The 230,686-nt window shown below is 72.5% G+C and carries 167 protein-coding genes, 3 pseudogenes and 4 CRISPR repeat arrays (2 of these 174 only partly in view); of the genes and pseudogenes, 123 read left to right on the top strand and 47 right to left on the bottom strand.

The genetic code is table 11. The features are described 5' to 3' along the window. A protein-coding gene (locus ACWDR0_RS01060; protein WP_456349457.1) for a MarR family winged helix-turn-helix transcriptional regulator crosses the window boundary here: on the top strand, positions 1-283 show its 3' portion. It extends 194 nt beyond the left edge of the window; 283 of the gene's 477 nt are visible here — the last part of the coding sequence; the start codon falls outside the window, past its left edge; the stop codon is at positions 281-283. A gap of 307 nt (positions 284-590) precedes the next feature. On the opposite strand, the gene ACWDR0_RS01055 is transcribed toward ACWDR0_RS01060, so the two are convergent. Further along, entirely contained in the window at positions 591-962 is a 372-nt protein-coding gene (locus ACWDR0_RS01055; protein WP_456349456.1) for a DoxX family protein, read from the bottom strand. A 245-nt stretch (positions 963-1,207) separates the two neighbouring features. On the opposite strand from ACWDR0_RS01055, the gene ACWDR0_RS01050 reads away from it, so the two are divergent. From ACWDR0_RS01050 to ACWDR0_RS00960, 19 genes are all read left to right on the top strand, one after another. Next, positions 1,208-2,326, top strand: coding sequence for an LLM class flavin-dependent oxidoreductase (locus tag ACWDR0_RS01050; RefSeq protein ID WP_456349455.1), 1,119 nt, complete (start codon positions 1,208-1,210; stop codon positions 2,324-2,326). A gap of 459 nt (positions 2,327-2,785) precedes the next feature. Continuing rightward, the gene (locus ACWDR0_RS01045) at positions 2,786-3,898 is read left to right on the top strand and encodes an NAD(P)-dependent alcohol dehydrogenase (protein ID WP_456349454.1); all 1,113 of its coding nucleotides are present in this window, start codon (positions 2,786-2,788) and stop codon (positions 3,896-3,898) included. A 72-nt stretch (positions 3,899-3,970) separates the two neighbouring features. Next, positions 3,971-4,771, top strand: a complete 801-nt coding sequence (locus ACWDR0_RS01040) for an alpha/beta fold hydrolase (RefSeq protein ID WP_456349453.1) — start codon at positions 3,971-3,973, stop codon at positions 4,769-4,771. Positions 4,772-4,816: 45 nt separating this feature from the next. After that, on the top strand, positions 4,817-6,016 hold the full coding sequence (locus ACWDR0_RS01035) for a homogentisate 1,2-dioxygenase (protein WP_456349452.1): 1,200 nt from the start codon (positions 4,817-4,819) through the stop codon (positions 6,014-6,016). 61 nt (positions 6,017-6,077) lie between these two features. Next, positions 6,078-7,274, top strand: coding sequence for a fumarylacetoacetase (gene fahA, locus ACWDR0_RS01030; protein ID WP_456349451.1), 1,197 nt, complete (start codon positions 6,078-6,080; stop codon positions 7,272-7,274). A gap of 2 nt (positions 7,275-7,276) precedes the next feature. Then, on the top strand, positions 7,277-8,032 hold the full coding sequence (locus tag ACWDR0_RS01025; RefSeq protein ID WP_456349450.1) for a CoA transferase subunit A: 756 nt from the start codon (positions 7,277-7,279) through the stop codon (positions 8,030-8,032). Further along, the gene (locus tag ACWDR0_RS01020; protein WP_456349449.1) at positions 8,032-8,724 is read left to right on the top strand and encodes a 3-oxoacid CoA-transferase subunit B; all 693 of its coding nucleotides are present in this window, start codon (positions 8,032-8,034) and stop codon (positions 8,722-8,724) included. The genes ACWDR0_RS01025 and ACWDR0_RS01020 overlap by 1 nt, the downstream gene beginning before the upstream one ends. Before the next feature lie 208 nt (positions 8,725-8,932). Continuing rightward, positions 8,933-9,289, top strand: coding sequence for a nuclear transport factor 2 family protein (locus ACWDR0_RS01015; protein ID WP_456349448.1), 357 nt, complete (start codon positions 8,933-8,935; stop codon positions 9,287-9,289). A gap of 68 nt (positions 9,290-9,357) precedes the next feature. After that, positions 9,358-11,058: an AMP-binding protein gene (locus tag ACWDR0_RS01010; RefSeq protein WP_456349447.1), complete on the top strand. Its 1,701-nt coding sequence runs from the start codon at positions 9,358-9,360 to the stop codon at positions 11,056-11,058. After that, positions 11,055-12,590: an FAD-dependent monooxygenase gene (locus tag ACWDR0_RS01005; protein WP_456349446.1), complete on the top strand. Its 1,536-nt coding sequence runs from the start codon at positions 11,055-11,057 to the stop codon at positions 12,588-12,590. Before ACWDR0_RS01010 ends, ACWDR0_RS01005 begins: the two co-directional genes overlap by 4 nt. A 41-nt stretch (positions 12,591-12,631) precedes the next feature. Beyond that, entirely contained in the window at positions 12,632-13,324 is a 693-nt protein-coding gene (locus ACWDR0_RS01000) for a TetR/AcrR family transcriptional regulator (protein ID WP_456349445.1), read from the top strand. A gap of 266 nt (positions 13,325-13,590) precedes the next feature. Further along, entirely contained in the window at positions 13,591-14,367 is a 777-nt protein-coding gene (locus ACWDR0_RS00995) for a maleate cis-trans isomerase family protein (RefSeq protein ID WP_456349444.1), read from the top strand. A gap of 29 nt (positions 14,368-14,396) precedes the next feature. Then, positions 14,397-15,077 (top strand): VOC family protein, encoded by a 681-nt coding sequence (locus tag ACWDR0_RS00990; protein WP_456349443.1) that lies wholly within the window; start codon positions 14,397-14,399, stop codon positions 15,075-15,077. Then, positions 15,074-15,325 carry a hypothetical protein gene (locus tag ACWDR0_RS00985; RefSeq protein WP_456349442.1) on the top strand — a complete coding sequence of 84 codons (252 nt, stop codon included), beginning with the start codon at positions 15,074-15,076 and terminating at the stop codon, positions 15,323-15,325. Before ACWDR0_RS00990 ends, ACWDR0_RS00985 begins: the two co-directional genes overlap by 4 nt. Further along, positions 15,322-16,572, top strand: coding sequence for a hypothetical protein (locus tag ACWDR0_RS00980; protein WP_456349441.1), 1,251 nt, complete (start codon positions 15,322-15,324; stop codon positions 16,570-16,572). The genes ACWDR0_RS00985 and ACWDR0_RS00980 overlap by 4 nt, the downstream gene beginning before the upstream one ends. Positions 16,573-16,606: 34 nt before the next feature. Further along, the gene (locus ACWDR0_RS00975) at positions 16,607-17,458 is read left to right on the top strand and encodes an alpha/beta hydrolase (protein WP_456349440.1); all 852 of its coding nucleotides are present in this window, start codon (positions 16,607-16,609) and stop codon (positions 17,456-17,458) included. Positions 17,459-17,591: 133 nt separating this feature from the next. Then, positions 17,592-17,900 (top strand): GNAT family N-acetyltransferase, encoded by a 309-nt coding sequence (locus tag ACWDR0_RS00970; protein ID WP_456349439.1) that lies wholly within the window; start codon positions 17,592-17,594, stop codon positions 17,898-17,900. A 30-nt stretch (positions 17,901-17,930) separates the two neighbouring features. Next, positions 17,931-18,341: a (4Fe-4S)-binding protein gene (locus ACWDR0_RS00965; RefSeq protein WP_456349438.1), complete on the top strand. Its 411-nt coding sequence runs from the start codon at positions 17,931-17,933 to the stop codon at positions 18,339-18,341. A gap of 216 nt (positions 18,342-18,557) precedes the next feature. Further along, complete coding sequence (locus ACWDR0_RS00960) at positions 18,558-19,028, top strand: Lrp/AsnC family transcriptional regulator (protein ID WP_040913174.1); 471 nt, start codon at positions 18,558-18,560, stop codon at positions 19,026-19,028. 137 nt (positions 19,029-19,165) lie between these two features. On the opposite strand, the gene ACWDR0_RS00955 is transcribed toward ACWDR0_RS00960, so the two are convergent. Further along, positions 19,166-19,699, bottom strand: coding sequence for an Lrp/AsnC family transcriptional regulator (locus ACWDR0_RS00955; protein WP_456349437.1), 534 nt, complete (start codon positions 19,697-19,699; stop codon positions 19,166-19,168). Between the two features lie 429 nt (positions 19,700-20,128). Between ACWDR0_RS00955 and ACWDR0_RS00950 the strand changes: the two genes are divergently transcribed. The 8 genes from ACWDR0_RS00950 to ACWDR0_RS00915 all read left to right on the top strand — a co-directional run bounded on the left by ACWDR0_RS00950 (position 20,129) and on the right by ACWDR0_RS00915 (position 27,299). Then, positions 20,129-20,962, top strand: a complete 834-nt coding sequence (locus ACWDR0_RS00950; protein ID WP_456349436.1) for an ABC transporter permease — start codon at positions 20,129-20,131, stop codon at positions 20,960-20,962. Beyond that, positions 20,959-21,756 carry an ABC transporter permease gene (locus ACWDR0_RS00945; RefSeq protein WP_456349435.1) on the top strand — a complete coding sequence of 266 codons (798 nt, stop codon included), beginning with the start codon at positions 20,959-20,961 and terminating at the stop codon, positions 21,754-21,756. The genes ACWDR0_RS00950 and ACWDR0_RS00945 overlap by 4 nt, the downstream gene beginning before the upstream one ends. 83 nt (positions 21,757-21,839) lie before the next feature. Continuing rightward, positions 21,840-22,913, top strand: a complete 1,074-nt coding sequence (locus ACWDR0_RS00940) for an ABC transporter substrate-binding protein (protein ID WP_456349434.1) — start codon at positions 21,840-21,842, stop codon at positions 22,911-22,913. A gap of 2 nt (positions 22,914-22,915) precedes the next feature. Continuing rightward, on the top strand, positions 22,916-24,034 hold the full coding sequence (locus ACWDR0_RS00935) for an ABC transporter ATP-binding protein (RefSeq protein ID WP_456349433.1): 1,119 nt from the start codon (positions 22,916-22,918) through the stop codon (positions 24,032-24,034). A 76-nt stretch (positions 24,035-24,110) separates the two neighbouring features. Then, a complete protein-coding gene (locus ACWDR0_RS00930) occupies positions 24,111-24,911 on the top strand; it encodes a carbon-nitrogen hydrolase family protein (protein ID WP_456349432.1) in 801 nt (266 codons plus the stop codon). Between the two features lie 9 nt (positions 24,912-24,920). After that, positions 24,921-25,595, top strand: coding sequence for an RraA family protein (locus tag ACWDR0_RS00925; RefSeq protein ID WP_456349431.1), 675 nt, complete (start codon positions 24,921-24,923; stop codon positions 25,593-25,595). 42 nt (positions 25,596-25,637) lie between these two features. After that, the gene (locus ACWDR0_RS00920) at positions 25,638-26,360 is read left to right on the top strand and encodes a 3-keto-5-aminohexanoate cleavage protein (protein WP_456349430.1); all 723 of its coding nucleotides are present in this window, start codon (positions 25,638-25,640) and stop codon (positions 26,358-26,360) included. A gap of 318 nt (positions 26,361-26,678) precedes the next feature. Then, positions 26,679-27,299, top strand: coding sequence for an L-threonylcarbamoyladenylate synthase (locus tag ACWDR0_RS00915; RefSeq protein WP_456349429.1), 621 nt, complete (start codon positions 26,679-26,681; stop codon positions 27,297-27,299). A 35-nt stretch (positions 27,300-27,334) separates the two neighbouring features. Here the strand turns inward: ACWDR0_RS00915 and fabD are convergent, their stop codons facing one another. From fabD to ACWDR0_RS00890, 5 genes are read right to left on the bottom strand one after another with little or no spacing between them, the layout of a single operon-like run. Beyond that, positions 27,335-28,582, bottom strand: a complete 1,248-nt coding sequence (gene fabD / locus ACWDR0_RS00910; protein ID WP_456349428.1) for an ACP S-malonyltransferase — start codon at positions 28,580-28,582, stop codon at positions 27,335-27,337. After that, entirely contained in the window at positions 28,582-29,646 is a 1,065-nt protein-coding gene (locus tag ACWDR0_RS00905) for a ketoacyl-ACP synthase III family protein (protein WP_456349427.1), read from the bottom strand. Before ACWDR0_RS00905 ends, fabD begins: the two co-directional genes overlap by 1 nt. Beyond that, positions 29,643-38,072 carry a type I polyketide synthase gene (locus ACWDR0_RS00900; protein WP_456349426.1) on the bottom strand — a complete coding sequence of 2,810 codons (8,430 nt, stop codon included), beginning with the start codon at positions 38,070-38,072 and terminating at the stop codon, positions 29,643-29,645. The genes ACWDR0_RS00905 and ACWDR0_RS00900 overlap by 4 nt, the downstream gene beginning before the upstream one ends. Beyond that, positions 38,065-42,558, bottom strand: a complete 4,494-nt coding sequence (locus ACWDR0_RS00895; RefSeq protein ID WP_456349425.1) for a beta-ketoacyl synthase N-terminal-like domain-containing protein — start codon at positions 42,556-42,558, stop codon at positions 38,065-38,067. The genes ACWDR0_RS00900 and ACWDR0_RS00895 overlap by 8 nt, the downstream gene beginning before the upstream one ends. A gap of 24 nt (positions 42,559-42,582) precedes the next feature. Beyond that, positions 42,583-53,397 (bottom strand): amino acid adenylation domain-containing protein, encoded by a 10,815-nt coding sequence (locus ACWDR0_RS00890; RefSeq protein WP_456349424.1) that lies wholly within the window; start codon positions 53,395-53,397, stop codon positions 42,583-42,585. Between the two features lie 834 nt (positions 53,398-54,231). Here ACWDR0_RS00890 and ACWDR0_RS00885 point away from each other — a divergent pair. After that, the gene (locus ACWDR0_RS00885; RefSeq protein ID WP_456349479.1) at positions 54,232-57,057 is read left to right on the top strand and encodes a hypothetical protein; all 2,826 of its coding nucleotides are present in this window, start codon (positions 54,232-54,234) and stop codon (positions 57,055-57,057) included. Positions 57,058-57,193: 136 nt separating this feature from the next. Here the strand turns inward: ACWDR0_RS00885 and ACWDR0_RS00880 are convergent, their stop codons facing one another. Both ACWDR0_RS00880 and ACWDR0_RS00875 read right to left on the bottom strand, forming a co-directional pair. Beyond that, positions 57,194-58,144, bottom strand: a complete 951-nt coding sequence (locus ACWDR0_RS00880) for a D-alanine--D-alanine ligase family protein (protein ID WP_456349423.1) — start codon at positions 58,142-58,144, stop codon at positions 57,194-57,196. A gap of 26 nt (positions 58,145-58,170) precedes the next feature. Beyond that, positions 58,171-59,490 carry an aminotransferase-like domain-containing protein gene (locus tag ACWDR0_RS00875; protein WP_456349422.1) on the bottom strand — a complete coding sequence of 440 codons (1,320 nt, stop codon included), beginning with the start codon at positions 59,488-59,490 and terminating at the stop codon, positions 58,171-58,173. Between the two features lie 194 nt (positions 59,491-59,684). On the opposite strand from ACWDR0_RS00875, the gene ACWDR0_RS00870 reads away from it, so the two are divergent. Next, complete coding sequence (locus tag ACWDR0_RS00870) at positions 59,685-60,176, top strand: macro domain-containing protein (protein ID WP_456349421.1); 492 nt, start codon at positions 59,685-59,687, stop codon at positions 60,174-60,176. Between the two features lie 62 nt (positions 60,177-60,238). On the opposite strand, the gene aztA is transcribed toward ACWDR0_RS00870, so the two are convergent. Next, positions 60,239-60,988, bottom strand: coding sequence for a zinc ABC transporter ATP-binding protein AztA (gene aztA, locus ACWDR0_RS00865; RefSeq protein WP_456349420.1), 750 nt, complete (start codon positions 60,986-60,988; stop codon positions 60,239-60,241). A 14-nt stretch (positions 60,989-61,002) separates the two neighbouring features. Here aztA and aztB point away from each other — a divergent pair, with 14 nt between their 5' ends. The 6 genes from aztB (at position 61,003) to ACWDR0_RS00835 (ending at position 70,338) form a co-directional block, all read left to right on the top strand. Continuing rightward, on the top strand, positions 61,003-61,911 hold the full coding sequence (aztB, locus tag ACWDR0_RS00860; protein ID WP_456349419.1) for a zinc ABC transporter permease AztB: 909 nt from the start codon (positions 61,003-61,005) through the stop codon (positions 61,909-61,911). Continuing rightward, the gene (locus tag ACWDR0_RS00855) at positions 61,908-63,155 is read left to right on the top strand and encodes a hypothetical protein (protein ID WP_456349418.1); all 1,248 of its coding nucleotides are present in this window, start codon (positions 61,908-61,910) and stop codon (positions 63,153-63,155) included. Before aztB ends, ACWDR0_RS00855 begins: the two co-directional genes overlap by 4 nt. After that, a complete protein-coding gene (aztC, locus tag ACWDR0_RS00850; protein ID WP_456349417.1) occupies positions 63,152-64,111 on the top strand; it encodes a zinc ABC transporter substrate-binding protein AztC in 960 nt (319 codons plus the stop codon). The genes ACWDR0_RS00855 and aztC overlap by 4 nt, the downstream gene beginning before the upstream one ends. Positions 64,112-64,190: 79 nt before the next feature. Then, positions 64,191-65,390: a zinc metallochaperone AztD gene (aztD, locus tag ACWDR0_RS00845; protein ID WP_456349416.1), complete on the top strand. Its 1,200-nt coding sequence runs from the start codon at positions 64,191-64,193 to the stop codon at positions 65,388-65,390. 209 nt (positions 65,391-65,599) lie between these two features. Then, a complete protein-coding gene (locus tag ACWDR0_RS00840; protein ID WP_456349415.1) occupies positions 65,600-67,777 on the top strand; it encodes an MMPL family transporter in 2,178 nt (725 codons plus the stop codon). 599 nt (positions 67,778-68,376) lie between these two features. Further along, the gene (locus ACWDR0_RS00835; RefSeq protein WP_456349414.1) at positions 68,377-70,338 is read left to right on the top strand and encodes a LuxR C-terminal-related transcriptional regulator; all 1,962 of its coding nucleotides are present in this window, start codon (positions 68,377-68,379) and stop codon (positions 70,336-70,338) included. 182 nt (positions 70,339-70,520) lie between these two features. On the opposite strand, the gene ACWDR0_RS00830 is transcribed toward ACWDR0_RS00835, so the two are convergent. Beyond that, positions 70,521-71,567 (bottom strand): 3-oxoacyl-ACP synthase III family protein, encoded by a 1,047-nt coding sequence (locus ACWDR0_RS00830; RefSeq protein ID WP_456349413.1) that lies wholly within the window; start codon positions 71,565-71,567, stop codon positions 70,521-70,523. A 91-nt stretch (positions 71,568-71,658) separates the two neighbouring features. Next, positions 71,659-74,469, bottom strand: coding sequence for an AAA family ATPase (locus tag ACWDR0_RS00825; RefSeq protein WP_456349412.1), 2,811 nt, complete (start codon positions 74,467-74,469; stop codon positions 71,659-71,661). Between the two features lie 419 nt (positions 74,470-74,888). Here ACWDR0_RS00825 and ACWDR0_RS00820 point away from each other — a divergent pair, with 419 nt between their 5' ends. From ACWDR0_RS00820 to ACWDR0_RS00785, 8 genes are all read left to right on the top strand, one after another. Beyond that, complete coding sequence (locus tag ACWDR0_RS00820) at positions 74,889-75,977, top strand: polyprenyl synthetase family protein (RefSeq protein ID WP_456349411.1); 1,089 nt, start codon at positions 74,889-74,891, stop codon at positions 75,975-75,977. Then, positions 75,977-77,056: a mevalonate kinase gene (mvk, locus tag ACWDR0_RS00815; protein WP_456349410.1), complete on the top strand. Its 1,080-nt coding sequence runs from the start codon at positions 75,977-75,979 to the stop codon at positions 77,054-77,056. The genes ACWDR0_RS00820 and mvk overlap by 1 nt, the downstream gene beginning before the upstream one ends. Beyond that, positions 77,046-78,095: a diphosphomevalonate decarboxylase gene (gene mvaD / locus ACWDR0_RS00810; RefSeq protein WP_456349409.1), complete on the top strand. Its 1,050-nt coding sequence runs from the start codon at positions 77,046-77,048 to the stop codon at positions 78,093-78,095. The genes mvk and mvaD overlap by 11 nt, the downstream gene beginning before the upstream one ends. After that, complete coding sequence (locus ACWDR0_RS00805) at positions 78,092-79,219, top strand: phosphomevalonate kinase (RefSeq protein ID WP_456349408.1); 1,128 nt, start codon at positions 78,092-78,094, stop codon at positions 79,217-79,219. Before mvaD ends, ACWDR0_RS00805 begins: the two co-directional genes overlap by 4 nt. Further along, positions 79,209-80,342 (top strand): type 2 isopentenyl-diphosphate Delta-isomerase, encoded by a 1,134-nt coding sequence (gene fni, locus ACWDR0_RS00800; protein WP_456349407.1) that lies wholly within the window; start codon positions 79,209-79,211, stop codon positions 80,340-80,342. Before ACWDR0_RS00805 ends, fni begins: the two co-directional genes overlap by 11 nt. Beyond that, positions 80,339-81,400: a hydroxymethylglutaryl-CoA reductase gene (locus ACWDR0_RS00795; RefSeq protein WP_456349406.1), complete on the top strand. Its 1,062-nt coding sequence runs from the start codon at positions 80,339-80,341 to the stop codon at positions 81,398-81,400. The genes fni and ACWDR0_RS00795 overlap by 4 nt, the downstream gene beginning before the upstream one ends. Before the next feature lie 2 nt (positions 81,401-81,402). Then, positions 81,403-82,578, top strand: a complete 1,176-nt coding sequence (locus tag ACWDR0_RS00790) for a hydroxymethylglutaryl-CoA synthase (protein ID WP_456349405.1) — start codon at positions 81,403-81,405, stop codon at positions 82,576-82,578. A gap of 89 nt (positions 82,579-82,667) precedes the next feature. After that, complete coding sequence (locus tag ACWDR0_RS00785) at positions 82,668-83,558, top strand: aromatic prenyltransferase (RefSeq protein WP_456349404.1); 891 nt, start codon at positions 82,668-82,670, stop codon at positions 83,556-83,558. Positions 83,559-83,621: 63 nt separating this feature from the next. On the opposite strand, the gene ACWDR0_RS00780 is transcribed toward ACWDR0_RS00785, so the two are convergent. From ACWDR0_RS00780 to ACWDR0_RS00770, 3 genes are all read right to left on the bottom strand, one after another. After that, positions 83,622-84,284, bottom strand: coding sequence for a response regulator (locus ACWDR0_RS00780; protein WP_456349403.1), 663 nt, complete (start codon positions 84,282-84,284; stop codon positions 83,622-83,624). Then, positions 84,281-85,411 (bottom strand): sensor histidine kinase, encoded by a 1,131-nt coding sequence (locus ACWDR0_RS00775; RefSeq protein WP_456349402.1) that lies wholly within the window; start codon positions 85,409-85,411, stop codon positions 84,281-84,283. The genes ACWDR0_RS00780 and ACWDR0_RS00775 overlap by 4 nt, the downstream gene beginning before the upstream one ends. Positions 85,412-85,573: 162 nt before the next feature. Beyond that, positions 85,574-87,448: an anthranilate synthase family protein gene (locus ACWDR0_RS00770; protein ID WP_456349401.1), complete on the bottom strand. Its 1,875-nt coding sequence runs from the start codon at positions 87,446-87,448 to the stop codon at positions 85,574-85,576. 343 nt (positions 87,449-87,791) lie between these two features. Between ACWDR0_RS00770 and ACWDR0_RS00765 the strand changes: the two genes are divergently transcribed. Genes ACWDR0_RS00765 through ACWDR0_RS00725 form a run of 9 tightly spaced genes read left to right on the top strand, consistent with a single transcriptional unit; the run spans position 87,792 to position 96,605 of the window. Continuing rightward, positions 87,792-89,057: an aspartate kinase gene (locus ACWDR0_RS00765; RefSeq protein WP_456349400.1), complete on the top strand. Its 1,266-nt coding sequence runs from the start codon at positions 87,792-87,794 to the stop codon at positions 89,055-89,057. Between the two features lie 13 nt (positions 89,058-89,070). Further along, positions 89,071-89,895, top strand: a complete 825-nt coding sequence (locus ACWDR0_RS00760) for a 2-amino-3,7-dideoxy-D-threo-hept-6-ulosonate synthase (protein WP_456349399.1) — start codon at positions 89,071-89,073, stop codon at positions 89,893-89,895. 44 nt (positions 89,896-89,939) lie between these two features. Next, the gene (locus ACWDR0_RS00755) at positions 89,940-91,043 is read left to right on the top strand and encodes a 3-dehydroquinate synthase II family protein (RefSeq protein WP_456349398.1); all 1,104 of its coding nucleotides are present in this window, start codon (positions 89,940-89,942) and stop codon (positions 91,041-91,043) included. Continuing rightward, positions 91,040-91,837: an amidohydrolase family protein gene (locus ACWDR0_RS00750; protein WP_456349397.1), complete on the top strand. Its 798-nt coding sequence runs from the start codon at positions 91,040-91,042 to the stop codon at positions 91,835-91,837. Before ACWDR0_RS00755 ends, ACWDR0_RS00750 begins: the two co-directional genes overlap by 4 nt. After that, positions 91,834-93,150 (top strand): phenylacetate--CoA ligase family protein, encoded by a 1,317-nt coding sequence (locus tag ACWDR0_RS00745; RefSeq protein WP_456349396.1) that lies wholly within the window; start codon positions 91,834-91,836, stop codon positions 93,148-93,150. Before ACWDR0_RS00750 ends, ACWDR0_RS00745 begins: the two co-directional genes overlap by 4 nt. A gap of 10 nt (positions 93,151-93,160) precedes the next feature. Further along, positions 93,161-94,348, top strand: coding sequence for an FAD-dependent monooxygenase (locus ACWDR0_RS00740; protein ID WP_456349395.1), 1,188 nt, complete (start codon positions 93,161-93,163; stop codon positions 94,346-94,348). Between the two features lie 2 nt (positions 94,349-94,350). After that, the gene (locus tag ACWDR0_RS00735) at positions 94,351-95,136 is read left to right on the top strand and encodes a 2,3-dihydro-2,3-dihydroxybenzoate dehydrogenase (protein ID WP_456349478.1); all 786 of its coding nucleotides are present in this window, start codon (positions 94,351-94,353) and stop codon (positions 95,134-95,136) included. A 33-nt stretch (positions 95,137-95,169) separates the two neighbouring features. Then, positions 95,170-95,853, top strand: a complete 684-nt coding sequence (locus ACWDR0_RS00730; protein ID WP_456349394.1) for an isochorismatase family protein — start codon at positions 95,170-95,172, stop codon at positions 95,851-95,853. Between the two features lie 50 nt (positions 95,854-95,903). Beyond that, the gene (locus ACWDR0_RS00725) at positions 95,904-96,605 is read left to right on the top strand and encodes an SDR family NAD(P)-dependent oxidoreductase (protein ID WP_456349393.1); all 702 of its coding nucleotides are present in this window, start codon (positions 95,904-95,906) and stop codon (positions 96,603-96,605) included. Here the strand turns inward: ACWDR0_RS00725 and ACWDR0_RS00720 are convergent. Continuing rightward, complete coding sequence (locus ACWDR0_RS00720; protein WP_456349392.1) at positions 96,598-97,338, bottom strand: DUF6081 family protein; 741 nt, start codon at positions 97,336-97,338, stop codon at positions 96,598-96,600. The genes ACWDR0_RS00725 and ACWDR0_RS00720 overlap by 8 nt on opposite strands. Before the next feature lie 200 nt (positions 97,339-97,538). Here ACWDR0_RS00720 and ACWDR0_RS00715 point away from each other — a divergent pair, with 200 nt between their 5' ends. The 6 genes from ACWDR0_RS00715 to ACWDR0_RS00690 all read left to right on the top strand — a co-directional run bounded on the left by ACWDR0_RS00715 (position 97,539) and on the right by ACWDR0_RS00690 (position 104,902). Beyond that, a complete protein-coding gene (locus ACWDR0_RS00715; RefSeq protein WP_456349391.1) occupies positions 97,539-97,874 on the top strand; it encodes a DUF485 domain-containing protein in 336 nt (111 codons plus the stop codon). Beyond that, a complete protein-coding gene (locus ACWDR0_RS00710; protein WP_456349390.1) occupies positions 97,871-99,550 on the top strand; it encodes a solute symporter family protein in 1,680 nt (559 codons plus the stop codon). The genes ACWDR0_RS00715 and ACWDR0_RS00710 overlap by 4 nt, the downstream gene beginning before the upstream one ends. A 59-nt stretch (positions 99,551-99,609) precedes the next feature. Continuing rightward, positions 99,610-101,268, top strand: a complete 1,659-nt coding sequence (locus ACWDR0_RS00705) for an FAD-dependent monooxygenase (protein WP_456349389.1) — start codon at positions 99,610-99,612, stop codon at positions 101,266-101,268. Between the two features lie 65 nt (positions 101,269-101,333). Further along, complete coding sequence (locus ACWDR0_RS00700) at positions 101,334-102,554, top strand: 3-deoxy-7-phosphoheptulonate synthase (protein ID WP_456349388.1); 1,221 nt, start codon at positions 101,334-101,336, stop codon at positions 102,552-102,554. Between the two features lie 27 nt (positions 102,555-102,581). Next, positions 102,582-104,072: a DUF6851 domain-containing protein gene (locus ACWDR0_RS00695; RefSeq protein WP_456349387.1), complete on the top strand. Its 1,491-nt coding sequence runs from the start codon at positions 102,582-102,584 to the stop codon at positions 104,070-104,072. A 221-nt stretch (positions 104,073-104,293) separates the two neighbouring features. Further along, positions 104,294-104,902: a response regulator transcription factor gene (locus tag ACWDR0_RS00690; protein WP_456349386.1), complete on the top strand. Its 609-nt coding sequence runs from the start codon at positions 104,294-104,296 to the stop codon at positions 104,900-104,902. 154 nt (positions 104,903-105,056) lie between these two features. Here ACWDR0_RS00690 and ACWDR0_RS00685 read toward each other — a convergent pair whose 3' ends face one another. Beyond that, positions 105,057-105,407, bottom strand: a complete 351-nt coding sequence (locus ACWDR0_RS00685) for a DoxX family protein (protein WP_456349385.1) — start codon at positions 105,405-105,407, stop codon at positions 105,057-105,059. 435 nt (positions 105,408-105,842) lie between these two features. Between ACWDR0_RS00685 and ACWDR0_RS00680 the strand changes: the two genes are divergently transcribed. After that, on the top strand, positions 105,843-106,256 hold the full coding sequence (locus tag ACWDR0_RS00680; RefSeq protein ID WP_456349384.1) for a DUF6223 family protein: 414 nt from the start codon (positions 105,843-105,845) through the stop codon (positions 106,254-106,256). Between the two features lie 463 nt (positions 106,257-106,719). Then, positions 106,720-107,976 carry a cytochrome P450 gene (locus ACWDR0_RS00675; protein ID WP_456349383.1) on the top strand — a complete coding sequence of 419 codons (1,257 nt, stop codon included), beginning with the start codon at positions 106,720-106,722 and terminating at the stop codon, positions 107,974-107,976. Between the two features lie 184 nt (positions 107,977-108,160). On the opposite strand, the gene ACWDR0_RS00670 is transcribed toward ACWDR0_RS00675, so the two are convergent. Beyond that, positions 108,161-109,189 (bottom strand): LacI family DNA-binding transcriptional regulator, encoded by a 1,029-nt coding sequence (locus ACWDR0_RS00670; protein ID WP_456349382.1) that lies wholly within the window; start codon positions 109,187-109,189, stop codon positions 108,161-108,163. A gap of 115 nt (positions 109,190-109,304) precedes the next feature. On the opposite strand from ACWDR0_RS00670, the gene ACWDR0_RS00665 reads away from it, so the two are divergent. The 21 genes and pseudogenes from ACWDR0_RS00665 (at position 109,305) to ACWDR0_RS00565 (ending at position 137,544) form a co-directional block, all read left to right on the top strand. Further along, positions 109,305-110,264, top strand: a complete 960-nt coding sequence (locus ACWDR0_RS00665) for a carbon-nitrogen hydrolase (RefSeq protein ID WP_456349381.1) — start codon at positions 109,305-109,307, stop codon at positions 110,262-110,264. An 837-nt stretch (positions 110,265-111,101) separates the two neighbouring features. Beyond that, entirely contained in the window at positions 111,102-112,580 is a 1,479-nt protein-coding gene (locus ACWDR0_RS00660; RefSeq protein ID WP_456349380.1) for a sugar transferase, read from the top strand. An 88-nt stretch (positions 112,581-112,668) separates the two neighbouring features. Next, entirely contained in the window at positions 112,669-113,985 is a 1,317-nt protein-coding gene (locus ACWDR0_RS00655) for a nucleotide sugar dehydrogenase (protein WP_456349379.1), read from the top strand. Then, positions 113,975-115,252, top strand: coding sequence for a glycosyltransferase family 4 protein (locus ACWDR0_RS00650; protein ID WP_456349378.1), 1,278 nt, complete (start codon positions 113,975-113,977; stop codon positions 115,250-115,252). Before ACWDR0_RS00655 ends, ACWDR0_RS00650 begins: the two co-directional genes overlap by 11 nt. Next, positions 115,249-116,649, top strand: a complete 1,401-nt coding sequence (locus ACWDR0_RS00645) for a Wzz/FepE/Etk N-terminal domain-containing protein (RefSeq protein WP_456349377.1) — start codon at positions 115,249-115,251, stop codon at positions 116,647-116,649. Before ACWDR0_RS00650 ends, ACWDR0_RS00645 begins: the two co-directional genes overlap by 4 nt. Then, positions 116,646-118,211, top strand: a complete 1,566-nt coding sequence (locus ACWDR0_RS00640; RefSeq protein WP_456349376.1) for a Wzz/FepE/Etk N-terminal domain-containing protein — start codon at positions 116,646-116,648, stop codon at positions 118,209-118,211. The genes ACWDR0_RS00645 and ACWDR0_RS00640 overlap by 4 nt, the downstream gene beginning before the upstream one ends. Positions 118,212-118,214: 3 nt before the next feature. Continuing rightward, on the top strand, positions 118,215-120,143 hold the full coding sequence (asnB, locus tag ACWDR0_RS00635; RefSeq protein ID WP_456349375.1) for an asparagine synthase (glutamine-hydrolyzing): 1,929 nt from the start codon (positions 118,215-118,217) through the stop codon (positions 120,141-120,143). Between the two features lie 27 nt (positions 120,144-120,170). Continuing rightward, positions 120,171-122,411, top strand: a complete 2,241-nt coding sequence (locus ACWDR0_RS00630) for a bi-domain-containing oxidoreductase (RefSeq protein WP_456349374.1) — start codon at positions 120,171-120,173, stop codon at positions 122,409-122,411. Continuing rightward, positions 122,408-124,387 carry an alginate lyase family protein gene (locus ACWDR0_RS00625; protein ID WP_456349373.1) on the top strand — a complete coding sequence of 660 codons (1,980 nt, stop codon included), beginning with the start codon at positions 122,408-122,410 and terminating at the stop codon, positions 124,385-124,387. The genes ACWDR0_RS00630 and ACWDR0_RS00625 overlap by 4 nt, the downstream gene beginning before the upstream one ends. A 129-nt stretch (positions 124,388-124,516) precedes the next feature. Beyond that, entirely contained in the window at positions 124,517-125,785 is a 1,269-nt protein-coding gene (locus ACWDR0_RS00620) for an O-antigen ligase domain-containing protein (RefSeq protein WP_456349477.1), read from the top strand. Positions 125,786-125,792: 7 nt separating this feature from the next. Beyond that, the gene (locus ACWDR0_RS00615; RefSeq protein ID WP_456349372.1) at positions 125,793-127,070 is read left to right on the top strand and encodes a glycosyltransferase family 4 protein; all 1,278 of its coding nucleotides are present in this window, start codon (positions 125,793-125,795) and stop codon (positions 127,068-127,070) included. Next, on the top strand, positions 127,067-128,305 hold the full coding sequence (locus ACWDR0_RS00610) for a methyltransferase domain-containing protein (RefSeq protein ID WP_456349371.1): 1,239 nt from the start codon (positions 127,067-127,069) through the stop codon (positions 128,303-128,305). Before ACWDR0_RS00615 ends, ACWDR0_RS00610 begins: the two co-directional genes overlap by 4 nt. Next, positions 128,302-129,111, top strand: a complete 810-nt coding sequence (locus ACWDR0_RS00605; RefSeq protein WP_456349370.1) for a glucose-1-phosphate cytidylyltransferase — start codon at positions 128,302-128,304, stop codon at positions 129,109-129,111. The genes ACWDR0_RS00610 and ACWDR0_RS00605 overlap by 4 nt, the downstream gene beginning before the upstream one ends. Continuing rightward, complete coding sequence (locus tag ACWDR0_RS00600) at positions 129,108-129,755, top strand: PIG-L deacetylase family protein (RefSeq protein ID WP_456349369.1); 648 nt, start codon at positions 129,108-129,110, stop codon at positions 129,753-129,755. Before ACWDR0_RS00605 ends, ACWDR0_RS00600 begins: the two co-directional genes overlap by 4 nt. 3 nt (positions 129,756-129,758) lie before the next feature. Next, entirely contained in the window at positions 129,759-130,784 is a 1,026-nt protein-coding gene (locus tag ACWDR0_RS00595; protein ID WP_456349368.1) for an NAD-dependent epimerase/dehydratase family protein, read from the top strand. After that, complete coding sequence (locus ACWDR0_RS00590; protein ID WP_456349367.1) at positions 130,772-132,055, top strand: DUF4910 domain-containing protein; 1,284 nt, start codon at positions 130,772-130,774, stop codon at positions 132,053-132,055. The genes ACWDR0_RS00595 and ACWDR0_RS00590 overlap by 13 nt, the downstream gene beginning before the upstream one ends. Further along, a pseudogene (locus ACWDR0_RS00585) lies at positions 132,052-133,367 on the top strand (hypothetical protein). The gene ACWDR0_RS00590 and the pseudogene ACWDR0_RS00585 overlap by 4 nt, the downstream one beginning before the upstream one ends. Next, positions 133,364-134,311, top strand: coding sequence for a glycosyltransferase family 2 protein (locus ACWDR0_RS00580; RefSeq protein WP_456349366.1), 948 nt, complete (start codon positions 133,364-133,366; stop codon positions 134,309-134,311). The pseudogene ACWDR0_RS00585 and the gene ACWDR0_RS00580 overlap by 4 nt, the downstream one beginning before the upstream one ends. Next, the gene (locus tag ACWDR0_RS00575) at positions 134,308-135,546 is read left to right on the top strand and encodes a polysaccharide pyruvyl transferase family protein (RefSeq protein WP_456349365.1); all 1,239 of its coding nucleotides are present in this window, start codon (positions 134,308-134,310) and stop codon (positions 135,544-135,546) included. Before ACWDR0_RS00580 ends, ACWDR0_RS00575 begins: the two co-directional genes overlap by 4 nt. Then, positions 135,543-136,088: pseudogene (locus tag ACWDR0_RS00570) on the top strand (dTDP-4-dehydrorhamnose 3,5-epimerase family protein); the annotation flags it as partial. The gene ACWDR0_RS00575 and the pseudogene ACWDR0_RS00570, both read left to right, overlap by 4 nt. A gap of 130 nt (positions 136,089-136,218) precedes the next feature. Further along, positions 136,219-137,544, top strand: coding sequence for a glutamate-1-semialdehyde 2,1-aminomutase (locus ACWDR0_RS00565; RefSeq protein WP_456349364.1), 1,326 nt, complete (start codon positions 136,219-136,221; stop codon positions 137,542-137,544). A gap of 228 nt (positions 137,545-137,772) precedes the next feature. Here the strand turns inward: ACWDR0_RS00565 and ACWDR0_RS00560 are convergent, their stop codons facing one another. Further along, positions 137,773-138,375, bottom strand: coding sequence for a phosphatase PAP2 family protein (locus ACWDR0_RS00560; RefSeq protein ID WP_456349363.1), 603 nt, complete (start codon positions 138,373-138,375; stop codon positions 137,773-137,775). A gap of 244 nt (positions 138,376-138,619) precedes the next feature. After that, the gene (locus ACWDR0_RS00555) at positions 138,620-139,201 is read right to left on the bottom strand and encodes a hypothetical protein (RefSeq protein ID WP_456349362.1); all 582 of its coding nucleotides are present in this window, start codon (positions 139,199-139,201) and stop codon (positions 138,620-138,622) included. 380 nt (positions 139,202-139,581) lie between these two features. On the opposite strand from ACWDR0_RS00555, the gene ACWDR0_RS00550 reads away from it, so the two are divergent. The 3 genes from ACWDR0_RS00550 to ACWDR0_RS00540 are packed head-to-tail and all read left to right on the top strand — an operon-like array spanning position 139,582 to position 147,817. Beyond that, positions 139,582-145,122: a glutamate synthase-related protein gene (locus ACWDR0_RS00550; protein ID WP_456349361.1), complete on the top strand. Its 5,541-nt coding sequence runs from the start codon at positions 139,582-139,584 to the stop codon at positions 145,120-145,122. Beyond that, the gene (locus ACWDR0_RS00545) at positions 145,119-146,879 is read left to right on the top strand and encodes a sulfite reductase subunit alpha (protein ID WP_456349360.1); all 1,761 of its coding nucleotides are present in this window, start codon (positions 145,119-145,121) and stop codon (positions 146,877-146,879) included. Before ACWDR0_RS00550 ends, ACWDR0_RS00545 begins: the two co-directional genes overlap by 4 nt. Positions 146,880-146,881: 2 nt before the next feature. Beyond that, complete coding sequence (locus ACWDR0_RS00540; RefSeq protein ID WP_456349359.1) at positions 146,882-147,817, top strand: hypothetical protein; 936 nt, start codon at positions 146,882-146,884, stop codon at positions 147,815-147,817. A 271-nt stretch (positions 147,818-148,088) separates the two neighbouring features. Here ACWDR0_RS00540 and ACWDR0_RS00535 read toward each other — a convergent pair whose 3' ends face one another. Then, positions 148,089-148,856, bottom strand: coding sequence for an SDR family NAD(P)-dependent oxidoreductase (locus ACWDR0_RS00535; protein WP_456349358.1), 768 nt, complete (start codon positions 148,854-148,856; stop codon positions 148,089-148,091). 133 nt (positions 148,857-148,989) lie between these two features. Here ACWDR0_RS00535 and ACWDR0_RS00530 point away from each other — a divergent pair, with 133 nt between their 5' ends. From ACWDR0_RS00530 to ACWDR0_RS00520, 3 genes are all read left to right on the top strand, one after another. Next, the gene (locus tag ACWDR0_RS00530; RefSeq protein WP_456349357.1) at positions 148,990-149,664 is read left to right on the top strand and encodes a TetR family transcriptional regulator; all 675 of its coding nucleotides are present in this window, start codon (positions 148,990-148,992) and stop codon (positions 149,662-149,664) included. A 28-nt stretch (positions 149,665-149,692) separates the two neighbouring features. Continuing rightward, entirely contained in the window at positions 149,693-150,361 is a 669-nt protein-coding gene (locus ACWDR0_RS00525) for an NAD(P)H-binding protein (RefSeq protein ID WP_456349356.1), read from the top strand. A 156-nt stretch (positions 150,362-150,517) separates the two neighbouring features. Further along, complete coding sequence (locus ACWDR0_RS00520; protein WP_456349355.1) at positions 150,518-151,147, top strand: class I SAM-dependent methyltransferase; 630 nt, start codon at positions 150,518-150,520, stop codon at positions 151,145-151,147. A gap of 184 nt (positions 151,148-151,331) precedes the next feature. On the opposite strand, the gene ACWDR0_RS00515 is transcribed toward ACWDR0_RS00520, so the two are convergent. The 4 genes from ACWDR0_RS00515 to ACWDR0_RS00500 form a co-directional block, all read right to left on the bottom strand. Continuing rightward, the gene (locus tag ACWDR0_RS00515) at positions 151,332-151,805 is read right to left on the bottom strand and encodes a hypothetical protein (protein WP_456349354.1); all 474 of its coding nucleotides are present in this window, start codon (positions 151,803-151,805) and stop codon (positions 151,332-151,334) included. Positions 151,806-151,819: 14 nt separating this feature from the next. After that, a complete protein-coding gene (locus ACWDR0_RS00510; protein WP_456349353.1) occupies positions 151,820-152,509 on the bottom strand; it encodes an HAD family hydrolase in 690 nt (229 codons plus the stop codon). Beyond that, positions 152,506-152,934 carry an SHOCT-like domain-containing protein gene (locus tag ACWDR0_RS00505; RefSeq protein WP_456349352.1) on the bottom strand — a complete coding sequence of 143 codons (429 nt, stop codon included), beginning with the start codon at positions 152,932-152,934 and terminating at the stop codon, positions 152,506-152,508. The genes ACWDR0_RS00510 and ACWDR0_RS00505 overlap by 4 nt, the downstream gene beginning before the upstream one ends. A 77-nt stretch (positions 152,935-153,011) precedes the next feature. Then, positions 153,012-153,374 carry a DUF2089 domain-containing protein gene (locus tag ACWDR0_RS00500; protein WP_456349351.1) on the bottom strand — a complete coding sequence of 121 codons (363 nt, stop codon included), beginning with the start codon at positions 153,372-153,374 and terminating at the stop codon, positions 153,012-153,014. A 339-nt stretch (positions 153,375-153,713) separates the two neighbouring features. Here ACWDR0_RS00500 and ACWDR0_RS00495 point away from each other — a divergent pair, with 339 nt between their 5' ends. From ACWDR0_RS00495 to ACWDR0_RS00480, 4 genes are all read left to right on the top strand, one after another. Further along, positions 153,714-154,952 carry a 4-hydroxybenzoate 3-monooxygenase gene (locus ACWDR0_RS00495; protein WP_456349350.1) on the top strand — a complete coding sequence of 413 codons (1,239 nt, stop codon included), beginning with the start codon at positions 153,714-153,716 and terminating at the stop codon, positions 154,950-154,952. Between the two features lie 100 nt (positions 154,953-155,052). Then, a complete protein-coding gene (locus ACWDR0_RS00490) occupies positions 155,053-156,999 on the top strand; it encodes a methyltransferase (protein ID WP_456349349.1) in 1,947 nt (648 codons plus the stop codon). 418 nt (positions 157,000-157,417) lie between these two features. Beyond that, positions 157,418-160,045: an MXAN_6230/SCO0854 family RING domain-containing protein gene (locus ACWDR0_RS00485; RefSeq protein WP_456349348.1), complete on the top strand. Its 2,628-nt coding sequence runs from the start codon at positions 157,418-157,420 to the stop codon at positions 160,043-160,045. A 315-nt stretch (positions 160,046-160,360) separates the two neighbouring features. After that, a complete protein-coding gene (locus ACWDR0_RS00480) occupies positions 160,361-161,647 on the top strand; it encodes a DUF5933 domain-containing protein (RefSeq protein WP_456349347.1) in 1,287 nt (428 codons plus the stop codon). A 71-nt stretch (positions 161,648-161,718) separates the two neighbouring features. Here ACWDR0_RS00480 and ACWDR0_RS00475 read toward each other — a convergent pair whose 3' ends face one another. Both ACWDR0_RS00475 and ACWDR0_RS00470 read right to left on the bottom strand, forming a co-directional pair. Further along, the gene (locus ACWDR0_RS00475; protein WP_456349346.1) at positions 161,719-163,152 is read right to left on the bottom strand and encodes an SGNH/GDSL hydrolase family protein; all 1,434 of its coding nucleotides are present in this window, start codon (positions 163,150-163,152) and stop codon (positions 161,719-161,721) included. Between the two features lie 183 nt (positions 163,153-163,335). Further along, positions 163,336-164,253 (bottom strand): helix-turn-helix domain-containing protein, encoded by a 918-nt coding sequence (locus ACWDR0_RS00470; protein WP_456349345.1) that lies wholly within the window; start codon positions 164,251-164,253, stop codon positions 163,336-163,338. A gap of 813 nt (positions 164,254-165,066) precedes the next feature. Here ACWDR0_RS00470 and ACWDR0_RS00465 point away from each other — a divergent pair. Beyond that, the gene (locus ACWDR0_RS00465; protein ID WP_456349344.1) at positions 165,067-166,458 is read left to right on the top strand and encodes a phosphoribosyltransferase family protein; all 1,392 of its coding nucleotides are present in this window, start codon (positions 165,067-165,069) and stop codon (positions 166,456-166,458) included. 47 nt (positions 166,459-166,505) lie between these two features. Here ACWDR0_RS00465 and ACWDR0_RS00460 read toward each other — a convergent pair whose 3' ends face one another. The 3 genes from ACWDR0_RS00460 to ACWDR0_RS00450 form a co-directional block, all read right to left on the bottom strand. Further along, entirely contained in the window at positions 166,506-167,240 is a 735-nt protein-coding gene (locus ACWDR0_RS00460; protein ID WP_456349343.1) for an alpha/beta hydrolase, read from the bottom strand. Between the two features lie 147 nt (positions 167,241-167,387). Continuing rightward, positions 167,388-168,584: an amidohydrolase family protein gene (locus tag ACWDR0_RS00455; RefSeq protein WP_456349342.1), complete on the bottom strand. Its 1,197-nt coding sequence runs from the start codon at positions 168,582-168,584 to the stop codon at positions 167,388-167,390. Positions 168,585-168,870: 286 nt separating this feature from the next. After that, positions 168,871-169,578, bottom strand: coding sequence for a GntR family transcriptional regulator (locus tag ACWDR0_RS00450; protein WP_456349341.1), 708 nt, complete (start codon positions 169,576-169,578; stop codon positions 168,871-168,873). A gap of 309 nt (positions 169,579-169,887) precedes the next feature. On the opposite strand from ACWDR0_RS00450, the gene ACWDR0_RS00445 reads away from it, so the two are divergent. After that, positions 169,888-171,393: an APC family permease gene (locus ACWDR0_RS00445; RefSeq protein ID WP_456349340.1), complete on the top strand. Its 1,506-nt coding sequence runs from the start codon at positions 169,888-169,890 to the stop codon at positions 171,391-171,393. A gap of 115 nt (positions 171,394-171,508) precedes the next feature. On the opposite strand, the gene ACWDR0_RS00440 is transcribed toward ACWDR0_RS00445, so the two are convergent. Further along, entirely contained in the window at positions 171,509-174,742 is a 3,234-nt protein-coding gene (locus tag ACWDR0_RS00440; RefSeq protein ID WP_456349339.1) for a cytochrome P450, read from the bottom strand. Between the two features lie 113 nt (positions 174,743-174,855). Here ACWDR0_RS00440 and ACWDR0_RS00435 point away from each other — a divergent pair, with 113 nt between their 5' ends. Then, positions 174,856-175,470: a TetR/AcrR family transcriptional regulator gene (locus ACWDR0_RS00435; RefSeq protein WP_456349338.1), complete on the top strand. Its 615-nt coding sequence runs from the start codon at positions 174,856-174,858 to the stop codon at positions 175,468-175,470. Between the two features lie 212 nt (positions 175,471-175,682). Here the strand turns inward: ACWDR0_RS00435 and ACWDR0_RS00430 are convergent, their stop codons facing one another. Continuing rightward, the gene (locus tag ACWDR0_RS00430) at positions 175,683-176,609 is read right to left on the bottom strand and encodes an N-acetyltransferase (RefSeq protein ID WP_456349337.1); all 927 of its coding nucleotides are present in this window, start codon (positions 176,607-176,609) and stop codon (positions 175,683-175,685) included. Positions 176,610-176,756: 147 nt separating this feature from the next. Then, entirely contained in the window at positions 176,757-177,986 is a 1,230-nt protein-coding gene (locus ACWDR0_RS00425; RefSeq protein WP_456349336.1) for a hypothetical protein, read from the bottom strand. Between the two features lie 338 nt (positions 177,987-178,324). Between ACWDR0_RS00425 and ACWDR0_RS00420 the strand changes: the two genes are divergently transcribed. From ACWDR0_RS00420 to ACWDR0_RS00405, 4 genes are all read left to right on the top strand, one after another. After that, positions 178,325-179,098: a DeoR/GlpR family DNA-binding transcription regulator gene (locus ACWDR0_RS00420; protein WP_456349335.1), complete on the top strand. Its 774-nt coding sequence runs from the start codon at positions 178,325-178,327 to the stop codon at positions 179,096-179,098. A 490-nt stretch (positions 179,099-179,588) separates the two neighbouring features. Continuing rightward, complete coding sequence (locus tag ACWDR0_RS00415) at positions 179,589-181,022, top strand: FGGY family carbohydrate kinase (RefSeq protein WP_456349334.1); 1,434 nt, start codon at positions 179,589-179,591, stop codon at positions 181,020-181,022. After that, entirely contained in the window at positions 181,019-182,524 is a 1,506-nt protein-coding gene (locus ACWDR0_RS00410; protein WP_456349333.1) for an FAD-dependent oxidoreductase, read from the top strand. The genes ACWDR0_RS00415 and ACWDR0_RS00410 overlap by 4 nt, the downstream gene beginning before the upstream one ends. A 10-nt stretch (positions 182,525-182,534) precedes the next feature. Then, a complete protein-coding gene (locus ACWDR0_RS00405) occupies positions 182,535-183,866 on the top strand; it encodes an NAD(P)/FAD-dependent oxidoreductase (protein WP_456349332.1) in 1,332 nt (443 codons plus the stop codon). A gap of 38 nt (positions 183,867-183,904) precedes the next feature. Here ACWDR0_RS00405 and ACWDR0_RS00400 read toward each other — a convergent pair whose 3' ends face one another. Then, positions 183,905-184,573: a pentapeptide repeat-containing protein gene (locus ACWDR0_RS00400; protein ID WP_456349331.1), complete on the bottom strand. Its 669-nt coding sequence runs from the start codon at positions 184,571-184,573 to the stop codon at positions 183,905-183,907. A gap of 593 nt (positions 184,574-185,166) precedes the next feature. On the opposite strand from ACWDR0_RS00400, the gene ACWDR0_RS00395 reads away from it, so the two are divergent. After that, the gene (locus ACWDR0_RS00395) at positions 185,167-186,072 is read left to right on the top strand and encodes a universal stress protein (RefSeq protein WP_456349330.1); all 906 of its coding nucleotides are present in this window, start codon (positions 185,167-185,169) and stop codon (positions 186,070-186,072) included. 406 nt (positions 186,073-186,478) lie between these two features. After that, the gene (locus ACWDR0_RS00390; RefSeq protein ID WP_456349329.1) at positions 186,479-187,138 is read left to right on the top strand and encodes a class E sortase; all 660 of its coding nucleotides are present in this window, start codon (positions 186,479-186,481) and stop codon (positions 187,136-187,138) included. A 55-nt stretch (positions 187,139-187,193) separates the two neighbouring features. Here the strand turns inward: ACWDR0_RS00390 and ACWDR0_RS00385 are convergent, their stop codons facing one another. From ACWDR0_RS00385 to ACWDR0_RS00375, 3 genes are all read right to left on the bottom strand, one after another. Next, positions 187,194-188,015, bottom strand: a complete 822-nt coding sequence (locus tag ACWDR0_RS00385) for a MerR family transcriptional regulator (RefSeq protein ID WP_456349328.1) — start codon at positions 188,013-188,015, stop codon at positions 187,194-187,196. A gap of 53 nt (positions 188,016-188,068) precedes the next feature. Beyond that, positions 188,069-188,956 carry a DUF2268 domain-containing protein gene (locus ACWDR0_RS00380; RefSeq protein ID WP_456349327.1) on the bottom strand — a complete coding sequence of 296 codons (888 nt, stop codon included), beginning with the start codon at positions 188,954-188,956 and terminating at the stop codon, positions 188,069-188,071. A gap of 90 nt (positions 188,957-189,046) precedes the next feature. Beyond that, entirely contained in the window at positions 189,047-190,096 is a 1,050-nt protein-coding gene (locus ACWDR0_RS00375; protein WP_456349326.1) for a PHP domain-containing protein, read from the bottom strand. Between the two features lie 351 nt (positions 190,097-190,447). On the opposite strand from ACWDR0_RS00375, the gene ACWDR0_RS00370 reads away from it, so the two are divergent. Next, entirely contained in the window at positions 190,448-191,680 is a 1,233-nt protein-coding gene (locus tag ACWDR0_RS00370; RefSeq protein WP_456349325.1) for an FUSC family protein, read from the top strand. A gap of 127 nt (positions 191,681-191,807) precedes the next feature. Here ACWDR0_RS00370 and ACWDR0_RS00365 read toward each other — a convergent pair whose 3' ends face one another. Continuing rightward, entirely contained in the window at positions 191,808-192,608 is an 801-nt protein-coding gene (locus ACWDR0_RS00365) for a VOC family protein (protein ID WP_456349324.1), read from the bottom strand. Between the two features lie 478 nt (positions 192,609-193,086). Between ACWDR0_RS00365 and ACWDR0_RS00360 the strand changes: the two genes are divergently transcribed. Next, positions 193,087-193,338: a DUF6158 family protein gene (locus ACWDR0_RS00360; RefSeq protein ID WP_456349323.1), complete on the top strand. Its 252-nt coding sequence runs from the start codon at positions 193,087-193,089 to the stop codon at positions 193,336-193,338. 16 nt (positions 193,339-193,354) lie between these two features. Here ACWDR0_RS00360 and ACWDR0_RS00355 read toward each other — a convergent pair whose 3' ends face one another. Continuing rightward, positions 193,355-194,398 (bottom strand): alpha/beta hydrolase, encoded by a 1,044-nt coding sequence (locus tag ACWDR0_RS00355; RefSeq protein WP_456349322.1) that lies wholly within the window; start codon positions 194,396-194,398, stop codon positions 193,355-193,357. Positions 194,399-195,188: 790 nt separating this feature from the next. On the opposite strand from ACWDR0_RS00355, the gene ACWDR0_RS00350 reads away from it, so the two are divergent. From ACWDR0_RS00350 to pspAB (ACWDR0_RS00335), 4 genes are all read left to right on the top strand, one after another. Further along, positions 195,189-198,749, top strand: coding sequence for a phosphodiester glycosidase family protein (locus ACWDR0_RS00350; RefSeq protein ID WP_456349476.1), 3,561 nt, complete (start codon positions 195,189-195,191; stop codon positions 198,747-198,749). Positions 198,750-199,181: 432 nt separating this feature from the next. Next, entirely contained in the window at positions 199,182-201,266 is a 2,085-nt protein-coding gene (locus ACWDR0_RS00345; protein WP_456349475.1) for a SpoIIE family protein phosphatase, read from the top strand. 69 nt (positions 201,267-201,335) lie between these two features. After that, complete coding sequence (gene htpX / locus ACWDR0_RS00340) at positions 201,336-202,250, top strand: zinc metalloprotease HtpX (protein WP_456349321.1); 915 nt, start codon at positions 201,336-201,338, stop codon at positions 202,248-202,250. An 8-nt stretch (positions 202,251-202,258) separates the two neighbouring features. Then, a complete protein-coding gene (gene pspAB, locus ACWDR0_RS00335; protein WP_456349320.1) occupies positions 202,259-202,861 on the top strand; it encodes a PspA-associated protein PspAB in 603 nt (200 codons plus the stop codon). 55 nt (positions 202,862-202,916) lie between these two features. Here pspAB (ACWDR0_RS00335) and ACWDR0_RS00330 read toward each other — a convergent pair whose 3' ends face one another. Continuing rightward, positions 202,917-203,339 (bottom strand): hypothetical protein, encoded by a 423-nt coding sequence (locus ACWDR0_RS00330; RefSeq protein ID WP_456349319.1) that lies wholly within the window; start codon positions 203,337-203,339, stop codon positions 202,917-202,919. Positions 203,340-203,618: 279 nt separating this feature from the next. Next, a CRISPR array of direct repeats spans positions 203,619-204,136; the repeat unit is 29 nt; unit sequence GTGCTCCCCGCAGGCGCGGGGATGGTCCC. A 173-nt stretch (positions 204,137-204,309) separates the two neighbouring features. Here ACWDR0_RS00330 and ACWDR0_RS00325 point away from each other — a divergent pair. The 10 genes and pseudogenes from ACWDR0_RS00325 to ACWDR0_RS00280 all read left to right on the top strand — a co-directional run bounded on the left by ACWDR0_RS00325 (position 204,310) and on the right by ACWDR0_RS00280 (position 215,465). Then, complete coding sequence (locus ACWDR0_RS00325; protein WP_456349318.1) at positions 204,310-204,795, top strand: WapI family immunity protein; 486 nt, start codon at positions 204,310-204,312, stop codon at positions 204,793-204,795. A gap of 199 nt (positions 204,796-204,994) precedes the next feature. Next, positions 204,995-205,534 carry a GNAT family N-acetyltransferase gene (locus ACWDR0_RS00320; RefSeq protein WP_456349317.1) on the top strand — a complete coding sequence of 180 codons (540 nt, stop codon included), beginning with the start codon at positions 204,995-204,997 and terminating at the stop codon, positions 205,532-205,534. 273 nt (positions 205,535-205,807) lie between these two features. Further along, a CRISPR array of direct repeats spans positions 205,808-206,323; the repeat unit is 28 nt; unit sequence GTGCTCCCCGCACGCGCGGGGATGGTCC. Between the two features lie 148 nt (positions 206,324-206,471). Then, a complete protein-coding gene (locus ACWDR0_RS00315) occupies positions 206,472-207,689 on the top strand; it encodes a helix-turn-helix domain-containing protein (RefSeq protein ID WP_456349316.1) in 1,218 nt (405 codons plus the stop codon). A 208-nt stretch (positions 207,690-207,897) separates the two neighbouring features. Then, positions 207,898-208,291: direct repeats of the CRISPR family, unit length 28 nt; unit sequence GTGCTCCCCGCACGCGCGGGGATGGTCC. Between the two features lie 257 nt (positions 208,292-208,548). Further along, positions 208,549-209,754 (top strand): helix-turn-helix domain-containing protein, encoded by a 1,206-nt coding sequence (locus ACWDR0_RS00310; RefSeq protein ID WP_456349315.1) that lies wholly within the window; start codon positions 208,549-208,551, stop codon positions 209,752-209,754. A gap of 94 nt (positions 209,755-209,848) precedes the next feature. Beyond that, a pseudogene (gene pspAB / locus ACWDR0_RS00305) lies at positions 209,849-209,955 on the top strand (PspA-associated protein PspAB); the annotation flags it as partial. A gap of 221 nt (positions 209,956-210,176) precedes the next feature. After that, a CRISPR array of direct repeats spans positions 210,177-210,571; the repeat unit is 29 nt; unit sequence GTACTCCCCGCAGGCGCGGGGATGGTCCC. A 210-nt stretch (positions 210,572-210,781) separates the two neighbouring features. Then, entirely contained in the window at positions 210,782-212,026 is a 1,245-nt protein-coding gene (locus ACWDR0_RS00300; RefSeq protein WP_456349314.1) for a helix-turn-helix domain-containing protein, read from the top strand. A 956-nt stretch (positions 212,027-212,982) separates the two neighbouring features. Further along, complete coding sequence (locus ACWDR0_RS00295; RefSeq protein WP_456349313.1) at positions 212,983-213,201, top strand: hypothetical protein; 219 nt, start codon at positions 212,983-212,985, stop codon at positions 213,199-213,201. After that, the gene (locus ACWDR0_RS00290) at positions 213,188-213,868 is read left to right on the top strand and encodes a hypothetical protein (protein WP_456349312.1); all 681 of its coding nucleotides are present in this window, start codon (positions 213,188-213,190) and stop codon (positions 213,866-213,868) included. Before ACWDR0_RS00295 ends, ACWDR0_RS00290 begins: the two co-directional genes overlap by 14 nt. A 32-nt stretch (positions 213,869-213,900) precedes the next feature. Then, positions 213,901-214,665 carry an SAM-dependent methyltransferase gene (locus ACWDR0_RS00285; RefSeq protein WP_456349311.1) on the top strand — a complete coding sequence of 255 codons (765 nt, stop codon included), beginning with the start codon at positions 213,901-213,903 and terminating at the stop codon, positions 214,663-214,665. Between the two features lie 191 nt (positions 214,666-214,856). Next, positions 214,857-215,465 carry a hypothetical protein gene (locus tag ACWDR0_RS00280; protein WP_456349310.1) on the top strand — a complete coding sequence of 203 codons (609 nt, stop codon included), beginning with the start codon at positions 214,857-214,859 and terminating at the stop codon, positions 215,463-215,465. On the opposite strand, the gene ACWDR0_RS00275 is transcribed toward ACWDR0_RS00280, so the two are convergent. The 4 genes from ACWDR0_RS00275 to ACWDR0_RS00260 all read right to left on the bottom strand — a co-directional run bounded on the left by ACWDR0_RS00275 (position 215,387) and on the right by ACWDR0_RS00260 (position 218,409). Beyond that, complete coding sequence (locus ACWDR0_RS00275) at positions 215,387-216,178, bottom strand: hypothetical protein (protein WP_456349309.1); 792 nt, start codon at positions 216,176-216,178, stop codon at positions 215,387-215,389. The two genes, ACWDR0_RS00280 and ACWDR0_RS00275, sit on opposite strands and share 79 nt — an antisense overlap. A gap of 139 nt (positions 216,179-216,317) precedes the next feature. Next, complete coding sequence (locus ACWDR0_RS00270) at positions 216,318-216,752, bottom strand: Imm1 family immunity protein (protein ID WP_456349308.1); 435 nt, start codon at positions 216,750-216,752, stop codon at positions 216,318-216,320. A 66-nt stretch (positions 216,753-216,818) separates the two neighbouring features. Continuing rightward, entirely contained in the window at positions 216,819-218,063 is a 1,245-nt protein-coding gene (locus tag ACWDR0_RS00265; protein ID WP_456349307.1) for a hypothetical protein, read from the bottom strand. Next, positions 218,056-218,409, bottom strand: coding sequence for a DUF1330 domain-containing protein (locus ACWDR0_RS00260; protein WP_456349306.1), 354 nt, complete (start codon positions 218,407-218,409; stop codon positions 218,056-218,058). Before ACWDR0_RS00260 ends, ACWDR0_RS00265 begins: the two co-directional genes overlap by 8 nt. Positions 218,410-218,568: 159 nt before the next feature. Here ACWDR0_RS00260 and ACWDR0_RS00255 point away from each other — a divergent pair, with 159 nt between their 5' ends. Both ACWDR0_RS00255 and ACWDR0_RS00250 read left to right on the top strand, forming a co-directional pair. After that, positions 218,569-220,455 (top strand): WD40 repeat domain-containing protein, encoded by a 1,887-nt coding sequence (locus ACWDR0_RS00255; RefSeq protein ID WP_456349305.1) that lies wholly within the window; start codon positions 218,569-218,571, stop codon positions 220,453-220,455. 85 nt (positions 220,456-220,540) lie between these two features. Further along, positions 220,541-222,715, top strand: a complete 2,175-nt coding sequence (locus ACWDR0_RS00250) for a WD40 repeat domain-containing protein (RefSeq protein ID WP_456349304.1) — start codon at positions 220,541-220,543, stop codon at positions 222,713-222,715. Between the two features lie 179 nt (positions 222,716-222,894). On the opposite strand, the gene ACWDR0_RS00245 is transcribed toward ACWDR0_RS00250, so the two are convergent. Next, positions 222,895-223,968 (bottom strand): alpha/beta hydrolase family protein, encoded by a 1,074-nt coding sequence (locus ACWDR0_RS00245; protein WP_456349303.1) that lies wholly within the window; start codon positions 223,966-223,968, stop codon positions 222,895-222,897. An 85-nt stretch (positions 223,969-224,053) separates the two neighbouring features. On the opposite strand from ACWDR0_RS00245, the gene ACWDR0_RS00240 reads away from it, so the two are divergent. Further along, positions 224,054-225,010, top strand: coding sequence for an ArsR/SmtB family transcription factor (locus ACWDR0_RS00240; protein WP_456349302.1), 957 nt, complete (start codon positions 224,054-224,056; stop codon positions 225,008-225,010). 81 nt (positions 225,011-225,091) lie between these two features. Here ACWDR0_RS00240 and ACWDR0_RS00235 read toward each other — a convergent pair whose 3' ends face one another. Further along, a complete protein-coding gene (locus ACWDR0_RS00235) occupies positions 225,092-225,985 on the bottom strand; it encodes a hypothetical protein (RefSeq protein ID WP_456349474.1) in 894 nt (297 codons plus the stop codon). Between the two features lie 285 nt (positions 225,986-226,270). Here ACWDR0_RS00235 and ACWDR0_RS00230 point away from each other — a divergent pair, with 285 nt between their 5' ends. The 3 genes from ACWDR0_RS00230 to ACWDR0_RS00220 all read left to right on the top strand — a co-directional run bounded on the left by ACWDR0_RS00230 (position 226,271) and on the right by ACWDR0_RS00220 (position 230,543). Further along, complete coding sequence (locus ACWDR0_RS00230) at positions 226,271-227,140, top strand: TetR/AcrR family transcriptional regulator (RefSeq protein WP_456349301.1); 870 nt, start codon at positions 226,271-226,273, stop codon at positions 227,138-227,140. Between the two features lie 116 nt (positions 227,141-227,256). Beyond that, complete coding sequence (locus tag ACWDR0_RS00225) at positions 227,257-229,896, top strand: PEP/pyruvate-binding domain-containing protein (RefSeq protein WP_456349300.1); 2,640 nt, start codon at positions 227,257-227,259, stop codon at positions 229,894-229,896. Positions 229,897-229,997: 101 nt separating this feature from the next. Further along, positions 229,998-230,543 (top strand): AAA family ATPase, encoded by a 546-nt coding sequence (locus ACWDR0_RS00220; RefSeq protein ID WP_456349299.1) that lies wholly within the window; start codon positions 229,998-230,000, stop codon positions 230,541-230,543. Between the two features lie 7 nt (positions 230,544-230,550). Here the strand turns inward: ACWDR0_RS00220 and ACWDR0_RS00215 are convergent, their stop codons facing one another. After that, positions 230,551-230,686, bottom strand: the final stretch of a protein-coding gene (locus ACWDR0_RS00215; protein WP_456349298.1) for a hypothetical protein. 278 nt of this gene lie beyond the right edge of the window; the window shows 136 of its 414 coding nt (coding positions 279-414); its start codon lies beyond the right edge, outside the window; the stop codon is at positions 230,551-230,553.

Here is a 230,686-nt window from a genome sequence, read left to right as displayed (position 1 = left end):
CAGGACGGTGGAGTGGGAGAAGAGCAGGATGTCCCATCACATCGCCCGGATGGAGAAACGGGGACTCGTCGCCCGCGAGGAGTGCGCGGGCGACAAGCGGGTCGCCTTCGTCGCGATCACTCCCGAGGGCCGTGAGGCCATCGAGGCGGCGGCGCCCCGGCATGTCGCGGCGGTGCGGCGGCTGGTCGTCGCCCCGCTCACACCGGCCGAGCTGGCCATGCTCGGCCAGATCTCCGACCGCATCCTCGAAGAGCTCGAGCGGGAGCCGTCCTCGGGCGGTTAGGGAGCCGCATGCGGATCGGGCTGGATCGGCGAGTGGGGGCACCCCCACCCCGGGCCGCCGGGGCCAGGGGGGGCGGTGCCCGGCGGACCCGGCGGTAGCCTCGGTAGGCGCGTGAGCGAGGAAACAGTCCCGGACCTTTCCGGCGCATCCCGCCCGGTGTACGACGTCCGGCACGCACGAACTCCCCCCGCGCCACCGAGCACGGGGGGAGTACCGGACGCCGCACACCCCGCCCTTCGGGCGGACGCGGACCGGTGCCGGACGGGCCCGAGGGGTACGTCCGCACCGTCGGGGTCCGTCCGGGACCTCAGGACGCGAGGGTCAGGGTGACGGCCGTGGCGATGGCGAGGGCCAGCAGGGCGAAGGGGGCCATGGCGTTGCCGCGGGTCTCCGGGTTGGCGTAGTCGCCCGCCTTGTGGTGGAACCAGGCCGCCCCGATCATCATGAGGGCGAAGCCGATGGCGGCGGCGATCCCGAGAGGCTGCCGGAAGAGCCCCGCGACGAGGCCGGCCGCGGCGGCGACCTCGGCCAGGCCGATGAAGCGGACCAGCCCGGCACTCAGCCCCATATGCGTTTGCAGACCGGTGGCGACATCCCCCTTGAGCAGCGCCTTGGGCGCGCCGGCGGCAAGCGATACCAGGGCCAGGAGCACGCTGAGGATTGCGGCGGCGATGTACATGGGGGCGGTTCCTTCCGCTTCGGCCCACCTCCCGTGGGTGGGGGTGCGCCAGTGGTCGATTCTTCCGGCGGGACTCTAGACCTCTAAGGTTGATACGTCAACTAAAGATCCCGAAGATGACCCTCGGGCCCCGTCGCGCGCCGGTCGGAGGTCTCGTGCGGGCGTCCGAAGGCTCGGGGGAATGGTGGGGGAGGTGTCCGCGTTGAGGCATATAGTTGATACATCAACCATTGGAGATGATGGCCATGCAGTTCGGGATCTTCACCGTCGGTGATGTCACCACCGACCCCACGACGGGGCGGACGCCGTCCGAGCACGAGCGGATCAAGGCGATGGTGACCATCGCGCAGAAGGCGGAGGAGGTGGGTCTGGACGTCTTCGCGACCGGCGAGCACCACAACCGGCCGTTCGTGCCCTCGTCGCCGACCACGATGCTCGGCTGGATCGCGGCGCGCACCGACCGCATCATCCTGTCCACGGCCACGACGCTGATCACCACCAACGACCCGGTGAAGATTGCCGAGGACTACGCGATGCTCCAGCACCTGGCCGACGGCCGGGTGGACCTGATGATGGGCCGCGGCAACACCGGACCGGTCTACCCCTGGTTCGGCAAGGACATCCGCCAGGGCATCCCGCTCGCCATCGAGAACTACGGGCTGCTGCGCAGGCTGTGGCGCGAGGACGTGGTGGACTGGGAAGGCAAGTTCCGCACCCCGCTCCAGGGGTTCACGTCGACCCCGCGCCCGCTGGACGGCGTGCCGCCGTTCGTCTGGCACGGCTCCATCCGCTCGCCCGAGATCGCCGAGCAGGCCGCGTACTACGGAGACGGCTTCTTCGCCAACAACATCTTCTGGCCGAAGACGCACTTCCAGCGGCTGATCAGTCTGTACCGGGAGCGGTACGCGCACTACGGGCACGGCACCCAGGAGCAGGCCGTCGTCGGCGTCGGCGGCCATGTCTTCATGCGGGCCCGGTCGCAGGACGCGGTGCGCGAGTTCCGTCCGTTCTTCGACCGCTCGCCCCAGATGGGCGGCGGGCCGTCGCTGGAGGAGTACATGGAGCAGACGCCGCTGACCGTCGGCAGCCCGCAGGAGGTCATCGAGAAGACCCTGACCTTCCGCGAGTCCTTCGGCGACTACCAGCGCCAGCTCTTCAATGTGGACGGCGTCGGTGTCCCGCTGAAGACCGTCCTCGAACAGCTCGACATCCTCGGAGAGGAGGTGATCCCGGTGCTGCGGGAGGAGTTCGCCAAGAACCGGCCCGCGGCCGTGCCGGACGCGCCCACGCATGCCTCGCTGGTCGCCGCCCGTGACGCCGCGAACGGGGGAACCGGTACCTCGCCCGAGGTGCCGGCCGCCTGAGCCGGCCGGGTCCGGTCGTCGGCGGGCGACCGGACCCCCGGCCCCGGACCTCCGGACCTTCGGCCCCGGGGGCCGGCGCCGCCCCGCGCCGCCCGCCGGGGTGAGCGGTACCGCCGGGGCGGAGTGCCCGGAATTTTATATGGACAGTTGACAATTAAATGGCTAGCATCCTTTCCACGCGGAGCGCCCTCCCATCCGGAACCCGTGGGCCCGTGCCCGCTCCCTTCCGCCGGCCGGGCCATCGGCAGCGAGCGGACGGCCTCCGGCCCGCGGCGTCGTCACGGCTCGGCCGAGCCACCCGCTCCGCCGGGAGGGCCCAGGACCCGACCGGTGAGCCGCGCCCCACCGGCACCGGCCCGCTGCCCGTACCGCGTCGGTTGCCGTCGGCGACGGACGCGGGGCGCCGGGCCCGTCTCAGCCGGCCGGGACACACGTCCATCCCGTCGAAAGGCTCACCCGATGACCACCACCGTCACCGCCGCCGTGGCCCGCGAGGGCCATGAGGGCTTCCGTGTCGAGGAGCTGGAGCTGGAGGACCCGCGCCCGGACGAGGTACTCGTCCGCTACACCGCCGCCGGTCTCTGCCATACGGATCTCGCCGCGGCCGCCGGAGCACTGCCCACCCCCAGGCCCGTCGTCCTGGGCCACGAAGGCACCGGGGTGGTGGAGGCGGTCGGCGCCTCCGTCACCGGGGTGCGCCCGGGCGACCGGGTGGTACTGAGCCTGGACTCCTGCGGGCGCTGTGCCGACTGCCACGGCGGCATGCCCGCCTACTGTCCCGAGCACGGCGCTCTCAACTTCGCGGCGGCCCGCGCCGACGGGTCGGCCGGGCTGCGGGACCATCGCGGTGAGCCGGTGCACGACCACTTCTTCGGCCAGTCCTCGTTCGCGGGGTACGGCCTCGCCCACCCCCGCGGTCTGGTGGTGGTCGGGAGCGATGTGGCGCCCGAGATCCTGGCCCCGCTCGGCTGCGGCGTCGTCACCGGAGCGGGCGCCGTGTGGAACGCGCTGAGGGTCACCCCCGGCAGCACCGTCGCGGTCCTCGGGGCAGGGGCGGTCGGCCTCAGCGCGGTCATGGCGGCCCGGGTGGCGGGCGCGGCCAGGATCATCGCGGTCGATCCGCACCCCGGACGGCGGGAACTGGCCGTGCGCCTCGGCGCGACCGAGACGGTCGACGCGGCCGCCGAGGACACCACGGAGGCCGTACGCGGCCTCACCGCCGGGCGCGGCGTGGATTTCGCCGTCGAGTCCACCGGCGTCACCTCCGTCATGAACCAGGCGTTCGGTGTCCTCGCGCCGCTGGGAGCCGTCGCGGTGCTCGGCGTGGCGGCGCTCGACGCCGACCTGCGCGCGAACGCCTTCGAACTCCTCAAGGGACGCACCATCACCGGCTCCGTCATGGGCCATCAGGCACCCCGGGTACTGATCCCGCGCGTGCTCGACCTGTACCGGCAGGGCCGCTTCCCCCTCGACGAGATCATCCGCACCTACCGGCTCGAAGAGATCAACACGGCCGTCGCCGATGTCCGCGCCGGCGGCACGGTCAAGGCCGTCCTGCTGCACCGAAGCTGACCGGTCCGTCCCGACCGGCTTTTCCCGTCCGCCGGTCCGTCCCGACCGGCTTTTCCCGTCCGGAGGAGTGACATGCCTTCTGTCCCGCCCCACGAGGTCCACGGCCACGGCCCCCATCCGGTGATCGCGCTCCACGGCTGGTTCGGCGACCGGACCTCCTACACACCGCTCATGCGCTGGGCCGACGCGTCCGCCTTCACCTATGCCCTGCTCGACCAGCGCGGCTACGGAGCCGCCCGGTCGGTCCCGGGAAGGTTCACCGTCGAGGAGATCGCCACCGACGCCCTCGTCCTCGCCGACCACCTCGGCTGGGAGACCTTCTCCGTGGTCGGCCACTCCATGGGCGGCAAGGTGGCCCAGCGGCTCGCCGCCGATGTCCCCGGCCGCCTCCGCGGACTCGTGGGGATCTCGCCCGTCCCCGCGTCCGGCGCCGGACTGGACGAAACCGCCCGGGAACTCTTCACCCGCGCGCAGGACGACCCCGCGCTCCGGCGGGCCATCATCGACCGCACCACCGGCGAGCGGCTGCCCGGCCGGTGGCTGGACGCGATGGTGGATCACTCCCTCGCCTGCTCCACCCGGGAGGCGATGGGAGCCTATCTGCCCGACTGGGCCGGCGAGGACTTCCACCAGCGGGTGACCGGGAGCCCCGTACCCGCCCTCTTCATCGCCGGGCGCCACGACCCGGAGCTGTCCGCCGAGGTCCTGCGCGCCACCGTGCTGTCCTGGTTCCCCGACAGCCGGCTCACGGTGCTGGAGGACGCGGGTCACTACGCGATGGACGAGACCCCGCTCGCCCTGGTCCACCTCGTCGAATCCTTCCTCGCCTCCGTCCCCGCCCGGCCGGTTCACGCCGGCCCGCGGCGCGCCTGAACCGCCCTCCCCCGACCGGAAATCCAGGACCGAAGGAGACCGCCGATGCCCTACTACCGGCAGCTGGGGAATGTCCCTCCCAAGCGCCACACGCAGCACCGTGCCCCCGACGGAAGCCTCTACCACGAAGAACTGATGGGCGAGGAGGGCTTCTCCGCCGACTCCTCCCTCCTCTACCACCGCTCCATCCCCTCGGCCATCACCGCCGCGACACCCTGGGAACCGCCCGGTGGCACTCTGCGGCCGAACCACCCACTCCTTCCCCGTCACTTCACCCTGCACGGCCTCTCCACCGGCCGGGAGTGGCGGACCACGGACCCGGTCACCGGCCGCCGTCTGATCCTCGGCAACGACCAGGTACGCATCTCCTACGCCGTGGCGGGGCGGACCTCACCGCTCTACCGCAACGCGATCGGCGACGAATGCGTGTACATCGAGTCCGGGGAAGGCGTCGTCGAAACGGTCTTCGGTACCCTCCCGGTCCGGGCCGGGGACTACGTCCTGCTGCCCCGCGCCACCACCCACCGGTGGGTACCCGGCGGCAACGAAGCCCTGCGCGCCTACATCATCGAGGCCGCCTCCCACATCACCCCGGCCCGGCGCTTCCTGTCCCGGTTCGGCCAGCTCCTGGAGCACGCTCCCTACTGCGAACGCGATCTGCACGGGCCCGGGGCCCCGCTGCTCGCCGACCACCCGGGCCCCGTCGACGTACTGGTCAAACACCGGGGAGCGGACGGGATCGCGGGGACCCGCTACACCTGTGCCCACCATCCGTTCGACGTGGTGGGCTGGGACGGCTGCCTCTACCCGTACACCTTCAACATCGCCGACTACGAGCCGATCACCGGGCGGATCCACCAGCCGCCCCCGGCCCACCAGGTGTTCGAGGGCGACGGCTTCGTGATCTGCAACTTCGTACCGCGCAAGGTCGACTACCACCCGCTGGCCGTCCCCGTGCCGTACTACCACTCCAACGTCGACTCCGACGAGGTGATGTTCTACTGCGGCGGGGACTACGAGGCCCGCAAGGGCTCCGGCATCGGCCAGGGGTCGGTCTCCCTGCATCCCGGCGGCCATGCGCACGGACCCCAGCCCGGCGCGCAGGAACGCAGCATCGGCCGGGACTACTTCGACGAACTCGCCGTCATGGTCGACACCTTCCGGCCCCTCCACCTCGGAGAGGACGCCGCCGCCGTCGACGACCCCGGCTACGCCTGGAGCTGGGCGGCGGAGCCCGCCCCGTGACGGCGGCCCCGGCCGGCCCCGGCCTCCGCCCCACCGCCACCGCACCGGAGAGAACCGACACATGAGCCCGCTCGACCTCCCCCACGACTCCTTGTACGGAGTCGACAACCTTCCCTACGGGGTGTTCTCACGCTCCGGTGAGACACCCCGGGTGGGCGTACGCGTCGGCGACCACGTCCTGGACCTCGCGCCCGCCCTGGACGACCCGGACTTCCGGGTACCCGCTCTCAACACCTTCATGGCCCGGGGCCGCGACCGCCGGCGCCGCGTACGCGACGACATCCGGCGCCTGCTCACCGAACCCCGGCAGCGGGACCGCGTCACGCCCCTGCTCCACCCGCTTCGCACGGTCCGGCTGCATCTGCCGTTCGACGTGGGCGACTACGTGGACTTCTACGCCAGTGAGCACCACGCGGCCAACCTCGGCCGGATGTTCCGGCCCGGCTCCGAGCCGCTCACACCGAACTGGAAGCACCTGCCGATCGGCTATCACGGCCGGTCGGGCACCGTGGTGGTCTCCGGTACGCCGGTGCCGCGCCCGCGGGGCCAGCACCGGCCCCCGGGAGCGGCGACCCCGGTGTTCGGCCCGTCCCAGCGGCTCGACATCGAGGCGGAGGTCGGTTTCGTCGTCGGGACGGGCTCGCCGCTCGGCCGGCCCGTCCCGGTCGGCGCCTTCACCGACCGGGTCTTCGGTCTCTGCCTGCTCAACGACTGGTCGGCCCGTGACCTCCAGAGCTGGGAGTACGTCCCCCTCGGGCCCTTCCTGGGCAAGTCGTTCGCCACCTCCGTCTCCCCGTGGGTCGTTCCGCTGGAGGCGCTCGCCCATGCCTGGACCGCGCCCCCGGAGCGCTCCCCGCAGCCGCTCGCCTATCTCGCCGACGCCGGGCCGCAGGGCCTCGACCTCGGACTGGAGATCCGGCTCAACGGCCATCTCGTCTCCCGGCCGCCGTATGCCGCCATGTACTGGACGCCGGCCCAGATGCTGGCCCATATGACGGTCAACGGGGCGTCCACCCGGACGGGGGACCTCTACGGGTCCGGAACCGTGAGCGGCCCGGACGAGACCGGATACGGCTCGCTCATCGAGCTGACCCGGAACGGCGAGAAGCCCCTCCGCCTCCCGGACGGCAGCACCCGTACCTTCCTGGAGGACGGCGACGAGATCACGATCTCCGCCACCGCGCCCGGGCCGGACGGCATCCGCATCGGTCTCGGCGAGGTGACCGGCCGCATCACGAGCCCAGGAGAGGGGACCTGACCATGGACAAGGTCTACCCGAGCGCGGCCGAAGCAGTCGGTGACATCGGTGACGGGGCCTCGCTAGCCGTCGGCGGGTTCGGCCTCAGCGGCATACCGGGCGTCCTGATCCGGGCGCTGCACCGGCAGGGCACGACCGCGCTGACCGTGGTGTCCAACAACTGCGGGGTGGACGGAGCGGGCCTGGGCATCCTGCTCGCCGACGGCCGTATCACCCGGGTCACCGGCAGCTATGTCGGCGAGAACAAAGAGTTCGCCCGTCAGTACCTGTCCGGTGAACTGGAGGTCGAGCTCGTCCCCCAGGGAACCCTCGCCGAAAGGCTCCGGGCGGGCGGCAGCGGAATCCCCGCCTTCTACACCCCGGCGGGCGTCGGCACCCAGGTCGCCGACGGCGGACTGCCGTGGCGGTACGCACCGGACGGTACGGCCGCCGTCGCGTCCCCGCCCAAGGAGACACGGGAGTTCAACGGCGTGCCCCATGTTCTGGAGCGGGGCATCACCACCGACTACGCCCTGGTCCGTGCGGCGAAGGGCGACCGGCACGGCAATCTCGTCTTCGCCGGGGCCGCGCGCAACTTCAACCCGCTCGCCGCCATGGCCGGCCGTATCACCGTCGCCGAGGTGGAGGAGCTGGTGGAGCCGGGTGACCTCCTCCCGGACCGGGTGCATCTGCCGGGTGTCTTCGTGCAGCGGATCGTCGCGCTCACCCCCGAAGAGGCCGCCGAGAAGCACATCGAGAAGAGGACGGTGCGCGTCTGATGCCCTGGACCCGTGACGGCATGGCCGCCCGCGCCGCCGCCGAGCTCGCCGACGGCAGTTACGTCAACCTCGGTATCGGTCTGCCCACTCTGATCCCCGGCCACCTTCCCGACGGTGTGCAGGTCGTGCTCCACTCCGAGAACGGCATCCTGGGCACCGGTCCCTATCCCCGCGAGGACGAAGTCGACCCCGACCTGATCAACGCGGGAAAGGAGACCGTCACCGTCCTGCCCGGCGCCTCCTTCTTCGACTCCGCCCTCTCCTTCGCCATGATCCGCGGCGGCCACATCGACACCGCCGTCCTGGGCGCCATGCAGGTCTCCGCCCGCGGCGACCTGGCCAACTGGACGGTCCCGGGACGGGTGGTCAAGGGCATGGGCGGCGCGATGGACCTGGTCCACGGCGCCCGCCGGGTCATCGTCCTGATGGAGCACACCGCCAAGGACGGCTCCCCGAAGATCGTCCGGGAGTGCACGCTGCCCCTCACGGGCACGGCCTGCGTGCACCGGATCATCACCGACCTCGGTGTTCTCGACATCACCCCGGACGGCCTCGCCCTCGTGGAAACCGCACCCGGCGTCACCGTCGGGGAGATCGTCGCCCGCACCGCCGCCCCGGTACGCACCGGCGGGGCCGTGCCTTCGCTCCACCCCTCGGCGATATCGGCAGGAATCCACCCGGACGGTCCATAGCGAACGGGTCGGGGAAGGGGAATCGCCATGTCATCATCACAGGCCGTGACCGAGGCGCCGGGCTCGGGACACTTGCCTGTCCTCGTTCCCGTCGCCGGCGGAGTGCCCGGCCGTCCCGGCCGGTCCGCCGAATCCCGTGCCGCCCCCGGTGGGCGGCCGCAACACCCCTGTGCGTCCAACGCAGCGAAACGAACGATGGAGGAACGTCATGGAGGACTCGGTCGAAGGTGTCGTCACCGCGCATCTGGCCGCCTGGAACTCGTCCGCGGGAGCCGAGCGCGACAGCCTGATCGCGAAGGTCTACTCGCCCGATGTGTTCATCGGTGAGCCGGGCGCCGCCCACCGGGGGCACGAGGGGATGAACGCCGCCATCTCCGGACTTCAGGAGCAGCTCCCGGGCACGGTGATCACCCGCTCGGGGCCGGTCCAGCAGGCGCAGGACCTCGTCACCTACAGCTGGACGCTGGGGGCGCCCGACGGGCCGGTCAAGGCGTCCGGACGCGACGTGCTCCTGGTGGGCGACGGCAGGATCGCGCGCCTGTACGTCGTGATCGATACCCCTTGATGACATCGGTGTCGAAATTCTGACATGAGTGTTGCGCTTTCGTCGTTCGCGTCGCTAGCCTGAATGGCATGTCATCCATGGTGAGAGAGCACCGGGCCGGAGGCCCGGACCTGGTGCCTTACGACGACGAGAGCCGTGCGCGGTACCGCGCCCACGGCTGGTGGCGGGGGAAGACCCTCCCCGCGGAGCTGGAGCACGCGGCCCGCGAGCATGCGAGCCGCCCCGCTCTGGTGACCCCCGAGGGCACCTGGACCTACGACCGGCTCTTCGGCGAGGCCCGCGCGTTCGCGGCGGGCCTCGCCGGCCGGGCCGGCGCCCGCCCCGGCGACGCGGTGATGTTCCAGATGGGGAACACGGCCGAGACCGTGATCAGCTATCTGGGGTGTCTGCTGGCAGGCACCCGGCCCGTGTGCACACTGCCGCAGCACGGGGTACGGGAGGTGGGCCTCCTGGCCGAGCACACCGGCGCCCGATTCCTGATCACCCAGGCCGACTTCCGCGACGGCCGGCTCCTCGGCCAGGCGCGAGAGCTGCTGGAGCGGGGGAGCGTCGCATCGGTAGTCGTCGCCCGGGGGGACGATTCCTCCGGCGGGCACTCCTACGAGGGGATCGTCTCGGCCGGCCGGCGGCACGGCGGTGAGCCGCTCCCGTACACCACGGTGCTCCCCGACGACATCGCCGTCTTCCAGCTCTCCGGCGGCACCACCGGTCTGCCGAAGATCGCACCCCGGCTCCACGAGGAGTACGCCTACAACTCCCGCGCGTGGGCCGAGGCGATGGGATACGGCCCGGACTCCCGGCTGCTCTACCCGCTGCCCGTCATGCACAACGCCGGTCTCTCGCTGGCCGTGCAGCCGGCCGTCCTCGCCGGTTCCTGCCTGGTCCTGGCTCCGTCCGCCGAGATCACGAGCCTGCTGGACCTCGTCGAGGAGCACCGGCCCGACATCCTGCCGCTGGTACCGCCGGCGCTGGCCATCCGGCTGCTGGAATCGCCCGAGGCCCGTCGCACCGATCTGAGCTGCGTACGCGACTTCGTGGTGGGCGGGCAGAAGCTGCCGGCCGAGATCGCCGAGCGGCTGCGGGACGAGCTGGGGATCCGGGTCCGCCAGATGTTCGGCATGGCCGAGGGCATGTTCATGCTGACGCCGCCGCAGGCCGCGGAGGAGGTGCGCCACCACACGGTGGGAGCGCCGATCGCCCCGGGCGACGAGGTCCGGATCCTCCAGCCCGGCGGCGAGGACGAGGTCGAGGACGGCGGGATCGGCGAGTTCGCGGCCCGCGGACCGTACACGATCCGCGGTTACTACCGGGCGCCGGAGCACAACCGGAACTCCTTCACCGTGGACGGCTTCTACCGCAGCGGTGATCTGGCCCGCCGTCATATCACCGCGGACGGGGTCTTCTACTCCATCGAGGGCCGGATCAAAGACGTGATCAACCGCGGGGTGGAGAAGATCCACGCCGAGGAGGTCGAGGAGCTGATCGTCCAGCACCCCTCGGTGAGCTTTGCCGCCCTGGTGGCCATGCCGGACCCCGTACTGGGTGAGAAGGGCTGTGCCTATCTCGTCCTCGAACCGGGGGCGGAGCCGCTGACCGTGACCACCCTCGGCGAGCATCTGCTGGATCTGGGAGTGGCCAGGTACAAGCTGCCCGAGCGGGTGGAGATCGTGGACACGCTGCCGCTGACCAATGTGGGCAAGGTGTCGAAGAAGACCCTGCGCGGCGATATCGAGCGGAAGCTGACCGAGGAGACGGGGGAGAGCCGATGACCCGGCGTGTGGAGATCATCGGTGGCGGCCCGGCCGGGCTGTACGCCGCGCGGCTGCTCAGGCTGAAGGACCCCCGTCTCGATGTGGTGGTCCATGAACGGATGGAGGGCTCGGCACAGACCTTCGGGTTCGGCGTCGGACTCACCGAATCCACGATGCGCAATCTGGAATCCGCCGACCCCGAGACCGCGGAGCGGCTCCGGCACGCCTCGTACGCCGGGCACAGCCTGGAGCTGCGGGGGCGCGCGGACACCGTCACCCTGCACGGCGCCCGCAATCTCGCGATCGGCCGGGCGAGGCTGCTGGACATCCTCGGCGAGGCCGCCGCCGCGGCCGGGGTCCGGATACGGACCGGCGTGCCGGCGGACGCGGCGTCGGTGGACGCCGATGTCGTCATCGCCGCCGACGGGGTCCGCAGCGCCACCCGGGAGAAGTACGCCGCCGAGTTCGGTGTCCGGGCGAAGACCGGACGCTCCCGCTTCGTCTGGTGCGGGGCCGCATTCGCGGTGGACTCCGCGTTCTTCTCCGCGGCCGCACGGGGCGACAGCCTGTTCGTCGCCCACGCCTACCCGTATGCGGCGGACCGCAGCACCTTCCTCATCGAGGTCGACGAGGTGACCTGGCGGTCCTCGGGGCTCGGCGAACTCGACGCGCAGGTCCCCCCGGGGGAGACCGACCGCGCGAGCGTGGCGCTGCTGGAGCGGGCCTTCGCTGCCGAACTGCGCGGCGGGCCGCTGCTGACCAACCGCACCCGCTGGAGCAGGTTCACCGATCTGGCCCTCGACCGGTGGTCGACCGGCAACATCGTCCTGCTCGGCGACGCGGCACACACCGCCCACTACACCCTGGGCTCCGGCACCAAGCTCGCGCTCGAGGACGCCATCGCTCTGGCCGACGCGCTGACCGGTGAGGCGTCCGTCCCGGCCGCGTTCGCCGCCTACGAACGGACCAGACGACCCCCGGTGGAGCGGTTCAAGAAGCTCGCCCACCGCAGCCAGGCATGGTGGGACAGCTACCGGGTCCGAGCACCATGGCCCGCCGAGCAACTCGCCGTCTCGTACATGACGCGCTCGGGCAACCTCACCCTCGCCGACTTCGCCGCCGAACAGCCGGCGAGCACCCGGCGCGCGCTCGCGCGGCTCGGCGGCCCGGTGCCGGAGCGGCCGGAGGAGTTCGACGCCTGGGTACTGACCCGCCCGCTCCGGGAGCCGGGGCTCACGCTGCCGGGCCGGACGGTGTCCCGTCAGGAACTCGACGCCGTCACCACCGTCCAGGAGCTGACCTGGACCGACCCCGAGGTCTGGGACACCGCCGCCGACGCGGCCCTCGCCCGGCTGAACGGTACGGGCGGTACGCCGATCCTGGTCACGGGCCCGTCGGACCGGGACGCCGTCGCCGCGCGGATCGACATGGCCGAGCGGCTCCGTCTGCGGGGCGGCCGTCCGGTCGGGGTCGCGCTGCCCGAGGGGGAGCGGCCACTGGCCGCCACCACCGTTGCCGCCGGCCGGGCCGACTTCGTGGTGCACCCATGAGCGGCGCCGTGACCGCCGCACGTCCTGGCTATACTCCCGGCATGGCGAAGGCAGCGGCGAACAGGACGAACCGCTCCGCCCTGAGCAGGCAGCTCGTCACCTCCGAGCTCCTGGACAAGGCGACCGAGCTCTTCGCGGAGAAGGGCTACGAGTCGACCTCGCTGCTCGACATCGCCACCGCGCTCGGCATCTCCCGGCCGGGGCTCTACAACTACGTACGGAGCAAGGAAGAGCTGCTCGGCATGCTCGTCGAGCAGGTGAGCCGCGGGCTGGCCGAGGTCCTCGAGCAGCTGTCCGGCCGGGCCGACCTCTCGCCGACCGAGAAGCTGACGACCGTGGTGTCGCTGCTGGTGCGCCAGCGAGCCGAGCACCCCGACCAGTTCCGCATCCTCGACCGCTCCGAGACCGTACTGCCGGAGCCCGCGGGCACCGAGCACCGCGAGGCCAAGCGCAAGGTCCTCCGGGAGATCGTGACCGTCGTCGAGGCGGGCATCGAGACCGGGGAGTTCCGCGCCACCGACGCCCGTACGACGGCCCTGTCGCTGCTCGGCATGTGCAACTGGGTGGCCTGGTGGTTCTCCCGGGGCTCCGACGTGGACGCGGTGGTCGACACCATTACCGACCTGGCCACCGCCATGGTCGCGGCGGAGCGTTCCTCGGCGGCGCACGTCGAGACCGCCCGCACCGTGGAGCAGATCCGGGTCCTCCTGGACCGCCTCGACCCGCAGCGCTGATCTCACCGGCCCGCTCCGGGCCGCGTGTGCTCCAGGGTGCTCCGTGAGCACCGCCACGGGGCGCTTCCCTCCGCTGTGACCTCCGGTTCCGCGTCGGCGGACGCGGGCGCCCTCCCCGGCTGATCCGGCCTGCCGCGCCGACCCCGCGCGGCCGCGGCCACACCATCCTCACCAGGCCGTTCGGCGATTCAGCACACCCATCTCTGACGCGAGTGTTGAAAATTCGACATTCATGTCTAAACTCGATTTGAGACGTAAGGAGAGCCATGACCTCCCTCCATCGCATCGGCCTGATCGTGCCGAGCACCAATGTGACCGTCGAGACCGAGATCCCGAGGATCCTGCGGCAGACCGGAGCGGACTTCTCGTTCCACGGCTCGCGCATGCGGATGCACTCGGTCACCCCCGCGGAGCTGCGCGCCATGAACGCGCAGCGCGAGCGCTGCGTCCTGGAGATCGGCGACGCGGGCGTGGATGTCGCGCTGTACGCCTGCCTGGTCGCGATCATGGCGATGGGCCCAGGCCATCACCGTGAGGCCGAGTTCCGCATCGCCGAACAGCTGGGCTCCGGGGGCTCGGACACCAGGGTCCTCTCCAGTGCCGGAGCCCTGATCAGCGGCCTGACCGAGCTGGGCGCCCGTCGTATCGCCCTGGTCATGCCGTATCTGAAGCCCCTGGCCCGGCAGGTCGTGGAGTATCTGGAGGCCGAGGGCTTCGAGGTCGCCGACTGGCGCGCCCTGGAGGTGGCGGACAACGCCGTGGTCGGCTGCATCCCGGGGGAGCGGATCATGGACGCCGCCCGCGATCTCGACCTCACCGGGGTCGACGCCCTGGTGCTCTCCTGCTGTGTGCAGATGCCGTCCCTGGACCTGATCCAGCCCGCCGAGGACGAACTCGGACTGCCCGTGCTCTCCGCGGCCACCGCCGGCGCCCACGCCATCCTGCGCGGCCTCGGCCTCCCGGTACGCGTACCGGGAGCGGGCTCCCTGCTCATGGCCGACGCGGCCGTCCCGGACCGCCCGGCAGCGGTGTCCCGGAGCTGAACACCCCCGTCCCCCGAGAGGAACCATCCATGTCCGACAGCAGCCGGGCCGCCGCCCCCAGGCCCGTACACCGGGTCCGCGGAGTCGACCACGCGGCCTTCCCCACCTTCGACCCGGGCGCCACGGTCCGCTTCTACCGCGATGTCCTCAAGTTCCCCGTCGTGCACTCCATCTGCGCCGCCGGCTGGGGCCCGGAGCGGCACCCGGACTTCATCCACTTCTTCTTCGACATCGGCAACGGCGACCGGCTGGCGTTCTTCTACTACTTCGGATGGCAGCCCGCCGGAGACCCGACCGCGCCCGGGGACGCCTGGGCCCGGCTGCCGCACGACACGCCGGAGTTCTTCCGCAACTCCCGTCATATCGCCCTCAATGTGGCCGACGAGGAAGACCTGCTGGAGTACCGGCGCCGCCTGGACGACTCGGACTGGCCGGTGGAGATGCAGGTCATGCACGAGACCATCGAGTCGATCTACACCCACGACCCCAACGGCTACATGCTGGAGATCACCCGCCAACTGCGGCCGGTCACCCCGCAGGAGGACCTCGACGCCGAACTCACCATCCAGGCGCTCTGCGAGATCACCGCGGGGGAGTCGCCGTCGATGGACCAGCTGCTGACCCGCAAGGCCGAGCTGATCGCCGAACGGGCCGCCGCCTGGGAGGCGGGCCGTCCGGACCGGCACCTGATCCACGGGGAGCGGGTGTGACCATGGCCCGCTTCTACGTACTCGAAGTCCCCGAGAACGACGGTGTGGTCACGGTCGCCCGGCAGGACCCGGCCAACACCGTCGACAGCGTCGGCCCCTACTTCCGGATCACCGCCGCCGGACCGATCGTGATCGACCGGCGGGCCACCGGCTGCCGCCACGCGGTCTGGTACAGCGCCGTCGCCGGTCTGGAGGACTCGGTCATCACCCAGCACGACAAGGACGCCCTGCGGGTGGAGGCGCGATGACCACCACCTCACTGGGAGCCGGCCGCCACCAGGCTCCCGCGGACCTCCCCGAGCGGACCCGTACCAGCGCGCACCAGCTCACCACCCATGACGGGGCCACCGTGCACGGCCTGCTCCGCACGGTGCCCGGCGCCGCCACCGTCGCGTTCCTCATGCACCCCCGTCAGGACTTCTCCCACCACGTCCTCGTCCCCGAGCTGCTGCGGCACGGCTTCGCGGTCTGGACCCAGGGCGCCCGGTCGACGGGCAACGACCTGACGCTCCTCCACGAGCAGGCGCTGCTCGACATGGCGGCCGGGCAGGTGTTCCTGCGCCGGCAGGGCTTCGGGAACGTGGTGGCCGTCGGCCACTCCGGCGGGGCGGCCCTCGCCGCCTTCTACCTCCAGCAGGCGGCGCTGCCCCCCGCTTCCCGGCTGGACAGCACCCCCGGCGGGAAGCTGATCCCGCTCCCCGAGACCGAACTCCCGATGGCGGACGGGCTGATCATGATGGCTCCCCATCCGGGACAGGGCGCCCTGCTGCAGCGCGTCATCGACCCGTCGGTCACCGACGAGGGGGACCCGCTCTCGGCCGATCCCGAACTGGACCCCTACCACCCCGCCAACGGATTCGCGGCACCACCCGGACCGTCCTCCTACCCGGCGGAGTTCGTCGAGCGCTACCGCCGGGCCCAGCGTGACCGGATCGCACGCATCGACGCCGTGGCCCGGGAGCGCGTCGACACCGCGAACCGGGCGCGGAGGCGCTACGCCGCCGGGAAGGAAGCACACGACCGGCGCGAGGCACTGGCCACGGGGGTGATCACCGTCCACCGCACGGACGCCGACCTCCGGGCGGTTGACCTGAGCCTCGATCCCAACGACCGGCCCTACGGCTCGCTCTTCGGACGCAGGCCGGACCTCACCAACTACGGGATCACCGGCTTCGGCCGGCTCACCACCCCCGAGGCATGGCTCTCCACCTGGTCCGCCAACACCGCCCGCGCCGACCTCGCCGCCTGCGCCCCCGGGGTCACCGTCCCGGCCCTGCTCATTGAACTCACCGGCGACCAGGCATGCTTCCCCGCCGACGCGAAGCGCTTCGCCGAACTGCTCCCGCACCCGGACGTCACCCATCTGCGGGTACCCGGCCGGCACTTCGGCGCCCCGCTGCACGACGGCATGCCCTCCGGCGCGACCCTGGCCGGCGACGAGATGGCGCGCTGGACGGCCGAACGATTCGAAGGAACTGCCCCCGTCCCACGCTGAGCAGGATCACCACACTTCCAAGGAGCGGTGCACCATGATTTCGCCCTACTTCGTCAGAGCCGGCGGCCTGGGACTCTCCGGCCGGATATCCGGACGCACCTCACGACCGCGCGGCCTGGTCGTTGCGCTGCACGGCGGTACCTACGACTCCGCCTACTACGACGTCGGCCCCGCCTCACTGCTCTCCCTCGCGCCCGCCCTCGACCTGTGTGTCGTGGCCCTGGACCGGCCCGGATACGGAACCGCCACCGGAAGCGAGCCGGCGCTCCAGTCGTTCGACGGCCAGGCCGCGGTTCTCGCAGCCGCACTGAACAAGCTGGTCGACGACGTTCAGCCGGAACTCGGCACCGTTCTCGTCGGGCATTCCATCGGCGGCATGATCGCCCTCACCCTGGCGGCGAGGGGCGTGCCGGGCCTGCGCGGCGTGGAGGTCAGCGGCCTCGGCGAGACCTGGCGACCCGGGATGCGCGAGATGTGGGGCTCGTTCGTCGGCGACGCCGCCTTTGTCGAGGTCCCCGCGGAACCCCACGCCGAGGTGATGCTCGGGCCCCGGGGGACGTACCCGCCCACCCGGCGGGCTCTCGACGCGGAACTGATCCGTCCCATGCCGATGCCGGAGCTGATCGACGCGGTGCGCTGGTCCGAACTCTTTCCGTCCGTCGCGGCGGATATCGGTGTGCCGGTCGCCCTGACCTTTCCCGAGCACGACAACATCTGGATGTCCGACGAGGACGCACGGTCCCTCGCGGCCGGCCGCTTCACCAAGACACCGTCGCTGAGCGCCGAACGGTTCGACGCCGTGGGGCACTGCGTCGAACTGCATACCCGAAGCCGCTCGTACTCCCTTCGCCAGCTCGCTTTCATCGAGGACTGCCTCGCCGTCTGAGCGGCCGGGGCCCGCGGACTGAACGGCCGGGCGCGGCGGACGCGTGCTGTAAGTTGACGGCTCAACGAGATCCCGGTGGCCTGATCAGCCGGGCTCCCGGACAATCGGATCAGGTGCCGGAAGAGGAGTTTCCATGGCGGTCGAAGTACGCGATGTGCCCGGGGCGAAGCGTTACGAGGCCCGCATCGACGGCGGGACCGAGCCGGCGGGCTTCGCGGACTACATCCGTACGCCGGAGCTGATCGCGTTCGTCCACACCGAGGTGGGCCCGGAGCACGAGGGCAAGGGGGTCGGCTCGGCGCTGGCCCGCACCGCCCTCGACGAGGCGCGTGCCGCGAACCTGCGCGTGCTGGCGACCTGCCCCTTCATCGCTACCTGGATCGCCCGCCACCCCGAGTACCAGGACCTGCTGTACCAGTCCCGCAGCAGCGTCAGCGACTGAACCACCGGGCACATCGGCCACGGAGGCGGTATGAGTACCGAGTCCGGGAAGAAGTCCTACAAGGGCCGGGGGATCACGGTCACGTTCGAGGCCGGGCGCTGCCTGCACGCCGCCGAATGTGTCCGTGGCCTGCCCGAGGTCTTCGACACCGCCGAGCGGCCGTGGATCCGGCCGGACGGCGCGGACGCCGACCGCGTCGCCGAAGTGGTGCGGCGCTGCCCCTCGGGCGCACTGCGGTACGAACGTGCGGACGGTATGCCGGAGGTCCCCGACCGGCCCACACGGATCACCCGCGGCCCGACCGGTCAGTTCACCGTACGCGGTGAACTGACAGTGGATACCCCGACAGGTCCACGCTCCGAAAGCAGGGCCGTGCTCTGCGGCTGCGGGAGCAGCGGTAACCAGCCGTACTGTGATCACTCGGGGCTCTGCGGGCGGTGAGCGCGTCGGGATACCCGACTCCGGGCCGGCGCCGGTCCGACGGTGCCGGTGCCGGTGCCGGTGCCGAAGTCGCCGTGCCGCCGCCGCGCTGGTCAGGCACCCGGTTCCACTGCATCCAGGCCGGCTGCCCGATGCCGTGCATCAGCCGGAATTCCGGATATGTGACCACCAGCACATGGGATGCTTTTAAGCCATCAAAGGTGACATGGTGGGAGTGTGTTGGACGATACGGACCGCAGGATCGTGCGCGTACTCACCCGGGACGGCCGAACGCCCTATACCGCCCTCGCCCGTGACCTGGGCGTTTCCGAGGGGACCGTACGCCAGCGGGTGGCCAGGCTCCAGGAGAGCGGCGTGCTGCGTATCGTCGCGCTCTGCGATCCGCTGCGGCTGGGGCACCAGTCGGTGCGGTTGATGATCCGCGTCCGCGATCTCACCCCGAGAGCGGTGGCCAAAACGCTCTCCGGAATGCCGATGATCAACCATGTCGCGCTCTGCGCCGGAAGCCAGGACATCTTCCTGGAAGGCACCTGCCGCGACCAGGCCCAGCTCGTCCAGTTGCTGGACGACATCCGGATGCTGCCGGGGGTCTCCCGGGTCCAGGTCCTGCTGCTGCTGGAACTCTTCAAGGACTACACCTGGAGCGGACTGGCGAGCGCCGTGGGCCAAGGCGTCTCGGAGGAGTAGCCGGAACGGGTTCCGGGCGCCGCCGTCCGTGCCGTGCGGGTTCCGGGCGCGGCCGTCCGTGCCGTACGGGCTCCGGGTGCCGCCGCCGTACGGTCCCGGCCGCGTCCCGTGCCCGTACGGGTGCGGTCGTGCTCCGCTCAGCCGGGGATGATCCGCTTTCCGGGCCGGACGGGGACCTCCCGGAACCCCTCCCACAGATACGAGTCCTTGATGACCTCCAGCACGGTGAGCGCCTCGGCGTGGGCGACCCCGTTGACCCGGCGGACCCGTTCCGTGAGCAGCTCCGCGAGATGTTCGAGATTGCGGCAGCGGACGTCCACGATCAGGTCGTAGGGGCCGACGCAGGAGGCGACGTACCGCACCTCCGGCATCCGGGACAGCTCATGGGCGACCAGGGCGACCGGGATGTGATGGACCCGTACCGCGAGATGGACCTCCATCTCGCCCATGCGCACCGCATCGGTCATCCCCACCACCTGGAGGACGCCCTTGCGCTGGAGCCGCTGGTAGCGGGCGCGTACCGATGCTTCCGAGAGGCCGACCGTCCGGCCGATCTCGGCGAAGGAGCGGCGGCCGTCGACCCTGAGCTGGTCGATGATCTGGCGGTCCAGGTCGTCGATCACCGGGGACCTCCCATCGGGTGCGGGGGCGGAATCTGTCAGCACCATCATGAACCTTCTCTCCTGACCCTCCAATGTCGCCCGTCACATCCCGGGCTGCGAGATGCGTGGAAATCGGGCGGTCTTTCCACGGGATTCGTTTCGGTTTCATCTTTCCGGCGCGGGGTCCGTTAACCGACGCTTTCCCCAACCGAAACCCCCGCCTCCGCCGGCCCGGCCAGGGCCGCCGAACGGGCTCCGGGCTCCCTTGACGCCTCCCGGCCGCCGCACCCCGCGGCGAGCCCGGGCGGCGACCGGCCCCGGACCGGAACCGCCCCCGGACAAGGAGTTCAGCGCCATGCAGACCACCCCTCCCCCCGACCGGCCGTCCCGCCGGGCCCCGCGGTGACGGTCGCGACGGCCGGCACCGGCGCGACGCCCCGGCGGCCGGGGGAGCCCCCCGCCCGGCCCGCGCGGGAGCCACGGGCCCGCCGGGCCGCGGTGACGACCCTGCTCCTCGCCCCGGCCGGGATCACCGTCGCCGGCCTGGTGCTGGTGCCGCTGCTCCTGGTGGTACGGAACAGCTTCGCCTCGGCCGACGCCTACGGCGGCATCCAGGGCGGCTGGACCCTGGCGAACTACCAGGACCTGATGGACCCCGTCTATCTCAAGGTCTTCTCCTACAGCCTGGGCATGGCCGCCCTGAACACCGCGGTCTGCCTGGTGCTCGGCTACGTGGTCTCGTACTACCTGTCGAGCCGGTCCCCGCAGCGCCAGATGCTGCTGCTCCTGCTGATCATCGTCCCGTTCTGGACCGACTTCCTGGTCCGCACCTTCGCGTGGATCAACCTGCTCAGCCCGGGCGGCCCGGTGAACAGCCTCACCGACGCGATCGGGTTCACCGACGGCGCCACCCAGTGGATCCCCAGCCAGGGCGCGTCCTTCGTCGGTCTGGTGTACGCCTTCCTGCCGACCGCGATCTTCCCGATCTACGCGGCCCTGCGCAGCGTCGACAACTCGCTCGGCGAGGCCGCCCGCGACCTCGGCTGCGGCTGGTGGCGGGTGCACACCCGAGTCCTGCTGCCGATCGCCCGGCCCGGGATGCTGGCGGCGGCTCTGCTCACCTTCATCCCGACCCTCGGCGTGTTCGTGATCCCCGTGCTGCTCGGCGGCGGACGCGACCAGCTGGTCGGCAATCTCATCGTCACGCTCTACACCGAGTTCCGTAACCAGCCGATGGGCGCCGCCGCCTCCGTGGTGCTGCTCCTTCTGATGGTGGCCTCGATGGCGGTACTCGGACTCGCCGCCCGGCGGCTGAGGAGGAAGTCGGCATGAAGCACACTCTCGACACCGTGACCGCATGGCTCGCCCGCGGCGTGATCGCCTTCCTCTACATCCCCATCGTCGTCGTGGTCGTGCTCTCCTTCAACGACTCCGAGGTCACCTACAAGTGGGCCGGTTTCAGCACCCGTTGGTACGGAGAGCTGTCGCGGAACACCGAACTGCTGGCCGCCCTGCGGATCAGCGCCGAGACGGCGCTGATCTCCGCCACCCTGGCCACCCTCTGCGGACTGCTCGCCGCGATGGGCATGGCCCGGCTGCGATCCCGGGGCAAGGTGGTCTTCTCGGGCGGGCTCTTCCTGCCGCTGATCGTCCCGGAGATCGTGCTGGGCGTCGCCCTGCTCTCGGTCTTCGGCGCGATGAGCGCCGACCTCGGGACGCAGACCCTGGTCCTGGGCCATCTGGTGGTGACCCTCCCGTACGCGGCACTGATCGTCCTCGGCGCCTACAACGCGCTCGACCCGTCGCTGGAAGAGGCCGCGACCGACCTCGGGTGTAACGCCTGGCAGGCGTTCCGTCGGGTCACCCTGCCGCTGCTCAGGCAGCCCCTGCTGGCCGCGTGGCTGCTCAGCTTCACCATCTCCTTCGGCAACATCGTGATGTCGACCTTCACCAACGGCGTCGGCAGCACCACCCTGCCGCTGCGCGTCTACTCGATGCTCAAGGGCGGCCTCACCCCCGAGATCAACGCCCTGGGCACCATCCTCGTGCTCTTCACTCTGCTGATCATCCTCGGAGTCGGACTGCGGCAGATGCGCCGGGTCCTGCTCGGCGCGGGCCACTCCTGACCCCCGTCCCCTCCCGCCCGTCCTGCTTTCGGCCCGGTCCCTCCCTCCCCGCGGTCCGTCCGCCCCGTACGAAAGGCACCACCATGCGCGCAAGAAGCGTCTCCAGAGGCGTCCTCGCGGTCGCCGTAGCCACTGTCACCGCGCTCGTCGCCACCGGCTGCGGCGGCTCGGAATCCTCGTCCGGCGGCGGCGGGAAGAAGCTCAACGTCTACGCCTGGGCCGGGGAGATCCCCGACACCGTGGTGAAGAAGTTCGAGCAGGAGACCGGGATCGACGTCACCCTCGACACCTTCGACAGCAACGAGACCATGACCGCCAAGCTCAGCTCGGGCTCGGCCGGTTACGACCTGGTGGAGCCCAGCCAGTACAGCGTGCAGCAGCTCGTCGGACAGAAACTGATCCAGCCCCTGGACCACTCCCGTATCAAGGGCCTCGACAACATCGCGGACAAGTTCCGCGACCCGTCGTACGACCCCGGGAACAAGTACTCCGTCCCGTGGATCTGGGGCACCACCGGCTTTGCGTACAACAAGAAGTGCATCCCGTCGGCGACGAGCTGGAAGACGCTCTTCGACGAGAAGTACAAGGGCAAGGTCTACATGCTGGACAACATGCTGGCGGCGTACATCGCGGGCCTCCAGGTCACCGGCTCCCGGGCCACCAGCACCGACGAGGGCGAGATCAAGGACGCCACCGAGGCGCTGACCGACCAGAAGAAGATGCTCGCGGGCTACAACTCCACCAACTACCCGCAGTTGCTGTCCTCCGGGCAGGCGTGCGCGGCCCAGGCGTGGAGCGGTACGGCGATGGCGAAGGTCGTCGCCGCCAACCCGGACGTCGAGTACGTACTCCCCGAGGAGGGCGGCTCCCTCTGGACCGACGGCCTCGCCATCCCCAAGGGCGCCAAGAACACCGACACCGCCTACCAGTTCATCAACTTCCTGCTCCGCCCCGAGATCGCGGCCATGGCCACCGACGACGGCGGCAGCGCCAGCGCCAACGCCAAGGCGCGGGAGTTCGTGAAGGACAAGAAGGCGCTGGAGAACCCGGCGGTCTACGCCCCCGACGCGGCCGTCGCCAAGGCGGACTTCCTGCTCGACCCGGGAACCGCGATGAAGCACTTCCAGCAGGGCTGGACCAAGGTGAAGGCGTCCTGATCATGACCACCGACACAACGACCGCCCCCGGGGCGGCGGCCCGGGACCACGGCATCCCGGCCGTACGGCTCACCGGCGTGGGCAAGACCTTCGGCGACACCCCGGCCGTCCGGGACGTCACCCTCGACATCCGGCGCAACGAGTTCTTCTCCATCCTCGGGCCCTCCGGCTGCGGCAAGACCACCCTGATGCGGATGATCACCGGCTTCGAGACGCCCACCGAGGGCACCGTCGAACTCGGCGGCGTCCCCGCCACGGCCGTCCCGCCCCACAAGCGCGACCTGAACATGCTCTTCCAGAGCTATGCCCTCTTCCCCCATCTCTCGGTCGCGGACAACGTCGCCTTCGAGTTGAAGGTCCGCAGGTCCCGCCCCCGGGCGGAGATCCGCGACGCGGTCCGCGAAGCCCTCGCCCTGGTCCGCCTCGAAGGCTACGGCGACCGGTCGATCGCCCAGCTCTCCGGCGGCCAGCGGCAGCGCGTCGCGATCGCCCGCGCCCTCATCGGACGGCCGTCCCTGCTGCTGCTGGACGAGCCACTGGGCGCCCTCGACCAGAAGCTCAGGGCCGAGATGCAGCTGGAGCTGAAGAAGATTCAGCGCGAGGTCGGGGTGACCTTCGTGACCGTCACCCACGACCAGGAGGAGGCCCTGACCATGTCCGACCGTATCGCGGTCATGGACGGCGGCCGGGTGCTCCAGGTCGACAGCCCGGAGGCGATCTACGAACGCCCCGCGACCCGGTTCGTCGCCGACTTCATCGGCACCTCCACCTTCCTCACCGGCACCGTGGACACCACCGCGATCGGCGTCCCCGGCCTCGGCCGGATCCCCGTATCCGAGGGCCACGGACTCCCCGACGGCACCGAAGCCCATCTCGCCCTGCGGCCCGAGAACATCCGGCTCGCCCCGGCTGGGGAACGCCCGCCCGGCTGCGACGCCGTCCTCGACGGCACCCTCCGGCAGACCGTCTACCTCGGCAACGCCACCCGCTACCACCTCACCCTCGCCGACGGGACGTCCCTGGTCGCCGAGGCGGGCGGCGCGGACCGCGGGGGCCTCGCCGCCGGTGACCCCGTCACCGCCGGCTGGGACCCCGCCCGCGCCCGGCTGCTCGCCGAATGACCGCCGCCACCCGGCCCACCCGGCCCGGCCAGGCTCAGGACCGCCCCCACCACCACCCCCACAAGGAGATCCGGCCGTGAAGGTCGCCGCAGCACAGTTCGCCCCCACCGCAGACGCGGCGGCCAACCTCGCGGTCATCGAGGAGATGACCGCCGAAGCCGCCGCCGCGGGCGCCGAGCTCGTCGTCTTCCCCGAGGAGTCGATGCTCCCGTCCGAAGTCTCCGACGAGACCGGGATCCCGCTCCGGGACCTCGCCACCGCCCACTGGGAGCCCTTCGTCGACGGGCTCTCCCGCACCGCACGGACCCACGGCGTCGCGATCGTCGCCGCGGGCTTCGAGGACAGCGGCACGGCCCTCCCGTACAACACCATGGCCGCCGTGGACGCCACCGGCGAGGTCATCGGCCTCTACCGCAAGATGCACCTCTACGACGCCTTCGACTACAAGGAGTCGCGGTACATCCAGCGCGGCGACACCGGCCCCGTCGTGGTCCGCATCGGCGACTTCAACGTCGGCCTGGTCAACTGCTACGACGTGCGCTTCCCCGAATTCACCCGGTCCCTGGTGGAGATGGGCGCCGATCTCCTCGCCGTGTCCGCGGCCTGGGTGAAGGGCCCCCTCAAGGAGGACCACTGGCAGACCCTGGTGCGCACCCGTGCCATCGAGAACACCTGCTGGGTCGTCGCCTCCTCGCTCACCACCCCCGACTGCATCGGTCTGTCGATGGCCGTCGACCCCCTGGGCGTGGTGCGCGCCGCCCTCGGCGAGGAGGAGCGGTCGCTGCTCGTCGTCGACGCCGACAAGGACCGGATCGACCGGGCCCGTACCGTCCTGCCCGTCCTCCGCAACCGCCGCATCATCATCGGACCGAGGTGACCCGCAGCCATGCCGCTCTCCATCCATGACCTGCCCGCACCACTCGACATCGCACTCGCCGACCGGCTGCGGACCGTCGACTTCCCCACCCTCGGCCACTACTTGGAGGAAGGTTTCTGCGACCCCGCCCTCCAGCGGGTCGCGGGCACCGGCAAACTCGTCGGCCGGGCCGTGACCGTCCGTACCACCGCCACCGACTCGACCCTGCTCCACCACACCGCGGGACTCGTCGGCCCCGGCGACGTCGTCGTCGTGGACACCGGCGGCGATCGCCGGCACGCCCCACTGGGCGAGGTCGTCGTCAACGCCCTCGCCGCGCGCGGCGCCGCCGGGGCGGTCGTCGACGGGCTCTGTACCGACATTGAGGCGCTGCTGGCTGTGGGACTGCCGGTGTACGCGTACGGCCGCACCCCCCTGACCACGAAGCTGCACGGCCTCGCGGACGGCTCCTTCTGCGCCCCCGTCACCTGCGGCGGGGTCCCCGTCCACGCCGGTGACATCGTGCTCGGCGACGCCAACGGGCTGATCATCGCCCCGGCGGACCGGCTCGCCGGCGTCCTCGACGAAGCACTCGCCGACGACGAGGAGGAACCCGCCCTGGTCGCCGAGTTGTGGGCGGGCGCCGCGCTCGGCGATCTCACCGGCGCCACCGAGTCCCTGCGGCGGCTCACCGCCTCCCGCTGACCCGGCCGCCTCCCGTCCCCCCTCACCCCCGAAAGGACCAACGTGTTCCTGAAAGCCGCCGTCAACGGCGGGCGCACCCCGACCGAGTGCCCCACCGTCCCGGTCACCGCCGAGCAGATCGCAGCCGACACCCGGGCGGTGCTCGCCGCCGGCGCGGACGTCGTCCACTTCCATGTCCGCACCCCGGACGGCGGCCAGAGCATCCGCCCCGACCTGCTCGCCGAGGTGCTCCGCGCGATCCGTGCCACCGCCCCCGACGCCGTGGTCGGCACCACCACGGGACTGTGGACCTGCGAGGGCCCCGAGGAGCGGTACGCACTGGTCGAGGCGTGGGATCCGATGCCCGACTTCGCGTCGGTCGCCTTCTGCGAAGAGGGCGCGGCCGAGACCGCCGAACTCGTCGTGGCGCGCGGAATGGTGCTGGAGAGCGCCGTCTGGACCATGGACGACGTCCCCGCCCTCCTCGCCTCGCCGACCCTCCACCGCAATGTCCGGATCCTGATCGAACCGGTCGAGGAGGACCCGGCGGAGGCGGTCGCCGCGGCCCGCGCGATGGCCGGACGTATCGTCGCCGCCGGAGTGACCTGCCCGATCCTCTACCACGGCGAAGGCGCCACGGTCTGGCCCCTGGTCCGCGCGGCTCAGGAGGACGGCCACCAGGCCCGTATCGGCTACGAGGACGGTACCGACCTTCCCGACGGCACCCCGGCCCCGGACAACGCGGCCCTGGTCCGCGCGGTCCGCGCCCTCACGGCCACCGGCTGAGCCCCTCGGCCGAGGGCCCTTCTCACCGCCCCCGCCCGTCATCGGACGCGCGGGGGCGTCCGGCTGTCCCGGAGCCCGGGCCCCCTCGGGTTCGGCCCGGAGGGGCAGTGATGGAGTGCCCCGCCGATCCTCCGCGGCATGCATGCGATCACGACCGCGTCGGGTGCCGGCACGTCCGGCGCGGCCCTCCGCTCCGGAGGAGACACACGGGTGACCGGGTACGGGACGAGGAACCGTCCGACGACTACTACGACGTTCGGGCCCCAGGGCATGGTGGCGCAGGACGGCCGGGGACGAAGCACTACTAGACTTCCCCGAATGGCAAAGTACTTCGATGTGCACCCCGAAAACCCCCAGCGGCGTACCATCACCGGCCTGGCCGAGGACATCCGTTCCGGCGCGCTCGTCGCGTACCCCACGGACTCCTGTTACGCACTGGGCTGTCAGCTCGGCAGCCGCGACGGGATCGGGCGCATCCGGTCGATCCGGGATCTCGACGAGCGGCACCACTTCACCCTGGTGTGCCAGAACTTCGCGCAGCTCGGCCAATTCGTCCACATCGACAACGACGTCTTCCGCGCGATCAAAGCGGCCACGCCGGGCAGCTACACCTTCATCCTGCCCGCGACGAAGGAGGTGCCGCGCCAGCTGCTGCACCCGAAGAAGAAGACGGTCGGGGTCCGCATCCCCGATCACACCGTCGCCCAGGCCCTCCTCGCCGAACTCGGCGAGCCCCTGCTCTCCAGCACCCTGCTGCTGCCCGACGAGAAGGAGCCGCTGACCCAGGGCTGGGAAATCAAGGAGCGCCTCGACCATGTCGTCGACGCCGTGATCGATTCGGGCGACTGCGGCACCGAGCCGACCACGGTCATCGACTTCTCCGGCGGTGAGCCGGAGATCGTACGCAGGGGAGCGGGCGACACCGCCCGGTTCGAGTAGCCGCTGTTCGTCAGGAACGGCGCGTTCGGCGCTCGCTACGCGAGGGCGCGGATCGCCTCGATGGTCCGCTCCACGTCGAGGGTTCCGTTTGCGCAGTCGCGCAGCAGGGCCGTCACCCGTTCGTCCTGGTATTCGAGCAGAGGCGCGGGCGGGGCGTCGGGTGCTGCGGGCCGGGGGATGTCGTCGCGGGTCAGGAGGTAGTCCGCCAGGGCGGCGCAGGAGCGGTGCTGGAAGATGACGTCCGGTTTGACAGGAATGCCGAGGACCGTTCCGGCCCGGCGGGCCAGGCGGACGTAGATGATGGAATTCAGGCCGAGCTGCCGGAACGACGCGTCCTCGGCGAAGTCCAGTGCCTCGTCGCCGATCTCCGGCCGGAGGATCTCGCGCTTGATGCGCTCGATCAGGTCCCGGCGCGGATCGGGTGCGGGCTCCTGCGCGGTGGTGATCCGGTCGATGAGGGAGGTGAGCACCTTCGATTCGCCCAGTTCCGTGAAGACCGACACGCCCGCGTCCCGCAGATACCGGATGGAGTCGGTCCAGCGGACGGGCTTGGCGATCTGCTCGGCGAGCAGTTCGCGGACTTCCCGCGCATCGGGGCCGAACGGACGGCCGGTCACATTGGAGACGACCGGTGTCCGGAGTTCGCCCACGCCGACCGAGTCCAGCAGGGAGCGGAAGCGCGCGGCGGCCGGGGCCATCGCCGGCGCGTGGAAGGGGCCGCTGACCCGGACCGGGACGAAACCCCGGACACCCTCCACCTTCTCGAAGACCGGCCTGATCCGCGCCAGCTCCTCGCGGCTGCCGGAGAGCACGAACTGCTCGGGCGCGTTGTAGTTGGCGATGACGACGCCGGTGGCATCGTGCCGCTTCAGGGTCTCCTCGATGATCTGTTCGGTGATACCGACGACCGCGGCCATCGCACCGCCGCCGACCCGGCTCATCAGCTCCGCACGGCGCTGCACCAGCGTCAGGCCGGTTTCGAAGTCGAAGGCCCCGGCCGCGAACAGTGCGCTGTACTCGCCGAGGCTGTGGCCCGCGAAGAAGTCCGCGGGCGGCAGGTCCTCCCGCGCCGCCGACCAGTGCAGCGCGTTGACGACGTAGATCGCGGGCTGGGCGTACACGGTCTCGTTCAGCCGTCGTTCCGGATTGTCCAGACAGAGCTCTTGGATCGAGTATCCGAGCACCCGGTCGGCGCGGCGGCAGAGGTCGGGGAACCTTCCGAACAGGCTTCGCCCCATCCCCTTCTTCTGAGTGCCCTGGCCCGGGAATACGTAGCAGCGCATCAGATCCGCCCGCCCCCGAGGCCGAATCCGGCCGTCGGCACCGGCCGGTCGGGAAGCCCGGTGATCCGGACCACGGCGCAGGTCCAGGTGAAGCCGGCGCCGACGCCGAGCAGCATGCAGTAGTCGCCGACGGCTACGGCGCGCTCCGCCACGAGGTGGTCGAGTCCGGCGATCTGGTCGCCCGCGCCGAGGTGGCCGACGGTGCGGCCCCAGGACCAGGTGGTGAGACCGAGGTCGATATCGAGTGCGGCCAGGACCTCGCGCTGCAGCACGATACGTCCGAAGTGCGGAACGACGAACCGGGCGACGTCGCCCAGCCGGATGCCCGCGTCGCGCAGGGCCCGTTCGACGCATGCGCTGAGGCCCGCCCGGAACCGGCGGGTGAACTCGTCGAGTTCCACGTCCCCCAGGTACTGCAGTTTGCGCAGGCGCAGGTCGACGGGGATCGTGGGGTCGGGGTGGGGTGTGAAGGGCGCGTCGCCGCGATGCAGACGCTCCAGGGTGGGATCCGACACCGTGGAGGTGCTCAGCACCTGTGCGAACCCGGACCTCTTGCTGAGCACCATCGCCGACGCGCCGTCGCCGGGGACGATGCCGATATCGCTGTTCCAGCGGTCGATCGCCGGTGGGCCGACCTTGTCGGCGGTGGTCACCAGCGCCGCGACGTCGTCGGTGGCCGCGAGGGAGCGCGCCGCGATGTCCAGCGCGGTCATGCAGCCGTTGGAAGCGTTCTTGACCTCGAAGGCGAGCGCCGAATGGTCCCCGAGTACTTCGCGGTGGATGTAGGAAGCCGTCGGGTAGAGCTCAAGGCCCTGGAAGTACACGCAGGCATGCAGCAGCAGCGCGATGTCCTCGGCCCGGTGCCCCGACCTTTCCAGGGCAAGCCCGGCAGCGGCCACCGCCATCCCGGGCGGAGTCTCGTCCGTGGCCTCGCAGACCGATTCGAGCTGTGTGTCCTCGGCGTCCTGGGCGTCGAACCGGCCGTCGGCGACGGCCTGTTCCACCTTGGTCGCCGGGGGCAGCCAGGTAGCCGTACTCGCGATGAACAGGTTCTCCGTCTTCACTTCTCGTTCCCTCTCACGGTGGTGGCGTTGTGGAGCAGAAGCCCGGCGATGGCCTCGGCGGTCGGGTAGTCGAACACCAGCGTGGCGGGCAGCGCGGTGTTCAGCCGCTTGGCGAGGCGCTTGCGCAACTGGACCATGGTGAGCGAGTCGATCCCGAGGGAACGCAGCGCTCTGCCGGCCGGCACGCTGTCGGGTCCTGGCAGGCCGAGTACGTCGGCGGCTTCGCTGCGGACGAGGTCCAGCAGCAGAGCCGGCCGCTCGGCCTCGGAGGCGTCCGCCATCCGCGTATCGAGCGACTCCGCGGTCCCGGAAGCCTCGGCCCGGCTCCCTCCGGCAGTGCGTCGCAGCATGTCGCGCAGCAGGGGAGGCGCTTCCGTATCGCCGAGCGCGTGCCGCAGCGATGCCAGTTCCAGACGTACGGGCAGCAGCTGGCTTTCGGGCCGGGCCAGTGCGGCATCCAGGGCGTTCAGGCCCTCGGCCAGGGTCAGGGCACCGATTCCCTGGCGCCGCAGGCGGCCCAGCTCGGCCTTGCCGAGGTGGGCGGTCATGCCCACGCCGGCCTGCTCCCAGAGCCCGAAAGCGAGGCTGAGCCCCGCCAGCCCCCGCTTGCGCCGGTTCGCTGCCAGCGCGTCCAGCGTCGCGTTCGCCGCGGCGTACCCGCTCTGTCCCGCGGTGCCCAGCGTTCCGGCCGCCGAGGAGAACAGGACGAACACCGCCGGGTCCAGCCGCTCGGTCAACTCGTCCAGCAGGCGCGCGCCCTGGACCTTGGGTGCCATCACCCGGTGCAGCCGCTCGGCGGTAAAGCCCTCCACCAGGCCGTCGTCGAGTACACCGGCGAGGTGGAAAACGGCTGTGAGGGGATGGCCCGCGTCGATCCCGTCCAGCACCGCGGCCACCGCGGCCCGGTCCGCGACATCGCCCGCGACCAGGTCCACCCGCTCGGCGCCCGCGGCTTCGAGTTCCCGCACGAACGAGCCGGCTTCGGGGGCGTTGCCACCGCGCCGCGACAGCAGCACGAGCCGCCGTGCTCCGTACCTGCGGACCAGGTGTCCGGCGAGCGCGCTGCCGAGTTCGCCGAGACCGCCGGTGATCAGTACGGTGCCGTCCGGGTCGAGGGCGCGCGGCAGGGTCAGCACGGTTCTGCGCGCAGCGTCCTGCCGCGCATGGCGCAGAGCGGATGGCGCGTCGCGTACGTCGAAGGCGGTGAACGACCCCTGACCCGGATCGGGGGCGGACGGATCAGCGGCCGCCTGCGCGAAGGTGAGGTGCGCGGGCATCGGCCTGAGGGTGGCGCCGTCCACGCTGATCCGATCGCCGAGTACGGCTGCCGCACTGCCCATGACCCGGTCACCCGCCCGTACGGAGGTGATGTCGCTGCCGACTTCCCTGACGACCCCCGCGAACTCCAGCTCCGGTGTGTGCCCCGGGCTCATCCCGGCGGCGCGCACCTCGACCCGGACCTCCCACGGCGCGACCGGCTCCGGCGCGCCCTCGTCCTGCGCGGCGGCGACGACGTCCAGCCGATCGTCCTCCCGCCGGTGCACCTGCCAGCCGTGTCCGTCCGGCAGGACGAGCGCGTCGATCTCCTCGACGGTCGGCCTGGCCCGTGGCACCCGGGCGGTCTCGCCGCGCAGCACGCACTCCGGCTCGCCGCCGGTTTCGATCACGCGCGCCAGGAGCCGGAAGTCCGGGGTGCCGGAATCGAGGTCGATCAGACGCAGGACACGCTCGGGCTGCTCCGTGCGGGCCGTTCGCACCATGCCCCACACCGCGGCATGGGCCCAGTTCCCCACCCGGTCGTCAGGGCCCGACGACACCGCGTCCCGGGTGATCCAGACGAGCTCCGTGCCCTGGAGCCGGGTATCGCCGAAGCACACCTGAAGCGTCCGGAGCGCTTCGGCGGCGCTCCGTTCCGCATCGGACCACTGGGCGGACGCGCGGCCGGGCAGCGCGAACAGCAGCCGCCGGGGCGTATCCGCCCGGGCATCGAGCCGTTTCACCAGGGTGTCCAGGTCGGGGACGGTGTCGGCGCCGAGGCCCGCGCCCAGCTCCGTGTCGCCGACCACCAGGGTGCCCACGGGGTCGGGGGCTCCGGCCACGGGCTGTACGGGTTCGAAGCCGACGCGGTAGAGGTGCTCGGCGAACGGGTGTCCGCGACGCCGTCCGGGCCGGAACACCAGCCTGCCGATCCGGGCCACCGGGTGGCCTGCCGGGTCGGCCAGCCGTACGGTGGCCGGCGCGAGGTCCCCGTCTCCGCCGGATGCGAACGACACGTGCACGGTCAGTTCCCGGCCTGCGGCACCGAACAGCTCGACGTCCGACCAGATGAACGGGACGAGCGGCCCGGGTGGCGCACCCGCCTCCATCAGACCGGCGACGACGACCTGCAGTGCCGCGTCGAACAGCGCCGGATGCAGACCGTGGCCGGCCGGATCCAGACCGTCCGGAAGGGCTGCCCGCGCGGAGTAGACGCCGTCGCGGCAGGAGAGTTCGCGCAGTCCCCGGAAGGCCGGGCCGTAGTCGAGCCCGTTGGCGAGGGCGCGTCCGTAGAAGGCTTCGATGTCGGTGCCGGTGCCGGTGCCGGTGCCGGTGCCGGTGTTGGTGTTGAGGGCCCGGGCATCGGGCGCCGACCCCTTGTCGATATCCGGCGGCATCGTGGCACCGGCGTCCGCGCGGGTCACGCACTCCCCGGTCATGTGCTGCTGCCAGATCAGCGGCTCGTCCGTGTCCTCGGGCTGGCTGTGGAACGCGAAGGGGCGCCGTCCGTGCGGGTCCGGATCGCCGACGGTGGCCTGGATCCGCAGTGCGCGGCCCGGAAGGAGAACGACCGGCTCCAGCAGCGTCAGATCCGCCACGGCGTCGGCCCCGGCGGTCCGGGCGGCGAACAGCGCGGCGTCGGTCAGGCCCGCGCCCGGCACATAGACCTGCCCGTTGACGACGTGATCGGCCAGCCAGGGGCTTGTGTCGAGCGACAGCCGGCCGGTGAACAGATGACCGCCGCCGCCGGCGAGAGTCGTGACCGCATCGAACCACGGGTGGCCGTCCGCGGACCGGCTCGCCGCCACCGCGGCCGGCCCGGCCGGAAGCTCGCCGAGCCAGAAACGCAGGCGCTGGAACGCGTACGTCGGGACGTCTACCTTGTCGGCGCCACGGGACCCGAGGACTCGCTCCCAGTCCAGCGGGAAACCCCGCTCGAACAGCACGGCGGCGGCCCGCCAGAGCCGGTCCACGCCGTCCGAGGCACCGTCGGCGGGCGGGCCGACCTCGACGAACACTCCGAAGCCCTCGCCGCGCAGCCGCTCCAGCGCACGGTCCGGCCCCATGGGCTCCGGCTCCGGCAGGTCGCGGAACCAGTAGTCGCCGCCGAGCTCCGGGCCCGGTACGACCTCGCCCGTCAGACGCGAACGGAAGGGGATGGACGTCCGGGCAGCGACGATCCCCGGCAGCGCACCGCCGACCGGGTCCCCCGAGCGCGCGCGAGCCCGGAGGACGATGACGCGGGCTCCGTCCGCCAAGGTCAGCGCCCCGCTCACCACGGCGGCGGCGACCTCGCCCTGCGTGTCGCCCAGCACCGCCGTCGGCTCCACACCCCAGGAACGCCACAGCGCCGCAATCCCGAGGTGTGTCGCGAACAGTGTGCACGGCAGTACGTCCGGACCGTTCACGTCCTCCTCGCCGCGCAGCACCTTCAGCACGGACCAGCCGGTCAGCGGCGAGAGGGCCGCGTCGCACTCCGCCACGGTGTCCCGGAACACCGCGCTCTGCTCCAGCAGTTGGCTTTTCATCCCCGGCGGCTCCGCGTCCCGGCCGCCGAACACGAAGGCGATCTCCCCGGGCGCCGTGCCGGAGCCGGGCTCGACCCCCCGCAGGGCTTCGGCGGCATCCACGGCGTTGCCCGCGAAGACCACGGCGCGCGCGTCGAAGTGCGTACGGCCGACGGCGGAGGTGTAGGCGATGTCCCGCATCGACGCGCCGGGCCGTGCGTCGAGCCATCCGGCCCAGCGCCGGGCCTGCGCACGGAGGGCGGCCGGGTCGGTGCCCGAGATCACCAACGGGTGGACGAGATCGTCGCCGGGCCGCTCAGCGACGACGGTCTCCGGTGCTTCTTCGATGATGACGTGCGTGTTCGTGCCACTGATACCGAATGAGCTGATGCCGGCGCGACGCACCCGCCGGGTCCGCGGCCACCGCCTCGGCTGCCGCAGGAGCTCCAGCTCGCCGCCGGTCCAGTCGATCCGGGTGTTCGGTCTCTCCGCGTGCAGCGTGCGGGGCAGCCACTCGTGCTGCAGCGCCAGCACCATCTTGATGACGCCGATGACACCGGCGGCCGCCTGGGCATGGCCGATGTTGGACTTCGCCGATCCCAGGTGCAAGGGCCGCACCCGGCCCGAGAACACCGCGGCCAGGGCACCGGCCTCGATGGGATCGCCGAGCACGGTACCCGTGGCATGCGCTTCGACGGCGTCGATATCGGCCGGCGCCAGTCCACCGTCGGCCAGGGCACTGCGCAGCACGCGCTGCTGGGCGAGGCCGTTCGGCGCGGTGAGCCCCTGGCTGCGGCCGTCCTGGTTCATGGCGGTGCCCCGCACCACGGCCAGCACCCGGTCGCCGTCGCGCCTCGCGTCCGAGAGCCGCTTGAGCACCAGGACACCGCAGCCTTCCGCCCAGCTCGTCCCGTCGGCGTCGTCGGCGAAGCTCTTGCAGCGGCCGTCGGCCGCGAGCCCGTTGAGCCGGCTGAACTCGACGAAGATCTGCGGGGTGCTCATCACGGTCACGCCGCCGGCGAGCGCCAGATCGCATTCGCCGCTGCGCAGTGCCTCGCACGCCAGCCGCAGGGCCACGAGCGACGAGCTGCACGCGGTGTCGACGGTGAGCGCCGGCCCGGACAGGCCGAGTGTGTAGGCCACCCGCCCGGAGATCAGGCTCGACCCATTGCCGGTGATCTTGTAGCCGTCGCTGCTTTCGACGTCCCAGCGCCGGGCGATGTCGTAGTCCGAACTCATCGCGCCCAGGTAGACGCCCGTGTTGCTGCCTTCGAGGGACGCGGCGCGCAGATTGGCCCGTTCGAAAGCCTCCCATACGACTTCCAGTACGAGCCGCTGCTGCGGGTCCAGGGACAGCGCCTCACGCGGGCTGAGCCCGAAGAACGCCGCGTCGAAGTCCTCGACATCGCGTACGAAGCCGCCCTTGCGCTCGAAGCGCCTGCCGGTGGCGGCGCGCTCCGCCTCGTCGATCGCGCCGAGATCCCACCCGTCCCAGCGCCCCGGGAACGGGGAGGAGGCTTCGCGGCCGTCGGCCAGCAGTTCCCAGAACGCTTCGGGCGTGTCGATTCCGTCCGGCAGCCGGCAGGCCATGGACACGATCACGACGGGGTCGTCGTCGGGCCGCACGGGAACCGCGGCGACGGCGGACGGCCGCACGGGAACCGCGGCGGCGGACGGGACTTCCCGGGCCTGGTCCTCCGCATCGGCGTGCGTCAGCAGCAGTGTCGCGATGGCCCGCGGTGTGGGGTAGTCGAAAGCGAGCACGGTGGGCAGCGGGACCCGGGTCCGTGCGCTGAGCCGGTTGCGCAGCTCGACCACCATCAGGGAGTCGAAACCCTGTTCACGCAGCGTCGTATCGGGGCGTACGTCCTCCGCGGGCCGGCCGAGCAGGGCCGCGGCCTCCTCCGTGACGAGTGCGACCACCGATCCCGGACGCTCGGCCTCGGGCAGGGCCCTCACGTCCTCGCGCCACGAAGCACTCCCGCGGACCGGGATCGCGTCGTCGTGTTCGTCCAGCCAGTAGCCTCGGTGTTCGAACGCGTACACCGGAAGGTCCGTCCTGCGGGTGTCCGAGGCCGGGAACACCCGCTGCCACGGGATCGGAACCCCCCGGACGTGCAGCTCCGCCAGCGCCCGCAGCGCCTGCCCGATCCCGCCGCGATCGCGGCGCAGGCTGCCCACCACGACGGCCGTCCCGTCGGCTTCGGTTCCCTGCGCCAGGGCTATCTGGAGCACCGGATGCGGACTCACCTCGACGAAGATCCCGAACCCGTCCGCCCGCAGGCGTTCCAGCGCGCGATCGAAGCGCACCGGCTCGCGCAGATTGCGGCACCAGTAGTCCCCGTCGAGCTCCGGCCCGGCCGCCCGCTCTCCCGTCACGCTCGAATAGAAGGCGATCCCCGGATCCGCGGGGGCAAGGTCCGTGAGCCGCTCGCGCAGCGCGGGCAGCAGCGCATCCATATGCGGGCTGTGCGACGCGTAGTCCACGTCCACGCGCTGGCAGTACGCGCCGGTGGCCTCCATCCGGGCGAGGAAACGGTCCACCGCCCCGGCGTCTCCGGCCACGACGGTCGACCGCGCGGTGTTCACCACCGCGACGGACAGTGCCTCGCCGCAGGCCGCCAGCTCCTCGGCGACCTCGCCCACCGGGCGCTCCACGAGTCCCATCGCCCCGTCCGGCGCATGATCGTGCACGGCCCGGGCGCGCAATGCCACAATGCGAGCGCCGTCCGCCAGGCTCAGCGCCCCGCTGACGACCGCCGCGGCCACCTCACCCTGACTGTGGCCGACGACCGCCGCGGGCTCGACGCCCCAGGCGCGCCACATCGCGGCGAGACCGACGTACATCGTGAACAGCGCCGGCTGCACCACATCCGTACGGGTGAAGGGCGGCGCGACACCGTCCTGCCCGCGGACGACGGCGGCGACGGAGAACCCGGTGTGCGGGGCGAAGGCCTCGTCGCAGGCCGTCACGGCCTCGCGGAACGCGTCGTTCTGCTCCCACAGCGACCGGCCCATCCCCCACCACTGGGCGCCCTGGCCGGGGAAGACGAACGCGACGCGGCCGCGCCCGGCGGCCGAGCCCGTCACCACCGCGTCATGGCTCTCGTCCGCGGCGAGCGCCCGCAGACCGGCCACTGCCTCGTCCGTGCTGCCGGCGATCACCACACCGCGCACGGGGTGCTGTGTGCGGGTCGTCGCCAGTGAGCAGGCGATATCGGACAGCCCGGTCCCGGGCGGCTGCCCGAGGTGGTCCGCCAGCCGTGCGGCGTTGCGCGCGAGCGAGTGCGGGCTCGTGCCGGACACCGCCAGACAGACCGGACCGCTCGCATCCGGTACGGTCCGCACCGGCGCGCCCGCGGGGGCCTCGCCGAGGGCGATATGCGCATTGGTGCCGCCGTATCCGAAGCTGCTGACCCCCGCGAACCGCGGGCCGGCCGGCCAGGCGGCTGCCTCGGTGACCACTTCCAGCCGTTCGGCGGGGAAGTCGATGTGCGGGTTCGGTGTGCTGAAGTGCAGGCTCGGCGGGATGACGCCGTGGTGCACCGCCAGCGCGGCCTTGACCAGCCCGAGGACACCGGCCGCCGGTTCGAGATGGCCGAAGTTCGTCTTCGCCGAGCCGATACGCAGCGGCGAGGGCCGGCCGGGCCCGAATACGGCGCCGAGCGCGCCCGCCTCCGTGACGTCGCCCAGGGGAGTGCCGGTGCCGTGCGCCTCGACGTACGACACCGCGGACGGCGCGACGCCGGCGTTCTCCCACGCCGACCGCAGCACCTCCGTCTGCGCCTCGTGGCCGGGGGCGGTCAGTCCGTCCGTCGCGCCGTCGTTGTTGACGGCGCTGCCGTGCACCAGCGCATAGACGCGGTCGCCGTCGGCGAGCGCGTCGGACAGCCGGCGCAGCACGACCACCGCGCAGCCCTCGCCCCGGGCATAGCCGTCGCCGTCGCCGTCGAAGGCCCGGCACAGGCCGGCCGGGCTCTGCGTGCCGAGTTTCGTCAGGGCCACCGAGGTGTTCGGATGCAGCATCAGGTTGACGCCGCCCGCGAGGGCGAAGTCCGACTCCCCGGAGCGCAGACTCTGCACGGCGAGGTGCACCGCGACCAGCGAGGAACTGGACGCGGTCGCCACGCCCATCGCGGGGCCGCGCAGCCCCAGCGCGTAGGCGATACGGGACGGGATCACCGAGTTGTCCCAGCCGATGGCCGAGTGGGCGTGGATCGCCTCGGCGGCGCCCTGCGTGAACAGCGGGTACTCCTGCCACATCGCGCCCATGAAGACGCCCGTACGGGTGCCCGCGAGACTCGCCGTGGAACGCCGCGCGTCCTCGACCGCGGCGCACGCCACCTCCAGGGCGATCCGCTGCTGCGGGTCCATCTGCCGGGCCTCGGCCGGGGAGATACCGAAGTACTCCGCGTCGAACCCCATGACGTCGTCGAGGAATCCACCCCGGCGGTTCGCCGCCCCGCCGGACGCCTCCGCGTCGGCCCACGCGCCGGCGTTCCACCGGTTCGCCGGCACCTGGCGCACCGCGTCGACACCGCTGAGCAGAGCCTGCCAGAGTGCGGCCGGATCCCCGATCCGGGCCGGCAGTCGGCAGCCGATGCCGACGATCGCCACCGGCTCGCGGCGGTCGTACGTCCGGGCGGCGGTCAGGTCAGCCACGGGAAGCCCCGATCTCGTCGGGCGCGTAGAGCGCCAGGCAGGTCTCTTCGATCGCGGCGAGCGGCCCCGCGTCGTTCAGGATCGTCATATGGTTCGCGGCGTCGATCTCCACCAGGCGAAGGCCCGGCAGCTCGCGCACCCAGTCCTGCCGGTAGTCGACATGGTCGAGGGAGAAGGTCTCGCCGGCGACCTGGAACCAGGGTTCGACCTCGCCCAGGAAGAGCCCGCGCCGGTTGTGGAAGTAGGTGCACACCACGGCTTCCGGCCTCGGCAGGGGTCTGATGGTGTACTCGCCGAGCCGGTAGGCGAGCTGGATCGCCATATTGCGTCTGACGAACCGAACGATCCGGGCGGGTCTCATGGCGAGGCCGCGCTCGGCCGCCAGCTCCGCGAGCCGCTGGACGAACGCGTCCTCGTCCAGCTCCTCCGCGACCTCGTCCCGGTGCACGAGCCGGGCACGCAGGACCGCCGGGTCCTGCTCTCCCGCCGGCCAGAGCAGGGAGTTGACGACCTGGAGCGCGGCGCTCCGCGCCGACTGGAACCCGTTCGCGTTCGATTTGGCCAGGCCGGTCTCGTCCGGTGAGTCCACCATCGTCAGCGACGCCACGTCCCGGCCCTGCGCCTGCAGCCGCCGGGTCACCTCGTAGGCGACGATGCCGCCGAGGCAGAATCCGCCGATGTCGTACGGCCCCTCGGGCTGCACCGAGCGGATGACTTCGGTGTAGTGCTCGGCCATGGCCGTGACGCCCTCGACCGGCGCGTCCTCGGTCAGCAGGCCACGGGCCTGGATGCCGTAGAACGGGCGGTCGGTCCGCTCGGCGATCGTGCGGTAGGACTCGACGCCGGCGAGGGCGCCGTGGATCCAGAAGACCGGCCTGCCCCCGGTCGCGCCGTTGAGGCGCACCAGCTCCGGGGCCGGCCCGCCCGTGGTGCGGGTCGCCGCCTCGGGCAGTCTCGCGACCACGTCGTCCAATGTGTCGTGCGGCTGCCACCATTCGGGCCGGAATCCGGGGAACACCGTGCTGATCCGGCCCAGCATCGCGACCAGAAGCAGGGAGTTGAGGCCGTAGTCGGCGAGTGACCTGGTGCCGTCGATCTCGTGGCGCGGCAGTCCCAGCACCGAGGCGACGAGGTCGGCGACGAAGGCTTCGCCGTCCGGAGGGCCGGTGTCTGCGGGCGGGTCCTGATCCGGCCGCGGCGCCTGCTCCGCGAAACAAGGCAGCCGTGCGAAGGGATACCCGGGCAGCGCGATCCGCCTGCGCCGAGTGCCGCGATGCATCAGGTCCCAGTCGACGGACGTACCCGCGGCCCAGTGTTCCGGTATCCGGTGGAGCTCGGCCGGCTTCCCGTCGGGTTCGGCGCCGGTGGCAGCACCGATGCCGTCGGCGTACGCCACACGGGCGAGCGTGTCCGGGTCGCCGCCGAGCCAGCCGTCCAGCATACGAGCGGCCTCGTCGGTGCTCCGCGCCGTGAACGCCAGCCGGCAGCTCATCGCCTCCCGGCCGACCTGCAGCGTGTACGCGATGTCCGCCCAGGAGCGCGGATCCGCTTCGGCAAGCCGGTGAACCAGCCGGCGCGCCCGCTCGCGCAGAGCGTCGGCGCTCCGCGCCGAGAGCACCAGGACCTGCGCACCCGGGGAGTCGTCCGGATCCGCGGAGGCGAGGTGCTGCTCCAGCACCACATGCGCGTTCACACCGCCGATGCCGAAGCTGTGCAGGCCCGCGCGGCGCGGCAGCGGCCGGCCGGTGCCGTCGGTGCGCTCGGGCCACGGCAGGTTCCGTGCGGCGATACGCAGCCGCGTCCCCTGGAGGGAGAGATCGCGGTGCAGCCGCCCGAAGCCCGGGATCGCCGGGATCACACCGTGTCGCATCGCCTGCGCGGCCTTCACCAGCGCGGCCAGGCCGGAGACCACCTCCGTATGCCCGATGCACGGCTTCACATTGCCCAGATACGTCACGGCCTCCCCGTCGTCGTCGACACCGGTGTCCTCACCGGTGTCCCCGGCGTCGTTCTCGCTGCGGAATCCGGCGCCGAGCGCCGCCAGCTCCGCGCCGTCCGCCAGCACCGAGCTCATACCGTGGGTCTCGATGTAGTCCACGGCACCCGGATCGATCCCGGCGTCGGCGCAGGCGTGGGCGACGGCCGCCTTCATGCCCCTGATGTTCGGTGCCGTAAACGACACTCCCCGGCCGCCGTGGGCCACACCGGTGCCGCGTACGACGCAGTGGACGAAGTCTCCGTCCGCCACGGCCCGGCTCAATGGTTTGACCAGTACGGCGGCGACGCCCTCGCTGCGCGCCGTACCGTCGGCGCCCTGCTGGAACGGCCGGACCTCGCCGCCCGGGCTGAGCATTCCCGCGGCCTGCATCCCGCCGAAACCCGCGGGCGACATCACCAGGTTCACCCCGCCGACCAGCGCCTGCTCGCACTCGCCGTCGCGAATGGACCGGATCGCCCGGTGCAGCGCCGTGAACGAGGACGAGCACGTCGTGTCGTACTGCTCGCTGGGGCCGTTGAGGTCGAGGAGGTACGAGATCCGGTTGGGCACCATCGCGGGTGACGGCAGGCTCATCAGGTCCATGGCGGCGGGCCGGTACTCGCTCTGCGTCGTGGCGACGAACACACCCGTGGGCCGCTTCCGTAACTCGGCCGGCCGATAGCCCGCGTCCTCGACGGCGTTCCACACCGTCATCAGCAGCAGGCGCAGCTCCGGCGTCACCTGGCGAGCCTCGGTCATCGACATGCGGAAGAACAGCGGATCGAATTCATGCACCCCGTCGAGGAATCCGCCCCGCAGCGCGGCCGCCTCGTCGCCGTAGGACGCCCAGTCCGCACGCTGTTCCGGCGGTGCGGTGATGCACCGTCCGCCTTGCTCGACGATCCGCCAGAACTCGTCGACGTCGTCGGCGCCGGGGAAGCGCGCGGACATGCCGACGATCGCCATACCGTCGAGCGCGGCCTCGTCGGGCCCGGTCTCGTCGGGCCCGGGCCGGGACCGGGGCCGTACGGGACCGGGTGACCGGTCCGGCGCCGCGGGCTCCGGCGGAAGCAGGTCCCGCAGCTCCCCGGCGTAGTCGGAGACGATGAACTCGCCCAGTTCGGCCAGGGTGTTGTGTTCGAACAGCACCGTGATGTCGAGGTCGATGCCGAGCGTCCCGCCGAGGGTCCGGGCCACATTCACCGCGAAGATCGAATCGAGCCCGTAGTCCGCGAAGGGCTCGTCCCGCCCGATCCTCGTCCGCGGGATCTCCAGCGCCTCCGCCAGCACATCGAGCGCGACCGCCTCGATACGGGCACGCAGCCGGTCTCCGGGCCCGCTCCCGGCGCCGTGACCGGCCACGGTCCGCACCGGACTCTCGCGTACCGGCATCACCTGCGGCGCCATCTGCGGCGCGGACGGGCGCGGTGCGGCCGTCGCCTGCCGTACGACGCCGTCGCTCTCGGCCACGATGATCTGCTGCCCCAGATCCCCGGCATCCTGCGCGGGCAGAGCGACGGCGCGGAATCCCTCCCGCGTCAGGACGTGCCGCCAGCGCGCCGTGGAGAGCAGCGGGCTGCCCTGGATCCGCAGGTGCGGGTCCTCGTAGCGCCACCATCCGTCGAGGAGGCCGAACGAGAACTGGCTGAGCAGGTTGTTCGCGGTCAGCTCGTTCAGGACCAGCAGCCCGCCGGGCCGGAGAAGCGCCTTGGCGTTGCGCAGGGTACGGCGGATGTCCCGCGTGGCATGCAGGACATTGGCGGCAATCACGGCGTCGTACCCGCCGAGAGTGAAGCCCTGATCCGTCACCGGCCGCTCGATGTCCAGAATTTCGCAGGTCAGCCAGGGGTTCTCGGCAGCGAACGAACGCTCCGCATGGTTCAGAAAGGCCTTGGAGATGTCGGTGTAGCAGTACTCGCGCACATCCAGCCGGGCGGTCCGCAGCGCCTCCAGGACGACGGCGCTCGTGGCACCCGTGCCAGCGCCGATCTCCAGGATCCGCGGGGCATGCGCCGTCAGGGCCTGTGCCGACCGCCGGCTCAGCCGGGCCACCAGGTCGGCGGCCAGTACCCGGTTGAAGAACGCCGGCGCCGGGTTGGTCGCATAGGCGTTCTGCACCAGCTCCAGCGATCCCCCGGGGAAAACGACCTCGGTGGCCGATCGCCGTCCGCCGAGGATGTCGGGCAGGACCCGCAGAACGGTCTCCACCAGGACGTGGGTGGCCGCGAGATCGGGATTCCCCTGCCACGCGGGCTTCTCCGCCTCCCACTCGCGCCACAGCTGGTCGACCGGCCGACATCGAATGCCGTCGCGGAGCAGGATTCCGCCGTCCCGCCGGTCGATATAGCCGGCCTGCTCGAAGACGCGCAGACACTCGTCGAACCAGGGGCCGTACCCCGGCGCGAGGCCTGCCGACTTCCGTGCGGCCTCCGGAGTCTGCCCGGATTCACGAAACGCGCCGAGGGCGGACAGCTGGGACCAGAGAAAGTCGAGCAGCAGCTTTTTCATGATCAGTCCCTTCGAAGGCCGAGATCAGATCGCGAGCGCGGTCAGCTGTGCGGTGCGGGCGCGCAGCCGTTCCAGTTCGCCGCCCGGCACCGCCGCCGGTTCTCGTACGCCGGCGGGCACGGTGCCTCCGGCGGTCCCGTCGTCCGGCGGCACGGCCGAGGGGAGGACGACTTCGTCGTCGCCCAGGACGATGCCCCGGTTGTTGAGCGCGGGACCGAACTTCATCAACGTCAGCCTGCCGACCGGTGCCGCGCACAGCCGTTCGATCGCCGCCGTCAGTTCGTCCGGCTGGATGAGCGGCGCCTGCGCTCCCACGACCGCGCCCCGCTCTCCCTCGGCGGGCGCGTTGTTGAAGCAGTAGCCCAGGTTCAGCACCTTGCCGACGGCACCGTAGCGGCGCTGCACCGTCAGAGCGAACGAATCGAGGAATGTGCAGGCGGCCGCGTAGTTCGCCTGCTTGATGGCCTTGAGATAGGAGTTGATCGAAGACAGGAACAGGGCGAAATCGAGCGATTCGCCGCCGAACACCTGCATACACCGGACGCTTGCGTCGACCTTCCCGCGCAGTACGTCCTCGAACTGCGCCTCGCCCATCCGGGCCAGGCTCGCCCCCGAGAACACGAGGCCCGAGTGGATGACGCCGTGCACCGCGCCGAAGCGTCGTACGATCTCGTCCTTCGCCGCGCGCAGGGCCGCCGGGTCGGTGGCGTCGCACCTCAGATACAGCGGCGCGGGCCCGTCCGCGCCGGCCGCCCGGGCGATGGCGGCTTCGACTCGCGCGTCCCGCGGCCTGCGGCCGAGCCACACCACGCGGGCGCGATATCTGCGGATCAGGTACTCGCCGATGACCGTGCCCAGGGCGCCCGCCCCGCCGATGACGACGTAGGTGCCGCCCTGCCGCAGCCGGGACGACGTCGGCGAGTCCGGCCGAACCGTCATCAGCCGCTGCTCGTGCCACCGGCCGTCGCGGTGGATACGCAGATTGCCGTCCGGGTCCGCGGCCAGGCCGAGCACCGCGGTGAGCGAGGGCGCGTCGCAGACCTCGACGTCCGCCACCCGCACCCGCCAGGCCGGGTACTCCTTCGCGGCCGACCCCGCCAGCCCGGCGACACCGGCGTGCGCCGGGTCGACGGCCTCGGACTCATGGACGGCGTGCGCCCGCTCGGTGATCAGAGTCAGGCCCAGGGGGCGATCGCCGTACCCCGCGGCCAGCAGCGCTTTCACCGTGCGGAAAGCATGCAGCGAGCCACTCGACTGGTCCTCGACGACGCTCGCACCGGACCGGTCGTCCACGGCGCCCGGCGCCACCCAGATCAGATGGTCGAGTTCCGGTGCCGACCGGACGGACCCCTCCAGGTCGTCGTGCGTACTCTCCGACGGGTCCGCGAGCACACGGGCGCCCGGCAGGCGCGCGACGAGAACGTCCCGCGCCCGCCCCGGGGGCGCGATGATGCCCACGGAATCGGAACTCCGCGGCCAAGTCGCGGATTCCGTCGGCTGAAGGGGATCCCACACCGGCAGCAGCGTGGTGACGCCGTCCGCCGGGTCCGGCGCCCGCTCGGTTCTACGGCCCGCGATGCCGCGCAGCCGCAGGCACACCGTGCCGTCGCCGGTCGCGAGGTCGATATCGATCCGGTCCGGGCCGCGCGCGTCCCCGGCACGGCGGATCAGGGCCCACATGGCGGCCGCGCCGGGGGCGAGGAATTCGGCCGACTTGATGGTGAACACCAGCCCGGCCCGTTCGTCGCCGTCGAGCAACCGCATGCACTGCATCGCCGAGTCCACCAGCGCCGGGTGCGGCACGAGGCCGTCCATGGTTTCCGGCGGCGCCTTGGTTTCCGGCGCCGGGCCGGGCAGCCGCAGTTCGGCGAGCACCGCGTTGTCGCCGCGGTGCACCGCCACGACCCCCTGGAACGCGGGTCCGTAGACGATGCCGCGATCGCGCCACTCGGCGTAGAACCGCGGGGGGTCGAATGCCGTGGCCCGGAAATCCCGGAGCAGCGCGGGCAGGTCGAGCGCCCGGCCTGCTGTCGGCGCCGCGGCGGACACCTCGCCCTGGCAGTGGAGAACGGGCTCGTCCGCGGCGGACTCCGTGGAGGACACCAGGAACCGGTTGACGTCGCCGTCCGTGCGAAGGGCCACTCGCAGTGCCCGGGGCGTCCCCGCTACCGAGAGGGGGCGCAGGAAGACGATGTCGTCCAGGCGGACCGGGCCGTTCGCGGTCCCTCTCGCCGCTGCCGCGGCCCACTGGAGATACATGGCCCCCGGGGCGATTCCGGTTCCCTGCACCTGATGTTCACGCAGGTAGAACTCGTCGCCCGTGAGGACTCTCCCTTCGCGCCGCGGTTGGTCGTCCGCCGCCGCACGGTCCGCTGCCGTGCGGTCCGGCAGCGCATAGCGTTCCCTCGCGAAGGGATAGCCGGGCAGCGGCACGCGGCGGTAGCGGCCGTCGCGGAACAACCCGGCGAAATCCGGCTCCTCGCCGTCGAGGAACCGCTGGGCGAGTGCCTGCAGCCCGGAGTCCGCGCTTTGCACCGGAAGGTCCTGCCCGGAGAGCCGGGCCGTGCACCGGCTCTCCAGTTCCGCGATATCCCGGACCACACTCGCCCATCGATGCCGCAGATGCCTGCGGCCGAGCAGAAGTGTGTGGCTCACGTCCCCGGCATCGAGGTCCGGATGCTCGCGGCAGTGCCGCGCGAGCCGGGCCACCTGCTCGCGCAGGGCGTGCTCCGTCGCCGCGGACAGCGCGATCAACCGGGGCCCGTCCTGCCCGCTCCGTGCCGCGGGCGGCTCCGGCGGCTGCTCGACGACGGCGTGGGCGTTGGTTCCGCTCGCGCCGAGCGACGTGACCGCGGCGCGCCGTCTGCCGCCTTCCGGCACGGCCCACCGCCTCGGCTCCGGATGTACGAAGAACGGGCTGCCGGCCAGCGGGACACCGGGGTTCGTCGCGGTGTGGTGGGACAGACCGGGGATCACCCCGTGCCTCATCGCCAGCAGTGTCTTGATGACGCCGATCACGCCGGCCGCGGCCTGCGCATGGCCGATGGAGGCCTTGGACGAGCCGAGTGAGCAGAACCCCTCGGCGTCCGTGGAGCCGCGGAACGCGCGGTCGAGCGCCCGGAATTCCACCGGATCGCCGAGTCTGGTTCCGGTGCCGTGTGCCTCGACCATCCCGATCCCCGCGGGGTCGATGCCGAAGTCCTGGTAGATCTGCCGGATCAGCCGCTCCTGCGAGGTGCCGTTCGGCGCGGCGATCCCGTTCGTCGTGCCGTTGTGGTTGATCCCGATGCCGCGGATCACCCCGTGGATGTGGTCGCCGTCCGCCTCGGCGTCCGAGAGCCGTTTGAGGATCAGCGCGCCGACTCCCTCGGCGGGCACGAATCCGTCGGCGGCCCGGTCGAACGAACGGCACCGGCCCGTCGGGGACAGCATCCCGGCCCGCGACGCCGCCAGATACAGCCGCGGCGAGTTCTGGACGTAGACCCCGCCCGCGATCGCCGTGGTGACCTCGCCCGCCCACAGCGCCTGACAGGCCAGGTAGAGGGAGACCAGCGAGCTGGAACAGGCGGTGTCGACCGCGAGCGCCGGACCGTGCAGGTCCAGGTAGTACGCGATACGGGACGGCACGAGCGAGTTCATGTTGCCCCACAGCGCCTGACCCGGATAGTCGGACGGCCCCGTCATATCCAGGTAGTCGCCCGCGGCGCAGCCCACATAGATACCGCACCGGTCGCGGTCGAGCGACGCGCCGGCGTGGCCCGCGTCCTCGAGCGCCCGCCACGCCTCCTGGAGGAACAGCCGCTGCTGCGGCTCCATGTAGACGGCCTCCGCACCGGAGATCCCGAAGAAGAGCGGGTCGAACTCGTCGACGCCGTCCAGGAGACCGCCGTCCAGGCAGGCGCTGCCCAGCGACGCGAGGTCCCAGCGGGACACCTTCGAGACGGCATCCCGGCCGGATACCAACAGGTCCCAGAGTTCGCCGGTATCCCGGGCGCCGGGGAACCGGCCGCTCATGCCGACGATCGCGACGGGCTCCCGGCCACCGCCCGACGGCCCGGACAGCGCGGGCGGCCCCGGTATCGCGGACGGCTCGGACACCGCAGGCGGCGCGGGGACCGGGGAAGGCTCGGATACCGCGGGCGGCCCCGGTATCGCGGACGGTTCGGGTACCGCGGCCACGACGGCGGCGCCCTCCTCGTCGACGAGGAAACGCGTCAGCCGTCCGATCGACGGATTCTCGAACAGCACGCTCGGATCGAGGTCGGTGCCCAGTGACTCGTTGAGCCGGTTCACCAGGGATACGCCGGTGAGCGAGTCCAGTCCGTAGTCGGCGAAGGGCTTGTCGGCCGTGAGCTCATCGGCAGCCAGCTTCAGCGTTTCGGCGAGCACCCGCTCCACGGTCGCGCGGACATGCTCCTCGGGCGAACCGGGCGACCCGAGTGGCCCGGGTGAACCGGGTGCCCCGGACGGACCGGGTGCGGCGGTGCGTGGCTCCCGGCGCGGGACGGGCGAACCGGCGGCGCGTGCCAGCAGTACCTGCTGGCCCAGTTCGCCGGCGGACTCGGCCGGCAGTTCAACCGTGTCGAACCCGCACTCCCGCAGCACGTCGCGCCACGAGTCCGGGGACAGCGCCGGTCCACCCTGAATACGCCTTCCGTCTGTGAACCGCCACCATCCTTCGAGTAGCCCGAACGTCAGATGCGACCACCAGTCGTTCCGGGCGAGCTCGTTGAGTACGAGGACTCCGCCGGGCCGCAGCAGTGCTCCGGCATGACGCACCGTCTGCACGATGTCCCTGGTGGCATGCAGAACATTGTTGGCGATGACGATGTCGTAGCCGCCGACGGCAAGTCCCTGTGCGCCGGGCTCCCGTTCCACGTCGAATACCGAGAAGGACACGTACGGCACCCGGCCGGCCAACCGCCGCTCCGCGTCGATCAGGAATGCCTTCGAAACGTCCGTATAGCGGTACTCGGCGATATCGCGGTCCGTCAGCCGGGCGAAAACGCGCTCGCTGGTGCTGCCGGTACCCGCTCCGATCTCCAGCAGCCGGACCCCGTCGCGGCGGGCGTCCACCTCCGCGCGCACCACCCCGGCCGTCACGTCGTTGAAGTAGTCGGCCGTCACGTTCCCCCGGTACGCCGGTTCGACCAGCTCGAACGAGCCGCCCGGGAACATGACCGCCGTGGCCTTCGTCCGCCCGGACAGGATTCCGGGCAGGGCCTCGATCATGCGCTCGGCCAGACCGGCCTTGGCCGCCAGCTCCGGATCTCCGGCCCGGACGTCCTGCCACGCCCGCCAGGCGCGCCACGCCTGCTCAAGGCCCGGCACACCCTTACCGGGCACCACGAACGCGCCCTCACGCACGAGTTCTCCGTGGCTCAGCAGCACGGTCACCGTCCGGTCGAGCCACCGGGCGAGGGACGGCGTGACCCTCTGCCCGATCAGGTCGTGGTGAACGGGCGTATCGAAGAGTCCCGCCGCCACGAGCTGCGCAAGCACGAGCGGGCGCGAGAGGCCGTCCAGCTCGTCCGCGGCGGACGCGCGACCGGACAGAAACGTTTCGACGCCCTGTGGCCCGGCCGCGGCCACGAGCAGCGACGCCGCGTCGAACCGTTCGGCGGTCCGGGGGACCGGCACCGCCCCGGCAGTCGGCCAGTACCGTTTCCCGGCGAACGGATACACCGGCAGGCTCACCCGCACCGGCGGATTCGCGCCGTGGCAGATGTGCCACTCGACATCGGCGCCGTTGACCCACAGCGGCGCGATCTTCTCCCACTCCCGGTTTTCGAGCCACCCGGTGACCAGGTCCCGCAGTTCCCCCGGGTGCTCGAAGAGGCGGAGCAGTTCGTCCTCCGGCCGCCGCGCCGTCCCTTCGAACACCGTTCCGTGTGCCCCGCGGGCCCCGCGTTCGACGTAGCTTCCAAGGACGGCGATCAGCCCGTCGACGTCGTGCGCGACGAAGACCACTCGTTCGGCCATGGCCCGCCGCCCGACCTGCAGCGTGTACGCGAGCGACGCCAGATCGCCGTGGGCGTCCCGGTAACCCGGCAGGAACTCCAGTAACTCCCGTACCAGGACGTCGAGCCGCTCCGCGTCGCGGGCCGAGAGGACCACCGCATGGGGACCGGGGCGCCCGGCGGGCCGCGCCCGGTCCGGCGCCTGCTCCAGTACCGCGTGCACATTGGTGCCGCCGATCCCGAAGGAGCTCAGCCCCGCCCGCGCGGGCCCGTCGCCATCCAGCGGAAGATTCCGGTCGGCCACGAAGAACGGCGACTCGTCCCAGTCGATCTCCGGGCTCGGTACGGAGCAGTGCAGCGTCCGCGGAACCTCACCGTGCTCCAGGGCCAGGGCCACCTTGATGAGGCCGGCGATTCCCGCGGCCGCGTCCAGATGCCCGATGTTGCTCTTGACCGAACCGATGCCGCAGTACTGGCTGCGTGCCGTGTAGTGGCGGTACGCAGCGGTCAGAGCCGCGACCTCGATGGGATCGCCGAGCCTTGTGCCGGTGCCGTGCGCTTCGACGTAGCTGATGGTCGACGGGTCCGTGCCCGCCTTGTCCAGCGCCTTGCGGATCACCTCGGTCTGGCCGCGCACACCGGGCGCGTAGAACCCCGCTTTGTCGCCGCCGTCGTTGTTCACCGCGATGCCACGGATCAGGCAGTAGATGTGATCCCCGGCGGCGATCGCCTCGGCGGCACGCTTGAGGACGACCACGCCGACACCTTCACCGCCGGACATCCCGTCGGCGCCGTCGGCGAACGCCCGGCTGTGCCCGTCGCTCGAGAAGTTCAGGCCCGGCTGGTGCACGTATCCCAGTTCCCCCGCGGAGAACAGGCTGGCCGCGCCGACGATCGCCTGGTCGGCATCGCCGGCCAGCAGCCCCTGGCAGGCTACGTGCACCGCGCTCAGCGCCGAGGAGCAGTTGGTGCTCACCGCCATACTGGGGCCGTGCAGGCCCAGCTTGGTGGAGATCATCGCGGGCACCGTGCCGCCTTGGGCGAACAGCCACGCGGCGTAGGTCTCGGAGCTCGCCAGGACCCGCGGACCCGACGCGTTCGCCATCAGGGCCGGGAGCAGGGCCTGGTAGAAGTTGGCGCTGGTGGACGTGGTGACACTGGTCCCGGGAACGTCCTCCGGGCGGTAACCGGCATCCTCCAGCGCCTGCCACGCGTGCTGCAGCAGCAGGCGCGCCTGCGGGTCCATGAACTCGGCGTCGCGCGGGGAGATGTCGAAGAACGCCGCGTCGAACTCCGCCCTGCCGTCCACGACCGCCCGCTGCGGTACGTATCCGGGCCGGGTGATCAGTTCCTCCGGCACTCCGAGCGTACGCAGTTCCCCGGCCGACCACGATGTGCCGCCGCTGCGTCCTGCCACGAGCGCGGACCAGAACGCGCGGTGGTCCACGGCTCCCGGCAACCGGCAGGAGATGCCGATCACCGCGATCGCGTCGTCGGGCGGGGCGGCGCCGTCGGCCGCCGGAGCGGAGCGGCGCGGATCGGGTTGCGGCCCGGGCTCGACCGGCCGCGCCGCGGGTTTCTGCCCGGCAGGCAGCAGCCCCGTCAGGTGCCGGGCCATCGCCGCGACGGACGGGTGCGCGAAAACGACGGTGGGCCGCAACGAGCAGCCGAACGCGCGGTTGATCCGCTCCACCGCCTCGATGGCCGCGAACGAGTCCCCGCCGATGTCGAAGAAGCCCGCGGCACGATCGATGTCCCGCGAGCCGAGCACGTCCTCGAAAATGCCGCGCACGGTCCGCTCGATGCCGGGCGCGGCCACCGGGCCGCGGTCGTCCGGGGTGTCGGCGTCCTGGCTGTCGGCGGGGCTGTCGGCGTCCGGAGTGTCGGCGGCAGGGCCGTCGGCGGCCGGGAGCGGCACCGTCCGGGCGGTCTCGGTCAGCTTCGCCCGGTCGATCTTGCCGTGCGCCGTGAGCGGAAAGGCGTCCAGGGCCACGAACGCGGCGGGCACCATATAGGAGGGGAGGGTTTCCGCGAGTTCCGCGCGCAGGAGCGCGGTGTCGACCGGCGCGGACCCGTTCCCGGTGTAGTAGGCCGTGAGCCGGTCCGACAGGCCGGCATGCCCGAGTACGACGACGCTTCGGCCGATCTCCGGGCGGGCGTCGAGCACCGCCTCGATCTCACCGGGCTCGATCCGATGGCCGCGCAGTTTGACCTGGTTGTCCATCCGGCCCAGGACCACGATCTCGCCGTTCGGCAGCCGGCGCGCCCGGTCGCCCGTCCGGTACAGCCGACCGGGCGCGAACGGGTCGTCCAGGAAGCGCTCGGCCGTCAGCTCGGGCCTCCGGTGGTAGCCCAGGGCCACCCCGTCGCCTGCGATGCACAGCTCGCCGGTGACGCCGACGGGCAGGGGATTCATGTTCCGGTCGAGGACGTACAGCCGGGTGTTCGCGATGGGGCTGCCGATGGTCACCGGCTCCTCACGGCGCAGCCGCTTGGCCGCCGACCAGATGGTCGTCTCCGTGGGTCCGTACAGGTTCCAGGCCTCGCCGCGCGCCACGAGCCGGTCCTTCAGACCGTCGGGTAACGCCTCGCCGCCGCACAGCATCCTGACGCCCTCGGTGTTCCGCCATCCGACGCGCACCAGCATGGCCCAGGTCGCCGGAGTGGCCTGCATGACGGTGGGCCGCCAGTCGGCGATCTTCTCGGCCAGCAGGGTGGCGTCGGCGGCGGTGGCCGCATCGCAGATGCAGACCTGCCCGCCGGTGATCAGCGGGAGGTAGAGCTCCAGAGCGGCGATGTCGAAGCTGTGCGTGGTGATGGCCAGCAGCCGGTCGTCGGACGTCACTCCCGGCGTCTGCGCCATGGACAGCAGGAAGTTGGTCAGCGCCGTGTGCGGAACGACGACACCCTTGGGTCTTCCCGTGCTGCCCGAGGTGTAGATGATGTACGCGGCCGGAGATGCCGGGGCCTGCGGGTCCGCCGCGCCGGCGGTCGTTTCCACCACCGCTGCCCCTGCCCGGGGGGCCTGATCGTCCCGGCGGTCCGTCGCGTACAGCCTGGTTCTCGCCGCCACGGCGGCCAGCGTGTCCAGCACCGCCTCATGGCAGACGACGAGCTGTGCGCCGCTGTCCTCGACCATGTAGGAGATGCGTTCGGCCGGCAGCCGGCAGTCCAGGGGCAGGTACACCGCGCCGAGCCTCATGACGGCGAGAAGGGCCACAAGAAGGTCGGCCGACCGTTCGTAGCAGACCCCCACGACGTCCCCGGGGCGGACGCCTCGACACGTCAGCGCCTGTGCCAGCGCCGAGCTGCGGTCCGCGAGTTCGCGATAGCCGAGAGTCTGTTCCCCGCAGGTCACCGCAGGGGCATCCGGGCTCGCCTCCGCCCGCTCCGCGAAGAGATCCCAGCATGTCCGGTCTGCGGGAAAACCGGTCTCGGTGCGGTTCCAGGCCTCCACGACGAGGCGCCGTTCCTCGGCGTCGAGCAGATTCAGCATGCCGGTCGGCGACTGTCCGTCCGAGTCGAGGACGCTGTTCACCAGGGTGGCGAAGTGCGCGGCCATGCCCGCGACGGCCTGGGCCGAGAAGGCGTCGGGGTGGTACTTCCAGTTCACCAGGAACCCGTCACCGGGAGCCACGTCCACCGTGAGGTCGTACTCACCCAGCTGGTACAGCCCGTCGACGAGCTCGAAGTCCGTCTCACCGGTGGCGCGGGCCCGCTCGCCCAGATATCCGGAGAGAGCGGAGTCCTGGTAGTTGTAGACGATCTGATAGAGAGGCGACCGCGGATTCACCGCCCGGGCACCGAGATCGCCCGCGATGCGGTGGAACGGGTAGGTCCCGTGCTCGAGTACGTCGAGCACCGTGGACTGCACGCGCCGGGCGAACGACGTGAACTCCTCGGAGGCGTCCGGCCTGCTCCGGACGGGCAGTGTGTTGACGAAGTAGCCGACGACCGGGTCGAAGCGTTCCGCCGGGCGCCCGGCCACCGGCATCCCGATGACGAGGTCCTCGCTTCCGGTGTACCGGTGCAGCAGCGTCAGAAAGGCCGTCAGGAAGAAGATCCCCGGGCTGATCTCGTGCAAAGCCGTGAAGGCCGCGACGGCGGCGGCCCGCTCCTCCGGCAGCCGGCTGGTGAATACCTCGCCCGTATGAGGCGCGTCCGGCGGCAGCGCCACCTGCGAGGGCAATCCGGTGAGGACGTCCGCGCCGGCGAGTTCCCGCATCCAGAACTCGCGGTCCGCCTCGGCGCGCCCGCCGACGAGTGCGTCCCGCTCCCAGGCGACGAACTCGCCGAACGAGGCGGAGCCCGTCCCGACCGGCACGTCCCGCCCCTCGACCCGCGCCCGGTACGAACGGAACAGCGTGTCGATGACCAGACGCCCCGACACCCCGTCGATGACCAGGTGATGAACGACCAGCAGGACGTACGCCTCGGACGGGGAGCGGCGCAGGACGGCCAGCCTGGTCAGGGGATCACCGGCCGGGCCGAACGGCCGCCTGGCTCTTTCCCGTAATAAGTCCGGCACTCGACCGGACGGCACATCGGAGATGTCCGTGTACTCGACGAGGAAGCTGTCCACGTCTCCGTGGGACAGCCGCGGCCCGTCGTCCGTGTCGCGCACCGAGGCCGAGAGAAGAGGATGCCGGGAAAGCGTGTCGCGGAACGCGGCCTGAAGCGCGGCGGTATCCACGTCCGCGCACGAAAAGCACACGGGGACGTTGTACGCGTACGTCTCCGGCTCCATCCTGGCAAGCGCCCACAGGCCGCGCTGCCCTTCGGACAGCGGAATGTCCACGAGCCTGCCGAGCTCGGCCAGTACCCCCGTCGTCGATATCTCGCCGTCGGCGTACATACGGGCGAGCGCGCGAAGGTTCATGACGGACTCCTTCCTGCCACACCACCCGGGCATGACACTGCGGCAGAGGATCGCGAGCCAACGCAAGGGCTCTGCCCGAGCCCGCACGGAACGGGCTGCCGGTTTTCTTCAGACTCAGGATGTTCTGACCGGTTCGGCACGCTCACCGGCGCGTCGGCCGGATCGCGGGACCGGCCGTGACGGGTACGGATGCGACTGCGGACCGAGCCCGATTCGGAGCGGCACACCGAGGTGCCGCGGTGGGGGCACGGGTCACGGCGGCCGTGGCGGACGAACCCGCGGCCCCGCTCATGGCGGGGTGGGTTTCCGTACCGGTGAATACGGCACGGTCCACCGGTCCGCCCCGGCCACGGACGGACCCCGGGAGGCCGAACGCGACATCCCTGCCGGGCGCTTGCGGCCTGCGCGCGGCAGTGAACAGCAGGCGTCCACGGAAGTGGCCGTCGGTGTCATGACAGTGAGTATGACCCGCGGATCGTTGCGTATTCACACGATCGTTTCGCTGTGGGATACATCACTTACACGTTTCGTCTGCGTGGAGTCGTTCACCGGTACGGAACCACCGCACCGGGCCCGCGGCAGCCGGTCGGGAGAGCGCCGTTGCGCCCCCGCCGTGACTTCCCGGGTCCCCGCCGTGACTCCTTGGACTCCGGCCGTGGCTCCCCGGACTCCCGCCGCCGGCGGACCTGCGGTGTCCCGCTCCCTCCGCCCGGAGGCCGTCCGTTGGAGAGGCAACCAAGGACCTGAGGGCACCGTCCTCCAGTCGAGTCGGATCCGGGCGGCGCCCGGGTGTCCCGCAGTCGAACAGCGAGGAGTACCACCTTGATGAGTCCTATGCGTAGGAGAGCCGCCGCCGTGGCGGTTCTCCTGCTGGCGGTGGGCGCGCCGGAACTGGCGTATGCCGCCCCGGGGCAGACATTCGCGGCACCCGGTTCCTTAACGGCGTCCCGGTCACCGGTGTTCCAGCCACCGGTGTCCCAGTCACCCGGGGGCCGGCTCGCCGAAGGCTGGCGAATATCCGGCACAGGGCCCGGACGGCAGCTCCTGTGGACCGCGCCCGGCAGCGTCCCGATGGGGAACGCCCGTATCGAGTTCCACGCCGGCGACCGGATGCTCGGCGTACCCCTGCCCGACGAGGGCCGGCGGACCTTCCGGCTGCCGCTCGGCGCGGCGGAGGTGGGACCGGGCGACGAGCTCAAGGTGCTTGCCGCGGGACGCAGGCTGGACCGGGCGGGGAAGGATGCGGCGGCCGCCGCGCGCCGGGGCCGCGACGGCGCCCCCGCGCCGCGGGTGACGATCCCCGTACCGGTCAACCCGGTCGACCCCGGGGTCCGGGGCCGCTACCGGACCGTCGGCGGTGACTACACGCTGCCGTCCGTGAAGCTGCCGGACTTCCCCGGCAAGGTCGAGATGACGGCCACGGTCGTCGGCCCGGAGAACGCGCCGGGCAAGCGCCCGGTCGCGCTGTTCCTGCACGGCAAGCACAACACCTGCTACAACGCACAGGGCGAGGACGGCGTCTGGCCCTGCGCCGCCGGATTCCGGCCCGTCCCCAGCCACCGGGGCTATCTGCACGACCAGAGGTTGCTCGCCTCCCAGGGCTACCTCACGGTTTCGGTCTCCGCGAACGGGATCAACGGCCAGGACGACCGGGCCGCGGACGGCGGCGCACAGGCCCGCTCGTCCCTGGTCCGGCACCATCTCGCCCGGCTCGCCGCCTGGTCCGCGGACCCGTCCGGCGCCCCCGCCGCCATCCGGCGGCTGCCACGCGCCGACCTGGACGAGGTCCTGCTCGTCGGCCACTCCAGGGGCGGCGAGGGCGTCAACCGCGCCGCTCTGGACAGCCGTTACGCGGCGCCCGCCGACCGCGACGGATACCGGGGCCCGGTCCGCTGGAAGATCCGCGGCACGGTCCTCATCGGGCCCACCGTCTTCGGCCGGAACCCGGCGCCCGATGTCCCGTCGGTGACACTGCTGCCCGGCTGCGACGGCGATGTGTACGACCTCCAGGGCCAGATCTACGCCGACGGCACCCGCGGGGTCAGCCGCGGCAGGGCCCTTCAGAGCTCGGTCTACATGATCGGAGCCAACCACAACTTCTTCAACACCGAGTGGACGCCCGGCCAGGCCGCCGCCCCGGCCCGGGACGACTGGGACTCCGACGAAACACCGGACGCGGTCTGTGCGCCCGGCACCCCCACCAGGCTGTCGGCGCAGCAGCAGCAGACCGCGGGCTCCACCTACATCGCCGCGGCGGCCCGGCTGTTCGTCGCGGGCGACGACCGGGTCCGTCCGCTGCTGGACGGCTCGAACCGCCGGGCGCCGTCGGCCGGGTCCGCCCGGATCCTGACCCATGCGGTGGGCGGCAACCGGACCCCCGCCGTGCTGCCGTCCCCGTCGACCCGGGTGACGGGCGGACGTCTCTGCGCGCAGGTCGACCCCGATCCGGCCGAGGCGTGTCTGCCGCCCGACGGCGGTATGCGCTCACCGCACTTCGCCTCCTGGGAGGCCGGCGCCCGGGAACCCGGACGCCACGCGGTCGCGATGAGCTGGAACCGGGCGGGTACCCCGTTCAAGGTGACTCCCGCGGAGAGGTTCTCCGTCAAGGGCTCCGAGTCGCTCGCCCTGAGGGTGTTCGTGCCGCCGAACAGCACCGGCACGGAACTGGACGTCCGGCTCACCGACGCCGACGGCCGCGGGGCCATCCTCGGCCGGGTCCGGATCGACGGCCTTCCGGGCACCGGCCGGACCGCGTCCGCGTGGGCCCGTGAGGTCCGGGTACCGCTGAAGGCCGCGTTCCGCGCCGGACTGGATCCGCACAGGATCGCATCCCTCGAACTGACACCGCGTACCGCTTCCGGGCAGGCCTGGCTGATGGACGCCTGGGGCTGGCGCCCCGGTACTCCCGATCCCGGCGCGGCGCGGATGCCGCGGGTCGACTTCGGGGAGCTCGCGGTGGCGGAGGGCGACTCGGGCAGCCGGATCCTCCGGGTGCCGGTCAGGGTCTCCGGTCACGGCAGCGGCGAGGTGCGGGTCTTCGTCCGGGACCCCGGGACGGGTGCCACCACCTCCCGTACGGCGACGGTCGGGCCGGGCAGCCGGGCGATCGACATCCCGGTCGAGGTCACGGGCAACACCCGCTACGCCTACGACATCTCCCACCGGGCCTTCGTGAAGGCCGTCCGGGGTGTCGTGGTCGGCTCCCACAGCGGCGGGGTGCTCGTCCGGAACGACGACCCGATGCCGAGGATCACCGTCACCCCGGAAGCGGACCAGGTCACCGAGGGGCAGGCGCTGAGCTGGCGGGTGAACCTCTCGGAGGCCGCCGACGTGGAACTGGACGGAGTCGCCTTCAGAATCCTGCCCCCGGCCGGCGGTACGGAACTCTCCACGCTGGATGTGGACCCGGCGTGGCTGGAGAACCACTTCAAGGCGTCCCCCGCTCCGGAGCGTCCGCTGTCGGCTGCACGGGACAGCGCTTCACCTCTGGGCGTGTGGCTGCCCGCCGGTACGCTGACCCGCGTCGTCACGGTCCCGACGGTCGCCGACGCGGTGGCCGAGACGGAAGAGACCCTGCTGCTCCGGGAAATCGGGTACGACTCCGACGGGAACCCGGTCGAAGGCGGGATCCACACCGGAACGGTACGCGACACTCCGTAGCCGGGAGCCCATCACCGGTCCGTCCGCTCCCGGGGCCGTCCGTCCGGCTCCGGGAGCGAGGTGTGCCCCGCACCGGAAGGGGCACCGGCCGGGCATCGTCTCCACCGGTGCATGCCCCTCCTCACCCGGGAGGGGCTCAGGGGAGACGGCGTTGTCCGGCGGCTGCCGCGAGGTCGCGGCAGAAGTCGCCGAAGCCGAGCCCGGCCGCTTCCAGGGCCATGGGGTAGGTGCTGGTGAGAGTCATCCCCGGGGCGACGTTCGTCTCCAGCAGCACGACGTCGCCGTCGGCGGTGACGATGGCGTCCGTACGGGACAGATCCCGCAGTCCGAGGGCCCGGTGCGCGGCGACGGCGACCCGGGCGGCCTCTTCGGCGGCGGCCGGGGAGATCCGGGCGGGGCGGTGGAACTCGACGGCGCCGGGCGTGTAGCGGGCGGCGTAGTCGTACAGCCCCTCGGCGACGATCTCCACCGTCGGGAGGGCGAAGGGCCCGTCGCCGAGGTCGGCGACACCGACGGCGATCTCCGTGCCGGTGACCAGACCTTCGATCAGCGCCTCGTCGTGGTACGCGAAGCACGCCATCAGCGCCTCGGGCAGCCGCTCGGCCGTGTCCACCCGGCTCACGCCGAAGGCACTCCCGCCCGCCCGCGGTTTCACGAACAGCGGCAGCCCCAGCCGCTCGGTGATCCGGGCAGTCAAAACGGCGGCCCCCAGATCGTGGAACGCCTCCTTCGGCAGCGTCACCGACGCCGGGGTGGACAGTCCGGCCCGGGTGAACGCCTCCTTCGCCACCGCCTTGTCGAACGCGGTCCGGCACGCCCCGGGACGGGCGCCGACGTACGGCACCCCGGCCAGCTCCAGCACCTCCTTGATGGTGCCGTCCTCAGCGGCCACCCCGTGCAGCACCGGGAAGACCACGGAGTCCCGGGCATCGGCGAGCGCGGGCAGCAGATCGGTGCCCACATCGCGCAGTTCGGTCTCGACCCCGGCCCTGCGCAGGGCGTCGGCGACCCGGGTGCCGGACTTCCGGGACACTTCGCGCTCGGGGGAGAGGCCCCCCGCGATGACGACCACCCGCAGATCGGTCATGGTTCCTCGTTCTTTCTCGGCGGTGGTCATGCCTGGTCGGGGCCGGGGGTCTGGGGGCCGGTGCTGTCGGCCGGGGCGGAGGTGCCGAAGAGGTCCCGCAGCCGCAGCTCGGCACCGATGACGTCCGCCAGCAGCCGCACCCCGTCCCGGATCCGCTCCGGCGGCGGATAGCAGTACGACAGCCGCATCGCCCGCCGCCCGCCGCCGTCCGCGTAGAACCCGGTGCCCGGGACATACGCCACCCTCGACTGCACCGCCCGGGGAAGCATCGCCTTGGAGTCCAGTACTTCCGGGAGGGTGACCCAGACGAAGAACCCGCCCGCGGGCCGGGTCCACGAAACCCCCGGCGGCATGTACTTCTCCAGCGCGTCGAGCATGGTGTCCCGCCGCTCCCGGTACATCGCCCGGAAGTCCCGCATCTGCTCCGGCCATGGCTGCGTCCGGAGATAGCGGTCGACGGCGAGCTGGTTGAAGACGGCGTGGGAGAGCATGGCGCTCTCGGCCGCGAGGACGAGTTTCTCCCGTACGGCCGCCGGGGCGAGCGCCCAGCCCACCCGGAGCCCGGGGGCGAGGGTCTTGGAGAAGGAGCCCAGATAGATCACGTCGTCCGGGGCGTCGGCGCGCAGCGCCCGCATCGGCTCGTCGCCGTCGAGGTGCAGGAGGCCGTACGGATTGTCCTCCAGGAGCAGCACCCCGGCCCGGCGGCAGACCTCCACCACCCGGGGGCGGCGTTCGGCGGTGAGGGTGGTTCCGGCCGGGTTCTGGAACGTCGGCACGGTGTAGAAGAGCTTCGCCGGGCGGCCCTCGCGCGCCAGACGGGCGAAGGTCTCGGCCAGCGCCTCGGGCACGACGCCCGCCTCGTCCATCGCGACGTGGACGACGTTCGCCTGGTACGCGGCGAACACCCCGAGGGCCGTGACATAGGTGGGGGCTTCGGTGACCACGGTGTCGCTGGGGTCGACAAAGACCCGGGTCACCAGGTCCAGTGCCTGCTGGGAGCCGACCGTGACCATCACGTCGTCGGGATGGGCGTCGTCGATGCCCTCGGCCGCCATCACCCGGCAGATCGTCTCCCGCAGCCCCGGATCGCCCTGCGCGGAGCCGTACTGGAGCGCCACCGGCCCCCGCTCCGCGACCAGTTCGGCCATGAGCGTGCCGATGGCTTCCATCGGCAGCGCGGACACATTCGGCATACCCCCGGCCAGCGACACGACCTCCGGCCGCGACGCCACCGCGAACAGCGCCCGGACCTCGGAGGCGACCATCCCCGACGCCCGTGCCGCGTACCGCCCCCGCCACGGATCGACCCGCGAACCCGACCGGGAAGGCTGCTCGTCAGACTGCATCGGTACGCTCCTGTCCGTCACCGTCCAAGACCACCGACCCTACCCAGCCGCCACGGCCGCCACCCGGGAATTTCCCGGCGCCGCGCCCCCGGGCGGGCTGGGGAGGGTCCGGACGAGGGGTGCGAAGTGGTGTCTGCGAAGCCCCGTCACATCGTCCCGGCCGCACTGTCAGTGGTGGTGCGTACGGTCGCCGTATGACGATCGGCGTGGAGTATGTCCGGGGCGACGCGACGGCCCCGGTCGGCGAGGGGCCCCGGGTGATCGCGCATGTCTGCAATGACATGGGCGGCTGGGGCGCGGGTTTCGTGGTCGCTCTTTCGCGGCGCTGGCGGGAGCCGGAGCGTGCGTTCCGGCGCTGGTACCGCGACCGTGCGCACAGCGGGTTCGGCCTGGGGGCCGTGCAGTTGGTGCAGGTGGAGGAGGAGCTCTGGGTCGCCAACATGGTGGGCCAGCACGGCATCCTGACCGCCCGGACGCGGGGCGTCGCGGAGGTGCCCGTCCGCTACGAGGCCATCGACACGGCACTGGAGGAGGTCGCGGTCCGGGCGGCCGGGCTCGGTGCCTCGGTCCATATGCCCCGTATCGGCTGCGGTCTGGCCGGCGGACGCTGGGAACGCGTGGAGCCACTGGTCCGGGCCCGTCTCACCGACCGGCGGATACCCGTCACCGTCTACGACTGGCCGTGAGCCGGACCCGGTTGCGGTGGGCGGTCCGGCGAGCGGGCCACGGGGCGCCGTAACAGCCGTCCCTACCCGGCCTCGTGGCGGGCGGGGACGGCCGAGGGCGCCGGGGGCAGGACGTCGGACGGGGCTCCCGCCGCTTCCAGCAGTCCGTCGCGCAGGAGCAGGCAGTGCTGCCCGGCGCGTGCCGCGGTGAGGTCGTGCGTGGCCTGCACGACGGTGGTGCCGTCCGCGGTGACGCGGGCGAGCAGGTCCTCGATTCCCTGTCGTGCCTCGGGGTCGAGTCCCGTGCAGGGCTCGTCCAGAAGGAGCAGGTCCGACCGCTGGGCCAGTCCCTGGGCGATCAGGGCGCGCTGGCGCTGACCGCCGGAGAGGTCGCCGAGCCGGCGTGCGGCGAGATGGGCGATGCCGAGGCGTTCCAGCGCTTCGTCGACGGTGCGGTGGTCGCCGCTCGTCAGTCGCCGCCAGGGGCCGCGGGCGTACCAGCGGCCCATCTCCACGGTTCGCCGGACGGTCAGCGGAAGCGCGTCCCCTGCGGTGCTGCGCTGCGGGACGAAGGCGGGCGCGCGGTCGCCGTGGTGGTGCACGGTTCCCGCTGTGGGGCGGATCACTCCGGCGAGGACACCCAGGAGTGTCGACTTGCCGCTGCCGTTCGGCCCGGTCAGTGAGGTGACGGCCAACGCCGGTATGTCCAGGGTGACTTCACGCAGAACCGGTCGGCGGGCGTACCCGGCGTCGACCGCCGTGAGGCGGACCCGGGGAGGTCGGGGGAGTGGAGGCACGGCGGGAATCCCATCTGTAGTGATAATCATTTTCATTATAGTGTGGCCGCATGGAGTGGCTGAGCGGTCCCTTTGAGGTGACCTTTGTACAAAGAGCCCTGGTAGCAGGGCTGCTGGTGTCCGCCGTCACGGCGCTCGCGGGGACCTGGGTGGTGCTCCGGGGGATGGCCTTCCTCGGCGACGCGATGTCCCACGGACTGCTCCCGGGCGTTGCGGTCGCGGCCCTGCTCGGCGGCAGCCCCCTGGTGGGAGCCGCGGCGAGCGCCGCCGTGATGGCGACCGGGGTGACCCTCATCGGGCGGACCCCGCACCTCTCCCAGGACACGAGCATCGGCCTGCTCTATGTGGGGATGCTCTCGCTGGGCGTCATCATCGTCTCCCGGTCCCAGGCCTTCGCCGTCGACCTGACCGGCTTTCTCTTCGGCGACGTCCTTGCCGTGGGCCGGGACGATCTCCTCGTCCTGGCCTGCGCCCTGGGCGCGGCGGGGACCGTCACCGCGCTGGGGCACCGGGCCTTCCTCGCCCTCGCCTTCGACGAACGCAAGGCCCACACCCTGGGGCTGCGCCCACGATCGGCCCACGCCGTACTCCTGGGACTGCTGACCCTGGCAATCGTCGCCTCGTTCCACATCGTGGGAACCCTGCTCGTCCTCGGTCTGCTCATCGCCCCACCCGCCGCCATGCTCCCCTGGGCACGCGGCGTCCCCGCGGTCATGGCCGGAGCGGTCCTGCTGGGGGCGAGTGCCACGTTCTTCGGACTGCTCCTGTCCTGGCACCTCGACACCGCCGCGGGCGCCACGGTCGCGGCGCTCGCCGTCGCCCAGTTCTTCCTCTCCCGTGCGGCCGCGGCGCTCCGCTCCCGCCGAGCGCACCGACCCGCCGGGCCCGCCGCCGGACCGGATCGCCCCGCGGTCCCCGCCCCCCGACCCGCCGCAGACATGGGAGTCCACGACTCGTGACCATCCGCACCAGGGGCCCGGCTCCCCGCCGGGCCCCGATCGCCCTCGTCCTCATCTCCGCCCTCACCACCCTCCTCACCGCCGGATGCACGGCGGGCGGCGCCTCCGGGAACAACGCGGAACCGTCCGACCCGGCACCGCACGGCCATGTCGAAGGAGCCGAGGAATCGGCCGAACAGCAGTCACGTCTCGTCGTGAGCGAGTCCACCACAGGCCGGACCCGGGTCCTCGACCTGATCACCGGGAAGAGACACACCGTCCCGCCGGTCGAGGACGCCACCGCCCTGACCACCGACGGCCGGTTCGGCTACTTCCACACCCCCGGCGGCATCTCGGTACTCGACACCGGCGCCTGGACGGTGGACCACGGCGACCACGTCCACTACTACCGCGCCGACATCCGCACCGCCGGCCGGATCCCCACCCCGGGAACCGCCCGGACCGGAAGCGACGACGCCGTGACCGCCGTGACGACGCCGGGGCGGGGGACCACCCTCCACCGCCGGAGCGACCTGGAGAAGGGGGAGACGGGCGCGACCCGGCGCCTCTCCGGACGGTACAGCGTCGTGATCCCCTTCCGGGAGCACCTCCTGGCCGTACCCGGCCCCGGTGCGAAAGGGATATCGGTGCTCGACCGCCGGGGCCGGGAGAAGGCGGCCCTGACAACCCCCTGCCGCGACCCGCGCGGTGACGCCGTGACCCGCCGGGGCGTCGTCCTCGGCTGCGCGGACGGAGCCCTGCTGATCCGGCCGGACGGCGAGAAGCTCTCGGCGGTCCGCATCCCCTACCCCCAGGACGTGCCCGCGAACGAGCAGGCCCGCGACTTCCGCTCCCGGCCGGGCAGCGACACCCTCACGGCCCTCGCCGGAGACACCGCCGTCTGGGTCCTGGACACGACCGGACGCACCTGGAAGCGGGTGGAAACGGGCCCTGTGCTCGCCGCGGGAACCGCGGGCGACGGAGCCCCCCTGCTCGCCCTGGGCACCGACGGCACCCTGCGCGGCTTCGACACCGGCACCGGCCGGCGCACCGCCGAGGCGGACCTCGGCGCCGCGCCCTCCCGTACGGGCCTCCGTGCCGGTGCCGCCGGAGCACCCGCCATCGCCGTCGACCACAGCCGCGCCTACATCAGCGACCCGGCGGGCCGGCGGATCACCGAGATCGACTACAACGACTCCCTGCGGATCGCCCGCTCCTTCACCCTGGACATCCGCCCGGACCTGATGGTGGAGACCGGCCGATGACCACCGCGAACACCCGGCACCCGTACCGCCGCACCCTGCTGCTCCTGCTCGGCCTCCTCCCCGGGCTGCTGCTCCTCCCGGCCTGCGCCGCGGGCGACGACGGGCGGCCCCGGATCGTGGTCACCACCAACATCCTCGGCGACATCACCCGCGAGATCGCCGGGGACGAGGCCGAGGTCACCGTTCTGATGAAACCGAACGCCGACCCCCACTCCTTCGGGCTCTCCGCCGCCGAGGCGGCCACCCTCGAACAGGCCGACCTCGTCGTCTTCAACGGACTCGGACTGGAGGAGAACGTCCTGCGGCACGTCGACAACGCCCGCCGGGCCGGGGTCCCCGTCTTCGAGGCCGGTGCCGCCGCCGACCCGCTCACCTACCGGCCCGCCGACGGCGGAAGCCACCGGGGGAAGGGAGAGCCCGACCCGCACTTCTGGACCGACCCCGACCGGGTACGGAAGGCCGCCCGCCTCATCGCCGACCGGATCACCGAGCACGTCGACGGCGTCGACGGGAACGCCGTACGCGCCAACGCCCGGCGCTACGAACACCGTCTCGTCGATCTCACCTCCTGGATGACCCGGTCCTTCGACCGCATCCCCCGGGACCGCCGGGCCCTGGTGACCAACCACCACGTCTTCGGCTACCTCGCCGACCGCTTCGGTTTCCGGGTCGTCGGGGCCGTCATTCCCAGCGGCACCACGCTCGCCTCGCCCAGCTCGTCCGACCTGCACTCCCTGACCCGGGCGATGCGGGACGCGGGCGTCCGGACCGTCTTCGCCGACTCCTCACGCCCCCGGCGCCTCGCCGAGGTCCTGCGCGAGGAGATGGGAGGGGACGTACGAGTCGTCGAGCTCTACTCCGAGTCGCTGACCGGCAAGGGAGGCGGCGCGGACACCTACCTCTCGATGATGCGCGCCAACACCGAGGCCCTGGCCGAGGGCCTCACCGCGGGCTGACGGCCCCGGACGGGACATACGACCGCGCCGGGCAGGCGCGGCCCCATGCCACATCGGTGGCGAAGAAAGGAATACAACAGTGAGAACAACGGTACGCCGCCGCACCACCACCGGTGCCGCGTTCGCCCTCGCGGTCACCCTGGCCCTCACCGCCTGCGGCGCGGAGAAGGGGACGACGGCCGAGGCCACGGGCGACGGAAAACCGGACCGCGCCCGTGCCGCGGTGAAGGATCCGCTGGTCGCCACCTTCGACGGCGGCCTCTACCTCCTGGACGGCCGGACCCTGAAGCGGGCCGGGACCGTCGGCCTGCCCGGCTTCAACCGGGTCAACCCCGCCGGGGACGACACCCATGTCATGGTCTCCACCGACACCGGCTTCCGGGTCCTCGACACCTCCGCGGGAGCCCTCACCGGCGTCGAGTTCAAGGGCGCCGAGCCCGGCCATGTCGTCCGGCATGCGGGCAAGACCGTGCTCTTCACCGACGGCACCGGCGACATCCACGTCTTCGACCCGGACGACCTCGCCGCGGGCACCAAGCCCGGGGGACGCACCCACACCACCGACAAGCCCCACCACGGAGTGGCCGTCGAGCTGAAGAACGGCGAACTCCTCACCACCCTCGGCGACGACGAGAAGCGCACCGGGGCCGTCGTCCTCGACCGGAACGGCAAGGAGACCGCCCGCAGCGAGAACTGCCCCGGTGTCCACGGCGAGGCCGCCGCTCAGGGCGAGGCCATCGCCCTCGGCTGTGAGGACGGCGCCCTGATCTACCGGAACGGCGCATTCACGAAGGTCAAGTCCCCCGACCGCCATGGACGCATCGGCACCCAGGCAGGCAGCGACGTCTCCCCGATCCTGCTCGGCGACTACAAGACCGACCCCGAGGCGGAACTCGAACGCCCCGAGCGCGTCTCCCTCATCGACACCCGCACCGGCACGATGCGCCTCGTCGACCTCGGCACCAGCTACTCGTTCCGCTCCCTGGCCCGCGGCCCGCACGGCGAGGCGCTGGTCCTCGGCACGGACGGCTCCCTCCATGTCATCGACCCCGGAAAGGCCGAGGTGACCAGGAGTATCCCGGCCGTCGGAGCATGGCGGGAACCCCTGGACTGGCAGCAGCCCCGGCCGGTCCTCTTCGTCCGCGGCCACACCGCCTACATCAGCGAGCCCGGCAAACGCCGGATACACGCCTTCGACATCGCATCGGGCAAGCGACAGGCGACCGTCACCCTGCCCGAGGCACCCAACGAGCTGACCGGCGTCGTCGCGGGCCACTGACCGGCGCCGCGCCGCTCCTGCCGGTCCGACGGGCAGGAGCGGGCCCGGCCGCGGACCGTCGGTTCCCTGTGCGACGGCTGTCGCGGTACTACGGCGGGAGTACAGCGCCCGCGGTAGCGGCGTCGGCATATTGTCTTCATCCGCACGTCGACGCACGGGAGTCTCCTCATGAGGATTGAGCGCACCGCTCAACAACTCGAGGAGAGACGATGCCAACCGAGACCCCCCGCACGGACGGGGCTCTGGCGGGGCTAGCCCGGTTCTGCTATCAGCGCCGCCGCCTGGTTCTCCTGACCTGGATAGTCGGGGTGATCGCGCTGGCGGTCGTCGGATTCGGATTCGGCGCCGCCACCGACAACGACTTCACCGGTGGTGACTCGGGCTCGGCCAAGGCGCAGGCTCTGATCGAGAAGCACTTCCCCGAGCAGCAAGGGGACACGCTGACCCTCGCCATCAAGGCCGAGAAGGGAATCGACGATCCCGCGGCCCGGCAGAAGATCGAGAAGGTCATCGCCGCCCTGGACGCCGAGGCCGTCACCGGACCGGTGACCTCCCCCTACCAGGACGAGCAACTGGTCACGGATGATCGCAGGATCGCCCGGACGACCATTCCGCTGACCGACAAGAACGTGAAGAAGACCGAGGTCAAGCCGCTGGTCGACACCGTCAAGGACGCCTCGGGCGACGGGGTGACGCTGGGGCTGGGCGGGGACAAGGCGGAGAAGGCGGAGACGCCCCCGCAGGGTCCGGCCGAGAGCGTCGGTGTCCTGGCGGCCGCGGTGATCCTCTTCATCGCCTTCGGGTCGCTGGTGGCCATGGGCCTTCCGATCGTGACGGCGCTCATGGCCATCCTCGGCGGAATCGCCCTGATCAAACTGATCGGGCACCTGGTTCCGTCCCCGGACTTCACTGTTCTCGTCGCGGCGCTGATCGGGCTCGGCGTCGGTATCGACTACGCGCTGTTCATCGTCACCCGCTACCGCGAAAGCCTTGACGCGGGCGACGATCCCGAGACCGCCACGGTCAAGGCGATCACTACCGCGGGCCATGCGGTGCTGTTCGCGGGCACGACCGTCGTGATCGCCCTGCTGGGCCTGATAGCCATGGGTCAGCGGCTCATGACCGGTGTGGCGGTGGGCGCTTCGGTGACCGTGCTGGTGACAATGATCGCCGCGGTGACCCTGCTGCCGGCCTTCCTCGGCTTCACGGGATACAAAATCAACTCTCTGCGACTGCCCCGCCGCACCGGCCGCGGGCGGCAGGCCGGGGATGCCTCCTCCGGGCCCCGCCGAACGCCGGCGGAGCGCTGGGCGGGCGTGGTGCAGCGGAAGCCGCTGCTCGCAACGGTACTGGCCGGCGCCGTACTGCTGATCCTGGCAGCCCCGGCGCTTTCGATGCGGCTGAGCCTGCCCGATGCCAGCGTCCAGCCCCGCGACAGAAGCAGTTACACCTCCTACGAGATCGTCTCCGAGGGCTTCGGGCCCGGCCACGGCGCACCCCTGATCTTTGCCGCCCGGACCGGCTCCGGGGGGTCCGAACTGGGGCCCGTGGTCGAGGCGGTCCGGAAGGCCGATGGAATCGCACAGGTCACGGCGCCTCGCGTGAGCAAGGACGGGCAGGCCGCCACCTTCATGGCCTTCCCCAGGACCGGATTCCAGGACGAAGCGACCGCGGACCTGGTGCACAAGCTCCGCGACGATGTACTGCCTGCGGTGAACGGTGGCGAGAAGGTCCATATCGGTGGCCCGAACGCCGGTGCGATCGACTTCTCCGAGGAGACGAGTACCCGACTGCCGTGGATGGTCGCGATCGTCATCGTGATGTCACTGCTTCTGCTGGTAGCACTGGTCCGATCGGTCACCATCGCACTGCAGGCGGCCGTGATGAACCTGCTGTCGATCGGCGCCGCCTACGGGGTGCTGGTGGCGGTCGTGCAGTGGGGATGGCTCGGCCCGGCCCTGGGATTCCCGACAGAGATGCCGGTCACCACCTGGGTCCCGATGATGATGTTCCCCGTCCTGTTCGGCCTGTCCATGGACTACGAGGTCTTCCTGATCTCCAGGGTTCGTGAGGAGTACGAGCTCACGGGCGACACCCGGGCGGCGGTCACCCGAGGCCTGGCGCGGACCGCGAAGGTCATCACGGCAGCGGCCGCCATCATGATCGCGGTCTTCACCACCTCGCTGCTCGGCTCGGACGTGTCGATCAAGCAGATCGGTCTGGGTATGGCCGTCGCCGTACTGATCGACGCCACGATCATCAGGATGATCCTCGTTCCCGCCGTCATGGAGCTGTGCGGAAAGGCCAACTGGTGGATGCCGGGGCAAAAGGCGCCGAAGGTGCCTGCCGCTACGGACGCCGGGGCGGGGGAGAAGGCCAGGGCCTGAGTCTCTTCCCGGATCCAGCTGCGGGGGACCCGTTCACGGGTTCCCCGCACTCCTTTGCGAAGAAATGGGTGAAACATTTCCCGGAGGATGCACGATTTCCGCTGCCGGCCCTCGGGGCATTACTTATGGCACAGGCGGGCCCGCGACGGAAGTAATGGATAGAGCAATGAGATATACACTCGTCCTCGGTGACGAATGATCCATTGAAGTGCCAGGGATCTCTCGCTAGAATCCATGCCTCGTTGTGTCCGGAGCGGCTCGGCGGCGCAACCGACCCATGGGGGTGTCAAATTTCCCTGCCGGTCCTTATGTTGGCCGAATGTATTCGATAAGATTACGGCAATGGTTGCAGTGTTCCATCGGCGGCAGCCGCCGGCGCCGTTGAACGCTCCGAAAGAACTGCATAAAGGGTATGTGCGGAGTTGTAGCGTACCGGACAATACACGGGGGTGGCCGGAGTTATGACATCGGGACCGACCGTAGGGAGTCAGGAGTCGAGGTGTGCGAGCGACGGTTTGGTGGGAGTGGAGTACTCGCCGCCGCCTGCACCGAGTGGGAATCCTGCTCATGAGAATGTACTCCGAGATATTCTCGGAGGTGTGCCCGGCCGGGAGCTGGTCGAGTTTGCCGCCGGTGTCGGGTCGGATGCCGGAATGCTGGTCGAGTTCGCTTTCGGCCTTTCCGAGGAGAACCTGATCGAGGCGAGCGACGGTGGCTTTCGGCTGCGCGAGCGGAGAATTCCGCGAAGCGTTCTCATGTTGGTCAAGCGTCGGCTGGGGGATCTTAGTCCGAACTGTCAGAGATTTTTGAAGGTGGCCTCGTTATGGGGTGGCTCCTTTAGGCTGGAAGAAGTCTCCAGAATGCTGGAACAGTCTTCGGCGAGTCTGCTTTCCCCGCTCGACGAGGCCATTGCGTCCGGTTTTGTGGCGGCAGACGAGAGTCAGCTCGTATTCGAGAGCGAATTTCTCCTCGAGGGAGTCGTAGAATCCATCCCGGCCCCCGCGCGGGACGCATTGCGGCGAGAGGCGGTATGCCACTCCAGGGAGCGCGCGGAGGAATACGGTCGCAAATCCCGGACTACTGGATTTTCGCTGTGGGCCTCAGTTCATTCGAATAGTCCGTCGGTTTGTGTCGAACGGAAACCGGAGGGGGCGTACTCCCATGCCCATGGCCTGATCATGGGCGGGCAGGTGGTGGAGGGAATACGTGCCGCGGAGTTCATCCTCTCCGGGATCGCCGGTTCGGAGCGCGATCGAACCGACGCGGAATCGTCTCTGCTGCTCGGATACTCCCTGCTCGGTACCGAGCGGGCGGAACGGTATGCCGAGCAGGTTCTGCGTGAACGCAGTGCGGAGCGGGGCGACATCGCCGCGCTGATGGCGTTGACAGCGCTGTCCAACTTCCGTTGGCGCGCCGGCGGACTGGACGAGGCACTCCGCCTGGGCCGGACGGCGGCACGGAACGGCGATCGGGCCGATCCGGTCTGGCGCCTTCACCTGCTGTTGGCCCTCGCCGGAAAGCTCGCGAGTCTGCGGGAGTTCGACCGGGCCGAATCGCTCGTCGACGAGGCGGAAGCCGGTCTGCGGGAACTGCCCGTGCCGGTCTGGGGCTCCCTGGTTGCTGCCGTGCGAGCCCGGTTGTTCCTTCAGGCCGGGCGGTTCGGCGACGCCCGCCGACAGGCGGAGCTGGCGGTCACCGCCGGGGAGCCCGATACCGCCTCACTGGCCCGTCCCGTCGCGTACTCGGTCCTCAGCGCCATATTCCTCTATCTGGGGGACACTTCCACCGCGGTCGAGTATCTGAAGCGGGCGAAGGCCGAGCTGGTGACGGACGAAGCGGGTCTCTACTCCGTTCAGTACGCCTGGACGGATGTGCGCATCGCGGTGAAAAGGGGAGGGCCCCGGGCGGCCGTCGAACTGTTCGCCGGAGAATACCGCCACCTTCCGCGACAGCGGAGTCTGTACATCGAGGACCCGGCCGCCGCCGCGTTTCTCATCCGTCTGTCGCTCGATGTGCGCGACCCCGGTCTCCGGCACAGTGTCCTGGAGACGGTGGACGGACTGGCGAAGGACAACCCGGGTATCCCGGTCCTGGGCCTCAGCGCCGTGCACGCGAACGCTTCGGCGGTCGGCGATCCGGTTGCCCTCTCCCGCATCATCGCGCAGTCGCCGGACCCCATCTCGGTGGCGCTGGCCACCGAAGAGCTGGCCAGGATCTACGCGGCGAAATCACCGGTGAAGCGGAGGAACGCGCCCGCGCCGCAGCCGGATCCGTCGGAAGTGAGTCCGGAGGAGGTCGCCGTACCACTGAACACCGCCTGCTGGGCCGGTCTCTCCGACACGGAACGCCGCATCGCCTATCTGGTCAGCGTCGGAATGACCAACCGGAACATCGGTCGGCACGTTCATCTGTCGGCTCACACCGTGAACTACCACCTCCGGAAGATCTACCGGAAGCTGGGCATCAACACCCGTGTGGAGCTGGCGCGCGGGGCCGCCGGCTATTCGAGCCGGGCGGCGATCTACTCGGTCGAGGAGGAAGGGGACCCGGGCACCGGATGAACGGGCCGCGAAGCCGTGGTCGCCGGCGCCGGGTGCGCCACGGTCCTCCCGGCGGCGCCCGTGCGAGGAGTGGTCCGGGGCCGGGCGGCGGCCTCGGAGTCCCGCGGCCGCACGACCGCGCGGCGCGCGTGGTGCCCGGGCCGGGCGGCGGCCTCCTTCCGGGACCGGCCACAGGGCCGGTCTCAGGGCCGGCCGGCGACCGCGTCTCCGGCGGGGAGCACGGGCGAACGCGCATACAGGGTCGGCAGCCAGCGAGTGAGCACCGAGCCCATCGACATACCGCCGCCGAAGCCGGTGAGCAGGACCACGTCCCCGTCCCCGAGCGCCCCGCCGCGGTGGGCGTGGTCGAGTGTGACGGGGACGGAGGCCGCGCCGGTATTGCCGTAGGAATCCGCCGTGAGGTGCAGGGTCGCCCGGGGCAGTCCCAGGGCGGGCCATATCTCCCGGAGCAGTACCGCGTTCGCCTGGTGGGCGACGACATGGCCGACCTCATGGGGGTTCAGCCCCGCGCCGACCAGCAGCTCCCCGACGGCCTTGGGGACGTTGTCGCAGACGAACTCGCGGACCCGCCGGCCGTCCATCCGGAAGTACTGGAGGCCCTCGTCCAGGGTCCGGGCGGTGGCCGGGGTCCGGCTTCCCCCGGCCGGCACGGAGATCAGCTCGTACTGGTCGCCCCTGGTGAGCAGCGAGGCGGCGAAGTTGCCCCGGCCGTACGGTGCGGGCCCGAGCACCACGGCACCCGCGCCGTCACCGAACAGGACGGCGGTCCGGCGGTCCGTGCCGTCGAGGATCCTTGAGTAGATATCGGCGCCGATCACCAGCCCGTACCGCGGGCCCGGTTCGGTGCTCAGCATCCGTTCCACGACCGTCAGCGCGTACACGAAGCCGCTGCACACCGCGTTGAGGTCGAAGGCGGCCGCGTTCACGGCACCGAGCCGGTGCTGGACGATGGCCGCCGTGGACGGCTGCGGATGGTCGGGGGTGGAGGTGGCCACCACGATGTACGCCACCTCCTCGCCGCCGACGCCCGCCTGTTCCAGCGCCCGGGCCCCGGCGGCCGCGGCGAGGTCCGAGGTGGCCTGGCCGGGGTCCGCGCGGCGGCGGCTCCGGATGCCGGTCTTGCGGACGATCCACTCGTCCGTGACCCCGGCCCGTACCGCGATCTCGTCGTTGGTGACCTCGGCCGGAGGGAGGTAGGCACCGGTACCGAGGATTCCGATGGATCTCATGAAGACTCCTCTGGAGAGGGGCGGCGGCAGGCGGTGGGCCGGGACGGGCCGTGCGGCACTCGGCACTGCGACCCCGGACGCGCTCCGCCGGTCAGCCCGCGGACCCGGGCCGGTGCGCGGCGGCCGCGACGGGCGGGAGGGCCTCGTGCGAGATGAAGTGCTTGGTCAGCTCGACCCGGCTGTTGATGTCGAGTTTCGAGAACACGCGCCGGAGATGGCTGTCGACCGTGTGGGGCGACAGGAACAGCACGCTCGCCGCCTCCCTGTTGGTCCTGCCGTCGACGATCGCCCGAACCACGCGGAGCTCCGCGTCGGTGAGGCTCTCCCAGCCCGACTTGGGCCGGTCGCCACCCGCGCCGCTCACCCGGTGCACGCCGAGCCGCCGCAGCCTGTCGTGGACCCGGTCCGTATCGCGCTGGGCACCGCACTCCGCATAGAGGGCCACGGCGGATTCGAGCAGCCGGACGGTCCGGGTCCGGTTCCCCATGCCCTGCTCGACCTCCGCCGCGTCCTCGAGCGCGCCGGCCGCCGCCAGCGGGCGGGCGGCCTGCCGGTAGAGGTCCGCGGCGCGGTGCAGGGCGACCATGTCGTTGCGCAGTACGCCCTCGGCATGTTCGGCGCCACCGGCCAGGGAGCGCACGGCCGGGTTCCGGCCGGCGATCTGCCGGGCCAGCCCCGCGGCCCGTTCCGCCTCGGCGGCCAGTCCGGACTGCAGGGCCAGGCGCACCACCACGGCGGCCGCCGTGGGGACCTCGGTGAAGAGCAACCGGTCCGGCGCGACCCGCCCTTCGATGTTGATCAGCGTCTGCACCGCCATCGCCGGACGTCCACTCGCCGCGTGGAACTGGGCGAGCGCCCAGTCCAGGGGCGCCTTGTCGGCTTCGCCGTCGCCGGGCACCAGCCGCTCCGCCATCCGCAACTGCTCGCTGGCCGTGGCGAGATCACCACGGTGCATCCCCAGCCGGGCCAGCGAGACCCGGGCGGGCACGGAGTCCCCCCGCGCCGACCGGCCCGCCAGCCGGAGCGCGGCCTCCGCCTCGCCGACCGCCTCGTCGAGCCGGCCCCCCGCGGCGAGGAGCGCGGCGTCGTGCCCATACCACAGGGAACCCGGCCAGGGCCCGCCGGACTGCTCGGCCTCCTGTTTGACGGCCTCCAGAACGGCCGTCGCCTCCTCGAACCGGTCGGCCGCGACAAGGGCCCGGACCAGCCAGGTCCACAAGGGGCGCTCGCAGGTTCCGCAGCAGGTCGGGGCCGCCTGCCGGATCCCCGGGGAGGAGTCGCCCGCGATCGTGCGGATGCCGCCAGGCGGTTCGCGACGGGCGCCGGGGTACGGTGCCGGTCCGGCCGGCCGCGGTGCGGAGTCCGCACCGGCCGCACCGCTCACGGGCTCCGCAGTACTCCCGAGCGCGACGCTCAGCCGGGTCCGGTCCGGTCCGGTGACGTCCTGGCGTGCCAGCGCGCGCCGGAGGAGTCCGAGCGACGCGTCCCACCGGCCGGAGTGCGCCAGCGCATCGCTCAGTTCGAGGACCAGATGCACCTCGGCGGACGCCTCCGCCCCGGGGCGCAGCGCGATGTCCGCCAGCCGTACGGCTTCGGCGCCCCGGCCCGCCCCCGCCAGCAGCCGCAGGACCGGTGCCAGCGTCCTGGGCACCGCGCCGTACGGATCGCCCAGAGCGGGCAGGGCCCGCGCCACCATGCCGTCGCAGGCGCAGCCCGACGGCCGCGGTGATGCCGGCGGGCCCGGCACGGCGGCGGCCGGTGTCCGGCCTGGGGGAAGCACCTCCCGGGGGCCGGGGGTCACGGGTTCCCCGTACGGTGCGGCCTCCGGCGGGTCCGGAAGGTGCCCGCGGAGGGTATCGGCGTGCCACGCCGTTCCGTCCCGGAGCATGTGCGGGGCCGGGACCCGCTCCTGGAAGACGTCGTAGCGGAGGGCTTCCTGGACGACCGGGTGGGCGAAGACCAGCCGGGTGCCCTCCTTCCGGAGCAGGCCGGTGCGCAGCGCTCCCTCGACCGCCGGGGCGCTGTCGGGATCCGGACCGCCGGGAACGGCCGCCGCCTCCTCGGCGGTGAACTCGGAACCGCCCCCGCCGCCGGAGACCAGAAGCCGCCGAACCGGCTCGGGCACTCCCGCCAGCACCCGGCCGACGACCGTGAGGAACTCCTCGGGCAGCCGGCCGGGCACGGCCGAGGCCGTACCGTCCACGACGACCATCCGGCCGGCCCGGACGAACGCGTCGATCAGGCTCTCCACCAGCCACGGGTTGCCACCGCAGCGGTCCGCCAGCCGGCGCACCGAGGGATCCGGCGCGGCGCCGAGGAGGTTGGTGCACAGGCCGGTCACCGCCGCGTCGTCCAGCGGGGCGAGGGGGAGCCGTACCGCGGCGTGGTCGAGCAGCCAGCCGAGCGCATGCCGGGCGAGCGACCGGGTGCCGGCCGGGCGGTGGGCGACCAGCCAGAGCACCGGGGACGCGGAGAGCGACTGCACCAGCCCCCGCAGCGCGAGGCCGCCGACGTCGTCGAGCCGCTGCGCATCGTCGAGGACGACCACGAGGGGCCGTCCGCGTGCCGCCTTCCCGACCAGCTCTCCGACCCGGTCCATCAGCCAGAAGGGATTCCGGTCCGGGCGCGTCAGATCGTCGAAGTCGACCGTCTCGGACATGACCTGCCGCAGGTAGTTGACCAACAGGTGCAGGGGGGCCGGCTGTTCGCCGTGCCCGGCCCGCCCGGAGACGACTGCCAGTTTCCGCCGGGCTCCTTCCAGAGCCATGGCCTGCAGCAGACGGGTCTTTCCGGTGCCGAACGGCCCTTCCACGACGATGCAGCCCCCGGAGCCCGCCGCAACGGATTCCATATGGCCGCCCAGCGCGGACAGGGCGTCGTCGCGCCCCATCAGTGGATTCATGATCTCCCCCGTGTCGTCACGGCAATCGTCCGGCGCCGGGTCGTCGGATGCGCGGCTGGTGATTCACGATGCCGATAGGGTCCGGTTCCGGTACGCCGAGATATGCAGTGCTCTCACTATCGCATTCGACGGGTCGCGAATGCCTCACTCGGTCGAGTGGGATCCCGGGGGCGCCGGAACTACTCGGGTGAGTAGTGGGCACGAGGCCGGGCCCTGGTTAGGGTGAGGCCGTGTCGAATTCCTTTCGACCTCTCCGCCTTCCGTTTTTCGCGGGCCGCCGGACCGTCGGGCAGCCGTGCCGATCGGCATTCTGTGAATCATGAAGCGAAGAACGGTCCCCGAGTTCCCGCGGATTGATGCGGTCTCTATAAACGACAGGGACACGGGACGAATCGTGCCCTCGACCGAGAGTTGAGAACATGACCGTCAGCTATCTCGGAGAATCCGTCGACCGGGCTGCCGTCGATGCCGCGCTCGAGGACTTCTTCGCCGAACGCCGGACCGAAACGGAACCGCTGGGACGGGACTTCGCCACGGTTGCCGCGGAACTGGAGAACTTCGTCCTGCGCGACGGCAAGCGGCTCCGCCCGGTCTTCGCCCGGCTGGGCTGGATCGGTGCCGGGGGAGACCCCGACGGTCCGGTGGCCGCGGCGGTCCTGAGTGCCTGCGCCGCTCTCGAACTGCTGCACGCGTCGGCCCTGATGCACGACGACATCATCGACGCGTCCCCGACCCGCCGGGGCCGCCCCGCCGCACATGTCGTCCTCACCCGGATGCACCGGGCGCGGCACTACTCCGGACCGGCCGACGGCTTCGGGACCGGTACCGCCGTCCTGCTCGGGGATCTGGCCCAGACCTGGGCCGATGTCATGCTGCGCGGCTCCGGGCTGCCGTCGGACGCCCAGACCAGAGTGGGGCCGGTCTGGTCCGCCGTACGCTCGGAGGTTCTCTACGGACAGTTGCTCGACCTGATCACCCAGGCGAAGGGCGACGAGGACGTGGCGGCCGCCGAGCGTGTCATCGCGTACAAGACGGCGTCGTACACGGTGGAACGCCCCCTGCAGTTCGGCGCGGCGATGGCAGGCGCCGACGCCGCTCTCGGCACGGCCTACCGGTCGTTCGGCACGGATGTCGGAATCGCCTTCCAGCTCCGGGACGATCTGCTGGGTGTCTTCGGCGATCCGGCGGTGACCGGCAAGCCGTCGGGAGACGATCTGCGCGCGGGCAAGCGGACGGTTCTCCTGGCGACGGCGCTCCGGCTGGCGGACGAACGGGAGCCGGACGCGGCGCGGTTCCTGCGGTCGAGGATCGGGCACGACCTCTCCGACGGCGAACTCTCCACCGTACGGGACGTTCTCGTCGACGTCGGAGCCGTCGACGAGATCGAACGGCAGATCGCCCACCGCACCGACGCGGCCCTGGCCGTGCTGGAGGCGAGCACCGCGACGGATCCCGCGAAGGACCAGCTCGCCACGGTGGCGATCAGAGCGACGCAGCGGGTCCGGTGATGGGCCGGACGAACGCGCGCACGCCGCGCGCCCGGACCGGCCCCGGCACGGTCCGGTCCGGCGCCGGACGCGCCCACGGGAAGGTGATCCTCCTCGGCGAGCATGCCGTCGTCTACGGCGCCCCGGCCCTGGCCGTGCCGGTACCCCGGATGACGGTCACGGCGAGTGTGACCGCGTCCCGGCCCGGTGACGGCCCCCCGGACCGGGTCTCCTTCACGATGCGTGACGGCGGATCCGGATCCGGGGCGGCGCCGCTCGCCACCGGCGGTCTGTCCCGGCTGGTGGCGGAGTTCGGGGCGAGGACGGGTGTCGAACCCGGCCGTCTCGACGTACTGGTCGACAGCGCGGTCCCGCAGGGCCGCGGACTCGGCTCCAGCGCCGCGTGCGCCCGGGCCGTGGTCCTGGCGCTGGCGGATCTCTTCGGCCGTCCGCTCGGCGACCGGGACGTCTTCGAACTGGTGCAGGTCTCGGAGCAGGTGATGCACGGGCGGGCGAGCGGGATCGACGCCTTCGCCACCGGTGCGACGGCTCCCGTCCTGTTCCGCTCCGGCAGCGGGGGCGGGCCGCCCTCCCCCGTCCCGGCCGGCGGCACGGCCCGGCAGTCAGCCGCGGTCCGTACGGAATCCCTGCGGCCCCGTGGATTCGGCGGACTGTTCGTCATCGCGGACAGCGGTACCGGCGGCAGTACCAGGGAGGCCGTACGTCTGGTGGGGGAGCGCTTCGCGCGGGATCCGGCGGCGCGGGAGGAATTCCTGGACCGGGTGACAAGCCTGACCTGCGCCGCCGCCGATGACCTCGTGCACGGCCGGACCGGCGACTTCGGCGCACGTATGACGGAGAACCACCGGCTCCTGCGGGGGCTGGAGCTCAGTACGGCCCGGATCGAAGACCTGGTCCGCGCCGCGCTCTCGGCCGGTGGCCTGGGTGCGAAGCTCAGCGGCGGCGGGCTCGGGGGCTGTGTGGTCGCGCTGGCCGCGGACCCGGCCCGGGCCAGGAAGGTCGTACGGCATCTCCACGAGGCGGGCGCCGCCCGTACCTGGTTGCTGCCCGCAGGAAGGTTCGCCGATCATGCCGCTTGACGCCGTGCCCGCACCGGCCGGGTCCGGGGAACACGTTCCGGACGACGGCTCTACCGCCGTGGCCCACCCCAACATCGCGCTCATCAAGTACTGGGGCAAACGCGACGAGGAGTTCGTCGTTCCGTACGTCGACAGTCTGTCGATGACCCTGGACATCCTGCCGACGACGACCACGGTCCGGCTCGGCCCCCGGGGACGGCCCGACCGTGTGACCTTCGACGGCTCACCCGCGGAAGGTGAGCGGCGACACCGCATCACCGCCTTCGTCGCACTGGTACGGGAACTGGCCGGGCGCGGCGAATCCGCCCTTGTGGAGACCCGCAACGCCGTCCCCACGGGAGCGGGGCTGGCCTCCTCGGCAAGCGGCTTCGCCGCCCTGGCCGTCGCCGCCACCGCCGCCTACGGCCTCGACCTCGATCCCACCGCGCTGTCCCGGCTCGCCCGGCGCGGATCGGCTTCCGCCGCCCGGTCGCTGTTCGGCGGCTTCGCCGTGTGCCATGCGGGCCACGGCACCGGCGCCGCCGCGGACCTCAGCTCCTACGCCGAACCGCTGCCCCTGCCGGATTTCGACCCGGCCCTGGTGATCGCACTGGTCAGCACGGATGCCAAGAAGGTCTCCAGCCGGTCCGCCATGCGGCGGACCGTCGAGACCTCACCGCTGTACCGGGCCTGGGCGGCATCGGGCCGGGACGACCTCGCCGATATGCGGGCGGCGCTCCGCCGCGGCGATCTCGAAGCCGTCGGCGAGATCGCCGAGCGCAACGCCCTCGGCATGCACGCGACGATGCTGGCCGCGCGCCCGGCGGTACGGTACTTCTCACCGGCCACGGTCGCCGTCCTCGATGCCGTACTGCGGCTCCGGAGCGACGGTGTACCGGCGTACGCGACCATGGACGCCGGACCGAACGTCAAAGTGCTCTGCCCGCCCGGGGCCGCGGAGCGGGTGGCCGGAACCGTCCGCGCCGCCGTCCCGGACGGTTCGGTGCTCGTCGCCCGGCGCGGACCGGGCGCTCGGCTGCGGCCGGGAGCCGGCCGGTGACCGGCCGGGGAACCGTCAGCCGGAGCGCGCCCGGGAAACTCTTCGTCCTCGGCGAGTACGCCGTACTGGAACCGGGTGTCCCCGCGCTGCTGACAACGGTCGACCGGCGCGCGCGGGTGACGGTCTCCCGATCCCCGGACCCCGGTGTCGTGGTCGACTCGGACCTCTGTCCGCACCGGGTGCGGCTGCGGCGCTCCGAGAGCGGCCTCACCGGACTCGGCCCGGAGGACGAACGGCTGCGGCGGGACCGGCTCAGCCATCTGGCGTCGGCCGTCGAGGTGGTGGAGCAGCTCCTGGCCGGGCGCGGCCCGGCCCCCGGCCCCCTGCGGGTCTCGGTCCGCAGCGAGCTGCACCGGCACGGCACCAAGCTGGGTCTGGGGTCGAGCGGCGCGGTGACGGTGGCCGCGGTGGCCGCGGTCGCCGCCCACTACGGGCTGGAGCTGCCGCCCGAAGCCCGGTTCCGGCTGGCGATGCTGGCCACGGCACGGCTCGGTGCCCGGTCGTCCGGCGGCGATCTCGCCGCGAGCGTCTGGGGCGGCTGGCTCGAATACCGGGCGCCCGACCGTACCGCCGTGCTCGACACGGCGGAGCGCCGGGGCGTCGCGGAGACGATGAGCGTGCCCTGGCCGGGGTTCGGGGTACGGCGGATCCCACCGCCGCGCGGACTCGCGCTGAAGGTGGGCTGGACCGGCCGGCCCGCCCGGACCCCGTCGCTGACGGAGGGGCTGGGGAAGCGGGAACGGCGCGGCGGCGGCAGCTCGTGGCAGGACTTCGTAGAGCGCAGTGAGGCCTGTGTGAACGCCTCGGTCCGGGCCCTGGAACGGGGCGACGACCACGAGGTGCTGCGGCGCGTCGGTGATGCCCGCGGTCTGCTCGCCGGTCTCGACGACCGGCTGGGGCTCGGGGTCTTCACCCCCGAACTGACGGCGATGTGCGATGTCGCCGAGGCGCTGGGCGGCGCGGCCAAACCGTCCGGCGCCGGTGGCGGGGACTGCGGGATCGCCCTGCTGGACGCCTCGTCGGGCGACAGGACCTCCGTGCTCCGGGAGGGATGGGCCGCCTCGGGGGTGTCCCTCCTTCCCCTGCGTACACAGTCGGTGAGAGGGGAGCGGAATGATTGCTGAGCGCAAGGACGACCATGTTCGGCTGGCGGCCGAACAACAGAGCCGCCCGGGCGGCTACAACCAGTTCGACGATGTGACCTTCGTCCATCACGCGCTGGCCGGGGCAGACCGGCCGGACACCTCGCTGACCACCCGGTTCGGCGGCGTCGAATGGGCCGCACCGCTGTACATCAACGCGATGACCGGCGGCAGCGCGCGTACCGGCGCCATCAACCGGGATCTGGCGATCGCCGCCCGGGAGACCGGTGTCGCCATCGCGACCGGCTCCATGAGCGCCTACTTCGCCGACGCGTCCGTGGCCGGCACCTTCAGCGTGATGCGCCGGGAGAACCCGGACGGATTCGTCATGGCCAACATCAACGCGAACACCTCCGTGGCGGACGCCCGGCGGGCCGTGGACCTGCTGCGGGCGGACGCCCTCCAGATCCACCTCAACGCCGTCCAGGAGACGGTGATGCCGGAGGGCGACCGGTCGTTCTCCCACTGGGCGCCCCGGATCGAGAAGATCGCGAACGGGGTGGACGTTCCGGTGATCGTCAAGGAGGTCGGTTTCGGGCTGAGCCGGGAGACCGTGGCGGGCCTGCGGGACCTGGGGGTGCGCGCGGCGGACGTGGCGGGCCGCGGCGGCACGAACTTCGCGGTGATCGAGAACGGCCGGCGCGACCATGCGACGTACTCCTATCTCGACGGCTGGGGCCAGTCCACTCCCGCCTGTCTGCTGGACTGCCTGGACGCCGGACTTCCGGTCCTGGGCTCCGGCGGGGTGCGCAACCCGCTCGACATGGCGCGGGCCCTGGCGCTGGGTGCCGTCGCCGTCGGGGCCTCCGGAGGGTTCCTCAGGACCGTTCTCGACGGCGGGGTACCCGCCCTGGTCCGGCGGATCACCGTATGGCTCGACCAGCTGAGGGCCCTGATGACCGTCCTGGGCGCGCGGACCCCGGCCGGACTGACCCGGTGCGACGTACTGGTCCGCGGCGACCTGCGGGCGTTCTGCACCGACCGGGGCATCGATCTCCGGCGGCTGGCCGGACGGTCCCGTTCCCCCGGCGGACGGTCTCCTTCCTCCGGCGGACCGTCACTTTCCCCCAGCACCACGGACGACGAGCCGGGAGGCACCGGATGAACGATCCGCAGGCGATTGCCGGCGTACCCCTGAAGTGGGTGGGGCCCCTGAGGATCCGGGGCAATGTGGCGACCACCGAAACCGAAGTCCCGCTGGCCACCTACGAGTCGCCGCTCTGGCCGTCCGTCGGCCGCGGCGCGAAGGTCTCCATGCTGGTCGAACGGGGAATCACCGCCACCCTGGTCGACGAGCGGATGACCCGCTCGGTACTGGTGACCGCGGCCGACGCGGAGACCGCGTATCTCGCGGCCCTGGAGGTGGACGCGCGGCTCGGTGAACTGCGCGAGGTCGCCCGGGCCTGCGGCAGGTTCACCGAACTGATCGGCTTCCGTCACGAGGTCACGGGCAATCTGCTGTTTCTGCGGTTCGAGTTCGCCACCGGCGACGCCTCCGGGCACAACATGGCCACCCTGGCCGCGGACGCGTTGCTGAGCCGCATCCTGGACACGGTGCCGGGGGTCTCGTACGGGTCGATCTCGGGAAACTACTGCACCGACAAGAAGGCGACCGCGATCAACGGCATCCTCGGCCGCGGCAAGAACGTGGTCACCGAGATCCTGGTGCCGGCGGACATCGTCCGGGACGTGCTGCACACCTCGGCCGCCGCGATAGCCGAACTGAACGTACGCAAGAACCTGATCGGCACCCTGCTCGCCGGCGGCATCCGGTCGGCCAACGCGCACTACGCCAATATGCTGCTCGGCTTCTACCTTGCGACGGGCCAGGACGCGGCCAACATCATCGAGGGTTCGCAGGGGGTGACCGTCGCCGAGGACCGGGACGGGGACCTCTACTTCTCCTGCACCCTGCCCAACCTGATCGTGGGAACGGTCGGCAACGGCAAGGGGCTCGGCTTCGTGGAGGAGAACCTGCGGCGGCTCGGCTGCCGGGAGCCCCGGGAACCCGGGGAGAACGCGCGCCGGCTCGCGGTCATCGCGGCCGCGGCGGTGCTGTGCGGCGAACTCTCGCTGCTGGCGGCGCAGACGAACCCCGGTGAGCTGATGCGGGCGCATGTCCGGCTGGAGCGCAGGAACGCGACTACGAAGCTCGGAGGCTAGCGATGCCGGGGGATCCCGCCGTCGGAATTCACGACCTTTCCTTCTCCACGACCCAGTTCGCCCTGACCCACGCCACTCTGGCCGCCCACAACGGAACCGACATCGGCAAGTATCACGCCGGAATAGGCCAGCGGTCGATGAGCGTGCCGGCCGCCGACGAGGACATCGTCACCATGGCCGCCGCCGCGGCCGCCCCCGTCGTCGCACGGGCGGGTTCCGGCCGGATCCGGACGATCGTCTTCGCGACGGAGTCGTCCGTCGACCAGGCGAAAGCGGCTGGGATCTACGTCCACTCCCTGCTGGGCATGGACTCGGCCACCCGGGTGGTGGAGCTGAAACAGGCCTGTTACGCCGGGACCGCGGCGCTGCAGTTCGCCGCCGCCCTCGTCCGCCAGGACCCCGCGCAGCAGGTCCTCGTGATAGCCAGCGACGTCTCCCGGTACGAGGTGGACGAGCCGGGCGAGGCGACCCAGGGCGCCGCCGCGGTGGCCATGCTGGTGGGCGCGGATCCTGCCCTGGTCCGCCTGGAGGAGCCGACCGGTGTGTTCACCGCCGACATCATGGACTTCTGGCGGCCGAACTACCGCACCACCGCCCTCGTCGACGGCCAGGAGTCGGTCTCCGCCTATCTGCAGGCGGCGGAAGGGGCCTGGAAGGACTACACGGAGCGGGGCGGCCGGGCGCTCGGCGACTTCCGGGCCTTCTGCTACCACCAGCCGTTCACCAGGATGGCGCACAAGGCCCATCGGCATCTGCTTCGCAGCCATGGGCAGGAGTCCGGCGAGGACCTGATCGACCGGGCCGTCGGCCGTACCACGGCCTACAACGAGGAGATCGGGAACAGCTACACCGCGTCGATGTACATCGGGCTGGCCGCCCTGCTCGACAGCGCCGGTGACCTGGCGGGCCGGGCCGTCGGATTCCTGAGCTACGGATCCGGCAGCGTCGCCGAGTTCTTCGCCGGTACCGTCGTGCCGGGATACCGGTCCCACCTCCGATCCGACCTTCACCGCGAGGCGATCGCCCGGCGGCGTACGGTCGACTTCACCCGGTACCGCGAACTCCACGCCTTCTCCTTCCCCGCCGACGGCGGCGAACACCCCGCACCGAGGGAGACGACCGGCCCGTACCGGCTGGCGGGAGTCTTCGGCCACCGGCGGATCTACGAACCGCGATAGCCGGGCGCGCCCCGGCCCCGTCCGCACCCCCGCCGGCGCGGACGCCTGCGGAAACCGCCCGAGCCCGGCGGCAGAACCCTGGAGGAGAGATGAGCGGAAACGCCGAGGTGGCGGCCGTCTGTGCGGTCATCGAGAAGGCTGCCCGGCTGCTGGACGTCACCTGTGCGCAGGACCGGATGCTGCCGGTCCTGGACACCTATCGCGAGACCTTCGCGCACGAGTCGACCGTGGTCGCCTACCGGATGGCGACCGGCAGGCGTCATACGGGGGAGCTGGACTGCCGGTTCACGGTGCATCCGGAGGAACGGGACCCGTATGCCAGGGCCCTGTCCGGCGGGCTCCTCGCCGAGACGGGCCGGCCGGTCGACACCCTGCTCCATGAGCTGCGGGACGGGTTCCCCGTGGACACCTACGGGATCGACTTCGGAGTCGTCGGCGGATTCAAGAAGATCTACGCCTTCTTCACCCCGGACGGTCTGCAGGAACTGCCGGGACTCGCGGCCCTTCCCGGTATGCCGCCCGCACTGGCGGCGAACAGCGCGTTCTTCGCCCGGCACGGTCTGGCGGACCGGGTGGGAGTGATCGGGGTCGACTACGCGCACCGGACCGTGAACGTCTATTTCAACGAGGTACCCGCCGAGTGCTTCGCGCCGGAGACGATGGTGGAGATGTCCCGCGAACTGGGTCTGGCCCGGCCGAGTGAGGACATGCTCCGGCTGGGCCGGGAGGCCTTCGGGCTGTACGCCACGCTGAGCTGGGAGTCGCCGGGAATCGAGCGGCTCTGCTTCGCGGTGACGACCACCGACCCGGATACGCTCCCGGTCCGGATCGACCCGGGGATCGAGAGGTTCGTCAGGGGTTTCCCGTACGGCGGCGCCGAACGGAAGTTCGTCTACGGAGCGGCGCTGGCGCCCGGCGGCGAGTACTACAAGATCGAGCTGCACGACAGATGGCGGGCCGGGGCGATGGACTTCATCTGAGGCCGCCCCGTGGTCTCCGGTGTCCGCCGCCGCCCGGCGGCGGACACCGGAGACCCGCGGGTGTCAGCGCCCCCGCGGCACCACCAGGCCGGACTCGTACGCGATGATCACGAGCTGGGCCCGGTCCCGGGCCCGGAGTTTGATCATGGCCCGGTTGAGATGGGTCTTGGCGGTCAGCGGGCTGATCACCATCCGGCCGGCGATCTCGTCGTTCGAGAGTCCCTGCGCGGCCAGGGCGACCGACTCCCGTTCCCGGTTGGTCAGCTCCTCCAGTCCCGCGCCGACCTCTACACCGAGCGGCCGGGCGACGTACTGGCTGATCAGCATGCGGGTGATGGACGGTGCGAGCAGTGCGTCCCCGCGCGCCGCCACATGCACGGAGTGCAGAAGGTCCTCCGGCTCGATGTCCTTGACCAGGAATCCGGCGGCGCCGGCCCGCAGGGCGTCGAACACGTACTCGTCGAGGCCGTAGTTGGTCAGGATGACCACGTGCACCCCGGCCAGGGCCGGATCGGCCGCGATCCGCCGGGTCGTCTCGATCCCGTCCATGACGGGCATCTGGATATCGACGAGCGCGATATCGGGCAGATGCTGCCTGGCGAGCGCCAGACCCTCCCTGCCGTTGCCCGCCTCGGCCACCACATCGATATCGTCCTCGGCGTCGAGCAGGGCGCGGAAGCCGCTGCGCAGCAGGGGCTGGTCGTCTATCAGCAGGACCCTGATCATGAGATCCGCGCCACCGGAAGCTCGGCCTGGACGGTGAATCCGCCCTCGGTACGGGGCTCGGCCAGCAGTCGGCCGCCGAGCGCGTTGACCCGCTCCCGCATGCCCAGCAGCCCGACGCCGGGGACGGATACGGAGCCGGGGGTGGCCGTACCGTCGTCGTCGACCCGGATGGCGAGGGCGTCGGGGCGGTAGTCGATCCGGACCGAGGCGGAAGCGGCGGCCGCGTGCCGGGCGACGTTCGTGAGCGACTCCTGGACGATGCGGTAGGCGGTCCGGTCGACTGCGTCCGGCACTTCCTGGCGCATCCCCTCGATGGTCAGCGTCGTGCGCAGACCGATCCCATGGGCCCGCTGCACCAGTTCGTGCACCTTGTCGAGACCGTACGACGGGGACTTGGTGTCGTCGCGCAGCGTCTCCAGGGTGGCGCGCAGCTCCCGGGTCGCTTCACGGCCCGCCTCCTGGATCGCCAGCAGCGACTCCGGTACCTGCTCGCCGCGCTTGCGCGCCAGATGGACGGCGACCTCCGCCTGCACCTTCACGATGGAGATCTGGTGGGTGAGCGAGTCGTGGAGTTCACGGGCGATGTGCAGTCGCTCCTCGGTTGCCCGCAGCCGGGCGGTCTCCTCCCGGGTGCGTTCGGCCTCGTCCGCTCTCCGTTCGGCCTGCCGCAAGGCCTCCCCGGCGGCCCCGGCCGCGATCAGCCAGGCCAGTTCGAGCACCCGCCGGGCCTGCGCGAAGGCGTCTCCCGTAGGCCCGTCCACGGAGGAGGCCATTACAGCGAAGGGCAGACCGAGCAGCAGCACCACGGATACCGCCACGGTGGCCGGGCCGTGGCCCGAGCGGACGGCCGTGTAGGCGGCGAACAGATAGGCGACCGCGGCCACTTCGAATCCCAGCGCGTTGTATCCCGCCACGCAGAGCCCGGTGACGATCAGCACCGTGACGGGAGCGCGCCGTGCCGCGGCGAGCGCGAGGCCGCTCGCGGCCACCAGCGCATAGCCCAGTAAGCCGAGATCGGTGGAGGGCCGGTCGCCGGACCACGCGGCGATCACCAGGGCCACCGCCATGCCGACCGCGATCACCCAGTCCTTGACCAGGGCCCAGACCTGGGGCAGTCCTCTGCTCATATCCGCACCCTAGCGGGGGTGCGGCGGCCGCGGATCCCTCTCGTGGAGGAGCCTTCGACTACTGCCCGCACAGTAGTTCCGGGGATTTCGCGCGGCGGGACACGACCACCACCGGAGGGGATGCGCGGCCGGTCCCGCCGGGGCGCCGTCCGGTGTCTCCGCTCATCCGCAGCGTTCTCCCGCGGGGGCGGCGGGAGCCGCGCGCTCCCCCGTCTCCGTCAGCAGCGAGGTGAGCAGCATGCCGAGGATCCGTGGGCCGTGCCGGGTGAGGACGGATTCGAGATGGAACTGGACCGACCGGAACCCCGCTCCGCGCAGGGCGTGCACCTCCCCGGTCCGGGGGTTCCGGACGATGTCGACGGGCTTGCGGTCTCCGCTGCCGGGGAGGAAGTCGTGCCCGGCACGGGCCTCGTAGGTGTTGTAGAAGCCGACCAGTTCGCCGCGGCCGAACAGCCGGACCGGCTTCTGCACGCCCTGGTTGGGGACCCGGCGCCGTACGATGCCGAGGCCCAGTTCGAGGGCGAGCACCTGGTGCCCCAGGCAGACCGAGAGGAACGGCACGTCCCCGGCGAGCAGATCACGGGTGAGCGATCCGAGGGCGGCGATCCGCGGATCCGACGTGTCCCTGGGGTCTCCCGGGCCGGGGCCCACCACGACGAGGCCGAAGCCGTCCTCCGGCCGGGGCCGGCCGGATCGTGCGACGACGGTCCGCAGGCCGAGGGAGCGGAGCTGGAGGTCCAGCATGCCGGTGAAGTCGTCCTCGTTGTCGACGATCAGCACCCGGGTCCCCCTGAGCGCCGGCTCCGGTACGCCCTGGGGTGTCCCGTCGAACCAGAACCGTGACAGCGTGGTGTTCCGGGACCGCAGCGCCCGGCGCACCAGGGGGTGTTCGGAGGCCGCCGGGGTGTGCGGTGGCACCGGGGTCTCCCGGCGGCCGGCCGTGGGGGTGCCGTCCGGCGAGAGGCCGAAGGCCTGGAGTACGCCCGCGGCCTTGGCCCGGGTCTCGGCCACCTCGGACCGGGGGTCGGAGTCGCGGACGAGGGTGGCGCCGACGCCCAGGCGGAGCAGGCCGTCGTCGTCGACCTCGGCGGTGCGGATCATGATCGTCGAGTCGAGAGTACGGCCGCCCGAGGCATCGTGGCCGATCAGCGCGAGCACCCCGCCGTAGTAGCCGCGGCCCGTCGGTTCATGACGGCGGACCACCCGGAAGGCGTTCTCCAGCGGGCTGCCGGTGACGGTCGGCGCGAGCAGGGTCTCCCGCAGTACCTCGCGCACATCGAGTTCGCTCTCGCCGGTCAGGACGTACTCGGAGTGGGTCAGGCGCGCCATCTCCTTGAGGTACGGACCGTGCACCCGGCCGCCCGTGGCGCAGACGCGGGCCATCATCTTCAACTCCTCGTCGACGACCATGCAGAGTTCGTTCGCCTCCTTCGGGTCGTTGAGGAACGCCAGGAGCCCCGCCGGATCCGGCCCGGCGGCCGGGTGGCGGTAGGTGCCGCTGATGGGGTTCATCGAAACCATGCGGCCGGCCACGCTGACGTGCCGTTCCGGGGAGGCGCCGATGAACGTCCCCTCCCCGGTGTGGAACAGGAACGTCCAGTACGAACCGAGTTCGCCGGTCAGCAGCCGGCGGTAGACCGCGAGTACCGTGCGGAGCGAGTAGTCGTCGAGCCGCGCGGTAAAGGAACGCCTGATGACGAAGTTCGACCCCGCGCCCTGTCCGATTTCGTCCCGCAGCACCCGCTCCACGATCGCGGCGTAATCCTCGTCGCCGAGGTCGAATCCGGCTCCGGAGGCGCGTACTTCCACCTCGGGCAGTCCGGCCAGGACCTGGTCCCGGCCGAGCACGGTGCGATGGTCCACCCGCATGGCGAGCAGAGGGGCGTGATCGTCCCGGCACACGAAGCCGCGCTCGGTGATCTGCCGGTACGGAATCGCCACCAGCAGTTCGTGCCCCTCCTGGCCCGGGGGCCGGTCGGCCAGCGGCAGTTCGGCAAGGCTGCGATGGCTGCCGATCTCGCCGGTCAGTATCTCCACGGGCGCGTCCGGTACCGAGCCCGGCCGGTGGAGAAGGGCGAATGCCCGCCCGTTCGCACCGAGACTGCTGAGCGGACCCAAAGGGGCGGCCGTGTCCGTATCCGTCCCGTCCATAGTGCTCCCCTTCGCGTGAGATCAAATGACCCCTCTCGATATTGGGGAGGCGTAAGCGGGCGCACCATAACGTAAAGCCGCCATCGTAAATTTCAGGTAGCGGTCCGCCGGTATGGCGTGAACTCCTGAACAGGAGCGCACTACTCGGGCAGGTAGTGGGCCCCCCGGCACTCCGCGATTACTGTCGTCGGCATACCGATTCGACGAGGGCGGTGAAAAAGCTGTGGAAGTGCTGGTCCAGAAATACGGCGGCACCTCTTTGCGGACGCTCGACTGCGTCCGGCGCGCGGCCCTCCGGGTCGCGGCGGCGCGGAGAACCGGGCCGGCGGTGGCCGTGGTGGTGTCCGCGAGAGGCGGCAGGACCGACGAGCTGCTCCGGCTGGCGGCCGATATCGGCTCCGGCTCCCCGTCGCGGGAACTGGACCAGCTGCTGGCCGTCGGTGAGAACGAGTCGGCGGCGCTGATGGCCCTCACCCTGGACGGGCTGGGTGTGCCGGCGGTTTCGCTCACCGGCCGGCAGGCCGGGATCGAGGCGACCGACCGGCACGGCGAGGCGCTCATCTCCGGAATCGGGGCCCGCCGGGTCCGGGAGGCACTCGACGGCGGCCGGGTCGCCGTGGTCACCGGATTCCAGGGGATCGACCGGGCCGGGGACGTCGTCACCCTCGGCCGGGGCGGTTCCGATACGACGGCCGTGGCGCTCGCGGCCCGGCTGGGTGCCTCGGCCTGCGAGATCTACACGGATGTGGACGGGGTGTTCACGGCCGACCCCCGGCTGCTGCCCGCGGCGCGCCTGCTGCCCCGGGTCGCACCCGGTGTCATGGCCGAGATGGCGTTCTCGGGGGCGAAGGTCCTGCACACCCGGTGCATCGAGCTGGCCGCCATGGAAGGGGTCGACGTGCACGTCCGCAACGCTTCGTCGCAGGCACCCGGGACGACGGTCGCCGACCGGCCGGACGACCGGCCGCTGGAGACCCGGCGGGCCGTGGTGGCGGTGACCCACGACACCGATGTCGCCCGGGTGCTCGTCCACTGCCGGGACAGCCGCCGGGACCTGGCTCCCGACGTCTTCGGCGTACTGGCCGCCCAGGGGACGGCCGTGGACCTGGTGGCCAGGTCCGGGCCGTACGAGAGCGAGTTCCGGATGGGCTTCACCATCCGGCGCAGCCAGGCCGACTCGGCGCGGGCCGCGCTTCACGAGACGGCGACCGCCCACGGCGGGGGAGTGCATATCGACGAGAACGTCGGCAAGGTCTCGGTGGTCGGCATGGGCCTGCTCAGCCGGCCGGAGTACACGGCCAGGCTGATGGCGGCGCTCGCCGCGGCCGCGATCCCGACGACCTGGATCTCCACATCGCAGATGCGGCTCTCCGTCATCGTGCCGCGGGAACGCACCGCCGATGCCGTCGAGGTCCTGCACCGCGAGTTCGGCCTCGGCCGGACCCCGCGGACCGGCACCGGTCCCGCGGCATCCGATTGCCCCGCCACCGTATGAGAGGCAGGAGACAGTGGTTGTGCACAACGCCTCGTTCGCCCGGAGCCTTCGTCTGCGACGCCTGTTCCGGCGCGGTGACCGGCGCCTGTTCGTGGTCCCGCTGGACCACTCCGTCACCGACGGCCCGCTGCGCCCCGCCGATCTGAACTCCCTGGTCGGGGAGTTGTCCGGGACCGGTGTCGACGCGATGGTCCTGCACAAGGGCAGTCTCCGTCATATCGACCACGACCGGTTCGCCGAGATGTCGCTGATCCTGCATCTGAACGCCAGCACGAGACACGCCCCCGACCCGGACGCGAAGTATCTGGTCTCGCATGTCGAGGAGGCGCTGCGGCTCGGCGCCGACGCGGTGAGCGTTCATGTCAATCTGGGGTCGCGGCAGGAAGCGCGGCAGATCGCCGATCTGGCGGGCGTCGCGGACGAATGCGACCGCTGGAACGTTCCGCTGCTCGCCATGGTGTACGCCCGCGGACCCCGGGTCGGGGACGCGCGCGCCCCCGAGCTGGTGGCGCACGCCGCCTCGCTGGCCGCCGACCTCGGCGCCGACATCGTCAAAACCGACTATGTGGGCACCCCCGAGCAGATGGCCGATGTGGTGCGGGCCTGCCCGATCCCGGTCATCGTCGCGGGCGGCGCGCACCGGGCCGAGACCGACGCGGTACTGGCCCAGGTCGCCGACGCGCTCCGCGGCGGGGCCGCCGGAGTGGCCATGGGACGGAATGTCTTCCAGGCCGACGAGCCCGGCTGGATGGCCGGTGCCGTCGCCCGGCTCGTACACGCATCGCCGCACCTCCCGGACCAGGACCCGGCCAACGGCCGTCTCGCCCTGATGTCCTGACCCCCTCCCAACCCCCCCTCCCACCTTCCGCTGAGGAGAGACCTGTGAAGCTGTGCTGGCTGGACATCCGCGGTATCGACGGGGCCAGGGAAGCCATCGTCGAGGAGGCGGTCCACCAGAGGGTGGACGCCGTTGTGGCGGCCGACCCGGCGGACCTGGAGCCGCTGCCGCCGACCGTGAAGAAGGTGCTGTTCCCGCAGGACGCGCCGTTGCCGGAGAAGCTGGAGCCGGCCGATCTCGTGATCGTGGACCCGGCGCGCCACGGGGAGCCCGCCGCGCTGGCCGAGCTCCACCCGGAGGTGGAGTTCGGCCGCTATGTGGAGATCAGGGACGCCGAGAGCCTCGACGAGGCCTGCCGTTCGGCGCGGCTGGAGAAGTGGAGTCTGCTGTACTTCCGGGACCCCACGAAGATCCCGCTGGAGATCGTGCTGGCCGCCGCGGCCGGGGCGGACGGCAGCATCGTCACCCAGGTGGCGGATGTCGAGGAGGCCGGGATCGTGTTCGGCGTACTCGAACACGGTTCCGACGGGGTGATGCTCGCCCCCCGGGTGCCCGGCGAGGCGACCGCGCTGAGGACCGCCGCGGTCGGTACGGCGGCGGACGTACCGCTGGTGGAGCTGGAGGTGACCGGGATCCGGCGGGTGGGCATGGGCGAACGTGCCTGCGTGGACACCTGCACCAACTTCGGTCTCGACGAGGGGATCCTCGTCGGCTCGCACTCCACCGGCATGATCCTCTGCTGCAGCGAGACCCATCCGCTCCCGTACATGCCGACCCGCCCGTTCCGGGTCAACGCCGGCGCGCTGCACTCGTACACCCTGTCCGCGGAGGGACGCACCAACTACCTCAGCGAACTCGTCTCCGGCAGCCGGGTGCTCGCCGTCGACGCCCGGGGGAGGTCCCGGATCGTCACCGTCGGCAGGGTCAAGATCGAAACACGTCCGCTGCTCGCCGTCGACGCGGTATCGGCCTCGGGGGTGAAGGTCAACCTCATCGTCCAGGACGACTGGCACGTCCGGGTGCTGGGCCCGGGCGGCACGGTCCTGAACGTGACCGACCTGACGCCGGGGACCACGGTACTCGGCTGCCTCCCGGTCGAGCAGCGGCACGTCGGCTACCCGATCGACGAGTTCTGCATCGAGAAGTGAGCCGGGACCACGACGGGGCGGCGCCGGTGCCCGCCGCCGTACAGCCCGTGCTGGACTTCCATGTACGCCTGGTGCCCGGACCGGGAAGCGGCGAGCGGCTGCTGTCGGCACTGGACGACTGCGGTATCGCGAAAGCCGTGGTGTGTGCGGGCGGCACCATCGGCCTGGACCGGCTCTCCCGCCAGCTCGTCGAGGGCGGCCATATCGAGAGCGACGCCGACAACGACGCGGTGCTGGACGCCTGCCGGGCGGCCGGCGGCCGGCTCGTGCCCTTCTTCTTCGCCAACCCGCACCGCCCGGCCGCGGTCTACCGGTCCAGGGCCGCGGACTTCCGCGGCCTGGAGATATCGCCCGCGGTCCACGGCGTCGGCCTCACCGACCCCAGGGTCGCCGGACTCGTCGGCACGGCCGCCGAGTCCGGTCACCCGGTGTACGTGGTCTGCCTGGACCGCCCCGGTTCGGGCGTGGCCGACCTGGTCGCCCTGGCCCGCCGCTTCCCGTCGGCGCGCTTCGTACTCGGCCACAGCGGAATCGGCAATATCGACTTCTACGCCCTCACCCTGATCCAGGACGAACCCAACATCCTGCTGGAGACGTCCGGGGGGTACACCTCCGTGGCGGCCGCCGCCCTGAGCCGACTCGGCGCCGGGCGGGTGGTGTTCGGCTCCGAGTACCCGCTTCAGCACCCGTCCGTCGAACTGGCCAAGTTCCGGGCGCTGCGCCCGTCGCCCGGCGAGTGGCGGCAGATCGCCTGGGACAACGCCCACGGACTGTTAGGAGAGGCACAGCGGTGAAGCACCCGATGTCCGGCATGCCCGTATCCGGTCAGTGGCACGGACCGGAGGATCTGCGGCTCGTCCAGGAGAAGCAGCTGCGGCAGACCGTCGCCTGGGCGGCCCGCTCGCCCTTCTACCGGGACCGGCTGAACCCGGCGTCCCTTCCGGCGACCGCCGCCGACCTGGCCGGTCTGCCGCTGACGACCAAACAGGACCTCCGCGACAACTACCCCTTCGGGATGCTCGCCGTGCCGAAGGAACGGCTCGCCACCTACCACGAATCGAGCGGCACCGCGGGCCGGCCGACGCCCTCGTACTACACGGCCGAGGACTGGCACGATCTCTCCGAGCGGTTCGCCCGCAAGTGGATCGGGATCTCCCCCGCGGACGTCCTCCTGGTACGCACCCCCTACGCGCTGCTGCTGACCGGACATCTCGCCCACGCCGCCGGCCGGCTGCGCGGGGCCACCGTGGTGCCCGGCGACAACCGGTCGCTGGCGATGCCGTACGCCCGGGTGGTGCGCGTCATGCACGACCTCGGCACCACGCTGACCTGGTCGGTACCGACCGAATGCCTGATCTGGGCCGCCGCGGCCGCCGCGGCCGGTTACCGGCCCGACGAGGACTTCCCGGCACTGCGCGCGCTGTTCGTGGGAGGGGAACCCCTCACCCCGGCCCGCCGCCGCCGGATCAGCAGGCTGTGGGGGGTACCGGTGATCGAGGAGTACGGCTCCACCGAGACCGGAAGCCTCGCCGGGGAGTGCCCGCGGGGCCGGATGCACCTCTGGGCCGACCGCGCGCTGTTCGAGGTGTACGACCCGGAATCCGGCACCGTCCGCGAGGAGGGCGAGGGCCTGCTGGTGGTCACCCCGCTGTTCCGCGAGGCGATGCCGCTGCTGCGCTACAACCTCGAGGACCAGGTGTCCGTCTCGTACGACGACTGCGACTGCGGCTGGAACCTGCCCACCGTGCGGGTCCTCGGCAGGGCGGCCTTCGGCCACCGGACCGGGGGCGCGACCATCACCCAGCACGGACTCGAAGAACTCGTCTTCTCACTCCCGGACTTCTACCGGGTGATGTTCTGGCGGGCCAGGGCGGAACCGGCGCTGCTGCGGGTCGAGATCGAGGTGCCGGAGGAGCACCGGGCGGCCGCCGAAGCGGAACTGACCGCCGCGATCAGGTCCGGGTACGGAGTCGACAGCGAAGTGACCGGCCTGCCACCGGGCTCCCTGATTCCCCACGACGCCCTGACGAACCTGCCCGACGTGGTGAAGCCGCGCAGCCTCTTCGGGCCCGGCGAGGACTGGGGCAAAGCGCTCCTCTACTACTGAAGGGAGCGACATGCCGCAGTTGAGTGTGGCCGTGGTCGGAGCCGGAATCGCCGGTCTCACATTCGCCGCGGCGCTGAGCCCGACCGGTATCGACTGCCACCTCTACGAACAGGCCGGCCGCCCGGCCGAGGCCGGTGCGGGTGTGCAGCTCGCCCCCAACGCCACCCGGCTGCTCCGCCGGCTGGGCCTGCGGGACCGGCTGCGCACCTTCGCGGTCACCCCGCGGGCCATCGAGATGTGCCGCTGGGACGACGGCGCGCTGCTGCAGCGCACCCCGCTGGGAGAGACCTGCCTGCGCCGCTTCGGAGCGCCCTACTACACCGTGCACCGGGCGGACCTGCACAGCGCCCTGCTCTCCCTCGTCCCGCCGGACCGGGTGCACCACGGCGCCCGGTGCGACGCGGTGACACAGGACTCCGGCGAGGCCCGGCTCCACCTGGCCGACGGTACGACGGTCGCGGCGGATCTCGTCGTGGGCGCCGACGGCATCCGTTCCGTCGCGAGGCGGCAGATCGTGGCCGACCGGCCGCGGTTCTCCGGCCAGACCGTCTACCGCGGACTGGTACCCGCCGAACGCGTACGCCATCTGCTCACCGAACCCCGGGTGCGGCTGTGGCTGGGACCGGACCGGCACTGCGTGTACTACCCGGTGTCGGCCGGCCGCCTGGTGAGCTTCGCCGCGACCGCCCCCGCCCCGGACCCGGGAGAGGAGTCCTGGACCGCACGCGGTGATGCCTCGGCACTCACCGCCGCCTATACGGGCTGGCACCCGGACGTCACCGGTCTGTTCGGAGCGGCGGAGGACATCGGCAAATGGGCCCTGCACGACCGGGAGAGCGCCGACCGGCTCGGCACCGGACGCGTGACCGTCATCGGCGACGCGGCCCACCCGATGCTGCCGTTCCAGGCCCAGGGCGCGAACCAGGCGATCGAGGACGCCGTCGTCCTCGCGCTCTGTCTGGCCGGCCGGGGAGGGACCGGCCCGGGCCCGGCCCTGCGCCGGTACGAACGGATCCGCCTGCCGCGCACCGCCGCGGTCCAGCGCCGCTCGCGGGAGAACGCGAGAACCTTCCATCTGGCCGACGGGGAAGCACAGCGCCACCGCGACAGCACCGTACGGACCGCGTCGGGCCTGGACGCGCACGAGTGGCTGTTCGGGTACGACGCGGAACAAGCCGTCACGACGCGCAGGAGCTGATGATGCAACTGACCGGAATCGAGTCGAAGGTCGCGCTGGTCACCGGCGCCGCCCAGGGCATCGGGGCGGCCGTGGCGGCCGCACTGGCCGGTTCGGGGGCGCGGATCGCCGCGGTCGACCGCAACGCCGGGGCGCTGGCCACCGTGGTGACGAAGCTCGCGGCGGACGGCGGATCGGCCCGCGCCTACCCGGCCGACGTCCGCGACAGCGAGACGGTCGAGACGCTCGTACGGCACGTCGAGGACGAACTGGGCCCCATCGGCATCCTCGTCAACGCCGCGGGTGTCCTGCACACCGGCCGGGTGGTCGAACTGTCGGACCAACAGTGGCAGGAGACCTTCTCGGTGAACGCGGGCGGTGTCTTCCACATGTCGCGCGCCGTGGCCCGGCGCATGATGCGCCGGCGCGGCGGCGCCATCGTGACGGTGGCGTCCAACGCGGCCGGGGTGCCCCGCACCGAGATGGCCGCGTACGCCGCGTCCAAGGCCGCGTCGGCCCAGTTCACCCGGTGCCTGGGGCTGGAGCTGTCCGGCCACGGCATCCGGTGCAACGTGGTGTCGCCCGGCTCGACCGACACCCCCATGCTGCGGTCCATGCTCGGGGGGAGCACCGACCCGGGACGGGTGATCGACGGCTCCCAGGCCGAGTACCGCGTCGGTATTCCCCTCCGGAAGCTGGCCCGGCCGCAGGACGTGGCCGACGCGGTCGCCTACCTCGTATCCGACCAGGCCGGACACATCACGATGCACGACCTCTACGTGGACGGCGGCGCCGCCCTGCACGTATGACACCGCCCGCCGCGACCAGGAGGTGCACCCAGCATGGCCATGTCCCCGATCGACCCGTACCGGATGCCCGGGCCCGGTGAGCTGCCGGAGGCCGCGATGCCCTGGCGGCCGGACCCGGACCGGGCCGCCGTGCTGGTCCACGACATGCAGCGGTACTTCCTCCGCCCGTTCCCGGCCGGGCGGTCGCCGCTGACCGAACTGGTCGCCCACACCGCGAAGGTTCTGGGCGCGGCCCGCGCGGCCGGAATGCCGGTGCTGTACACGGCACAGCCGGGCGGTATGAGCCGCCGGGACCGGGGGCTGCTGCACGACCTCTGGGGACCCGGAATGAGCACCGACGAGACCGACCGCGGTATCGCCGCGGACGTGGCCCCCGAGCCCGGTGACACCGTACTGACCAAATGGCGCTACAGCGCCTTCCACCGGAGCGACCTGGAGGAGCGGCTGCGGGCGGCGGGGCGCGACCAGCTCCTCGTCTGCGGCGTGTACGCCCATATGGGCTGCCTCCTCACCGCCTGCGACGCGTTCAGCCGCGATATCCAGCCCTTCCTCGTGGCGGACGCCCTCGGCGACGTCTCGCTCGACGACCACCTCATGGCGCTGCGCTACGCGGCGGCCCGGTGCGCGGTACCGCTGTGCACGGAGGACGTGCTGGCCGCACTGGAGCCACGGGCGGCCCGCGGCCCGCTACCCCCCGAACACCGGTTCGGCGGGTAACGGGCCGATCGGAGAAGAACCGGAATCATCCAACGGAGAGGGACGTACCAGTGTCCGATCGCAGACATGTCGTCGTCATCGGCGGAACATCGGGAATCGGGCGGCACTTCGCTCAAACCTGCGCCGCCCAGGGGCACGACGTGGTCATCACCGGCCGTACGGAGGACCGGACCAAAGCGGTGGCCGACGAGATCGGGGGACGTACCCGCGGGCTCGCCCTCGACCTGTCCCACCCGGAACGGACCGGCGCCGCGCTGGCCGGCCTGGAACAGGTCGACTGGCTGGTGCTCACGGCCCTCGACCGCGACCACAACACCGTCCGCGCCTACCGTCCGTCCGCCGCGACCAGCCTGTTCACGGTCAAGCTGGTCGGCTATACGGCAGTCCTGCACGCCCTGGCCCCGCGGATGACGCAGGACGGCTCGGCCGTCCTGCTCGGCGGTCTCGCCAGCCACCGCCCCTACCCCGGGTCCACCACCGTGACCACGGCCAACGGCGGCGTCGCCGCGCTGGTGCGGACGCTGGCGGTGGAGCTCTCACCGATCCGGGTCAATGCCCTGCACCCGGGCATCGTCGCCGACACGCCGTTCTGGAGCGACAAACCCGGCGCCCGGGAGGCCGCGGCGACCCGCGCGCTGACGAAGCGGGCCGTCACCATGCAGGACTGCACCGAAGCCATCGCCTTTCTGCTGGCGAACCGTGCCGTCAACGCCGTGAACCTGAATATCGACGGCGGCGAGCTGCTCATCTGACGGCCGCGGACATCTGCCACGGCCGCCACCAGCCGGTTGCGCCCTGCCCGTGCTCCCGCTCCGCGCGGGTGTAACGGGTCAGGTCCCGCGCGGAGAACAGCGCCATGCCCGCGTGGAAGCCGCCCGGCGCGACCGGCAGTCCGGCCCAGTAGAGCAGCCGCCCGTCCACGTACCACCGCGCCGTGCGGTCCCGGGCACCGTACGAGACGCGGTAGCGGTGCTCCTGCCCGGGCTCCGTCGGAACGTCCAGCACGATCCGGTGGATGTAGTGGTCACGGGGCTGCGTCACCCCGGGCAGCACCAGCCGCTCCACGACCGCGTACACCGTGTCGTTGGTCGCGGCGGCGTTGAGCACCACACCGGTGTCCGGGTCGAAGAGGTTGACCGTACCGAAGGCATCGAGCAGATCGTGCGGGATCTGCCGGTGCGTCCGCACGCCCATGACGACCTCGAACGCCAGCTCGCCCCCCGGCGGCACGGCGAAGCGGCGGACGGACCGGTACATCTGTTTGGCGTTGTTCCGCCGGGGGTCCGTGTCATGGAATCGGGTGAACGGGTCGACGGTCAGTTCCAGCCGCCCGTCTCCCGTACGCACCCGCGCATTGCGGTCCCGGTAGGGGTGCACACTGCCGTCCGTGCCCCGCATCTCCATGATGCGCCAGCGTTCGGGGTCGGGCGCGCTGCTCGTGAAGCCGTCGTAGGTCCAGGTGCCGCTCTCCGGTACTGACGTCATCGGGACACCGTCTCTCCGGCGCGCCCCCGCCGGACATCCCTCGTTCGCGCGGTTCCGGCACCGCCTCACGCCATCTCTCCCCGGCCGTCCCGGGATCCCGTGAATGAGCCATGCTTCGGCCGGCACCGCGAGCCGATACTGCCGTACCTACCACCACGTCACGACGTACTCATGACCACGTCACCAATGGAGGAGGTGTCATGGGCACTACGGATTCGGCCGCGGACGGCCGCTCCTACACCGCCGTATATGACAGCGTTCAGTTCACGGCACTGCGCCGCCGGTCGAACGCTTTCACCCTCTGGGCGAGCGTCACCTTTCTGGGCTGGTGGTTCCTCACCATCCTGCTCGCCGCCTTCACACCCGAGTTCTTCAGACAGGAGCTGGGCGGCCCGGTGACCGTGGGCTTGCTGTTCGTCCTGCTCACCTTCGCCCTGGTGGTCGCGCTGCCGGTGGTGTACCTGCGGTACGCCTGCGAGCGGCTGGACCCCCTGAGCGAGCGGATCCGGGCGGACCTGGAAGGAGACTCCCGATGATCGGGGCCCTGGCCTTGCCGCCGATGCCACCGCTGGTCAACACCTGGGCGGAACCGGCGATCACCATTCCGCTGGCAGTCGCCCTCGCCATCCTGGTGTTCGTCGTCGTGCAGTCGGCCCGCGGCACCATACGCGACTCGGACGACTTCCTGCTCGCGGGCCGCAGGATCGGCGCCGGCTCGAACAGTCTCGCACTGGCCGCCGGCCCCATCATCTACTCGAACATCGTGATCATCACCGGGCACGTCGCCCTCAACGGCTTCGACGCCGTGTTCCTGCTGACGTCCTTCACGGTGTCCATGCTGCTCGGACTCCTGCTCTTCGCCTCGCCCGTACGCAATGTTGGCGGCCACACGCTGGGTGACCTGTTTGCCCTGCGTGCCCGCGAACGGCCCGCCCGGATCGCCTCGGCGGTGGTCACCCTCCTGGTCTGCGCCATGTTCGCGACCTACACCCTGGGCTCGATCAGTCTGATCTCCGACCGGATGCTCGAAATCGACTCCCGGACGGGACAGGCACTGGTGGCCGGGACCGTCGGCCTGATCGTCGTGCTCTGTGTGTTCATGGGCGGAATGCTGGGCGTCACGCGAATGCTCGTGGTCAAGGCGGTCCTGGTCCTCGCCGTCGTTGGGGTGCTGACCCTCCTCGTCCTCGCCGAGTACAAGCTGAACCTTCTCGACCTGCTCCGCGACGCCGAGGCCAATGCCGTGCCGCATCCGAGCGGGCACGGGATGCTGGGCCCCGGGCGGGTGTTCGGAGAGGGCTCGGACCGATGGATCCATGTGTCGAAGGTCTTCTCCATCGTCGTCGGCGTGGCCGCTATGCCGTTCCTCTTCATGCGCAACTTCGCCGTGACGGACGGGCGGGCGGCACGTCGCTCGGCAGGCTGGGCTTCGATCGTCATCGTCGCCTTCTTCGCCTGTGTGACCGTCATCGGGCTCAGCGCCGTATCGATCCTCGGGGCCAAGAACGTCGGCCTCGTGCCGCCCCAGCGCGATATCACCCTGCCCAAGCTGGCGGACGAGCTGGGCGGCCGGTGGCTGGTGGGCGGCCTGGGGGCGATCGCCCTGCTGGTGGTCGCCGGAGTCTTCGCGGCCCTGCTGATGAGCGCGGTCACCTCCGTCACCAAGGACATCAACGCGGGCCGGGGCAGGCGCCCGGACCCGGCCGCCGAACTGAAGGCCGTCCGGCGCAATGTGCTGATCCTCGGCGGTATCGCCATCGTCGTCGCCATCGCCGTCCTGCCCGAGCAGACCCGCATCCTGAGCCCGACGTCCATCGACCTCGGGGGTGCGGCGGTCCTGCCGGCCGTGGTCTACGCCCTCTTCTGGCGGCGCTTCAACACCGCGGGACTGATGTGGTCGGTGTACGGAGGGATCGCCGTGACCATGGTCATGGCGTTCTTCTCCAGCGGAGTGTCGGGCGATCCCGGTGCCCTGTTCCCCGACGCCGACTTCAAGATCTTCGACATCGAAGTCGGGCTGGTCTCGGTACCGGTGGCCTTCCTGCTCGGTTATCTCGGCACGGTCACCAGCAGCGAGCGGAACGACGCCGCGTTCGTCGAGATCCAAGTCCGTGCCCTCACCGGCGCCGTCGTACCGGACCGCAAGGGAGCGCCCGCCGGTGGTCCGGCGGAGCCCGGCCGGCCGCGTGCGGCGTCCGGCGAAGCACCCTGACCAACCCGCGGACGGTGGGGGGCGCACCCATGCCCCCCACCCCTGCTGAAGGGCCCATCGTGGAATCGGTACCCGTTCTGGTCGTCGGCGCCGGGCCGGTCGGCATGGTCGCCGCCCTGGAGCTCGCCCGCCACGGCGTTCGCTGCGTACTCGTCGACCGGGAAACCGGTACGACCGTTCACCCGAAACTGGACTACGTCAACTCCCGGAGCATGGAACTGCTCGGCCGGCTCGGCATCGCCGACGACATCCGGTCCGCCGGGGTCGGACCCGGGCACCGGGCCGATGTGATCTGGTCGACCGGACTCGGCGGCGACCCGATCACGACCTGGGAGCTGCCTTCGGTGGCCGAGCAGCGCCGCCGGGCCGCCGCCTCCGACGACGGCTCCCACCCGCGCGAGCCGGGGCAGCGGATCTCCCAGATCCGGCTGGAGCCGGTCCTGCGCGAGCACTGCCGGCGCGATCCGCATATCGAGCTGCGGTGCGGGGTGCGGTTCGAGTCGCTCGTCCAGGACGCCGACGGGGTGACCAGCGAACTGGCCGATCCCGCCACCGGCGAGCACATCCGGCTGCGATCGCGTTACGTGCTCGGCTGCGACGGCGCGTCCGGCCGGGTGCGGCAGGCCGTCGGCATCGGCGAGGACGGCTTCGGCGTCCCCGGGCTCCCGGGCGCCTTTATGGTGCACTTGACCAGCCGTGACCTCGGCACCCTCCACCGGCACGGGCCGTTCTGGCACTACTTCGCCTTCCGATACGTGATCATCGCCCAGGACGAGGTGGACACCTGGACGGTCCATGTCAACGGTACGAGTCCGGACGAGTTCGCCGTCCCGCCCGCCGACCCGGAGGCGTTCCTGCACGCCACGGTGGCACCCGAGCTGAAGATCGACAAAGTGCTTCTGACCTCGCGCTGGCGCCCCGGCTTCGCGATCGCCGACCGCTACCGGGAAGGACGCGTCCTGCTCGCCGGGGACTCCGCCCACCGGATGTTCCCGACGGGTGCGTACGGAATGAACACCGGCATCGGCGACGCGGTCGACGCGGCCTGGAAGACCGCGGCACTGGTCCGGGGGTTCGGCGGGCCCGCACTGCTCGACAGCTACGAGGCGGAGCGCCGTCCGGTCGGCCTGCGCAATATGCATACGTCGCACCGGCATCTCGGCGTCCACCTCCGCGCGGGTGAACTCCTCCGCGGCGGCGCCGCCCCCGAAGCCGTCGCCGCCTACCTCCGGGCCGAGCGCGGCGAGAACGAGTACCGGGGGATCGAGTTCGGCTATCGCTACGAAGAGTCCCCCGTGATCCGGCCGGAGGGCACTCCCGAACCCCCGTACAACCCCGCGGAGTACACCCCGACGACCCGGCCGGGCAGCCGCCCGCCGAGTCTCTTCCTCCGGGACGGCACCGCACTGTACGACCTCCTGGGCCCGTTCTTCACCCTCGTCGACTTCGCCGGTGACGGCAGGGCGTCGCCACTGCTGGACGCCGCGGCGGCACAGGGACTGCCGGTCACCCACACCGTGGTGACCGACGCGGCCGCCCGGCGCCTGTGGGAACGCGACCTCGTCCTGGTCAGACCCGATCACCAGGTCGCCTGGCGGGGTGACCGGCCCCCCGCGGACCCGGCCGCCGTGGTCCGGCGGGTCCGGGGCGCCGCCGCTGCGGCCGGGGCCGCGGACGGACCCCGGTCCGGCCGGATGACCACCCCGCGCATCGGGTGACCGGGCCGCGGACCTTCCACCGCCGGTACGGATTCCGTCCGGCCGGTACCCCGACGGGAGCACTGATGCAGCAACCCACCTCTGCCGCGGCCGCCACCCGGTCCCGGCCCGGCCGGGACGGGCCGGCGAACCAGCAGCCGGACTGGCGCGGCCACGCCGCCTACCCGGCCGCCTGCGCCAGGCTGGCCTCGGCGGCTCCCCTGGTCTCCCCGGCCGAGGTCCGGGCGCTGCGGCGGACGCTGGCCCGGCTCACGGACACCGGCTCCCTCGTCCTGCAACTCGGCGACTGCGCCGAGAGCCTCTACGAATGCACCCCACGCCATGTGGCGGAGAAACTGAAGGTCATCGACGCACTGGCGGACCGGTTCGCCGAACTCACCGGCGGGAGCGTCGTCCGGATCGGCCGGATGGGCGGACAGTTCGCCAAACCCCGGTCGCGGGAGACCGAACGCCACGGGGGACGGGAGATGCCGTCCTTCCGGGGCCACATGATCAACTCGGCGATCCCGACCCCGCTCACCCGGCTGCCCAACCCCCGGCGGATGGTCTGGGCCTACCAGGCCGGCGCGGAGGTGCACGCGGCGATGCGGGAGCACCGCGCGGCCGGCGGCCTTCCCGGGGAAGGGCCCTGGTCCAGCCATGAGGCTCTGGTGATCGACTACGAGTCCCGTCTGATCCGCACCGACCCCGCGGCGGACGAGGCGTATCTGTCCTCGACCCACTTTCCGTGGGCGGGGGAGAGGACCCGTGAACCCGGCGGTGCGCATATCGCCCTGCTGTCCTCGGTGGTCAATCCGGTGGGCTGCAAGATCGGTCCGGCCGCCGATCCGGACGATGTCCTGCGGGTCTGCGCGGCGCTCGACCCGCAACGCGAGCCCGGCCGTCTCGTCCTGATCCCCAGAATGGGCTGGGACCGGATCCGGGACACCCTGCCCCGGCTCGTGCGCGGGGTGGCGAACGCGGGCCACCCGGTCGTCTGGCTGTGCGACCCCATGCACGGCAATACGACGACCAGCGGCTCGGGCCTGAAGACGCGGCACCTCTCCCATGTGATGGCCGAGGTGGTGGCGTTCCGGGACGTCCTGGAGGCGAACCGGCAGTACGCGGGCGGACTCCATCTGGAGGTGGCGGCGGCCGATGTCACGGAGTGCGTCGGTGGTTCCGTGCCGGACGAAGAGGCGCTGGAACGGCGCTACACCTCGCTGTGCGACCCGCGGCTGAACATCCACCAGGCCGGCGAAGTCATCGGCGCCTGGACAACCGGAACGGTTCCCGCTCCTCGCTGAGCGGGACCTATGCGAAAGGAGTATGCGGTGAAGAAAGGGAAAGGGCTGCCGAACCGGCCCTTGGGCTTCGCCGTGACCATGGTCACGGCGGCAGCGCTGGTGGGATCGCTGACGAGCGCGGCGCCCGCGGCACCGCGACAGGCCGCGGGGTTCGACCTGGACCGGGGGAACGCCTTGGTGGGAGTCGTGTATCCCAAGTTCCAACGGGTGTCGCGGGACCAGAGCAACGGACGTTCGGTGACCCTGACGGTCGACCATGCCATGCTGATCGAGATGCCGTGGTTCGACGCCATCGCCCCGTACCATCCGACGGCTGTGGGCATCTTCTCCGATCTCGGCCGCCGGCCCGCGGCGGAGCATACGATCCGGAACAAGAACATCGCGGTGATCTACTCCGCCTTCACCTCGTTCAACAAGTACCTCCCGCAGTACAGGACCCGGTGGCTCGAAATGATGGAGTCCGCAGGTCTGGACCCCAACAACACCGCGGAGGACCCGACGACTCCGAGCGGCATAGGCATTCTCGCCGCCAAGAACGCCATGAAGGCGCGGGACGGGGACGGCTCCAACCGGGACGGTGACGCGGGCGGCCGTACGTACAACCGCCGACCCTATGCCGACTACAGCGGATACCGGCCGGTCAACACCGCGGACGAGCTGCGCTCACCATCCCGCTGGCAGCCGAATCTGACCTCCGCCAACGACGTCTACCGCGGCCAGCAGTTCGCGACTCCTCACTACGGCCGTGTGCGGCCCTTCTCCTACAACAGCCCCAGTCAGTTCAAGGTGTCTCCGCCGAGCAGCAGCGACCATCGGAATCGTCGCTCCTACAAAAGCCAGGCCGACACGGTCCTGAAGGCTTCGGCCGGCCTGGACGACCGCCGGAAGATGATGGCCGAGCTTTTCAACGACAAGGTGGTGACCTTCGGCACCACGGCCGGGACGCCCGTGGTCACGGACGGAAAGTACGACATCGAGAAGATGGTGCACTACATCACCTCGTCCGACGTGGCCTTCGTCGATGTCACCATCGCCACCTGGCACTTCAAACGCAAGTTTGACTCGGTGCGGCCGGTCAGCGCGATCCGGCACGTGTACGGCGACCGGAAGATCACCGCCTGGGGCGGCCCGGGTGCCGGTACGGTCGCCGACATCACGGGGAACGAATGGCAGGGCTATCTCAACCGCTATGCCGCCGATCACGCCGAGTACCCTTCCGTGACGTCCTCTCTCTGCCTGGCCTTCGCCCAGCAGGTACGGCGCTTCACAGGCACCGACCAGGCCAATATCCGGGCTCCCTTCGCCAAGGGCTCCTCACTGGTGGAACCGGGAACCACACCGGCCGGTGATATGACACTGAGCTGGAGCAACTGGACGGACTTCGCCCGGGACTGCGGTGAGAGCAGGATCTGGGCCGGTGAGAACTTCCCGGCTGCCGTCGAGGCCTCGCACCAGTACGCCCCGCGGATCGGCGACCTCAGCTACGAGTTCGTCCAACGGAAGATCAACGGCGGCTGACCCGCCGCCCGGCGGTCGCGCGCCGGCCCGGTGCGGGCCGTCCCCGCCGTGAGTCTCGGATGCTGGAAACGGGAGGTAGAGGAGTTGAGGCCGGTGGGGCTAGGGTCACGGCTGCGACTCGAAAGCATGGGCGGGGGACTCATCAATGACCGATCGCTGTACTTCCGTCGGCCCGTACTCCGGGACCGGTGCCCCGGTACGCCTCCCCGGGAGGGAGCGGGATGGCCATTAGGGTCGTCCTGGCCGAGGAGGAAGCTCTCACCAGAGAGGCCCTGACGGAACTCCTTCAGCTGTCCGGTGATATCGAGGTCGTCGCCCACACGGGCCGGGGCGACCAGGTGCTGGAACTCGTGGCGGAGCACCGGGCGGAGCTCGTCGTCCTCGACATCCGCATGCCGGGTATGAGCGGACTCGACGTCGCCGAACAGCTGAGCCGGGAACGGCCCGGGTTCCCCGTGGTGATCCTGAGCAGTGCTCTGCGGCCGGGGTATCTGCGGCGGGCCCTGCGGGCCGGCGTGCGCGGAGTTCTCACCAAGAACACCTCCGTGCGGGAGCTGCGCGGCGTCATCGGTCACGTCCATTCGGGAGGAGGGCATTTCCCTCCTCACCTGGTCGCCGAGATGCTGGCCGCCGGAGAGAACCCGCTGACGGCCCGTGAGGCGGAAATACTGAAGGCGGCCGAGGGCGGACGTCCGCTCAATGTCATCGCATCAGAGATGCATCTGAGCCCCGGAACCGTCAGAAACCATATTCACTCCGCCATCCACAAGCTGAAGGCGGAGAACAGGATTGCCGCTGTACATGCCGCTTCAAGGGCCGGGTGGATCTGAATTTCTCCCACCGGGTGCGGAGAGCGGGATTTCCCCGGATCCGGGGTGACACGGATCCGGGGAAACCCGCCTTCGGCCGGGGCGGCGGTTTCGCCGTCCTGCCCCGGACCTTGGGGCGGGACGGACCCCTGGGAGGCGCGGCGGAGAGCTTCCGCTAGCCGGCCGGCTGCCTGATGCGATCCCGTCGCGCCCAGGCGACGGCGGCGCTGAGCAGGAGCAGTACGACTGCGAGGAGCGAGAATGCGCTGATGATGATGTTGGTGATCACCGCGCCGACCATCAGGGCGGCAAGCCCCAGGGCGGCGAGACCCGAAAGGCGCGGTACGAGCAGACCGACGGAACCGGCTACTTCGAGCACGCCGACGAAGTACCGGAGCCACTGGCCTGCCCCGATTTCATCGAAGGCGTCCACCATTTGTTCGGCGCCGGCGAGCTTCGCCGATCCGGCGGCCAGAAATGTCAGGATCAGCAGTGCCTGGCAGACCAGTACGGCAAACCTGGTCACTCCGCCCGGCCCGGTCTCCGGAGAATGTGCCTGTCCATTCAATAGGTCCCCCCGTGGCCGTGGTGATGCAAACCGGTGCCCTGGACCATAGTTGTGCATCGAGAGCAGGTCAATTGCCGGGAATCCGGTTCCCGGGTTTGATTGATCGGAACCGGGGCTGCGAAGAAGCGGCCGTTGTTCTGCCGCTGTTTTGATCCCCCGGCTCCGGAGACCGCCGTTCCCGACGGCCGGCCGGCCCGTCCGCGCGACGCCGGGTACCGAGCGCACGGCACCCGGTTACTGCGACGGCGGTAGACGACTGCTGTGGGAGCAGACTCCGGCTCGTCCGATACCGCCCGAACGGTAGCCCGGGTGACTACCCCGGCATGACGACCGGTGGGCCCGTCGATACCTACGCTCCCTCCGTACCCGTGATGAAAGCCGAAGGGATTCCCGATGTCCGTCCGCCACTTGCTCACCACCACCGCAGCCGCCGTGTCCGCCGGGTTCTGGCTGGCCGCGCCGGCGGCCGCGAACGTCCTGGTCGCGGAGGGGGACAGCGACGGCGGATCCGGACGGGGCCCGTCCGTCGCAGCCCTGGCGGCCGCGCTGATCAGCCTGGCGATCGGCGTCTGGGTCCTGCGCGCCGGCCGTCGTGAGGGCACCGGAAACGTACGGAACGGAGCCTTCGCCGGTGTGGCGGTGGGGCTGATCGGCCTGGTCGTCGGCGTGGTCGCCCTGGCCGGCGCGGACGGCGGCGTCGGGAGCGGGGGTGGGCGCGGCGGCTCCGTCGTGGCCATTGTGGTGGCGCTGATCGGCGTGGGGCTCGGCGCCCGGGCTCTGATGCGCTCCGGGCGCACGGTCGGCTGACGCACCGGATCGCCGTCCTGCGGCCTCGGTGACGCACGGAGCCGGGGCGAACGGACGGGCCTGGACCTGCTGTCCGCGGTCGCGCGAGCGGGCGGGCAGCGGAGTGGCGCCGGCGGCGCGGACCCCCGCCGCGAGCCGGTCACCCCGTGGCCCCGGACCGACCGGTCCGGGGCCACGGTTGTTCGCTTTCGTATACGGATACGGCCGGTCCTGGTCAGCTGCGGAACTCCCCGTACGTCCGCACCCGGGGCGTCCCGGCGCCGCCCGGCCCGGTCCGGGGGCGGGGTGAGCAGCAGCCCGGGGGCGGTGGTGAGAGCGCCCCACGGAACCGGACCGGAGGCACTGGTGGCACCTCGGCCGCCCCCGCGGAGTCCGCATCCCGTGCCGCCGTACGGGGAAGGACCACCATGGCGGGACGGGGCGCGGCTCCGCCCCGGCACGGCCCCGGGGAAAGGGTGTGTCCATGGGCGGTGACCCCCGTGACGCGGGTGAACCGGGCGGGCCCGGCGACGGGTTCGGCTTCCGCAGGATCGAGCGCGGCAACGCGGCGGGGTGTCCCGTCGGGCGGGGCGCCGACGGGGTGTGGGAGGTGCGCGGGTACGAGGAGGCGCGCGCCGTCCTGCGCAGTACCTCGACCGTGCAGGCCGGGCTCGGTGTCGAGTCGGTGTCGAAGCTGCCGAAACGCATCCGGCGGCCCGTGCTCTACCGCGACGGTCCGGAACACCGCGACCATCGCCGCCAGACCGCGCGGTTCTTCACCCCGCGCCGGGTCGAGGAGCACTACCGGGAGGTGATGGTCCGGGTCGCCCGGTCGCTGACCGGCCGGCTCCGCGCCGACGGCCGGGCGCGGCTCTCCGATCTGAGCTTCGATCTCGCGATCGAAGTCGCCTGCGCGGTCATCGGCCTGACGGACAGCAGACCCGGAATCAAGGAGCGCCTGGAGCGTTTCTTCCCCGAGCGGTTCGGCACACCGGGGCTGACGACTCCGCACGGCATCTACTGGACCGTGCGGCAGAACACCGACTGGCTGCGGGTGTACCTCGGCGATGTGCGCCCCGCCGTACGGGCCCGCCGCCGCACCCGGCGGGACGACCTGATCTCCCATCTCATCGACGACGGCTGCTCCGACGCCGAGATCCTCGGCGAGTGCCTCACCTTCGCCGCGGCGGGCATGGTCACCACCCGGGAGTTCATCAGCGCCGCGGCCTGGCATCTGTTCTCCGACGCGGAGCTGCTGGCGCACTACCGGGCGGCGGACGAGCCGGGCAGGCTCGCCGTACTCGGGGAGATCCTCCGGCTCGAACCGGTCGTGGGCCGTCTCAGCCGCCGTACCACCGGACCCCTCGGGCTGCCCGGCCCCGGCGGTGAGCCGCTCACCGTCCCGGCCGGGGACCGGATCGACATCCTGGTCGAGCACACCAATACGGACGAACGGACCGTCGGCGCCGGGCCGGACCGGCTCTGCCCGGGGCGCGCCATGAAGGACGCGGGGGCACCGGGGCTGGCCTTCGGCGACGGTCCCCACAAATGTCCGGGCATGCATATCGCGCTGCTGGAGTCGGACATCTTCCTCAGCCGGCTGTTCGCCCTGCCCGGAGTGCGGATGGTGAACCCGCCGACGGTCGGTTTCATCGAAGCCATCGGCAGTTACGAGCTGCGGAACTGCGTCCTGGAAGTGGACAGGGGCACGGAGCAGGGGACGGTGACCGGTGGCGGCTGAGCGCACCGTCCCGCTGCCGCCGGGGTGCCGCGGCCCGCGGATCGCCCGGGCGCCGTCGACCGGGTGATCCGGGGGATGACCGGCCCCGGGCCCGCCGCGGTGCCTTCGGCGGTGTGCGGCGTACGGCGTACGACACCGGACGTACGGATCCGGCGTACGGCACCGGCACCGCCACCGGTGCCCGTCAGGCCGCTCCGGGGCCGCTCCCGCCGGGACTCCGCCCCAGCGTCGAGGCCCGGGTCTCCAGCGTCCAGTCGTGACTGCGGACCGTGTCCGGGGGCGTACGGCCCGCGAGGATATCGCAGAGGAGGTCGGCACAGGCGCGGCCGTACTCCGCGGGGCGCAGGTCGACGGCGGTGACGGGCGGGTCCGCGCCGAGCGCGGCGGGGCCGTCGACGCAGGACGCGACGAGCAGGTCGTGACCGACCCGGCGGCCCCGGGCGGCGGCCGCCTCCAGGACGCCCGGGGCCGAGCCGTCCGGGGCGCAGACCACGGCGTCGATGTCCGGATCGGCGTCGAGCAGGGCGAGGGTCGCCGCTGCGGTCTCGCGGGGGGTGGCCGCGAAGGCGACCGTCCGGAGGGTCACGGGGGTGCCGTGCGTACGTCCCCAGTCCGCGGCGGTGGTGTGCAGCGCGGCCGCCCACGCGGAGGTGTCGGCGGGGGCGAGCAGTGCGGGCCGGCGGGCGCCGCGGTCGCGGAGGTGGCCGAGGATCGCGGTCAGCGATGCGGAGTTGTCGCAGACGACGGCGCCGCTCGGGGCCGGTACGGGGCCCAGATAGCGCTCGCCCGTGACGACCGGGACCCCGGCGTCGAGCAGGGCGGGCACGGCGGTGTCGCCCACCTCGGGGTCCATCACCAGCAGCCCGTCGACGCGCGAAGCCAGCGGGCCGTGGTCACCGGTGGCGGGGGCCAGGAGAACGACGTCGAACCCCTCCTCCTGTGCCCGGGCGACGGCCCCGAAGGCCAGGTTCATGTAGTAGGCGAGCCGGGTCGCGGTCTGCGGGAGGTGCAGGCCGACGGCGCCGGTGCTGGCGCTGCGGAGCCGGCGGGCGGCGCTGTTGGGGCGGTAGCCCAGCCGTCCGGCGACCTCCCGGACATGGTCGCGGGTGGTCTCGGCGATCCGCCCCGAGCCCTGGAGCGCGTTGGAGGCGGTGCTCTTGGAGACCCCGGCGGCGCGGGCTACATCGAGGAGGGTCACGGTGCGGGCGGTCACACATCGGAAGTCTAGACGCTGGGAGCCACTCTTGCTGGAACGTTCCAGCAGGGTTTAGATTCGGATTGCTGGAACGTTCCAGCAGTCCGTCCGCCCCTTGCCGTCTGGATTCCCCATGCGTGTGATCACCGCGTACAACCCGCCCGCTTCCCCCAGCCGCACCCGCCCCGCCGACCGCGCGCCGCTCCGGGTCGCCGCCGTCCAGCACCGCTGGCACGACGATCCCGCCGAGCACCGCGCCGCGCTCCTCGAAGGCATCCGGCTCGCGGCGGAGGAGGGCGCGCGGGTGGTGTGTCTCCAGGAGCTGACGCTGTCGCCGTACTTCGCGGTGGTACGGAAGGCCGACCATGCGGCCCCGGCCGAGCCCGAGGACCTGCTGACCGGCCCCACCTTCACCTTCGCCGCGGAGGCGGCCCGCGAGCACGGCGTGTACGTGCACGCCTCCCTCTACGAGAAGGCCCCGGCGCCCGGCGGCGAGGACGACGGCCTCGGCTACAACACGGCGATCCTGGTGGCCCCGGACGGCACTCTCGCCCAGCGGACCCGCAAGACGCATATCCCGGTCACCGACGGCTACTACGAGGACCACTGGTTCCGGCCGGGCCCGGCCGGTGCCGACGCGTTCCCGGTGGTACGGGTCGGCGAGGCGGGCCTCGGGCTGCCGACCTGCTGGGACCAGTGGTTCCCCGAGGTGGCCCGTGCCTACTCCCTCGCGGGCGCCGATATCCTCGTCTATCCGACGGCCATCGGCTCCGAGCCCGGCCATCCCGGCTTCGACACCCAGCCGCTCTGGCAGAAGGTCATCACGGGCAACGCCGTCGCCAACGCCACCTTCATGGTCGTGCCCAACCGGATCGGCGCCGAGGGCGGTCTGGTCTTCTACGGCAGCTCCTTCATCGTCGATCCGTACGGCCGGGTCCTCGCCCAGGCCCCGCGCGACGAACCCGCCGTCCTCGTCGCCGACCTCGACCTCGACGCCCGCCGCGACTGGCTGGAGCTCTTCCCCTTCCTCGCCACCCGCCGCCCCGACGCCTATGCGCCGCTGACCGAAGGCTCCTCGGCCACGGACTCCTGAGACCGCGGCGGGGAACGTCCCGCTCCGCCCCGCCGGCCCGCCCCGTCCCCGGGGCGGGCCGCGCTGTCCGGATCCTCACCCCGGGAGCCGCCGGGACCTGCCCGCACCGGACCGCGCCGGCCTGCGCACCACGGGGCCGGCGGGGTTTCCCGGCGGCCGGTCTGCCACCGGCCGGTATTCCCCCTGTGGCCCGACAGGCTGGTGTTAAACCTGTGAAGAGAGTGTTTTCTGTTTTCAGGTAAATCTCATTCGGCGGGGAAGTGTGAAGAACTTTTCCGGGCCGTACCGGGGGTCGGAGGTAATGATCATCAAGGCCGCCGGGCGGCTGGTTTTCGATCGTCACCAGGCATGTCTTCTCCGTCGGGCAACCCGTCGGCGGTCATCCGCCGGAGCACCGGGTTTCAAAGGTTGACCACAACTTGTACACATCCCCTCTCCAACCCCCGTCCGATGGTCTAGATTGACCGTGCTTCAGCAGTTCGGACACGAGGCGAACAATAATGAATTTTTGGTCCGGCGCTCTGTACAGCCGGCAGTCACGTCCCCGGCGCCGTGCGTGGGGGTGAGCAATTCCCGGAACCCGGGAGGGGGCCTGGATGCCGGGAGCATCCGGGGTTCCGGCGGGTTCCCGTGCACCTGGTGGGGGCGGCAGGGCGGTTGAGCCCGCTGCCCCGGGGTGGGGTGTTCACACAGCGCTGAAACAGCCGGATCGTCATGCGCGGGAGGCGGGGGCCTGCCGCGGGGAGGAACAGCGCGACACGGGAGGCGGGGGCCTCCCGGGGGGCAGGAACCGTGTGAGGCGAATACGTCGAAGCGATGGTGACCTGGGGGGTTTCTGTGAAGCAGGGGGGATTAGCCAACCCGTATGCGTCGGCGCATGGGCGTCTGGCGGACGGGGCAATCAGCCATCACGCGATCGACTGGGAGGAACGGTACCGGCGTACCGTGATCACCAGCGATACCGTGGCCACCGCCCTGGTGGTTGCGGCCATCGGGAACTTCTTCGGGGTCCGCGACGCGGCAGACTGGCACGAGAAGTGGGGAATTCTCGCATTCGGGACCGAACTGCTGGTGCTGGGAGCCCTCGCGGTGAGCCGCGCATGGGCACCGGCCGTACTCGGCCAGGGTGCCGAGGAATTCCGCCGGCTCGGCCGCTCGCTGTTCGCGGCGGCCGTCCTGCTGGCACTCGGCGGGATAGCCCTCAGCTCCCGCAACATCAAACTCTGGATCTTCGTCGCGATCCCGGCGCTCGCGCTCGTCACCATGACGGCGCGCTATCTGCTACGCCTCTGGCTGCACAAACAGCGTAAAGAGGGACGGTGCCTGAGACCGGTGCTCGCCGCCGGGAGCCTCGCCACCGTCAGCGATCTGATCACCCGGGCCCGCAAGTTCCCGCACCTCGGCTGGCGGGTGGACGCGGTCTGCACCACGGACGGCCGCGGTCCCGACGGCGGAATGCTGGACGGGGTGCCGGTCGTCGGCCGGCTGGCGGACGTCGCCGACCACGTACGGCGCGACGGCTACCGGGTCGTCGCCATCACCCCGGACCCGCACTGGTCACCGGAGCGGCTGCAACGGCTCGCCTGGAACCTCGAAGGCAGCGACGCCGATATGGTCGTCGCCCCCGTACTGATGGAAGTGGCCGGACCCCGGCTGCACATCGACGCGGTGCTCGGGATCCCGCTGCTGCGGGTCAGCATGCCGGTCTTCACCGGGGGCCGCCGGGTGGTCAAGGCGGTCGTCGACCGGATGGGCGCGGCGGTCCTGCTGCTCCTCTTCGCGCCGCTGATGGTCCTCGTCGGACTGCTCGTCCTGCTGGACAGCCGGGGCGGGGCGTTCTACCGCCAGCGCAGGGTCGGCAAGGACGGCCGCGAGTTCACCATCCTGAAGTTCCGCACCATGGTCGCCGGGGCCGACCGGGCACGTGCCGCCCTGGCCGACCGCAACGAGGGCGCCGGTCTGCTCTTCAAGCTCCGGCGGGATCCCCGGGTCACCCGGGTCGGCGCGGTGCTGCGCCGGTACTCGATAGACGAACTGCCCCAGCTCTTCAACGTACTCACCGGATCGATGTCGCTCGTCGGGCCGCGGCCCCCGCTGCCCGAGGAGTCCGCCGCGTACGGCCCGGACATCCGGCGCAGGCTGCTGGTCAAACCGGGGCTCACCGGCCTCTGGCAGATCAGCGGACGCAGCGATCTGCCGTGGGACGAAGCGGTCCGGCTGGACCTGCGGTACGTGGAGGACTGGTCGCTCGCCCTGGACACGGTGATCCTGTGGAAGACGCTGCGCGCGGTGCTCCACGGACAGGGGGCGTACTGATGGCCGGGGAACGGCGGTTCCCGCGGCGCAAGGGGCTCGACGGCGCGCGGACCGCAGGCCCGGAGGGCCTGCCTGGGAGGAACACACCATGAGGATCAGCGTTTTCGGGCTCGGCTACGTGGGCTGCGTATCGGCCGCCTGCCTGGCCGGCATGGGCCACGAGGTCATCGGCGTCGATGTGAACCGGGTGAAGGTCGACCTGGTCAACGACGGCAAGGCGCCCGTGGTCGAGGAGCGCATCGGCGAGCTGATCGCCGATGTCGTACGGACCGGAGCGTTACGCGCCACGGACGACGTCCGGGAAGCGATCATGGGCAGCGAGGTGTCCCTGATCTGTGTGGGCACCCCGTCCGAGCCCAACGGCAGCCTGTGCACCACCTATCTGGAACGGGTCACCGAGCAGATCGGCGCGGTGCTCGCCGAAGGCGGCGGCCGGCAGACCGTCGTATTCCGCAGCACCATGCTCCCGGGCACCTGCATGAACCTGCTGGTGCCCATTCTGGAGAAGGCCGCGGGCGGTACCGCCGGAGTCGACTTCGGAGTCGCGGTCAACCCCGAGTTCCTGCGCGAGGGCACCAGTGTGCGGGACTTCTTCGACCCGCCCAAGACCGTCATCGGCGAACTCGACCCGGCCAGCGGCGATGTGGTGGCCGCGCTCTACGAGGGCCTGCCCGGCGAGGTGTTCCGGGTACCGGTCCCCACCGCCGAGGCGATCAAATACGCGGACAACGCCTTCCACGGTCTCAAGATCGGCTTCGCGAACGAGCTGGGCGCGGTCTGCCGGGCCCTCGGAGTCGACTCGCACCAGGTGATCGACGTCTTCCTGGCCGACCGCAAGCTGAACATCAGCCCCGCCTATCTGCGGCCCGGCTTCGCCTTCGGCGGCTCCTGCCTGCCCAAGGACTTACGCAGCCTGGTCCACGCGGCACAGCGGGCCGATGTCTCGGTGCCGATCCTCGCCAACGTACTGCCGTCCAACTCCGCGCATCTGGACCGCGCGGTGGAGCTGGTCGAACGCACCGGAAAACGCCGGGTGGGCCTGTTCGGCCTCTCCTTCAAACCCGGTACCGACGACCTCCGCGAGAGCCCGCTCGTCGAGCTGGCCGAGCGGCTCTTCGGCAAGGGGTACGACCTCCGGATCCACGACGCCAATGTCAGCCTCTCCCGGCTGCTCGGCGCGAACCGCGAGTACATCGAGGGCCGGCTGCCCCATCTCGCGCAGCTGCTGGCCGACTCCGTCGACGAGGTCCTCGACCACGCGGAGGTGTGCCTCGTCGGCACCAGGGACCCGGGCGTCCTGTCGGCGCTGCCCCACGGCGACGACCCGGTGATCATCGACCTCATCCACCTTCCCGACGCCGACGCGCGCCGGACCGAACCGGGGTACGTGGGCCTTGCCTGGTGACATATCGTTCGACGGCCCGGCCGCAGGCCGGCCGGGCCGCCGCGCACTGATCCTCGTGGAGAACCTGTCGGTGCCGTTCGACCGCCGGGTCTGGCAGGAGTGCACGACCCTGCGCGACGCGGGCTGGGAGGTGCACGTCATCTGCCCCCGCGGCACCAAACGGGACACCGAACCGGAAGCCGAGATCGACGGGGTGCGGATCCACCGCTACCCGCTGCGGGCGGCCACCGGCGGCCCGGCCGGCTATCTGCAGGAGTACGGAGCGGCCCTCTGGCACACGGCCCGGCTGGCCCGCAAGATCGGCCCGGTCGACGTGGTCCACGCCTGCAACCCGCCCGACCTGCTGTTCCTGTCCGCCCGCCGCCTCCAGCGGCGCGGCGCGCGGTTCGTCTTCGACCAGCACGACCTGGTGCCCGAGCTGTACCTGTCCCGCTTCGACCGCGGCCGGGACCTGCTCTACCGCGCCGTATGCGCGCTGGAGCGGCGCACCTACCGGGCCGCGGACATCGTGCTCGCCACCAACGAGAGCTACAAGGACGTCGCGATCCGCCGCGGCGGCCGGCGGCCCGAGGACGTCTTCGTGGTGCGCAGCGCGCCCGCGGTCGAACGGTTCCGGCCGGTACCGCCCGAGCCCGAGCTGAAGCGCGGCAAACCGCATCTGCTCTGCTACCTGGGCGTCATGGGCCCCCAGGACGGTGTCGACTACGCCCTGCGGGCCCTGGCGAAGCTGCGCGACGAGATCGGGCGGACCGACTGGCACGCCGTGTTCGTCGGCTCCGGCGACGCCTTCGACGCGATGGTCGAGCTGTCCGGCCGGCTCGGGCTCTCCGACCAGGTGGAGTTCACCGGCCGGATCCCCGACGCCGACCTGGTGCGCTACCTCTCCACCGCGGACGTCTGTCTCTCGCCCGACCCGCTCAACCCGCTCAACGACGTGTCGACCATGAACAAGGTCCTGGAGTACATGGCCATGGGACGCCCGATCGTCTCCTTCGACCTCCGGGAGGCCCGGGTCTCCGCCGGTGACGCCGCCGTCTACGCGCCCGCCAACGACGAGGCCGAGTTCGCCCGGCTGACCGCGCTGCTCCTGGACGACCCGGAGCGGCGCGCCCGGATGGGCCGCGTCGGCCAGGAGCGGATCGGCGGGGAGCTGTCCTGGAGCAACTCCCAGAAGTCGCTGCTCGCCGCCTACGACGCCGCCTGCCGGGACCGCGCTCCGGTGCCGGCGGGCGGCCCGGCCCGGACCGGGAAGCGGCCGCGGCGTTGAGCGACGACACGATACGCCTGGCCACGATCGGGCGGATCTTCCGCAGACGCCGCCGGCTCCTCGCGGTTCTCGCGGTGGTGGGCGCGCTCGCCGGTTACGGCGCGTCGGTGGTGTTCCCGCCGCGGTACACCGCGTCGGCTTCGGTACTGCTGCCGGGCGCCTGGGAGCAGCGCGAACTCCTGACCCAGGTGGAGATAGCTACCAGTTCGTCGGTGCTCGACCGGACGGCCGCCGCGCTCGGCCGGCCGGGTGCCGACGGCGGTGGGCTGCGGGACCGGGTCGGCGCCAAGGCCACCGACGGGAACATCATCAAGGTCTCGGGCACGGCCGGTACCCCGGAGGGTGCGCAACAGCTCGCCGACAAGCTGGCCCAGCAGTTCGTCGCGTTCGCCGCCCGGGTCGCGGGCGGCGACACCGACGGCGCCGCCACGGCCCCCGCCGCACTGCGGCAGAAGGTGGTGGAGACCAACCGCCGCATCTCCGAGCTGGCCGAGGGCGCCGACCCCGGGCAGTCGGTGGAGAGCGTGCAGGCCCGCACCGTGCTCCAGAAGCTCAGTACCGCGCTGGAGGAGGCCATGGAGAAACTGGAGCGGGCCGAATCGGCGAACAACAAGGCCGGCATGGTCGTGATGGGACCGGCGCCCCGGCCGGTGGGCGAGGCACCGCCCACCAGGATCCAGCTCATCGCCGCCGGAGCCCTGCTGGCCGTCCTGCTCACGGTCGTCGCCCATCTGGCCGCCGCCCGGGTCGACCGCCGCCTGCGCACCGAGCCCGAGATCGCCGCCGCGCTGGGCGCGGCGCTGCTGGGCACCGTCGACGTGCCCGCGGACCGGTCGGCGGACCGGCCGTCCGGCCGGGGCCCGCTGTCCCTGGCCCGCCGGCTGCTGGGCGTCGACACCCGCTGGGACGTACCGGTCCCGCAGACCTCCGGCGACGAGGCCAGCAGACGCATCCGGTACCAGCGGCTGTGCGCCCGGCTGCGGGACCGGCTGCCGGCCCCGCGGCGGCTGCTGGTGGTCGTACCGGACGGCGACGAGATCGCCCGCCGGGCCGCCGGACAGCTCGTCGCCGAAGCCGGCGGCGATCCCGGCGAGGGCTCCCCGGGCCCGGAGGACCCCGCGCTGCGGGTGGTCGCGGTCTCGGCGGACCAGCCGATGGTGCCCGACCGCGACCCGGAGACCGGGTCCGGTGTCCTGGTGGTCCTCAGCGCGGGCACCCGGACCGCGGGGGAGCTGGCCGGTATCGCCGAGGCGTGCGCGGACGGCGGTCACGAGGTCGTCGGCATCGTCGTCGCCGGTACGGTCCGGGCCCGCGCGGCACGGTCCGCCGGGGACGCCCCGGCCGGGGCCGTCCCGGCGCTCGCGGTTCCCGGCCATGCGACGGGAGAGCCGGTGTGACGACGAGTACGACCCCGGAACCGCAGGGCACGCCTCCGCTGCTGGACCTCCAGGCGCTGGTGGTCGCGGTGAACCGGCGGCGCCGCCTCTGGACCTCGGTGGGGCTGCTGGGACTGCTGTCCGGCGGGGCGTTCGCGGTGGTACTGCCGCCGCCGCCGACCGCGGTGGCCAAGGTGCTGGTCGCCCACAAGGAGGACCAGCCGAACGACACCGGAACCCTGATCCGTACCGATGTGGCACTGCTGGGGACCACCCGGATCGCCGGGGCGGCCCTGAAGTCCCTCAAGTCCACCGAGAAACCCGAAGACTTCATGCGCGAGTACCGGGGCACCGGTCTGACCAACAACCTGCTCCAGATCGACGTGTCGGGCGCCGACGAGGCCCAGGCCGTGGCCCGGGCCAAGGCCCTCGCCGACGCCTTCGTCGCGGACCATGTACGGCGGATGCAGGAGGCCGCGAACGCCGAGGCGAAGGCCCTGCTCGACCAGCGCGACCGGATGCGCGCCGAGCTGGCCCAGGTGAACAGGACGATCGGCGACCTGCCCGCGCGGACAGACCCGAAGGCCTCCGCGAACATCGAGTCCCTCTACTCCCGGCGGGCCGAACTCAACTCCCGGATAGCCGACTTCGACCAGCGCGCCGCGGCGGCCCGTACCGGAACCCCCCGGGTGATCGCGGGCACCCAGATCGTCGACGGCCCGCGCGCCGTGGCGTACTCGCTGCCCAGGGCCGCCGCCACCAAGGCGGCCATCGGGCTCGTCCTCGGACTCGCCCTCGGGCTGGCGCTGGCCGCGGTCGGCACCGTGGTCGCGGACCGCCCGGTACTGCGGCGGGAGATCGCGGGAAACCTGGGCGCCTCCGTCGTCGCCGAGCTGCGCGGCGTACGCCGCGGGCCGGTACCGCCCTGGCGGCGCCGCCGGACCAGGGCGGCGCACGAGCGGCTCACCACCACCCTGGCCCGGATCGTCCGGGACTCCGCGGAACCGGTGTCCCTGCTGGAGCTGGGCTGTGCGCGCACCACCGGCCGGATCGCCCTGGACCTCGCCGCGGCGCTGGCCGCGGACGGCGAGGTGGCCGTCGTCGACGGGCTCCCCGGCCGGGAGCTCGCCCGCAGCCGCCAGCAGCCGGGCGGCCCGACCGTGGTCGTCGGCGACCAGGCCGACTCCGTACCGGCCGAGACCCTGCGGCTCGGCGTCGGCTCGGTCGCCCCCGGCACGGCCTGGACCGACCTCCAGCACCTCGGCGGCCGGACCGTGCTCGTCGTCCGGGCCGGGCACGGCAGCGCCGCCTGGCTGCACACCGTGGCCCGGCAACTCGCCGACCAGCACATCCCGGTGGCCGGTGTGGTGCTGATCGACCCCGACCCGCGGGACCGTACCGACGGCACCCTGTGGGACGGCCTGCAGACCGCGCTGCGCGGCCATTACGAACGGCTGGCCCGGCAGAACGGGACCGGGCAGTTACGGACCGAGCGGCCGGCCCGGCAGAAGGGCCCGCTGCGCACGGAGCGGCCGTCGCGGCCGGCCGCCCGGGTCCCGGACAGCGACCAGGAGGCGCGGTAGATCATGTGTGGCATCGCAGGCACGTACCGGTGGCCGGACGGAAAGGCCGTGACCGACCGGCTCACCGATGTCCTCGCCCACCGCGGTCCGGACGGGGCGGGCCGGTACAGCCACCCCGCCGGTGACGGCGAGGTCCAGCTCGGGCACCGCCGGCTGGCCATCATCGACCTGTCGGAGACCGGCGCCCAGCCGATGGTCTCCGGCGGGCTCTCCCTGACCTACAACGGCGAGCTGTACAACGCGCCGGAACTCCGCGCCGAACTGACCGCCGCCGGGACCCGCTTCCGCGGCACCTCCGACACCGAGGTACTGCTGGAGGCCTGGCGGCGCTGGGGCACCGAATGCCTGCCCAGGCTCCGCGGCATGTTCGCGTTCGCCGTCTTCGACGAGCGGACCGGCGAACTGGTCCTCGCCCGCGACCAGCTCGGCATCAAACCCCTCTTCCTGCTCCGGCGCGGCACCGGCCTGGTGTTCGCCTCCGAACTCAAGGCCCTCGCCGCCGCGACCGGCGGCACCCTGGAGGTCGACCATGCGGCACTGGTGGCGTCCCTCCTCTACTACTGGGTGCCGGACTCCCGGTGCGCCTACCGGGAGGCGGAGAAGCTCCCGCCCGGGAGCTGGCTGCGGATCCGGCCCGACGGCCGGGTGGACCGCGGCCGGTTCTGGAATCTGAAGGACGTCGCCGCCGAGGCCCGGGAGCGGGCCCGCGACGGCGGACTCCCCGACCTGGCGGCGGTCGTCGAGGAGTCGACCCGCAGCCATCTGCTCTCCGACGTACCGGTGGCGACCTTCCTCTCCGGCGGCCTGGACTCCAGCTATCTGACCGCGCTGGCCGCCCGGCAGCAGCCGGGGATCTCCGCCTACACCATCGGGTTCCGCGCCGAGGACGCCAAGTTCGAGGCCATGCCGGACGATCTGCGCTACGCCCGGCAGGTCGCCGAACGGTTCGGCGTCGACCTGCACGAGATCGAGATCGCCCCGGACGTCCTGGACCTGCTGCCCCGGATGACGTACCACCTGGACGAGCCGATCGGCGACCCCGCCGCGATCAACACCTATCTGATCTGCTCGGCCGCCCGGGAGGCCGGGGTCAAGGTGATGCTCTCGGGCATGGGCGCCGACGAACTGTTCGCCGGCTACCGCAAACACCTGGCCAATCTGCTGGCGCTGCGCTACCAGCGGGTCCCGCGGCCGCTGCGGCGCGGACTCTTCGCGGCCGTCGACCGGCTGCCGGTCGCCACGGCCCGCCGCGGCTACCGGTCGGTGCGCTTCGCCAAGCGGTTCCTCTCCTTCGCCGAGCTGCCGGAGGAGACCGCGTTCCGGCGCAGCTACACCATGTACGACCGGGCGGAACTGCTCTCCCTGGTCTCCCCGGACCTGGCCGGGACCGTCGACGACGTACTGACCGAGCACGCGGACGTCTACCACGACAACGAACTCGACGACTTCGTCAACCGGATGTGCCTGGGCGACTCCCGGATGTTCCTGCCGGGCCTCAACCTCGCCTACACGGACCGGTCCAGCATGGCCGCCTCCACCGAGGTACGGGTGCCGTACGTGGACGTCGACGTGGTCAGGGCGGCCTTCGCCTTCCCCGGCGACCGCAAGATCGCCGGACGGCAGGGCAAGGCCATCCTCAAGGAGGCGGCCGCCTCGGTCCTGCCCCGGGAGATCGTCTACCGGCCCAAGGGCCTGTTCAGCGCCCCGCTGCGGGCCTGGATGAGCCGGGACCTGGCACCGCTGGTCCGCGAGGTGGTCGAGGACGGCCTGCTCGTCCGCTCCGGCCTGCTGCGCCGCGACGCCCTGGCCCGCCTGGTCGCCGAGGACGCCGCCGGGCAGCAGGACTACTCCAAGCATCTCTGGCATGTGCTGACCCTCGAACACTGGTATCGCGGCGCGGTGTCCGGCTCCGGCCGGGACGCAGCGGCCTGACGGCGTGGAAACTCAAGAGGAGCTCCGGTGAAACAGGTTGTGCAGAACTACAAGAGCGGCGAACTGGCGCTGCTCGACGTGCCGGTGCCGGGGTGCAAGCCGGGCGGCGTACTGGTCCGGAGCGCCTATTCGCTGATCTCCACCGGCACCGAGCTCATGAAGGTGTCCGAGGCCGGAATGTCGATGCTGGGCAAGGCCCGCTCCCGGCCGGACCAGGTGGCCAAGGTCATGCAGAGCGTGGCGACCAACGGGCTGCCCGCCACCTACCGCAAGGTGATGGGGAAGCTGGACTCGTACACCCCGCTGGGCTACTCGCTGTGCGGGGTGGTCGAGCAGGTCGGCGACGGCATCGACGATGTGGCGGTCGGCGATCTGGTGGCCTGCGCCGGGAACGAGCATGCGCTGCACGCCGAGCTGAACTGGGTGCCGAAGAACCTCTACACCCCGGTGCCGGACGGACTGGAGCCGCGGCACGCGGCCTTCGGCACCGTCGGGTCCATCGCCCTCCAGGGCGTCCGCCGCGGGGAGCCGCAGCTCGGCGAGGTGGCGCTGGTCATCGGCCTCGGGCTGATCGGACAGCTCGTGGTGCAGCTCCTGGTGGCCGCGGGGGTCCGTGTCGTCGGCGCCGACCCCGATCCGGCGCGCTGCGCACTCGCGGAGCGGCTGGGCGCCGACGCCTGCGGCGATCCCGGGTCCGCCGCCGTGTCCGGAGCCGTCGCCGAACTCACCGGCGGGCACGGCGTGGACCAGGTGTACCTGGCCGCGGGCGGCGGCAGCAACGGGCCCGTCGAGCTGGCCGTCGAGCTGAGCCGGGACCGCGGCCGGGTCGTCGACATCGGCAAATGCCGGCTGGACCTGCCGTGGAACGCGTACTACATGAAGGAGCTGGACGTCCGGTTCTCCCGGTCCTACGGCCCCGGGCGCTACGACCCGGAGTACGAGCTGGAGGGCCGGGACTACCCGATCGGCTATGTGCGCTGGACCGAGCGCCGCAATCTGGCCTGCTTCCTGGACCTCGCCGCCCGCGGCCGGATCGATGTGGAGCCCCTGGTCTCGCACATCGCCGACTTCGGCGACGCCGTCGAGACCTACCGGAGCTTGAAGGACGGCGAACTGAAGGCCGTGGCCGTCCTGTTCGCCTACCCCGAGCGGAAGTCCGGGCAGCGGACCGGAGAGGAAGCCGCGGAAGGAAGCACCGCGGGAACCGGGGACGAGGCCCCGGCGGCGGCCCCGGAGATCACCGTGCCCGCGGTCCCGCGCGGCGGCGAACGACGCGCCCCGGCCCGCTCCGCGAAGGCGCCGGTACGGCTGGCGTTCATCGGCGCGGGCAACTACGCCACCTCGATGCTGCTGCCGCATCTGGCCCGCCGCGACGGGGTCGAGCTGGCCACGGTCGTCACCACCACCGCGCTCTCCGCGGCCAACGCGCAGCGGAAGTTCGGCTTCGCCGCGGCCACCACCGATCTCGACACCGTCCTCGGCGACCCGTCCGTCGACGCGGTGTTCGTGGTCACCCGGCACAGCTCGCACGCCGCACTGACCCGGCAGGCGCTGCTGGCGGGCAAGACGGTCTTCGTCGAGAAGCCGCTGGCCCTCACCGAGGACGAGCTGGCCGGGGTGCTCGCCGCGGTCGCGGAGTCCGGCAACGACCGGCTCCAAGTGGGCTTCAACCGCCGCTTCGCCCCGCTGCTCCAGGAGGCCGGGAAGCGGTTCGGCACCCCCGCCGGTCCGGCGAACCTCCGCTACCTGGTCAACGCGGGCCGCCTCCAGCAGGGCAGCTGGTACCTCCGGCAGGACTCCGAGGGCTCCCGCTTCGACGGCGAGGGCGGCCACTTCATCGACACGGCGAGCCGCCTGCTCGGCGCCGACCCGGTCTCGGTGTACGCGGTCGCCCCGCCCGGCAACGAGGACCTCCAGATCGTCCTCCGCTACCCGGGCGGCTCCACCGCCACCATCAGCTATGTCACCAGCGGCCCGGGCGCCTTCCCCAAGGAGACCCTGGACCTGGTCGCCGACGGCCGTGCGCTGCGCCTCGACGACTTCGTCCGGGCCTCGGTGTACGGCCCCGCACGATGGGTCAGCTCACGGCTGCCCAAGGCCCGGGACAAGGGCCAGCGCGCCGAGCTGGACGCCTTCCTGGAGGCCGTACGGACCGGCGGGCCGATGCCCGTACCGCTGGAGTCCCTGGTCGCCACCACCGCGGCCACCCTCGCCGTACGGGCCAGTCTGGCGGCCGGTGCGCCGGTGACCCTGGCGGCCGCCCGATGACGATGAGCGCGGGCTGGTACCTGCGGCGGCTCTCCGCGATGGGCCCCCGGGAGATCGGCGGCCGGGCCGCGGACGCGCTGCGCCGCCGCCGGTGGAGGTCGGCGCGGCTGCCGGGCGCCCCGGACCCCGCCGGTGCCCGGTTCACCTCGGTACTGCCCGCCGGGGCGGTCGTCGCGGTACCGCCGGACGCCGCGAAACGCCTGGTCGCCGAGGCGGACCGGCTGATGGCCGGGCACGCCCGCTTCTTCGGGGTGGACCGCGGCGACCTCACCGACCCGGACTGGTGGTACGACCCGAAGACCGGCCGCCGGGCCCCCGAGGGCTACGCCTTCGACGTGCCCTACCGGGACGAGGAGACGGTCGGCGACATCAAGCAGATCTGGGAGCCGTCCCGGCACCAGTACCTCACCGTCCTCGCCGCCGCCTACGCGGTCACCGGGGAGGAGCGGTACGCCGAGCGGGTGGCCTGTCATCTGCGGTCCTGGTGGGCGGTCAACCCGCCGCTGCGCGGGGTGCACTGGATCAGCGGTATCGAGCTGGGGATCCGGCTGCTGTCCTGGGTGTGGATCCGCCGGCTGCTCGACGGCTGGCCGGGCGCGCCCGCGCTGTTCGAGGGCAACCCGGTGGCGCACCACCAGATCCGGCACCACCAGCGCTGGCTGGCCGCCTTCCCCAGCCGGGGCTCGTCCGCCAACAACCACGTCGTCGCCGAGGCCGCCGGACAGTACGCCGCGGCCTGCGCGTTCGACTGGTTCCCCGCGTCGGCGCGCTGGCGGGACGGCGCGCTGCGCTCGCTGGAGCGGCATCTGCGGAGCAACACCTTCGCCTCCGGCCTCAACCGCGAGCTGGCCACCGAGTACCACGGGCTGGTACTGGAGCTGGGGCTGGCCGCGGTGGCCGAGGGCGACGCCGCCGGACGGCCGGTCCCCGACTCCGTACGACGGGTACTGCTGCGGATGACCGACGCCCTGGCGGCCGTCGTGGACGACCGGCTGCGGCCGCCCCGGCAGGGGGACGCGGACGACGGGTACGGTCTGGTCGTCGACGGACCGGACACCGACCGGTGGGCCTCCCTGCTGGCCACCGGGGAGGCCGTGTTCGGGCGGCTCGCCTGGTGGCCCGCCGGGACCGGCACCGATGTGCGGACCCCGCTGCTGGCCGCGCTGATCCGGCCCGCCGCACCGGCCGCGGACCGGCCGGGGACCCGCCCGGCGCACTTCGCCGACGCGGGTATGACGATCCTGCGCGGCCCCGGCGGGATCTGGTGCCGCTGCGACGGCGGCCCGCACGGCTTCCTCGCCATCGCCGCGCACGCCCATGCCGACGCCCTCTCCGTGGAGGTCCGGCACGACGGGGTCGACATCCTCGCCGACCCCGGCACGTTCTGCTACCACGGGCAGCCCGAATGGCGGCGGTACTTCCGGTCCACCCTCGGCCACAACACCCTGGAGCTGGGCGGCACCGACCAGTCGGTCTCCGGCGGCCCGTTCCTGTGGACCCGGCACGCCCGCAGCCGGGTACTGGCCGCGGACCCGTCCGGCGAAGGGACGTCCGGCGGCGGTACGGCCCGCTGGTACGCCGAACACGACGGCTACCGGGGCTCCGTGCACCGCCGCCGCGTGGAGCTGCCCGCCGGGAGCCGGGAGCTGCGCATCGTCGACGAGGTACACGGACCGCGCACCTCCGCACGGCTGGCGTTCCATCTCGGCCCGGCGGTCACCGCCGAGCTGACCGGGAACCGGGCGGTGCTGCGCTGGACCCGGGACGGCGAGGACCGCTCCGCGGTGCTCGACCTGCCCGGCGAGCTGACCTGGCGGGCCCACCGCGGTGCGGCCTCCCCGCCGCTGGGCTGGTACTCCGCGGGCTTCGGACGCAAGGAGCCCGCCACCACGCTGGTCGGCACCGGAGAGGCCGGCGGGGACGCGCCGGGGGAGTTCGTCACCGTACTCGGATTCCACGGCCGGAGGGGCGCGTGAGGAAGAAGGGGCCGGACCGGGCGTTACCGGCGGCACCGGTCCGGACGGGGACCGCCCGCGGGCGGTCGCGGACCGCCCCGGCGGGGCCGTCCGCCGGGTCGTCCGCCCCACGACGGGCCGGTGGCTGAGATGGCCGGGGAGCAGAGGTACGACGGTCCGCCCGCCGCACCGGACACGGGACGGCCCGCGGGCACCCCCCGGGCGGTCGCGGTCGTCTGGGGGCTGCTGATCCTCAACACCCTCGGCTCCTCCGGCGCGAAGACCATCCTCCCGCTGCCCCGGTCCCTCATCCAGATGGTCACCATGGGCGCGCTGGGCGCCGCGTTCACCCTGGCGCTCGCCCTGAACCTCCGGCTCCGCATCCGGACCAGCGCCTTCCTCTTCCTGCTGACGCTGCTGCTGGTGCCGAGCGTGATCTCCAGCCTGCAACTGGAGTCCGGGTTCGGCGCCTTGTTCCGCTGTACCCGGCTGGCCCTCTTCGCGGGCACGCTGTGGCTGCTCACCCGCTGGTGGGACGGCGGTCTGACCTTCGTCCGCCATCACATACGCATCTACTTCGCGGTACTCGGAACGGTCGTCGCCGGTCTGCTCGTCTCACCGGGCGCGGCCATGCCCGAGCTGTACGGCGGACGGCTGGTCGGCGCGCTCTGGCCGCTCACACCGCCGCAGATCGGGCAGTACACCGCGGTGATCACCGGGCTCACGGTGCTGCTGGTCCTCGGCCGCCGGACCGACCGGGCCGGTGCGGCGCTGGTCATCGTCCCGGCCCTGGTCCTGCTGGCGCTGACCCACACCCGGACCGCGACCCTGGGCCTGATCATCGGGCTGACGCTGGCCATCGGCTCGCTGGTGCTGACCAGCGCCGCCGCCCGCCGGTTCTTCACCTGGTCGGTGCTGACGGCCACGGTGGCCGCGGTGGGGTTCGCGCCCGCGCTGCGGGCCTGGTTCCTGCGCGGCCAGAGCCAGGAGAACTTCACCAGCCTCACCGGCCGGGCCAACGTCTGGGACGCGCTGCTGGCCGAGCCCCGGACCACCACCGAAAAGCTGTTCGGGACCGGCCTGAGCGACAAGTCGTTCGGCGGGCTGCCGATCGACAACAGCTGGCTGGCCGTCTACCACGAACAGGGCCTGATGGGCATCGTGCTGGTCGCGGGGATCATCCTCGCCCTGGGCGGGGTGGCCCTGCTGCGGCCGCCGTCGCTGCCCAGGGCCTGCGCGATCTTCCTGATCAGCTATGTCGCGCTCTCCTCGTACACCGAGGCCGGGCTCGGCGACGCCTCGGCCTATCTGCTGCATCTGGCCCTGGCCGCCTCACTGCTGGCGGCACCCGCCGGGGCGCCGCCCCCCGCGACGGCCGAAGTCCCCCGACGACATGTCCCGCGATGGGCCCGGAGGTGAACCGACCATGCACATCCTCGTAGTGCACAACCGCTACTCCTCGGCACAGCCGAGCGGCGAGAACAGAGTCGTCGACCAGGAGGCGGGGCTGCTGCGCGCGGCCGGCCACCGGGTCGGCATGTTCGAGCGGCGCAGCGACGACATCGCCGCCCGGTCGCTGCCGGGCAAGGCCGCGATACCGCTGCTGGTGCCCTGGAACCCGGCGGTCCGCAAGGAGCTGGCCGCCCGGCTCCGCGCCGACCGGCCGGACGTGGTCCATATCCACAACGTCTTCCCGCTGCTGTCGCCCGCGGTGCTGGCCGCCTGCGCCGACGCCGGAGTGCCCGCCGTGGCCACCCTGCACAACTACAACCAGGTCTGCCCGCCCGGCACCCTGTACCGGGACGACGCGCTGTGCACCGAGTGCGCCGGATCGGCGACGGCGCTGCCCGCCGTACGGCACGGCTGCTACCGCGGTTCCCGGCTGGCGACGGTACCGCTGGCGGTCGGCCTCGCCGTCAACCGGCGGCGCTGGTGGAACGGGGTGGACCGGTTCTTCTGCATCTCCGGCGCCCAGCGCGACGTCCTGGTCCGGTCCGGAATGCCGGGGGACCGGCTGGTGGTGAAGCACAACTTCGTGCCCGACCCCGGTATCCGCCGGACCGGCGACGGCGAGCACCTGCTCTTCCTCGGCCGCCTCGCGGACACCAAGGGCGTCCGGCTGCTGATGGCCGCCTGGGACCGGCTCGCCGAGGACGGCGGCCCCGGCGTACCGCTCGTGGTGGCCGGCGCGGGACCGCTGGAAGGGGAGCTGACCGCCTGGGCGGCGGGCCGGGAAGACGTCCGGTACGCCGGTCTCCTCGACCGGGAGGCGTGCCGGGACGCCGTCGCGAAGGCGGTCGCCGTGGTGGCCCCCTCGACGGCCATGGAGACCTTCGGCCTGGTGGTCGCGGAGGCGATGGCGGCCGGAGTGCCGGCCGTCGCCGCCGCCCACGGCGCTTTCGTCGAACTCGTCGACGACGGGGTGACCGGGCTGCTCCACCGGCCCGGCGACCCCGGATCCCTCGCGTCCTGCCTGCGCCGGATCACGGCCGGTCCGGACCGCGGCCGGGAGATGGGCCGGGCCGCCCGGCGCCGCTACGACCAGGGCTTCAGCCCGGCCGTCGGACTGAAGCGACTGGAGGAGGAGTACCGCACCGCGATCGCGGGTCGGTCCGGCGGCGGGGACGGCCCGCCGCCGACGGAAGAAGGAACCACTGGCCCCGCGCGGGAAACCCGCGCGGGCAGGGACGGGAGCAGTAGATGACAGGATGCCGACTCTGCGGTTCGGCGGCGACGGCGAGCGTCGTCGACCTCGGCGCGACCCCGCCGTGCGAGAGCTTCCTCGCCGCGGACGAACTGGACCGGCCGGAACCGGCGTACCCGCTGCACCTGCGGGTCTGCACCGACTGCTGGCTCGCGCAGATCCCCCCGCTGATCACCCCGGAGGAGACGTTCACGCAGTACGCGTACTTCTCCTCCTACTCGACCTCCTGGGTGGAGCATGCGCGCACCTTCGTCACCGACGCCGTACGACGGCTGGAACTCGGCCCCGACGCCTTTGTGGCCGAGGTCGCCAGCAACGACGGCTATCTGCTGAAACACCTGGTCGAACGCGGGATCCGCTGCCTCGGCATCGAGCCGTCGGTGAACGTCGGCGCCGCCGCGCGGGACGCGGGCGTGCCCACCCTCACCGCGTTCCTCGACCCGGACACCGGCGCCGCCGTCCGCGCCGAACACGGCCCGGCCGACCTGGTCGTCGCCAACAACGTCTACGCGCACATCCCGGACGTGGTCGGCTTCACCCGGGGGCTGCGCGCCCTGGTCGCCGACGACGGCTGGGTCTCCATCGAGGTACAGCACCTGCTGACCCTGATCGAGGAGAACCAGTACGACACGATCTACCACGAGCACTTCCAGTACTACACGGTCGCCTCCGCGATCCGGGCGCTCGCCAGCGGCGGGCTCTCCCTCGTCGACGTCGAACTGCTGCCCACCCACGGCGGCTCCATCCGGCTCTGGGCCCGCCCCGCCGCGGCCGCCGGTGAACCGAGCGCCCGGGTCGCCGACGTGCTGGCCCGGGAGAAGGCCGCCGGACTCCAGGAACTCTCCGGCTACACCGAGTTCTCCGCCCGGGTCGCCAAGGTCCGCCGGGACCTGCTGCGCTTCCTCGTCGAAGCCGCCGACCGCGGGGAGACCGTCGTCGGCTACGGCGCCCCCGGCAAGGGCAACACCCTGCTCAACCACTGCGGCATCCGGCCCGACCTGCTGCCGTACACGGTCGACCGCAACCCGTACAAGCACGGCAGATACACCCCGGGCACCCGCATCCCGATCCTGCCGCCCGAGCAGATCGCCGCCGACCGGCCGGACTATGTGCTCGTCCTGCCCTGGAACCTCCGCGCCGAACTGGTCGAGCAGCTCTCCTACCTCCACGAATGGGGCGGCCGGCTGGTCTTCCCCATCCCGGAACTGAGCATTGTCGAGGTCAAGCAGTCATGAAGGTCGTACTGTTCTGCGGCGGTTACGGGCTGCGCATGCGCAGCGGAACGCCCGACGACATACCCAAGCCCATGGCCATGGTCGGCCCGCGGCCGCTGATCTGGCACGTCATGCGCTACTACGCGCACTTCGGGCACACCGAGTTCATCCTCTGCCTCGGCTACGGCGCCCACCACATCAAGAACTTCTTCCTCACCTACGAGGAGACCGTCTCCAACGACTTCGTGCTCCGCGGCGGGCGGACCGAACTCCTCTCCACCGATATCGCCTCCTGGAAGATCACCTTCGTGCAGACCGGCATCGAATCGCCGATCGGCGAGCGGCTGCGCCGGGTGCGGCACCATCTGGACGGCGACGAGATGTTCCTCGCCAACTACGCCGATGTGCTCACCGACGCCCCCCTGCCGGAGATGATCGACCGCTTCAGCCGGCGCGACGCGGGCGCGTCCATGATGGTGGTACCGCCGCAGTCCTCCTTCCACTGCGTCGAACTCGGCGAGGACGGCCTGGTCGGCGGCATCACCGCGGTCAGCGAACTGCCACTCTGGGAGAACGGCGGCTACTTCGTGCTCCGCCAGGAGGTCTTCGACCACATCCCGGAGAACGGGGACCTGGTCGCCGACGGCTGCGCCGGTCTGGCCAAACAGGGCCGGATGGCGGCGTACCGGCACCGCGGCTTCTGGAAGCCGACCGACACCGTGAAGGAGCGGGCCGCGCTCGACACCGCCTACGCCCGCGGCGACCGCCCGTGGGCCGTCTGGGAACGGGACACCGCACGCACCGGCGCCGGGGCGGGGACCGTATGATCCCGCTCCGGACCGGGCCGCTGGAGCGCATCGTCGCGGTGGGCGCCCACTGCGACGACATCGCCATCGGCGCCGGCGGCACCCTGCTGACGCTCTGTCTGGCGCGGCCGGGCATCCGCGTCGACGCGCTGGTGCTCTCCGGCGCCGGCAGCGAACGCGAGGAGGAGGAACGGGCCGCCCTCGCCGCCTTCTGCCCGGGCGCCGAACTCCGGCTGACCGTCCTCAAACTCCCCGACGGCCGGCTCCCGGCACGCTGGGACGAGGCCAAGACCGCCGTCGAGGAGCTGCGGTCGCGGACCGAACCGGATCTCGTCCTGGCCCCGCGCACCGACGACGCCCACCAGGACCACCGCGGCCTGGCGAAGCTGATGACCACCGCGTTCCGCGACCATCTGGTGCTCGGCTACGAGATCGTCAAATGGGACGGCGACCTCGGCCGTCCGGCGGCCTATCAGCCGCTGTCACCGGAGACCGCCGAACGGAAGGTCCGGCTGCTCCAGGAGCACTACCCCTCCCAGCGCCACCGGCCCTGGTACGACCGGGAGGCCTTCCTCGGACTGGCGCGGATCCGCGGCATCGAATGCCACGCCCGCTACGCCGAGGCGTTCGACCTCACCAAACTCACTCTCGACCTGGGGGAATGAACCTTGCGCGTGCTGCTGACCGGACACCAGGGCTATCTGGGGACCGTGATGGCCCCGGTCCTCGAAGCCGCCGGGCACGAGGTCACCGGGCTGGACGCCGGCCTGTTCGCCGACTGTGTGCTGGGCCCGCCGCCCGCCGACCCGGCGGGACACCGGGTGGACCTGCGGGACATCACCGCGGAACACCTCGCCGGGGTGGACGCCGTGATCCACCTGGCGGCGCTCTCCAACGACCCGCTGGGGGCGCTGGCACCCGACCTCACCTACGACATCAACCACCACGCGTCCGTACGGCTGGCCCGGCTGGCCCGCGACGCCGGGGTACGGCGCTTCCTGTACGCGTCGACCTGCTCCGTCTACGGCGCCGCGGGCGGCGGCGGCCTGGTCACCGAGGACGCCCCGCTGCGCCCGGTGACGCCGTACGCCGAGTCCAAGGTGCGCGTGGAGGACGATCTGCACGCCCTCGCCGACGGCGACTTCACCCCGGTGTACCTGCGCAACGCCACCGCCTTCGGCTTCTCGCCCCGCCTCCGCGCCGACATCGTGCTGAACAACCTGGTGGGCCACGCCCTGCTCTCCGGCGAGGTGCTGGTGCTCTCCGACGGCACCCCCTGGCGCCCGCTGGTGCACGCCGCCGATATCGCCCGGGCCTTCACGGCCGCGCTGACCGCGCCCCGGGAGGCGGTGCACGACCGGGCGTTCAACATCGGCAGCGAGACCAACAACGTCACCGTCGCCGAGATCGCCGCCGAGGTCGCCGAGGCCGTCCCCGGCTCCCGGGTGGTGATCACCGGGGAGAACGGCGCCGACCCGAGGTCGTACCGGGTGGACTTCTCCCGGTTCCGGGCCGCGATACCCGGTTTCGACTGCGAGTGGACGGTACGGCAGGGCGCGCTGGAACTCGCCGACGCCTACCGGAAGTACGAGCTGTCCCGGGAGGCCTTCGAGAGCCGCTTCACCCGGCTGGCCGTCCTGCGCGCGGCGTCCGGCGAGGGCACCGTCGACGCCACCCTGCGGTGGCGCCGGTGACCACCTCGGGCGAGCGGATGCACGAACTGGTGGAGCGGCTCTACCCGCTCTGCCGGAGCATCACCGGCGACGGTGTGCGCGCCACCCTGGACATCGTCGGCGAATACGTCCCGCTCCGGGTCCACGAGGTGCCCACCGGGACCCAGGTCCTCGACTGGACGGTGCCGCAGGAGTGGAACATCCGGGACGCGTACATCGCCGACACCGCGGGCAACCGGATCGTCGACTTCGCCGCCTCCAGCCTGCACGTGCTCGGCTACAGCACCCCGGTGGCGGCGACCATGCCGCTCGCCGAGCTGCGCGAACACCTGCACACCCTGCCCGACCGGCCGTCCTGGGTGCCCTACCGCACCAGCTACTACCGGCCGGACTGGGGGTTCTGCCTCGCCCAGGAGACCCTGGACGCGATGCCGGACGGCGACTACGAGGTACGGATCGACTCCACCCTCGCGGACGGCCATCTCACCTACGCCGAGCACATCGTCCCCGGGCAGGTACCCGACGAGGTGATCGTCTCCTGCCATGTCTGCCATCCGTCGCTGGCCAACGACAATCTGGCCGGTATCGCGGTGGCCGTGTTCCTGGCCCGGGAGCTGGCGAAGCGCACGCCGTACTACACCTACCGGTTCCTGTTCGCCCCCGGCACCATCGGGGCGATCACCTGGCTGGCCCGCAACGCCGAACGGGTGGACCGGGTGAAACACGGGCTGGTGCTGGCCTGCGCCGGTGACTCCGGCTCCCTCACGTACAAGAAGAGCCGACGCGGCGACGCCGAGATCGACCGGGTGCTGCGGCATGTACTGAGCGACTCCGGACGCCCGCACAGCGTCGTCGAGTTCACCCCGTACGGCTACGACGAGCGGCAGTTCTGCTCGCCAGGGTTCGACCTGGGCGTGGGCTCGCTCTGCCGGACCCCGTACGCCGGATATCCCGAGTACCACACCTCGGCGGACGACTTGGACTTCGTCTCCCCGGCGGCGATGGCGGACACCCTCGCCGTCTGCCGCGAGGCGTTCGCCGTACTCGACCGCAACCGGACGTACGTCAACCTCAGCCCGTACGGCGAACCCCAGCTGGGCCGCCGCGGACTGTACGCGTCGCTCGGCGGCCGCAGCGACGCCCAGCAGGCCCAGCTGGCCATGCTGTGGGTGCTCAGCGTCTCCGACGGCGAGCACACCCTGCTGGACGTCGCCGAACGGTCCGGGCTGCCGTTCGGCACCGTCGCCGCGGCCGCCGACGCCCTGGCCGCCGCCGGACTGATCAAGGCATGACACCGATGACCACCGGGAAGGGGAAGACGACCCCGGCGGACCCGGCCGGGACCGCCCGGCCGTCCGCCGGGCGGGCACTGGCCGGCCGGCTCTCCTGGGGACTGGCCGACCAGGCGGTCTGCAGCCTGAACAACTTCGCGGTGGGCATCTTCGTGGCCCGCTCGCTGGGGCTCGCCGCGTTCGGCGTGTTCAGCCTCGCCTGGGTGACCTACGGCGTGGTCCTCAGCATCTCCCGCGGGCTGGCCACCGATCCGCTGGTGGTGCGCTTCAGCGGGGCGCCGGCCGCGTCCTGGCGGACCGCGGCGGCCCGGTCGTCGGGCACCGCGCTCGTCGTCGGCGCCGCCGTCGGCACGGTCTGCCTGGCGGCCGGGGCGGCCGTCGGCGGCCCGGTGGGGACCGCCTTCGCCTGCCTCGGCGTCGTCCTGCCGGGACTGCTGCTCCAGGACGCCTGGCGGTACTCGTTCTTCGCCGCCGGTACCGGGCGCAAGGCGTTCACCAACGACGTCCTGGGCTGCGTCGCCCTGGTCCCCGCCATGGTGGCCGCGGCCCGCGCGGACAGCGTCGCCGCCTTCGTGCTGGCCTGGGGCGCGGCCGCCGCGGTGGCCGCGGGCTACGGCTGCCTCCAGTCCGGCATCTGGCCCCGGCCGGGCGGCACCCGCGCCTGGCTGCGGGCCCACCGCGACCTCGGCTACCGGTATCTGGCCGAGAACGTCGGCGTCAGCGGCGCCGCCCAGCTGCGGGCGTACGGACTCGGCGCGATCGCCGGGGTCGGCGCGGTCGGCACGATCCGCGGCGCCGAACTCCTGCTCGGCCCCTTCCTCACCCTGCTGATGGGGCTGTCCCTGGTCACCGTTCCGGAGGCGGCCCGCGTGGTCCGGCAGGCCCCGCACCGCCTGCTCCGGTTCTGCCTGCTCCTCGGCGGCGGCCAGGCGGCCGCCGCCCTGCTCTGGGGCGGGGCCCTGCTGCTGGTCCCGGACCGGGCCGGCGAACTGGTCCTCGGAGATGTCTGGGACGGCGCGTCCGAGCTGATCGTGCCCGCCGTCCTCGGCGTCGTCGGCGCCGCCCTCGGCACCGGCGCGGCCGCCGGGCTGCGCGCGCTCGCCGCCGCCCGGCACAGTCTGCGCAGCCAGCTGTTCGCCTCCGCCTGCTATGTCACCGGCGGACTCGGCGGCGCCGCCGCGGCCGGCGCCGCCGGCTCGGCCTGGGGGGTCGCCGCCGCGACCGTCACCGGCTCGGCCGTCTGGTGGCTCCAGCTCCGGGCCGCCCTGCGTGAGCACCACCGCAAACCACCCGTGAAGTGAGGACCCCATGACCGCCCAACCCCGGCTGAGCATCGGCCTCCCCGTGTACAACGGCGAGGAGTACCTCGCCGAGGCCTTCGACGCCCTGCTCGGCCAAACCTACGAGGACTTCGAACTGGTCGTCTCCGACAACGCGTCGACCGACGGCACCCGGGACATCTGCCGCCGGTACGCAGCCCGGGACTCCCGCATCCGGTACCTCCGGCTGCCCCGCAACATCGGCGCCGCGCCCAACCACAACTACGTCTTCACCGAATGCCGCGGCGAACTGTTCAAATGGGCCTCCCACGACGACCTGTACGCCCGCGACCTGCTGCGCCGCTGTGTGGAAGCGCTCGACGAACGGCCCGATATCGTCCTCGCCCACAGCGGCCAGGCCGTCATCGACGGCGACGGCCGGGTGAAGGTCCCGTACGAGTACTCCCTCGCCACCGACTCGCCGCACGCACCGGAACGCTTCCGCAGCATGCTCTTCGAGCCCGGCGGCGACGACTTCTACGGAGTGATGCGGGCCGACATGCTGCGCCGGGTCAAACCGCACGACAGCTACCACCACGCGGACCGCACCTTCGTCTCCGAGATCGGTCTGCACGGCCCCTTCCACCAGGTGCCGGAGCTGCTGTACTTCCGCCGCGACCACCCCACCCGCGCCGAGCGGGCCAACCCCTCCAAGCGCGCCCGCTGCGTCAATCTGGACCCCCGCCGGGCCGGTGCGCTGCACCCGCTGCCCCGGCTGCTCGCCGAGTACGTCTGGGGCTTCGTCGCCGCGATCCGGCGGGCGCCGCTGTCCCCGGCCGACCGGCGCGCCTGCTACCGCCATCTGGCCGCCTGGGCGACCAGCCGGGCCCGGCCGGGCGCCGGGGAGCGGGTCGAGGACCGGGCCCCCGTCGACCCGTCCCGGTACGACGTCTCCGTGGACGCCCTGGTGGCCGGCCGGGAAGGCAGGCAGATATGAGGCCCGGCGCCGGAACCCCGGTACGCGTCGGGGTGTTCGGCCTGCTCGGCTCCGGAAACCTCGGCAACGACGGCTCGCTGGAGGCCGTCCTCGGATACCTCAGGACCGAGCACCCGGACGCGGTCGTGGACGCTCTGTGCGGCGGACCCGAAGCCGTCACGGCCCGGTACGGGATCCCCGCGACCCGGCTGCACTGGAACCCCGGCGAGTACCGGACCGCGTCCCGCGCGGGCGCGATCGTGACCAAGGGCCTCGGCAAGCTCGTGGACATCGCCCGCACCGCCGCCTGGGTGCGCCGCCACGACGTGGTGATCGTGCCCGGTATGGGCGTTCTGGAGGCCACCCTGCCGCTGCGGCCCTGGGGCTTCCCGTACTCGCTCTTCCTGCTCTCCGCGACCGGCCGGCTCTTCGGTACCCGGGTCGCGCTGGTCAGCGTCGGCGCCGCGGCGATCGGCAGCCGCCCCACCCGCGCCCTGGTGCGCTGGGCGGCCCGGCTGGCCGCCTACCGGTCGTACCGGGACACCCACTCCCGGGACGCGATGCGCGCCATGGGCGTCGACACCGCGCGCGACGAGGTCTACCCGGACCTCGCGTTCGCCCTGCCGGGCCCCCCGGCGGTCGTGCCCCCGGACGAGCGGGGCCCGGTCTGCGTCGGCGTCATGGACTTCCACGGCGGCAACGACGACCGCGCCCGGGCCGCGGAAATCCACCGCCGCTATCTCGACGGCACCACCCGCTTCGTCCGGGCACTGGCCGAGGACGGCAGAACCGTCCGGCTGCTCACCGGCGACGACGCCGACGCGGCGGTGGTCGCCGCGATCATCAAGGCCGTCGACTCGCCCCTGGTCACCGCCGCCGGGGCGGCCTCGCTGGCCGAGCTGATGGCGGAGACCGCGGCCGCCCGCACCGTGGTCGCGACCCGCTACCACAATCTGGTCTGCGCCCTGAAGGCCGGGACGCCGACCCTCGCCCTGAGCTATGCGGCGAAGAGCGACGCGCTGATGGCGCGGATGGGGCTGGCGGAGTACTGCCACCCGGCCCGCGAGGTCGACGCCGACCGGCTCCTCGACCTGTTCCGGGAGGTGGAGCGGAGGTCGGCGGAGCTGCGCCGGACCCTCGCCGAACGGAACGAGGCCGCCGGGCGCGGCCTCCGCGAGCAGTTCACCGCCCTGACCGCGGCCGTGTTCCCGGCGGCCGGTCCCACCCGTACCCACGTCCTGCGGGAGACTCCATGAAGGCGACCCCCGTCCCCGAGATCACCGGCGCCTACCTCTTCGAACCGGTGCCGTACGCCGACGAACGCGGCTTCTTCTGCCGCACCTTCGACGCCGAAGTCGTCCGCTCGGCCGGCCTGGACCCGGACGCCTTCGTCCAGGACAGCGTGTCCCGCTCCGCCGGGGGAGTCCTGCGCGGACTCCATCTCCGCTCCGGCGCGGGCGAGGCCAAACTGGTGCGCTGCTCCTACGGGAAGGTCTTCGACGCCGTCGTGGACCTGCGGCCGGACTCGCCGACCTACCGCAACCGGGCCTTCTTCGAACTCTCCGGCGAGACCCAGCGGACCCTGTACATCCCGGCGGGGTGCGCGCACGGCTTCCAGGCGCTGACCGAAACGGCCGACGTCTCCTACCGGATCGACCGCCCGCACGACCCGGCCGAGGACGTGACCATCGCCTACGACGACCCCGCGCTGGCCGTGCCCTGGCCGCTGCCGGCCGTTTCGGTGTCCCGGCGGGACCGCGAGGCACCCGGCCTCGCCGAGGTGCTGAAGCGCCTGGAGCACCCGGAGTGGCCGCAGGGCCCCGGGCATCCGGAGCAGCCGCAGCGCCCGGATCACCCGGATCACCCGGAGAATCCAGAGAACCGAGGGAGCCGGGCGAGCCGAGAGAACCGAGAGAGCTGAGGTCTGCGTGGACACCGGAGAATTCCTGCTGCCCCGGTCGCGGCGGGCCAACGAGAGACTGCACGCCCTGATCCCCGGGGGCGCCCACACCTATGCCAAGGGCGACGACCAGTACCCCGAGCATCTGGCGCCGGTGATCAGCCACGGCCGCGGCGCCCATGTATGGGACGTCGACGGCAACCGCTATGTCGAGTACGGCTCCGGCCTGCGGTCGGTCAGCCTCGGCCATGCCCACCCCCGGGTGAACGAGGCCGTCCGGCGCGAGATCGACCGCGGCGCCAACTTCGTCCGCCCGTCCCATCTGGAGGTCGAGGCCGCGGAACGCTTCCTGGCCACCGTCCCGACCGCCGAGATGGTGAAGTTCGCGAAGAACGGCTCCGACGTCACCACCGCCGCGGTGCGCCTGGCCCGCGCCGTCACCGGGCGCCCGCGGGTGGCCCTCTGCGGGGACCAGCCGTTCTTCTCCGTCGACGACTGGTTCATCGGCACTACCCCGATGTCCGCGGGCATCCCCGCGGCGACCACCGAACTGACCCTGTCCTTCCCCTACGGCGACCTGGCCGCCACCGAGGAACTGCTGACCCGCTACCGGGACGAGATCGCCTGTCTGATCCTCGAACCCGCCGGGCACACCGAGCCGCCGCCCGGATACCTCGCGGGCCTGCGGGAACTGGCCGACCGGTACGGCTGCGTGCTGGTCTTCGACGAGATGATCACCGGTCTGCGCTGGTCGGAGGCGGGCGCCCAGGGCCTGTACGGCGTGGTCCCCGACCTCTCCACCTTCGGCAAGGCCCTGGGCAACGGATTCGCGGTCTCCGCCCTGGCCGGGCGCCGTGACCTGATGGAGCGGGGCGGGCTGCGCGACTCCCGCGACCGGGTGTTTCTGCTCTCCACCACGCACGGCGCGGAAACCCACTCGCTGGCCGCCGCCATGGCCGTACTCACCACCTATACCGAGGAGGGCGTCACCGCCCGGCTGCACACCCTCGGCGAGCGCCTGGCCGCCGGTGTCCGCTCCGCCGCGGAGAGCATGGGCGTCGGCGACCATGTGACCGTCCGGGGCCGGGCCAGCAATCTGGTCTTCGCCACCCTCGACGGAAACGGACGGCCGTCGCAGGAGTACCGCACCCTGTTTCTGCGGCAGCTCCTCGCGGGCGGGGTGCTCGCCCCGTCGTTCGTGGTGAGCAGCGCGCTCGACGACGCCGATATCGACCACACCGTCGACACCGTGGCCCAGGCGTGCGCGGTCTACCGGAAGGCACTGGACGCCGGGGACCCCACCCCCTGGCTGGGCGGGCGCCCGGTGAAGCCCGTCTTCCGCCGCCGGGCCTGATCCGGCCGGTCCCGGGTACCACCCGACCGGGGTCCGGGCCCGGGCCGCGACCGCCGCCACCGAGGCCATCCCGCCGGTGCGGCCGCCACCGCGCCCCGGCCGGGCCGCGGTGACCGCCCGGGTACGCGCCGTCACCCCGCGACCGCCGTCACCGCCGCGACTGCAGCCACCCGGCAAGGCGGCCGGTTCCGGCCCCCGCCCCGGGGGCGCAGCCGCCCCGGGACGGCGTCAGCGCCGCTCCCGGCGGGCGGCGCGGGCCCCCAGGTCGACCAGCAGCGCGGCCGCCGGTACCGCCGCCAGCGCGGTGAACCAGCCGCCCAGGACATCGGTGACATAGTGCGCGTTCAGTGCGACCTGCGCCCATCCCATGGCGGCCCCCGCGACCAGGCCCGCGGCGAGCACGAACACCGCACCGGCCGCTCTGCCCGTCCCGGGACGGCCCGCCACGAGCAGTGCCACCACCAGGGCGATCGCGGTCAGGAAGGCGGTGTGCCCGCTCGGATAGGACAGGTGCTCGCCGTTGATGGTCCGCCCCACCAGGGGTTTCAGCAGCTTGGTCGCCGCCACTGCCAGCCCGGCGCCGACGACGGTGAACACCGCGGCACCCGGCCGCCGGAGCAGCAGACAGCCCGTGACGACGGCGATGACCAGCAGGGCCGCCCCGACCGGCTCACCCAGGAAGTCGACGGCCAGGGCGGCCCGCCGCCAGGGATACCCGACCCCTTCCACCGGGGGCCGCAGCCGGGTGTCCAGCCGGCCCAGGACACCGTCGGCGCTGTAGAGGAAGCCGAGGGCCACGGCCGTCAGCGCGGCGAGTACGGCGACGGGCACCGGCCATGGGCGCAGCGCCGGGGGGAGCAGCGCGTGATCTGCCCGGCCGCCCGCCGGTAACTCTCCTGGGGTGTCCGATGTCGTGTCCGACTCCGCCCGTACGGGCTCCGTCGGCCTGTGCAGTCCGGAAAACACCGGCTGTACCGTCCCTCCGCCGGGGCGATGGGGATCGGTCACCCCCCGGCCACCCTAGCCAACAACGTGCCGCGGGGCGCGGCTGTCGCGGGTTTCCGCGGGGCCGGTGTCAGGGCGCCGGGGGAGTGCGGGCGCCGTCCAGGAAGGCCGCGAGCCCGGACGCGAAGTCCATGGCCGAGGGAGCGAACAGCACCGTCCCGTCGGGGGCCACGTACACCTTGCCGCCGCCGCCGCGGACGGGCCGGACCACGCACACCCCCGCGCCGTCCGGCAGGACGACGGTCTCCGGCTCCGGGCCGGGTCCGGTGCGGTCGAGATATGCCCTGCCGATCCCGGCCAGCCGCTCCGTACCGGTGCCCGGCGGGCTTCCGGCGGCGGGCTCCGTACGGCCGGCCGGCCCCGGCGATCGCCGCGGAGACCGTCCGGCTGCCCCGCGGGGGAGCGGCGGGGGCACGTCCGGCCCGGCCGTTACGAGGGTGCGGGCCGTGCAGCCGCAGGGGCCCGGCGGCCTGGCCCGTGGGCTCGCCGCCCCCCGCTCCGGGAAACAGCGGGCGTCCCCGCCGACGGTGTGGATCTGCCCGAGGCACGCCGGGCCGCCCGCCGCGGGCGGGCCGCACCCGATGTCCCGCCCGCAGTGCACGCACCGCAGGCCCGCTCCCGGCCCTTCCGCCCCTGTCTCTGCCGGTGCCATCGCGGTCTCCTCAGGTTCCCGTGATGCCGCGGGCGGCGAGCAGCTCCCACTTGCCCGGCGCGGCCAGGGTGCCGTCGTTCACCGCGATCACCCGAGAAGTACCACGGCCCGCCGACAGTGCCCCCGGAGTGCCCCTGGGCGCCGCCGGAAGCGCCCCCGGACACGGCCCCGCGGCTGCCGCCGCGGGCCGGCCCGCCGACGTCCCCGCAGGAGCCCGGCGGCCACCGTGACGGCCGTCACTTGCGGTAGCCCTCAGGCAAGGCTTACCGTGCAGTTTCGATTACTCGGGGCTCGGCCGTCACGACGGCCGCCCGCGGCGAGCGCTCCACCGACGCAGCCTGGCCGTCCGCTGCCGGAATTTTCTCGCCGACAGGACCCATGTGACTTCCTCCGCCTTCGGTCTGTACAGCCCTGCCCGTGAGCACAGCGCCTGTGGCGTCGGCTTCATCACCCGTCTCGACGGGACACCGAGCCATGACGTCATACGCAAGGGCGACGAAGCGCTCCGCGTCATCCCGCACCGCGGCGGCACGTCCGCCGAGGGGGTCGGTGACGGCGCGGGCGTCAGCGTCGACCTGTCCGTGGAGTTCTTCCGGGCGATCACCGGCGAGGAGCTGCGCGCCGGACACTTCGGCGTCGCGAACTGCTTCGTCCCTTCCGGCGACCGCCGCGACGGCGCGGTGGAGCTGGTCGGCCGGTGCGTCGCCGAGCAGGGCTTCGACGTCCTGCTGGTCCGTGACGTCCCCGTCGACCACAGCGTCGCCCGGCCCGCGGCCGAGCAGTACCAGCTGCCCATCGTGCAGTGGGTGTTCCGGGCTCCCGCCGACTGGGCGCGCGCCGATGTCGACGCCGCCGCCAACCGGGCCCTGCTCGCCGTCGAGGCCGCCGCCTACGCCGAGGACGCCTACGCCGGCCTGTACCCGCTCTCGCTGAGCGCCCGCACCCAGGTGCTCAAGGGGCGGCTCAACTCCGGTGAGGTCATCGGCTACTTCCGGGACCTCTGCGACCCCCGGCACTCGGTCCGCTCGCTGTACTTCCACACCCGGTTCTCGACGAACACCGAACCGCACCCCACCATGGCGCAGCCGTTCCGGCTGATGGCGCACAACGGCGAACTCAACACCGACCGCAAGAACCGGCTCTCCGACGAGGCGCTCGCCCGCGCCCGGACCCGGAGCATCGTGCGCCCGCCCGGCCAGTCGGACTCCAGCCGGCTCGACCAGACCCTCCAGAGCCGGGTCTTCGACGACGGCCTGGACCTCGTCGAGGCCGTGGTCTCCCTGATGCCGCCCGCGTGGGAGAACGACCGCACACTGCCCCCGGCCGTCCGGGACATGCTGGAGTACTTCTCGCTCTACGAGGAGAAGAACGACGGCCCGGCCGCCGTGATCTTCAGCGACGGCGATGTCGTCGGCGCCCGCCTCGACCGGCTCGGGCTGCGCCCGCTGCGCACCGTGGAGACCGCCGAGTACCTCGTGGTGTCGTCGGAGGCGGGCCAGATCGCGTTCCCCGACGGCGAGGTCGTGCGCCGCGGCCGGATCGAGGCCGGCGGCATGCTCGTCGTCGACCACCGCACCGGCCGCACGATGCGCACCGCCGAGGTCCTCACCGCCCTCGCCGCCCGCCGCCCCTACCCGGAGCTGCTGGCCTCCTGCCGGGTGAACCTCGACGAGCTGCCCGCCCCCGACGGCAACCGGGGCACCTCGACCCTCGGATACGACGGCGACCTCACGCTCGCCGGCCGCTACGTGGCCTACTCGCTGAACCAGGAGAGCTTCCGGTTCATGCTGGACCCGATGCTCGCCAACGGGTCCGAGCGGATCTCGGCCATGGGCTACGGCAACGCCATCAACGCGCTCAGCGACACCGAGGGCGGGATGGCGAAGTACTTCTCCCAGCGCTTCGCCCAGGTGACCAACCCGCCGCTGGACAGCATCCGCGAGGCCGACGGTATGAGCATGCGGGTCGCGCTCGGCCCGAAGCCCGACGGCACGGGCCGCACCGACGGCCGCCAGCTCGTCGTCGAGTCGCCCGTCCTCGGCCACCTCGACATGGTCCGCCTGCGCGACCAGGACGTCGTACCGCTGGAACGCTTCGGCATGCTGTACGAGCCCGTGCCCGGCGACCCGGCCGCCAACGCCGACGCCCTGCGATCCGCCCTCGGACGGCTCTGCGACGACGTCGAGCGGTTCGCCGCCGGGGGCGGCGGCATCGCGCTCCTCACCGACCGGGCGGTCTCGTCGGCCCGCGCGCCGCTGCCGGTGATCCTCGCCGTCGCGGCCGTCAACCAGCGCCTCATCGACACCGGTCTGCGGCTGCGTCTCTCCATCGTCGCGGAGAGCGGCCAGCTGGCCTCCTCGCACCATGTCGCGACCGCCCTCGGCTTCGGCGCCTCGGCGGTCTACAGCCTCAGCGCCCGGCTGCGCGCCGAGGAGAAGTACCCGAGCGCCGCGGCGCCCGCGGGCGAGATCACCGCGACCGACCGGGCGCTGGCCAGGTTCCGCAAGGCGGCCGAGAAGTCGCTCGCCAAGACCATGGGCCGGGTCGGGCTCTGCACCGCCGAGAGCTACATCGGCGGCGAGTTCTTCGAGCCGAACTACCTCGACACCCGCGACGACGTGTTCGCCCGGATCTTCCCGCATCTGGAGTCCCCGGTCGGCGGCGTCGGCTTCGTCCGGATCGCGCAGGCCGCCACCGACTGGCACGAGCGGGCCCGTACCGTCGCGGGCGAGCAGGAGATCCCGCTGCTCGGCCTCTTCAAGGAGCGGTCGGACGGCGCCGGTCACTCCTTCGGCACCACCGCCGTACGCGGCTTCGCCGGAATGACCGAGGAGAAGCCGGAGTTCGGCCGGACGGACGACCCGGACGCGCTCCGCCTCCTCACCCTCGGGCAGCTCGACGACGCCTTCGGCATCACCGACACCGCGTACCGCAACACCGGCTACGACGCGCTGAGCGACGCCGAGATCGACGCGTTCCGGATCACCCCCGGCTACCGGTCGTTCCTGCGGGCCACCCACGAGGAGCGGTCCCGCCGCCCCTCCGCGCTCCGCGACGTCCTCGCCCTGCCCGCCGATGTCACCACCGCCGCCACCCCCGAGGACTTCGCCCGCGAGCTGGGCGGGTTCGCCACCGACGGCAACGCGAGCGTCACCGTCCGCGGACTGGAGGTCTCCCCGCCGGACACCTCCGCCGGGGACGCCCCCGGAGCCTTCCTGCTCCGGCTGACCGGCCCGGGCACCGACGGCGCCGCCCGGCACACCGCGCTCGCCGCCGGTCTGGCCCTCGCCCACCCGGGCGAGATCACCACCGACGGTGCGACGGCCGACGGCGTGCGGGTCACCGCCACCGGCAGGGCCGCGGAACTGCTCGCGCTCCTCGACGGCGCGCCCGGCGCCGTCCCGCTGGACGAGGTGCAGCCCGCCCACCAGATCACCCGCGCCCTCGCCTCCGGCGCGATGAGCCACGGCGCGCTGGTGGCGACCGCCCACGAGGCCGTCGCCCACGGCACCAACATGGTCGGCGGCATGTCGAACAGCGGCGAGGGCGGCGAACACCACTCCCGCTACGGAACCATCCGCGGCTCCCGCATCAAGCAGTTCGCGTCCGGCCGGTTCGGCATCTGGGCGGGCTATCTCGCCGATCCCATGCTGGAAGAGCTGGAAATCAAGATCGGCCAGGGCGCGAAGCCCGGCGAGGGCGGCCAGCTGCCCGCGCCGAAGGTCACCGTCGACATCGCCGCCGCCCGCGGCGGCACCCCCGGCATCGAGCTGATCTCGCCGCCGCCGCACCACGACACCTACTCCATCGAGGACCTCGCGCAGCTCATCCACGACTGCAAGGCCGCCCGGGTCCGGGTCGTGGTGAAGCTGGTCTCCTCGGAGGGCATCGGCACCATCGCGGTCGGCGTCGCCAAGGCCGGCGCCGATGTCATCAACGTCGCCGGGAACACCGGCGGCACCGGCGCCGCGGCCGTCACCAGCCTCAAGTACGCCGGACGGTCCGCCGAGATCGGCGTTGCCGAGGTCCACCAGGCGCTGGTCGCCAACGGGCTCCGGCAGAAGGTCGTGCTGCGTTGCTCCGGCGCGCACCAGACCGGCGGCGACGTCGTCACCTCGGCGCTGCTCGGGGCCGACAGCTTCGAGTTCGGCACCACCGCGCTGATGATGCTCGGCTGCGTCATGGCGAAGAACTGCAATGTGAAGTGCCCCGCCGGGCTCACCACGAACGCCGAGGTGTTCGAGGGCGACCCGCGGGCCCTGGCCCAGTACCTCCTCAACATCGCGCACGACGTCCGCGGGATCCTCGCCCGGCTGGGACTGCGGTCGCTGCGCGAGGCCCGGGGCCGCTCCGACCTGCTCCAGCTGGTCGACCACCCCACGGGCACCGGCCGTCTCGACGTCCGCAGGCTGCTCGCCCGGGTTCCCGCGAAGACCGTCGAGAACCCCGAGTACCTGGAGAAGGACTTCACCACCGACGACGCCCTCGTCGAACGGGTCCGCGCCGCGCTCCTCACCCGCCGCGAGCCGTCCGTGCTCATCGACGGCATCCGCCTCGGCAACAGCGACAAGTCGGTCGGCGGACAGCTCGGCATCGACGTCGAGCGGCTCCTCAACCACGAACTCGGCGCGGACGAGCTGGCCGGGGTCCCCGCCGTCGTCACCGACGACCGCGGCCGCCGCCGGCTCGCCGACGGCGCCGTCCGGATCCGCACCACCGGCTCCGCCGGCCAGTCCTACGGCGTGTTCTGCAACGACGGCATCACCCTGGAGCACACCGGCACCGCCAACGACGGTGTCGGCAAGAGCCAGAGCGGCGGCCGGATCATCGTCCGCACCCCGGGCGGCGGCAGCGCCGACCCCGGCGGCAATGTACTGATCGGAAACTTCGCGCTGTTCGGCGCGACCGGCGGCCGGACCTTCGTCCGGGGCGAGGCCGGCGACCGGTTCGCCGTCCGGAACTCCGGCGCGACCGCGGTCGTGGAGGGCGTCGGCGACTTCGGCTGCGAGTACATGACCGGCGGTACCGTGCTCAACCTCGGCGGCTTCGGCAAGGGCCTGGGCAACGGAATGAGCGGCGGCTTCCTCTACCAGTACGACCCGGCGGGCGAACTGCCCGGCCGGGTGAGCGCCGACTCCCTGCTGGTGTTCCCGGTGACCGCCACCGAACACGGCGCCTTCCACGAGGAGGCCGTACGCCTCCTCCTGGGCTGGCACCTGGAGGCCACCGGCTCGCCCCTCGCGGCCCGGCTGCTGGAGAACTGGGACGACGAGCGGCAGCACGTGTACTGCGGGATGCCCCGCGCCCTGCTGCTGTACCAGGACGCCTCCGAGATCCTCGCCGCGGCGACCCGCGGCGAACTCCTCGACGAACTCGCCGGCTCGATTGCGACGGACAAGCTCCGGGCCTTCAAGGTCGACTACCGCGACCGCCGCACCGTGCTCGGTGGCCGGGCGCCCGCCCTCGGCGACCCGGGCGGCAACGACATGTTCTCGCTGCTGTCGTCGTACGCGGTCCTCGGCGTCGCCCAGGACGTCGCGCTCGCCCGGACCCCGGGGGCCACCGGCCCGGACGACCCGCGGATCGCCGCGGCCGTCCGCAACCTGGTGCTCACCGAGGACTTCTCCGTCCGGCAGCGCGTGGTCAAGTACCTGCGCGGCACCCTGGAACGGTTCGACGACGGCGAACTCGCCACCCTCATCGCGGTCAAGCGCCTCGACGACTACAAGAGCGCGCTCCGGCAGCGGAACAACCTCAGCGTGGACGCCCCCGGCACCTACGGCTGGATCACCCACCAGAACACCAAGAACGCCGGCCGGGTCCGTGCCGCGCGGTTCGACGAACTCCTCGCGACGGCGGCCCTGGACGACATCGCCGGCCGCAGCGTCCCGCAGGCCCCCACCGAGGCGGTTGCCCCATGACAGTCATGTCCCCGACCGGATTGCTCATCCCGGCCGACGCGCCCTTCTCCGCCGAGCAGGAGTCCTGGCTCGCCGGGTTCATCGCCGGAATCACCGCCGCCGGACGGCGGGACAACACCGCCGCCGAGCCCCCCGCGGCCACGGTCGACGTCCTGTTCGGCACCCAGACCGGGACCGCCGAACTCCTCGCCGGCGAGATCGTCGCCGGGGCCCGGACCCGCGGCCTCGGCGGCACCGCCACCGCTCTCGACGACATCACGCCCGAGCGCCTCGCCGCGATGTCGTACCTGGTCGTCGTCGTCTCGACCTACGGCGAGGGCGAGATGCCCGACAACGCCGGACTGTTCTGGGACGCGCTCCGGGCCGACGACGCACCGCGCCTGGAGGGACTGCGCTACGCCGTCCTCGGCCTCGGCGACCGCGGCTACGACGACTTCTGCCAGGCCGGGAAGGACCTCGACACCCGGCTGGAGCAGCTCGGCGCCGTCCGGCTGCACGACCGCGTCGACTGCGACGTCGAGTACGAGGAGCCCGCCGCGGCCTGGACCACCGCCGTACTGGACCTCCTCGCCGCCGAGACCGGCGCCGCGCCCTCCGCGGCCGCCGGGACGGCGGAGGCCGCGCCCGCGGCCCCCGCCACCCGCTCCCCCTGGAACAAGCGGAACCCCTACCGCTCCCCGCTCCGCGTCAACCGGCTGCTCTCCTCGCCGGACAGCGCCAAGGAGATCCGCCACTACGAGCTCTGCCTCGGCGACAGCGGTATCACCTACCAGGCCGGGGACGCGCTCGCCGTCGTACCCGTCAACGACGAGGCCCTCGTCGCCGCGCTCCTCGAACAGCTCGGCGCGGACGGCGGCGAGGACTTCGGCGGCCTGCCCCTCGCCGAGGTGCTGAGCACCGGACGCGAGATCCGCACCCCCTCCAAGGAACTGGTCGCCGACCTCGCGGCGCGGACGCCGTCGAGCGGCCTGGCCGCGGTCGTCGCCCGCGGCGACCGGGCCGCCCTGGACGCCTGGCTGGAGTGCCGGGACGTCCTCGACCTGCTCCGGGAGGCCGGCCCCGCCGCACCGGGCGCCGCCGAGCTGGTGCCGATGCTCCGGCCGCTCCAGGCCCGGCAGTACTCGATTTCGTCCAGCCCGCTGGCCCATCCGGACCGGATCCACCTCACCGTCGCGTCCGTCCGCTACACCGCGGGGGACCGCGGGTACGAGGGAGTCGCCTCCACCTATCTCGCGGACCGCGCGGGCGACGGCGGGGAGATCGCCGTCTATCTCCAGCCGAACGCCTCCTTCGGCGTCCCGGCCGACGACGGCGCCCCGATGATCATGATCGGTCCCGGTACCGGTGTCGCACCGTTCCGCGGCTTCCTGCACGAGCGCGCGGCGCGCGGCGCCGACGGCCGGAACTGGCTGTTCTTCGGCGACCAGCACCGCAGCACCGACTTCGTGTACGAGGACGAGCTGGCCGGGTTCCGGGAGTCCGGCCTGCTCACCCGGCTCGACCTCGCGTTCTCCCGCGACCAGGCGGAGAAGGTCTATGTGCAGACCCGGATGCGCGAGCAGTCGCGGGAGCTGTACGCCTGGCTGGAGGACGGCGCGTACGTGTACGTCTGCGGCGACGCCTCCCGGATGGCGAAGGACGTCGAGACGGCCCTGCTCGCCGTCATCGCCGAGCAGCGCGGACTGGGCGACGACGACGCCGCGCAGTACCTGGCGGACCTGCGCCGGGCGAAGCGCTACGTCCGGGACGTGTACTGAGCATGGCGGAGCAGCACTCCGCGCCGCGGGGCACCGGTGGGCTCTGCGCGTTCGCGGCGTGCTGCACCCGCCGGAACAGCACCGTACGGCCGGTCGGTGCCCGGATGCCGGAGCTGGCCCGCAGTCTGACGCTGTTCCGGCACGTCCAGGCGGTCACCGCGGGCCCGGCCGCCCGGATCGAACAGGCAGGCAGCTACGCGGTGCCGAGCCTGTGCGGTGAACCGTTCACCGTCCGGCCCGGTGCCGTCGCGCTGCGCCTCGACGGCGCGGCCGTCACCGCGGCCGAGATCGAACGGGACGGCGGCACCGGTGCGGTCACCCTGCTCCTCTACGCCGCCGGGGGCCGGATCGCGCACCGGGGACGCCTGCTCTCCGAGGCCGACCGGCTGCTCGCCGAACTGGTCGGCCCCCCGGCCGCCGGGCCGTCCACCGCCCCCGCGGCCGGGTCCGCCGTCCCGGCCCGGGAGGACGGCGATCAGCTCGCCCGGCTCGACGCGATCCTGCTGGACGGCGGCGCCGCCCGGCACGCCGCCTCTACCCGCTACCGCGGCGAACACCGGCCCCTCGACCCCGGCGCCGTACCGGCACTGCTGGAGAACCTCCACGCCACCGGCCTGCCGGTCGATGCCGCGGTCTTCGCCCCGGCGGCCGCCCAGGCATGCCGCGGCCCGGTGCGCGTCACCGATACGACCACCCGGGGACGGGTGTTCGCGGTGATCGGGGACGCCTCCCTGGAGATCGACCTCCCGGCCGTCCGGGCGGCCCGGCTGGTCCGCTCCACGGCGGCCCACGGCCCGGTCTCGGCGATCGAACTGGACGACGCCGAGGGCCGCTGCGCGGCGGTCCTCACCCAGTTCGGCACGGTGGGGGAGGACGTGCACACCGCCTGGGAGCGCCTCACGGCGTCCCTCCCGGGCGGCGGCGCGGGCACGCGCTAAGTGCGTGTTTCCGGACGCGTTTCCAGCGCACGGCGGCGAAGCCGCCGCCGACCCACTTCGAGCGGGGACAGGTGGACAGACCGCCGAACCGATCCGGGCCGGACGACCCCACCGTTGCGACAACCGATCGGGCTGGTGCCGGTGGCCGAGGGTCTGTTGGTGCGGTTTGTGTGGCTTCGCTGATTGGGCCCGTCGCGGTGGGTGTCCACGACGGGCCTTGCCCTGCCCCGCGGTTGGGGTGGTTGGCATGCGAGTGGCGCACGCGCGGGGGTTACTTCGCCTGGAAGCCGCCGTCGATGTTGAGGATCGTGCCCGCGACGAAGGAGGACTCGTCGGAGAGGAGCCAGTGGATGCCCGCGGCGATCTCCCGGGGCAGGCCCATGCGGCCGATCGGGTGCATCGCGGTGATGGTGTCCTCGTCGTACTGGCCGAGCGAGATGGCGTTGGCGATGATGTCGGTCTTGATCGCGCCGGGGGCGACTGCGTTCACGCGCACACCCTGGGAGGAGTACTCCAGGCCCGCGGTCTTGGTCAGGCCGACGACCGCATGCTTGGTGGCCGCGTACGGGCCGCTCCACGGGATGCCGTTGAGGCCGGCGATGGAGGCCAGGTTGACGATGGTGCCCCCGTGGCCGCCGGCGAGCATCTCCTGGATCTCGCGCTGCAGGCACAGGAACAGGCCCATCACGTTCGTGGACAGCATCTCCTGGAACTTCACCGGGTCGGCGTCGGCGATCGCGGCGGTCTCGTGGGCCAGACCGGCGTTGTTGACCGCGTGGTCCAGGCGGCCGTAGTCGGCCAGGACCGAGTCGAACAGGGCCTTGATGCTCTCCGGCGATTCCATGTCCGCCACCACGAACGAGGCGCTGCCGCCGTCCTTGGTCAGCTCCTCGACCGCCCGCGTGCCCACGTCCGCACGCCGCCCGCTCAGGACGACATGCACGCCGTCCGCGACCAGCAGCCGCGCGGTCTCCTTGCCGATACCCGTCGCACCGCCGGTGATGACCGCAACCTTCTTGTCACTCTTGTTGCTGCTCATGATGTGGATCTCCTCCAGGAATCGCTTACGCACGCCCCACCCCGACCCCTTAACGGACCGGCGGTCTCTTGAGAGAAAACATAAGAGACCGGCGGTCCGATGTCAAAAGACCGGCGGTCTGTAGGATGGGGTGATGGCAACCTTTCAACGTGCTCGAAGTGATGAGCAGCGCGAGCTCCGGCGGCAGGCGATCCTGGACGCCACGGCTGCGATGCTCGCCGAGATGCCGGTCGCCGAGGTCAGCCTCAACGAGCTGAGCCGACGTGTCGGCCTGGCCAAGTCCAACGTGCTGCGCTACTTCGAATCGCGCGAGGCCATCCTGTTGGAGCTGCTGGACAGCGGGTGGAAACAGTGGACGGCCGAACTGCCCGACCGGCTCGCCGCCGGAATCGACCCCGGCCAGCCGGTGGGCCGGCGTGGCGACGCGTTCGCGGCCGTGTTCACCCACTCCCTTGCGGAGCACCGGGTGCTGTGCGACCTGCTCAGCGCGCAGGCCGGTGTCCTGGAGCACAACGTGTCCGCGGAGGTCGCCGCCCGGTACAAGAAAGCGGCCATCGGCAATGTCGTCGCGCTGGCCGATCTGGCGCGACAGCACCTGCCCGAACTGGGCGACGGGGCGCAGCAGTTCAGCGCGCAGGTCTACATGGCGGCCGGCGCCGTCTGGACCCACGCCCGACCCTCCCCGGGCATGCTCGCCGCCTACGACACGGACCCGTCCCTGGCCGCGCTACGCATGGACTTCACCTCCTCTCTGCAGGAGATGGTGGCCACCCTCATCGCCGGCACCCTCGCCCGTACGGCGCCCTGACCGCCGCCTCACCCCACTGGGAGCAACCATGCGTGTGGCCGTTTTCGGAGCGTCCGGAATGGTGGGTCAGGGCGTGCTGCGCGCCTGCCTCCGGGAGCAGAGCGTCGACCAGGTCCTGCTCGTCGTACGCACGTCTCTGAACGTCGAAGACCCGAAAGTCCGGGAGGTCGTGCACACGGACTTCGGCGACTTCACCGCGGTCCAGGGCGAGTTCGAGGGGCTGGACGCCTGCTTCTTCTGCCTGGGCATCTCCTCGTCCGGACGCGACGAGGAGGAGTACACCCGGATTACGCACGACTACACGCTGGCCGCCGCCCGGGCAGTGAGCGCGAACAACCCCGCGCTGACCTTCACCTATGTGTCGGGGGTGGGGACCGACAGCACCGAGTCGGGCCGTTCCATGTGGGCGCGGGTCAAGGGCCGAACGGAGAACGAACTGCTGGCGATGCCCTTCCACGCCTACATGTTCCGGCCCGGCTACATCCAGCCGCGCCACGGCGCCGTCTCCAGGACAGCCTCCTATCGCCTGGCGTACCGGCTCACATCGTGGCTCTATCCCGGATTGCACCGGCTGGCCCCCAGGCACATGACCACCACCGAGCATCTGGGACGCGCGATGATCGCTGTTGTGAGTCTCAAGGGCACTGGCCCTTCGGTGCTGTACAGCCCGGAGATCAACCGGCTCGGTGCCGCGTGACACGGAAGGCGTGAGAACCCGTCTTTGAACCTGAAGATCAATGAGCGGTGTGCATCGTGAAGGTGCTGGTCGCGGGTCGGGCGGTGCGGCTGGTCCCGGACCGGGCGTCAGGGGTGGAGAACGGCTGCGAACGGTGCGGGTGTTAGTTTCCTTCCCGTGTTAAGACACCAGGAAGAGACCAGGGCGGCCTACGACGGAGTCGTGGACCTGTATGCCTCGATGTTCAGTAGTCAGTTGGAGACGCGGCCGTTCGCGCGGAACATGATCGGCACCTTCGCCGAGCTCGTGCATGGCACGGGGAACCTGCGGGTGGCTGATGTCGGGTGCGGACCTGGTCATCTGACGGCCATGCTGCACGACTTGGGGCTGGACGCCTTCGGGCTCGACCTCTCCCCGGCCATGGTCGACCACGCTCGGCAGGCCCATCCGGCGCTGCGGTTCGACGAAGCGCGAATGGAAGCCCTGCCGGTCGAGGACGGCACGCTCGGCGGAGTGCTGGCCCACTACTCGATGATCCATACCCCACCCGGGGAATTGCCCGGACTGCTCGCCGAGCAGGTGCGTGTCCTGGCACCCGGAGGCCTGCTCCTGGTGTCCCTCTTCGGGACCGAGGGATCGGAGCCGGTCCGCTTCGACCACAAGGTGACGCCCGCCTATAGCTGGCCGGCGGACCGGTTCGCCGAGCTACTGGCCGGAGCCGGCCTCGTCACGTTCGCCCGGCTGCTCCACGACCCAGCGACCGAGCGGGGCTTCCTCGACACCCATGTGCTGGCCCGCCGCCCGTAGGGCATGGGTCGTGGCCTGCGTCGCACTGCCTGGAACGGCACGTCGCCGAGCAGAACATCGCGTGTGCCCTGGCATCCGGCCTCAGCCGTTCACCACAGCCCTCACAGACCCTCTCCCCGGCCCGGTCGGCACCCACGGACACCGAAGCTTGGGCTACTCGTCAATCGAGGCTTGGAAACACGCTCTAAGCCGTATCGACCGGGACCGGCCGGATCAGCAGGACGGGCTCGCCGTCCGCCGGGAGTTCGCGCCCGCCGGACATGACGGACGGTCCCGCGAGCCGTGTGCGGGCGGTACTGGCGAGGTACCACCGGCCGCCGACCAGGGCCAGGGAGTAGTACGGATCAGCGGGGTCGACATCGGCGAAGGCCGGATCGGCACCGCACAGGACGTCCGCCCCGAACCGTTCCGCGATGTGCTCCGCGAGGCGCAGATCGGGGTACGGCCCGAGCTCGCAGACGCAGTGGTGCACCACCAGACCGAGCGGCCACGCCGGATCGCCGGTGGGCTCCAGACCCGCCCATACGCTGCCGATACCGTCCGGTACCGCGGCTCCGGGAGGCTGGATCACGAGCGGCGAACCGGGCGGGGCGAGGCTCGCGAACAGGCCCGTCACCTCGGCGACGGAGAGCGGCCGCGACACGGTGATACCGAACATGACCGTCCTCCGGGTCAGAGCCGCGCCAGCAGCCCGGGCAGCTGCCGCATATCGTCGAAGACCGTGGTGCCCGGGCCCGCCAGCCGGGCGGCGGGGGTCAGCCCGCCGGCATAGCCCAGGGCCCGCATACCTGCCGCCCGGGCCGCCTGTACCCCGTGGCTGCTGTCCTCCACGACGACGCACGCCGAGGGGTGGACGCCTATGCGCCCGGCGGCGTACAGGAAGAGATCGGGAGCCGGTTTCCCGGCGGCGACCTCGTCCGCGCTGAAGACGCGGCCCTCGAAGTAGCGGCGGATCCCGGTACGGCCCAGCGTGAGGCGCATCGTCTCGTGGCTGCCGCCGGACGCGACGCAGACCGGAACCGCCAGTTCTTCGAGGGTGTCGAGGGCGTCCACGACACCCTCGACCGGGGCGAGTCCGTCCTCGACGGCCGTACGGTGGAGGCGGGCGAACCGCTCCCGCCAGAGCGCCGCCCGGTCCGGCCCCACCCGGTCGGCGATCCGCGCGAAGTTGTCCGCCACCGACCGGCCGATGAACTGCTCGGTCACCTCGGCCTCGGTCAGCGGCCAGCCCAGTTCGGCCCCCAGGCCGACGAAGAGACGGACGGCGATGCCCTCGCTGTCGACGAGCACCCCGTCGCAGTCGAAGATCACGAGTTCCACCGGACCGGCCGCCGGGCCGTCGGGGGGAGGGCGCCGGGTCACTCGCAGAACACCCGCACCTGGGCGTCCGAGTCGCCTACGTCGACGCTGATGTCGTCGAGCTGGTCGATCAGTTCCTCCAGGTGCTGGGGCTTCAGCTCGGTGAGGTCGATCGGCACGCCCGACTTGTTGAGCTCCGCGTTGATCCGGCTCAGCGCCTGCGGCGGGACGAAGCTGGTGAGCCGTACCCCGGCGCGCAGCAGTTGCAGCGGGACCCGGATATTGACCCGGCTCGGCCCGTCGCCGGAGTCGTCCGCGGAGTCCACCACCACCCGGAGATACCTGGGCCGGGACTTCGTCCGGGGTGCCGCGGCCGGCGGCGGCTCGGGCTCGTGCCGGTCGAGGGCGTCGATCAGCCGTTCGGCCTCCTCCGCCGTGATCCTGCCGTCGGCCACCATCTGGAGGATCTTGCGGCGCTGCTCGTTCATGGTGTGCTCCTTCTCTCTCCGGCTGTTCCGGCGCTCGTCGGGCGGGCCCGCCGGCCCGGTGCGGAACAGGTGCGGCATCAGCGGGTCCGTTCCAGTTCGGCCAGCGCCTCCTCGGCGCTGATCTCGCCCCTGCGCAGCCGCTCCACGACATCGGCGTCGCTGGGCGCCGGGTCGGTATCGACGAAGTCGAGCCGCCCGGCGATCCGGTTCAGCCGGGATTTGACGGTCGGGTAGCTCACCCCGAAGATCCGCTCCATCTCCTTGATGGAGCCGTGCGCCCGGACGAACGCGGCGACGAACACCTGGTCGTCGATGCCGAGCTGGGCCAGTTGCGGCGGCTCGAACTCCCCCTCCACAGCCACGCCGTTGCCGGTGAGGCGGACCCGTTCGACCACGAAGGGCCGCCCGTTCGTGAGGTCCGTCAGCTCCTGCCAGTCCACCTTCGACTCCCTTGCCCTCGACGGCCCTGCTGCCCTTCAGTTGTAACTTGAGATTTCTGATGTGGCAACAACTGAACCTCAATTTATTGAAGTTGGATATCGAAGATCTCAACTCTTCGTCGCCCTGCCTGTCCGGCAGGCGCCTCCGGGTCCACCGTCGCGGGTTGACGGCGAACGCCCGGTCGAACGAAACGTTCGCCGCCCCCGGGGCCGCCGGATGTGCCCTGGTCATCCGGTGCGCCCGAAGAGGCGCAAGATCTTTTTTGGGTTGCCTTTGCGCCCATACGGGTGAATGTCGTGCATCACCGGATTTACGGCTGCTTATGATCCGCTTCTGTGATGGAAAGTCAGAGGGCGGATACCGTCCGTGACACGGCAGATGTGATCGTCCTCGGCGCCGGGCCCGCGGGGCTGGTACTCGCCAATCTGCTCCGCGCCGCCGGAGTCGACTGCGTGGTACTCGAACGCTCGGCCAGAGCCGGTCTCCTGACCCGCGCCCGCGCCGGGTTCCTCGCCGCGAACACCGTACGGATCCTGGACCGCCACGGACTCTCCGGCGGGCTGCGGCGGCACGGCCGGAGCCACTCGGTCTGCGAGTTCCGCACCGAGGACGGCGGATTCCGGCTGGACTACGGCCTGCTGGGCCGCGGCGAACCGCACACCGTCTACCCCCAGCACGACCTGGTGGGGGACCTCCTCGCCCGGTACGAGGACGGGGGCGGGCGGATCCGCTTCGAGACCGAGGCGGTCGCCGTCCTGGACACCCGCGGGCCGTACCCCTCGGTCGCCGTCCGCGCTCCCGACGGCAGTCCGGGCCGCTGGCGGGGGCGGTATGTCGCGGGGTGCGACGGCCGCCACGGCGCGGCCCGCCGCTCCCTGCCGCCCGGCACATTCCGCCGGCACCACCGCGACCACGGGATCTCCTGGCTGGGGCTGCTCGCCGAGGCGCCGCCGAGCCTCGACGCCGTGGGATACGCGGTGCACGACCGGGGGTTCGCCGGGCATATGGCCCGTACCGACGAGATCACCCGCTACTACCTCCAGTGCCCCCGCGGCACAGCCGCCGACGCCTGGTCCGACGGCCGGATCTGGGCGGAGCTGGAGCTGCGGATGCGCGCCGCGGAACACGGCCCCCTGCACCGCGGCCCCTTTGTCCAGCGGACCGTCGTCGACCTGGAGTCCGATGTCGTCGAACCGCTCCGCCACGGCGCGCTCTTCCTCGCGGGCGATGCCGCGAGCCTGCTCAGCCCCTCCGCCGCCAAGGGCGCCAACCTCGCCGTACTGGAGGCGGAACTGCTCGCCGAAGCGCTGGCCGACGATCTTCTGCACGGGCGCCCCGAAGGGCTCGCCGACTACTCGGAGCGGTGCCTGGCCCGCATCCGGCGGGCCCAGCGTTTCTCGCAGTGGATGATCCGCCTGCTGCACGACACCCCCGCCACCCCCGGACCGGTCGGCATCCCCGGACCGGCCGGCCCGCCGCCGTACCACGACACCCTCCGCAAGCGCGCCTGCCTCCGGCGGCTGCGCACCTCGCGCGCCGAACAGGACTGGTTCGCCGCCAACTACGTCGGCGTCTGAACCCGGTTCTCCCGACGCCGTCTCTCCTTCCCCCTCTTCCCCCTCCGTGCTTCCGCCGCCGGAGCACTTCGCGCTACCGAAACCCGAGGACGCCCCTCCCATGACGCCGACGCCTGCCACGACGCCGACGCCCCCGCACCCGCCGCTCCCCCCGGACGACGCGACCCGGCTGCGCGCCGCGGCCGGCTTCGTCCGGGAGCAGGACACCAGCGCCCTGCTCCCGCTGCTGCTCCCCGGCCTCGACGCCACGGAGACCCGTGCCCTGGCCGAGCGCTGCCGCTTCTCGCACGCCGCCCTGCTGGTCTTCCCGCCCGACCCGCGGACGCTCCGCGCCGAACTGGCCGCCTGCGGGCTGACCGTGGACCCGGCCGCGGGATCCGTGCCCAGTGTGGTCGTACGGGACCGGCTGGCGGCCCGGCACCGGCGGAACCCGGCCCGGCTGGACGTACGCATCCTCCGCCCCGCGGTCCCCGGACCGTACGGCGAGGACCGCACGGTCGAGGTGTTCGCGTTGGTCGTGCCGCCCGGCTCCGGACTCGCCGCGCTCGCCGCCCACGAACGCGTCCACCAGCACGAGTCGCATCTCGCCTTGGAGGTCGGGAGCCCCGACCCGCTGGTGCTGCGCGGACTGCGCGCGACCTTCGTCCGGCACGGCGCGGCCCCCGACGGCGGCGGCTACAACCCGCACGAGGACGGCACGGTGTTCTACTTCGCCGCCCCCGAGGACACGAAGGCCGGTTACCGGCGGGTGGAGCTGTACGCGCCGGGCGACCACCGGGAGGTGCTCGCCGAACACCTTGCGGACCTGCCCGCCCACGGGCCGGACGGTCCCGGCGGTCCCGACGGCCGCGGCGGTCCGGGCGGCCGCGGCGGTCCCGGCGGCCGGAGCGACCGGCACCCGGCCGCCCGGCCGGAGGTGCCCGCCTCTGCCGAAGAGCCGACCTCCCGCCCCGAGGCGCCCGCCTCCGCCGAAGACCCCGCCGCCCGCCCGGCGGTCCCCGTCTCCGGCCGGACCCCCGCCGACCTGTCCGCCGAATCGCTGCTGCGGCTGCTGACCGGAGCCTGGACCACCCGCGCCCTGGCCGTCTTCGCCGAACTCCGGCTCCCCGACGCCATGAGCACCGCCGAACCCGTCGCCACCGGCCCCCTCGCCCGGCGCACCGGCACGGACCCGGAGAGCCTGGGCAGACTGCTGCGCTATCTCGCCGCCCTGTCCGCCGTGACCGGCGACGACGAGCACGGCTTTCGGCTCACCCCGCTCGGCGCCCTGCTCCGCGAAGACGCACCGGGCTCCCTGCGCCCCCTGGCGCTGCTGTACGGCGGCCCGTTCTACGAGTCCTTCGGCGCGCTCGCCCACACCGTCCGCACCGGCCGGACCGGCTTCGACCACCACTTCGGAGCCCACCACTTCGACCACTTCGCGCGCACTCCCGAACTCGCCGCGCTGTTCGACCGGTCCATGGCCGCGAGCACCCGGATGTTCGCGCCCCTCACCGGCCATCCGGCCGTCACCGCGGCGGCCACTGCGCCCGCCCCCGCGACCGTCGTCGACATCGCGGGCGGTAACGGCGAACTCCTCGCCCGGCTGCTGACCGCCCACCCGAACCTCCGCGGCGTCCTCCTCGAACGCCCCCATGCCGCCGAAGCCGCCCGCCGGACCTTCGCCGCCGCGGGCTGCGGCGACCGCGTCACCTGTCTCACGGGCGACTTCGCCGACATCCCGCCGGGCGGCGACGTCTATGTCCTCTCCCGTGTCCTCCACGACTGGGACGACGACCGCTGCCGCGAGATCCTCCGCCACTGCGCCGACGCCATGCCCGCCCGTGCCGATCTGCTCGTCGTCGAACGCCTGCTGCCCACCGACGGATCCCCGTCGCTCGCCGTGGCCTGGGACCTCCATATGATGTGCAACGTCGGGGGCCGGGAGCGCACCGCCCCGCACTACGAGCGCCTGCTGGCGGACGCCGGGCTCACCGCGGTCTCCCGTACCCCGCTGCCCCTCGAAGGGCAGGTGCTCCACGCGCGCAAGGCGCCGCCGCGCCGGTGACTCCGGGCCGCCGCCGGTGCACGGGCGTCCGGCCGGAAATCCCGCGACGGGCCCGGACGGTGACTGCTACTGTCTGCCGCGCGGGGCGGCTCCACGGCGGGCTTCCTTCTTACCCTCTCCTTCGGGGAGAGACTCACTAATCGAGCACGCCGGATTTCCGCCCCGCACCCAGGCATTCCGTGGCATTCCGCCCGGACACCGGGCCGGCGCGCTGCGCCCGCCGGCCCGGCGGGCCGTGACCGCGGCTTCCGCAACGGACCGCAGGTATGACGGAACGGGCCCTCGCCCCGGCGGCTGCCCGTCGTCCCGCCGCACCGGAGCCCCACGCGCTCCGTGACCACGGCAATACACAGACAGCGCGGCCCCGGCACCGGGGGCGTGAGACGGTCGGCACCACCGGCCGGGGGGAGGCACGGAGTTGACGATCACGACGGGCACCGGAATACCGCCCGCGCCCGGTGGGCGGCGGACCCTCGCCGAAATCCTGCTCGCCCGCCGCGGCGCCGTCTACACCCCCACCCCGGCCGTATCCACCACAGCCACTGCCACTGCCGCTGTCCCCGGCCCGGGCGTCCCGCTTCTGGAGACCGACCTCCTCGACCGGGGCTGTCTGCTCTCGCCCGGGCTCCGCGCGGCACTGGGCGCGCTCGACGACACCGCCCTCGCCGCCGAGGGCGCCGCGCTGCTCGCCGCCCTGGACGCCGGGCTGGGCGCCGACCGCGACCACACCCCGCTCTTCCGCGACTTCCCGCACAGCGTCCCCCACGACACCGGCGCCTTCTTCGTCGACCGGGTCCTGACGCTGCTCTTCCAGACCCCGGAACAGCCCTGTGTGCTCTGCGGCGAGGACGGCACCGTACGTCCCGTCGCGCCCTGCGCGCATCTGGTGTGCGGCTCCTGCTTCGACGGCGCCGACTTCTCCGCCTGCCCCGTCTGCCATGCCCGGATCGAGCCCGGCAGTCCCTTCCTGCGCCCGCCGCGCCCCCGGCCCGCGGCCGACCCCGGCCGGGCCCTCCCGGCCCGTACCCGGATACTCGCCCACGGCGGCGGCCCCGCCGAACGCGCCGCCGACGCCGCGGCCGAACTCGGCGCGCTGCTCGCCCGCCCCACCGCCCTCGGCCCCGCGGACACCGACGACCTCATCACCCTCCTCGACGCGGCGGGCGACCGTGCCGACACCTCCTGGCTGCCCGCCGACGTACCGGGCCGGGAGACCAAGGCGCGCCTGCTGGCCTGGCTCCTCGACGACCCCGCCCACCACGACACCACCCTCCCCGCGGCGGTGCGTCTGATCACCACCGCGACGGATGTGCTGCGGCTGCTCGTGGTCCGCTCCGGCGGCGACCCCGGACTGACCGCGCCGCCCCGCTTCGGCGGCGTACGACGCCCGCTGCGCCGCGCCCTCCTCACGGCCCTCGACGCGCTCGACCCCGAATCCATGACCGAGGACCTGCTCCGCCACCGCAGGACCTGGCTGCATGCCGCCGAGCGGCTCCACCCCTTCGAGAACGCCGCCCGCCACCCCCGCGCGGCCCTCGCCTTCGCCGTCCTCCGCGGGCTCCGGCTCAGTGGCGACCCGCTCTCCCGGATCCTGTCCGAGACCGCCGGGGCGCTCGCGCACTTCGACACCACCGGCGGCCGGGTGACGCTGTGGACCAGGACCGCCCGGGCCGAGGCCGCTTGTGCGGCGGGCGATGTGCCGACCGCGGCCGCGCTGCTGGCCCGGCGGCCGGGCGAGCTGGTGCGCCGTCTCGACCATCTGCTCCGGCTGGCGCCCGGCGAGACGGTCGCCGACGCCGTGGTCACCACCCTGGAGAAGACCGTGCACGAGGTCGCTCCGGCCGTTCTCGTCTCCGCGCTCGGTGCCCTGCGGGTCCGCGCGGCCGCCACCGGCCCGGCCGCGGAGCGGGTCCACTTCCCCAAGGGCGGGGCGGCGAAGCCGCATGTCCAGCCGGACGGGCGGGCCCCGCTGCCGCCCGGCGCCGCCGCCCGGGCCGTGGCCGTCCTGGACGGTGAACTCCTCCGGCGCGCGGCCGGACTGCCGCACACCGAAGTCGCCGTCCTTGACACGGCTATCGGCGGACTGATGGTGCCCTTCGGCGAGCGCACCGCCTCGCGGTCCCTCCGGACCCTGCCGCGCGGCAGCGAGCTGGCCCTGCCCGACGGCCGTACGGTCCGGCTCTTCCTGCACTGGACCGAGCGGCCCGGCGAGACCGTCGACCTGGACCTCTCGGCCGCCCTCTTCGACGCGGACTGGAAGCGCATCGGCACCTGCGCCTACACCAGCCTCCGGTACGGGACCGATGCCGCGGTCCACTCCGGCGACCTGACCAGCGCACCGCCTCCCGACGGCTCGTCCGAGTTCATCGACCTCGACCTGGTCCGGCTCGCCGAGGCGGGCGTGCGCCATGCGGTCGTCGTGGTCTTCTCGTACAGCAACACCCCCTTCGCGGAGCTGCCCGAGGCGTTCACCGGACTGATGGTCCGCGACCGGCCGGGCGGCGAGGGACCGGTCTTCGACCCGCGCCAGGTCGAGCAGCGGTCGGATCTGGCCACTCCGGAACGGCTCTGCGTGCCGCTGGTGATCGACGTGACCGCGCGCACCATGCGGTGGCTGGACGTGGTCGGCGGGGTCACCGGAAGCAGCCACTCCGTAGAGCGTCATACGAACCTGCTGGCGGTTCTCGGCCGCTCGCTCACCGGGCTCTTCGCCTCGGGCGCCCGGGTCCGTCTGCTCGAACTCGCGGTACGGCACGCCGCCGCCCGCGCCCGTACGGTGGTGCTCCGGCAGCCGGAAGGTACGGCCGCCGCCTACCGGCGCCGCGCGGACGAGAGCCCCGCGGCCTTCGCCGGGCGGATCGGCACCCCGGACCACGAGGGCGCTCCGGAGCCCGGCACTCCGGCCCCCGGACTGGCATTTCTGCTGCGCGGGGATCCGGACATTCCGGCGGGAGCCGAGGTGTACGCGCTCTACCCCGGGGCGCTGGACGCCCGTACGGTACGTCTGCTCGCCGCCTCGGACCTGGTGACCTCGCTCACTCCGTGACGGCGGTCCGCCCGTGCCCCGCGGGCAGGCTCCGGCGGATCGCCTTTGCGGGCCCGGTGATTGTGGAACCGATGGCCCACCCAGCCCCTCTTGACCCGCGAAAGCCACTCCAGCGCATTCGATAACATGATCGAACTTACCAAGGTCGCACTGATCGCCCATCCGCCATCGGAAAACTTGCTATTTCGGTGTGAAAGGTGACCTACCCCGTCAAAATCGAGCAAATCGGTTAATGAATTGATACGAATAACTTCTGAGGCGTCTTCGCGCAAGGAAGACGGAAACGAGTCCCGCCCGTGGCGCAGGCCACGGGCGATGCTGTGGGCCGCGGCCGCCGCGGTGGCCCTGGGATTCGTCGTCGCGCTGGAGATCGCCGCACGGCACTTCGGCGCGCCGGGGCCGATCACCACCCAGGCGCGCGAGGCGGTCATCGCCCCCGTATCGGGACCGCTGCTCTACGCCAGCATGGCGCTGATGATGGTGGTCCTCACCTGGCGGCAGCGGTTTATCGCGCTGGGCGCCGCGGTCGGTATCGACATCGTCTTCGCCCTGGTGCGCTGGCCGCTCGGCGCCGAGATGGGGTACGGAAACGGCGCGGTGTGGGTGATCGTCGGCGTCGCGGTCTTCGCCTTCGTGCGCCGCACGGGCGCGGAGCGCCTGCTGCTGCTCAAGGGCGTCGGACTGGGCCTGCTGCTGGTCACCGGACGCAAGACCGGTGACGCCTGGCTGCTGATCACCTCCAAGACCCGCCCGGAGGTGCTCGACCAGTACCTGGTCGTCGCCGACGAGGCGCTGGGCAGCCCGTCGTGGGTGGTGGGCCGGCTGGTCCAGGCCACCGGGGCGGTGGGCGACGGATTCCTGGACTGGGTCTATGTCCAGCTCGCGGTGGCCGCCGTCGTCGCCGCGCTCTACCAGCTGCGCAATGTGGCGGCCGAAGGCCGTTTCCCCGCCCATCACCTGGTGCGCACCTTCCTGGTGATCGGACTGCTCGGCCCGGGCATCTACATGATCTTCCCGGTGGTCGGCCCGGTCTACGCCTTCGGCGACGAGGGCGGCTCCTGGGCGCTGGCCAGTGTCTGGCCGGACACCCAGCCGGCGATCTCCACACCGCAGTGGATGCCCTTCGACGAGATCACCCCGCGCAACTGCATGCCCAGTCTGCACACGGCCTGGGCCACCGCGATCTTCCTCCACACCCGGAACAGCCCGCCGCTGCTGAAGCACGCGGGAACGTTCTGGCTGGTCTCGACGCTCGCCGCGACCCTGGGATTCGGCTACCACTACGGTCTCGACCTGGTCGCCGGTGTGGTGTTCACCCTCACCATCGAGGCCGGGATGCGCGCCCAGGCCCGCGGCTGGGACCGCTCGGCGACCCTGTTCACCGCCTTCGGCACGGCGGTGTTCGCCGCGATGCTGGTCTCGTACCGCTTCCTGTCGATGCAGATGGCCGACTACCCGTGGCTGGCCGGACCGCTGCTGATCCTGGCGATGGTCGCCGTGATCTACGCCTATGTCCGGACCACCCGGCGGTGGGCGGCGGCCGCTGCCGCCGGGCAGCCGGCCCCGGCCGAGGCACGGAAGCCCGAGCCCGAACTGGTCTGACCTGCGGCGCCTTGCGCCCCGGCCCCGGCGGAAACCGCCGGGGCCGGGGCGTTCCTTATGACCGCGCGGGGTTATGGCGTGGGTTCCGCCAGCTTGTCGAGGTGCGCGCGGACCACGGACTCGATGGCCTTCTGGCCCTCCAGGATCGGGTGCGCCTGCTGCTGCCCGCCCCGGCCGTCGATACCCCAGAACCAGGAGGTGTTGACGGTGCACATCTCGTGGTTGTCGGTGGCGTTCTGGACGTCGACGAACTCCACCCCGGCTTCCCGGGCCCGGGCGGCGATGGCGGTGTTCACCTTGGCGCCGAGGGCATTGAGCGCGATCCGCTCGTCGTTGTTCAGCCAGGAGCAGTCCTCTTCCTCCTTGGTCTCGGGGAAGAGCCTCGGATAGCCGACGACGATCACGGTGGCGTTGGGAGCCGCTTTCTGGACCGCTTCGTAATGGCCCTTCAGGCTGTTCGACAGCGCCGGGAGCCGCTTCTCCGCCTTCGCCACCTCGCCGTCGTCCCCGAGGCACTTCTGCCACGGCTTGACGCAGGCTTCGATCACCGTCGAGAACCCGAGGTCGTTACCGCCCATGCTGAGGGTGACCACACCGGGCTCGTCCGCGGCCGTGAGCTTGCCGAGGGCCGTGAGCTGGGGCTCCTCGCCCTTGAACCTGCCCTTCAGCGCACTGGTCAGCGCCCCGGAGCAGGCGAAGTGCTTGGCGCGCTTGACCACCTTGTTGCCCTTGACCAGCCGTACCGGCCAGGCGTTCACACTGCGGTGACAGCCATTGCCGGTCTTCAGCTCGGTGCCCTTCACATAGGGCGGATTGGCCTCGCCCGAGGAGTACGAGTCGCCGAGTCCGGCGAGCACGTCGGGCTGGAAGTAGCTCACGTTGTCGATGGCGAAACCGGCCCGCTCGCCCGCCGCGGACTGGACCCGGAACGACGCGATGCCCTTGGCCTTCAGGACGACCGGCACGATACCGGTCCGGTCCACGGACTTCCGGGCGATCTCCTTGCCCGCCGTATCGTGCGCGCTGACCACGACGGAGTTCGGATCGTCGATATAGCCGACGGTCAGGCCGAACTGGCCGACGGTCCGCGGTTTGCCGCCGGGCTTGATGAACTGGCCCTGGATGGCCCCCTGGAACTGCGGTGTCCCGGAGAGTACGGGCGCGCCCGGGTTCGAGGAGTCATTGCTGATGAAAGGCGCCCCGCCCCCGCCGACGCCGCTGAAGGCTATGCCGCGCGGGTGGTACTGCTTCGCCATGGAGGTCCCGACGGGGAACTCCGAGAACGTGATGGTCTGGGGGCCGCCCCCGGTGACGGGCGGCGCGGCAGCCCGGCGGTCCGGCCGCACGGCCGCCGCCTTCGCGGTGGGACTGGTGCCGGGCTCGGCCGCGGTCCCGGCCGCCGGACGGCCGGCTTCGGTCGGTGCCACGGCCGCACCGGCGGGCACCGCCGCCGCGGCGATCAGTAAGGCGGACCCGAGCCAGGCCGCCCCATGACGGATCTTCACAGATTCTCCCCCCTGCGCCCGGCCGCACGCCGGGTCGCACCGGAATGGTCGGAAACACGTAGAGCATTCCGTCGCCATGTCCGTGTGGTGTCCGCCCGATTTGTCGAACCGGTAACAGAACGGGGGAGACCGGTAGCCGGTGCAACGGCGCACCGTGGAACTCCGTCGGTGGCGGGGGCGCGCTCAGCCGGCCGGGGGAGTGGTGTCCTTCTCCCGGCCCGCCTGCTCCTTCCGGCCCTCCTGTTCCCGGCCGTCCGCGGTGGCGGCCCAGGAAGCGAGGAAGCGCAGTGCCTGGTGGGAGGGGGTGCCGGGCTCGGCGGTGAGGACCATGACGGACTGGTCGGGGTCATGGGGGCAGGTCAGGAACTGCCAGTCCAGGGTCAGGTCGCCCGCGACGGGATGGTGGTAGTGCTTGGTACCGAAGGTCTTCCGGGCAACGTTGTGGGAGGCCCACCAGCGGCGGAAGTCCTCGTCCCGGACGGACAGTTCGCCCACCAGCGCCTCCAGACCGGGCGGCACCGGCCCCTCCGCGGCGTCCATCCGGACGAAGGCGACGCAGTTGCGGGCGCTCTCCTCCCAGTCGGTGTACAGCTCCCGCATCCTCGGGTCGAGGAACGCCATACGCATCAGGTTCCGCTCGGCCGGGGGCAGCTTCGCGAAGTCCGTGTACAGCGCGGCGGCCAGGTCGTTCCAGGCCAGGACGTCCATGGTGCGGCCCAGCACCATGGCGGGCGTATCGGTGAGATTGTCCAGGAGCAGCCTGGTACGGGGCCGGACGCGCCGGTCGGCCCGCCCGCGCGGGCGGGCTCCGCTCTTGTCGGCCAGGCGGAACAGATAGCCGGTCCGGTCCTCGTCCAGCAGCAGCGCCCGCGCGATGGCCCCGAGCACGGCGGCCGAGGCTCCGGTGAGCCTGCCCTGTTCGAGGCGGGTGTAGTACTCGGTGCTGATCGCGGCGAGCCGGGCGACCTCCTCGCGGCGCAGCCCCGCGACCCGGCGCGGTTGTCCGACGACGGGCAGTCCCACCTGCTCGGGGGTGACCTCGGCACGGCGGGCCCGCAGAAAGTCCCCCAGCTCGCCGTTGCGGCTCCGGTTGCTGCTCATGATGGCCCATTCTCCCCCGCGGAACCCTGCGGGGCACGGTCCGTGGGTGGGCAGATTCCTTCCCCCCTGCGGGCCCGCCCGGCGCGGCCCGCCCCCCGGAGCGGCCCGCACGCCGGGCACCGCCCCGGCGGCACCGCCGGTTCCGGAGCCGTCCGGGTTGCCGTCCGGAACCCGGCGACCGGCTGTGGCGGAGCCGTACGCCTGCGGCGGGGCGTGGCTGCGGGTGCCGGGGCTGCCGCGGTGGTTCCGGGGCGGTTGCGGGGCTGTCTCGCGGACACGGGACCGGACCCCCGGTGGCGGGCCCTGGTGGAGCCGTACGCCACGGCGCGCGGCGGTCGGACCGGTGCCGGGCGCCGCCCCGGCGGCACCGCCGGCCCCGGAGGCGTTCGGGTTGCAGTCCGGAACCCGGTGGCGGGCCACGGCGGAGCCGTACACGTCCGGTGCGGTGAGGTTGTGGGTGCCGGGGGCTGCTCCGGCGACTCCGGCCCGGATGCGGGGCTGTCTCGGGTTCAGCGGTCCGGCCCCGGTGGTGGGCGGTGGTGGAGTCGTACGCCTCCGACGCGGCGGCGCCCGCCGTACCGGGGCGGTCCGGGGCCCGGGCGCGGTGGCAGGCCCGGCTGGCCCGCCCCGGGCAGCCGGGCGGACCCCGGCCGAGGCCCCCGGGAGCCGCCCCCGAGTGCTGTGCGCAGCACACCTGGCACGGCGGCGGGCCCGGGAGTCACACTGGTCAACAGCGGTCCCCGGGCCCGCGGCCGCCCGTGCCGCGCCGGCCGTCCGCGCTGCGGGTCCCCGACGGCGCAAGGGAGCGGGACCATGGACGGTCACGGTACGTACCCCGGCCACTACCCCGGGCGCTATGCCGACCGGGACGACGCGGGACGGCGCCTCGCGACGCGACTGGGTCATCTGGCCGGACACCCGCTCGTCGTCCTGGGGCTGCCCCGCGGCGGGGTGCCCGTCGCCGCCCGGGTCGCCGAGGCGCTCCGTGCGCCGCTCGACGTCTGTCTCGTCCGGAAGCTCGGTGTCCCCTTCCAGCCCGAGCTGGGCATGGGCGCCGTCGGGGAGGAGGGCGTCCGCGTCGTCAACGACCGGGTGGTCCGCATGGGCGGTATCCGCGACGACGAACTTGCGGCCGTCGAGGCCCGCGAACGCGCCGTGCTGACGCGGCGCGGCCGGCTCTACCGGGGTGAGCGGGCGCCCGAGCCGCTCACCGGCCGTACGGTCGTCGTGGTCGACGACGGCGTGGCCACCGGGTCCACGGCCCGGGCCGCCTGCCGGATCGCCCGTGCCAGGGGCGCCGCCCGGCTGGTGCTCGCCGTCCCCGTCGCACCCCCGGACTGGACGGACCTCCTCGGCGGCGAGGCCGACGAACTGGTCTGCCCGCTCACCCCGCCCGGCTTCGCCGCCGTCGGCCAGTTCTACAGCGACTTCGAGCAGACCGGCGACACCGAGGTCGTCGACCTGCTGACCCGCGCCGCACACCGGATGCGCGAGGAGCGCCCCGCCACCGCCACCGGGTCCGGCACCGGGAACGGTTCCGCCACGGACCTGCGCATCCCCGCCGGGAACGGCACCCTGGCGGGAACGCTCGCGGTACCGCCCGGCGCGACGGGTGTCGTGCTCTTCGCCCACGGCAGCGGCAGCGGCCGGCACAGCCCGCGCAACCGGCAGGTCGCCGCCGGGCTGCGTGAAGCCGGTCTCGGCACCCTGCTGTTCGATCTCCTCACCGAAACCGAGGCCGACGACCGGGCCAACGTCTTCGACACCGCGCTCCTGGCCGGGCGGCTCGCCGCCGCCACCCGCGAGGTCACCGCAAGCCCCGGCGCCGCCGGGCTCCCCTTCGGCTACTTCGGCGCCAGCACCGGGGCCGCCGCCGCCCTGTGGGCCGCGGCCGAACCGGACAACGGCTGCGCCGCCGTCGTCTCCCGGGGCGGCCGCCCCGACCTGGCCGCCGAGCGGCTCCCCGCCGTGACCGCGCCGACCCTGCTGGTGGTGGGCGGCGCGGACTCCTGGGTGCTGGAGGCGAACCGCCGGGCCCGGGCCGCCCTGCGGACCGAGAGCGAACTGCTCGTCGTCGACGGCGCGGGACACCTCTTCGAGGAGCCGGGCGCGCTGGACCGGGTCACCGTGGCCGCCGCCGACTGGTTCACCGCCCACTTCACCGCCGGGTACGGCGCCGGACGCGCGCGGCCGCCCGCAGCCTGACGGCGGCGGACGGCGCTGCGGGCGCCAATGACGGGCGGCTCCGGGGTCTACTTGCCGCGGACGGCGTCGGCGAGCCGGTGCACCCAGCTCTCCTTGGTGCCGTGCACGGCCTCCTCGATGAGGTCGGTGACCGGCACGGGCTGGGACGCCAGCGAGGCGTGCGAGGCGGCCAGCTCGATGGTCTTGCGGGGGTTCATCCGCTCGGCCATCCGGCGTTCGTTGTCCGGGTGGATCATGCGGTCCTCGGTGGAGACCTGGTACCAGACCGGCTTGTTCCGCCAGGCCGGGGCGGTGATCTTGTCGCCGAAGGTGGTGGCGAGCGGCGCCCGCTGGGTGACCGCCATGGTCAGTCCCTCGTCCGCGGTGAGGTCCTGACAGAAGCTCCAGTGGTACTTGTCCTGCTTGATCCAGAGGTAGCCGTCGGAGTCGGGGGCCAGGTTCTCGAAGGCGGCCGGCGGCTTCTCCTGGCTGATTCCGCCCGGGCTCTCGCCCGCGTCCGGGGCGAAGGCCGCGATATAGACCAGCCCGTGGACGTTGTCGTGGTTCCCCGCCTCGGTGATCACCGCGCCGCCGTAGGAGTGGCCGACCAGGATCACCGGACCGCCGATCTGGGCGATCATCTTGCGGGTGCGCTCGGCGTCGTCCGCGAGCGAGGACAGCGGTGCTTCCACCGCGTGCAGATCCTCGTATCCCCGGGAGCGGAGTTCGGCGATCACCTTGCCCCAGTGGGCGGCGCCGCCCCAGAAACCATGGACCAGAAGGATCGCGGGCTTGCTGCTCATCCCCGTACACCAGCCTCTCTGCGAAGGGTCGCCAAACGCATACTTTGCCCACGTTAGGACCGATACGGGCACCCTGCCAGCGCGGCAACGGGTACCGTGCGGCCGGTCCGGGGCGAGCCCGCCCGGGCGGCCGCACGGCCCGCCGGGTCAGCCCGTCAGCCTGCCGTCCCGGGCGATCACCCGGCCGCCGCGCACCACGAGCCGGGGCACCGGCCGGTCCACCACGGCCTCGGGCACCGAACCGGCCGCCACCAGGACGAAGTCCGCCGGGTCGCCCACCGCCAGCCGGGACGGCTCCAGTCCGAGAAGCGCGGCGCCGCCCTGGGCCACCACGTCGTAGCAGGCGCTCAGCTCGGCGTCCGTACGGGCGTCGGTACGGTACGCCAGCAGATGGGCGCGGTTGACCATGTTGCCGTCGCCGAACGGCGACCACGCGTCGCGCACCCCGTCCGAACCGGCGGCGACCAGCACCCCGTGGCCGGTCAGTGCGCCCGTCGGCAGGACCGGATCGGCCCCCAGGGCGCAGGTGGTCAGGGCCACCCCCGCCTCGGCCAGCAGCCCGGCGGTGGCGGCCAGCTCCTCCGCGCCGAGGCCGGCGACGCAGAACGCGTGGCTGACCGTCACCCGGCCCTCGAGACCGGCGTCGACCGTCCGCCGGGCGATCTCGGTCAGCTGGCGCACCCCGTCCGGGTTGCCGTCGTGGAGGTGGATGTCGAGGGGGACGTTCTCGCGCACGGCCGTCCCGAAGAGGAAATCGAGCTGTCCGCCGAGGTCGCCGTCGACCCCCAGCGGGTCGAGGCCGCCGAGGATGTCGGCGCCCTCGGACAGGGCCCGGACCAGCAGTTCGGCGGTGCCGGGCGCGCTGAGCAGGCCCAGCTGCGGAAAGGCCACGACCTGGACGTCCAGCAGGTCCCTGCGGGCGTCGGCGGCCGCCCGCACCCCGTGGACCGCGGCGAGCCCGTACACCGGGGCGACGTCGACATGGGCGCGCATCGCCCGGGTGCCGTGGGCCACCGCGCTGTCCATCAGGGCGCCCGAGCGCTCCGCCGCCGACCCCGGGATCCGGGACCGGGAGCGTACGTCGCCGTCGATCAGATCCCGCAGGGAGTGCGCGGGCTCCCGGCTCAGCCAGGGGCCGCCCCAGGTCGTCTTGTCCGGGTGGATATGGGCGTCCACCGGCGCGGGGAGCGCCAGCGCGCCCCCCGCGTCCACGGTGGTGCAGCCCTCGGGCGGACCGGCGGGCGGGTCCCAGGCAGCGATCCGGCCGTCCGCGGTCAGCAGATCGGCGGTCCGGCCGTCGGGGGTGCGGACGGAGGTGAACAGCGTCGGGGCGTGCGGGGCCATGGGCCTGTGTACTCCTCGGAACTCGTGGGCCGGCACCCATGACGTGTGTGCGGGCCGGAACCTGTGACGTGTGCGGGGGCCGGAACCCGTGAAGTGTGTGCGGGCCGGGACCCTGCCCGGCGGGCCGGGGCCCGTGAAGGGGAACTCGTGGACGGGAAGTCGTGTACGGGAAGTCGTGTACGGGTGCTCGTGGACCGTGGACCGTGGACCGTGGACCGTGGACCGTGGACCGTGGACCGTGGACCGTGGACCGTGGTACCGGCGGGCGGCGCCGGCCGGTGGTGTCTCAGCCGCCGGAGGACTCCAGCGCGGCGAGCATCGCCAGCGCGGCCTCCCGGGTCCCGGCCACATGCGCCCGGGCGATCCGTTCCGCTTCGCCCGGGTCGCCGTCCCGGATGGCCGCGTAGAGCCGCTCGTGCTCGCCGCACATCGCCGCGCCGTCCGCGGGCTCGGTGGTCAGGCTGAACAGCCTGCGGAGCCTGCCGTCGAGCGGGGCCATCAGGTCGAGCAGCAGTGGATTGCCCGCCATCACCACGATCTGCTGGTGGAAGTCGGCGTGGATGGTGACCAGTTCACGGGTGCGGCGCGCGGAGCCCGTGGCCCGCCGGGCGCGTTCGAGGAGCTTCTCCAGCACCCGCAGCCCCGCGGTGTCGGCCCGCGCCGCCGCCAGTGAGGCGGCCAGGGCCTCCAGCTGCTCCCGGATGTCGAAGAAGTCCGCGGCCTCGGCGGGACCGAGGGGAGCGACGAAAGCACCGCGGCGGGCCTGGACGGTGATGAACCCCTCGGACTCCAGCCGCTGGAGGGCCTCGCGGACGGGGATGCGCGAGACACCCAGCTCGTCCGCCAGCTCCCGTTCGACGACCCGGTGCCCGGCGGGGCAGCGGCCGTCGATGATCCGCTCGCGTACCTCCACGTACACCCGGTCGCGGAGCGAGAGATGCCCGCCGCCGATGGTGTCACGGGCGGGAAGGCCGGTGGTCCGGCTGCTGCTCATGGCTGGCTCCCTCGCCTTCGGGCCGGTGCTGGACCGGTCCCCTCCGCTGTTGTCGTCCGATGATCATCGCAGACTCCGGAAAAGCTTCCATGACCCCTTGATTGGTATTCGGTATACCAGATAACTTGAGCGCCGCGCTCGGTCGCACCGTTGTGAACTGGTCTTTTGCCGGTCTCCTTCGATGGGCCGGACGCTGTGACGCCTGTGACGTCACTGCTGTGCCGCCACCCCCCACCGCCCTCGAAACCCGTATCGGGAGCCGTATCAGCGCCGTTCTTACCGGCCCGTCAGCACGTTGAGGAACCACCGATGAACCCACCGCCCACCGCCCTCGAACCGCCCCCGGGAACCACCGTGACCGCCGCCGGTACCGCCGCCTCGGACCAGGGTGCGCACACCCTCGCCAAGGGCCGGATCGGCACCTTCGACCTGGTCTTCTTCGTGGTCGCCGCGGCCGCCCCGCTGACCGTGCTCGCCGGGGTCGCGCCCTTCGCCATCGGCATCGGCGGGCCGGGCACGCCGCTCGGCTATCTGGTCGCCGGTGTGCTGCTGGTGTTCTTCGCGGCCGGATTCACCGCGATGAGCCGCCATGTGCGCAACGCCGGGGCCTTCTACGCGTACGTCGGCCGGGGACTGGGCCGCACCCTGGGCGTCGGCACCGCCTATCTGGCGACGCTCTCGTACAACCTGATCGCGCCCGGAGTGGCGGCCGGTTTCGGCTACTTCGCCTCGACCACCATCGAGGACCTCACCGGCGCGGAAGTGCCGTGGTGGCCGCTGGCCGTGCTGTGCGTCCTCGGCGTCGGGGTGCTCGGCTGGCTGCGGGTGACGCTCAGCGCCAAGGTCCTCGGTATCGCCCTGGTCCTGGAGGTGCTGGTGCTGCTGGTGATGGAGGTGGGTGTCCTGGCCGACCGGGGCACCGAGGCCTTCGACACCACCTCCTTCGACCCCTCCGTACTGGCCTCGTCCGCCGGGATGGCCGGAATGTTCGTCCTGGTCATCGGGGCCTTCACCGGCTTCGAGGCCACCGCCATCTACGCGGAGGAGGCCAGGGACCCGGCCCGGACCGTGCCCAAGGCGACCTTTATCGCGATCGGCTTCCTGGCCCTCTTCTACGCCTTCAGCGTCTGGGTCCTGATGGGCGGCTTCGGCACCGACAACTCGGTCACCATGGCCCGGGCCGCCGACGGCCCGCAGCTCACCTTCACCGCCGCGGAGCAGTTCGTCGGCCGCTGGCTCGCCGACTCGATGCACGTACTGATCGTGATCAGCGCCTTCGCCGCCACCCTCGCCTTCCACAACGCCGCCGCCCGCTACCTCTACGCCCTGGGCCGGGAGGGCCTGCTGCCGCGCAGGCTGGCCCGGGTGTCGCCGAAGCAGGGCTCCCCGGCCGCCGCCGTCGTCGTCCAGACCGGGTTCGGCCTGGTGATCGTGGTCGGCGGCGCGCTCGTCGGCGCCGACCCGTACGGCGAGATCTTCCTCTGGTCGAACTCCACCGGTGTCCTCGGGATCATGGTGATGCAGGCGCTGGCCGCGCTGGCCGTGCTGTTCTTCTTCCGCCGCGACCGGCAGGGGATGCCGGTCTGGCGGGTCGTGGTCGCCCCGGTGGTCGCCTTCGCCGGACTGGCCGTCCTGGCGGTCCTCGCCGTCGTCCACTTCGATCTGCTGACCGGCCGTACGGGAGCGGTCAACGTAGCTCTGCTGGTCCCGCTGCCGGTGGTGCTGGCCGCCGGGATCGCGGTCGCCGTCCGGATCCGCCGCCGCGACCCGGCGCGCTACGCCCGGCTGACCGAGACCGACGTGGAACGGGACTGACCCCGGCAACCGGGGGAGGCCGGGGAGGCCCGGGAGGAGCCGCCGGGCCGGGGAGGGAAACCCACCCGGTCCCCTCCCCGGCCGCCCGGCCCCTCCCCGGCGGCCCGGCGTCCGCTCAGCCCGCCCAGACGTCCTCCACGTAACGCCCCTCCTCCATCAGCCCGTTCAGCCACTCCTCGGCCGCCTTCGCGCCGCCGCCCGCATGGTCGGCGTGGATGGTCCGCATCGCCTCCCGGACGGCCGGGGCCATCGCCCGCCCGTCGCCGCAGACCCGGACATGGGCGCCCGCCGAGAGCAGCGACCACACCTCGTCCGACTCCCGCAGCAGCCGGTGCTGTACGAACCGGACACCGTGCTCGGGGGCCCGGGAGAACGCCGGGCGCAGGCTCACCGCGCCCGCCGTCTCGGCCGCCTTCAGTTCGGTGCGGTGCAGGAAGTCGACGTCCGGATGGTCGCAGCCGGCATAGGCCAGCATCGGCGCCCGGCCGGGCGCGGGGAAGGCCGCCACCCGGTCCGCGATCATGCCCCGGAAGGGGGCCAGTCCGGTGCCCGCCGCCACGACGATCACCGGTACGGACGGGTCGCCGGGGAGCCGGAACGCCTCCCGGCAGGGCGAGATCCGCCCGTACACCACATCTCCCGGCTCCAGCCCCGCCGTGTACGCGGCGCCCGCGCCGAGGAAGGTGCCCGTGCCGTCGCGGTGCGGCACCGGATGCGCGGAGACCATCAGATCGGCCCGGCGGGGCGCGACGGCGGGGGAGGAGGAGACGGAGTAGTAGCGGGTCGGCGCCGGCTCCAGGACGTCCAGCAGCGCGGCGAGGTCAGGGCGGCACGAGGCGTGCCGCTCCAGCAGGTCGGGCACGGTCTCGGTGCCCGGCACATGGGCGGCGAGGGCGGCCCGCTCCGGCGGGCAGGGCGCGTGGGCGGCAAGGGCGGCGGCCTGGCGCGCGGTCGCGGGCCGGTTCAGCTCGGTGAAGTGCGTGAGCAGGGTGCGTACGGTCATCGGCCGGTCCACCGGCAGGGTCGTCCGCCCGGCCCCGCCCGCGCCCAGCACGACCGTCCGCTCCAAGTCCAGGCCGAGGAGCTTCGCCGTACGCTCCACCAGCGCCGCCGGGCTGGCCAGGCGCACCAGCAGATGGTCGCCCGTGCGGTATGCGGTGCCCTCGGGGAGGTCCAGGGCGAGGAAGCGCTTGGAGCGGCCCAGCGGATGCGCGAGGTCGGCGAGTTCGCGGGCGGCGACAACCGTCATCGGCACCAGACCGCCGTCCTCGGGAACGCCCGGGTCCGCGGCGGACGGCACCTCGGTGACCGTGTGGCGGGGCCCGGCGGGCGCGCTCTCCCCGGCCTCGTCGGCGGGTACGCCGTACCGCTCCAGCAGCAGCCCGAAGACCCGGTCGCTCCACTCGCCGACGGCGTCCGTCACATCGAGGGAGACGTCGACCGCGGCCCGCTCGGCCAGCGGCTCGGCGCCCGCGGCCCGCAGCCGCTCGTCGATCAGCGACGGGACGCGCTGGTAGGTCGCCGCCCAGTTGCGGTCCCCGGCGCCGAGGACGGCGTACGGCAGCCCGGTCAGCCCCTCCGGCCCGTCCGCCAGCCAGTCGGTGAAGCGGACGGCGTCGTCGGTGGGCCGCCCGTTGTAGGAGGAGGCGACGATCAGGACGGGCTGCGCCGGGTCGAGCGTGTCCACGGCCTCGTCGAGCGGCGCCAGGGCGGTGGTGAAACCGGACCGGGTGCCCCGGTCGGCCAGCTCCGCGGCCAGACTGCGGGAGGTGCCCAGATTGGATCCGTACAGCACCTTCAGCGTGGTGCCCGGGGCGCGCAGCAGTGCGGGCGCGGAGTCCGCGGCCATCGGCTGCCGGGATACGGAGGCGGGGGCGGCCGCCGCGGCGGCGAGCCGTTCGGCGGGTTCGCGCCGCACCGGCGTCAGCCGGAATCCGTCCGGCTTCAGAGTGAGCGTCTCCTTGACGCGCAGCTCGTAGCCGTCGTGGTCGAGCAGTTGGTAGCGGTGGACGATCAGACCGAGCAGCAGGGTCGCCTCGTGGAGGGCGAACCGGCGTCCGATACAGGACCGTTCGCCGTTGCCGAAGGGCTTGTAGAGATGGCCCGGGCGGCTCTCGACGGCCTCGGGGGAGAAGCGGGCCGGGTCGAACAGCTCCGGGTTGGCGCCCCAGCCCGGCTCGCGGTGGAGCATCGGGGTGAGGATCATCAGCGGCTGCCCCTTCCGGACCGGGTGGCGGCCGCCGATGACGGTGTCCGCCAGCGGCTCCACCGCGAACGCGGGCGCGGTCGGCCAGAGCCGCAGGCTCTCGTCGAGGACCTGTCGGACGTACCGCAGCCGGCCCACGTCCTCGTAGCCCGGGTCGGGGTCCGGGTCCGTGCCCCACAGCGCGTCGGTCTCGGCCCGTGCGGCGGCCAGCACGGCCGGGTTCTTCAGCAGGTAGTAGAGGGCGAAGGAGAGCGCGCCGCTGGTGGTCTCGTGACCGGCGATCAGGAACGTCAGCATCTGGTAGCGGATATTGGTGTCGTCCAGGCGCTCGCCGCTGTCCCTGTCCACGGCGTGCAGCATCAGCGCCAGCAGATCGTTCCCCGCCGGGCCGCCGGAACCGTCGGGTCCGCCGTCGGTGGCACCGGTGGCACCGCCTTCCGCGGCCGCGGCGCGCCGTGACCGCACGATGTCGTCGGCCAGTTCGTTCATCACCGCCACATCGGCGCGCTGGCGCTTCTCGGCGCGGGCGTAGAGGAAGTCGAGACCGGGGAGGAACGCGGTCTTGCGCTGGGCGTGGTCCAGGGCCCGGACCATCGAGGCGATGAACGGGTGCTGGTCGGTCCGGTCGAAGGTGCCGAAGTCGTAGCCGAAGCCGCAGAGCCCGATGGTGTCCAGGGTCAGCCGGGTCATGTCCTCGGCGACGTCGACCGGGGTCCCGGCAGCCTCGTCCCACTTGGCGAGCAGACGGCGGGCGACCCGCGTCATGACCGGGTGGTAGGACCGCAGCGCGTCGAAGGCGAAGGCCGGCAGCAGGATGTTGTGCGCCTTGCGCCAGTTCGGCTCGTGGCCGTAGGCGGTGAACAGCCCGTCGCCCGCGAAGTCGCGGACGGTCTCCAGCGGCAGCACCGACTTGCGGAACCGGGACTCGTCGCAGAGTTCGGCGACCAGGTCGCCGCCCGAGACGATCCAGGTGTCGTCGTTGAAGAACCGCAGGTTGTAGAGCGGGCCCAGCTCCCGGGCCTCGTCCATCGTGTACTGGATGAACGTGTCCGTCGGCACCTGGAGCGCATGCCCCACCAGGGGGAGCCGGGTGCGCTCGGGCACGGTCGCGCGGTCGGACGGACGGAGTGCGGTCGGGTTCATCTGCCTGCCCCTCGGTGATCTCCTTGGCCTTCCCGATCCACCATACGCATGACTTGGTCACCTGACAAAGTCGATCGACACGGGCGGTCGACTATGTCGTTATAGTTGCCGGTATGGCTCATGTAACCGCCGCCGAGCGACGTCCCCAGCTCATTGCCGCGGCCATCGAACTCATGGCCCGCGAGGGCGTCGCCGCGGGCAGTACCCGGGCGATCGCGGCCGAACTGGGCGTCGCACAGGCAACCGTCCACTACACCTTCGGCACCAAGGCCGACCTCTACCGCGCCGTACTGGAATCCCTCACGGCCGAACTGATCGCCGGGGTGCAGCAGGCGGCGGCCCGGGCGGAGAGCCTGGAGGAGGCGCTGCGGGCGACCGCCGACGCGATCTGGGCGGATCTCGTCGACCGGCCCGAGCTGAACCTGCTCTGGCTGGAACTCGTCGCCTTCTCGATGCGCAGCCCCGAACTGCGCGAGGTCGTCGTCCGCTACCACGAGGACATTTCGGAGATCGCCGCCGGATCCCTGCGGACCATCGCCGAGCGCAGCGGCTGCACCTACGCACTGCCGCCCGAGGAACTGGCCCGCTTCCTGGTGGCCGGCCTGGACGGGCTCTGCATGAACCTGGTCATCACCGGGGCGAAGCCGGAGGCGGAGACCCGGCGCGCCCTGGACCAGCTCATCGAGGCAGCCGCGGCGCTGGCCTGCGGCGCGGGAAGGGGCGCGTAGGAATCGCGCCCCGGGGCCGCCCTCTCCGCTTCCCCGGACGGGGTGCGGCCCCGGGGAGCCCGGACTTCGTGGCCGTGAAGGCCGCGTGTGCTCCCCGCAGAGGGGGACGGGCCGCCACCCGGTGGGTGACGGCCCTCGGTACCTACGGCGGCGCGGACCCGCGCCCGGTGCCCCGGACGGCAGCGCCGGGCGGCGGGGTCCGCGCCGCGGTGTCAGTCCGCCCGGTGGGTCCAGCCGCGGGCGGTACGGCCCAGCTCCCGGAAGCCGAGCGACTTCAGCAGGGCGATCTCCCCGGCCTCGTCGGCGTCCTCAGGGTCCGCGTAGGTCAGCAGCCGGTCCGCCCCGCACAGTTCCAGCCAGGCGCGGGCCTCACCGAGCAGCCATTCCGGCAGCCCCGGGACGGGCTCGTCCGGCAGTTCGAGGTCCGCGATATCGGCCAGACCGCCCGGGCGGGCGTGCCGCTCCGGCCGGTCGAGGTGCGTGTCCAGCTCGACGTACGCCACCTCCGCGCCGCCGGCCCGCGCGCTGAGCCGGGTGCCCAGCGGGCCCACTTCCCGGCGCAGGGTCACCCCCAGCGGCGCCGGACCCGGCTCGGGCAGCCCGGACACGGAGGCCAGCAGCAGTACCTCGACATCGCCGGTGTGGGCGAACCCGGCGCCCTCCAGGACGGACCGCACATGGGGCCAGGCGTCCGGGACGCCGTACACCCCGGGCACCGGCAGCCGTCCGTCCGCGTACCGGGCCCTGACGTGCCAGCGGCCGAGCTGGGCCAGGCAGGCGGACATCAGCAGCTCCGCCGCCTCGTCCCCGTCGGACGGCACATGCACGAACCAGTCGATACGGCCGGTGTCCCGGTAGTCCTCGCCCACATCGGGGTCGTTGCGGTGGCGCAGCAGATGCGCGGCGGCCACGATCCGCCGCCGGTCCTCGGCGACGAGGGTGACCCGCTCGGCCACCCACGGGTCGGTGATGTACTCCTCGGGGCAGCGCTCCAGGCTGCTGAGGACGGTGTTCACCGAGACGCCCGCGCCGGGTACGACGGCGGCGGCATGGGCATTGACGAGCGCGGTGAGCTGATCGCGGTCTTCGCGGTGGAATGTGCGCACCTGGAGCGCGGAAGAGAAAGGTGCAGAGGGCACGACGGGGCCTCCGTGAATCGGATACGAGTGGGAGGCCGCCATGAGGTGCGGTACCCGGCCACCATAACACCCGCCGGCCCGGCGCCACGGCGGACCGTCCGCGCCCTGACCTCCCGTGCCGTGCTCTCTCCGGTACACGGGGAGTCGTCAGCGTTCCCGGACGAGCCAGGCGTATTTCCCCGAGGCGCCGATCGGAATGCGGGCGCGATACGCGATCTCGCACCGGAATTCGGTCAGCTCCGCCATCCGGAGCGCGAGTTCCGCCGTATCGTCGCCGCCGAGCGGTTCGCCGTCGAACGTGGTGTACAGCAGCCGGGCGTCCCGCGGCCCCGTCGTCCGTAACTGGCTGAGGAAGATCCGCGGCGACACGGCCGCCAGCCGGTCGTCGAGATCGCCCTGCGACACCGGCCCGGCCGGGGTGGGCAGTACCTCGGCCGCCCGGCCGCGGAACCGCACCGGCCGTGCCGCGTCCGCACCGGGCCCGACCGGCCGTACACAGTCGCCGGTCCGGTAGCGGATCAGCGGCATATACGGATTGCGGACGCTGGTGACGATCACGCCGTGCAGCCCGCTGCCCGGCGCCAGCGGGGCGAACTCCACACTCATCCGGTCCAGGAACGGGCGGTAGTGACCGCCGCTGTCGCCCGAGTACAGATGGCCGACCTCGGCATCGCCGAACAGGTCGACCACCGGGCACGCCAACTGCCGTTCCAGATAGCGGCGTACGTTCGCCGGCGTGTACGCGTACGCCGTGACCACGCTCGCCGGGCGCGGGAACCGGCCCCCGAGACCGTGCGCGTGCGCCGCGCGCACCAGATGCGCCAACTGCGCGCCCGGACCGTCGAGGTGGTACCGGCCGAGGGGGTGCCGCCGCTGTTCGGAGCGGAGTTCGCCGAGGGCGCGCTCCACATCGCCGCGCTCCCAGCGGTCCGGGTCGACCGGCAGCCCGATCCGGACCGTGCGCAGGTCCGGTGTCCGCTCCGGGGGCGTGTGCCGGACCCGGGGCCGGGGCGCTCCGGCCGCCCAGGCGGGGTGCCCGGCGGCGGGCACCGCCGTCAGCGACACCCGGCGGCAGCCCTCGCGCCAGGTCGCCGAGAGGTCGGGGTGCGTACTCCACAGCCGGTAGGCGGACTTGAGCGGGAAGGACGGCGGCCGGACGAACCGCAGCCGCCCCGGTTCGGCACCGGCCGACAGCGCGAACTCCGCCTCCCCGGACGCCAGCGCGGCCGTCACCCTGGGCGTGAGCCAGCGGTCCGGAAAACCCAGGGAGATTTCCGGTTTCCCGAGGACGGGAAACCAGCCCCGGGCGACCGAATCACGATAGAAGGGAATATCCCTGATCTGTTCGACGATGTCGGCGGTGGGCTGATTCTTCATTTCTTTCCCTCCCCTGCGCCGGGATTCTTCCGCCTTGGCGTCACAGCCCGGTGCCCGCCCTGCTCCCGGCCGCTCGAACCGCCTGAGGGAAGCTAAGGATCCGCCCGGCGCACTGTCAACGAAAAACCCCGGAATTCTGTATGAGAGACCCCTCATGCATTCCGTGGCGGGCCGCGGGAACGGAGACCGGAGGCGGCCCGTGAAGGGCCCGCGGGGCATGGCCGGTTCCGGCGGTTGCCGCACCCGGCGGCGGTCCGACCCCTTGACGGGCTCCGGGCAGCAAACCACACTTCCCGACGTGCCCGGTCAGATACGGGCGGTGACAGTCAGGAGCCGTGATGCTTCCCGCGGAGCGCCATCGCCGAATCTCCGCCGTCGTCGACCGGGCCGGAACCATCAGCACCGAGGCCCTCGCCGACCAGCTCCAGGTGTCCGCCGAGACCGTCCGCCGGGATCTGGGGCGGATGGAGCGGCGGGGGGTCCTGCGCCGGGTGCGGGGCGGTGCCGCGTCGCTCGCGGTGGTCCGTCAGGTCGGCGGCGAGGAGGCCCCGTTCGCGGACCGGGCCGCGGCCCATCCCGAGGCCAAGGCCGCGATCGGCCGGGCCGCGGCGGCGCTGGTGGAGAACGGGTCGATCGTCGCCATCGACGTCGGCACCACCGCCGTCCAGATCGCCCATGCCCTGCCGCGGGACTTCCGCGGCACGGTCGTCACCCCCTCGCTCCAGGTCGCCCGGGTGGTCTCCGGGCTGCCGCGCGCCGTGGTCCTGCTGCCCGGCGGCCGGCTCCGCGGCGGCGATCTGGTCTGCTCGGGCCCCGACACCATCCGCTTCTTCGCCGGGATCCACCCGGACATCGCGTTCCTCGGCTGCGGCGGGGTCGACCCGGCGGCCGGGGTGACGGACTTCCACTACGAGGAGATCGCCACCAAGGAGCGGATCCTGGCCAACAGCGCCCGCACCTACACCGTCGCCGACGGCAGCAAATGGGGCCGGGTCGCCGGGTACCGCGTCTGCGCGCCCGGCGACTGCACCGCGGTGATCACCGACGGTACGGCGCCGCCCGGGCCGGTCGCGGCCGTCCGGGAGACCGGCTGCGAGGTGCTGGTGGCCTGATACCGCCGCAACCCACCTCACCGGACCTCGTGCCGAACCCGGGCGCCGACCCCGCGCAGCTCACCGGCGCACGGGACCACGGCGGGCGGTGCCGCGCCCGCAGGGACCCGCCGCCACCCGTCCGGCGCCGTCCGCCACGGGCTCGGTGCCGATACGGGCAGGGGCGGCCGCCCCCGTACCCCGCTGCCGCCCGCCGCGTCCACCCGCTCCCGCCCACCGTCGCGCGGGACCCGGAACACCGCCCGCGCGGGACCCGGAACACCGCCGCGCCGCACTCCGGAGCGGTGACGCGCGGCTCCCGTCACGCGGTTTCCCCGACCCGGCTCCCGTCACGCCGGTCCCGTAGCAGTGACCGAGACCAACCCGCCTGCAACGTAAGGAAAGCACCCATGCCCAGCCACCCCCCTGAGCGCGCCCCCCTGCGGTCCGCGCCCGCCGGGCCGGGGCGCCCGTCCGAGCGCTCCGCGCCCCCCCGAGGGGAGGCCCGCCGATGACCGTCGTCCTCGCCGTCGACCAGGGCACCTCCGGCACCAAGGCGATCGTCGTCGACCACGACGGCACCCCGCTCGCCCTCGCCGAAGCCGGACTCCGGCCCCACTACGGCGACGGGGGAGTGGTCGAACAGGACCCCGCCGCCGTACTCGCCTCCGTACTCGACGCCGGACACCGGGCCCTGGCCGGGGCGGGCCGTCCGGTCGACGCCGTCGCCCTGGCCAACCAGGGCGAGACGGTCCTCGCCTGGGACCCCGCCACCGGGAAGCCGCTCACCCCGGCCGTCGTCTGGCAGGACCGGCGCGCCGAGTCCGAGTGCGCCCGGCTCGCCGACCACGCCGAACTCCTCGCCGCCCGTACCGGCCTCGTCCTCGACCCCTACTTCTCCGCGCCCAAAATGGCCTGGATACGCCGCCGTCTCACGGCCGAAGGCGTCGTCACCACCCTCGACACCTGGCTGCTCCACCACCTCACCGGAGAGTTCGTCACCGACGCCGCCACCGCGAGCCGCTCCCTCCTCCTCGACCTCGACCGCGCCGACTGGGACCCCGAACTCGCCGGACTGTTCGGCCTCGCGGACGAACCCCTGCCCCGGATAGCGGCCTGCGACGAGATCATCGGCACCACCAGGGCCTTCGGCCCGGAGCTCCCCGTCGCCGGAATCGTCGTGGACCAGCAGGCCGCGCTGCTCGCCGAAGGCTGCCTGGCGGCGGGGGAGGCCAAGTGCACCTACGGCACCGGCGCCTTCCTCCTCGCCAACACCGGTACCCGCGCGGTGCGTTCCGTCTCGGGCCTCACCACCTCGGTCGCCTGGCGGGCCCGCGGCCGTACCCCCTACTGCGTCGACGGCCAGGTGTACACGGCGGGCTCCGCGATCCGCTGGCTCCACGACCTCGGCTTCATCCGCTCCGCGGACGATCTGGACGCCATGGCCGCCCCCGAGTCCGACGGCACCCTCTGCGTCCCCGCGCTCGCCGGGCTCGCCGCCCCCTGGTGGCGCCCCGACGCCACCGCGACCTTCACCGGGATGACCCTCTCCACCCGCCCGGGGCATCTGGTCCTCGCCGTCGTCCAGGGGGTCGCCGCGCAGGTCGCCGGCTTGTGCGACCTGGTGGCGGCCGACCTCGGCGAACCGCTCACCCGGCTGCGCGCCGACGGCGGACTCACCCGCAGCCGAACCCTGATGCAGGCCCAGGCCGATCTGGCCGGGATCCCCGTCGAGGTCTATCCGTCGCCGCACGCCACCCCGCTCGGCGCCGCGGCGTTCGCCCGGCTGGCCCTCGACACGTCGCTGAGCCTGCGGGACGCCGTCGGCGACGGGAAACCGTCGGCCGTCTACGAACCCGAGTGGTCCGCGGACCGGGCCGCGGAGTTCCGCGCTACCTGGACCGCGGTCGCCGAAACGTCACTGCGCGCGGGGGAGCGCCGGTGACGGCGCCGCCCCGCCGCCCCGGCCCCACCACCGCCCGGGTCCATGACGTCGCCGTGATCGGCGGCGGTGTCGTCGGCACCGCCATCGCCCGCGAACTCGCCGGGCACGAACTCTCCGTCGTCCTGCTGGAGGCCCGCTCCGACCTCGGCGACGGCACCAGCAAGGCCAATACCGCCATCCTGCACACCGGCTTCGACGCCACCCCCGGCACCCTCGAATCCCGGCTCGTCGCCCGCGGCCACACCCTGCTCTCCGACTACGCCCGCGCCACCGGAATCCCCGTCGAACGCACCGGCGCCCTCCTGGTCGCCTGGACCCCGGAGGAACTGGCCGCCCTGCCCGCCCTGCGGGCCAAGGCGGCGGCCAACGGCTACCACCGCACCGAACTCGTCGGCCCCGAGGCGGTGTACGAGCTGGTGCCCGCCCTCGGCGACGGCGCCCTCGGCGGGCTCACCGTCCCCGACGAGGCGGTCGTCTGCGCCTGGACCACCACCCTCGCCCTCGCCACCGACGCCCTGGCCCGCGGTGCCGTGATCCTCCTCGACCACCCCGTCACCGCGGCCGTACCCCCCGGGCCCGGCGGAACCGGCGGAACCGGCGACGAGGACGGCACCACCGTCCTCAGCACCCCGGCCGGCCCGGTCCGCGCCCGCTGGACCGTCAACGCCGCCGGACTCGCCGCCGACCGGATCGACACCCTCTTCGGACACGACCGCTTCACCGTCACCCCCCGCCGCGGCGAACTCCTCGTCTTCGACAAGCTCGCCCGCCCGCTCGTCGACCGCATCGTGCTGCCCGTCCCCACCACCGTCGGCAAGGGGGTCCTGGTCTGCCCGACGGTGTACGGCAACGTCCTGCTCGGCCCGACCGCCGACGACATCACGGACCGCACCGCCACCGGCACCACCGAGGACGGCATCGCCTTCCTGCGGACCCGGGGCGCCCGCCTCCTGCCGCGCCTCCTCGACGAGGAGGTCACCGCCGCCTACGCCGGACTGCGCGCCTCCGTCCCCGGCCACCCGGACTATCTGATCGAGGCAGACCCGGACCGGCGCTACGTCCTCGTCGGCGGCATCCGCTCCACCGGACTCTCCGCGGGCATGGCCATCGCCGAACACGTCCGGGACCTGCTCGCCACGAGCGGCCTGCACCTCCGGGAACGCCCCCGCCTCCCCGCGCCCCCGTCCGTGCCCTACCTCGGCGAGACCGGCATCCGCCCCTACCAGGACGGCGAACGGATCGCCGCCGACGCCGCGTACGGCGAGATCGTCTGCTTCTGCGAGCGGGTCACCGCGGGCGAGGTCCGCGACGCCTGCCACGCCCCGCTGCCCGCCCGTACCCCCGACGGCCTGCGCCGCCGCACCCGCGCCATGAACGGCCGCTGCCAGGGCTTCCACTGCGGCCCCGCCGTGGCCCGTCTGCTGGACGGCCACACCACGGGCGGCGGCTGTACGAGCCGCTGCACCGCACACCGGCCCCCCACCGACCCCGCACCGAGGTGACCCCCCGACCGTGAGCAGCCCCGCCCCCGCATCCCGCCCCGCGTCCGGCCCCCGGAAACCCGCCGTCCTCACCCCCGACGTCCTCGTCGTCGGCGCGGGCCCCGCCGGACTGACCGCCGCCGCGGCCCTCGCCCCCCGCGTCCCCGGCGAAGTCCTCGTCCTCGAACGCGAAGCCGAACCCGGCGGCATCCCCCGCCACAGCAGGCGCACCGGATACGGCATCCGGGATCTCCGCACCCTGCTGACCGGCCCCGCCTACGCCCGCCGGCTCACCGCCGCCGCCCGGGCCGCCGGAGCCGTCGTCAGGACCCGGGCCACCGTCACGGGCTGGGCGGACGGCTCCGGCACCGGTGGGCGCCCCGCCCTCGACGTCACCAGCCCCGAAGGCCGGTTCCGGGTCGAGCCGCGCGCCGTCGTCCTCGCCACCGGCGCCCGGGAACGGCCCCGCGCCGCCCGGTTCGTCCCCGGTGACCGGCCCGCCGGGGTCCACACCACCGGCTCCCTTCAGAACGCCGTCCACCTGGACCCGGGCCGGTCCGTCGGCCGCCTGGCGGTCGTCGTCGGCGCCGAACCCGTCGGCTGGTCCGCCGCGCTCACCCTGCGCCGCGCGGGCTGCCGGGTCGCCCTGCTGCTCAGCGCCCACCGGCCCGCGGAGGGGAACGCGGCACTGGCCCTGGCCGCCACCACCCTGCTGGGAGCGCCGGTCGCGCACCGCACCCGGCTGACCCGGATCATCGGCCGCACCCGCGTCGAAGCCGTCGAGATCGAACACCTCGACACCGGCGCCCGCCGCACGGTCGCCTGCGACACGGTCGTCCTCACCGGCGACTGGATCCCCGACCACGAACTCGCCCGCGCCGGCGGACTCGACCTCGACCCCGGCACCCGCGGCCCCCTCGTCGACACCGCCCTGCGCACCAGCCGCCCCGGCGTCTACGCCGCCGGAAACCTGCTGCACCCCGTGGCCACGGCGGACACCGCCGCCCTCGACGGCCGCCATGTCGCCGACCGGATCGCGGCCCGCCTCGCCAACGCCGACCTCGCCGACCCGGCCCCCGGAATCCGGCTGCTCGCCGGGGCACCGTTCCGCTGGGCCGCCCCGGGCCTGCTGCGCCCCGGCGATCCGGCCCCGCCGCGCGGCAGGCTGCTGCTGTGGAGCGACGAGTACCACCGCGCACCCCGGCTGACACTCCGTCAGGACGGCCGCACCGTCGCGGAACACCGGTCGGCGCGCCCCGCCGTCCCGGGCCGGGTGCTGGCGGTCCCGTGGTCCCTCGTCCCCCCGCGGATCCTCCACGGCCACACCCCCGGCCGCGGGCCCCTGGTGATCGGCCTGGACTGACGGGGGCCGCGCCGGGGGCGAGAGGTCCCCGGCGCGGTTCAGTCGTCGCGTACGGCGACTCCCAGGGTCTGCGCGAACCGCGGTGCCAGATCGAAGAGCTGGAGGGTGCTGATGGTGGCGCCCCGGAGGGACTCCACCCCGTCCACGAGGTCCAGTTCCGCCGCCCCGCGCAGGTCCACGTCCGCCAGCCGGGCCCCGGCGAACCGGCCGCCCTCCACGGTCGAACCGGGGAACGACACCCCGGTCAGCCGGGCCCCGGCAAAGTCGGCGTCCCGCAGCAGGCAGTCGGCGAAGACCACGTCCCGCAGGGTCGCGGCCCGCAGGTTCACCGAGTCGAGCTTGCACTGGTGGAAGACGACCCGCCGAAGGGCCGAGCCGTGCATTTCGAGACCGGCCAGCACACCCGCGACGACCTCGGTGTCCAGCCAGGACGTCTCCGCCAGGTCGGTCCCGACGAACCGGACGGTGTGCATCCAGACATCGTTGAGACGGGCCCGCCGCAACCGCCCGCCGGAGAAGGACACCGAGGTGAGCGCGGACTCGGTCAGCTTCAGGGCGGGCGCGTCGCACTCCTCGTAACGCCCGCCGTCCAGCAGGACGCAGTCGAGGTCGTCCTCCTCGCCGCCGGACAGTCCTCCGTCGTACGGGGTGAGATGGCGGGCGTACGGCAGGTCCTTCAGGGCGCGGGGCGCGGGAGTTTCGGGCACGGCGAAGCCTCACGAACGGATCGTCGGACGGAGTACGGAGTACGGATTACGGATTACGGATTACGGAGCGGCGGTACGGAGCCGGGGTACGGCGCACGGTCGCGGCGACCGGCAACACGGGCACGCGACACGGGCGCACCGCACGGCACCGGCCCCGGTCGGGGCACCGGCTCGGCGGGCCTCACGTTACCGCAGGTGAGAGGCGCGTCAAAGGCCGATCGGGGGTGTCCCGAAGAGGGCGTCGAGAAGCCCTTCCATGGGGTCTTCAGGGGCCGTTCCGTGGCGCGCTCGACGGACGGGTGGGATCGCGCACGGAAAGGCGGCGAGACAGGCTCCTGCGGCCTCCGGCTTCCTGCTTCCCGCTCCCGGCCGCGCGGACCCGTGCATCGGTTCACCCGTTCGGCCGTGCGCGGCCGGACCGCCGCGAACCGCCGCTGACCGCCCGGCGGCTCCCGGGGCGGCCGGTCGGCCCGCAGGAGGGGACCTCCGGGCCGCCGCTCCCGGGACCTGTGGCCCTCGCACGGACGGATACGGAGGCAGATGCTGGGCAGGGGATCACCGCCGATCCCGCCCTTACCAGGAGGTGTGCATCCATGCCCAGCACCAGCGCCGGCAGCACCGGAGCGGTCACCGTCGGTCTCGACGGCTCCCCGGAGAGTCTGGCGGCCGCCGAGTGGGCGGCCCGCGAAGCCGGGCTGCGCGGACTGCCGTTGAAACTGGTCAGCGTCTGGGAGCCGGTGCCGATGCTGGCCCGGGCCACCTTCCTCGGCGACGAGAGCCGTGACCACTGGTCCGGCCGGATCCCGGTGGAGGCGGCGGCCGGGGTGCGCGAGCGCCACCCCGAACTGGACGTGACAGCCGACCAGTCGACGGGCCGCCCCGGCGAGGTGCTGGCCCGGCTCGCGGAGGAGTCCTCGCTGCTGGTCCTCGGCTCCCGGGGCCTCAGCGGCTTCGGCGGCTTCATCGTCGGCTCCGTCGGACAGGCCGTCCTGGCGGAGGCCACCCGCCCGGTCGTCTTCGTCCGGGCCCCCGAAGACAGCGGCGACGGCGACGGCGACGCCGACCGGGGCGGTGACGGGCCGGTGGTGCTCGGCATCGACGCCCATGAACCCGACGACGCCCTCCTCCGGTACGCCTTCGAGGACGCCGCCCGCCGGGGCGCCGCGCTGCGGGTGGTCCACGTCTGGTCCCTCCCGCCCTACTTCGCCTACGGCCTCCCCCAGGACCCGGTCCTCGACGCCGAACTGGCCCAGCAGGAGGCGGCGGCGCTCACCGAGGTCTTGGCGCCCTGGCGGGCCGAACACCCCGGGGTGGAGGTCGTCGAGGCCCCCACCGTCGGCAAGACGTCCGACGTCCTGGTCGAGGCGGCGAGCGGCGCGGCCCTGCTGGTGGTCGGCCGCCGGATGCGGCGGGCGCCCTTCGGCGGCCGTATCGGGTCCGTAGCCCATGCCGTACTGCACCACGCGACCGCGCCGGTCGCGGTCGTACCGCACGCCTGACGGCCGCCGCTCGTACGGGCCCGGGGGACCGCCCCGGGCCCGCTGCCGTTTCCGCCGCCGGGCCCGTACACCGCGAGACGATCATGCCCCGGCAGCCCCGGCGGCAACGGCCCGGTCCGCGCCGCCTGTTGACGGTGTGTCGCCCGCCGCGGCGTTCCGCGCGGACCACCCGCGCCCGCCCCGCGCTCCCGTGTCACCCGCCCGCCCGAGCCGTACCATGCGCCCGCCCGTTCCGCATCCCCGCTCCCGGATGCCCGCCCCGAGCCCTCCGCCGTACGCTGGGACGAACGGCCCCGCGCCGCCCGGCGACTCCCGGGCCCGCCGCCCCTCGGCGGCCGGCCCCGCCGGAGAGCGGCGCGGCTCCCGGGAGCGGCCCGCCCGCCCCGGCCGACGATCCGGAAACTCCATGGCCGATCCGTATCCCCGGCATCCCCGGCGTACCGCACGCACCCTCCGTCGTCCCCGTACGGTCTCCCGGGTGCTCGCCGCCCTCACCACCGCCCTGCTCGCCGTGGCTCTGGTGGCCGCGGGCCCGGCCCCCGCGGCCGCGGACCCGGCGCGCACCGTCCCGGCCGCCCTGAGCATTCCGGCCATCGGAGTGAAGGACCTCCCGGTGGTCCCGTACGAAGGCACCACCGACGATGCCGCGGGCACCCGTATCCAGGACCGCGGAGTGGCCGCCAGCCCCTATGGCGAACACGGCGGCGTGGGGCCCGGGCAGACCGGGAACTACCTGGTGACCGCGCACCGCCTCGCCGCGGGCGGCCCGCTGCGGGACCTTCCGGCGCTCACCGCGGGCGACGAGGTGCTCGTCGTCCACGAGGGCCGCACCTACCGCTACGAGATCACCGGGACCAGGACGACGTCCTTCCGTTCGGCCCGCTCACTGGCCGAACAGCGCGCCCCCGTCCCCGGCCGCCCCGGAGAGCGACCCACCCGCGCCATGATCACCATTTCGACGTGCGCCACTCCGGAGGACGACGCCGCGGGCAACCACTGGCGGGACGCGCTGGGCAATCCGGAGCACCGGATCGACAAGATCGGGGTGTCGGCCGGGGACCGGTGATGTACCCCCGGCGATGCCCGTAAACAGTCGGGAGCGGCCGCGGTCCGCGGCGGCGCTACTCCCAGACCGCCGTGTCCGGGTCGATGCCGTGGGCCGCCGCGTTCGCCGCCACGATCTCCCAGAGCCAGGACGCCAGGCCCGGCGCCATGGCGTCGTAGTGGTCGGCCCAGCCCTGCTCGGAGACGAACTTCCGGGCGATACAGACCTGCATGGAACGGGTGCAGTCGAAGTAGCCGGACATCAGCTCCCGGTGCCGTTCGGCCAGCGTGTTCGCCGCCGCCGAGCCGGGGGAGACGCCGGAGCGCAGCGCGGACACGAGATCGGCGTCGAGTGCCGTGGAAGCCGCAGTGACCTCCCTCCAGTCGTCCGCCGACCTGGCTGCCGCCCGCTCCGTGGCCTGGGCCCACTGCGGGCTGTCGCCCCAGCACTCCCCGGCCGCCTCCACCTGCGAGATCCGCCATCCGGTGCCGAAGATCTCGGCCTGCTCCCGCAGCGTCAGTGTGATTCCCGTGCGCCGCGCCGCCGTCAGCCGGTCGACCCCGTCGACCATCCGCTCCAGCTCGGCGATGCGCTCGGTGAGCAGGGACCGCTGGCGGCGCAGATGGTCGTCGGCCCCGGTGTCCGGGTCGTCGAGGATCCGGCCTATCTCGGCCAGCGGGAAGCCGATCTCGCGGTAGACCAGCACCCGGTGGATCCGGGCGATGTCGTCGGCGGAGTAGATCCGGTAGCCCGCCCGGCTGCGGCCGCCCGGGCGCACCAGTCCGACCGCCTCCCAGTGGTGCAGCGTCTTCACGCTCACCCCGGCGAGCGCGGCCGCTCGTCCCACGGTCAGCAGGTCCGGTCCGGTCGCTCGCGGTGCGGGGAGGCCATGGGTCACCGGACCAGTCTCCCGCGTACGGTTCGCCAGGGCACCGCCCATCGGAAGCCCCGTCATGCACGGCTCGCCGCAGCCGCGTTCGCGAGGATCTCGCCGACGGGCAGGACGGTGCTCTCGGCGGCGGTCAGACCGGTGGCCGCCAGATGGGCGTCGACGATCCGCAGTCCAGCCGCGTACCCGGCGGGGCCGGGCAGCCCCACGGGCTCGTACCCCAGCCGCTGCGCGGTGTGGTCGCCGAAGACATACGGGGGCGGATTCGCCGTCCCCGCCGTATCGACCGCCTCGGGCACCCGGCGGTGCGCCTGGTCCGGTTCCGGCCCGGTGAGCCGGGGCGCCCGCGGCCCAGGGGCGGCCTCGCCCGCCAACTCCCGGACGAACGCCTCCGCCAGCCCCTCGGCCACCACGCGCTCGCCGGCCGTGACCGTCCCGGGGTTCCAGAACACATTGGCGTACCGCACGTTGTGATGGAGTTCGTGAGCGGCGGCGTGACCGATCGCCGCCAGGGAGGTCCCGGTGGGCCGGACCGTCAGCAGGACGGCGCCCGGGAAGCCGCCCAGCCCGAAGTAGCCCGCGCTGCGGACCGTCAGCAGCTCGTCGTCCGGATCGCCCGGCACGATGACGACATGAACGGTGTCCGCGGTCCTGGCTCCGGGCAGCGCGGCGCCCAGCCGATCGCGGGCGGCCGTCAGCCGCTCCTCGACCCGGCCCCACACACCGGCCGCCACCATCTCCTCCACGGCGGCGGCACAGCGCGGGTCGTCGTGGTCGAGGGGAAATCCGCCGCCCGAGCGGTGCATGGCGACCAGGTCCGGGTCCCCGGCGACGGCGAGGGCATCGCGCAGCGGGTCGAGCAGCTCCCGCAGGGCGCCCGGCCGTTCCGCCGGGGGACGCCCCAGCAGGTCGAGCAGCGCGATGGCGGTGTCATGAACAACGATCTTCATGGCTCGCGACCGTAAAGCCTCCTGTTGGGGGAGGGACAAGCCCTGTTGCCGGAGGGGCCGGGTCCGGCCGCGCCCCGCCCCCGGTCGCGGCTACCCCGCCGTCCACGCCAGCAACTCCGCCGCGCCCCAGGTGTTGATCACGCGCTCCGCCGGCACCCCCGCCCGCTCCGCCCGGTCGCAGCCGATGATCTGCCAGTCGAGCTGGCCCGGCGCATGCGCGTCCGTGTCGATCGCGAAGTGGACCCCGGCCTCCACCGCGAGGGCGAGCAGCCGCATCGGCGGGTCGAGCCGCTCGGGGCGGCTGTTGATCTCGACGGCGGTCCCGGCGGCCGCGCAGGCCGCGAAGACCCCGGCCGCGTCGAACGCCGACTCCGGGCGGGTCCCGCTGGTCGTCCGGCGGCCGCCGCGCATGTGCCGGCGTTCGATCAGCATCCGTCCCGTACAGTGCCCGAGCACATCGACCAGTGGATTCTCCACGGCCCGCAGCATCCGGCGGGTCATCCGGGCCCGGTCCATCCGCAGTTCGGAGTGGACGGAGGCGACGACGACATCGAGTTCCGCGAGCAGGCCGGGGTCCTGGTCGAGACTCCCGTCGGGGAGGATGTCGCACTCGATACCGGTCAGCAGCCGGAACGGCGCCCAGCGCTCGTTCAGCTCCGCCACCACCGCGAGCTGCTCCCGCAGCCGTTCGGCGGTCAGCCCCCGGGCGACCGTGAGCGTGGGGGAGTGGTCGGTGAGGACCGCCCAGTCGTGCCCGAGCGCGATCGCCGTCCGGCCCATGTCCCCGATCGGACTGCCGCCGTCCGACCAGTCCGAATGCAGATGGCAGTCACCGCGGAGCAGGGCCCGCAGCTCCGCGCCGCCCTCGGCGAGCGGCGCGGCCGCCGCCTCGTCCTCCAGGGTCCGCAGATACTCCGGTACGTCACCGGCCAGCGCTTCCAGGACCACCGTCGCGCTCTTCGGGCCGATGCCCTTGACCGCCTCCAGGGCGCGCCGGGTGCGGGTCCGGGCGGCCCGCTCCGCCGGGTCCATCCGGGCGAGGACGACCGCGGCGGTACGGAACGCCTTGACGCGGTACGTGTCCGCCCGGGCGCGCTCCAGCAGGAACGCGATCCGGTCCAGGGCCTCCACGGGGTCCATACGCTCCTCCTCCGGCCCGCTCCCGCCGCTCCGTCCGGCGCGCGGGCCGTATTTCCGGCTCTCGGGGTCTCGGGGTTCCCGGGTTTCGGCCGTTTCCGGGGTCACGGGCCGCGCGGCTCGTCCCACTCTCCTCCCGGCGCCCCGTCCCGGCACCCGGGACCCGCTCGGTTCCGGACTCTCGTAGCTTCCTATGAAATCTGAATAAAACGGACAGAATTCCTGGTCGTGCCGTGCGGGAACCGGGTCCAGCGGGCACATCCACAGGCATGCGTCGTCGCTTCCGCCCCGGCCCGTTCCCCGGCCTGCTCCCCGGCTGGTTCCGCGGCCGGGTGCGCGGCCGGGTCCGCGGCTGTGGCTGAGGGGCGCCGGGCGTCCCGCGGCCCGGTGGCGGCCCTGACGGACGCCGTCCACGCCCTCTACCGCGACCCCGTCGTCGTCCAGGCGCTCCGCTCCACCGCGGCCGCCACCATCGCCTATGTCGTCGCCCTCTGGCTCAGCAGCGAGCCCGCGCCCCTCACCGCGCCCCTGACCGCACTGCTCGTCGTCCAGGTCACCCTCTACTCCACCCTCACCACCGGCATCCGCAGGGTGAACGCCGTCATCGCGGGCGTCCTGATCGCCAGCGGATTCAGCCTGCTGGTCGGGCTGAGCTGGTGGAGCCTCGCCATGATCATCCTGGCCTCGCTGATCGTCGGACACATGGTCCGGGTCAGCGAGTTCGTCCCCGAGGTCGCCATCAGCGCCATGCTCGTTCTCGGCGTCACCCGGGTGGCCGACACCGCCTGGGACCGGGTGCTGGAAACCCTCATCGGCGCGGTCGTCGGGCTGCTGTTCAACGTCGTCTTCGTCCCGCCCGTCTGGGTCGACACGGCGGGCGAGTCCATCGACGACCTCTCCCGCCGGATGCGGACCCTCCTCCTCGACATCGGCCGGGAGCTGACCGCCCCCGCATCCGTGGAGACCGCCGCGGCCCGCCTCCGCGAGGCCCGGCGGCTCGACGACGACATCGCCGGTGTGGACGCCGCCCTGCGCCAGGCGGAGGACAGCCTGAAGCTCAACCCGAGGGTGAAGGAGGGCCCGCTCAGCCGGGTCGTCCTCCGCACCGGTCTGGACACCCTGGAGATCTGCGCGGTGGTGCTGCGGGTCCTCGCCCGCACGATGACCGACCTCGCCCGGGAACGCCGTGGCGAGGAACTCTTCCCACCGGTGACCGGACGGGCCCTGGAGCAGCTCCTCCGCCATGTCGCCCAAGCCCTCGTGGGCTTCGCCGACCTGGTCACCGCCCAGGTCAGCGAGAACGCGGCCGCCGCCGAACGGGAACTCTCCGCGAACCTGGACGCGGCCGCCGTCGCCCGCGAACGGGTCGCCGAGCTGCTGCTCACGGGCGTACGGAGCCACCCCCGCCACTGGCAGTTGCACGGCGCGCTGCTCGCCGAGATCGACCGGGTCCTCGCCGAACTGGACCCCGAGCACCGCACCCGGCGGCTGATGGAGGAACTGGACCGCACCACCCGCGAGGAACGCGTCCACTTCCCCGCCCCGAAGGCGGCACGCCGCTGGCTGAGACGGCGGCGCGCGAGCTGACCGGAGCCCGGGGCCCCGCGGCGCCGTACGGCCTCCCGGCGGTCGGACCACGGGCCCGCGCCCGCCCTGTCCGTACCCGCCCGCGCCCTTACTTGTCCCATCCGTACCCGCCCGGCCCGGCGTCCGGTCAGATCCGCTCGGTCACCGTGAACAACGCCCCGTCCGGATCCCGCAGCGTCGCCTCCTCCGCCCCCTCGAACGTCGTACGCCGCTCCAGCACCGTCCCGCCGTACTCCTCCACCGCACGCGCCGTCGCCGCCGCGTCGTCCACCGGGAAGTGCACGTCCCAGCGCGGCCGCAGCAGCTGATCCGGGGCCGTGCCCGTCGCGCCCGAGCTGAGCCGGGCCAGCACATGGCCCTGGCTGATCAGGACCACCTCGTCGTTCTCGTAACCGACCTCGCAGCAGCCGGGCCGCTCCGACGCCCAGTCCAGCACCTCGCCGTAGAAGATCGCGGCGTCGAACGCGTTCCGGGCCCGCAGATGCAGCCAGGCGGGCGCGTCCTTGTGACCGGACTGCCAGTCCGGGATCAGCGCGCCCTCCCAGATCCCGAACACCGCCCCGTCCCGGTCGGCCGCGAGCGCGCCGCGCCCCAGCGAGAACGCCAGCGGGCCGACGGCGACGGTACCGCTGCGCTCCCGGATCCTGGCGGCCGCGACATCCGCGTCGGGGGTCGCGAAGTACGGCGTCCACGCCACCGCCACCCGGAGCCGCGGCGCCAGCGCCCCGATCCCGGCGACCGGCGCGCCGTCCCGCACCGCCACACTGAATTCTTCGCCGAGCCGGCCTCGGTGGAACTCCCAGCCGAGCACCGCCCCGTAGAACGCCTGTGACGCTCCGAGGTCCCGGGCCATCAAGCTCACCCAGCACGGGGCGCCGGGCGTCCGGGCGCTCGGAGTCGCGGTGGAGGCGTGCTGCTGGTCGTTCATGGGTTCTTGCCCCTGACGTCGCCTGGACAGCTCTGACACGGCTTGCCCCTGCCCCGTGGTGACCGAGTGATTCCCCCGGCGTACCGCGCGGGGTCTCTGCGGTGCGCCCGCGGTGTTCCCGTGGTGGCAGGGCGGCGTTCGGACGCCGGACCGCGGGCAGGGAAGCTCTTCGGGGCCGGGTTCCGGCCCCACTCCATCCTGCGCCCCCGCCGCCCGGGGCGCGAGTCGCGGCCACCGCGCGCGGTCGGGCGCACACCCGGCGGTACGAAACCGGTGCCGCAGGCCGGGTTGCGGCGGCGCGCCGGAGGGTGCGGACGGTCGCGCGGTCGGCCGCCATGTCTTCGGGTCGCCCGACCGGAAGGGCCCGGGTTACGGGCGTACGCTCGGATGCACAGCCTCGGACGCCGGTACGGGCCGACGGCGCTCGGGAACCGGGTCGGCACGGCCGGCCGCGTACCCGGAAAGGAGCACGGCCGCCATGACTCACGCCGAAGAGCAGCACCGGGGCATCGCCGCCGACCGCCTCGGGGAGGCCGAGCTGATCCGCGAGCTGGAGAACATCCACCGCAGCCGGCACGACACCCTCCTCCACGGCTCGTCCGCCGCGCTCTCCGCGCACACCACCCGGATGGCCGAGCTGGAGGAGGAGTATCTCCGCCGCCACCCGGACCGCCCGGTCGCCTCGGGCCGCACCCGGGCGGGCGCACGCGCAAGGGACCACCGCGACTGAACGCGCCCCGGAGCGCTCAGCTCTCCAGAGCCCGCAACAGCATCCGCAGCGAGAAGTGGAACTCACGGGACCAGTACGCCGGGTCGTGGGTGCCCGGATGGAACCGCGTGGTCACCCGGGCACCGGCCGCCCGCAGCACCGGGGCCAGGATCTCGTTCTCGGCCCGCATGATCGCTTCGGTCGGCGACAGGACATCGGCGGGGAACGGGTCGTCCGGATCCTCCAGCCCGGGGATGTGCTCGTCGGGCAGAGTGTCCGGCGGGTCCAGCGGCCCGAGTCGCCCGTCACCGCAGGAGAGCCGCACCGGGACGCCCGCGAGCCGGTCCGCGAGATATACGGGATCGTGCGCCTCCCAGACGGCACGCTGTTCCACCGGATCACCCCATAGGGCGGTCCGGTCCAGCCCCAGGTAGTCCATCGCGGCGCCGACCGCGTGCGGATGCCGGAGCGGGTGTACGAAGCCGCTGTAGCTGGCGGCGGCGCGGAACATGCCCCGGTGCCGGGCGGTGTAGGCCAGGGCGCCGAAGCCGCCTTGGGACTGCCCGGCGACGACGCGCCGTGTCCCCGCGCCGTACTCCGCTTCCACCAGGGGCAGCACCTCGCGCAGATGGAAGGCCTCCACGGCCGGAGGGCCGCCCGCGCCGTGGTTCCACCAGTCGGTGCAGAACCCGAACAGCGGCATCTCGGGCATCACGACGAGGGTGTGCCGCAGTCCTGGCAGGTGCTGGATGCCGTAGTCCCGGGTCCAGGCCAGATGGTCGCCGTCCCCGCCGGGCAGCAGGAGCAGGACGGGCCACCGGTGCACGGGCCGCCGGGCGTGCCACCCCTCGGGCGTGAGCAGCCGCACCCGGCCGGGACGCCCCAGGGCTGCCGAATCCACCAGGAGATCGAGAATCCGCCGCCCCGAGTAGCTCTCCCCGAGCACTCTCGCCGCCCCGGAAGCCGGAGCCGCCGCCCCGGGCAGCGCGAGGGCCTGCCCGCCCGCACCCACCACGGCGGCAAGCGTGAGCGCCCCTTGAACGATGAGCCGCCGGCCGGGACCTGACGGAACGGTACTCATACGGACGCCTCGTCTCCTCGGGTGCCGCCCGCGGGGCCCGCGGCGCGATCCGCCTCTCTCCGAGTGTCCGCGCGGAGGGTGCCCCGGCGGATCGGTCACACCCCTGAAGCCTCCCGGAGTTCACCCCTGAGACGGATGGGGGATTCACCTCTCGGAGGCGCGGGGCGTTCCCTATGATCGGCGCGTCGGAGGCCGGGGCGGAGGGGGAGGGGGTGGGTAGGTTGATGGGCCTAGGGGTGGTTTTGCCGGAGTCGGTGAAGTTGCTGCGGGAGGGGTACGGGCGCTGAGAAAGGGCCAGGTGAGGGAGTGTGCTCCCCGCGGGCGCGGGGATGGTCCCCGGGGGACGGGGAGAGCGGCGCGGAGTTGGGTGTGCTCCCCGCGGGCGCGGGGATGGTCCCTACGTTCCGGACGCGTTCGACCGGGAGATGTGGTGCTCCCCGCGGGCGCGGGGATGGTCCCCCCTACCACGCCGAATCCGACGAGAAGTTCGTGTGCTCCCCGCGGGTGCGGGGATGGTCCCGCCTGTAGCTTCGACGCGGCCACGATCCGGGCGTGCTCCCCGTAGCCGCGGGGCTTCCCCCACCACCCCCGCCGCGCACCGAGCCCCACACCCCCAGAACCCCCTTCCGCGATAGCGTCTCCGCGACGTCGCGCGCCCGCGCGCCCACCCGTGCTCCATCCGCCGTGATCCCCCGTGCAGGAGACCCCAGTGGACCGAGACAGAGCCCCCCACCGCAGAACAGCAGGCACAGGGACAGGCGCAACCGCCACTGCCCTGCGTACCCGCTTACTGGTCACCACCCTCACCGCCCTCGTCGCCGCCCTAACCACCCTCACCGCCGGAACCATCGCCCCGGCCGTCGCCGACCCCCGTCGCCCGCCCCCCACCACCCCCGAAAGCCTCCGGCCCGTCGCGCCGCCGCCCGCCCGGAATCCCGCGGGGGCCCACGCAGGGGCCCACCCCACCGACTCCCGCGGCATCGAGACCGCCCGCGTCTCCCGGCCCGTCGCGCCCGGGATCGGGCTCACCTCGTACGACCGGCTGGAAGCCGGCAAATGGCTCCGGGTCGACAGCCTCTCCGTCCGGCTCGGCGGACCCGCCGGACAGGCCCCCGGTGTCGACCATCTCTCCTCCGGCAAGGTCACCGGCCGGGACACCGTCACCGCCCTCGCCGCTGCCCACGACCCCGGGCCGGGGCGCCGGACCGTCGCCGCCGTGAACGGGGACTTCTTCGACTACAACCGGACCGGCGCGCCCCTCGGCCCCGGGATCCGTGACGGCGCGCCCGTCCACTCGCCCGCCCCCGGCTCCCACCAGGCCGTCGGTATCGGCCCCGACGGCGCCGGGCGCGTCCTCCGGCTCTACTTCGACGGCACCGTCACCCTCCCGTCCGGCCCCGCCCCCCTGACCGCCTACAACGCCGCCCGGGTCCCCGCCGACGGCATCGGCGCCTACACCCCCGCCTGGGGGACCGCCGACCGCGCCCTGACCATCGGCGCCACCAGCGCTGCCACCACCCCCACCGCCACCGCCACCGGCACCGCGCCGCGGACCGCCGAAGCCCTCGTCCGCGACGGCACGGTCCTCTCCGTCGCCGACCGCACCGGCACCGGACCCGTCCCCGACGGCACCACCGCCCTTGTCGGCCGCGACGCCGGGGCGGACCGGCTGCTCGCCCTGCGGCCCGGCGACCCCGTCTCCGTCTCCTTCCGCCCCCGCACCGACGGCGGCGGACCGGTGCCCCGTACGGCCGTCGGCGGCCGCGAACTCCTCGTCGTCGACGGGGTCGCCCGCAGCCACGAAGGGCAGCCCAACAACACCGCCGCGCCCCGTACCGCAGTCGGCTTCTCGCGCGACGGCCGCACCATGCGGATCGTCACCGTCGACGGCCGCCAGGCCGACAGCGGCGGGGTCACCCTCACCGAACTCGGCCGCATGATGGCCGAAGCGGGCGCGTACAACGCCCTCAACCTCGACGGCGGCGGCTCGGCCACCCTCGCCGCCCGCGCCCCCGGCAGCGACACGCTCCAGGTCGAGAACAGCCCCTCCGACGGCGCCCAGCGGCCCGTGCCCAACGGGCTCGCGTTCACCGCGCCCGACGGCAGCGGACGGCTCCGCGGCTTCCGCGTCGAGACCCGTACTCCGCCCGCGGACGCGCCCACCGCGTCACCCGTACGCGGCGGCCGGCCCGACCGGGTCTTCCCGGGCCTGACCCGGGCCCTGACCGCCGCCGGATACGACGAGACGTACGGCCCCGCGGCCGGAGCCCCCCGCTGGCGCTCCGCCGCGCCCGCCGTCGGCCGGGTCGATGCCCGGGGCGTGTTCCGGGCCCTGCGCGGCGGCACCGCCTCCGTACGCGCCGAACACGGCACCGCCCACAACACCGCCCACAACACCGTCCACGGCGCGATCCGGCTCACCGTCCTCGGCCCGCTCGCCGCCCTGGAACCGACGACCCGCCGCATCTCCCTCGCGGACCCCGCCGCCCGCGGCGCCTTCGGACTGCTGGGCCGCGACGCCCAAGGGCACAGCGCGCCCGTCGAACCCGCCGACGTGACCCTCGACTACGACCGGGAGCGGTTCGCCGTACGGGACGACGGCACCGGCTCCTTCACCGTCACCGCCCGCCCCAACACGGCCCCCGGCGCGGCCGGGCGGATCACGGCCACCGTCCGCGGCGTCACGACCGCCCTCGCCGTCGGCGTGGGGCTGACGGAAGAGGAGACGGCCGGGTTCGACGACGCCGGAACCTGGACCTTCAGCCAGGCCCGCGCCGCCGGGTCCGTCGCCCCCGTACCCACCGGGAACCCCGGTACCGCGCTCGCGCTGAGCTACGACTTCACCCGCTCGACCGCGACCCGCGCCGCCTACGCCAACCCGCCGCACCCCCTGCCGGTCCCCGGGCAGCCGCAGTCGTTCGGCCTGTGGATCGACGGCGACGGGCGCGGCGCCTGGCCCACCCTCCACCTGAAGGACGCGGCAGGTTCGGACCACCTCCTGCGCGGCCCGTACATCACCTGGACGGGCTGGCGGCACATCACCTTCACCGTGCCGCCCGGCGCGGCGACCCCGCTCTCCGTCCACCGCTTCTACCTCGCGGAGACCGCGGCGGACCGGCAGTACACCGGGCGGATCACCATCGACACGCTGACCGCCCGGGTACCGCCCGCGGTGGACCTGCCCGCGCCGCCGCGCACCGCGGATCCGCTGATCGGGACCGCGGCCCGGGCCGGGGCCCGGGACTGGCGGTTCGCGGTGATGTCCGACGCACAGTTCGTGGCCCGCGACCCGGGCAGCGCGATCGTGCGGCAGGCCCGGCGCACCCTGCGGGAGATCCGGGCCGCCCGGCCGGACTTCCTGCTCGTCAACGGGGACCTGGTGGACGAAGGATCACCGCGGGACCTGGCGTTCGCGCGGCAGGTGCTGACGGAGGAGCTGGGGACGGCCGTCCCCTGGTACTACGTCCCCGGGAACCACGAGGTGATGGGCGGCCGGATCGACCACTTCACCGCCGAGTTCGGCCCGGCGAGCCGGGTCTTCGACCACCGCGGCACCCGCATCGTCACCCTGGACACCTCCAGCCTCTCCCTGCGCGGCGGGGGCCTCGCCCAGCTCACCGCGGCCCGCGCGGCCCTGGACGGCGCGGCCCGGGACCCGGGCGTCGACTCGGTGCTGTTCGCCCAGCACGTACCGCCGCGCGATCCGACGCCGCAGCAGGGCAGCAGGCTCGGGGACCGCAAGGAGGCGGCGCTGCTGGAGAGCTGGCTCGCCGACTTCCGCCGGACGACGGGAAAGGGCGCCGCGTTCATCGGCGCCCATGTGGGCGTCTTCCACGCGGACCGGGTCGACGGAGTCCCGTATCTGGTCAACGGCAACTCGGGGAAGGCGCCCGCGGGCCCGGCCGGGGAGGGCGGCTTCACCGGCTGGTCGCTGGTCGGGGTCGACCGGATCCCGGCCGCCGACCGGCTCGCGGCCCGCGAACGCCCCTGGCGGCCCGGCCCGGACTGGCTGACCGTGCAGACCAGAGCCCATACGGACGACCTCGTACTCACCGCGCCGGACACCCTCCCGGCGGGCACGGACACCGTCGTCCGCGCGACGGTCCTCCAAGGTGTACGGGCGGTTCCCGCAGCGCACCCGGTGAGCGCGGACTGGACGGCGTCCCGGAACGTCCGCATCACCGGCGCCAGGACGGCGGGGCGGGACGGCACAGGGGAGCCGGTGGTGGCGGTGTTCACGCCGTCGACCGGCCGGCTGACGGCTCTCCGCCCCGGGACGGTGACCCTGGCGGTGACGGTCTCGGGCGAGACCCGGCGCGCGACGATCACAGTCACCCCGCGCGCGGGGTGACCGGGCGGGGGTGACGGCGGCCCCCGGCGTACGCCCCCGGCACCCGGCTCCGTACGCCCCCGGGCGCCCGGGCCCGGCACCGTACGCCCCCGGCACCACCCCGCAGGTCCCGCCGCCCACCCCGTACGCCTCCGCAGGCCCGCCCCACCGCTCCCGCCCCACCGCCCCCGCCCCACTGCTTCCGCCCTGCCCCCTCGCCATGCGGGGCGCGCCGATCGCGGGCAGGGTGGTCCTGAGTGCTCGGGCGAGTGCTCGGGCGGCAGCGCCGCGCACCGGTGCCGCCGCCCGGCGGGCCGGGAGCGTCACAGCACGGAGGAGGAGGTGGTGCGCGTGGGCGGTCCGCGCGCACCGGGTACCGTCACGGCGGGCGGCGGCGGGGACGAGGACGGAGCGGGCCCCTCCGCCCTGCTCTCCCGCGTCCTGGCCGACCTCATGGAGACCGTCCACGCCCACTCCGGCGCCGCCTACCTCCTCTCCGCCGACCGCCTGGTCCTGGAGATGGCCGTCAAGGCCGGACTGCCCCGCTCCTTCTCCGCGCCCTGGGAGCGCGTCCCGCTGACCGCGCAGATGCCGCTCGCCGACGCCGTACGGGAGGGGACGCTGGTCTGGGTGTCGGGGGAGGAAGAGATGTCGCGCCGCTACCCCAGGATCGCCGTGGTCCTCCCGTACCCGTACGCCCTCACCGCCTTCCCCGTCGCCGACGGCGAGACGACCTACGGAGCCGTCTATCTGACCTGGCCCGGCTCCCACCCGCCCACCCTCTCCACCCGCGAGCGCACCGCCCTGGTGACGGCCGGTGACGAGATGGCGAGGCTGCTGCGCAGGGCGGCGGCGACCGGGGTCGTCCTGGCGGCCGACGAGGAGCCCGTCCAGGCCGAGCCGACGGGCACGGCCGACCCCGACGCCGCGGCCCGGGCGCTGCGGATGGTGGCCCGGATGCCGGAGGGCCTCTGCTCCCTCGATGTCGACGGGCGGGTGGTGTACGCCAATCCGGGCACCGGGCGGCTGCTGGGCGTCCCGGCCGCCCGGCTCCTCGGGCAGCGCCTGTGGAGCGCGCTGCCCTGGCTGGACGATCCGGTGTACGAGGACCGCTACCGCGCGGCCATGCTCAGCCAGCAGACCGTGTCGTTCACCGCGCTCCGGCCGCCGAAGCAGTGGCTGCTGTTCCGCCTCCACCCGGGCCGCACCGGCATCAGCGTCCACATCAGCACCATCGGTCAGGCCCCGGGAGCCGAACCCGCGCCGGGGACGGCAGTCGCCCGCCCCGGCGGCGGCAGCCTGGTCTCCATCTCCCACATCCTGAGCCTCGCCGGGGCCCTCACCAAGGCCGTCGGCGTCGACGACGTGGTGGAGACGGTCGCGGACGAGATCATGCCCACGCTCGGCAGCGACGCCCTGGTGATGCTGGCCGCCGAGAACGACCGGCTCCTGGTCCTGGGCCAGCGCGGCTACCCGGACCCGGCCGTCATCGACCGCTGGGACGGGACCCCGCTGACCGCGCAGATCCCCAGTGCGCAGATCCTCGCCACCGGGGTGCCGTCCTTCTTCGAGACGCGGGAGCAACTGGAACGGGTCTACCCGGCCCGGTTCGCGACCCCCGACGGCATGGCGGCCTGGGCGTATCTGCCGCTGATCGCCTCCGGACGGCCGATCGGCGCCTGTGTCCTCGGATACGCCCGCGAGCACCGCTTCTCCACCGACGAACGGGCCGTCCTCACCAGCCTCGGCGGCCTCGTCGCCCAGGCCCTGGAACGGGCCAGGCTGTACGACGCAAAGCACCGCCTCGCCCAGGGGCTCCAGTCCTCCCTGCTGCCCCACTCCCTGCCCGCCCTCCCCGGCCTGGAGGCGGCGGCCCGCTATCTCCCCGGCACCCACGGAATGGACATCGGCGGCGACTTCTACGACCTGATCCCGTTCTGCACCCCCGGGGACGACGGCCGGGCGGCGGCGGTACGGGGCGCGGCGGCCGTCATCGGCGATGTCCAGGGCCACAACGCGACGGCGGCCGGGCTGATGGGGCAGGTCAGGACCGCCGTACGCGCCTATACGGCGGTGGGGCAGGGGCCGGGCCGGGTCATCGAGAGCACGAACCGGCTGCTCATCGACCTGGACGCGGAACTCCTCGCAAGCTGCGCCTACCTCCACCTCGATTTCGCGGGGCGCCGCGCCCTGCTGGCCAGGGCGGGCCACCCGCTGCCGCTGCTGCGGGAGCCCGACGGCCGGGTCCGGGCCCTGGAACTCCCGGGCGGCCCCCTTCTCGGGGTCGACTCCAAGGCCGCGTACCCGGTCACGGAGGTGCCGCTCGTCCCCGGCGCCGTACTCGCCCTCTATACGGACGGGCTGATCGAACGGCCCGGTGTCGACCTCGACGTCGGCCTCGCCGAGCTGGCGCGACGGCTGGCCCGGGCCGGGGACGCACCCCTGGAGGAGATCGCGGACGCACTGGTCGGCATGGTGGGCGCGGAAGCACGCGGCGACGACACCGCACTCCTGCTGCTCCGCCCGTGCGGCCCGTGAAACCCGTCCGGCCCGCGAAAGGAGCACAATCGAGGGAGGAAGAGCGACAGCTCCCCCGGAGGTGACCGCATGGCCGGAAGGCGCCGGTCCCGTTACGTACCGGACCACGGACTCACCACCCGCATGGTGACCACGATGTTCTTCATCGGGCTGCTGTACGTCGTCTTCGTGGGCGTACTGCTGGCCCTGCTGCGAGGCGCGTGGCCGCTGATCCTGATCGTCGCGGGCGGCCTGTTCATCGCCCAGTTCTGGTTCAGCGACAAGATCGCCGCACACAGCATGGGCGCCCGCGAGGTCACTCCGGAGGAGGCCCCGGCGCTGCACGGCGCCGTCGACCGGGTGTGCGCGCTCGCGGATATGCCGAAACCGAGGGTGGCGATCGCGGAGAGCGACGTACCGAACGCGTTCGCGACCGGCCGCAACGAGAAGACGGCCCTGGTCTGCGCCACCACCGGCCTGCTGCGCCGGCTGGAGCCCGAGGAGCTGGAGGGCGTCCTCGCCCATGAGCTGTCGCATGTGGCGCACCGGGATGTGGCGGTGATGACGATCGCGTCGTTCCTCGGGGTGCTCGCCGGAGTGATGACCAGGGTGGGCCTGTACGGCGGCCTGAGCCGGGCCGGGCGCAGCAACAGCAATGCGGCGGTGGCAATGGTGCTGATCCCGCTGGTCAGCGCGGCGGTGTATGCGATCAGCTTCCTGCTGACCCGGCTGCTCTCCCGCTACCGCGAACTCTCCGCGGACCGCGCGGCCGCACTGCTGACGGGCCGCCCCTCGGCGCTCGCCTCGGCTCTGACGAAGGTCACCGGAGAGATGGCCCGTATCCCGACGAAGGACCTGCGGAAGGCGGAGCCGTACAACGCGTTCTGGTTCGCGCCCGCGTTCTCGTCCCGGGAGAGCCTGGGCCGCCTGCTCAGCTCGCACCCGACGCTGGAACAGCGCCTGGACCAGCTGGCCGCGATCGGCGCGCAGCTGTCGCGGCCGTAGGTGACGCGGTGGGTTTCCTGGACAAGCTCCTGGGCCGCAGCCGGCCGGTCCCCCCGGACCTGGACCGCCTGTTCGCCCTCCCGGCGGCGGCGATCACCCTCCAGGCCGCGACGGGATTCGTCCCGACGGGAGCGGCGTCGGTGTGCTTCGCAGGCGTGGAGGGAGGCGCGTTCCGCCGGGTGAAGGAGGAGGTCCGGGACCTGCTGGACGCGTCGTCGCCCGCCGGGCCGGACCCGCAGCCTGATCCTGCCGAGTACAGCGAGGACCCCTACGGCTACACATGGCTGCTGCTGCGTCGCCCGGCGGAGGACACGGTGACGCTGGTGAACGACCTGCACGCGGTCAACACCCTGCTGGAGGACGCGGGCTTCGGCCCGCACCTGCTGTGCTCGCTGATGACGTTCCGTACGGAGGCCCGCCAAGCGCTGGCGTTGGTGTACCTGTACAAGAGGGGCACGTTCTACCCGTTCGCCCCGGAGCCCGGCGCGGGGGAGCGCCGGGACAATGCGCTGGAGCTGGAGGTGAGGGGGGTGCTGGCGGAAGACCTGAGGATGGAGGGGGAGTTGGACCGGTGGTTTCCGGTGTGGGGGGCGCCGGGACTGGAGGGGTGAGGGGGCGGGTGCGCGGTGGCCCCGGGGACGGCGTTCGTGACCGCGGCGCCTGCCCTCAATCGATGTGACTCAGCCAGGCGAGGCCCCCGACCAGAAGCAGCAGGATCGTGCTCCAGAACAAACACCCCAGCAGGTTCTCGCGGTTAATCCTCTCGTTCAGCTGCCGTGTTGCTTCTCTGCCTTCCTCAGTGTCCTTGCGCCAATCGGGCTGGAGCACGGCTGTGCCGTCGGCGATCGCGTCCGCGACCCGCTCTACGTCGTCGCCGTGAAAGAGATAGGAGGTGGTTCTGTAGGCCGTCCCGTACAGGGTCATGGTCCGGACATCATTGGCGCTGGCGACCGCTTGGGGGTTCCGGATGACCGGCCAGGCGCGTTCGACCTCGTGGTATTCGAGGTACTCGCCATGGGCGTAGATGTGCCCCCCTCGCTGCGCCATCAGGTCCGCCACCGGGACGGGATCAGGGATGTCCTCTGTCACAAGGCACCTCCAACCAGGCTGCGTATCCCTCACTCTGCCCGTCGCCCGCCGCTCCCACAAGGGCCCGCCGGGGCCGGCGAACCGGTGCTACGGACACCCGTCGGCCGGGCCCGGTGAGCGCTGGGGCTGGAGGGATGAGGGGTTGGGGGTTTGTATGATCGGCCCGTTCAGCCGGAGGGGCGGGGGAGGAGCGGATTGTCGATTACGGGGTTTTTGCCGGAGTCGGTGAAGTTGCTGTGGCGGCGGCCTGGCGGCGGGTAAAGGTGCAGGTCGCGGAGTGTGCTCCCCGCAGGCGCGGGGATGGTCCCATCACCAAGGCAGCCTGGTACCAGGAAGTCGTGTGCTCCCCGCAGGCGCGGGGATGGTCCCCTTCGGCAGCTCGGCCACGGGCACGTGCACGGGTGCTCCCCGCAGGCGCGGGGATGGTCCCGTCATCTCCGCGGTCACCATCGACACCTCCAGGTGCTCCCCGCAGGCGCGGGGATGGTCCCGTGCCAGTCGTACGTGCTTCCCGCCCGTACGAGTGCTCCCCGCAGGCGCGGGGATGGTCCCACGTCCTCCCAGGTGGCGAACCGGTCGAGGACCGTGCTCCCCGCAGGCGCGGGGATGGTCCCGCTGGGGTGGTCACGCCACCGGCCGAGGGCGAGTGCTCCCCGCACGCGCGGGGATGGTCCCCTGCTCCAGGAGTGCGCGGACACGGACGGCGGGTGTTCCCCGCAGGCGCGGGGATGGTCCCCGAGCGTCTGGACTCCGGACGGGTCGCCCGTCGTGCTCCCCGCAGGCGCGGGGATGGTCCCCCGGACAGGACTGGACGCCCTTGCGGCCGGATGTGGGGCCTGGCCACCGGCCTGCAAGTGGGCCGGGAACTACTGTTCCCTGATGCCGTGACCACGGTGGCCATCACGCCGGATGGCCGACCGGGCACCCAGACGTATCCATTCGTCGCGGCAGCAGATGACATCCTGGCCCAGTGCTCCTGAGCGATCTCACCAACAGTGTCGACCTCCGACCGGTCCGCTATCAGTTCGCCACGGTCCGGGGCGACCCGTACGACGACAACTGGCTGGTCATTGGTGGCACCGTGATGACTCCGGAGGGAAGCTGGTCCTTCGCCGATCCGTGTTTGCTCACCAAGGAGGCTCTTCAGGTGGCCACGTGGCTGCGCGCGGTGGCCGCGGGGACGGTGTTCGTGACCAAACCCGATGTTGAAGGTGGGCTGTGGCCGGACATCTGGTTCATCGAGCCGAATGTGGCTTTCAGCCTTGCCGATCGGAGTAGGGGCGGGGCTGTGGTGATTCGCGTTCATCTGTCGTTGGAGGTGGCACCCCCATGGCAACAAGGTGGCGACGGGGCTGACATCTACCAGTACGTCGTGGAGGTCGGGACGGACGCCGCTGCGCTGCTCTACGCGGCCGACCAGTGGGAGCGCTCTCTGGCTTCTTTCCCGCCGCGCTGATTGCCGCTGTGGGGCAACCCGACTCACGTAACAAGGTGCGGGTCGTGGAGGGCGCTCCCCGCGAGCGGGGATGCCCCTAATGCTTCAGCCCAGATTGCGACTTGGCGGGTGAAGCAGGTCTATAGGGCTCGGTCCGGTCGGCGGTGGCGGGCTGTCGAAGTCCGGATCGTCCCCACACGAGATCTGGCAGGATCCGCTTGTGAACCAACCCGTGGTGACTTTGCGCAAGCTCGTGCTCAATGACTGGAAAGCAGTGCACTCTTGGGCCAGCCTTGAAGAGGCTTGTCGCTACCAGCCTTGGGGGCCGAACACCGAGGACCAGACGCGCGCGTTCGTGCAAACCGCCGTCGAAGCCTGGTCGCATACCCGTCAGCAGAGATTCGCCTACATTGCTCGCTTCGAGAACGAACTCGTCGGCATGGGTGAGCTGAACATTCGTAGCCGTCGCCATCGACAGGGCGAAATCTCCTACATCGTGCACCCGAGGGCCTGGGGGCGTGGCGTGGGCACGGCGATCGGACAAGAGCTTCTGTCTCGTGGGTTTGGGGAATTGGGACTCCACCGGATCTACGCGACCTGTGATCCCCGCAATCTCGCGTCGTATCGGGTGCTCGGTAATCTCGGTATGACGTACGAGGGGCGGCATCGGCACACCGCGTTCATCCGGGACGGCTGGCGGGACTCCGAGATGTTCAGCATCCTCGAATCGGAATGGCGGCCGAGCCCCAGCGGTGGATGATCTTCCTGTAGGGGCCTGTTCGGGCATGCGGGCGGTCACAGTCGATCCTCGGTGCGTGAAGGGTGGGAGGCTGTATTGAGGGGGAGTTGGGCCGCTGGTTTCCTGTTTGGGGAACGCCGGGGCTGGAGGGTGAGGGACGGGCCTTTGTATGATCGGAGCGCCCGAGTGGTGACCTGAGGGGCGGGTGGATTGTGGCCGATGTGCTGATTGCCGGAGTCGGTGAAGTTGCTGCGGGAGCGGGCTGACGGCGGATAAAGGCGCAGGACGTGGAGTGTGCTCCCCGCACGCGCGGGGATGGTCCCACCAACTCGGTGGTCGTCGGGGCTGCTGCGTCGTGCTCCCCGCACGCGCGGGGATGGTCCCCCGTCGCAGCGCACGGGCCCGTCCGGGTGCAGGTGCTCCCCGCACGCGCGGGGATGGTCCCGACGCGCGTCGTGCTCGGACGCATCACGGTAGGTGCTCCCCGCACGCGCGGGGATGGTCCCCCACGTCAGATCCGCTCGAAAGCCTGCGGCTGGTGCTCCCCGCACGCGCGGGGATGGTCCCGAGACGCTGTACCGCACTCCGGAGGCGACCGAGTGCTCCCCGCACGCGCGGGGATGGTCCGGCGTACGAGCATTAGCGATGTGCTGACCAGGCGCGCTCCCCGCACGCGCGGGGATGGTCCGCGGTCGTCCGGGCTGTCCAGGTCGCGGGTGCCGTGCTCCCCGCACGGGCGGGGATGGTCCGAACCAGCCGTGATCAGGCTCCACCCGGGCCAGGTGCTCCCCGCACGCGCGGGGATGGCCTGGCCGAGCCGCTCAGCTCATTGCCCTCGCCGCCTGCTCCCCGCAGGTTGGGTGACCGTAGAGCGCCGTGAGGTGTCCCGCCGTACCCGTCCCAACTCGCCGAAGGGAGTAGCGTTCTGAGTGTCGAGGCCTCAGATCGGAGTGTCCGTATGCCTGACACCGGAGATGACCACATCGGCGCGCGGATCGCATCACTGCGCAAGCTCAGCGGTTACACACAACGGGAGTTCGCCGATGTCGCCTTCCTTTCCCTCGGAGCCGTCCGCAAAGTCGAGCAGGGGGAGCGCCTTCCCACGAGCGGATTCCTGATCTCTGCTGCCCGCGTCCTGCGTGTCACCGTCGAAGAGCTGTCCGGGCAGCCGTACAAAGGCGAAAGCGAGGCGGACCGGAGAGTCCACGCTCCTATCCAAGGCATCCGCACCGCAGTTCGCAGGTACGACCTCCCCTCGGACGTGTATGCCCGCCCGCGCCCCATGCCCGAGCTGAAAGCAGACGTGAAGACTGCGTCGGAGTACCGCAAGGAGGCGAAGTACGCCCGCCTGGGCATGTTGCTCCCCGGTCTCCTGGAGGAGCTGACGGCAGCCGTTCATCTTGGCGAGGACGAGTGGACCCGAGCGTCGGCGGCCCGGCTGCTCGCCTCTTGCTTCTACATGGCCCACGGGTTGGCGTTCCGGCTCGGCTACCCCGACCTGACCGCGCAGTTGGAGGACCGGATGCGGTGGGCGGCCGGGCTCGCCGACGATCCGCTGATGCGTGCCCTGGCCGAGTGGACCCACTCGTATTCCTTCCAGGCCTTCGGTGACTACGACGGTGCTCTTCGCGTGCTGTGCGCTGCCCGCGAAGAGCTGTATGAGGACACATCCGTCACGGGGCCGGCCCGAACCACCATGCTGGGCAGCATCCGGCTCCGGGAGTCGACGATCGCGTCCTTCGCCCAGGACGCCGATCTCACGTCGCTCCACATCACGGAGGCCGGTCGCCTCGCGGAGCAGATTCCGGGTGGTCGCGACCGGCTCTACTACCACATGACCTTCGGGCCGGCGAACGTGTCGGTGCATGATGTGGCCGCCCAAGTCGAGCTGAAGCAGCCCGGAGAGGCCGTTAGGCGTGCCGCCGCGGTGAGGTTCCCGGCGGATATGGCTGCGACCCGCCAGGGGCATCATTTTGTTGCGGTCGCGCGTGCCCATCTCGACCTGGACCGGCGAGAAGACGCCCTGAAGCATCTGAAGCAGGCCCGGGCCATTGCTCCGGAACAGACGAAGTTCCACCCCATCGCCCGGGAAACCGTGCGGATGCTGACCGCGAAGTGCCGCCGTACGACCGAAGAGCTGAGGGCATTCACCCACTGGCTGGGATTCCAGGCGTAAGACCTGCGGATGAAGGGGAGCTGGGGCTGGCGGATTCCGGCGCGGGGGCGCCGGGGCTGGAGGAGTGAGGGGTGGGCCTTTATATGATCGGAGCGCCCGAGTGGTGATCTGAGGGGCGGGTGGATTGTGGCTGATGTGCTGATTGTCGGAGTCGGTGAAGTTGCTGTGGGAGCGGGCTGACGGCGGATAAAGGCGCAGGTCGTGGAGTGTGCTCCCCGCACGCGCGGGGATGGTCCCCTCATCTGGGCCGGTGGAAAGGTCCGGACGAAGTGCTCCCCGCACGCGCGGGGATGGTCCTAGGAGGCCCGATGCCGCAGTACACCCGCTTCCGTGCTCCCCGCACGCGCGGGGATGGTCCTCAGCCAGGCTGTCCGCCGTGTAGAACGTGGTGGTGCTCCCCGCACGCGCGGGGATGGTCCCTGGGCGGCGCCCTGCTGCACCAGCTCGACGAGGTGCTCCCCGCACGCGCGGGGATGGTCCCGCGAACCACACCCAAAACCAGTCGCTCCAATGGTGCTCCCCGCACGCGCGGGGATGGTCCCCTGCCCGAGCGGGTGTGGGTGACCGCGCCCACGTGCTCCCCGCACGCGCGGGGATGGTCCTCGGCCGCACCTCCTGGTCGCCGACCGGAGCCCGTGCTGCTCCCCGCATGTGCTGGGGATGCCCCCAACAGAGTCTCGCCAGGTGACACCCGCAACTACCGAGCGCCCAAGTAGGCGGTTGACTCGCAGCGTATGGCCATGGCAATACGCTATGGGTGTAGGGGTGCTTCCACCGTGCCGGTGTGGTCCCGAAAGCGCGGGTCATTGACGCGACTTCCCGGTGCTGGTGGGCACATTGCCAGGACGGGAGCTGTACTGTGCCGGTCTCCTCTTCACAGACCCCGGCGAACGCCGGGACCCGTATTCACGAGCTGCGCGCCCTCCGAGGCCTCACTCTGGCCGAACTCGGCGCCCGAGCGGCCGTTTCCCCGGCGATGCTGTCCAGGATCGAAAACGGCAGCCGGGTGCCCAGCGAACAAGCCCTCTCGTCCGTGGCTCGCGCTCTGAGCGTCAGTGTTTCTGTTCTCCATGGCCAGCCGTACATTGAACAACTGCGTAAGGACCAGCTCGACCGGGTGATAGCTCCCCTGCGGATCGCTCTGGACGACTGGGACATCGACCCGGACGGGGACGACCCCGCGCCCCGGTCGCTGGACCGGCTGGCGCTGGAGGTAGGGCGCGTTCAGGATTTCCGAACGAGTGCCGAGTACGGCCGACTCGCCGAGTTACTACCCGGCCTGCTCGCCGAGCTGGCACATGCGACCCTGCTCCGGGACATCCCGGGTCAAGAGCGGGAACGCGCCTACTGGCTTCAGTCGGAAGCGGCCCTGGGAGCTTTCTCGGTGGCGTACAAATTCGGCTACATGGACCTCGCCCGGCTCGCCCTGGCACGGATGGCTGGCTCCGCGCGCGAGTCGGGAGACCCCCGACAGGTTGCTGCGGAGCGTGTCAAGAGAGTCCACCTCCTCGCTGAGGGGCCCGCGCTGGAGCGCGGCCTCCGACTGGTGCAGCAGGGACTGCGGGATCTCCCTCCGGACGGCTCCGAGGAGACGCAAGCCGTCCGGGGCGGACTCGTCCTGAAAGGACTTCAGCTCCATGGCCTTCGGGGCGACGGGGACGAACTGAACGCGTGGTTGGAGGAAGCGCGGGGGATCGCCCGCGAAACCGGGGAGACCAACCACTACCTGTTCGTGTTCGGGCCGACGAATGTTGAGCAACACGCCATCGAAGCCGCTGGTGATCGCGACGAGCACGCTTTGGCCGTCGATCTGAGCCGGGCGGTGCATCTGCCGGACGGCTACCCGCCCGCCCGCGCGGGCGTCTATTGGATCGACACCGCCAGATCGCAGGCCCTGACAGCCCGGTTCGACGAGGCACTCGACTCCCTGGAGCGCGCCAGGTCCGTATCTCCTCAGCAGGTGCGGTACCACCCCACGGTGCGTTCCACCGTGGGTGTCCTGCTCAGAGCCCGGCCCCGGGTCCCGGAGCGGCTGAGAACGTTTGCCCAGTGGAGTGGCCTCTAGCAGCTGCCCCGTCCTGTCAAGGCTTCCCCCCGTTTACTCCTTGTCGGCCTCGGAGTCTCTTCGCCCGCTCATGACGTTCCACGCGGAGGCCCGCCGGGCGCTGGTGCTGGTGTACCTGCACAAGAGGGCACGTTCTCCCCGTTCGCCCCGGAGCCGGGCGCGGGGGAGCGTCGTGACAATGCGCTGGAGTTGGACGTGAGGGGGTACTGGCGGAAGACCTGTGGATGGAGGTGTAGCTGGACAGGTGGTTCCGGTGTGGGTGGCGCTGGGGCCGAGGGACGAGGGGTGGGGGTTTGTATGATCGGCCCGTTCGGTCGGAGGGTTGGGGGGAGGAATGGATTGCCGATTATGGGGTTTTGCCGGAGTCGGTGAGGTTGCAGTGGCAGCGGCCTGGCGGCGGGTAAAGGTGCAGGTCGCGGAGTGTACTGCCCGCAGGCGCGGGGATGGTCCCTACAGATGAACGCCGAAGCCCCCTCGCACCGAGTACTCCCCGCAGGCGCGGGGATGGTCCCACCGTTGCCGCCCCGACGGAAGAAACCCCCTGGTACTCCCCGCAGGCGCGGGGATGGTCCCCGGCGCCGCGGACGGGGGTGATGGGCCCGGCCGTACTCCCCGCAGGCGCGGGGATGGTCCCTGCGCAAGCCCTGTGGCGCCGCCGGCCGATGCGTGCTCCCCGCAGGCGCGGGGATGGTCCCGTCCCGAGCACGGGCGGGACGTCGGGAGTGGCGTGTTCCCCGCACGCGCGGGGATGGTCCCTACCGGGCCACGATGATCGCCCGGACCGAGACGTGCTCCCCGCAGGCGCGGGGATGGTCCCGACGACGGCACCGAGCCGGACAGCCTGCTGCCGTGCTCCCCGCACCCGCGGGGACGCCCCGTTAGCGCGCTATCGTTTCGGCGTGGCCAAAGCGGTCCCCGCCCGCGCGGGGACGGTCCCTCGATGCACTCCTCGTCGACCACCGGGCCGGCGTGCTCCCCGCAGGCGTGGGGGTGGTTGCTCTGACGCTTGCTCGACAGGAGGTTCGCTATGACCTTCCCCGCGACTGATCACATTGGTGCCCGAGTCCGGATCGCCCGGAACGCCGCAGGGCTGTCCCAAGTCCAACTCGCCGACTTTCTCGGGCGCACCGAATCGTGGATGGCGAACGTTGAGTCGGGGCGTCAACAACTCGACCGCTATTCGATCATTACGGCCATCGCTGAACAGTGCGACGTTGACGTGGTTTGGCTGCTTGGTCAGCCTTTCCGACTGCACCAAGGTGGTGGAGCCCTCGCGCACGCCCATATTCCCGCGCTGCGCACCGGGCTCCGTCGCTCTTCTCTGATCCTGTCCGGCCATCCGGGCCTGACTCCCCATGGCGCTACCCCTGACATGGCGGTCATGCGCGGAAACCTGGTTGAAGCGAACAGGGAGCGACAGGCGGCCGATCTGCCCTCGCTGGCGATCCGCCTGCCAGTGATGGTGGAAGACCTGAACACCGCACTTCTGACCATGGACGGGCCGCAGCGCCGTGAGGCCCTGAGCCTGTTGGTTGACGCCGCTCGCACAGCCCGAATGTGTCTCAACCAACTCGGGTACCCGGACCTGGCATGGGCGTCGGCAGAGGTAGCGGCTGGAGCCGCTACCTTGCTCAATGACCCCTTGGTCAAGGCACAGGTCGCCTGGGATCGTTGCGGCGCAATGCTGCATCAAGGCTCCCTGCTGGATGCACTGGTTGTTGCAGACGCCGCCCTTCGTGACCTGGAGCCGATCGCGTCTGGTCGGCAGGCTCCGGACAAGGCGTTCTCGCTGCGGGGCGCTCTCCACCTGAGGGCCGCGGTCGCCTTTGCTCGCGGTTCGAGGACCGTTGAAGCCTGGGATCGGATCAGTGCTGCTCTGGATGACGCGAACAAGCTCGGGGCCGACTACTACGACCTGGAATCGCACACGGTGTTCGGCAAGGGAACGGTTGCCGTCCACGCTGCTGAGGTCGGCGTGGAAGTCGATCAGCCCGATGTCGGCTTGACGAAGGTTCCCGAGTTCGACGTGCGTGAAGTGCCGAGCCGGGAGCGGCGAGTGCATTATCAGATCGACCAGGCGCGCGCGTTGCATCGGATGGGGCGCAGCGGATCGGCAGTTGTCAAGCTGCGTGAGGCCGCTACCTCGGCTCCCGCTTATGTGTTCGGGGACCCCATGGCGCGTGCGGCGGTTGCTGACATGGCAATGAAGGGAGTGCCTTCCCAGGCGTCGCGTCTCTCGTTCCTCGTACGCAACATGGAATTGGTTCACTGAGGCCGGATGAGCAGCCTCTGCCACAACACCCCCTAGAAATATTAGGGGGCAGTGCGGCTTCTTCCCGGCATGCTCGGATGCGTCACCTCCGCAATCCGAGTTCTCAAGGGGAGCGGCCATGGGGCCGATCGAAATCAGAAGTCCGACGGACGCCAAGCGGGCATACGCTGTCCTGCTCGGCTGGAAAGTGACTGTAGGGCACCGCTATCGCCCACGTGCAGGCTGCACTTGTGGAAACCGGGACTGCCCCTACCCCGGAGCGCACCCCTGGGAGCATGCGGTGGAACGGACTGCTGACGAAGTCGCCTTGGGTGGGGCGCTGATTGCGCAGACCCACCACTTCGATGCCTTGGTGATGCCTCGGATACTGGGCTTGGCCACGCTTGCAGCCTTGGGCGAGCTCACTTCGCCCCCATGCATCGTGGACCACCTGCGAACAGTGATCCTGGTTCTGCCGGCGACAGGCCGTTATGCCGTTGGCGACTGCCCCGCCTCCGCGGTCGAGCTGCGGACCGGGAAGCACGGTTGGGTGGCCCTGCCGCCGTCGCGCCACACTCGGTGGGACACACCGCCGTGGAGCGACCGGACGGGACGGATTCTCTCCCTTCCCCACGGTAAGGACATCCGTCGCAGTCTCGCCGAAGCAAGCACAGGTCCGGCGGGCACCGAAGCAAGATCACCGATTGAAGGCCAGCAACGGCTTCACCAGTGATCTCGAACGCCCTTCCCGGAAAGGCCTTCAGAGAGACGCACCGGGGTGCGGCGTCTTCATGAATACGCCCCGGAGGACCGCCACTAACGGTCCGCCCGGGGCTCGACCGACCAGCTTTCAAGGAGCTGACCTGCCGTATGCGTGACCCTATCGTTCGCCGGATCGCCCAAGTAGGGGCCTTAACAGCCCTGTACGTAGCCCGTCGGGTGGGGCGCAGCCCCGCTACTTCTGCGGGGTGGGTGTCATGACCTCCGAAAGCCTTCTCCCCGCCCCCTTCCCCCTCACCGCCGTCTGCCGCGTCTGCTCCCGCATCACCTCCGCCCCCGTCGAAGTCGGTTACATCGAGCGTGCCAGCGGGCCCGGGCTCGTCCAGTACGTCTGCCCCGACCATGCGACCGCCCTCACTCCGGGGCCCGTTCCGGACGAGCTGAACCGGGCGGGAGGGGACCATGGCCGAGCGTGAGACGGGCTCGCTGGCCTGGTTCCGGGGGCGGGTCGTGCCCTGGGTCACGCCGTGGTCCGGGGCGCCCGCGCTTGCCGAGCCCGTGGTCGTCGCGGCGCACGGTCGGGGGATCGCGTATGCGGACGAGGGCGTGCACGACCGTACGTACGACGGGGTCCTCCTCGCCCGAGGCCGCGGCCGCCGGGCCACGGACGCGGGCGGCAGGCCGCTGTACGAGCAGCTCGACGCGCGACGGCAGCGGCGGGCCGGGGACCGGCTGCTCTGCCAGGTCTGCGGGCGCCGGATTCCGGGGTCCCCGGACGGCGTTCTCTGGCTGATGGCCACCGCCGGACTCGGGGCCGCCGAACTCGAAGGGGCGCTGACCCTGACGCCGCCCGTGTGCCCGGCGCCCTGCGCGGTGCTGGCGCTGGAGCAGTGTCCGGCGCTGGCACGCGGCCACACCGCCGTACGGGTCCGGTATCCGCGGCCCTGGGGCTACCGGGGGATCCTCCACGCGCCGGACCCCGCAGGCCGGCGGATCGCCCGCCGCGACGGCGGGTCGGTGCAGATGCCGTACGGGGATCCGCGCCTGCCCTGGCTGCTGGCGGATCTGGTCGTCACCCGGCTCACCGGCTGCACGGTCACCGATGTGGCCGCCGAGCGGGCCCGGAACGGCGGTGCGCGGTGACGGCCCGGCACTCCGGGAGCATGTTCCAGCCGGTGACCAGCGCCCGGGTTCATCACGCGTCGCTCGGGGATCCGGAGATGCGGGACGCCTACGAGGCCGACGAGGGGCTCGTACGGCGGCTGCTCGACGCGGGGGTGCCGGTGCGGGAGATCGCCCGCGCGGGCCGGGCGTTCTATCTGCGCGCGGTGACCTGCGCGGTGCGGGAGCTGGGGATCGCGCAGGTGCTGGACATCGGGCCCGGTCTGCCGCCGTACTCGACCCGGGACACCCACTCCATCGCGGACGAGCACCACCACTTCCGGTCCCGGGTGCTGTACGCGGACGCGGACCCGGTGGTCGTGGCGCACTGGCGGATGTGGGCGGACGGGGCCCGTCACCGGGCCGAAGTGCTGGACCTGCGCAGCCCGGAGACGGTTCTCGCCGGGGCGCGGGCACACTTCGACCCGGGCCGTCCGGTGGCGGTGGTGCTCACCGCCGTACTCCAGGACATCGCGGACGAGGACCGGCCCCACGACTGTGTCCGCAGGATCATGGCTGGTCTGCCGCCCCGGAGTGCGCTGATCGTCTCTCATCTCACGCACGAGCAGGATCCGGGGATGATCCGCCGGGCCGCGGCCGTGTCACGGGAGGCGGGACTGCCCGTCCACCCCCGTGGCTTCGAGGAGGTCGCCCGGTTCTTCGACGGACTCACGCCGGTCGGGCCGGGGCTGCTGCCACTGGGCCTCTGGCACTCCACGCACGCCGACGACCAGGCGCCGCCCGTCGTCCATGCCTACGGAGGTGTCGGACTGACCTGAACACCCGGGCGGCCGGACGGACGGCCCGGCGCCGCAGGGAGGAGCCGGGGCACTGCGGGGCCACCCCCAGCGCCCCGGCTCCGTCGTGTTCGGCCGGTCCCCCGCGCGGGGGACCGGCCTCCCCCGGACGGCGGAGGAAGCCGGCCCCCGCGGGGGATCCGCCACCCGCGCGCTCCGCGAAGGATGGAGTCATGGCACTGAAGATCCTTCACACGCCCCCGTCCACCGGCGACACCGAACGGCCGGTGCCCCGCTGGGCGATGCGCCTCGCTTACGCGCTCCCGCTGCTCCTGCTGCCGTCCTGCCTCTGGCGGCTGCCGTTCGCGTTCCACTTCGAGATGGGGCAGGTCCAGGAGCCGGGCCTGCCGCCGCTCTGGGTGGCCATTCCCTACGTTTTCGGGCTCAGTGTGCTCTCCGAAACGATCGCGTTCCTGGCCATCGGGCTGGTCCGGGGCTGGGGCGAGACCGCCCCCGCCTGGATACCGGTCATCGGCGGCAGACGCGTCCGGCCGCTCGCGGCGGCCGGGCCCGCCTTTCTCGGCGGGCTCGCCCTCACGGTGATGTTCACGTCCGTACCGCTCGGCGGCGGCCGCAGCCTCACCGCGTACGGCATCGTCGAGAACGTCCGGTACACCAACGGTGGCTGGGAGGCACTCGCGACGGTGGCCACGGCGCCCATCGCGATATGGGGACCGATCATGATGGCGCTGGCCGTCGCCTACTACCGGCGGCGCACCTCCGGCGGGGGCGCGATCCGGGTGAAGCGGACCCAGCGGCAGCTCCAGTCGTCGTCCGCGTAGGCCCGGGCCGGTCCATGGGCCTCGTCCGCGGGCAGATAGCGGCCGCGGGTGCCCTCGTGCCAGCCGTGGGTGACGCGGTAGGTCCCGGGGGCCACCCGCAGCACCGCACCGATGCCCTCCTGTCCGTCCAGCCTCAGCCGGGACAGGGTCCCGACCGGCACACCCGCCCTGTCCGTGTCCCCGTCCCCGTCCGCGTCCGCGTCCGCGTCCGGGGGAGGGTACGAGCCGGTCTCCCGGGCGTCCGCCGCCGCCCAGACGACCACGGCCCGGCCGCCGGGGAGTTCCAGCTCTCCCGCCTCCTGCTCCTCCTCGGGGGAGGCTCCGGCGGCGCGCCGCCGGGGTGCGTCCGTTCGGCCGGGGCGTATCCAGGAACGCACGATCAGGAAGCCGTCTTCACCGGAGCCTTCCGCCGGCCCGGCACAGGCGATCTCGGCGGTGCCCTCGCCGTCCATCTCCCAGACCAGGCCGCCGTGCTCGCCGCTCTCACCGAACCGTACGAACGCGGCTTCGAGGTCGTCGTCGTCGGGGTGGACCGCCGCCCAGGCCCGGGCATAGTCGCAGGCGGGGTCCAGTTCGTAGTCGGCGTCGTACACCGCGCCGCCCCACGCGGCGAACGCGTCGGCCGCACAGACGAGCAGGGGTCCGCCGAGGGAGGCGACGGTGGCGGACTCCCACAGGTACGCGGAACGGGACCCGGAAACATCGTTGATCATCTGCGCTGCTGCCTCTCCATAAGGGGTACGGGCGGCTGCCGGTGCGCTCCACGGCGACACCGCAGGAGACGGGGTACCCGCCCGGCGACCGCAGGGGCGACGGACACCCGGACCTCGCGCGGAGAGTATCCGTTCACCCTCACCAGGCCGTCGGCGCCCGCCAGGGAACCGAGGCCGGACGGCACCCGCCGGACGACACGAACTCCTTCACGGCCCGGCGTACGGCGTCCAGCGGGAGTTCCGAGCCGGGCGGGAACTCCGTGAGGTGGCCCATGATGCAGTAGCGCCCCTGGACCTCACCGTCCGGCGTACCGGCGGTGACGACGTTTCCTTCCGCGTCCAGGAAGGCGAGAAGGCCGACCTGCCGGTTCCGGTCCGCCCCGATCAGAAGCTCGTGATCGGGATACCCGGAGGGCAGCAGCGGGCGTTCCAGCGAGTGCAGCTGAGCCAGGTTCTCGTGAACCGGGCCGGTCAGCAGCGAGTCGAACAGCGCGTCCACGTCCGCGGGCCCGCGGAGCAGCTCCGGAGCCTCGGCATGTGCCGGCCGATACCGCGCTTCAACCCCGGAACGCATCCCCACCCCCACACCTGATGAACACCCCGAGAGGGCCTCCGGCAAGCGTACGTGCCGCCGCCTCCGCTATGCCGCGTCACCACCGGATGATGGGCAGACCCGCGCGACGGCAGCCTCCAGCCGGGCATCGTCCGGAGCCCGCCCGGCCCGCTCCCGGAGGGCGGCGAGCCTTTCCCGGGCGTCGCCGCGGGCCAGGGGAGTGCGGGTGAAGTGCAGGACCCCGCCGGTCAGCGAGAACTCGTCGAGGAAGAAGCCGGTGCCGCCGTTGCTGTCGGACTGGAACCAGTGGGCGTCCGCCAGCAGCGGGGAGATGCTTCGCAGGGCGCAGTGGAGATCCCAGCCTCTGAGCCTCAGGTCGTCGCAGTCGCCGGGCATGCCGAGGGTGAACCGGTCGTGCTCCGGTTCATGGCGGAGGAGTTGGCCGACGTTCTCGCCGAACCGGCGGACTTCCGCGGCCGCCAGGTCGCCCGCCCCCGGCCGGAGCGCCAGCCGGACGGTGCGAGGGTGGTGGCGGTGGTGCACCGGGAGGGTCCAGAGCGTATGCCAGTCGGCGGGGGCCTCCCGGATCGCACGGGACTGCGGATGGGTGGCGGCCTCCGCCAGGTCCGGGTCATGGGCGAACCTTGCGGCCAGGCGGCGCTCCCCGTTGCGGAACGCTTCGTGCAGGGTTGCCAGGGCGGCCGTGGTGTCGCCCCGCCGCGCAAGGGTGCAGGCCAGGTCGTACAGGCCCACAGGGTGGTACGGATCCCGGGCGAGACCGGCGTGGAGCAGGCGCAGCGCCACGGCCCCGTCTCCGGCGAGGCCATGGGCGAAGCCGGTGATCAGGAGGCGGTCGGCCGGTCGCAGGGCCGTGGAGCCGGTGTCGTCGAGGGCCTGCCACAGGCCGTTGCCGGTCCGCGGGGCGAGCCGCAGATACAGGGTGGCCAACTCGACTCGCGCGAGACGCAGTTCGTCCTCCGTCGCGCCGCGCTGTCCGGGCCCGGCGGGCGCGGTGTCGTCGGCGAGGCCGAGTACGCAGACATCGCGGGCGTCGTCCGGTCTGCCGAGCCGGTGCCACAGCAGCAGCGCCAGGTCCCGCGCGGCCCGCGGGTCGGCCCCGGAGTTGAGCGCACGGGACAGGATGTCCACCGCCTCGCCGACCTGTCCGTCCGCGGCCAGCGCGCGGGCATGGAGCGTCACGAACTCCGTGCCGCCGAAGCGCCCGGCGGACCGCTGTGCTGCCGTGGCGGCCTTCGCGTACCGCCTACGGTCCAGCAGTTGGCCGGCTTCCGCGAGACAACGGTGATATTCGGCGTCCGTTTTCTCACCCACGGCCGTCGTCCCGGGGCCGCGGGGCCTCGGCCGGTCCGGGGACGGAGAACCCCTCCGGCGGCACCCCCTCGACGAACAGCATCCCCACCCGGACCTTGCCCTCGCGTATCTCCCGGGCCCGCCGGTATCCGGGGGAGTCGTACCACTCCCGGATCCGGTCCATATCGGGAAACTCGATGACCACGAGCCGGGAGGAGTCCCAGGTGCCTTCGACGGGCGGGGGAGCGGCGCCCGCGACGAGATACCGGCCGCCGTGGTCGAGGACGGACGGCCGGGCCACGGCCGCGTAGGCGAGACCGGCCTCCTCGTCGAGCACATCGATGGTGACGACGACATAAGCGGGCATGGGATTCCCCGTTCGCTCGGGTGCGGTGCGTGCCGGTGCCACCGTAGAGAACGCGCGCCGGTGCTGTGCCCGGCGGAGGGGAAGCCCGGCGCCGTCCCCGGTCTCTCCGCCGTTGAGAACAGGGGCAGTTGTGTCAGTGGGCACCGCTACGGTGCGCCCATGTCTGATGAACTTCTCGGCGATCACCCGGGCGCCGCACTCGTGGACTCCTCCGGTATGAGGTGGGCGCCCGGCGCCGTGGTCGAGCACCGGAACCGGCGGCCGCTGACCGGTCATACGGACGCCGTGGTGGCGGTGGCGACGGCCGTGGTGGCGGGCCGTCCGGTCGCGGTGACCGGCAGCCATGACCGGACGGTGCGAGTCTGGGACCTGGCCACCGGAGAGCAGATCGGCGAGCCGCTGACCGGCCATACGGACGCCGTGGCGGCGGTGGCGACGGTCGTCGTGGCGGGCCGTCCGGTCGCGGTGACCGGCAGCCATGACGCGACGGTACGGGTCTGGGATCTGATCACCCGTGAACCGGTGGGGGAGCCCCTGACCGGCCATACCAACTGGGTGGTGGCGCTGGCCGCGACCGTGGTGGACGGCCGCCCCGTCGCCGTCACCAGCAGCACCGACGGAACGCTGCGGCGATGGAACCTGAGCACGGGGGCGCAGCTCGGCGACCCGATGCCCGGCCACAAGGACCTGGTGGGCGCGGTGGCGACGGCCGTGGTCGACGGCCGCACGGTGGCCGTGACCGGCAGTCATGACGCGACGGTCCGGGTCTGGGATCTCGACACAGGGGAGCAGATCGGGGAGCGGATCGGGCGGCAGATCGGCGATCCGCTCGCAGGCCGGGACGGCGAGGTGTCGGCGGTGGCGACGGCCGTACTGGACGGCCGCGCCGTTGCCGTCACCGGCGGCCCGGAGGGGACGGTACGGGTCCGGGACCTCGCCACCGGCGAACCCATGGGCGAGCCGCTGCCCGGCCCCGGCGACCCGGTGCACGCGGTGGCGACGACGGTCCTGGACGGCCGTCCGGTGGCGGTCGTCGCGGGCGACGACGGGACGGTACAGCTGTGGGACCTGGCCACCGGCCGGATGCTCGGCAGGTCGCTCGTCGGCCACGGCAGCGAGGTCCGGGCGGTGACGGCGGCGACCGTTGACGACGGCCTCGTCGCCGTCACCACCGGCGGGGGCCTGGTCCGGGTCTGGGAGCTGGCCGCCGGTCGGGACGCCGGTTCCGCGCCCCGCCCCACCGGCGCCGCTGCCGACGCAGACTGGGAATCATCGCTCGCGCAGGGCTTCGGCGTGCTGCTGGGCCGCCCGCTGTCGGACTACGACCCCGACGCCCGCTACGGGGCCTACTACGGGGGCAACTTCCTCGACGAGACCGAGTCGGACCGGGACCCCGCCTGGCTGAGCCCCGACGCGCTCAGCGGCAAGGTGCCCGTCGTCCTGGAAAGTCTCCTGCTCCACAGCGAACTGGACCTTCCGGAGCTGCGGTTCGACGCGAGGCGGTCCCTGTTCGAGATCGACCCGGAGGGGCTTCCCGAAGCATTCGCGGAGGACCTGGACGCGGCCGGTCTCCCCTCCTTCCGCATCATCCGGGGGGACGAACTGGCGCGGCTGCTGGACCGGCACGGCCTCGACCTGACCGATCCGGACCTGCCGGAGGACACCTGGACCGTCTGGCAGGCGCGCATCGTCTCCGACGGGACGCTCCTCGGCGCCCTGCGGGCCGCCACCGCCATCGGGCAGGGGCCGGACAGTCTTGTCCCGTACCGCGACGTCAACAACGGGGACCTGGGCACCGAGGCCGCGGCGGAGGCGCTGGTCGCCGCCGTACACCACCCCGGACTGCGCGCGCATCTCCGCACCTTCTCCGAGGCGGAATCGCACGACCTCGACTATCAGGTGTACTCCACCAGAAACGGGGACTGGAGCGGCTGGCAGGGCAACGCGTGGAAGGAGGCGGGCGTGCTGGTGACCCAGTGGCTGGGCGCCGTGGACCAGTACGAGGTCTCGGTCGTCCAGCTCGGTACTGCCCTCGAACGGGAGTGAGCCGAACCGTCCGTATCCGGGTCCGGTCCTCCCGGTGCCACCGGCAGCCGTGGGCGCTGTCGGTGGCGGCTGGTTGGATGCGGGCATGTCTGACGAAGCGGGTGTGGACGGGCTGTTGGCGGATCCGGCCTTCCTGGTGCACGGCGATCCGGACGAGGTACTGGGGCTGGCGGACGCGGCCTCGGAGCCCGCCGCCCGGCTGGCGGCTGCCGTCTACCGGATGTCGGCCCATCTGCACAGGGACGCCGGTCCGGGGCTGCGCAGGCAGTTGCTGGCGCTGGACGCCGCCCGCTACGGGGACCCGGAAGCGGGGGCCCGGATCGCCGCGGTGGCCGTTGACGGTGAACCCGCCCCGGAATGGCGGACGGAGTGGGCGACCGGCACCGAGGCCGACCACCGCCTTCGGCATGTCCTCGCCGACTTCGACAGTGAGCCGTGGGCGGCCTGGTCCGTGACGACGGCCGTGCTGGACGGCCGTCCCGTCGCGGTCACCGGCGGCGACGACAGGCGGGTACGGCTCTGGGACCTGGCGACGGGCCGGCTCACCGGCGAGCCCTTTGCCGGACCCGCCGGTGAGGTCTCCGCGGTGGCGGCCACGCTGGTCGGCGGCCGCCCGGCCGTGGTCACCGGCAGCCTCGGCGGCACCATCCGGGTCTGGGACGCGGAAGGCCGCCCCGTCGGCGAACCCCTCACCGGCCATGCCGGCGGCGTGGCGGCGGCCGTACTGGACGGCCGCCCCGTGGTGCTCTCCGGCCGCGACGACGGCACGGTCCGGGTATGGGACCCGGCCACCGGACAGTCCGTCGCCGACCCCCTCACCGGCCACACCCACTATGTGAGGGCGGTGACGACCACCGTCCTGGACGGCCGCACGGTCGCGGTGACCGGCAGCCTGGACGGGACCGTCCGGCTCTGGGACCTGACGACCGGCCGACCGCTCGGCGAACCACTCACCGGCCATACGGAGGGGGTGTTCGCGGTGGCCACTGCCGTACTGGACGGCCGTCCCGTCGTGGTCAGCAGCGGCGACGACACGACGGTACGGGTGTGGGACCCGGCCACGGGCCTTCCGCTCGGCGAACCCCTCACCGGCCATACCCGCCGGGTCAACGCGCTGGCCACCGCAGTACTGGACAGCCGCCCGGTTGCGGTCTCCGGCAGCGATGACACGACGGTACGGGTGTGGGACCTGGCCACCGGCCGTCCGGTCGGCACACCCTTCACCGGCCACACCGACAGCGTGCGTGGCGTGGCGACGGCCGTGCTGGACGATCGTCCGGTCGTGGTCACCGTCTCCGACGACGCGGAGGTACGGGTCTGGGACCTCGCCCCCGGCCGTCCGGTCGGAGAACCCCTCACCGGCCACACCGGCATCGTGTGTTCGGCGGCGACAGCCGTCGTCGGGGGCCGTACGGTCGTGGTGACCGGCAGCGGCGACGAAACAGTCCGGGTACGGGACGCGTCCACCGGCCGCCCGGTCGGCTCGCTCCTCACCGGCCATACCGACACCGTGGGCGCGGTGGCCACCGCCGTGGTCGAGGGCCGTCCGACCGCCGTCACCGGCAGCAACGACCGGACGGTCCGCTTCTGGGACCTGACCACCGGCCGCCCGGTCGGTGACCCCCTGACCGGTCACACCGACTGGGTGGGCGCGGTGGCAACCACCGTCGTGGACGGCCGTCCGACCGCCGTCACCGGCAGCAACGACGGCACGCTCCGGCTCTGGGACCTGGCCACCGGCAGCCCGCTCGGCGAACCCCTCACCGGCCACACCAGCACGGTGAACACCGTGGCCACTGCCGTCGTACAGGGCCGTCCCGTCGCGGTCTCCGGCGGTTTCGACAGGACCGTCCGGCTCTGGGACCTGGCCACGGGCCGTCCGCTCGGTGAGCCCCTCACCGGCCACACCCGCGGGGTGACCGCGCTGGCCACCGCCGTACTGGACGGTCGTCCGGTCGTGGTCTCCGGCAGCGACGACACAACGGTACGGGTGTGGGACCTTGCGACGGGCCGCCCGGTCGGCGACCCCCTGACCGGGCACCCCGGCGGAGTCGGCGCGCTGGCGGCCGGGACGGTGGACGGCCGTCCGGTCGTCGCCGTCGCCGCCGGGTACGAGATAGGGATACGACACCTGGCCACCGGCGAACCGGCCGGTCCCGAACTGGTCTTCCCCGCACCGGTCTTCACGGTGGCCTTCACCGCGGACGGGCGGCTGCTGGTGGGGTTCGGCCGCGATACGGCGCTGCTGAGCCCCCGCTGACGGGGTTCCGCGCGGCGGGCCGGGCCAGGAGGACCGGCGGTGCGGTTTCCGCCCCCGCGGCCCCTGGCCTCGGCGGCGCGCAGTCCCTCGGAGGTCGGCTCGCGCTGAAGGCCGCGCTGGAGTTCGCCGATGGCGAGGGGTGCATGGGACGCGCCGCCCGCCACCGCCTCGCGGTCCCATTACCGCAGATGGCGTGCGAAGAAGGCTCCCGTCCGGCGCCGTACCGCGGCGAGTGTCACCGCCGGGTCGCCGGTGCCGACCAGACCGGCCCGTGCTGCCGCCGTCATAAGACCGGAAGTCTGGAGTGGAGGGACCAGCGAGCCGTAGTCGGTGAACGCCCAGTGGTTGGCGTCGTTGAGTAGCGCGCGGTGGCCGGGAAGACCCGCCCAGGAGGCCTCGATCCGGGCGGCGCCGTCGAATCCGTCGGTGCGGAACAGCAGCAGCGGCTGGTCGAAACCGGCCGGTGCCGGGTGCAGGTCGAGATAGCCCTCCAGGTTTGCCACCGCGCCGACCCTGCGGTCGCGGCAGGCCGCGTACGCCACCGCCGTGCCGCCTGCGGAGTGCCCGTACATCCCGATCCGGCGGAGGTCCATGACCGGTGCGAGCGGCAGGTCGCCGAGCCGGTCCAGGACCAGGCGGAGGTCCGCGATCCGGGTGTCCACCATCGTGCGGAAGGTCGCCGGGTCCGGCGGTCCGAACAGGACGGTCGTCCGCATTCCGGTGGGCAGTTCCACTTGAGAAGCGTCACCGGGATGGTCGACGAGGACGACCACCCGGCCGTGGCTCGCCAGGTCTTCGGCAAGGGTTGTGCCGAGCGTGCGGGAGTCCCCGCCGCCGGGTGAGTACACCAGTACCGGCCGCCGCCCGGGCAGCGGCGGCGCGCCCGCGTACCCGTGGGTGAGGACCGCGCCCCAGTCCACCGCTCCCGGCTCCGGCAGTCCCGGACGAATGTACGGCGCGTATCCGGCGAACTCCCCGGCCTCGGCCGGGGTGAGCTGGGGGGCTCGGGAGAAGCCGTGTACCGATCGGGCCGGATACAGGACCGTCAGCATCAACTCCCGGACTCCGCCCACCCATGGGTCGGTCCGGGACGGGTCCGTCAGATGGACCGTCCGCATGCCTACGGGGTACGGGCCGCCGGGCGCGGGGAGCCGGAGGGCCGAGCCGCCCCCGGCGGCGGACGCGGCCGTGGGCAGCAGGGCGGCGGCACTCCCGAACAGGGTGCCTTTCAGAAGAGTGCGTCGGGAATTCATAGGAACATGCTTGGGGCGGGGGCCGTCACGGTGCGAAGGTTGAGGTCCTGGCCGAAAGGCTGGTTCAGGACGAGGAGCTGTGCGGGTGCTGCGAATCCACTTCACCGCGGAGGACTTGGCCCGGGTCCGCTTCGCGTCCCGCCCGGCGCCGCTCCAGGAACTGCACGCCGCCTTGACGACAGCCGTGACCCGGAGTGGTGGGCCGCTGTTCGCGCTCTGGCGCGGCCGTGTCCTGCGCTCTCTCCCGTCCGCGGCCAACCCGCTCGCCGACCTGGTTCCGGCGGGTCGGCCTCCTTCCTTCCTCGATGTCCTCGGCGACACCATGGCCGGCGGCTTCGAACGGATCCGCGCCGCGGGCCCCGGTCTCGTCCGCTCCGAGCTGGAGCGGGTCTACGGGACCAGGCCCGTGCCCCGCTGGATTCATGGCCTGCACGCGGGCGACGAGACGGCCTGGCGCACCCTGCACCGCGCCCAGCAGGCCGCGTACGAGACGGTCATCGCCCCGGTCTGGTCCGTCGTACAGGATCTGCACCGTGAGGAATTCACCCGCAACGCCCTGACCGTCGCCGAGCACGGGGTGGCCGCCGCCCTGACCGGCCTGGCGCCGTACGGCCGGCTTCACGAAGGTGTGTGGGAATGGCCCGGCCCGGCGCCGGACCGCGATGTCCGTCTCGACGGCCGTGGCCTGATTCTCCTGCCCACCTTCCACCACCCGGCGGGCCCGCTTCTGCATGACGTCCCGGGCGATTCCGCAGTCCTGACGTACCCGGCCGGCCCCGGAATCCCGCCCAACGCGGGGGACCCCGCCGCCGCGGCCGAGGCCCTTGCCGCCGTCCTGGGCCGCACCCGGCTGGACGCCCTGCGCGTTCTCGCCGAACCTCACACCACGACCTCCCTGGCCCGTGTTCTGAACGTCAGCAACGCGACGGCCTCGTCCCACGCGGCCGCGCTGAGATCGGCAGGCATGGTGACGACGACTCGCACGGGCCGCTCGGTCACCCACCGCCGCACCGCCCTCGGCGCACTGGTCGCGGGCGCCTGACCGCGGGTGGTCCGCCACACGGGTCGGCCGCCCCCGACCCTGTCGGGCTCGCGCTGCCCAACGCCGCGTCACACCGCCGTGTCACACCGCGGCGGTGCGCCCGCCGCGGCGTCCGGCCACCGCCAGGAGCGTCAGACCGAGCACCGCCCAGCAGGCCAGGACGAGCGCGGGGCCGCCCGCGCCGGTGCCGTCCGAGAAGGACGTGGCGCGCAGCAGACTGCCCACCGCGCCCGGCGGCAGCAACTGTCCGAACGCGGCCCAGTGCTCCGGGACCCAGTGCGGGCCGGTCGCGAAACCGGAGAGCGGGTTTGCCAGCAGCATCATGAATGCCGCGCCGAGGCCGAGGCCGGGGGTGCCGATGAGGGACTCCAGGCCGAGGAGGGTGAGGGTGAGGGCCGCGATGCCCAGGGACAGCCCCAGGGCGTTCAGCCAGTAGGAACCGGCAAGGGACCCGGTGGCGTACTGGAGGACCGCGGTCACGGAGAAACCCGCCACCGGGGCGAAGAGGACGGCTCCGGTGAGACGCGAGCGCAGACCGGGGCGGCCGGGGAAGCGGAAGGCGAGGGCGGCGGCGGAGAGGATGCCGCCGAAGAGCAGGGGCAGCGCGGCGGCGCCGAAACCCGCCCCCTTGGCGTCGTCGTCGGGGAAGGGGGCCAGCTCGTTGACGGTGGGCGCGGTCCCGTGCTGTGCCGCCGCGGCGGTCGCGGCGCCGGTGAGCGCGGTGGTGGCGCCGGGGGCCGCCGCCGTGGCCCGGTAGAGGGTCACGCCCTCGGGGGAGAGCGCGAGCCCGCCGAGGACGTCCCGGTCCTCGACGGCCGAGGCGAGGGCTTCCGCACTGTCGTACCGGGTGATGTCCCAGGCGTCACCGGCCAGCGCCTTCTCGGCCTGCGCCACGGCGGCCCGGGGGCCCGCCAGACCGATCGGCACCTCCTGCGGGCCGCTGTTCACGGCGGGCAGCGCGAAGGCGAACAGCATGGTCACGACCACGGCGGTCAGGGCCAGGAGAAGGGCGGGGATGCGGGGGCGCCGGGCGGACGGCGCAGCGGCAGCCGTAGTGGTTTCCGGTGATATTTCCGGTGATGTGGACATGAACGCTCCCTGGTGGAGGTAAGGGTTCCTGCGGGACCGGGCCGGGCCCGGCCTCGTGGTGCAGCTGCCGGACGTGGCGCGGCAGGCCCCCGTCGCGGCGGTGGAGCCGGGGCTGCCGTCAGCGCGGGCCGATATTGCGATGACACATGGATACAGGATACCTTTATGGGTATGTCAAGTCTTAGTGAATCCGGTGGCAAGGGCCCCGGCGCCCCGGTCCCCGCCGACGTGGTCGCGGCCGCACTCCGCGCCGCCGAGGCCCGGGGCGTGGACATCGCCGACGTACCGCTGCTGGCCGTCGCCCAGGAGGCCGGCATCTCCCGCAGCACCCTGATGCGGCGCCTCGGCGGCACCCGCCGGGGCCTGGACGACGCACTGCGCGCCGCCGGTGTCGACCCGGGCGGACAGCTCCCCGTACGCGACCGCGCCATCACCGCCGCAGCCACCCTGATCAGCGAGAACGGCCTCGGTTCCCTCTCCCTGGAACGGGTCGCCGCCGCCGCGGGCTGCTCCGTGCACAGCCTCTACGCCGTCTTCGGCGGCCGGGACGAACTCCTCCGGGCGGTCTTCGAACGCCACAGCCCGATCCTCGATATCGAGACCGTCCTGGCGGACCCGCGCATGGACTTCGACGACCGGGTCCGCGCGGTCTACCGGCTCTTCACCGAAGCCCTCGGCCGGGAACCCCGGGTCGTCCCCGCCATGCTCGCCGAGGCCCTCGCCCGGCCCGCCGACGACACCGTTCAGGTGCTCGTACGCCACGCCTTCCCCCGCATGCTCGGCGCGATCGGCCAGTGGCTCGCCTCCGAGGCCGCCGCCGGGCGCATCCGGGACCTGCCCCCGCTGCTGCTCGCCCAGCAGTTCGCCGGCCCGGTGCTCATCCACTTCCTGCTGCGCCCCGCCTGGTCCCGGGTACCGGGCATCGAGGTCCCGGAAACCGGCGAGGTGTGCGCGACCTTCGCCGACACCTTCCTGCGCGCCGTCGCCGTCACACCACCGGCCGACGGAGCCCGGGCCACCGCTCCCGGAGCGACCCCATGAACCCGACCGCTGCCGGGGACCCCATGAGCCCCGCCGCCCGGCAACCCGCACCACCGGACCGGTGACCGGGCACCGCGCCCCGCCCGGCCCGGCGGCAACCACCCCCGGAGGCCTCCATGCCGCTCGTCGTCGATCTCAACGCCGTCGATGCCACCATGACGGCCCTCGTCGGAGGAAAGGCCGCGAACCTCGGCGAACTGCTGCGCGCCGGGTTCCCCGTACCGCCGGGCTTCGCCGTCACCACGGACGCCTACCGGACGGTGACCGCCACCCGTGAACTGCCCGGCCTCACCCCCGGAGCGGCCCGGCGGGCCCTGCTGGAAGCGCCCGTGCCGCCGGAGGTGTACGACGCCGTCGTCACCGCCTACCGGGCGCTCGGCGACGGGGTGCCGGTCGCGGTGCGGTCCAGCGCCACCGCGGAGGACCTGCCGTCCGCGAGCTTCGCCGGACAGCAGGACACCTTCCTCCAGGTGATCGGCGCGGACGCCGTCGTCGACGCGGTACGGCGCTGCTGGGCGTCGCTCTGGACCGACCGCGCCACCGCCTACCGCGAAACCCACGGCATCCCCCACGACTCCGTGTACCTCGCCGTCGTCGTCCAGACCATGGTCGAATCCGCCGTCTCCGGTGTCCTGTTCACCGCGAACCCGGTCACCGGCGACCGCCGCCAGACCGTCATCGACGCCGCCCCCGGCCTCGGCGAAGCCGTCGTATCCGGCGCGGTCGACCCCGACCGCTACGTGGTCGAGAACGGCACGATCACCGAACGGACCCCCGGCGGCAAACAGCTCGCCGTCCGCCCCCTCCCCGGCGGCGGCACCGAACAGGTCACCCTCCCGCCCACCGGCGAACCCGCCCTGACCGACGACCTGATCCACCGGCTCACCGCCCTCGGCGGAGCCGTACAGGACCACTACGGCAGCCCCCAGGACCTCGAATGGGCCATCGACGCCGAGGGCACCGTCCAGCTCACCCAGGCCCGGCCCGTCACCACCCTCTACCCCCTGCCCGAACACGACGGATTCCACGTCTGGTTCTGCTTCACCCTCGCCCAGGGACTGGAACGCCCCATCACCCCCGCCGGACGCGCCGCGTTCCGCGAGATCGCCCGCTCCGCCGGTGACATCGTCCTCGGCAACCCGGACGCCACCGGCTACACCGAAGCGGGCGAGCGGGTCTTCTTCGACCTCACCGCCGTACTCCGCCACCGGATCGCCGGACCGCTCGCCCTGCGGCTGCTCGGCCTGATGGAGTCCCGGTCCGCGGAGATCCTCGCCGAACTCCGCGCCCGGGACCCGCGTCTGAGGCCCGGCCGCTCCCCGGTACTGCCCGCCGTCCGCCGCGCCCCGGGCCTCGCCCGCCGCTTCCGCGCCCCGTCCGCGCTGGCCCGGGCGCTCACCCGCCCCGAAGCCGCGGTCCGCGCGGCGTACCGGCTGGAACCCCGGATCACGGCCCGCGCCCGGACGGCCCCGACCGTCCAGGACGCCCTCCGCGACCTCGTCGTCCCCGTCGTGCCCGCCATCGCCCCGGCCGCGCTCACCGGATACGCGATGCTCGCGCTCACCGGCAGGCTCGTCCGTACGGAACCGGGCGAACTCCAGACCGTACTCCGCGGACTGCCGCACAACGTCACCACCGAAATGGACCTCGCCCTGGGCGCCCTCGCGGACGCGATCCGCGCCGACCCCGCCGCGGCCCGCGCCTTCCGCGACCCCGGGCAGGACACCGCCGGACTCGTCCGGGCCTACCGGAACGGCGACCTCCCGCCCGTCGCGCAGACCGGACTCACCGCCTTCCTCCGCCGCTGGGGCCACCGGGCCGTCGCCGAAATCGACATCGGCATGCCCCGCTGGTCCGAGGACCCGGCCCATGTCATCGGAGTCATCGGCAACCTCCTGCGCACCGACGACCCGGCGGCCCGCCCGGCCGCCGTCTTCGCCCGTGCCCGCGCCGACGCCGAAGCCGTGATCGAACGCCTCGCCCGCCGCGCCGGGCCGCGCGGACCCCTCGTACGGTTCGCCCTGCGCCGCACCCGGGCCCTCGCCGGTCTGCGCGAATACCCCAAATACCTCGCCATCCGGGTCCTCGCCGAGGTCCGCGAACGCGTCGCCGAACGCGGGGCCCGGCTTCACGCCGAGGGCCTGATCGACGCGCCCGGAGACATCTTCTACCTCGACTTCGACGAGATGGGCGACTTCGACGGGATTGGCCCGGGCGCGGCGCCCGCTCCCGCTCCCGCCACGGCCACGGCCACGGGCGGCCGGGGCCCGGGGACCCGGCGCCCGGACGGCGCACCGGACGACCTCCGGCGGCGGATCGCCGAACGGAAGGAGAGTTACGCCCGCGAGCTGCGCCGCCGCCCGGTCCCGCGGGTTCTGCTCTCCGACGGCACCGCCCCGGAACCCCACCATCCGCCCGCCGCCCCCGGCTCGCTGACCGGCACCCCCGCCTCCGCGGGCACGGCGACCGGACCGGCCCGTGTCGTCACGGACCCGGTCGGCGCCCGCCTCGAACCGGGTGAGATCCTGGTGGCCCCTTCCACCGACCCCGGCTGGACGCCCCTCTTCCTCACCGCGGGCGCACTGGTCATGGAGATGGGCGGCGCCAACTCGCACGGCGCGGTGGTGGCGAGGGAGTACGGCATCCCCGCCGTGGTCGGCGTCCGCGGCGCGCTGGAGTCCATCACCACGGGCGACATCGTCACGGTCGACGGAACCACGGGAGTGGTCACGGCGGCCCAGGACAGCGGCCGGTAGCCCGCGGTCCGGCCCCCTTTCCGCCCCGCACTCCTTCTGGAGCCGCCGGGCTGCCCCTGCTTCACTCCACCCCACCCCACCGCACGAAAGGCTTCCGAACCATGCGGAGGTACGTTCTCACCGGCACGCCCGGCTCCGGCAAGACATCGATCCTGCGCGGGCTCGCCGCCCTCGGCCACGACACCGTCGAGGAGGCGGCTACCGAGGTCATCGCCCGGGCCCAGGCCCGCGGCGAACCCGAACCCTGGACCCGGGCGTCGTTCATCGACGAGATCACCGACCGCCAGCGCCGGGCCCGGACCGAGACCTCGGCGACGGGACCCGTCCGGGTCTTCGACCGCTCCCCGGTCTGCACCCATGCGCTCGCCGTCTTCCTGGGGCTGCCGGTGTCCCCCGCGCTCGCCGCGGAGTTGGACCGGATCACCTCGTCGGGCAGCTACGAACGACAGGTCCTGTTCATCCGGAACCTCGGCTTCTGCGAACGCACGGCCGCCCGGCGGATCACTTTCGAAGAAGCCCTCGCCTTCGAGAGGATCCACGAGCAGAGCTACCGCACCTTCGGTTACGAGCTGATCGACATCCCCGCCGCCGAACTGACCCGGCGGGTGGACATGGTCGACGCGGTGATCTCCGGGCAGCCCCGGTGACACCCCCTCACTCCGCCGCCGCGCGCCCCGCCACGGCCGTACGGGACCCCGTCACCCGCCACAGCACCAGCACGCTCAGACCGAACATCAGAATGCCCAGCGGCACATGGAGCCACGACACATAGGCGATGCCCACCGCCACC

The sequence above is a fragment of the Streptomyces sp. NPDC003691 genome (assembly GCF_053981115.1).
This window is presented reverse-complemented; position numbering and strand designations above follow the sequence as displayed.

Coding starts and splice junctions, on each gene's coding strand:
- ACWDR0_RS01055 (WP_456349456.1), bottom strand. CDS start 962: ATGTACATCGCCGCCGCAATCCTCAGCGTGCTCCTGGCCCTGGTATCG.
- ACWDR0_RS01050 (WP_456349455.1), top strand. CDS start 1,208: ATGCAGTTCGGGATCTTCACCGTCGGTGATGTCACCACCGACCCCACG.
- ACWDR0_RS01045 (WP_456349454.1), top strand. CDS start 2,786: ATGACCACCACCGTCACCGCCGCCGTGGCCCGCGAGGGCCATGAGGGC.
- ACWDR0_RS01040 (WP_456349453.1), top strand. CDS start 3,971: ATGCCTTCTGTCCCGCCCCACGAGGTCCACGGCCACGGCCCCCATCCG.
- ACWDR0_RS01035 (WP_456349452.1), top strand. CDS start 4,817: ATGCCCTACTACCGGCAGCTGGGGAATGTCCCTCCCAAGCGCCACACG.
- fahA (WP_456349451.1), top strand. CDS start 6,078: ATGAGCCCGCTCGACCTCCCCCACGACTCCTTGTACGGAGTCGACAAC.
- ACWDR0_RS01025 (WP_456349450.1), top strand. CDS start 7,277: ATGGACAAGGTCTACCCGAGCGCGGCCGAAGCAGTCGGTGACATCGGT.
- ACWDR0_RS01020 (WP_456349449.1), top strand. CDS start 8,032: ATGCCCTGGACCCGTGACGGCATGGCCGCCCGCGCCGCCGCCGAGCTC.
- ACWDR0_RS01015 (WP_456349448.1), top strand. CDS start 8,933: ATGGAGGACTCGGTCGAAGGTGTCGTCACCGCGCATCTGGCCGCCTGG.
- ACWDR0_RS01010 (WP_456349447.1), top strand. CDS start 9,358: ATGTCATCCATGGTGAGAGAGCACCGGGCCGGAGGCCCGGACCTGGTG.
- ACWDR0_RS01005 (WP_456349446.1), top strand. CDS start 11,055: ATGACCCGGCGTGTGGAGATCATCGGTGGCGGCCCGGCCGGGCTGTAC.
- ACWDR0_RS01000 (WP_456349445.1), top strand. CDS start 12,632: ATGGCGAAGGCAGCGGCGAACAGGACGAACCGCTCCGCCCTGAGCAGG.
- ACWDR0_RS00995 (WP_456349444.1), top strand. CDS start 13,591: ATGACCTCCCTCCATCGCATCGGCCTGATCGTGCCGAGCACCAATGTG.
- ACWDR0_RS00990 (WP_456349443.1), top strand. CDS start 14,397: ATGTCCGACAGCAGCCGGGCCGCCGCCCCCAGGCCCGTACACCGGGTC.
- ACWDR0_RS00980 (WP_456349441.1), top strand. CDS start 15,322: ATGACCACCACCTCACTGGGAGCCGGCCGCCACCAGGCTCCCGCGGAC.
- ACWDR0_RS00975 (WP_456349440.1), top strand. CDS start 16,607: ATGATTTCGCCCTACTTCGTCAGAGCCGGCGGCCTGGGACTCTCCGGC.
- ACWDR0_RS00970 (WP_456349439.1), top strand. CDS start 17,592: ATGGCGGTCGAAGTACGCGATGTGCCCGGGGCGAAGCGTTACGAGGCC.
- ACWDR0_RS00965 (WP_456349438.1), top strand. CDS start 17,931: ATGAGTACCGAGTCCGGGAAGAAGTCCTACAAGGGCCGGGGGATCACG.
- ACWDR0_RS00955 (WP_456349437.1), bottom strand. CDS start 19,699: ATGATGGTGCTGACAGATTCCGCCCCCGCACCCGATGGGAGGTCCCCG.
- ACWDR0_RS00945 (WP_456349435.1), top strand. CDS start 20,959: ATGAAGCACACTCTCGACACCGTGACCGCATGGCTCGCCCGCGGCGTG.
- ACWDR0_RS00940 (WP_456349434.1), top strand. CDS start 21,840: ATGCGCGCAAGAAGCGTCTCCAGAGGCGTCCTCGCGGTCGCCGTAGCC.
- ACWDR0_RS00935 (WP_456349433.1), top strand. CDS start 22,916: ATGACCACCGACACAACGACCGCCCCCGGGGCGGCGGCCCGGGACCAC.
- ACWDR0_RS00925 (WP_456349431.1), top strand. CDS start 24,921: ATGCCGCTCTCCATCCATGACCTGCCCGCACCACTCGACATCGCACTC.
- ACWDR0_RS00915 (WP_456349429.1), top strand. CDS start 26,679: ATGGCAAAGTACTTCGATGTGCACCCCGAAAACCCCCAGCGGCGTACC.
- fabD (WP_456349428.1), bottom strand. CDS start 28,582: ATGCGCTGCTACGTATTCCCGGGCCAGGGCACTCAGAAGAAGGGGATG.
- ACWDR0_RS00895 (WP_456349425.1), bottom strand. CDS start 42,558: ATGAAAAAGCTGCTGCTCGACTTTCTCTGGTCCCAGCTGTCCGCCCTC.
- ACWDR0_RS00890 (WP_456349424.1), bottom strand. CDS start 53,397: ATGAACCTTCGCGCGCTCGCCCGTATGTACGCCGACGGCGAGATATCG.
- ACWDR0_RS00885 (WP_456349479.1), top strand. CDS start 54,232: ATGCGTAGGAGAGCCGCCGCCGTGGCGGTTCTCCTGCTGGCGGTGGGC.
- ACWDR0_RS00880 (WP_456349423.1), bottom strand. CDS start 58,144: ATGACCGATCTGCGGGTGGTCGTCATCGCGGGGGGCCTCTCCCCCGAG.
- ACWDR0_RS00875 (WP_456349422.1), bottom strand. CDS start 59,490: ATGCAGTCTGACGAGCAGCCTTCCCGGTCGGGTTCGCGGGTCGATCCG.
- ACWDR0_RS00870 (WP_456349421.1), top strand. CDS start 59,685: ATGACGATCGGCGTGGAGTATGTCCGGGGCGACGCGACGGCCCCGGTC.
- aztA (WP_456349420.1), bottom strand. CDS start 60,988: ATGAAAATGATTATCACTACAGATGGGATTCCCGCCGTGCCTCCACTC.
- aztB (WP_456349419.1), top strand. CDS start 61,003: ATGGAGTGGCTGAGCGGTCCCTTTGAGGTGACCTTTGTACAAAGAGCC.
- aztC (WP_456349417.1), top strand. CDS start 63,152: ATGACCACCGCGAACACCCGGCACCCGTACCGCCGCACCCTGCTGCTC.
- ACWDR0_RS00840 (WP_456349415.1), top strand. CDS start 65,600: ATGCCAACCGAGACCCCCCGCACGGACGGGGCTCTGGCGGGGCTAGCC.
- ACWDR0_RS00830 (WP_456349413.1), bottom strand. CDS start 71,567: ATGAGATCCATCGGAATCCTCGGTACCGGTGCCTACCTCCCTCCGGCC.
- ACWDR0_RS00825 (WP_456349412.1), bottom strand. CDS start 74,469: ATGAATCCACTGATGGGGCGCGACGACGCCCTGTCCGCGCTGGGCGGC.
- ACWDR0_RS00820 (WP_456349411.1), top strand. CDS start 74,889: ATGACCGTCAGCTATCTCGGAGAATCCGTCGACCGGGCTGCCGTCGAT.
- mvk (WP_456349410.1), top strand. CDS start 75,977: ATGGGCCGGACGAACGCGCGCACGCCGCGCGCCCGGACCGGCCCCGGC.
- mvaD (WP_456349409.1), top strand. CDS start 77,046: ATGCCGCTTGACGCCGTGCCCGCACCGGCCGGGTCCGGGGAACACGTT.
- fni (WP_456349407.1), top strand. CDS start 79,209: ATGATTGCTGAGCGCAAGGACGACCATGTTCGGCTGGCGGCCGAACAA.
- ACWDR0_RS00795 (WP_456349406.1), top strand. CDS start 80,339: ATGAACGATCCGCAGGCGATTGCCGGCGTACCCCTGAAGTGGGTGGGG.
- ACWDR0_RS00790 (WP_456349405.1), top strand. CDS start 81,403: ATGCCGGGGGATCCCGCCGTCGGAATTCACGACCTTTCCTTCTCCACG.
- ACWDR0_RS00785 (WP_456349404.1), top strand. CDS start 82,668: ATGAGCGGAAACGCCGAGGTGGCGGCCGTCTGTGCGGTCATCGAGAAG.
- ACWDR0_RS00780 (WP_456349403.1), bottom strand. CDS start 84,284: ATGATCAGGGTCCTGCTGATAGACGACCAGCCCCTGCTGCGCAGCGGC.
- ACWDR0_RS00775 (WP_456349402.1), bottom strand. CDS start 85,411: ATGAGCAGAGGACTGCCCCAGGTCTGGGCCCTGGTCAAGGACTGGGTG.
- ACWDR0_RS00740 (WP_456349395.1), top strand. CDS start 93,161: ATGCCGCAGTTGAGTGTGGCCGTGGTCGGAGCCGGAATCGCCGGTCTC.
- ACWDR0_RS00735 (WP_456349478.1), top strand. CDS start 94,351: ATGCAACTGACCGGAATCGAGTCGAAGGTCGCGCTGGTCACCGGCGCC.
- ACWDR0_RS00730 (WP_456349394.1), top strand. CDS start 95,170: ATGGCCATGTCCCCGATCGACCCGTACCGGATGCCCGGGCCCGGTGAG.
- ACWDR0_RS00720 (WP_456349392.1), bottom strand. CDS start 97,338: ATGACGTCAGTACCGGAGAGCGGCACCTGGACCTACGACGGCTTCACG.
- ACWDR0_RS00715 (WP_456349391.1), top strand. CDS start 97,539: ATGGGCACTACGGATTCGGCCGCGGACGGCCGCTCCTACACCGCCGTA.
- ACWDR0_RS00710 (WP_456349390.1), top strand. CDS start 97,871: ATGATCGGGGCCCTGGCCTTGCCGCCGATGCCACCGCTGGTCAACACC.
- ACWDR0_RS00700 (WP_456349388.1), top strand. CDS start 101,334: ATGCAGCAACCCACCTCTGCCGCGGCCGCCACCCGGTCCCGGCCCGGC.
- ACWDR0_RS00690 (WP_456349386.1), top strand. CDS start 104,294: ATGGCCATTAGGGTCGTCCTGGCCGAGGAGGAAGCTCTCACCAGAGAG.
- ACWDR0_RS00680 (WP_456349384.1), top strand. CDS start 105,843: ATGTCCGTCCGCCACTTGCTCACCACCACCGCAGCCGCCGTGTCCGCC.
- ACWDR0_RS00675 (WP_456349383.1), top strand. CDS start 106,720: ATGGGCGGTGACCCCCGTGACGCGGGTGAACCGGGCGGGCCCGGCGAC.
- ACWDR0_RS00665 (WP_456349381.1), top strand. CDS start 109,305: ATGCGTGTGATCACCGCGTACAACCCGCCCGCTTCCCCCAGCCGCACC.
- ACWDR0_RS00655 (WP_456349379.1), top strand. CDS start 112,669: ATGAGGATCAGCGTTTTCGGGCTCGGCTACGTGGGCTGCGTATCGGCC.
- asnB (WP_456349375.1), top strand. CDS start 118,215: ATGTGTGGCATCGCAGGCACGTACCGGTGGCCGGACGGAAAGGCCGTG.
- ACWDR0_RS00625 (WP_456349373.1), top strand. CDS start 122,408: ATGACGATGAGCGCGGGCTGGTACCTGCGGCGGCTCTCCGCGATGGGC.
- ACWDR0_RS00620 (WP_456349477.1), top strand. CDS start 124,517: ATGGCCGGGGAGCAGAGGTACGACGGTCCGCCCGCCGCACCGGACACG.
- ACWDR0_RS00615 (WP_456349372.1), top strand. CDS start 125,793: ATGCACATCCTCGTAGTGCACAACCGCTACTCCTCGGCACAGCCGAGC.
- ACWDR0_RS00610 (WP_456349371.1), top strand. CDS start 127,067: ATGACAGGATGCCGACTCTGCGGTTCGGCGGCGACGGCGAGCGTCGTC.
- ACWDR0_RS00605 (WP_456349370.1), top strand. CDS start 128,302: ATGAAGGTCGTACTGTTCTGCGGCGGTTACGGGCTGCGCATGCGCAGC.
- ACWDR0_RS00600 (WP_456349369.1), top strand. CDS start 129,108: ATGATCCCGCTCCGGACCGGGCCGCTGGAGCGCATCGTCGCGGTGGGC.
- ACWDR0_RS00580 (WP_456349366.1), top strand. CDS start 133,364: ATGACCGCCCAACCCCGGCTGAGCATCGGCCTCCCCGTGTACAACGGC.
- ACWDR0_RS00575 (WP_456349365.1), top strand. CDS start 134,308: ATGAGGCCCGGCGCCGGAACCCCGGTACGCGTCGGGGTGTTCGGCCTG.
- ACWDR0_RS00555 (WP_456349362.1), bottom strand. CDS start 139,201: ATGGCACCGGCAGAGACAGGGGCGGAAGGGCCGGGAGCGGGCCTGCGG.
- ACWDR0_RS00545 (WP_456349360.1), top strand. CDS start 145,119: ATGACAGTCATGTCCCCGACCGGATTGCTCATCCCGGCCGACGCGCCC.
- ACWDR0_RS00540 (WP_456349359.1), top strand. CDS start 146,882: ATGGCGGAGCAGCACTCCGCGCCGCGGGGCACCGGTGGGCTCTGCGCG.
- ACWDR0_RS00535 (WP_456349358.1), bottom strand. CDS start 148,856: ATGAGCAGCAACAAGAGTGACAAGAAGGTTGCGGTCATCACCGGCGGT.
- ACWDR0_RS00530 (WP_456349357.1), top strand. CDS start 148,990: ATGGCAACCTTTCAACGTGCTCGAAGTGATGAGCAGCGCGAGCTCCGG.
- ACWDR0_RS00525 (WP_456349356.1), top strand. CDS start 149,693: ATGCGTGTGGCCGTTTTCGGAGCGTCCGGAATGGTGGGTCAGGGCGTG.
- ACWDR0_RS00515 (WP_456349354.1), bottom strand. CDS start 151,805: ATGTTCGGTATCACCGTGTCGCGGCCGCTCTCCGTCGCCGAGGTGACG.
- ACWDR0_RS00505 (WP_456349352.1), bottom strand. CDS start 152,934: ATGAACGAGCAGCGCCGCAAGATCCTCCAGATGGTGGCCGACGGCAGG.
- ACWDR0_RS00495 (WP_456349350.1), top strand. CDS start 153,714: ATGGAAAGTCAGAGGGCGGATACCGTCCGTGACACGGCAGATGTGATC.
- ACWDR0_RS00490 (WP_456349349.1), top strand. CDS start 155,053: ATGACGCCGACGCCTGCCACGACGCCGACGCCCCCGCACCCGCCGCTC.
- ACWDR0_RS00480 (WP_456349347.1), top strand. CDS start 160,361: ATGCTGTGGGCCGCGGCCGCCGCGGTGGCCCTGGGATTCGTCGTCGCG.
- ACWDR0_RS00470 (WP_456349345.1), bottom strand. CDS start 164,253: ATGAGCAGCAACCGGAGCCGCAACGGCGAGCTGGGGGACTTTCTGCGG.
- ACWDR0_RS00465 (WP_456349344.1), top strand. CDS start 165,067: ATGGACGGTCACGGTACGTACCCCGGCCACTACCCCGGGCGCTATGCC.
- ACWDR0_RS00460 (WP_456349343.1), bottom strand. CDS start 167,240: ATGAGCAGCAAGCCCGCGATCCTTCTGGTCCATGGTTTCTGGGGCGGC.
- ACWDR0_RS00455 (WP_456349342.1), bottom strand. CDS start 168,584: ATGGCCCCGCACGCCCCGACGCTGTTCACCTCCGTCCGCACCCCCGAC.
- ACWDR0_RS00450 (WP_456349341.1), bottom strand. CDS start 169,578: ATGAGCAGCAGCCGGACCACCGGCCTTCCCGCCCGTGACACCATCGGC.
- ACWDR0_RS00445 (WP_456349340.1), top strand. CDS start 169,888: ATGAACCCACCGCCCACCGCCCTCGAACCGCCCCCGGGAACCACCGTG.
- ACWDR0_RS00440 (WP_456349339.1), bottom strand. CDS start 174,742: ATGAACCCGACCGCACTCCGTCCGTCCGACCGCGCGACCGTGCCCGAG.
- ACWDR0_RS00435 (WP_456349338.1), top strand. CDS start 174,856: ATGGCTCATGTAACCGCCGCCGAGCGACGTCCCCAGCTCATTGCCGCG.
- ACWDR0_RS00425 (WP_456349336.1), bottom strand. CDS start 177,986: ATGAAGAATCAGCCCACCGCCGACATCGTCGAACAGATCAGGGATATT.
- ACWDR0_RS00420 (WP_456349335.1), top strand. CDS start 178,325: ATGCTTCCCGCGGAGCGCCATCGCCGAATCTCCGCCGTCGTCGACCGG.
- ACWDR0_RS00415 (WP_456349334.1), top strand. CDS start 179,589: ATGACCGTCGTCCTCGCCGTCGACCAGGGCACCTCCGGCACCAAGGCG.
- ACWDR0_RS00395 (WP_456349330.1), top strand. CDS start 185,167: ATGCCCAGCACCAGCGCCGGCAGCACCGGAGCGGTCACCGTCGGTCTC.
- ACWDR0_RS00390 (WP_456349329.1), top strand. CDS start 186,479: ATGGCCGATCCGTATCCCCGGCATCCCCGGCGTACCGCACGCACCCTC.
- ACWDR0_RS00380 (WP_456349327.1), bottom strand. CDS start 188,956: ATGAAGATCGTTGTTCATGACACCGCCATCGCGCTGCTCGACCTGCTG.
- ACWDR0_RS00375 (WP_456349326.1), bottom strand. CDS start 190,096: ATGGACCCCGTGGAGGCCCTGGACCGGATCGCGTTCCTGCTGGAGCGC.
- ACWDR0_RS00365 (WP_456349324.1), bottom strand. CDS start 192,608: ATGAACGACCAGCAGCACGCCTCCACCGCGACTCCGAGCGCCCGGACG.
- ACWDR0_RS00360 (WP_456349323.1), top strand. CDS start 193,087: ATGACTCACGCCGAAGAGCAGCACCGGGGCATCGCCGCCGACCGCCTC.
- ACWDR0_RS00355 (WP_456349322.1), bottom strand. CDS start 194,398: ATGAGTACCGTTCCGTCAGGTCCCGGCCGGCGGCTCATCGTTCAAGGG.
- ACWDR0_RS00345 (WP_456349475.1), top strand. CDS start 199,182: ATGGAGACCGTCCACGCCCACTCCGGCGCCGCCTACCTCCTCTCCGCC.
- htpX (WP_456349321.1), top strand. CDS start 201,336: ATGGCCGGAAGGCGCCGGTCCCGTTACGTACCGGACCACGGACTCACC.
- ACWDR0_RS00315 (WP_456349316.1), top strand. CDS start 206,472: ATGCCTGACACCGGAGATGACCACATCGGCGCGCGGATCGCATCACTG.
- ACWDR0_RS00300 (WP_456349314.1), top strand. CDS start 210,782: ATGACCTTCCCCGCGACTGATCACATTGGTGCCCGAGTCCGGATCGCC.
- ACWDR0_RS00295 (WP_456349313.1), top strand. CDS start 212,983: ATGACCTCCGAAAGCCTTCTCCCCGCCCCCTTCCCCCTCACCGCCGTC.
- ACWDR0_RS00290 (WP_456349312.1), top strand. CDS start 213,188: ATGGCCGAGCGTGAGACGGGCTCGCTGGCCTGGTTCCGGGGGCGGGTC.
- ACWDR0_RS00280 (WP_456349310.1), top strand. CDS start 214,857: ATGGCACTGAAGATCCTTCACACGCCCCCGTCCACCGGCGACACCGAA.
- ACWDR0_RS00275 (WP_456349309.1), bottom strand. CDS start 216,178: ATGATCAACGATGTTTCCGGGTCCCGTTCCGCGTACCTGTGGGAGTCC.
- ACWDR0_RS00270 (WP_456349308.1), bottom strand. CDS start 216,752: ATGCGTTCCGGGGTTGAAGCGCGGTATCGGCCGGCACATGCCGAGGCT.
- ACWDR0_RS00260 (WP_456349306.1), bottom strand. CDS start 218,409: ATGCCCGCTTATGTCGTCGTCACCATCGATGTGCTCGACGAGGAGGCC.
- ACWDR0_RS00255 (WP_456349305.1), top strand. CDS start 218,569: ATGTCTGATGAACTTCTCGGCGATCACCCGGGCGCCGCACTCGTGGAC.
- ACWDR0_RS00250 (WP_456349304.1), top strand. CDS start 220,541: ATGTCTGACGAAGCGGGTGTGGACGGGCTGTTGGCGGATCCGGCCTTC.
- ACWDR0_RS00245 (WP_456349303.1), bottom strand. CDS start 223,968: ATGAATTCCCGACGCACTCTTCTGAAAGGCACCCTGTTCGGGAGTGCC.
- ACWDR0_RS00235 (WP_456349474.1), bottom strand. CDS start 225,985: ATGCTGTTCGCCTTCGCGCTGCCCGCCGTGAACAGCGGCCCGCAGGAG.
- ACWDR0_RS00230 (WP_456349301.1), top strand. CDS start 226,271: ATGTCAAGTCTTAGTGAATCCGGTGGCAAGGGCCCCGGCGCCCCGGTC.
- ACWDR0_RS00225 (WP_456349300.1), top strand. CDS start 227,257: ATGCCGCTCGTCGTCGATCTCAACGCCGTCGATGCCACCATGACGGCC.
- ACWDR0_RS00220 (WP_456349299.1), top strand. CDS start 229,998: ATGCGGAGGTACGTTCTCACCGGCACGCCCGGCTCCGGCAAGACATCG.